The 230,686-nt window shown below is 70.4% G+C and carries 205 protein-coding genes, 2 tRNA genes, 3 pseudogenes and 1 riboswitch (1 of these 211 cut by a window edge); of the genes and pseudogenes, 117 read left to right on the forward strand and 93 right to left on the reverse strand.

What is annotated here, in order from left to right:
* Positions 1-455 precede the first annotated feature (455 nt).
* From ASG80_RS24880 to lepB, 5 genes and pseudogenes are all read left to right on the forward strand, one after another.
* Positions 456-3,254: pseudogene (locus ASG80_RS24880) on the forward strand (AAA family ATPase); the annotation flags it as partial.
* A gap of 87 nt (positions 3,255-3,341) precedes the next feature.
* A complete protein-coding gene (locus ASG80_RS09390; protein ID WP_056729925.1) occupies positions 3,342-3,557 on the forward strand; it encodes a hypothetical protein in 216 nt (71 codons plus the stop codon).
* 15 nt (positions 3,558-3,572) lie between these two features.
* On the forward strand, positions 3,573-4,172 hold the full coding sequence (locus ASG80_RS09395) for a helix-turn-helix transcriptional regulator (protein WP_156401755.1): 600 nt from the start codon (positions 3,573-3,575) through the stop codon (positions 4,170-4,172).
* Entirely contained in the window at positions 4,169-5,458 is a 1,290-nt protein-coding gene (locus tag ASG80_RS09400) for an MFS transporter (RefSeq protein ID WP_056729930.1), read from the forward strand. Before ASG80_RS09395 ends, ASG80_RS09400 begins: the two co-directional genes overlap by 4 nt.
* Positions 5,459-5,467: 9 nt before the next feature.
* Entirely contained in the window at positions 5,468-6,187 is a 720-nt protein-coding gene (lepB, locus tag ASG80_RS09405; protein WP_056729932.1) for a signal peptidase I, read from the forward strand.
* Between the two features lie 12 nt (positions 6,188-6,199).
* Here lepB and ASG80_RS09410 read toward each other — a convergent pair whose 3' ends face one another.
* Positions 6,200-6,574, reverse strand: a complete 375-nt coding sequence (locus tag ASG80_RS09410) for a TraR/DksA C4-type zinc finger protein (RefSeq protein ID WP_056729934.1) — start codon at positions 6,572-6,574, stop codon at positions 6,200-6,202.
* 78 nt (positions 6,575-6,652) lie between these two features.
* Between ASG80_RS09410 and ASG80_RS09415 the strand changes: the two genes are divergently transcribed.
* The 3 genes from ASG80_RS09415 (at position 6,653) to ASG80_RS09425 (ending at position 9,950) form a co-directional block, all read left to right on the forward strand.
* Positions 6,653-8,908 carry a DNA polymerase III subunit gamma and tau gene (locus ASG80_RS09415; protein WP_056729935.1) on the forward strand — a complete coding sequence of 752 codons (2,256 nt, stop codon included), beginning with the start codon at positions 6,653-6,655 and terminating at the stop codon, positions 8,906-8,908.
* A 3-nt stretch (positions 8,909-8,911) separates the two neighbouring features.
* Positions 8,912-9,508: a recombination mediator RecR gene (gene recR, locus ASG80_RS09420; RefSeq protein WP_056729937.1), complete on the forward strand. Its 597-nt coding sequence runs from the start codon at positions 8,912-8,914 to the stop codon at positions 9,506-9,508.
* Between the two features lie 82 nt (positions 9,509-9,590).
* Entirely contained in the window at positions 9,591-9,950 is a 360-nt protein-coding gene (locus ASG80_RS09425; protein WP_056729940.1) for a nuclear transport factor 2 family protein, read from the forward strand.
* Between the two features lie 37 nt (positions 9,951-9,987).
* Here the strand turns inward: ASG80_RS09425 and ASG80_RS09430 are convergent, their stop codons facing one another.
* Complete coding sequence (locus ASG80_RS09430; protein ID WP_056729942.1) at positions 9,988-10,482, reverse strand: hypothetical protein; 495 nt, start codon at positions 10,480-10,482, stop codon at positions 9,988-9,990.
* Positions 10,483-10,610: 128 nt separating this feature from the next.
* Between ASG80_RS09430 and ASG80_RS09435 the strand changes: the two genes are divergently transcribed.
* From ASG80_RS09435 to ASG80_RS24425, 4 genes are all read left to right on the forward strand, one after another.
* Positions 10,611-11,885, forward strand: a complete 1,275-nt coding sequence (locus ASG80_RS09435; RefSeq protein WP_056729943.1) for an aspartate kinase — start codon at positions 10,611-10,613, stop codon at positions 11,883-11,885.
* A gap of 204 nt (positions 11,886-12,089) precedes the next feature.
* Positions 12,090-13,148, forward strand: coding sequence for an aspartate-semialdehyde dehydrogenase (locus ASG80_RS09440; RefSeq protein WP_056729945.1), 1,059 nt, complete (start codon positions 12,090-12,092; stop codon positions 13,146-13,148).
* 116 nt (positions 13,149-13,264) lie between these two features.
* A complete protein-coding gene (locus ASG80_RS24420; protein WP_056729947.1) occupies positions 13,265-13,852 on the forward strand; it encodes a hypothetical protein in 588 nt (195 codons plus the stop codon).
* A gap of 85 nt (positions 13,853-13,937) precedes the next feature.
* Complete coding sequence (locus ASG80_RS24425; protein WP_056729949.1) at positions 13,938-14,621, forward strand: SGNH/GDSL hydrolase family protein; 684 nt, start codon at positions 13,938-13,940, stop codon at positions 14,619-14,621.
* A gap of 27 nt (positions 14,622-14,648) precedes the next feature.
* On the opposite strand, the gene ASG80_RS09455 is transcribed toward ASG80_RS24425, so the two are convergent.
* Genes ASG80_RS09455 through ASG80_RS09470 form a run of 4 tightly spaced genes read right to left on the reverse strand, consistent with a single transcriptional unit; the run spans position 14,649 to position 18,725 of the window.
* The gene (locus ASG80_RS09455; protein WP_056729951.1) at positions 14,649-15,032 is read right to left on the reverse strand and encodes a RidA family protein; all 384 of its coding nucleotides are present in this window, start codon (positions 15,030-15,032) and stop codon (positions 14,649-14,651) included.
* A 45-nt stretch (positions 15,033-15,077) separates the two neighbouring features.
* The gene (locus tag ASG80_RS09460) at positions 15,078-15,809 is read right to left on the reverse strand and encodes an IclR family transcriptional regulator (RefSeq protein WP_056729953.1); all 732 of its coding nucleotides are present in this window, start codon (positions 15,807-15,809) and stop codon (positions 15,078-15,080) included.
* Position 15,810: 1 nt separating this feature from the next.
* On the reverse strand, positions 15,811-17,421 hold the full coding sequence (locus tag ASG80_RS09465; RefSeq protein ID WP_056729955.1) for an amidohydrolase family protein: 1,611 nt from the start codon (positions 17,419-17,421) through the stop codon (positions 15,811-15,813).
* Between the two features lie 11 nt (positions 17,422-17,432).
* Positions 17,433-18,725, reverse strand: a complete 1,293-nt coding sequence (locus ASG80_RS09470) for an alanine racemase (RefSeq protein WP_056729958.1) — start codon at positions 18,723-18,725, stop codon at positions 17,433-17,435.
* An 84-nt stretch (positions 18,726-18,809) separates the two neighbouring features.
* Between ASG80_RS09470 and ASG80_RS09475 the strand changes: the two genes are divergently transcribed.
* The 10 genes from ASG80_RS09475 to ASG80_RS09520 all read left to right on the forward strand — a co-directional run bounded on the left by ASG80_RS09475 (position 18,810) and on the right by ASG80_RS09520 (position 29,661).
* Positions 18,810-19,706: a sugar kinase gene (locus ASG80_RS09475; RefSeq protein ID WP_235508255.1), complete on the forward strand. Its 897-nt coding sequence runs from the start codon at positions 18,810-18,812 to the stop codon at positions 19,704-19,706.
* 3 nt (positions 19,707-19,709) lie between these two features.
* Entirely contained in the window at positions 19,710-20,321 is a 612-nt protein-coding gene (locus ASG80_RS09480; RefSeq protein WP_056729960.1) for a bifunctional 4-hydroxy-2-oxoglutarate aldolase/2-dehydro-3-deoxy-phosphogluconate aldolase, read from the forward strand.
* 233 nt (positions 20,322-20,554) lie between these two features.
* On the forward strand, positions 20,555-22,219 hold the full coding sequence (locus ASG80_RS09485; protein WP_056729962.1) for an ABC transporter substrate-binding protein: 1,665 nt from the start codon (positions 20,555-20,557) through the stop codon (positions 22,217-22,219).
* 49 nt (positions 22,220-22,268) lie between these two features.
* The gene (locus tag ASG80_RS09490) at positions 22,269-23,273 is read left to right on the forward strand and encodes an ABC transporter permease (RefSeq protein ID WP_056729964.1); all 1,005 of its coding nucleotides are present in this window, start codon (positions 22,269-22,271) and stop codon (positions 23,271-23,273) included.
* The gene (locus ASG80_RS24010; protein WP_156401756.1) at positions 23,266-24,360 is read left to right on the forward strand and encodes an ABC transporter permease; all 1,095 of its coding nucleotides are present in this window, start codon (positions 23,266-23,268) and stop codon (positions 24,358-24,360) included. Before ASG80_RS09490 ends, ASG80_RS24010 begins: the two co-directional genes overlap by 8 nt.
* A complete protein-coding gene (locus ASG80_RS24015) occupies positions 24,357-25,220 on the forward strand; it encodes an ABC transporter ATP-binding protein (protein WP_056729966.1) in 864 nt (287 codons plus the stop codon). Before ASG80_RS24010 ends, ASG80_RS24015 begins: the two co-directional genes overlap by 4 nt.
* The gene (locus ASG80_RS09505) at positions 25,217-26,059 is read left to right on the forward strand and encodes an ABC transporter ATP-binding protein (RefSeq protein ID WP_056729968.1); all 843 of its coding nucleotides are present in this window, start codon (positions 25,217-25,219) and stop codon (positions 26,057-26,059) included. The genes ASG80_RS24015 and ASG80_RS09505 overlap by 4 nt, the downstream gene beginning before the upstream one ends.
* A 70-nt stretch (positions 26,060-26,129) precedes the next feature.
* Positions 26,130-27,287, forward strand: coding sequence for an ROK family transcriptional regulator (locus ASG80_RS09510; protein WP_056729970.1), 1,158 nt, complete (start codon positions 26,130-26,132; stop codon positions 27,285-27,287).
* A gap of 110 nt (positions 27,288-27,397) precedes the next feature.
* The gene (locus tag ASG80_RS09515; RefSeq protein ID WP_056729972.1) at positions 27,398-28,657 is read left to right on the forward strand and encodes a 6-phospho-beta-glucosidase; all 1,260 of its coding nucleotides are present in this window, start codon (positions 27,398-27,400) and stop codon (positions 28,655-28,657) included.
* Complete coding sequence (locus ASG80_RS09520; RefSeq protein ID WP_056730869.1) at positions 28,654-29,661, forward strand: N-acetylglucosamine kinase; 1,008 nt, start codon at positions 28,654-28,656, stop codon at positions 29,659-29,661. The genes ASG80_RS09515 and ASG80_RS09520 overlap by 4 nt, the downstream gene beginning before the upstream one ends.
* Positions 29,662-29,686: 25 nt before the next feature.
* On the opposite strand, the gene ASG80_RS09525 is transcribed toward ASG80_RS09520, so the two are convergent.
* Positions 29,687-30,307 (reverse strand): MerR family transcriptional regulator, encoded by a 621-nt coding sequence (locus ASG80_RS09525; RefSeq protein WP_056729975.1) that lies wholly within the window; start codon positions 30,305-30,307, stop codon positions 29,687-29,689.
* Positions 30,308-30,393: 86 nt separating this feature from the next.
* Here ASG80_RS09525 and ASG80_RS09530 point away from each other — a divergent pair, with 86 nt between their 5' ends.
* From ASG80_RS09530 to ASG80_RS09595, 14 genes are all read left to right on the forward strand, one after another.
* Positions 30,394-30,813 (forward strand): hypothetical protein, encoded by a 420-nt coding sequence (locus tag ASG80_RS09530; RefSeq protein ID WP_056729977.1) that lies wholly within the window; start codon positions 30,394-30,396, stop codon positions 30,811-30,813.
* Positions 30,814-30,913: 100 nt separating this feature from the next.
* Positions 30,914-31,372 (forward strand): VOC family protein, encoded by a 459-nt coding sequence (locus ASG80_RS09535; protein WP_056729979.1) that lies wholly within the window; start codon positions 30,914-30,916, stop codon positions 31,370-31,372.
* 133 nt (positions 31,373-31,505) lie between these two features.
* Positions 31,506-32,984: a malate:quinone oxidoreductase gene (locus ASG80_RS09540; protein ID WP_082590058.1), complete on the forward strand. Its 1,479-nt coding sequence runs from the start codon at positions 31,506-31,508 to the stop codon at positions 32,982-32,984.
* 370 nt (positions 32,985-33,354) lie between these two features.
* Positions 33,355-35,133, forward strand: coding sequence for an ABC-F family ATP-binding cassette domain-containing protein (locus ASG80_RS09545; RefSeq protein ID WP_056729981.1), 1,779 nt, complete (start codon positions 33,355-33,357; stop codon positions 35,131-35,133).
* 85 nt (positions 35,134-35,218) lie between these two features.
* Entirely contained in the window at positions 35,219-37,333 is a 2,115-nt protein-coding gene (locus ASG80_RS24125; RefSeq protein WP_056729983.1) for an intein-containing Rv2578c family radical SAM protein, read from the forward strand.
* 107 nt (positions 37,334-37,440) lie between these two features.
* Positions 37,441-38,676, forward strand: coding sequence for a sensor histidine kinase (locus ASG80_RS09555; protein WP_156401757.1), 1,236 nt, complete (start codon positions 37,441-37,443; stop codon positions 38,674-38,676).
* A 5-nt stretch (positions 38,677-38,681) separates the two neighbouring features.
* The gene (locus ASG80_RS09560) at positions 38,682-39,812 is read left to right on the forward strand and encodes a hypothetical protein (protein ID WP_056729987.1); all 1,131 of its coding nucleotides are present in this window, start codon (positions 38,682-38,684) and stop codon (positions 39,810-39,812) included.
* On the forward strand, positions 39,799-40,506 hold the full coding sequence (locus tag ASG80_RS09565) for a response regulator transcription factor (RefSeq protein WP_056729989.1): 708 nt from the start codon (positions 39,799-39,801) through the stop codon (positions 40,504-40,506). Before ASG80_RS09560 ends, ASG80_RS09565 begins: the two co-directional genes overlap by 14 nt.
* Complete coding sequence (locus tag ASG80_RS09570; protein ID WP_056729991.1) at positions 40,507-41,121, forward strand: thymidine kinase; 615 nt, start codon at positions 40,507-40,509, stop codon at positions 41,119-41,121.
* 64 nt (positions 41,122-41,185) lie between these two features.
* On the forward strand, positions 41,186-42,268 hold the full coding sequence (locus ASG80_RS09575; RefSeq protein ID WP_056729994.1) for a heparan-alpha-glucosaminide N-acetyltransferase domain-containing protein: 1,083 nt from the start codon (positions 41,186-41,188) through the stop codon (positions 42,266-42,268).
* A gap of 160 nt (positions 42,269-42,428) precedes the next feature.
* Positions 42,429-43,904 carry a sugar transferase gene (locus ASG80_RS09580; RefSeq protein WP_056730873.1) on the forward strand — a complete coding sequence of 492 codons (1,476 nt, stop codon included), beginning with the start codon at positions 42,429-42,431 and terminating at the stop codon, positions 43,902-43,904.
* A 100-nt stretch (positions 43,905-44,004) separates the two neighbouring features.
* Positions 44,005-45,822, forward strand: a complete 1,818-nt coding sequence (locus ASG80_RS09585) for a DUF4012 domain-containing protein (RefSeq protein WP_056729996.1) — start codon at positions 44,005-44,007, stop codon at positions 45,820-45,822.
* Between the two features lie 136 nt (positions 45,823-45,958).
* Positions 45,959-47,260 (forward strand): UDP-glucose/GDP-mannose dehydrogenase family protein, encoded by a 1,302-nt coding sequence (locus ASG80_RS09590; protein WP_056729999.1) that lies wholly within the window; start codon positions 45,959-45,961, stop codon positions 47,258-47,260.
* Positions 47,261-47,262: 2 nt separating this feature from the next.
* A complete protein-coding gene (locus tag ASG80_RS09595; protein ID WP_056730002.1) occupies positions 47,263-49,095 on the forward strand; it encodes a glycoside hydrolase family 15 protein in 1,833 nt (610 codons plus the stop codon).
* A gap of 30 nt (positions 49,096-49,125) precedes the next feature.
* Here ASG80_RS09595 and ASG80_RS09600 read toward each other — a convergent pair whose 3' ends face one another.
* Positions 49,126-49,635, reverse strand: a complete 510-nt coding sequence (locus ASG80_RS09600; protein WP_056730004.1) for a VanZ family protein — start codon at positions 49,633-49,635, stop codon at positions 49,126-49,128.
* 310 nt (positions 49,636-49,945) lie between these two features.
* Here ASG80_RS09600 and ASG80_RS09605 point away from each other — a divergent pair, with 310 nt between their 5' ends.
* The gene (locus ASG80_RS09605; RefSeq protein WP_056730007.1) at positions 49,946-51,184 is read left to right on the forward strand and encodes a hypothetical protein; all 1,239 of its coding nucleotides are present in this window, start codon (positions 49,946-49,948) and stop codon (positions 51,182-51,184) included.
* Between the two features lie 83 nt (positions 51,185-51,267).
* Here ASG80_RS09605 and ASG80_RS09610 read toward each other — a convergent pair whose 3' ends face one another.
* Genes ASG80_RS09610 through ASG80_RS09630 form a run of 5 tightly spaced genes read right to left on the reverse strand, consistent with a single transcriptional unit; the run spans position 51,268 to position 56,359 of the window.
* On the reverse strand, positions 51,268-52,377 hold the full coding sequence (locus ASG80_RS09610) for a glycosyltransferase (RefSeq protein WP_056730009.1): 1,110 nt from the start codon (positions 52,375-52,377) through the stop codon (positions 51,268-51,270).
* The gene (locus ASG80_RS09615) at positions 52,374-52,907 is read right to left on the reverse strand and encodes a DapH/DapD/GlmU-related protein (protein ID WP_200952541.1); all 534 of its coding nucleotides are present in this window, start codon (positions 52,905-52,907) and stop codon (positions 52,374-52,376) included. Before ASG80_RS09615 ends, ASG80_RS09610 begins: the two co-directional genes overlap by 4 nt.
* A gap of 5 nt (positions 52,908-52,912) precedes the next feature.
* Entirely contained in the window at positions 52,913-54,226 is a 1,314-nt protein-coding gene (locus ASG80_RS09620; protein WP_056730013.1) for a wax ester/triacylglycerol synthase domain-containing protein, read from the reverse strand.
* A complete protein-coding gene (locus tag ASG80_RS09625) occupies positions 54,223-55,161 on the reverse strand; it encodes a glycosyltransferase family 2 protein (RefSeq protein WP_056730015.1) in 939 nt (312 codons plus the stop codon). Before ASG80_RS09625 ends, ASG80_RS09620 begins: the two co-directional genes overlap by 4 nt.
* Positions 55,145-56,359 carry a glycosyltransferase family 4 protein gene (locus ASG80_RS09630; protein WP_056730017.1) on the reverse strand — a complete coding sequence of 405 codons (1,215 nt, stop codon included), beginning with the start codon at positions 56,357-56,359 and terminating at the stop codon, positions 55,145-55,147. The genes ASG80_RS09625 and ASG80_RS09630 overlap by 17 nt, the downstream gene beginning before the upstream one ends.
* 272 nt (positions 56,360-56,631) lie before the next feature.
* Between ASG80_RS09630 and ASG80_RS09635 the strand changes: the two genes are divergently transcribed.
* The 7 genes from ASG80_RS09635 to ASG80_RS09665 are packed head-to-tail and all read left to right on the forward strand — an operon-like array spanning position 56,632 to position 64,294.
* Positions 56,632-57,495, forward strand: a complete 864-nt coding sequence (locus ASG80_RS09635) for a hypothetical protein (RefSeq protein ID WP_056730018.1) — start codon at positions 56,632-56,634, stop codon at positions 57,493-57,495.
* A gap of 8 nt (positions 57,496-57,503) precedes the next feature.
* Positions 57,504-59,096, forward strand: coding sequence for an O-antigen ligase (locus ASG80_RS09640; protein WP_056730020.1), 1,593 nt, complete (start codon positions 57,504-57,506; stop codon positions 59,094-59,096).
* A complete protein-coding gene (locus ASG80_RS09645; protein WP_156401758.1) occupies positions 59,093-59,953 on the forward strand; it encodes a glycosyltransferase in 861 nt (286 codons plus the stop codon). Before ASG80_RS09640 ends, ASG80_RS09645 begins: the two co-directional genes overlap by 4 nt.
* On the forward strand, positions 59,950-61,500 hold the full coding sequence (locus tag ASG80_RS09650; protein WP_156401760.1) for a lipopolysaccharide biosynthesis protein: 1,551 nt from the start codon (positions 59,950-59,952) through the stop codon (positions 61,498-61,500). Before ASG80_RS09645 ends, ASG80_RS09650 begins: the two co-directional genes overlap by 4 nt.
* Positions 61,497-62,381 carry a GDSL-type esterase/lipase family protein gene (locus ASG80_RS23920; RefSeq protein ID WP_056730026.1) on the forward strand — a complete coding sequence of 295 codons (885 nt, stop codon included), beginning with the start codon at positions 61,497-61,499 and terminating at the stop codon, positions 62,379-62,381. Before ASG80_RS09650 ends, ASG80_RS23920 begins: the two co-directional genes overlap by 4 nt.
* Positions 62,378-63,310 (forward strand): glycosyltransferase, encoded by a 933-nt coding sequence (locus tag ASG80_RS09660; RefSeq protein ID WP_056730028.1) that lies wholly within the window; start codon positions 62,378-62,380, stop codon positions 63,308-63,310. The genes ASG80_RS23920 and ASG80_RS09660 overlap by 4 nt, the downstream gene beginning before the upstream one ends.
* Before the next feature lie 30 nt (positions 63,311-63,340).
* Positions 63,341-64,294 (forward strand): glycosyltransferase family 2 protein, encoded by a 954-nt coding sequence (locus ASG80_RS09665; RefSeq protein WP_156401761.1) that lies wholly within the window; start codon positions 63,341-63,343, stop codon positions 64,292-64,294.
* A gap of 163 nt (positions 64,295-64,457) precedes the next feature.
* On the opposite strand, the pseudogene ASG80_RS22935 reads toward ASG80_RS09665, so the two are convergent.
* The 5 genes and pseudogenes from ASG80_RS22935 to ASG80_RS09695 form a co-directional block, all read right to left on the reverse strand.
* A pseudogene (locus tag ASG80_RS22935) lies at positions 64,458-65,408 on the reverse strand (glycosyltransferase); the annotation flags it as partial.
* A 16-nt stretch (positions 65,409-65,424) separates the two neighbouring features.
* Positions 65,425-66,912, reverse strand: a complete 1,488-nt coding sequence (locus ASG80_RS09680; protein ID WP_235508256.1) for a sugar transferase — start codon at positions 66,910-66,912, stop codon at positions 65,425-65,427.
* Between the two features lie 419 nt (positions 66,913-67,331).
* Positions 67,332-68,525, reverse strand: coding sequence for a glycosyltransferase (locus ASG80_RS09685; RefSeq protein ID WP_056730036.1), 1,194 nt, complete (start codon positions 68,523-68,525; stop codon positions 67,332-67,334).
* A complete protein-coding gene (locus ASG80_RS09690) occupies positions 68,522-69,082 on the reverse strand; it encodes a DapH/DapD/GlmU-related protein (protein ID WP_056730038.1) in 561 nt (186 codons plus the stop codon). The genes ASG80_RS09685 and ASG80_RS09690 overlap by 4 nt, the downstream gene beginning before the upstream one ends.
* 142 nt (positions 69,083-69,224) lie before the next feature.
* Entirely contained in the window at positions 69,225-70,466 is a 1,242-nt protein-coding gene (locus tag ASG80_RS09695; RefSeq protein WP_056730040.1) for a polysaccharide pyruvyl transferase family protein, read from the reverse strand.
* A gap of 238 nt (positions 70,467-70,704) precedes the next feature.
* On the opposite strand from ASG80_RS09695, the gene ASG80_RS09700 reads away from it, so the two are divergent.
* The 5 genes from ASG80_RS09700 to ASG80_RS22940 are packed head-to-tail and all read left to right on the forward strand — an operon-like array spanning position 70,705 to position 76,817.
* Positions 70,705-72,435: a fatty acyl-AMP ligase gene (locus tag ASG80_RS09700; RefSeq protein WP_056730042.1), complete on the forward strand. Its 1,731-nt coding sequence runs from the start codon at positions 70,705-70,707 to the stop codon at positions 72,433-72,435.
* Positions 72,432-74,123 (forward strand): acyl-CoA dehydrogenase family protein, encoded by a 1,692-nt coding sequence (locus ASG80_RS09705; protein WP_056730045.1) that lies wholly within the window; start codon positions 72,432-72,434, stop codon positions 74,121-74,123. The genes ASG80_RS09700 and ASG80_RS09705 overlap by 4 nt, the downstream gene beginning before the upstream one ends.
* The gene (locus ASG80_RS09710; protein ID WP_056730047.1) at positions 74,120-75,874 is read left to right on the forward strand and encodes an acyl-CoA dehydrogenase; all 1,755 of its coding nucleotides are present in this window, start codon (positions 74,120-74,122) and stop codon (positions 75,872-75,874) included. The genes ASG80_RS09705 and ASG80_RS09710 overlap by 4 nt, the downstream gene beginning before the upstream one ends.
* Positions 75,871-76,122, forward strand: a complete 252-nt coding sequence (locus tag ASG80_RS09715) for an acyl carrier protein (protein WP_056730049.1) — start codon at positions 75,871-75,873, stop codon at positions 76,120-76,122. The genes ASG80_RS09710 and ASG80_RS09715 overlap by 4 nt, the downstream gene beginning before the upstream one ends.
* Positions 76,119-76,817, forward strand: a complete 699-nt coding sequence (locus ASG80_RS22940; RefSeq protein WP_082590071.1) for a 4'-phosphopantetheinyl transferase superfamily protein — start codon at positions 76,119-76,121, stop codon at positions 76,815-76,817. Before ASG80_RS09715 ends, ASG80_RS22940 begins: the two co-directional genes overlap by 4 nt.
* On the opposite strand, the gene ASG80_RS09725 is transcribed toward ASG80_RS22940, so the two are convergent.
* The 3 genes from ASG80_RS09725 to ASG80_RS09735 all read right to left on the reverse strand — a co-directional run bounded on the left by ASG80_RS09725 (position 76,806) and on the right by ASG80_RS09735 (position 80,476).
* A tRNA-Pro gene (locus ASG80_RS09725) sits at positions 76,806-76,882 on the reverse strand. The genes ASG80_RS22940 and ASG80_RS09725 overlap by 12 nt on opposite strands.
* A 91-nt stretch (positions 76,883-76,973) precedes the next feature.
* Entirely contained in the window at positions 76,974-77,897 is a 924-nt protein-coding gene (locus ASG80_RS09730) for a metallophosphoesterase (protein WP_056730053.1), read from the reverse strand.
* On the reverse strand, positions 77,894-80,476 hold the full coding sequence (locus ASG80_RS09735; protein ID WP_235508257.1) for a transglycosylase domain-containing protein: 2,583 nt from the start codon (positions 80,474-80,476) through the stop codon (positions 77,894-77,896). The genes ASG80_RS09730 and ASG80_RS09735 overlap by 4 nt, the downstream gene beginning before the upstream one ends.
* Positions 80,477-80,622: 146 nt before the next feature.
* Between ASG80_RS09735 and ASG80_RS09740 the strand changes: the two genes are divergently transcribed.
* Both ASG80_RS09740 and ASG80_RS09745 read left to right on the forward strand, forming a co-directional pair.
* Complete coding sequence (locus tag ASG80_RS09740) at positions 80,623-80,850, forward strand: hypothetical protein (RefSeq protein WP_056730055.1); 228 nt, start codon at positions 80,623-80,625, stop codon at positions 80,848-80,850.
* A complete protein-coding gene (locus tag ASG80_RS09745) occupies positions 80,850-81,320 on the forward strand; it encodes a RidA family protein (protein WP_056730056.1) in 471 nt (156 codons plus the stop codon). Before ASG80_RS09740 ends, ASG80_RS09745 begins: the two co-directional genes overlap by 1 nt.
* Before the next feature lie 84 nt (positions 81,321-81,404).
* Here the strand turns inward: ASG80_RS09745 and acs are convergent, their stop codons facing one another.
* Complete coding sequence (gene acs, locus ASG80_RS09750) at positions 81,405-83,360, reverse strand: acetate--CoA ligase (protein WP_056730058.1); 1,956 nt, start codon at positions 83,358-83,360, stop codon at positions 81,405-81,407.
* Positions 83,361-83,822: 462 nt separating this feature from the next.
* Here acs and ASG80_RS09755 point away from each other — a divergent pair, with 462 nt between their 5' ends.
* The 5 genes from ASG80_RS09755 (at position 83,823) to ASG80_RS09775 (ending at position 87,053) form a co-directional block, all read left to right on the forward strand.
* A complete protein-coding gene (locus ASG80_RS09755) occupies positions 83,823-84,956 on the forward strand; it encodes a TadA family conjugal transfer-associated ATPase (RefSeq protein WP_082590073.1) in 1,134 nt (377 codons plus the stop codon).
* A 38-nt stretch (positions 84,957-84,994) separates the two neighbouring features.
* Entirely contained in the window at positions 84,995-85,975 is a 981-nt protein-coding gene (locus ASG80_RS09760) for a type II secretion system F family protein (protein WP_162256619.1), read from the forward strand.
* A 61-nt stretch (positions 85,976-86,036) separates the two neighbouring features.
* A complete protein-coding gene (locus ASG80_RS09765; RefSeq protein WP_056730062.1) occupies positions 86,037-86,318 on the forward strand; it encodes a DUF4244 domain-containing protein in 282 nt (93 codons plus the stop codon).
* 16 nt (positions 86,319-86,334) lie between these two features.
* Positions 86,335-86,643 carry a TadE family type IV pilus minor pilin gene (locus ASG80_RS09770; protein WP_235508258.1) on the forward strand — a complete coding sequence of 103 codons (309 nt, stop codon included), beginning with the start codon at positions 86,335-86,337 and terminating at the stop codon, positions 86,641-86,643.
* Positions 86,643-87,053, forward strand: coding sequence for an Rv3654c family TadE-like protein (locus ASG80_RS09775; RefSeq protein WP_082590181.1), 411 nt, complete (start codon positions 86,643-86,645; stop codon positions 87,051-87,053). The genes ASG80_RS09770 and ASG80_RS09775 overlap by 1 nt, the downstream gene beginning before the upstream one ends.
* Positions 87,054-87,095: 42 nt before the next feature.
* Here ASG80_RS09775 and ASG80_RS09780 read toward each other — a convergent pair whose 3' ends face one another.
* The 6 genes from ASG80_RS09780 to ASG80_RS09805 form a co-directional block, all read right to left on the reverse strand.
* A complete protein-coding gene (locus ASG80_RS09780) occupies positions 87,096-87,338 on the reverse strand; it encodes an acyl carrier protein (protein WP_056730065.1) in 243 nt (80 codons plus the stop codon).
* Entirely contained in the window at positions 87,335-88,819 is a 1,485-nt protein-coding gene (locus tag ASG80_RS09785; protein ID WP_056730068.1) for a dihydrolipoamide acetyltransferase family protein, read from the reverse strand. The genes ASG80_RS09780 and ASG80_RS09785 overlap by 4 nt, the downstream gene beginning before the upstream one ends.
* A complete protein-coding gene (locus tag ASG80_RS09790) occupies positions 88,812-89,792 on the reverse strand; it encodes an alpha-ketoacid dehydrogenase subunit beta (protein ID WP_056730070.1) in 981 nt (326 codons plus the stop codon). Before ASG80_RS09790 ends, ASG80_RS09785 begins: the two co-directional genes overlap by 8 nt.
* Positions 89,789-90,790, reverse strand: coding sequence for a pyruvate dehydrogenase (acetyl-transferring) E1 component subunit alpha (gene pdhA, locus ASG80_RS09795; protein ID WP_235508259.1), 1,002 nt, complete (start codon positions 90,788-90,790; stop codon positions 89,789-89,791). The genes ASG80_RS09790 and pdhA overlap by 4 nt, the downstream gene beginning before the upstream one ends.
* On the reverse strand, positions 90,787-92,589 hold the full coding sequence (gene acsA / locus ASG80_RS09800; RefSeq protein WP_056730072.1) for an acetate--CoA ligase: 1,803 nt from the start codon (positions 92,587-92,589) through the stop codon (positions 90,787-90,789). Before acsA ends, pdhA begins: the two co-directional genes overlap by 4 nt.
* A 174-nt stretch (positions 92,590-92,763) precedes the next feature.
* Positions 92,764-93,000, reverse strand: coding sequence for a hypothetical protein (locus ASG80_RS09805; protein ID WP_056730074.1), 237 nt, complete (start codon positions 92,998-93,000; stop codon positions 92,764-92,766).
* A gap of 201 nt (positions 93,001-93,201) precedes the next feature.
* Here ASG80_RS09805 and topA point away from each other — a divergent pair, with 201 nt between their 5' ends.
* From topA to ASG80_RS09830, 5 genes are all read left to right on the forward strand, one after another.
* A complete protein-coding gene (topA, locus tag ASG80_RS09810; protein ID WP_156401764.1) occupies positions 93,202-96,033 on the forward strand; it encodes a type I DNA topoisomerase in 2,832 nt (943 codons plus the stop codon).
* Entirely contained in the window at positions 96,030-96,650 is a 621-nt protein-coding gene (tmk, locus tag ASG80_RS09815; RefSeq protein ID WP_056730075.1) for a dTMP kinase, read from the forward strand. Before topA ends, tmk begins: the two co-directional genes overlap by 4 nt.
* A gap of 43 nt (positions 96,651-96,693) precedes the next feature.
* Entirely contained in the window at positions 96,694-97,860 is a 1,167-nt protein-coding gene (locus ASG80_RS09820; RefSeq protein ID WP_056730077.1) for a DNA polymerase III subunit delta', read from the forward strand.
* Positions 97,857-99,422, forward strand: coding sequence for an alpha/beta hydrolase (locus ASG80_RS09825; protein WP_056730079.1), 1,566 nt, complete (start codon positions 97,857-97,859; stop codon positions 99,420-99,422). Before ASG80_RS09820 ends, ASG80_RS09825 begins: the two co-directional genes overlap by 4 nt.
* An 80-nt stretch (positions 99,423-99,502) precedes the next feature.
* Positions 99,503-99,575, forward strand: a tRNA-Thr gene (locus ASG80_RS09830).
* 349 nt (positions 99,576-99,924) lie between these two features.
* On the opposite strand, the gene ASG80_RS09835 is transcribed toward ASG80_RS09830, so the two are convergent.
* Entirely contained in the window at positions 99,925-100,782 is an 858-nt protein-coding gene (locus tag ASG80_RS09835; RefSeq protein ID WP_056730081.1) for an SGNH/GDSL hydrolase family protein, read from the reverse strand.
* A gap of 130 nt (positions 100,783-100,912) precedes the next feature.
* Between ASG80_RS09835 and ASG80_RS09840 the strand changes: the two genes are divergently transcribed.
* From ASG80_RS09840 to ASG80_RS09855, 4 genes are all read left to right on the forward strand, one after another.
* A complete protein-coding gene (locus ASG80_RS09840) occupies positions 100,913-101,896 on the forward strand; it encodes a Gfo/Idh/MocA family protein (protein WP_056730083.1) in 984 nt (327 codons plus the stop codon).
* Between the two features lie 84 nt (positions 101,897-101,980).
* The gene (locus ASG80_RS09845; protein WP_235508260.1) at positions 101,981-103,492 is read left to right on the forward strand and encodes a D-alanyl-D-alanine carboxypeptidase/D-alanyl-D-alanine-endopeptidase; all 1,512 of its coding nucleotides are present in this window, start codon (positions 101,981-101,983) and stop codon (positions 103,490-103,492) included.
* 127 nt (positions 103,493-103,619) lie between these two features.
* Positions 103,620-104,222, forward strand: a complete 603-nt coding sequence (locus ASG80_RS09850) for an isochorismatase family protein (protein ID WP_056730085.1) — start codon at positions 103,620-103,622, stop codon at positions 104,220-104,222.
* The gene (locus tag ASG80_RS09855; protein WP_235508261.1) at positions 104,219-105,019 is read left to right on the forward strand and encodes an alpha/beta fold hydrolase; all 801 of its coding nucleotides are present in this window, start codon (positions 104,219-104,221) and stop codon (positions 105,017-105,019) included. Before ASG80_RS09850 ends, ASG80_RS09855 begins: the two co-directional genes overlap by 4 nt.
* A 36-nt stretch (positions 105,020-105,055) precedes the next feature.
* On the opposite strand, the gene ASG80_RS09860 is transcribed toward ASG80_RS09855, so the two are convergent.
* The 9 genes from ASG80_RS09860 to hpaH all read right to left on the reverse strand — a co-directional run bounded on the left by ASG80_RS09860 (position 105,056) and on the right by hpaH (position 114,359).
* Complete coding sequence (locus ASG80_RS09860) at positions 105,056-105,910, reverse strand: glycosyltransferase (RefSeq protein WP_056730087.1); 855 nt, start codon at positions 105,908-105,910, stop codon at positions 105,056-105,058.
* 20 nt (positions 105,911-105,930) lie between these two features.
* Positions 105,931-107,136 (reverse strand): FAD-binding oxidoreductase, encoded by a 1,206-nt coding sequence (locus ASG80_RS09865; RefSeq protein ID WP_056730089.1) that lies wholly within the window; start codon positions 107,134-107,136, stop codon positions 105,931-105,933.
* On the reverse strand, positions 107,133-107,600 hold the full coding sequence (locus ASG80_RS09870) for an FdtA/QdtA family cupin domain-containing protein (protein WP_056730091.1): 468 nt from the start codon (positions 107,598-107,600) through the stop codon (positions 107,133-107,135). The genes ASG80_RS09865 and ASG80_RS09870 overlap by 4 nt, the downstream gene beginning before the upstream one ends.
* A 159-nt stretch (positions 107,601-107,759) precedes the next feature.
* On the reverse strand, positions 107,760-108,881 hold the full coding sequence (gene hpaD, locus ASG80_RS09875; RefSeq protein WP_056730093.1) for a 3,4-dihydroxyphenylacetate 2,3-dioxygenase: 1,122 nt from the start codon (positions 108,879-108,881) through the stop codon (positions 107,760-107,762).
* 93 nt (positions 108,882-108,974) lie between these two features.
* Positions 108,975-110,486 (reverse strand): 5-carboxymethyl-2-hydroxymuconate semialdehyde dehydrogenase, encoded by a 1,512-nt coding sequence (gene hpaE, locus ASG80_RS09880; RefSeq protein ID WP_156401767.1) that lies wholly within the window; start codon positions 110,484-110,486, stop codon positions 108,975-108,977.
* Between the two features lie 11 nt (positions 110,487-110,497).
* Positions 110,498-111,199 carry a GntR family transcriptional regulator gene (locus ASG80_RS09885; RefSeq protein ID WP_056730097.1) on the reverse strand — a complete coding sequence of 234 codons (702 nt, stop codon included), beginning with the start codon at positions 111,197-111,199 and terminating at the stop codon, positions 110,498-110,500.
* Complete coding sequence (locus ASG80_RS09890; protein WP_200952542.1) at positions 111,196-112,680, reverse strand: fumarylacetoacetate hydrolase family protein; 1,485 nt, start codon at positions 112,678-112,680, stop codon at positions 111,196-111,198. Before ASG80_RS09890 ends, ASG80_RS09885 begins: the two co-directional genes overlap by 4 nt.
* 69 nt (positions 112,681-112,749) lie before the next feature.
* On the reverse strand, positions 112,750-113,589 hold the full coding sequence (locus ASG80_RS09895; RefSeq protein WP_056730102.1) for an HpcH/HpaI aldolase/citrate lyase family protein: 840 nt from the start codon (positions 113,587-113,589) through the stop codon (positions 112,750-112,752).
* The gene (gene hpaH, locus ASG80_RS09900; RefSeq protein WP_056730104.1) at positions 113,574-114,359 is read right to left on the reverse strand and encodes a 2-oxo-hept-4-ene-1,7-dioate hydratase; all 786 of its coding nucleotides are present in this window, start codon (positions 114,357-114,359) and stop codon (positions 113,574-113,576) included. The genes ASG80_RS09895 and hpaH overlap by 16 nt, the downstream gene beginning before the upstream one ends.
* 185 nt (positions 114,360-114,544) lie before the next feature.
* Here hpaH and ASG80_RS09905 point away from each other — a divergent pair, with 185 nt between their 5' ends.
* Entirely contained in the window at positions 114,545-115,927 is a 1,383-nt protein-coding gene (locus ASG80_RS09905; RefSeq protein WP_056730106.1) for an MFS transporter, read from the forward strand.
* 66 nt (positions 115,928-115,993) lie between these two features.
* Here the strand turns inward: ASG80_RS09905 and ASG80_RS09910 are convergent, their stop codons facing one another.
* On the reverse strand, positions 115,994-117,634 hold the full coding sequence (locus ASG80_RS09910) for a thiamine pyrophosphate-binding protein (protein ID WP_056730107.1): 1,641 nt from the start codon (positions 117,632-117,634) through the stop codon (positions 115,994-115,996).
* A gap of 165 nt (positions 117,635-117,799) precedes the next feature.
* A complete protein-coding gene (locus ASG80_RS09915) occupies positions 117,800-117,988 on the reverse strand; it encodes a hypothetical protein (RefSeq protein WP_156401770.1) in 189 nt (62 codons plus the stop codon).
* Positions 117,989-118,135: 147 nt separating this feature from the next.
* Here ASG80_RS09915 and ASG80_RS09920 point away from each other — a divergent pair, with 147 nt between their 5' ends.
* Positions 118,136-118,444 (forward strand): hypothetical protein, encoded by a 309-nt coding sequence (locus ASG80_RS09920; RefSeq protein WP_056730892.1) that lies wholly within the window; start codon positions 118,136-118,138, stop codon positions 118,442-118,444.
* A 7-nt stretch (positions 118,445-118,451) separates the two neighbouring features.
* Here the strand turns inward: ASG80_RS09920 and ASG80_RS09925 are convergent, their stop codons facing one another.
* A complete protein-coding gene (locus ASG80_RS09925; protein ID WP_082590081.1) occupies positions 118,452-119,207 on the reverse strand; it encodes an IclR family transcriptional regulator in 756 nt (251 codons plus the stop codon).
* Positions 119,208-119,415: 208 nt separating this feature from the next.
* Here ASG80_RS09925 and ASG80_RS09930 point away from each other — a divergent pair, with 208 nt between their 5' ends.
* From ASG80_RS09930 to ASG80_RS09940, 3 genes are read left to right on the forward strand one after another with little or no spacing between them, the layout of a single operon-like run.
* A complete protein-coding gene (locus ASG80_RS09930) occupies positions 119,416-120,912 on the forward strand; it encodes a glyceraldehyde-3-phosphate dehydrogenase (RefSeq protein ID WP_082590092.1) in 1,497 nt (498 codons plus the stop codon).
* Positions 120,913-120,962: 50 nt separating this feature from the next.
* Positions 120,963-122,138, forward strand: coding sequence for an acetyl-CoA C-acyltransferase (locus ASG80_RS09935; protein WP_056730110.1), 1,176 nt, complete (start codon positions 120,963-120,965; stop codon positions 122,136-122,138).
* A 22-nt stretch (positions 122,139-122,160) separates the two neighbouring features.
* Positions 122,161-122,949: an SDR family NAD(P)-dependent oxidoreductase gene (locus ASG80_RS09940; RefSeq protein WP_056730112.1), complete on the forward strand. Its 789-nt coding sequence runs from the start codon at positions 122,161-122,163 to the stop codon at positions 122,947-122,949.
* Between the two features lie 22 nt (positions 122,950-122,971).
* Here the strand turns inward: ASG80_RS09940 and ASG80_RS09945 are convergent, their stop codons facing one another.
* The 3 genes from ASG80_RS09945 to ASG80_RS09955 all read right to left on the reverse strand — a co-directional run bounded on the left by ASG80_RS09945 (position 122,972) and on the right by ASG80_RS09955 (position 125,824).
* Positions 122,972-123,943: a permease prefix domain 1-containing protein gene (locus tag ASG80_RS09945; protein ID WP_056730114.1), complete on the reverse strand. Its 972-nt coding sequence runs from the start codon at positions 123,941-123,943 to the stop codon at positions 122,972-122,974.
* Positions 123,940-124,281, reverse strand: a complete 342-nt coding sequence (locus ASG80_RS09950; protein ID WP_056730116.1) for a PadR family transcriptional regulator — start codon at positions 124,279-124,281, stop codon at positions 123,940-123,942. Before ASG80_RS09950 ends, ASG80_RS09945 begins: the two co-directional genes overlap by 4 nt.
* Before the next feature lie 100 nt (positions 124,282-124,381).
* A complete protein-coding gene (locus ASG80_RS09955) occupies positions 124,382-125,824 on the reverse strand; it encodes a helix-turn-helix domain-containing protein (protein ID WP_056730118.1) in 1,443 nt (480 codons plus the stop codon).
* A gap of 128 nt (positions 125,825-125,952) precedes the next feature.
* Between ASG80_RS09955 and ASG80_RS09960 the strand changes: the two genes are divergently transcribed.
* Together ASG80_RS09960 and ASG80_RS09965 are read left to right on the forward strand one after the other, a co-directional pair.
* On the forward strand, positions 125,953-127,818 hold the full coding sequence (locus ASG80_RS09960; RefSeq protein ID WP_056730120.1) for a phosphoenolpyruvate carboxykinase (GTP): 1,866 nt from the start codon (positions 125,953-125,955) through the stop codon (positions 127,816-127,818).
* Positions 127,819-127,929: 111 nt separating this feature from the next.
* Positions 127,930-128,304 carry a DUF1622 domain-containing protein gene (locus ASG80_RS09965; RefSeq protein WP_056730122.1) on the forward strand — a complete coding sequence of 125 codons (375 nt, stop codon included), beginning with the start codon at positions 127,930-127,932 and terminating at the stop codon, positions 128,302-128,304.
* A gap of 81 nt (positions 128,305-128,385) precedes the next feature.
* Here ASG80_RS09965 and gabT read toward each other — a convergent pair whose 3' ends face one another.
* The 3 genes from gabT to ASG80_RS09980 all read right to left on the reverse strand — a co-directional run bounded on the left by gabT (position 128,386) and on the right by ASG80_RS09980 (position 131,163).
* Complete coding sequence (gene gabT / locus ASG80_RS09970) at positions 128,386-129,714, reverse strand: 4-aminobutyrate--2-oxoglutarate transaminase (RefSeq protein WP_056730124.1); 1,329 nt, start codon at positions 129,712-129,714, stop codon at positions 128,386-128,388.
* A 9-nt stretch (positions 129,715-129,723) separates the two neighbouring features.
* Positions 129,724-130,263 carry a 2'-5' RNA ligase family protein gene (locus ASG80_RS09975; RefSeq protein WP_056730125.1) on the reverse strand — a complete coding sequence of 180 codons (540 nt, stop codon included), beginning with the start codon at positions 130,261-130,263 and terminating at the stop codon, positions 129,724-129,726.
* 72 nt (positions 130,264-130,335) lie between these two features.
* Entirely contained in the window at positions 130,336-131,163 is an 828-nt protein-coding gene (locus tag ASG80_RS09980) for a hypothetical protein (RefSeq protein WP_056730127.1), read from the reverse strand.
* 526 nt (positions 131,164-131,689) lie between these two features.
* Here ASG80_RS09980 and ASG80_RS09985 point away from each other — a divergent pair.
* Positions 131,690-132,775, forward strand: coding sequence for a ScyD/ScyE family protein (locus ASG80_RS09985; RefSeq protein ID WP_056730129.1), 1,086 nt, complete (start codon positions 131,690-131,692; stop codon positions 132,773-132,775).
* A 27-nt stretch (positions 132,776-132,802) separates the two neighbouring features.
* On the opposite strand, the gene ASG80_RS09990 is transcribed toward ASG80_RS09985, so the two are convergent.
* From ASG80_RS09990 to ASG80_RS10000, 4 genes and pseudogenes are all read right to left on the reverse strand, one after another.
* Positions 132,803-134,695 (reverse strand): ABC transporter ATP-binding protein, encoded by a 1,893-nt coding sequence (locus ASG80_RS09990; RefSeq protein WP_056730130.1) that lies wholly within the window; start codon positions 134,693-134,695, stop codon positions 132,803-132,805.
* Between the two features lie 81 nt (positions 134,696-134,776).
* A pseudogene (locus tag ASG80_RS24430) lies at positions 134,777-134,875 on the reverse strand (AsnC family protein); the annotation flags it as partial.
* Positions 134,871-135,824, reverse strand: a complete 954-nt coding sequence (locus ASG80_RS09995; RefSeq protein ID WP_235508263.1) for a carbohydrate kinase family protein — start codon at positions 135,822-135,824, stop codon at positions 134,871-134,873. The pseudogene ASG80_RS24430 and the gene ASG80_RS09995, both read right to left, overlap by 5 nt.
* Entirely contained in the window at positions 135,808-136,728 is a 921-nt protein-coding gene (locus tag ASG80_RS10000; protein WP_056730900.1) for a pseudouridine-5'-phosphate glycosidase, read from the reverse strand. Before ASG80_RS10000 ends, ASG80_RS09995 begins: the two co-directional genes overlap by 17 nt.
* A gap of 77 nt (positions 136,729-136,805) precedes the next feature.
* Between ASG80_RS10000 and ASG80_RS10005 the strand changes: the two genes are divergently transcribed.
* Genes ASG80_RS10005 through ASG80_RS10015 form a run of 3 tightly spaced genes read left to right on the forward strand, consistent with a single transcriptional unit; the run spans position 136,806 to position 139,395 of the window.
* Positions 136,806-137,732 (forward strand): ABC transporter ATP-binding protein, encoded by a 927-nt coding sequence (locus ASG80_RS10005; protein ID WP_056730132.1) that lies wholly within the window; start codon positions 136,806-136,808, stop codon positions 137,730-137,732.
* Positions 137,729-138,565 carry an ABC transporter permease gene (locus ASG80_RS10010; RefSeq protein WP_156401771.1) on the forward strand — a complete coding sequence of 279 codons (837 nt, stop codon included), beginning with the start codon at positions 137,729-137,731 and terminating at the stop codon, positions 138,563-138,565. Before ASG80_RS10005 ends, ASG80_RS10010 begins: the two co-directional genes overlap by 4 nt.
* Positions 138,562-139,395, forward strand: coding sequence for an ABC transporter permease (locus ASG80_RS10015; protein ID WP_056730134.1), 834 nt, complete (start codon positions 138,562-138,564; stop codon positions 139,393-139,395). The genes ASG80_RS10010 and ASG80_RS10015 overlap by 4 nt, the downstream gene beginning before the upstream one ends.
* A gap of 15 nt (positions 139,396-139,410) precedes the next feature.
* On the opposite strand, the gene ASG80_RS10020 is transcribed toward ASG80_RS10015, so the two are convergent.
* Positions 139,411-139,725: an antibiotic biosynthesis monooxygenase gene (locus tag ASG80_RS10020; RefSeq protein WP_056730136.1), complete on the reverse strand. Its 315-nt coding sequence runs from the start codon at positions 139,723-139,725 to the stop codon at positions 139,411-139,413.
* Positions 139,726-139,858: 133 nt separating this feature from the next.
* Between ASG80_RS10020 and ASG80_RS10025 the strand changes: the two genes are divergently transcribed.
* Positions 139,859-140,212: a hypothetical protein gene (locus ASG80_RS10025; protein ID WP_056730139.1), complete on the forward strand. Its 354-nt coding sequence runs from the start codon at positions 139,859-139,861 to the stop codon at positions 140,210-140,212.
* Positions 140,213-140,241: 29 nt separating this feature from the next.
* On the opposite strand, the gene ASG80_RS10030 is transcribed toward ASG80_RS10025, so the two are convergent.
* The 15 genes from ASG80_RS10030 to sdhC form a co-directional block, all read right to left on the reverse strand.
* Positions 140,242-140,661, reverse strand: a complete 420-nt coding sequence (locus ASG80_RS10030) for a hypothetical protein (RefSeq protein WP_235508264.1) — start codon at positions 140,659-140,661, stop codon at positions 140,242-140,244.
* A 264-nt stretch (positions 140,662-140,925) separates the two neighbouring features.
* Positions 140,926-141,282 carry a hypothetical protein gene (locus tag ASG80_RS10035; RefSeq protein ID WP_056730141.1) on the reverse strand — a complete coding sequence of 119 codons (357 nt, stop codon included), beginning with the start codon at positions 141,280-141,282 and terminating at the stop codon, positions 140,926-140,928.
* Between the two features lie 88 nt (positions 141,283-141,370).
* Positions 141,371-141,841, reverse strand: a complete 471-nt coding sequence (gene ribH / locus ASG80_RS10040; RefSeq protein ID WP_056730143.1) for a 6,7-dimethyl-8-ribityllumazine synthase — start codon at positions 141,839-141,841, stop codon at positions 141,371-141,373.
* The gene (locus tag ASG80_RS10045) at positions 141,838-143,142 is read right to left on the reverse strand and encodes a bifunctional 3,4-dihydroxy-2-butanone-4-phosphate synthase/GTP cyclohydrolase II (RefSeq protein ID WP_056730146.1); all 1,305 of its coding nucleotides are present in this window, start codon (positions 143,140-143,142) and stop codon (positions 141,838-141,840) included. The genes ribH and ASG80_RS10045 overlap by 4 nt, the downstream gene beginning before the upstream one ends.
* A complete protein-coding gene (locus ASG80_RS10050) occupies positions 143,139-143,804 on the reverse strand; it encodes a riboflavin synthase (protein ID WP_056730148.1) in 666 nt (221 codons plus the stop codon). The genes ASG80_RS10045 and ASG80_RS10050 overlap by 4 nt, the downstream gene beginning before the upstream one ends.
* Before the next feature lies 1 nt (position 143,805).
* Positions 143,806-144,846, reverse strand: a complete 1,041-nt coding sequence (gene ribD / locus ASG80_RS10055) for a bifunctional diaminohydroxyphosphoribosylaminopyrimidine deaminase/5-amino-6-(5-phosphoribosylamino)uracil reductase RibD (RefSeq protein ID WP_056730150.1) — start codon at positions 144,844-144,846, stop codon at positions 143,806-143,808.
* 88 nt (positions 144,847-144,934) lie between these two features.
* A riboswitch (FMN riboswitch) is annotated at positions 144,935-145,080 on the reverse strand.
* A 112-nt stretch (positions 145,081-145,192) separates the two neighbouring features.
* Positions 145,193-145,945 carry an HAD family hydrolase gene (locus ASG80_RS10060; RefSeq protein WP_056730152.1) on the reverse strand — a complete coding sequence of 251 codons (753 nt, stop codon included), beginning with the start codon at positions 145,943-145,945 and terminating at the stop codon, positions 145,193-145,195.
* Complete coding sequence (locus ASG80_RS10065) at positions 145,945-146,520, reverse strand: GNAT family N-acetyltransferase (protein ID WP_056730154.1); 576 nt, start codon at positions 146,518-146,520, stop codon at positions 145,945-145,947. The genes ASG80_RS10060 and ASG80_RS10065 overlap by 1 nt, the downstream gene beginning before the upstream one ends.
* Position 146,521: 1 nt before the next feature.
* Complete coding sequence (gene trpS / locus ASG80_RS10070) at positions 146,522-147,532, reverse strand: tryptophan--tRNA ligase (protein ID WP_056730156.1); 1,011 nt, start codon at positions 147,530-147,532, stop codon at positions 146,522-146,524.
* A 28-nt stretch (positions 147,533-147,560) separates the two neighbouring features.
* A complete protein-coding gene (locus ASG80_RS10075; protein ID WP_056730158.1) occupies positions 147,561-148,400 on the reverse strand; it encodes an exodeoxyribonuclease III in 840 nt (279 codons plus the stop codon).
* A gap of 10 nt (positions 148,401-148,410) precedes the next feature.
* On the reverse strand, positions 148,411-149,718 hold the full coding sequence (locus ASG80_RS10080; protein ID WP_235508265.1) for a YihY/virulence factor BrkB family protein: 1,308 nt from the start codon (positions 149,716-149,718) through the stop codon (positions 148,411-148,413).
* A 66-nt stretch (positions 149,719-149,784) separates the two neighbouring features.
* Positions 149,785-150,543, reverse strand: a complete 759-nt coding sequence (locus ASG80_RS10085) for a succinate dehydrogenase iron-sulfur subunit (protein ID WP_056730160.1) — start codon at positions 150,541-150,543, stop codon at positions 149,785-149,787.
* Between the two features lies 1 nt (position 150,544).
* Positions 150,545-152,353, reverse strand: coding sequence for a succinate dehydrogenase flavoprotein subunit (gene sdhA, locus ASG80_RS10090; protein ID WP_056730162.1), 1,809 nt, complete (start codon positions 152,351-152,353; stop codon positions 150,545-150,547).
* A 7-nt stretch (positions 152,354-152,360) separates the two neighbouring features.
* Positions 152,361-152,807 carry a succinate dehydrogenase hydrophobic membrane anchor subunit gene (locus ASG80_RS10095; RefSeq protein ID WP_056730164.1) on the reverse strand — a complete coding sequence of 149 codons (447 nt, stop codon included), beginning with the start codon at positions 152,805-152,807 and terminating at the stop codon, positions 152,361-152,363.
* A gap of 13 nt (positions 152,808-152,820) precedes the next feature.
* The gene (gene sdhC, locus ASG80_RS10100) at positions 152,821-153,243 is read right to left on the reverse strand and encodes a succinate dehydrogenase, cytochrome b556 subunit (protein ID WP_082590096.1); all 423 of its coding nucleotides are present in this window, start codon (positions 153,241-153,243) and stop codon (positions 152,821-152,823) included.
* Between the two features lie 248 nt (positions 153,244-153,491).
* Here sdhC and ASG80_RS10105 point away from each other — a divergent pair, with 248 nt between their 5' ends.
* From ASG80_RS10105 to ASG80_RS10155, 11 genes are all read left to right on the forward strand, one after another.
* Positions 153,492-154,616 carry a mannose-1-phosphate guanylyltransferase gene (locus ASG80_RS10105; RefSeq protein ID WP_056730166.1) on the forward strand — a complete coding sequence of 375 codons (1,125 nt, stop codon included), beginning with the start codon at positions 153,492-153,494 and terminating at the stop codon, positions 154,614-154,616.
* Between the two features lie 26 nt (positions 154,617-154,642).
* Positions 154,643-155,704: a BMP family protein gene (locus ASG80_RS10110; protein WP_056730169.1), complete on the forward strand. Its 1,062-nt coding sequence runs from the start codon at positions 154,643-154,645 to the stop codon at positions 155,702-155,704.
* Between the two features lie 185 nt (positions 155,705-155,889).
* Entirely contained in the window at positions 155,890-156,984 is a 1,095-nt protein-coding gene (locus ASG80_RS10115) for a BMP family protein (protein ID WP_056730171.1), read from the forward strand.
* Between the two features lie 164 nt (positions 156,985-157,148).
* The gene (locus ASG80_RS10120; protein ID WP_056730174.1) at positions 157,149-158,666 is read left to right on the forward strand and encodes an ABC transporter ATP-binding protein; all 1,518 of its coding nucleotides are present in this window, start codon (positions 157,149-157,151) and stop codon (positions 158,664-158,666) included.
* Positions 158,663-160,012, forward strand: a complete 1,350-nt coding sequence (locus ASG80_RS10125; protein WP_082590098.1) for an ABC transporter permease — start codon at positions 158,663-158,665, stop codon at positions 160,010-160,012. Before ASG80_RS10120 ends, ASG80_RS10125 begins: the two co-directional genes overlap by 4 nt.
* On the forward strand, positions 160,009-161,298 hold the full coding sequence (locus tag ASG80_RS10130) for an ABC transporter permease (protein WP_082590100.1): 1,290 nt from the start codon (positions 160,009-160,011) through the stop codon (positions 161,296-161,298). The genes ASG80_RS10125 and ASG80_RS10130 overlap by 4 nt, the downstream gene beginning before the upstream one ends.
* A gap of 67 nt (positions 161,299-161,365) precedes the next feature.
* Positions 161,366-161,785, forward strand: a complete 420-nt coding sequence (locus tag ASG80_RS10135) for a cytidine deaminase (protein ID WP_056730177.1) — start codon at positions 161,366-161,368, stop codon at positions 161,783-161,785.
* Positions 161,782-163,110, forward strand: coding sequence for a thymidine phosphorylase (locus ASG80_RS10140; protein WP_056730179.1), 1,329 nt, complete (start codon positions 161,782-161,784; stop codon positions 163,108-163,110). Before ASG80_RS10135 ends, ASG80_RS10140 begins: the two co-directional genes overlap by 4 nt.
* 91 nt (positions 163,111-163,201) lie before the next feature.
* A complete protein-coding gene (locus ASG80_RS10145) occupies positions 163,202-164,323 on the forward strand; it encodes an adenosine deaminase (RefSeq protein ID WP_056730181.1) in 1,122 nt (373 codons plus the stop codon).
* Positions 164,324-164,371: 48 nt separating this feature from the next.
* Positions 164,372-164,890, forward strand: coding sequence for a PTS sugar transporter subunit IIA (locus tag ASG80_RS10150; protein WP_082590102.1), 519 nt, complete (start codon positions 164,372-164,374; stop codon positions 164,888-164,890).
* Entirely contained in the window at positions 164,887-165,171 is a 285-nt protein-coding gene (locus ASG80_RS10155) for a PTS sugar transporter subunit IIB (RefSeq protein WP_056730183.1), read from the forward strand. Before ASG80_RS10150 ends, ASG80_RS10155 begins: the two co-directional genes overlap by 4 nt.
* Before the next feature lie 288 nt (positions 165,172-165,459).
* On the opposite strand, the gene ASG80_RS10160 is transcribed toward ASG80_RS10155, so the two are convergent.
* The 3 genes from ASG80_RS10160 to ASG80_RS10170 all read right to left on the reverse strand — a co-directional run bounded on the left by ASG80_RS10160 (position 165,460) and on the right by ASG80_RS10170 (position 169,274).
* Positions 165,460-166,581 carry an IS110 family transposase gene (locus tag ASG80_RS10160; protein ID WP_056730186.1) on the reverse strand — a complete coding sequence of 374 codons (1,122 nt, stop codon included), beginning with the start codon at positions 166,579-166,581 and terminating at the stop codon, positions 165,460-165,462.
* Between the two features lie 148 nt (positions 166,582-166,729).
* Complete coding sequence (locus ASG80_RS10165) at positions 166,730-168,436, reverse strand: phospho-sugar mutase (RefSeq protein ID WP_056730188.1); 1,707 nt, start codon at positions 168,434-168,436, stop codon at positions 166,730-166,732.
* 10 nt (positions 168,437-168,446) lie between these two features.
* Positions 168,447-169,274, reverse strand: a complete 828-nt coding sequence (locus tag ASG80_RS10170) for a purine-nucleoside phosphorylase (protein WP_056730190.1) — start codon at positions 169,272-169,274, stop codon at positions 168,447-168,449.
* 83 nt (positions 169,275-169,357) lie between these two features.
* On the opposite strand from ASG80_RS10170, the gene ASG80_RS10175 reads away from it, so the two are divergent.
* Entirely contained in the window at positions 169,358-170,788 is a 1,431-nt protein-coding gene (locus tag ASG80_RS10175) for an NAD(P)H-quinone dehydrogenase (RefSeq protein WP_056730192.1), read from the forward strand.
* Positions 170,789-170,883: 95 nt separating this feature from the next.
* Here the strand turns inward: ASG80_RS10175 and ASG80_RS10180 are convergent, their stop codons facing one another.
* The 3 genes from ASG80_RS10180 to ASG80_RS10190 form a co-directional block, all read right to left on the reverse strand.
* On the reverse strand, positions 170,884-171,681 hold the full coding sequence (locus ASG80_RS10180) for a bifunctional 2-polyprenyl-6-hydroxyphenol methylase/3-demethylubiquinol 3-O-methyltransferase UbiG (RefSeq protein WP_056730194.1): 798 nt from the start codon (positions 171,679-171,681) through the stop codon (positions 170,884-170,886).
* 100 nt (positions 171,682-171,781) lie between these two features.
* Positions 171,782-173,557: a biotin carboxylase N-terminal domain-containing protein gene (locus ASG80_RS10185; RefSeq protein WP_056730196.1), complete on the reverse strand. Its 1,776-nt coding sequence runs from the start codon at positions 173,555-173,557 to the stop codon at positions 171,782-171,784.
* A 128-nt stretch (positions 173,558-173,685) separates the two neighbouring features.
* A complete protein-coding gene (locus ASG80_RS10190) occupies positions 173,686-174,324 on the reverse strand; it encodes a nucleoside triphosphate pyrophosphatase (RefSeq protein ID WP_056730198.1) in 639 nt (212 codons plus the stop codon).
* 47 nt (positions 174,325-174,371) lie between these two features.
* Between ASG80_RS10190 and ASG80_RS10195 the strand changes: the two genes are divergently transcribed.
* Genes ASG80_RS10195 through ASG80_RS10210 form a run of 4 tightly spaced genes read left to right on the forward strand, consistent with a single transcriptional unit; the run spans position 174,372 to position 178,646 of the window.
* A complete protein-coding gene (locus ASG80_RS10195) occupies positions 174,372-175,712 on the forward strand; it encodes a class I SAM-dependent RNA methyltransferase (protein ID WP_056730200.1) in 1,341 nt (446 codons plus the stop codon).
* Positions 175,713-175,733: 21 nt separating this feature from the next.
* Positions 175,734-176,417, forward strand: coding sequence for a response regulator transcription factor (locus tag ASG80_RS10200; RefSeq protein WP_235508266.1), 684 nt, complete (start codon positions 175,734-175,736; stop codon positions 176,415-176,417).
* Positions 176,404-177,642: a sensor histidine kinase gene (locus ASG80_RS10205; protein WP_056730203.1), complete on the forward strand. Its 1,239-nt coding sequence runs from the start codon at positions 176,404-176,406 to the stop codon at positions 177,640-177,642. The genes ASG80_RS10200 and ASG80_RS10205 overlap by 14 nt, the downstream gene beginning before the upstream one ends.
* Positions 177,639-178,646, forward strand: coding sequence for a hypothetical protein (locus tag ASG80_RS10210; protein WP_056730206.1), 1,008 nt, complete (start codon positions 177,639-177,641; stop codon positions 178,644-178,646). The genes ASG80_RS10205 and ASG80_RS10210 overlap by 4 nt, the downstream gene beginning before the upstream one ends.
* 354 nt (positions 178,647-179,000) lie before the next feature.
* Here ASG80_RS10210 and ASG80_RS10215 read toward each other — a convergent pair whose 3' ends face one another.
* Together ASG80_RS10215 and ASG80_RS10220 are read right to left on the reverse strand one after the other, a co-directional pair.
* Positions 179,001-179,258 (reverse strand): acyl-CoA carboxylase epsilon subunit, encoded by a 258-nt coding sequence (locus tag ASG80_RS10215; RefSeq protein ID WP_056730208.1) that lies wholly within the window; start codon positions 179,256-179,258, stop codon positions 179,001-179,003.
* Between the two features lie 8 nt (positions 179,259-179,266).
* Positions 179,267-180,865, reverse strand: a complete 1,599-nt coding sequence (locus tag ASG80_RS10220) for an acyl-CoA carboxylase subunit beta (protein WP_056730912.1) — start codon at positions 180,863-180,865, stop codon at positions 179,267-179,269.
* A gap of 110 nt (positions 180,866-180,975) precedes the next feature.
* Between ASG80_RS10220 and ASG80_RS10225 the strand changes: the two genes are divergently transcribed.
* The 4 genes from ASG80_RS10225 (at position 180,976) to ASG80_RS10240 (ending at position 184,676) form a co-directional block, all read left to right on the forward strand.
* The gene (locus ASG80_RS10225) at positions 180,976-181,821 is read left to right on the forward strand and encodes a biotin--[acetyl-CoA-carboxylase] ligase (protein ID WP_056730210.1); all 846 of its coding nucleotides are present in this window, start codon (positions 180,976-180,978) and stop codon (positions 181,819-181,821) included.
* A 7-nt stretch (positions 181,822-181,828) separates the two neighbouring features.
* Positions 181,829-182,389 carry a PH domain-containing protein gene (locus ASG80_RS10230; RefSeq protein ID WP_056730213.1) on the forward strand — a complete coding sequence of 187 codons (561 nt, stop codon included), beginning with the start codon at positions 181,829-181,831 and terminating at the stop codon, positions 182,387-182,389.
* Between the two features lie 97 nt (positions 182,390-182,486).
* Complete coding sequence (locus ASG80_RS10235; RefSeq protein WP_056730214.1) at positions 182,487-183,329, forward strand: DarT ssDNA thymidine ADP-ribosyltransferase family protein; 843 nt, start codon at positions 182,487-182,489, stop codon at positions 183,327-183,329.
* 198 nt (positions 183,330-183,527) lie between these two features.
* Positions 183,528-184,676, forward strand: coding sequence for a 5-(carboxyamino)imidazole ribonucleotide synthase (locus tag ASG80_RS10240; RefSeq protein WP_255355593.1), 1,149 nt, complete (start codon positions 183,528-183,530; stop codon positions 184,674-184,676).
* Between the two features lie 21 nt (positions 184,677-184,697).
* Here the strand turns inward: ASG80_RS10240 and ASG80_RS10245 are convergent, their stop codons facing one another.
* Entirely contained in the window at positions 184,698-185,837 is a 1,140-nt protein-coding gene (locus ASG80_RS10245) for a glycosyltransferase (RefSeq protein WP_056730216.1), read from the reverse strand.
* Positions 185,838-186,010: 173 nt separating this feature from the next.
* Here ASG80_RS10245 and purE point away from each other — a divergent pair, with 173 nt between their 5' ends.
* Entirely contained in the window at positions 186,011-186,478 is a 468-nt protein-coding gene (gene purE / locus ASG80_RS10250) for a 5-(carboxyamino)imidazole ribonucleotide mutase (RefSeq protein WP_056730916.1), read from the forward strand.
* Positions 186,475-187,848, forward strand: coding sequence for an LCP family protein (locus tag ASG80_RS10255; RefSeq protein ID WP_056730218.1), 1,374 nt, complete (start codon positions 186,475-186,477; stop codon positions 187,846-187,848). Before purE ends, ASG80_RS10255 begins: the two co-directional genes overlap by 4 nt.
* Positions 187,849-187,885: 37 nt before the next feature.
* Here ASG80_RS10255 and ASG80_RS10260 read toward each other — a convergent pair whose 3' ends face one another.
* Genes ASG80_RS10260 through rfbB form a run of 3 tightly spaced genes read right to left on the reverse strand, consistent with a single transcriptional unit; the run spans position 187,886 to position 190,906 of the window.
* The gene (locus ASG80_RS10260; protein ID WP_056730220.1) at positions 187,886-189,037 is read right to left on the reverse strand and encodes a glycosyltransferase family 1 protein; all 1,152 of its coding nucleotides are present in this window, start codon (positions 189,035-189,037) and stop codon (positions 187,886-187,888) included.
* Positions 189,038-189,056: 19 nt separating this feature from the next.
* Entirely contained in the window at positions 189,057-189,905 is an 849-nt protein-coding gene (rfbD, locus tag ASG80_RS10265) for a dTDP-4-dehydrorhamnose reductase (RefSeq protein ID WP_056730223.1), read from the reverse strand.
* Positions 189,906-189,910: 5 nt separating this feature from the next.
* Positions 189,911-190,906, reverse strand: coding sequence for a dTDP-glucose 4,6-dehydratase (gene rfbB / locus ASG80_RS10270; protein WP_056730224.1), 996 nt, complete (start codon positions 190,904-190,906; stop codon positions 189,911-189,913).
* A gap of 73 nt (positions 190,907-190,979) precedes the next feature.
* Between rfbB and ASG80_RS10275 the strand changes: the two genes are divergently transcribed.
* Positions 190,980-191,585: a dTDP-4-dehydrorhamnose 3,5-epimerase family protein gene (locus tag ASG80_RS10275; RefSeq protein WP_056730226.1), complete on the forward strand. Its 606-nt coding sequence runs from the start codon at positions 190,980-190,982 to the stop codon at positions 191,583-191,585.
* A gap of 1 nt (position 191,586) precedes the next feature.
* Complete coding sequence (rfbA, locus tag ASG80_RS10280; RefSeq protein ID WP_056730228.1) at positions 191,587-192,453, forward strand: glucose-1-phosphate thymidylyltransferase RfbA; 867 nt, start codon at positions 191,587-191,589, stop codon at positions 192,451-192,453.
* A 46-nt stretch (positions 192,454-192,499) separates the two neighbouring features.
* On the opposite strand, the gene ASG80_RS10285 is transcribed toward rfbA, so the two are convergent.
* The 3 genes from ASG80_RS10285 to ASG80_RS10295 all read right to left on the reverse strand — a co-directional run bounded on the left by ASG80_RS10285 (position 192,500) and on the right by ASG80_RS10295 (position 195,969).
* Entirely contained in the window at positions 192,500-193,375 is an 876-nt protein-coding gene (locus ASG80_RS10285; protein ID WP_056730230.1) for an FkbM family methyltransferase, read from the reverse strand.
* A gap of 130 nt (positions 193,376-193,505) precedes the next feature.
* Positions 193,506-195,236 (reverse strand): hypothetical protein, encoded by a 1,731-nt coding sequence (locus tag ASG80_RS10290; protein ID WP_056730233.1) that lies wholly within the window; start codon positions 195,234-195,236, stop codon positions 193,506-193,508.
* Positions 195,229-195,969, reverse strand: a complete 741-nt coding sequence (locus tag ASG80_RS10295) for a polyprenol monophosphomannose synthase (protein WP_056730235.1) — start codon at positions 195,967-195,969, stop codon at positions 195,229-195,231. The genes ASG80_RS10290 and ASG80_RS10295 overlap by 8 nt, the downstream gene beginning before the upstream one ends.
* A 23-nt stretch (positions 195,970-195,992) precedes the next feature.
* Between ASG80_RS10295 and ASG80_RS10300 the strand changes: the two genes are divergently transcribed.
* Both ASG80_RS10300 and ASG80_RS10305 read left to right on the forward strand, forming a co-directional pair.
* Complete coding sequence (locus tag ASG80_RS10300) at positions 195,993-196,565, forward strand: GtrA family protein (protein ID WP_056730237.1); 573 nt, start codon at positions 195,993-195,995, stop codon at positions 196,563-196,565.
* Positions 196,566-196,677: 112 nt separating this feature from the next.
* Entirely contained in the window at positions 196,678-198,456 is a 1,779-nt protein-coding gene (locus tag ASG80_RS10305; RefSeq protein ID WP_156401772.1) for a hypothetical protein, read from the forward strand.
* Between the two features lie 18 nt (positions 198,457-198,474).
* Here the strand turns inward: ASG80_RS10305 and ASG80_RS10310 are convergent, their stop codons facing one another.
* From ASG80_RS10310 to ASG80_RS10325, 4 genes are all read right to left on the reverse strand, one after another.
* On the reverse strand, positions 198,475-199,587 hold the full coding sequence (locus ASG80_RS10310; RefSeq protein WP_235508268.1) for a glycosyltransferase family 1 protein: 1,113 nt from the start codon (positions 199,585-199,587) through the stop codon (positions 198,475-198,477).
* 13 nt (positions 199,588-199,600) lie between these two features.
* The gene (locus ASG80_RS10315) at positions 199,601-200,572 is read right to left on the reverse strand and encodes a GDP-mannose 4,6-dehydratase (RefSeq protein ID WP_056730243.1); all 972 of its coding nucleotides are present in this window, start codon (positions 200,570-200,572) and stop codon (positions 199,601-199,603) included.
* Between the two features lie 5 nt (positions 200,573-200,577).
* The gene (locus ASG80_RS10320; protein WP_056730245.1) at positions 200,578-201,564 is read right to left on the reverse strand and encodes a GDP-mannose 4,6-dehydratase; all 987 of its coding nucleotides are present in this window, start codon (positions 201,562-201,564) and stop codon (positions 200,578-200,580) included.
* A gap of 129 nt (positions 201,565-201,693) precedes the next feature.
* Entirely contained in the window at positions 201,694-203,829 is a 2,136-nt protein-coding gene (locus tag ASG80_RS10325; RefSeq protein WP_156401774.1) for a hypothetical protein, read from the reverse strand.
* Between the two features lie 189 nt (positions 203,830-204,018).
* On the opposite strand from ASG80_RS10325, the gene ASG80_RS10330 reads away from it, so the two are divergent.
* The 8 genes from ASG80_RS10330 to ASG80_RS10365 all read left to right on the forward strand — a co-directional run bounded on the left by ASG80_RS10330 (position 204,019) and on the right by ASG80_RS10365 (position 211,996).
* Positions 204,019-204,909, forward strand: a complete 891-nt coding sequence (locus ASG80_RS10330; protein WP_200952543.1) for a glycosyltransferase family 2 protein — start codon at positions 204,019-204,021, stop codon at positions 204,907-204,909.
* 23 nt (positions 204,910-204,932) lie between these two features.
* Positions 204,933-205,256: a hypothetical protein gene (locus ASG80_RS23555; RefSeq protein WP_156401776.1), complete on the forward strand. Its 324-nt coding sequence runs from the start codon at positions 204,933-204,935 to the stop codon at positions 205,254-205,256.
* 95 nt (positions 205,257-205,351) lie between these two features.
* A complete protein-coding gene (locus tag ASG80_RS10340) occupies positions 205,352-206,797 on the forward strand; it encodes a glycosyltransferase (protein WP_056730252.1) in 1,446 nt (481 codons plus the stop codon).
* Positions 206,787-208,301 carry a glycosyltransferase family 1 protein gene (locus ASG80_RS10345; RefSeq protein WP_056730254.1) on the forward strand — a complete coding sequence of 505 codons (1,515 nt, stop codon included), beginning with the start codon at positions 206,787-206,789 and terminating at the stop codon, positions 208,299-208,301. The genes ASG80_RS10340 and ASG80_RS10345 overlap by 11 nt, the downstream gene beginning before the upstream one ends.
* On the forward strand, positions 208,298-209,248 hold the full coding sequence (locus ASG80_RS10350; RefSeq protein ID WP_056730256.1) for an ABC transporter permease: 951 nt from the start codon (positions 208,298-208,300) through the stop codon (positions 209,246-209,248). Before ASG80_RS10345 ends, ASG80_RS10350 begins: the two co-directional genes overlap by 4 nt.
* Positions 209,249-209,259: 11 nt before the next feature.
* Complete coding sequence (locus ASG80_RS10355; RefSeq protein ID WP_082590106.1) at positions 209,260-210,012, forward strand: ABC transporter ATP-binding protein; 753 nt, start codon at positions 209,260-209,262, stop codon at positions 210,010-210,012.
* A 162-nt stretch (positions 210,013-210,174) separates the two neighbouring features.
* A complete protein-coding gene (locus ASG80_RS10360; protein ID WP_056730258.1) occupies positions 210,175-210,975 on the forward strand; it encodes an HAD-IIB family hydrolase in 801 nt (266 codons plus the stop codon).
* Between the two features lie 79 nt (positions 210,976-211,054).
* Entirely contained in the window at positions 211,055-211,996 is a 942-nt protein-coding gene (locus ASG80_RS10365; RefSeq protein ID WP_056730260.1) for a glycosyltransferase family 2 protein, read from the forward strand.
* Here ASG80_RS10365 and ASG80_RS10370 read toward each other — a convergent pair.
* The 3 genes from ASG80_RS10370 to ASG80_RS10380 form a co-directional block, all read right to left on the reverse strand.
* Positions 211,984-214,056 carry a glycosyltransferase gene (locus ASG80_RS10370; protein ID WP_082590108.1) on the reverse strand — a complete coding sequence of 691 codons (2,073 nt, stop codon included), beginning with the start codon at positions 214,054-214,056 and terminating at the stop codon, positions 211,984-211,986. The genes ASG80_RS10365 and ASG80_RS10370 overlap by 13 nt on opposite strands.
* The gene (locus ASG80_RS10375; RefSeq protein ID WP_235508269.1) at positions 214,053-214,967 is read right to left on the reverse strand and encodes a glycosyltransferase family 1 protein; all 915 of its coding nucleotides are present in this window, start codon (positions 214,965-214,967) and stop codon (positions 214,053-214,055) included. Before ASG80_RS10375 ends, ASG80_RS10370 begins: the two co-directional genes overlap by 4 nt.
* 520 nt (positions 214,968-215,487) lie before the next feature.
* The gene (locus ASG80_RS10380) at positions 215,488-217,200 is read right to left on the reverse strand and encodes a glycosyltransferase (protein WP_082590113.1); all 1,713 of its coding nucleotides are present in this window, start codon (positions 217,198-217,200) and stop codon (positions 215,488-215,490) included.
* A 217-nt stretch (positions 217,201-217,417) separates the two neighbouring features.
* Between ASG80_RS10380 and ASG80_RS10385 the strand changes: the two genes are divergently transcribed.
* A complete protein-coding gene (locus ASG80_RS10385; protein WP_056730271.1) occupies positions 217,418-219,466 on the forward strand; it encodes a glycosyltransferase family 39 protein in 2,049 nt (682 codons plus the stop codon).
* Positions 219,467-219,575: 109 nt separating this feature from the next.
* Here the strand turns inward: ASG80_RS10385 and ASG80_RS10390 are convergent, their stop codons facing one another.
* From ASG80_RS10390 to ASG80_RS10400, 3 genes are all read right to left on the reverse strand, one after another.
* Positions 219,576-220,919, reverse strand: a complete 1,344-nt coding sequence (locus tag ASG80_RS10390; protein WP_082590115.1) for an O-antigen ligase — start codon at positions 220,917-220,919, stop codon at positions 219,576-219,578.
* 52 nt (positions 220,920-220,971) lie between these two features.
* The gene (locus ASG80_RS10395; RefSeq protein ID WP_082590117.1) at positions 220,972-222,330 is read right to left on the reverse strand and encodes an O-antigen ligase; all 1,359 of its coding nucleotides are present in this window, start codon (positions 222,328-222,330) and stop codon (positions 220,972-220,974) included.
* Between the two features lie 79 nt (positions 222,331-222,409).
* Positions 222,410-223,588, reverse strand: a complete 1,179-nt coding sequence (locus ASG80_RS10400) for an acyl-CoA dehydrogenase family protein (protein ID WP_056730273.1) — start codon at positions 223,586-223,588, stop codon at positions 222,410-222,412.
* Between the two features lie 104 nt (positions 223,589-223,692).
* On the opposite strand from ASG80_RS10400, the gene manA reads away from it, so the two are divergent.
* Positions 223,693-224,946 carry a mannose-6-phosphate isomerase, class I gene (manA, locus tag ASG80_RS10405; RefSeq protein WP_056730275.1) on the forward strand — a complete coding sequence of 418 codons (1,254 nt, stop codon included), beginning with the start codon at positions 223,693-223,695 and terminating at the stop codon, positions 224,944-224,946.
* Positions 224,947-225,006: 60 nt separating this feature from the next.
* Here manA and ASG80_RS10410 read toward each other — a convergent pair whose 3' ends face one another.
* Complete coding sequence (locus tag ASG80_RS10410; protein ID WP_056730277.1) at positions 225,007-225,987, reverse strand: GlxA family transcriptional regulator; 981 nt, start codon at positions 225,985-225,987, stop codon at positions 225,007-225,009.
* 85 nt (positions 225,988-226,072) lie between these two features.
* Here ASG80_RS10410 and ASG80_RS23560 point away from each other — a divergent pair, with 85 nt between their 5' ends.
* The 4 genes from ASG80_RS23560 to ASG80_RS10425 all read left to right on the forward strand — a co-directional run.
* A complete protein-coding gene (locus tag ASG80_RS23560) occupies positions 226,073-226,222 on the forward strand; it encodes a hypothetical protein (protein WP_156401778.1) in 150 nt (49 codons plus the stop codon).
* A 146-nt stretch (positions 226,223-226,368) separates the two neighbouring features.
* On the forward strand, positions 226,369-227,334 hold the full coding sequence (galE, locus tag ASG80_RS10415) for a UDP-glucose 4-epimerase GalE (RefSeq protein ID WP_056730279.1): 966 nt from the start codon (positions 226,369-226,371) through the stop codon (positions 227,332-227,334).
* 188 nt (positions 227,335-227,522) lie between these two features.
* Positions 227,523-227,840: a WhiB family transcriptional regulator gene (locus ASG80_RS10420; RefSeq protein WP_082590119.1), complete on the forward strand. Its 318-nt coding sequence runs from the start codon at positions 227,523-227,525 to the stop codon at positions 227,838-227,840.
* Positions 227,841-227,967: 127 nt separating this feature from the next.
* Positions 227,968-230,686, forward strand: the 5' portion of a protein-coding gene (locus ASG80_RS10425; RefSeq protein WP_056730281.1) for a glycosyltransferase. Its footprint extends 317 nt past the window's final position; the window shows 2,719 of its 3,036 coding nt (coding positions 1-2,719); it begins with the start codon at positions 227,968-227,970; the stop codon falls past the right edge of the window.

Genomic DNA, 230,686 nt, shown 5'->3' on the forward strand with positions numbered 1-230,686 from the left:
TGCCCGACGTCAGGATCGAGCTGCTGGGACGTTTCGACGTGTACGTCGACGGATCTCTCACGGGTGCGGGCACGCTGGGCCGCCGTCAGGCCTCTGCTCTCCTCAAGCTGCTGGCGCTCGACCCCGGCCACGCCATGCATCGCGAGCGCCTGCTCGACCTGCTGTGGCCCGATGACACCATCGAGGAGGCGCTGCCGAAGCTGCACAAGGCGGCGCACTTCGCGCGACGGGCGTGCGATCACGTCGACGCCGTGGTGTTCCGCGGCGACCTCGTGCAGCTGTTCCCAGGCGTCGACGTGGTCGTCGACGTCGAGCAGTTCGAGGGGCTCGCGCGACGGGCACTCGAGCTGCACGACACGGCCACCGCCCGCATGGCTCTCTCGATCTACCGGGGGGAGCTCCTGCCCCAGGACCGCTACGAGGAGTGGGTGGACGCCGCACGCAACCACCTCGCNACGGCCACCGCCCGCATGGCTCTCTCGATCTACCGGGGGGAGCTCCTGCCCCAGGACCGCTACGAGGAGTGGGTGGACGCCGCACGCAACCACCTCGCSGACCTGCACCTGCAGCTGCTGCGCCTCGCCGAGCGCTGGGAGGAGCTCGTCGTACTCGACCCCGGCGACGAGGACGCTCATCTGGAGGTCATGCGCCGACACCTGGCCGGCGGGGATCGACACGCGGCGCTGCGGCAGTTCGAGCGGCTCGACCGTGCGTTACGGAACGAGCTCGGCGTGGCGCCGAGCGACGAGGCGAAGCGGCTCAGGGCCCGTGCCCTCGCCGACGAGCCCGCCCCGCCCGTGCACCGCGACGACGCCGAGGCGCCCTTCCCAGGTCGCGAACAGCACGTCGCGCTCATCGACGAACTGCTCTCCGACGCCGAGGCGTCACGCGAGCGCATCGTGCTCGTGACGGGCGCGCCGGGGGTCGGCAAGTCCACGCTGCTCTCGACGTGGGAGCGGGCTGCCGAGCGGCAGGGCTTCCGCACCGCAGCAGGCAGCGCGGTCCCCGCCGAGGCCTCCTGGCCGTACGCGCCCGTCACGGAAGCGATCGCGGACCTCTGCCGGCGGCATCCGTCGCTCGTCGAACGACTCGACGCTCCGTACCGCGAGGAGATCGAACGCGTGATGGCCTCGCTCCCGTCGCCCTGGTCGGGCGCCGATGCGCACCAGCGACTGTTCGTGGCCACGGCCGCTCTCTTCCGGCTCGCCGCGACCGAAGGGGGACTGCTTCTCGTCCTCGACGACCTCCAGGACGCCGACGACGCGAGCCTGCGCCTCGTGCACCATCTCGTGCGGGCCTTGCACGGTGAACGGGCCGTGCTCGCGTTCGGCATGAAGGCGGCCCCGCTGCCCGTGGCCGTCGCCGACCTCGCCCACGCTCTGCGCACGCGGTTCGGGGCGGTGGGGATCGAACTCGGCCCGCTCGCCCGCCCGGCCGTCGCCGCCATCGTGCGCGCTCGGCTGCCCGAGGCCGACGACGAGACCATCACGCGCATCACGGAGCTCTCGGGTGGCCTGCCCTTCGCCGTGGGGGAGCTGACGCGCAGGGCTGCCGAGGATCCCGACTGGGAGCGCCACGCCGACGAGGATGCGGTCGCGAGCATTCTCCCCGCCACGCTTGCGGCGCTGCAGCGGCTCGCGGTACTCGGCACCGGCTTCGACACCGACGACGTCGTCGCAGCGTTCGGCGGCGAAGAGGCAGAGGCGTACGAGCGTCTCGATGACGCCCTCGCATCGGGCCTCATCGAGCGCACCGAGTCCGGCTACCGGTTCCGCCATGCCATCGTGCGCGACGCCGTGCTGGCGGCCCTGCCCGCGCATCGCATGCGGCTGGTGCACCGCGAGATCGGCGAGAGCCTGGCCGCCGCCGGGGCGTCTGCTGCTCGCGTGGGCCACCAGTTCCTCGCGTCGGGTGACCGTGCAAGAGCCGTGCCGTACCTCCTCGACGCGGCCGAGGGCGAGGCCGCGATCGGCGCCTACCGCGACGCCCTCGGTCTGGTCGAGCGCGTGCGGGGCGACGCACGCGGCGACGACCGGCAGCGGCTGCTGCGGGTGCGTGCGGACCTGCTGCACGCGATCGGCGATCCGCGCGCCGTCGACGCCTACCGGGAGGCCTTGGAGAACGCCTCGCCGGCCGATGCACGGATTCTGCGCGCGCGGCTGTCGCGCGCCGCCTTCTCGGCGGGTGATGCCGACACGGCCGCCGCCGCGCTCAGCGGTCTCGTGGCGACGGACCGGCCGGAGGACACCGAGATCCTGCTCGCCCAGGCCAACGTCGCCTTCGCCGCGGGTGACACGGATGGCGCCTGGGCGATCGCCGAGTCGGCGCAGGGCCGCGTGCTCGCCGGCGAACGCTCGTGGCGAGTGCTCGACCTCATCTCGCTGCAGGGCCAGATCGCGCACAATCGTGGCGAGTGGTTCGATCGCATCCGCTCCGAGCTGCGCACTGCGCAGCAGAGCCCAGAGGTGACGAACGCCGTGTTCGACGGCTACCTGTGCGCTGCCGAGTACCTCCTGTACGGCCCGACGCCGTACCGTGACGTCATCGAGCTCGCCTCGGGCATTCGGGAGACGGCCGAGCAGGCCGGTGCGCTGCGCGCCGTCGCGTTCGCTCGTGCCCTGGCCGGCGAGGCCGCCCTCCTTTCGGGCGAGCTCGACCTAGCCCGCGAGGAGCTGACGGAGTCCGCGGAGCTCCACCACGAGCTGGGCTCGAATGCGGGTGAAGCGCACTGCCTGCAGCGCCTCGCCGAGGTGGAGCTGCGCAGCGGCAATCGGGCAGCCGCCCGGCGACTGCTCGACCGGGCGCTGCCGCTCGCCCGCTGGTCGTTGATCGCCTCGCATCTCCTGCAGCGCGTGTATGGCGTAATGGTGCTCGCGGCGGAGGACGACGACGACGCGTCCGCGGTGATCGACCGGGCGGAGGCGACCTTCGGCGCCGACGACTACTGTCAGTTCTGCGGCATCATGTTCGCCGTTCCCGCCATGATCGCCCTGTCGCGCATGGGTGAACCCGAGCGCGCGCGCCACTACCGCGATGTCGCCGAGGCGTCGTCGCGTCTGTGGGACGGAACCGCGTGGCAGGGGGCGCTCGACGAGGCGAGGGCCCACCTTGCGCACGACGAGGGCGACGCGGAGGCGGGTCGCTTCGCAGAGCGCGCAGCTCGCGAATTCGAGCGCGCGGGCCAGCCGCTCGACGCCGCCCGGTGCCGGGCCCTTGCCGGCGAGTTCGTCTCGGGCGCGGCAGTTCTTCCCTGATCCTTCCCCGGCCGGGTCATCCCCGGGGAAGGGCGCAGGCGAAGCATGTGGTCACGAGGGCCGGACGGCCCGGACGGAAGGACCATCATGAACGACGCACTGGGCATGTACCTGGTCATCAAGGCCGAGCACGCTGCTCGGCTGGCCGAACTCGCGGAGCGCGAGCGCAGGCGCGGCTACCCGCGCGCGAGCTCGACCAGGGCACGCCGGCTTGCCGACGCCACCCGGTGGATCCCGTGGCTCCGACGGACCGGCGGGGACCTCCAGAGTTCCACAAGAAGTATTGCGCAAGAAGCCTTGTGAAACTAGCATGAGGGCGTGGCCACTCCAGAGCAGCCCCGACCTCGCGCCGAAGGCTCCATCGACCTGCACGACGCGGGTCCCATGCGGGCGCTCGCGCATCCGCTGCGGCTCAAGATCCTCGGCCTGCTGCGCGTCGAGGGACCGCAGTCGGTGGGCAGGCTCGCCGAGGCGACAGGCGCGGCATCCGGTTCGGTGAGCTACCACCTCGCCACCCTCGCGAAGCACGGCTTCGTGGTGCCGGCCCCCGAGCTCGAACGCGACGGCCGCGAGCGCTGGTGGCGCGCCGCGCACGAGATGACGAGCTGGCGCACCGAGGAGTTCCTCGACGATCCCGAGCGGCGCGAGGCATCCGAGGCCATGCGGCGCGCCGTGCTCGAGACGTACCACCGCGAGCTGCTCGAGGCGCTCGACGCCGAGCTCTCGCTCGAGCCCGAGTGGGTCGCGGCATCCGACTCGAGCGACGGCGCCGCCCACCTCACGCTCGAGGAGTTCCGCGAGCTCTCGGCCGACCTCGCCGCCGTGCGCGAGAAGTGGTGGGCGAGGGGCCGCGAGGGCGGCGAAGGCACGCGGCCCGTGCGCTGGATCACCCACACGTTCCCGAGGAGCGGGCGATGACCGCCGATGCGCCGACCCTGCAGGGCATCACCACGGATGCCCCGCGCCGGCGACTGCCGATCGTCGCGCTCTACGCGGCGCAGTTCTTCTCGCTCGGGGGCAACGCGATCGCCCTCGTCGCCATCCCGATCATCGCCCTCATGCAGACCGGCTCGCCGCTGGCGGCGGGCGTGGCCGGCGTGTTCGCGACCGTGCCCCTCGTGATCGGCGGCGCCCTCGGCGGCGTGCTCGTCGACCGGTTCGGCTACCGCGTCTCGAGCATCGTGGCGGATGTCGCGAGCGGCGTCACCGTGATCGCGATCCCGGTGCTCAGCGCGACCGTCGGCCTGCCGTTCGGCATGCTGCTCGCGCTCGTGTTCCTCGGCGGCCTGCTCGACCCGCCGGGCGACACCGCGAAGACGGCGCTCACACCCGATCTCGCCCGGCTCGCACGGATGCCGCTCGCCCGTGCCGCGGGTGCGCAGTCCGCCGTGCAGCGCACCGCATCGATGATCGGCGCCGGTACCGCCGGGGCGCTCGTCGCCCTGCTCGGCCCGGTGCCCGCGCTCGTCGTCGACGCGGCCGGATTCGCCGTCTCCGCGATGCTCGTGGCGTGCTTCGTGCCGGGCGGCTCCGCGGCGGGCGACGACGCGGATGCCGGGCAGGAGTCCGGCTCGGGCGGGTTCGGGGCCGGCATCCGCTTCATCGCGACGCATCCGCTGCTCCGCGCGATCGTGCTGCTCGTCACGCTCACGAATGCGATCGACGCGGCCGGCATGGCCGTGCTGAAGCCCGTGTACGCCACCGAGGTGCTCGACGATCCCGCGATGCTCGGATTCATGGTCGGATGCTTCGCGGCCGGCGCCCTCACGGGCTCCGCGCTCTTCGGCATCTTCGGTCACCGCTACTCGGGCCGGCTCATGTTCGCCACGTGCTTCGTGCTGGCCGGAGGGCCGCCGTACCTCGCGATGGCGCTCGGCGCCCAGTCGCCGGTGCTCCTGGCCGTGCTCGCGGCATCCGGCCTCGCGGCGGGCGCGCTCAACCCCATGATGGCCACCGCGATGTACGGCGAGGTGCCCGACGGCATGCGCGCTCGCGTCTTCGGCGCGACGACGGCGGGCGTCGCGGCATCCATGCCGCTCGGCGCGTTGCTCGGCGGTCTCGCGGTGGAGCAGGTCGGACTCGTGCCGACGCTCGCGACCTGCGCGCTGCTCTACCTGGTGCTCGGCGGAAGTCCGCTCTTCCTGCGCTCGTTCTCGGGGCTGAGCGCCGCGCGTGAGCACGGAAGGCCCGCCCCCGACCGATAGCGTTGGCGCGTGGGCGATGAGCAGCGTGCCGTGACGGCAGTCGGTGCATCCACGCGTCGGCGCGGACTCTCGCCGTGGTGGCACCTGCTGACCGCCCTGGTCGTCCTGGCGCTCGTGCAGGCCCTGCTCGTGAAGGTCTACCAGGTGCCGTCCGGGTCGATGGAGGAGACGCTCGCGGTCGGCGACCGCATCCTCGTGACCCGCGTCGCGTATGCGGGCGGCGGGCCGGCGCGCGGCGACATCGTCGTCTTCTCCGCCTCTGGAGCGTGGGACGAAGGCCGGCCCGCCGAACCGATCTCAGTCGCGACGGCGCTCAAGTGGATCGGCGGACTCTTCGGCATCGGACCCGGCGTCGACCGTGTGCTCGTGAAGCGCGTGATCGGCCTGCCCGGCGAGCAGGTCGAATGCTGCGATGCCGAGGGCCGGGTGCTCGTCGACGGCGGGCCCCTCACCGAGCCCTACGTCTTCGAGGACCTGCCGTTCGAGGCGGGCAGCCTCGACTGCGCGTCGACTCCAGTCTCGATGCGCTGCTTCGGGCCCGTGGACGTGCCCTCCGGCGCATATCTCGTGCTGGGCGACCACCGCTCGGCCTCCGCCGACTCGGTGGTCGGATGCCGTGGAGCCGGACCCCCGAGTGCGGACTGCCTTCGCGTGGTCGCACGCGGCGACGTCATCGGTCGAGCGGACTTCGTCGCCTGGCCGCCGGGGCGCATGGGCCCCGTGGAGTAGGCCGCGGGCGGCTCAGCCCCGGAGCCGCGCGCAGTCGATGCAGAGCATCGCGGTGGGCCGCGCGTCGAGGCGGGCGACGGTGATGCGCTTGCCGCAGCGGGCGCAGATGCCGTAGCTGCCGTCGACGATCCGCGCGAGGGCTCGGTCGATGTCGGCGAGCTCGGCGCGGACGTCGGCGAGCACCGCCGTGCGCTGCGACCACTCCTGCGTCATGGTCGGGCCCTCGGGGTCGTGTTCGTCGTCGGCCGTTGCATCCGATCTCGCAATGCGCACCTCGGCCATCGCGTCGTCGAACTCCGCGAGCCGTTCCTCGGCGTCGGCGCGCTCCGCTCGGAGCCGCGCCTCGAACCGTGCGAGCTGTGCCGGGGTCATCATCGTCGCCGTCATCTCGCCCCCTTCCGATCAACGAATGCTACGCCTGTGACATCCGGACGCCGTGTCACACGCGGCAACTACGATTGATGCGTGGTCACCGCCCTGTATCGCCGCTACCGGCCTGAGACGTTCGCCGAGATGATCGGCCAGTCCCAGGTGACCGAGCCGCTCATGACCGCGCTCCGCACAGATCGGGTGAACCACGCCTACCTGTTCAGCGGTCCGCGCGGCTGCGGCAAGACCACGTCGGCGCGCATCCTCGCGCGCTGCCTGAACTGCGTGGAGGGCCCGACGGATGTCCCCTGCGGCGTCTGCCCGAGCTGCGTCGAACTCTCGCGGGCCGGCAGCGGCTCCCTCGACGTCGTCGAGATCGACGCCGCGAGCCACAACGGCGTCGACGACGCGCGCGACCTGCGCGAGCGCGCGGTGTTCGCGCCGGCTCGCGATCGCTACAAGATCTTCATCCTCGACGAGGCGCACATGGTGACGCCCCAGGGGTTCAACGCGCTGCTCAAGCTCGTGGAGGAGCCGCCCGAGCACGTGAAGTTCATCTTCGCCACCACAGAGCCCGACAAGGTGCTCGGCACCATCCGCTCGCGCACCCACCACTATCCGTTCCGCCTCGTGCCGCCAGGGCCGATGCTCGAGTACGTGCAGCAGCTCTGCGCCGAAGAGGGCGTCGACGTCGCGGCGGGCGTGCTGCCGCTCGTCGTGCGCGCGGGCGGCGGGTCGCCCCGTGACACGCTCTCGCTCCTCGACCAGCTCATCGCGGGCTCCGAGGGCTCCACCATCGACTACGAGCGCGCCGTCGCACTGCTCGGCTACACGCACGGGGCGCTGCTCGACGAGGTCGTCGACGCGATCGGCGCGCAGGATGCCGCGGGCGCATTCGCCGCGGCCGACCGGGTCGTGCAGACCGGCCAGGATCCTCGCCGCTTCGTCGAAGACCTGCTCGAGCGGCTCCGCGACCTCATCGTGGTCGCCGCCTCCTCGCCCGAGACCGCGGCCGCAGTGCTCCGCGGCGTCCCCGACGACGAGCTCGCCCGCATGGCCGCGCAGGCCGCGGCGTTCGGCTCGGCCGAGCTGTCCCGCGTCGCCGACCTCGTGAACCAGACCCTCACCGAGATGACCGGCGCCACCTCGCCGCGCCTGCACCTCGAGCTCATGCTCGCGCGGGTGCTCGTGCCGTCGAGCGACGACAGCGAGCGGGGCGCCCTGGCGCGGGTCGAGCGGCTCGAGCGTCGCATCGGGGTGACGGATGCCGCGGCGGATGCCGCCGTCGAGGTGCCGTCCATGCGCGACGCGCCGGCGCCGCCCAGACCGGCGCGCGCGGCCGTTCCCGCTGCACCCGCGGCTCCGGTGCCCGCTCGTGCGGCTGCCGGGGCGAGCGCTGCGGCGACACCCGAACGTGCGCCGATGGACGAGCCGGCTCCCGCGGCGACGAAGTCTGTCGGCCCGGTCACCCTGCAGCAGATGCGCGACGCGTGGCCCGAGGTGCTCGCCTCGCTCCAGCGCACCAGGCGCAGCGCGTGGATGGTGGCGTTCACCGCGCAGGTGCGCGAGTTCCGCGACGGCGAGGTGCTCGTGCTGGCGTTCCCCAGCGAGCAGGACGTCGCCGGGTTCCGCGGTGGAGCGCCCGGACAGAGCGTCAACGAGTTGCTGCGCAGCGCGATCTCCGAGGGGCTCGGCGTCACCGTCAAGTTCATCGCGAAGGTCGAGGGGCCCGCTGCCCGGTCCGGCGCGGGCGCCGCGCCGTCCGCCGAGCCGCCTTCGCCCGCGCCCGCGCAGGTGCGCAGGTCGTCCAGCACCCCGGCCGCCGCCCCATCGCAGGAGGCGGGGGCTGCGTCCTCCGAATCGAGTCCCACCCCCGTCGCCGGCCGCGCGATCGGCCAGGCAGCCACGGCTCCGTCGTCGCCCGGCGCGCCCGTCGACTCGTGGGCCACGGTCGCGATCCCGAGCGACGACGCAGCGCCGGCGGTGTCGGCCGGGGCGGGGTCGCCCGGTCTCGATGCCGGCTCGGGTGCTGCGGCACAGCTCCCGTCGCGTGCCCCACGCGCGACCGCGCTCGCGGAGCCGCCGGCAGCGGCATCCGATGCAGTCGTCGATCTGCACGCTGACATCCCCGACGACGCCGATGCACCGCCCGAAGACATCGAGCCGTCGTTCGATCCCGGGCCGCCGCCCGAGATCGTCGCCGAGGCATCCGTGCCGCGTGGTGGATCGGGCACGCCTCCGGTCGACGGCATCCAGCGCTACGGCGAGTCCGTCGTGCGGGAGGTGCTCGGGGCGACGTTCCTCGAGGAGATCGAGGCGCCGGGCCGCCCCGGCTTCGGGGAGCGCGGGTAGCACGTGTACGAAGGCATCGTCCAGGAACTGATCGATGAGCTCGGGCGCCTGCCCGGCATCGGCCCGAAGTCCGCGCAGCGCATCGCGTTCCACATCGTGCAGACCGAGCATTTCGACGTGACCCGGCTCGCCGAGATCCTCCTCGAGGTGCGCGACAAGGTGCGGTTCTGCGAGATCTGCGGCAACGTGTCGGAGCAGGAGACCTGCTCGATCTGCCGCGACCCCCGGCGCGACCCGAGCCAGATCTGCGTCGTCGAGGAGGCGAAGGACGTCGTCGCGATCGAGCGCACCCGCGAGTTCCGCGGGCTCTACCACGTGCTCGGCGGGGCGATCAGCCCCATCGACGGCATCGGGCCCGATGAGCTGCGCATCCGCCAGCTCATGCAGCGGCTGGCCGACAACACCGTCAACGAGGTCATCATCGCGACCGACCCCAACCTCGAGGGCGAGGCGACGGCCACCTACCTGAGCCGTCTGCTCACCACGCTCGAGATCCGGGTCACCCGGCTCGCGTCGGGGCTTCCGGTCGGCGGCGACCTCGAGTACGCCGACGAGGTCACGCTCGGGCGCGCGTTCGAGGGCCGGCGCATCGTCAGCTGACCCGCGGCGCCACCGACGTTCTGCCGTCGACGGCGGCCGCAACCCCTTGACGCCCCTCGCCTCCACGGCTGGAATGGGAGGCATGGCGAGCAAAGGCGCTGAATGGATCGCGGGATACGTCGCGGCGTGGGAATCGAACGACTCCGAGCAGATCGGCGCGTTGTTCACCGATGACGCGGTGTACCGGACGGCTCCCGACGCGGAGCCGCGGCGCGGCCGCGAGGCCATCGTCGCCGGATGGCTGGAGGACCTCGACGAACCGGGCACGTGGGCGTTCGACTGGAGCATCCTCGACGAGCACGACGACTTCGTGGTGGTGCAGGGCCGCACCGAGTACCCCGCGGAGAAGGACTACCTCAACCTCTGGATCATCCGCCTCGCCGACGACGGCCGGGCGACCGAGTACACCGAGTGGTACATGCCGCGGCCGCACAAGGACTGACCGCGGCATCCGCGATCGAGGACGAAGCACGCTGAACCTAGCGGAGCACCTCGACGAGCACCACCCACGCGATGATGATGGCCGCGATCACGGCGAGCACCGAACCGAACGCGACGGCGACGAGCCCCGCCGACGCCGCGCCGGCGACGATCAGCACGGACCCCGTGAGGAAGGTCGCGAGCGGCAGCAGGCCGGCAATGCTCTGGAGCAGCCGGTAGCCGGCGCGATTCGACGTCTGCTTCATGATGACGTTGATCGCGTGCACCTGGAAGGCCCCCGCGATGAGCGTGGCCACCAGCACTTCGACGCCATAGGCGAAGGTGCCCTGATCGGGGATCAGTCCGAACGCCCCGGCGACGATCGCGAGCACGAGCGTGGCGATCGAGGTCGCTGTGCGCGCCGGCAGCGTCGCCGAGGTCATGATCGTGGAGATGTTCACCGACATCGCCACGATGATCAGGCCCGCGAGCGCCGCCGTGGCGCCCACCATGGCCACGTTGAAGTCCGTCCACCCCTCGAGCGCTTCCGCCATGAGGGCACTCTAGCGTCGGGCCGTCGGGCGCCGTCACATTGCCGGGCGTGCATACGCGCCGCCGTATGATGGTCCCTCCGGCGACCGGACGTGCATCCCCGGCGCCAGCCACCACCCCGGGAGACCACGTGAGCTTGATCGTGCAGAAGTTCGGCGGGTCCTCCGTCGCCGATGCGGAGAGCATCAAGCGGGTCGCGAAGCGCATCGTCGAGACCCGCAAGGCGGGCAACGACGTGGTGGTCGCGGTCTCCGCCATGGGCGACACCACCGACGAACTGCTCGACCTCGCCGCCGAGGTCACGCCGCTGCCCGCGCCGCGCGAGCTCGACATGCTCCTCTCCTCCGGCGAGCGCATCTCGATGGCGCTGCTCGCGATGGCGATCAAGAGCATGGGCCACGACGCGCGCTCGTTCACCGGCAGCCAGGCCGGCATGATCACGGATGCCACGCACGGCGCCGCACGCATCGTCGACGTCACCCCGGTGCGCCTCCGCGAGGCGCTCGACGAGGGCGCGATCGTCATCGTCGCCGGCTTCCAGGGCTTCAGCCGGGAGTCGCGCGACATCACCACGCTCGGACGCGGCGGCAGCGACACCACCGCCGTCGCCCTCGCCGCGGCACTCGACGCCGACGTCTGCGAGATCTACACCGACGTCGACGGCGTGTACACGTCCGACCCGCGCGTGGTGAAGAAAGCCCGCAAGCTCGATCGCATCACGAGCGAGGAGATGCTCGAGCTCGCAGCATCCGGGGCCAAGGTCCTCCACATCAGGGCGGTCGAGTTCGCCCGTCGGCACGGCGTGATCCTGCACGTGCGTTCGTCGTTCAACAATAGTGAGGGGACAATCGTCTATGACCCCTCGCGTCTTCCCGAAGGAGCAGCTGTGGAAGAGTCCGTCATCGCCGGTGTCGCGGTCGACCTGACCGAGGCGAAGATCACCGTCGTCGGCGTGCCCGACGTGCCCGGTGTGGCCGCCAAGATCTTCAAGATCGTCGCGAACACGAATGCCAACGTCGACATGATCGTGCAGAACGTGTCCGCCGCCTCGACCGGTCGCACCGACATCTCGTTCACGTTGCCGAAGTCCGACGGCGAGCGGGCCCTCACGGCGCTGTCCAACTCGCAGGAGACCGTCGGCTTCACGTCGCTGCAGTACGACGACCAGATCGGCAAGCTCTCGCTCGTCGGCGCTGCGATGCGGTCGGCCACCGGCGTCTCCGCGCGCCTCTTCGAGGCGCTCTACAACGCCGGCATCAACATCGAGATGATCTCCACGAGCGAGATCCGCATCTCGGTCGTGACCCGCGCAGACAGCGTGCACGCGGCCGCGCGCGCGGTGCACACGGCGTTCGAGCTCGACGGCGATGACGACGCGGTCGTGCACGCGGGAACCGGCCGCTGAGGCGACGCGCTCGGCGTCCGTCGCGCAGAGCCAGGGATGCCGCGGCATCCGATCCCCGAATCCCTGCCGGTTTGCATGGCTTTCCTGCCTTCGTAGAACACCAAACGGCCCCCTCGTCCTCCGAAGCGGCGGATGTCCTGCAAACTGGAACTGACGTTCGGGCCTCGGCGCGACGAGCCGGACCCGAGAAGTGAGGAACACGAAATGGCACGCAACGGAGTGAACATCGGCGTCGTCGGCGCCACCGGACAGGTCGGCGCGGTCGTCCGCCGCCTCCTCGAGGAGCGCGACTTCCCGGTCGCGTCGATCCGCTACTTCGCCTCGGCGCGTTCGGCCGGCTCCACGCTTCCGTGGAAGGGCGAGGACATCGTCATCGAGGATGCCTCGACCGCCGACCCGACCGGCCTCGACATCGCGATCTTCTCCGCCGGCGCGACGCTCTCGAAGGCTCAGGCGCCGCGGTTCGCCGCTGCCGGCGTCACGGTCATCGACAACTCCAGCGGCTGGCGCATGGACCCCGAGGTGCCGCTCGTGGTGAGCGAGGTCAACCCGCACGCGATCGACAAGGCCGCGAAGGGCATCATCGCCAACCCCAACTGCACCACGATGGCCGCGATGCCGGTGCTGAAGGTGCTGCACGACGAGGCCGGCCTCGAGCGCCTCATGGTCTCGACGTACCAGGCCGTCTCGGGCGCTGGCCTCGCGGGCGGCGAGGAGCTGCTCGAGCAGGCCCGCGCCGCCGTCGCCCAGGACACGATCGGGCTCGTGCACGACGGCCGCGCCGTCGAGTTCCCCGAGGCGCAGAAGTTCCCACGCACGATCGCGTTCGACGTGATCCCGCTCGCCGGTTCCATCGTCGACGACGGCGACCTCGAGACCGACGAGGAGAAGAAGCTCCGCAACGAGAGCCGCAAGATCCTCGAGCTGCCGGGCCTCCGGGTCGCCGGCACGTGCGTGCGGGTGCCGGTGTTCACGGGGCACTCGCTCTCGATCCACGCCGAGTTCGCCAACCCGATCACGCCCGAGAGGGCCACCGAGCTGTTGGCGGATGCCCCGGGCGTCGCCCTCTCCGACGTGCCCACGCCGCTGCAGGCCGCCGGCACCGACCCGAGTTACGTCGGACGCATCCGCCAGGACCAGTCGGCGCCCGACGGCAAGGGCCTCGTGCTCTTCGTGTCCAACGACAACCTGCGCAAGGGCGCGGCGCTGAACGCCGTGCAGATCGCGGAGCTCGTGGCCGCGAAACTGCCCCTGAAGGTCTAGGGGGTCCGTCGGCCGGCGGATGTCGCCCCCCTACGGGGGGATGACACGGGATGGCAGGGCCCATAGCATGGCGGCGTCCGCCGTTGTGGTGGCACGCCGACCCGAGGAGCCCGAACATGATCAATCGCCGTGCCATCGGTGCCGCGCTGCTTCTTGCCGGCGGCATCGCACTCTTCAGCGCCGCACCTGCGTACGCGATCCCTCCGACTCCGACACCGATACCGACTCCGTCGGCGCCGCCCGAGGAGGGGGTCTGCGACGAGCTCGACTCGGGCAAGATCGATGTCAGCGACAAGGTGACGTCGTTGGAGATCTCCGCCCCCGACGGATATGTCATCACCGAGTACTGCGTGAAGGCCGGTTCGGTCATACATGGCGATGGGCCGCAGTACGTCACGGTCGATCCGCCTACGCAGACCGTCGTCATCCAGCACGAGAGCGGTAAGGACATCAGCCACTACTCGTTCTCGTTCGAACTCGCGCCGACTACGCCGCCGACCACGCCGCCGGCGTCGACTCCGCCGGCGACGACCCCGCCGGCGACGACCCCGGCGGGGACGACGACGCCCACGGGTGGCGGCACCGGCCTCGCCGAGACCGGCTTCGACGGAGCCTGGCTGCTCTTCGCGGGCCTCGGTGCGATCGCCATCGGCTCGCTCGTCGTCGGCGAGCGCCTGGCGGTCAGGCGACGCCGAGGCGTGTGACGCCTTCGACCGACCCGGCCCGCATCGCGCGGGTCCGGGTCGGTCGCCTCCGTTGGACTGCCGCAAGGTCCTCGTGAGGCTGCCAGTGACAGTTCAGGGCATCGGCACGGCATCCGTCGCCCTGCTCGTGGCGGCGGCATCCGTTGCGGTACTGGCGGCGTGCTCGCCGGGCGCGTACGAGTCCGGTCCCGTGCCGGCAAGCGATGGAGCGCCGATCGTCGCCTTCTACGGTGACTCGTACACGCGCGGCACGGGGGCGAGCTCGCCCGAGCGGCGGTGGTCGACGATCATCGCCGAGGACCGGGGCTGGTACGAGTTCAATCCCAGCGTCGACGGGCTCGGATTCGTGAACAACCGCGGATTCGGCGCCGACCTGATCGACCAGATCGTCGAGCACGACCCGCCGCCTGACATCGTGATCGTCACGATGGGGCTGAACGACAACTTCTCGATGCCCGCCGGCGCAGGCGACATCCAGGCTGCCATCGACGCCGACCTGGAGCGGTTGCGCGAGGAACTGCCCGCCGCGCGGCTCGTGGTGGTGGAGCCGTTCTGGTACACCGACGAGCGACCCGACTCCGTCGACCGGATCATCGGCTGGGTCGAGGATGCCGCTCGGCGGGTGGGTGCCGACCACATCGACGGGGCGTCGCATTGGCTCGAGGGGCATCCGGAGTGGATGGCCGCCGACGGCATCCACCCGAACGACGAGGGGTACGCCGAGATCGCCCGCCGAATGGACGCCGAGCTCGAGCGGATCGGGCTCTGAGCCCGAGTCCGTCGAGAGGCGCGGCCGCTACGCCTGCGGGATCGCCGCCACCACGTCGATCTCGACGAGGATGTTCGCGAGACGCGAGCCGACCGTGGTGCGCACCGGGTACGGCTCGGTGAAGAACTCGGCGTAGGCCTCGTTGTACGCGGCGAAGTCGGCGAGGTCCTCGAGGTGCGCGGTGACCTTCACCACGTCGTCGAACGTGAGCCCGTACTCCGCGAGCACCGCGCCGATGTTGCGCAGCACCTGGCGCGTCTGCTCGGCCACGCCGCCCTCGACGACCTGCCCGGTGGCCGGGTCCTGCGGGCCGAAGCCCGCCGTGTACAGGAAGCCGTTGGCGACGACGCCGTGGCTGTAGGGTCCGGCGGGCTTGGGCGCGTTCGAGAGCGTCACGGCGGTCTTGGTCATGGTTCCTCCTGGGGATCGGTGGTGATCGGTGGTGGTCGGGTCGGCTCAGCCGAGCTCGCGTGAGATGGCCTCGGCGGTCTCGCGCAGCGCAGGCAGGAACGTCTTCAGCCGTTCGAGGTCGGCGACCATGCGGATCGCGGTGACCGAGATCGCGCCGACGACGCCCATGGGGCTCTGGATCGGCACGGCGATGCAGTTGACGTACGGCTCGAACTCGCGGTCGTCCGTCGCCCAGCCGCGGGCCGCGACGACGGCGAGCTCGCGGTCGAGCCGCTCACGCGTCGTGATGGTGTGGTCGGTGTGCCGCTCCCAGGTGACCCCGTCGAGCACGGCGTCGCGCCCCGCGGCGTCGAGGTTCGCGAGGATCGCCTTGCCCACGGCCGAGCAGTAGGGGATCACCGCCCTGCCGATGCGCGAGTACATGCGCACGCCCGACTCGTCCTCGGCCTTGTCGACGTAGACGATCGATCGATCCATGAGCGCCGCGAGGTGCACGGTGTTGCCGGTGCGGCGCTGCAGGCGTCGCACGTGCTCGGCGCCCGCCTCGCGCAGGTCGAGCGAGTCGAGGGCCTCCTTCGAGAGCGCGGCGAGGCGCGGGCCGAGGGTGTACCGGCCGCTGCCGCGCCGGCGCACCCAACCCACCTCCTCGAGCGATTGCAGCTCGCGGAACATCGTGGAGCGGTGCAGGCCGAACGCCTCGGCGAGCTCCGCGACCGTGCGCGGGTCGGCCGCGATCGCGTCGATGATGCGGGCGGCACGAGTGACGCTCTGCGACATGTCAGGCCTCCTCGGTGCGTGCGGGTCGAGTCGAGCGACGGATACCGCGTCCCGGCGTCGCCCCCGTGAGCGCGCCGCGCGCCAAGACGGGAACCCCGGCGACGAGCACGTCATCGATGCCCTCGGCGAGGGCGAGCGGCTCGTCGTACGTCGCGCGGTCGTGCACCCGGTCGGGGTCGACGAGCACGAGGTCGGCGGTCCAGCCGGGGCGGACTCGCCCGCGCCGGCCGAGCCCGAACCGGTCGGCCGCCCGCGTGGAGACGAGCGCCGCAGCATCCGGCCATGACAGCGCATGCTCCTCGAGCACGAGCGAGCGCAGGTACCGCGCGAACGAGCCGCGCGCGCGAGGATGCGGGTGGGCGCCGACGAAGATGCCGTCGGAGCCGCCGAGGGCGCGCGGGTGGGCGAGGATCGACGCGAGCTCGGCGGGTGAGCGCTCGTGCTGCACGGCCATGACGACGTTGACCTCGAGGTCGGATGCGACCAGCACGTCGAGCGCGAACCGCGCCGGGTCGGTGCCGGCCTGCGCGGCCGCGTCGCCGAGCGTGCGGCCGAGCGCCCACGCGTACCCGGGGGCGGCGACATGCGCGAGCGTGAGCATGCCGGGCCAGTCGGGACCGAGGCTCGGATGGTCGACGATGGTGGGGAACCACTCGTCGATGAGCCGCCGACGCTCGTCGGGGTCGGCGAGCGCCGCGAGCACCTCGGGCGTCGGGCGCACGGTCAGGGTCGGGGGAAGGATCGGCATGGCGAGGATCGAGCAGCCGCGCGTGTAGGGGTAGGCGTCGAAGGTGGCGTCGACGCCGGATGCCGCGAGCCGGCGCATGAGGTCGTGCACGATCGGCGGCTCGGCGTGGAAGTGCGAGATGTGCACGGCGACGCGGGAGTGCCGTGCGATCGCCGCGATCTCGGCGATGCCGGCGGCCGAGTTCGCCTCGTAGCCGCCGCGCATGTGCGAGACGTACACGCCGCCGGCCGCCGCGACGGGCTCGCTGAGGCGCGCCAGCTCGTCGGTCGGCGCGAAGATCCCCGGCACGTAGTCGAGCCCGGTCGACACGCCCAGCGCGCCCGCTGCGAGGCCGTCGGCCACGAGCTCGCGCATCGCGTCGAACTCGGCGGGCGACGCGGCATCCGTCGACCGGCCGCAGATCTCCTGGCGCACGGTGCCCGCCGGCACGAGGTAGCCCTGGTTGAGCGGGGTGGTGCCGTCGTAGGAGGCGAGCAGTTCGCCGACGCCGCCCCCGCCGTACGACGGGTGCGGCCCGTTGATCGCGGCGAAGTACTCGCTCGCGTACGCGCCGTCGCCGGGCGCATACGAGACGCCGTCCTGGCCTCCGATCACGGTCGTCACGCCCTGCCGGAGCAGCGCGAGCTGGACTTCGGGGTCGAACACGCGCGCGTCGGAGTGCGCATGCGCGTCGACGAACCCGGGGAGCAGCAGACGCCCGGCGCCCTCCACCACCGCGTCGACGTCGGCGGTGCGAACGCTCGCGCCGTGCGGCTCGATGCGCACGATGCGGTCGCCCTCGACGACGACGTCAACGGGCTCGGCCGGCGTGCTGACGTGTCCGTCGCCGTCGACGACGGTCACGTCTCGGATGAGGAGCGTCATGCGTGGAGGGCCTAGAAGAACGTGCGGACGAGGTCGACGACGCGGGTGCTGCCCGCACGCTCGACCACGGGGAGCCAGCGCCGCTTGTCGAAGGCGGTGCACGGGTGCGAGAGGCCGAGCGACACGACGTCGCCGATCGCGACCGGCAGCGGGGCATCCGATCGCAGGAACGCGTGCTGGTCGTTGAGGGCGGTGACGGATGCCCCGACGAGCGGTTGCTCGTCGCCGCCGAGCGCCGCGGCGACGCCGAACGGCACGGGCAGCCCCTCGTCGTAGGGGAAGTCGCGCTTGCCCCCGTCGAGCAGCGCCAACCCCGGCTCGGGATGCGAGACGACGCGCGCGTACCCGCGCATCGCAGGGGTGAGGGCGGGCGCGCCGGCGCCGGCGCGGGCCATGTCGAGCGGGGAGATGCCGTGGTAGAAGCCGTCGTCGTGCAGCAGCGAGGCGCCCGAGCGAAGGACCCAGCGCGTGCGGCGGCCGGCCGCGGCATCCGCCTCGATCGCGGGCCCGAACTCGTCGGCGACCAGGTCGAGATAGGCGCTGCCGCCGGCTGAGACGATGAGCCGGTCGTCGTCCGTCATGCGACGCACCGCGTCGCGCAGCTCGAGCAGGTCGGCGAGGTGGTCGCGCACGGCGACGAGCGCCGTGGCCGAGCGATCGTGCCCCAGGCTGCCCTCGTAGCACGCCACGCCGGCGAGGCGCAGCACGGGGGAATCCGTGACGCGGCGTGCGACCGCCTCGGCGGCGTCCAGGGTGCGGGCGCCGGTGCGTCCGCCGTGGGCGCCGAGTTCCACGAGCACCTCGATCGGGCGGGGGAGCGGCGTGTCTGCGATGCCGTCCTCCATCGCCTCGACGGTCTCGACCGAGTCGACCCATGCGGTGAACGCGACGTCGGGGTCGGCGAGCTCCCGCGCGACCCAGGCCAGCGCGCGCGGCGCGACGAGGGCGTTCGCGAGCATGATGCTGGAGACGCCGAACGAGCGGGCCGTGCGCACCTGGCCGGGGGTCGCGAGGGTGAGGCCGGTCGCGCCGGCCTCGAGCTGCAGGCGCCAGAGGGCCGGCGCCATGGTCGTCTTGCCGTGCGGCATGAGCTCCATGCCGCGCGCGGTCGCCCATGACTGGATCGTCGCGGCGTTTCGGCGGAGCGCATCGGCGTCGAGCACGGTGAGCGGTGTCCAGAACTCGTCGAGGCTCGGATCGGTCGCGAGGAACTGGCGCACCGTGAGTCCCGCCGCTCGCTCGGGCAGTCCGGTGTCGCTCGGTGCGAGCACCTCCGCGGCGAGGTCGTCGATTCGGCGTGGCATCCGTGCCCTTCTCAGCTCATCGGCGCTGTTGCAGATGCTGCAACACGTTTGCATGGGATCTGCACACGCGCCAGCATAGGGGGCGTGACCGCCCTCCCAGAAGTGCTCGCCGTCGGCGAGACGATGGCGCTCGTCGCCCCAGCGCTCGCAGAGCCGCTCGAGACGGCAGCCGACTTCCACCTCGACCCGGGCGGCGCGGAGGCGAACGTCGCCTCCCACCTCACGGCCCTCGGGCGTCGGGCCGCGTGGGCCGGCGCGGTGGGTGACGACGCGCTCGGCCGGCGGATCGTGCGCCAGCTCGCCGACCGTGGCGTCGACACGCGCTGGGTGACCGCCGATGCCGACGCCCCGACGGGCGTGTACTTCAAGGATCCGGGCCGCGGCGTGCGCTACTACCGGCAGGGTTCGGCGGCCTCGCGGCTCGGTCCGTCGTTCGTCGCAGGGCTTCCGCTCGGCGGAGTGCGGCTGCTGCACCTCAGCGGCATCACGCCCGCACTCTCGCCATCGTGTGATGCGCTCGTCGACGCGCTCCTCGACGCGGCCGCCGCCGCCGGCGTGCCCGTGAGCTTCGACGTGAACCACCGGCCGGCGCTCTGGACGTCGACGGATGCCGCGGCGCGGCGCCTGCGGGCGCTCGCAGGCCGCGTCGACCTGGTCTTCGTGGGCCTCGACGAGGCCGCGGGGCTGTGGGGGGCCGAAACCGCCGATGACGTGCGGGCGCTGCTGCCCGGGCCGCCGATCGTCGTCGTGAAGGACGGCGGGGTCGGGGCGACCGGATTCGACGCCGACCGCGCCGTGCACGAGCCTGCGCTCGCCGCCGAGGTGGTGGAGGCGGTCGGCGCCGGGGATGCGTTCGCTGCAGGCTACCTCGCCGAGTGGCTCGGCGGCGCTCCGCCAGCCGAGCGCCTTCGCGCCGGGCACGAGCGCGCCGTCCTCGTGCTCGGTGACACCGCCGACTTCCCGAGACTTCCGAGAGGCTGAGGCATGAACGTCGTCACGAACACCGAGTTCGACGAGCTCCTGGCCGGGCGCCCGCTCATGGCGATCTTCCGCGGCCTCGGGGTGGAGCGCAGCCTGGAGCTCGCCCGCCGGGCGTGGGAGCTCGGCATCGACGTGGTCGAGCTGCCCATACAGACCGACGCGGACGTCGAGGCGCTCGCCGCCGTGGCCGAGGCCGGGCGCGCCGAGGGGCGGGTCGTCGGCGCCGGCACCGTCGTCTCGATGCGGCACGTCGAGCTCGCGGCATCCGCCGGCGCGTGGTTCACCGTGAGCCCGGGATTCGACCCCGAGGTGGTGCGTGCGTCGGCGGCCGCCGGCCTGCCGCCCTTGCCGGGCGTCGCGACGGCCAGCGAGGTGCAGGCGGCGATGGCGCTCGGCCTGACCTGGTTGAAGGCGTTCCCGGCATCGCTCCTCGGGCCGGGGTGGTTCCGGGCCATGTCGGGACCGTTCCCGGGGGCGCGGTTCGTCGCCACCGGGGGCATGGATGCCGCGAACGCGGGGACCTTCCTCGCCGCCGGCGTCCGCACCGTCGCGGTCGGCTCGGCCCTCGAGGACCCGGACACGCTCTCCGTGCTCGCAGGGCTGGTCGGCCGGTAGTCCGCCGGGAGTCCATCGCACGCCACTCGATCGCAGGCTGCTCGGTAGCGCATCGGGGTGTTCGCCGTGCACCCGAATCACAGCCGAAACACCTGCGCAATAACTAAATAGATTGTTTCCGATTACTTCCTTTTCTGTTAGGGTCTCTTCCAGTAACGCCCCGAGCACCGAGCTCCTGCACCTGCGGCGTCACTGCCATCCACGCAACGAAGCACGAGAGGAACAACGGAACGATGATTCGAACCAAGCGCTCCATCGCGGTGGCCCTCGCCGCCGGGGCGGCTGCACTCGCCCTGGGCCTGTCGGGCTGCGCCCCATCGACCGGATCCGACGGCGGCGACGCCTCCGTCCTGCGGGTCTGGGCGGGCAGTGCGACGCCCATCAACCACAACTTCAACCCGTTCGCGGTCGACACCGCCGTGCACGCCACGTACGGCGCGATCTACGAGCCGCTCTTCTTCTTCAACCAGCTCTCCGCCGACGCTCCCACCGGGCTCATCGGCGAGAGCTATGAGTACAGCGAAGACGGCACCGTCCTCACCGTGAAGATCAAGCCCGACCAGAAGTGGAGCGACGGCGAAGACCTCACCGCAGAAGACGTCGCCTTCACGTTCACCTACGGCTCGAACGTGAGCGAGCAGCTGGTCTCGGCCGAGGCCACCGACGACACCACCGTCGTGCTCACGTACACCGAACCGCGGTTCACGAGCGCCTCGCTCATCCTGGGTTCCACCTGGATCGTGCCCAAGCACATCTGGGAGGGCATCGAGGACTTCATGGGCGAGACCAACCCCGAGCCGGTCGGCTCCGGCCCGTACGTGGTGAAGAGCTTCACCGAGGCGGCCTACACCGTCGAGGCGAACGAGCTCTTCCGCGACGGCGCGCCCGCCGTGAAGGAGGTGCAGTACCTCGGCCTCGACTCGAACCAGTCGTCGCAGGACCTGCTCACCACCGGCAAGATCGACTGGGTCGGCCAGTTCATCGCCAACCCCGAGGCCGTGACCGGCAAGGGGAACATCTCCACCCTGAACATGCAGCAGGATCCGACCACGATCATCACCTGCGCCAACGCCGATCTCGGCTGCACGGGACAGCAGACCGATACCGCCGTGCGCCAGGCGATCAACGTCGCGATCGACCGCTCCGCAATTCGCGAGAAGGCCTTCGCGGGCCTCGCAGGCGAGTCGTCGCCGTCGTTCATGCTCCTGCCGCGGGACGAGCAGTGGCTCTCCGATCCCGAGCTCACGGCGAGCCCGCAGGACGCCGACGCGGCAGCGGCCGGTGAGATCCTCGAGGCGGCCGGCTACACGAAGGGCTCCGACGGGTTCTACGGCAAGGACGGCGCGGCGATCGAGATCGACCTGTTCTCGCCCGACGGCTGGACCGACTACAACGACGCGGCCAAGCTCATCTCGGAACAGGCGGCCGAGGCCGGCATCCGCATCAACGCCCGCACCGTCTCGGATGCCGAGTACTGGACCCCGATCTCGTCGGGTGACTTCCAGATGGCCCTCTACGGCCTGACCCAGAGCCTGGTCGCCGACCCGTACTCCAACTACCACGAGTACTTCGCCGGCACCTCGACCGTGAAGGTCGGGGAGGACCCGCTGGAGGGCCAGAACTACTCCCGCTACAGCAACCCGGCGGTCGACGCCGCGGTCTCGGCGGCCGGTGCGACCCAGGACGAGGCGGTGAAGAAGGCGGCCTACGCGACGATCCAGTCGGAGATCGCACGCGACCTCCCGTACATCCCCGTGGTGCTGAACGCCTCGCAGTCGTTCTTCAACACGGAGAAGTTCACCGGCTGGCCGACCGAAGGCGACCTCTACGCCGCACCGCTGCCGTATCTCTCGGTCGCGTCGGCGGTGGTGCTCACGCACCTGAAGCCGGTCGAGTAGGCCAGAGCGATCCCATGGAACGAACCTTCTCGAGCGCGAGGTCGACAGGATGAGCTTCTACCTTCGGCGGGTCGCCTTCTACCTGGTGACCCTCTGGGCGGCGATCTCGCTCAACTTCCTCCTGCCGCGCCTCCTCCCGGGCGACCCCGCCAAGATCATGCTCGGCAAGCTCCGGCGTGCGAACGGCGGGCGGCCCATCTCGGAGGAGACGGTGCAGGCGATCACGTCGATCCTGGGCGCCGAGAAGGGGATGTCCCTCTGGGACCAGTACGTCGCGTACTGGGGCCGGCTGCTGCACGGAGACCTCGGCGTCTCCTCCACGCGGTATCCGGCCCCGGTCGCCGACCTCATCGCCAGTGCCCTCCCCTGGACGATCATCGTGGTGGGCGTCGCCACCGTGATCTCCTTCCTGCTCGGCGTGGCCGTAGGCGCATGGGTCGGATGGCGCCGCGGCACTCGGCTCGACCACCTCGTGCCGATCACGACCGTGTTCCAGTCCATCCCGTACTTCTGGCTCGCGCTCGTGCTCGTCGCAGTCTTCGCCGTGCAGCTCGGCCTGTTCCCGATCGTGGGCGGATACGACGTGTTCGCGTTCCCGGCCGGACCGGAGTGGAGCTGGGCCTTCGTCGGCAGCGCCGTGTACCACGCGATCCTACCGGCGGCCACGATCGTGATCTCATCAGTGGGCGGCTGGCTCCTCGGCATGCGCAACATGATGGTGTCGACGATGTCGGAGGACTACGTCGTCACCGCGGAGGCGAAGGGGCTGACGCCCAGGCGCATCCGCACCAGGTATGCGGGCCGGAACGCGGCGATCCCGAGCCTCGCCGGGTTCGGCATCGCGCTCGGCTTCGTGGTGGCCGGGTCGATCGTGATGGAGCAGGTGTTCAGCTATCCCGGCATCGGCAAGCTCATGATCCAGGCGGTGCAGGGACTCGACTACGCGCTCATGCAGGGCGTGTTCCTGGTGATCACGCTCACCGTGCTCGCCGCGAACTTCATCATGGACCTCGTCTACGGGTTCATCGACCCGAGGGTGCGACACAATGGATGACTCGCAATCGACGCTCGACGTGACCGAGGCCGAGCGCGAGCTCGATTCGCGCGACGATGTCCCGTTCCACGCGCCGGCGACGGCGGAGGCGGCGAGGGAAGCCGTCCGCGAGGAGACCGCCACGGCGGCGGTTGCCGCGGCATCCGTGCGGCGCGGGCGCTTCCGCCACCTCCTCCCGAGCCGCTCCGGCAAGCTGACCGCGGGTCTCGTCGTGGTGGGCATCATCGTGCTGTTCGGCGTCGTCGCGCCGTTCTTCGTGCAGTCGCCGAGCGACTCCGACAATCCGTCACTGCTGCCGCCGTCGCCGCAGCATTGGCTCGGCACCACGAAGCTCGGCTACGACGTGTTCTCGCAACTCGCCTGGGGCACCCGCGGGTCGCTGTTCATCGGCATCGTCGCCGGCGTCGTCGCGCTCGTGCTGGCCATCGTCTTCGGCGTGCTCGCGGGCTATTTCGGAGGCGTGATCGACGAGGTGCTCACGCTCTTCACCAACATCGTGCTCGTGATCCCCGGGCTGCCGGTGGTCATGGTGATCGCCGCGTACGTGCAGAACGCCGAGGGGCTCGGGCCGCTGGCGCGGAGCTCCCTCCTCGTCGCCCTGGTGCTCGGCATCACGAGCTGGGCCGGATCGGCGGTCGTGCTCCGAGCACAGGCCCGGTCGCTGCGCACGAGGGAGTACGTCGCGGCGGCCCGCGTCGCGGGAGAGAAGCCGATGCGGGTGATCTTCGTGGAGATCCTGCCGAACCTGGTGCCGCTGCTGGCGGCGCAGTTCCTGTTCGGCATCATCTTCGCGGTGCTCGGCGAGGCGGGCCTGTCGTACCTCGGGCTCGGACCGACCGGCTCGATCACGCTCGGCACGATGCTGAACGACGCGCAGACCGGCCAGGCGGTGGGCACCGGAGCATGGTGGTGGTTCGTGCCGCCTGGCGCGGTCATCGCCGCCCTCGGCGCCGGCCTCTCCCTCATCAACTTCGCGATCGACGAGGTCGTGAACCCGAAGCTCAGGCTGGCGCCTGAGAACGCGAAGCGCCAACGCAAGGCCGCCAAGGCCGGCAAGGGCGTCGCCGACAGTGGAGCATTCGCATGAGCCTCGCACCCGAACCCGTGCTGAGCGCACGTGACGTCTCGATCGAATACGAGGTCGACCCCCCGGTGAGGGCCGTTCGCGGCGCATCGCTCACCCTGCACCGCGGCGAGATCCTGGGGCTCGCGGGCGAGTCCGGCTGCGGCAAGACCACGCTCGCCTACGGCCTGAACCGCCTGCTGAAGGCCCCCGCCCTGATGACCGGCGGCGAGGTGGTGTTCCACGACGTGTCGGGTCGTGACGTCGACGTCGTTGGACTCGACGGCGAGGCGCTGCGCACGTACCGCTGGGACAAGGTGTCGATGGTCTTCCAGGGGTCGATGAACTCGCTGAACCCGGTGATGAGCGTGCGCAGGCAGTTGCACGACGTGTTCTCGACGCATCGACCCGGCATGCGCCGCGGCGAACGCGAGGCCCGCAGCAGTGAGCTGGTGCAGCTCGTCGGCGTCGACCCGTCGCGCCTGTCGAGCTTCCCGCACGAGCTCTCCGGCGGCATGCGCCAACGCGTGATGATCGCGATGGCGCTCGCGCTCGATCCGCAGGTGATGATCATGGACGAGCCGACGACGGCACTCGACGTCGTCGTGCAGCGCGGCATCATCCGCGAGATCATGCGGCTGCGCGAGCGCCTCGGGTTCGCCGTCATCTTCATCACGCACGACCTTCCGCTGCTCATCGAGATCAGCGACCGCATCGCGATCATGCTCGAAGGCGAGATCGTCGAGCAGGGCACTGCGCACGACATCTACCGCACCCCGCAGCATCCGTACACGCGTCGGCTGCTGTCGAGCTTCCCCAGCCTGCGCGGCGAACGAGGCGACTTCGTGCGCCGGGGAACGACGGCACAGGGAGGTGCGGCATGAGCGGCTCCGCCTCGTCCGATGCCTGCCTCGAAGCACGGCACCTAGTGAAGGACTTCCGGCTGCGAAGCGGCGTGAAGGCCAGGACACTGCACGCGGTGAAGGAGGTCTCATTCACCCTCGAGCCCGGCCGCACCGTCGCGCTCGTCGGCGAGAGCGGCTCGGGCAAGTCGACGATCGCACGCATGATGGCCAAGCTCGAGGCGCCGACGTCGGGCGACGTGCTGCTCGACGGCGTACCGAGTGCCACCCGAGGCGGCGCCCTCGCCCGGTATCGCCGCGACGTGCAGATGGTGTTCCAGGACCCGTTCGGCTCCCTGAACCCGTTCCACACGATCCTCCACCACCTCGAGCGACCGATCCGCATCCACCATCCGGGCCTGTCGTCGAGGGAGGTCGGCCATCGAGCGCATGAGCTCCTGGAGCGGGTGCAGCTCACGCCGTCGTCTCGATTCGCGGAGCGCCGGCCCCACGAACTCTCGGGCGGGCAGCGACAGCGCGTCGCGATCGCGCGGGCGCTCGCGCCCGGGGCGCGGTTCATCGTGGCCGACGAGCCGGTGTCGATGCTCGACGTGTCGATCCGGCTCGGCGTGTTGAACCTGCTCGCCGACCTGCAGCGACAGGAGCACCTGGGCGTGCTGTACATCACGCACGACCTGGCCACTGCGCGGCACTTCTCCGACGAGATCCTCGTGATGTACCGGGGCGAGATCGTGGAGCGCGGGCCGTCCGATCGTGTGATCCTCGATCCCCGGCACGAGTACACGAGGACACTGCTCGAGGCGGCGGCCGATCCCGACCGTCTCGGGCTCCTGCGCGACGAGGTGCGGAACGGCGGGTGAACCTACGATCAGTAAAGAATGTTTTCAGATAGAGTGACGAGAACGAGACCGCAACTGAGAGGGGGGCGAGATGAGCCAGGTCGATCCGGGCACGCCGGCGTGGCTGGCCGCCAGAAACGACCGCACCGCGTTCCGACTCCTGCTCGAGCACGGCCCGCTGACCCGGTCGAAGCTGGGCGAGCTGTCGGGGCTCTCCAAGCCCACCGCGACCCAGATGCTCACCCGGCTGGAGCGCGTCGGCCTCATCCAGCCGGTCGGCGAGGTCTCGGGCGGCCGCGGCCCGAACGCGGTGAGCTACGGCGTGCGCACCGACCGCATCACGGGGGTGGCCGTCTCGATCCTCGCCGGCACGATCCACGCGGTCGTCGTCGATGCGATCGACCGCGAGCACCCGATCGCCCAGGTCGCGACGGATGCCGCGGGGCGCACGCCCGAGGGCGATGTGAGATCCGCGGTGCGAGCGGCCTGCCGGGCCGCGGGCATCGACGAGTCGACCGTCAGTCGTGTCGTGATCGGCGTGCAAGCCGCCGTCTTCGTCGACGGCGACGAGCTCTCGTTCACGGACACCCTGCCCGGCTGGCCCGCGCTTGGCGCGCGGCATCGCATCGAGGAGGCGCTCGGCCTCACGGTGACCATCGACAACGACGTGAACCTCGCGGCCATGGCCGAGCGGGCCGCGGGTGTCGCGCAGGACGCATCCAGCTTCGCCCTCTTCTGGATCGGCGACGGCCTCGGCGTCGGGGTCGATCTCGGCGGGGTCGTCCTTCACGGCGCGTCGGGCGGCGCCGGCGAGATCGGGTACCTCGCGGTGCCGAAGGGCGCCGGGAAGCTCGCCCCCGAGGCGAACGACTTCACGGATCTCCTGGGCGGGCCGGCGGTCGCGCGGCTCCTGGGCGGCGCCCTCGGCGAGTCGCTCACCGACATGCTGCCCCGTCTCGCCGGCGACGGGACGGCCCTCGCCGCGCTCGCCGACCGGGTCGTCCTCGCGATCGACCCGTTGCTCGCGATCCTCGACCCCGCGATGATCGTGCTGGGCGGCCCGACCGGGCTCGCCGGGGGTGATCGGCTCGCCGATCTCGTCGCCGCGCGCGTCGACCCTGCGGCGCATCCGAAGCTCGCGGTGCGCACGAGCGGCACCGGCGCCCAGCCCGTGCTGCTCGGCGCACGGCAGCAGCTCGTCCATCAGATCCGCGACCAGCTCGAGGCGGACATCTCGCTCGCTCCCTGACCCACTCCGGCCGATCGACGGATGCCGCGCGAGGCATCCGCCCGTCGACCCTGCCGCCGAACCGCGCCCAGCGGGCGCGCCCCACCATCACGCACCTGAATCGAGGACCCATGAAGCTCGCCATCGTCGGCGGAGGCTCCACGTACACGCCAGAACTCATCGACGGCTTCGCCCGGCTCCGCGGGGTGCTTCCCCTCGAGGAGATCCACCTCGTCGACCCCGACGAGCATCGGCTCGCGCTCGTCGCCGGCATGTCGCAGCGGATGCTCGCGCACGCCGGGCATCCGGCCCGCGTGGTCGGCACGACCGACCTCGTCGCGGGCGTCGCGGATGCGGACGCGGTGCTCATCCAGCTGCGGGTCGGCGGTCAGGACGCACGGCATGCCGACGAGACCTGGCCGCACGAGGCCGGGTGCATCGGACAGGAGACGACCGGGCCCGGTGGGCTCGCGAAGGCGCTTCGAACCGTGCCGGTCGTGCTGCGCATCGCGGACGTCGTGCGCGCCCACGCGAAGCCCGGCGCCTGGATCGTGGACTTCACGAACCCGGTCGGCATCGTCACGCGGGCGCTCCTCGAGGCCGGCCACCGCGCTGTCGGGCTCTGCAACGTCGCGATCGGATTCCAGCGCCGGTTCGCGTCGATCCTCGGCGTGGGACACGACGAGATCGAGCTCGGCCACGTCGGCCTCAACCACCTCACGTGGGAGCGGAGCGTGCGCGTCGGCGGTCGCGACGTACTGCCCGGGCTCCTGCACGACCGGCTCGACGACCTCGCCGCCGACGTGCACCTCGCGCCGGCGCTCGTCGCAGGACTCGGCCTCGTGCCTTCGTACTACCTGCGGTTCTACTACGCCCACGACGAGGTCCTGCGCGAGCAACTGCGGGAGCCGACGCGCGCCGAGGCCGTGCGGGCGATCGAGCGGGAGCTCCTCGCGCTCTACGCCGACGAGGCGGAGCACGAGAAGCCCGCCGCGCTCGAAGCGCGGGGCGGGGCGTTCTACTCGGAGGCGGCGATCGAGCTGCTCGCGGCGATGCGGGCGCCCGCCGGGCGCTCGCGCGTGGTCAACCTGCGCAACGACGGCGTGCTGCCGTTCCTGCCCGACGACCACGTCATCGAGGTCCCGGCCGTGTTCCGCGACGGGGGATTCGTCGCGGAATCGGTCGGGCCGCTGCCCGAGGACATCCGCGGGCTCATCGCCGCGGTGTCCGGGTACGAGCGCCTCGCGCTCGACGCGGCGGTCGTCGGCGGTCGCGATCGCGTGCTCCGCGCGATGCGCGCCCACCCGCTCGTGCTGCAGCACGACCGGGCCGAGCAGCTGACCGACCTGCTGCTGGCGAAGAACGCGCCCTTCCTGGAGTGGGCGCGATGAGCGGCCTCGTCGTCGCGGTCGACGGCGGCCGCTCGAAGACCGACGCGGTCGCGCTGACCCTCGAGGGGGACCTCGTGGCCCATCGGCGCGGGCCCGGTTCGAGTCCGCACTTCGAGGGGCTCGCCGAATCGGTCGCGATCGTCGACGGTCTCGTCCGCGCTGTCGCAGGGGATGCCGCGATCGCCCAGGTCGATCTCTACGTCTCGGGGCTGGACCTTCCGATCGAGGTGGAGCGCTACCTCGCGGCGATCGCCGCCCAGGCCTGGAGCAGCTCCTCGACCTTCGTCGGCAACGACCTCTACGCCCTGCTCCGCGCGGGCACCGACGAGCCCGACGCAGTGGCGGTCGTGTGCGGCACGGGCGTGAACGCGATCGGCGTGCGGGCGGATGGAGCGGACGCGCGGTTCCCCGCGCTCGGTCCGATCTCGGGGGACTGGGGCGGGGGCAGCGGGCTCGGCGAGGAGGCCCTGTGGCATGCGGCCCGCGACGTCGACGGTCGGGGGCCCCGGACTGCCCTCACAACGGCGATCGCCGAACGGCTCGCCGTCCCGTCGGTGACCGCGCTCATCGAGGACCTCCACTTCGGCAGGCGCGACGCGGGCGAGCTCGCCGCGCTCGCACCCGTCGTGTTCGAGGCGGCGCGCGCGGGCGACATCGTCGCGGGAAGCCTCGTCGACCGGCAGGCGGAGGAGATCGTCGCGTTCGCTCGGGCCTGCATCACGAGGCTCGGACTCCAGGGGCATCCGGTGCCCGTCGTGCTCGGCGGCGGAATCGTCCGCTCGGGCGACGAGCGACTGCTCGGCGCCATCGCCACAGGACTCGCGGCGGAGGCTCCCGCGGCGCGCATCGAGATCTTCGACAGCGCGCCGATCGTGGGGGCCGCCCTGCTCGCGCTCGGTCGTGCGGGAGCCGACGCGGAGGTCCTCCGCAGGGCGCGCGAGGCCGTCATGGCGACCGTGAACGACGACGCCACGGCTCCCGTCGTCACGGCCGCGGCGGGCTGATCGCCCCCGGCCGCCGCGGTCGGGCTCAGCCGCCGAGCGCGCGACGCGCCGCGACGTCCTGGTGCGCGAGCCGCCGCAGCGCGAGGATCACCGGCTCGTAGAGGGCGGTGCCGAGCACCGTGTACTCGACGGCGGAATGCGGCTCCTGAGGCATCCGCTCGAGGTCGTACTCCGCGAGCTCGTGCAGCTGGTGACCGTACGCGCGCAGCCGGGCGTCGCTGATCGGCATGCCCGCGTCCTCGGTGGCCGCGAGCGCGGCCTCGAGCTGTGCGACGGCGGCGTAGTGCGGGTCGTAGACCTGGCCCAGCGCCTCGAGTGCCGCCCGGGCTCGGGGGTAGGGGTCGGGGTCGTCGACGGATGCCTCGTCGACGGGCGGCGGCAGGGCGCTCACCGCGCGACCGAGCGTGGCATAGAGGTCGTCGCCGGGGTCGTCGACGAGTCCGAGGATCGTGCGGGCCTGCTGCACGCTGAGCCCGACCGGGCCGGTGAGCGCGCGGATGAGGCGGATCCGCCGCACGTGCGAATCGTCGTAGGTCGCCTGTGTCGCCGACGTGGCGACACCCGGGTGAAGCAGGCCCTCGCGCAGGTAGTACTTGACCGTCGCGACCGGCAGGTCGGCCGCGGCGGCGAGCGCCGAGATGCGCATGCCGCCTCCTTGCATTGGATAGCTCAACTCTCTATTATTGGAGAGTATCACTATCCAATCATGCTCCCGAGACGAAGGATCGCGCCATGCCGTCCCCGAACGACCTCATCCTCATCGGCATCCTGCTGCTCGCGCTCGTCACCGTCGAGAGCGGCGGGTACTTCCTCACCCGTGTCGTGCGCGGCCACGCGCCGGCGAACCGGTTGCAGATGAGCTTCTACCGTGCGGGCCACGCGCACGCCGCGGTGCTGCTCGTGCTGTCGATCGCGATCCTCGCCGTGATCTCGTACGCCGCGCTCGACGGCTTCTGGATGCAGCTCGCCCGCACCGGCGTGCCGATCGCGGCGATCCTCATGCCCGCCGGGTTCTTCCTCTCGGTGACCGGCAAGGACCCCGAGCGACCGAACCGCCTGATCGTGCTGCTCTGGCTCGGCGTCGTCTCGCTCACCGCCGCGCTCATCACCGCGGGCATCGGCCTCATCGCCGGGGGAGTGGCGGCGCTCTGACGTGATCGACGCCCGGCACGGCGAGCGGATGCTGCGACACGACGCCGTGGCATCCGCTCGGGCCATCGACCGTGTCGGCGGCGGGCGGTAGCGTCGGCGCATGGCCATCCCGCAGCGCTTCTCCCTCGTGACCCTCGGCGTCGCAGACGTCGACGCCGCCACCGCCTTCTACCGCCGGCTCGGCTGGCGGCAGTCCACGCACTCAGGCGACGGCATCACGTTCCTCGCCACGCCCGGCCCGATCATCGCGCTCTGGACGAGCCCCGAGCTCGCCGTCGACGGCGGCCTCGCCAGCGAAGCGGATGCCCCGTCGGCGCCGCCCTTCCGCGGCATCTCGCTCTCCATCAACTTCGACTCGCGCGACGAGGTCGACGCGGCGCTGTCCGACTGGGCGGCGGCCGGCGGCGAGGTCTCGAAGCCGGCCGAGGAGACCGACTGGGGCGGCTACAGCGGCTACGGCCGCGACCCCGACGGCAACCTGTGGGAGTTCGCCCACAACCCGTTCTGGCCGCTCGACGAGCGCGGCATGCCGCAGCTCGACGGCGGCGAGGTCGACTGAGCGGCGTTGTCGCACACCGCGGTCCCGGCGCGGGTGCGCGGCCACCGGCGCGGGTGCGCGGCCACGGGCGCGGCCACGGGCACGGGATGGTACCCGGTCAGGGGCGGCTTACAACGCACCTAGACTGGAATCCGTGAATTCAGAGGAAACCGTCGACGTCGTGCTCATCGGCGGGGGCATCATGAGCGCAACGCTCGGCTCCCTCATCTCCCAGTTGGAGCCCGACTGGAGCATCCGCGTCTACGAGCGACTCGGCGAGGTCGCCCAGGAATCCTCGAACGCGTGGAACAACGCGGGCACCGGTCACGCCGCCCTCTGCGAGCTCAACTACATGCCCGAGAACCCCGACGGCACCGTGAGCGCGGCCAAGGCCGTCTCGATCAACGAGCAGTTCCAGGTGAGCCGTCAGTACTGGGCCTACCTCGTCTCGATCGGTGCGCTGCCCGAGCCCCACAACTTCATCAACTCGACGCCGCACATGACGTTCGTGAGGGGCAAGGCGAACATCGAGTACCTCAAGAAGCGCGTCGAGGCACTGAAGCGCGAACCCCTGTTCCCCGACATGGAGTACACCGAGGACCTCGAGCGCATCGCCGAGTGGACCCCGCTCATGGTGAAGAAGCGCAACCCCAAGCAGCGGGTCGCAGCGACGCGGGTCGACTCGGGCACCGACGTCGACTTCGGTGCGCTCACGAAGTACCTCTTCCGCGACATGGAACGTCGTGGCGCGTCGGTCCAGACGAACCACCAGGTCACCTGGCTGAAGCGCCAGAAGGACGGGACGTGGAAGCTCCGCGTGCGCCACCTCGTCGGGCAGACCCCCAAGGTCGTGCGCGCCCGGTTCGTGTTCGTCGGCGCCGGCGGTGGGGCGCTCGCGCTGCTGCAGCATTCCGGCATCCCCGAGATCAAGGGCTTCGGCGGCTTCCCGATCTCGGGCCAGTTCCTCCGCACGACGAACCCGAAGGTCGTCGCGCAGCACCAGGCGAAGGTCTACGGCAAGGCCGCCGTCGGTGCGCCGCCGATGTCGGTGCCGCACCTCGACACCCGCGTCGTCGAAGGCGAGGCCGCACTCCTCTTCGGTCCCTTCGCCGGATTCACGCCGAAGTTCCTGAAGTCGAGCACCTGGTTCGACCTGCCGTTCTCGATCCGCCTGCACAACCTCGGCCCGATGCTGCAAGTCGGGCTCAAGAACTTCGACCTCGTGAAGTACCTCGTCTCCGAGCTCCTCGCCTCGCGCGCGAAGAAGATGGCTGCGCTCCGCGAGTTCATGCCCACGGCGAAGGACCGCGACTGGGAGCTCATCACCGCCGGCCAGCGGGTGCAGGTCATGAAGAAGGACCCCGAGAAGGGCGGCGTGCTGCAGTTCGGCACCGAGATCATCACCGGTGCCGACGGCACGATCGCGGGACTCCTCGGCGCTTCGCCGGGCGCATCGACGGCCGCGCCGATCATGCTCGACGTGCTCGCCCGCTGCTTCCCCGACCGGTTCGTCGGCTGGGAGCCGAAGCTCCGCCAGATGATCCCGAGCTACGGCCGGGAGCTGTCGATCGATCCCGTCGCCGCCGAGGCTTCACTCACCGAGACCGCGAAGGTGCTCGAACTCACCGCGTGACCTGCGCGTCGAGGAGCCCGCGCAGCGGGCGTCTCTCCGTGGGGTGAGGAGCCCGCGCAGCGGGCGTCTCGAAACCCGGTGCTTGGCCTCCGCGCGGGGTTCTGCTATCGTCGTCCCCGCTATGAAGTGAGCACATCCCATCGTCCCGCGCCTGAGGCGCCGTTGACACGGGTGTGCACCTTCCACTGAACGCGACAGTGTCGCGCGCACCCTTCGCGACGGCGGATGCCCGGCGGGACCCACCACTCCGCTCCCGGGTCGTCGTCCACGCCATCGTGCCGCGTGCGCGCCGCTCGGTGCATCGTTCGTGCCCGCCCGCGCCGGCGGCGTCGGGCGAGGCCCGGGAGCCAATCGCGAACGGACGTATCGCATGGCTGTACACCTCACTCATTCCCTCTACCTGCGCGCCGACGGGCTCTCGGTCGCGTACGCGCATCGGCGCGTCTTCACCGACCTCGGCTTCACCGTCGCGCCGGGCCAGCGGCTCGGCCTGATCGGCGAGAACGGCGTCGGCAAGTCCACCCTGCTCCGACTGCTTGCCGGCGCCGACGGTCGGGCGGATGCCGCATCCCCCGCCGTCGGCGACGCGACCGTGTCGGGGCGGCTCTCCCGCCCCGCGCGCACCGGGCTCCTCGCGCAGGAGCTGCCCTTCCGCCCCGACGATCGCGTCGGCGACGTGCTCGAGGCCGCCCTCGCCGAGGTGCGCGCCATCGAGCGCGAGCTCGACGCGGCTGCGATGGAGCTCGCCGTCGACGCATCCGACGAGCGCGCCGCGGCGGCATCCGCCGCCCGGTACTCGTCGGCGCTCGACGCGGCCGAGCGTGCCGACATCTGGTCGGCCGACTCGCGTCGCGACGAGGTACTCGAGGGGCTCGGCGTCGCCGGGCTCGGGCTCGACCGCCGGATCGACGAGGTCTCGGGCGGACAGCGCACCCGGTTCGCGCTGGCGGCCCTGCTGCTCAGCGCCCCCGACGCGCTGCTGCTCGACGAGCCGACGAACCACCTCGACGACGACGCCACGTCCTTCCTCGAGGACCGGCTGCGCGCCTGGCGCGGACCGGTGCTGTTCGCCAGCCACGATCGCGAGTTCCTCGACCGCGTGGCGACCGGGCTGCTCGACCTCGACCCGGGCCGGCAGGGGGCGCTGGCGCTCGCCGGGTCACGTGCGGACGCGGGGACGTCGCGCGTCGACGTGCTCGCGGCATCCGGCGGCACCGTCTTCGGCGGCGGCTTCAGCGAGTTCCTCGCCGTCAAGGCCGAGGAGCGCGATCGCTGGCGACGTCAGTACGAGAACGAGCAGGACGAGCTGCGCCGCCTGCGCGCCTCGGTGGCCCAGACCGCGCGCAACGTGTCGCACGGGCGTGCGGCGACCGACAACGACAAGTTCCTCAAGCACTTCAAGCGCGGCAATGTCGAGCAGGCGGTGTCGCGACGCGTACGCAACGCCGAGCACCGCCTCGAGACGCTCGAGCGCGAGCAGGTGCGCAAGCCGCCGACCCCGCTCGCGTTCGCGGGCATCCCGTCGGGCTCGCACGCACTCGAGGAGGCGTCGGGCCTGCTGCTGCAGCTGTCGGACGTGTCGGTCGATCGCCGACTCGAGCTCGGTGCGCTTGAGGTGGCGCCGTTCACGCGCCTCCTGGTCACCGGGGCGAACGGCGCCGGCAAGTCGACGCTGCTCGGCGTGCTCGCCGGCACGCAGGGCGTCGACCGCGGCGTGGTGCAACGACGCAAGGGGCTCCGCGTGCAGCTCCTCGAGCAGGACGTGCGCTTCGCCGATCCGGATGCCTCGCCGCGCCGACTCTACGAGCGCGTGCTCGGCGAGCGGCGCGCCGAGCAGGTGCCCCTGGCGGGCCTGGGACTCATCGCCGCGGGCGACCAGTCCCGGCCGGTCGGATCGCTCTCCGTCGGGCAGCAGCGCCGGCTGGCGCTGGCGCTCGTGATCGCACGGCCGCCGCACGTGTTCCTGCTCGACGAGCCGACGAACCACCTGTCCCTGGCGCTCGCGACCGACCTCGAGGAGGCGCTCGGCACCTACCCCGGCGCCGTCGTCATCGCGAGCCACGACCGGTGGCTGCGGCGCCGCTGGGCGGGGGAGCGGCTCAAGCTCGAAGCGGGTCGCGCCGTGCGCGAGACCGTGCGCCAGCGCTGAAATGGGGCGAGCGGATGCCGCGGCCGGCCACGGCTCGCCGCGGCATCCGCTTGCCTGAGATTCGAACATGTGTTCGAATGGGTGCATGCGGTGGAGCGGGCAGGAACTCGGGGTCGAGCAGGCCGACACGCTGCCCGGGCTCGCCAAGCTGAACAACCTCGTGCGCTCGGTGCAGACGCCCGAGTTCGCCGGGGTGACGTTCCACGAGGTGCTCGCGAAGTCGGCGTTGAACCACGTGCCGGGGCAATCGGCCATGCCCTTCGCCTGGACGATCAACCCCTATCGGGGCTGTTCGCATGCTTGTGTGTATTGCATACACCCCGACACTGAGATCACCCTCGCCGACGGTCGGTCCGCACCGCTCTGGTCTGTGGACGTTGGTGCCAAGGTCATCGGCACACGCATGGTCGGCAGCATGCGACGCTACGTGGAGTCCGAGGTGATCGCGAAATGGTCGACGCGCAAGCGTGCGTACAGTGTGACCCTGGCCGACGGCACATCGATCATCGCAAGCGGCGACCATCGCTTCCTCACACCACATGGTTGGAAGCACGTGACGGGGGCGATGTCCGGCCCTGGTCAGCGACCGTACCTCACGACACGGAACACGCTGATGGGTTTCGGTCGCGGCACGCGGCCCGAGGCGACGCCGCCGTCGGTCCTCGACCGCCACTACATGCGCGGATACCTCACCGGCATGATCCGTGGCGATGGGATGATGCTGCGGCGTGAGTACCCGAGGTCCCGAGGCGGCGGAACCTACATGGCGAACTACTTCAGGCTCGCCTTGGCCGACGGGGAGGCGCTCGCGCGTTCGCGAATGTATCTGGAGCAGTTCGAGGTACCGACGAGGATGTTCCGCTTCGCCGAGGCGACGGCGACGCGTCGTGAGATGACTGCGATCCGAACAGCCCGCCGATCCCACTACGACGCGATCACTGAACTCATCGAGTGGCCGGTCGATGCGGGCGCGACGTGGCAAGCCGGTTTCCTCGCCGGGATCTTCGACGCTGAGGGCTCCTGTTCGAGCGGCATCCTTCGTATCGCCAACGCTGACAAGACCATCCTGGGGAAGACCCTGCGGGCACTCGATCACTTCCGTCTCGACGGCATTCTCGAGCCCCCGAGATCGAACGGTGTCGCAACCGTGCGTGTACGAGGAGGGCTCTCTGCTCGGCAGGCATTCTTCAACATCACCCAGCCGGCCATCACGCGAAAGCTCTCTCTCATCGGTTCCGCCGTGAAGACGCACGCAGACCTCCATGTGACGTCAATCGAGGATCTCGGCGAGGTGATCGAGATGATGGACATCACGACGACGACGGGCGATTTCATCGCCAACGGCGTCGTGAGCCACAACTGCTTCGCCCGCCCGACGCACACTTACCTCGACCTCGACGCCGGCGACGACTTCGATCGGCAGATCATCGTCAAGGTGAACGTCGCCGAGGTGCTGCGCACCGAGCTCGCCAAGCCGTCGTGGCGGCACGAGCCTGTCGCGCTCGGCACGAACACCGACCCCTACCAGCGCGCAGAGGGCCGGTACTCGCTGATGCCCGGCATCATCGACGCGCTCACGACCAGCGGCACGCCGTTCAGCATCCTCACGAAGGGCACGCTCCTGCGGCGCGACCTGCCGCAGTTGGCGGATGCCGCGACGCGCGTGCCGGTCGACCTCGCCATGTCGATCGCGGTCTACGACCACGACCTGCAGCAGTCCGTGGAGCCGGGCACGCCCAGCACGAAGGCGCGACTCGCAACCGTGACCGCCGTGCGCGAGGCGGGGCTCGAGTGCTCGGTCTTCCTGATGCCGATCCTCCCGTACCTCACCGACACGCGCGCCCACCTCGATGAGGCGCTCGGGCAGGCCAAGGCGGCCGGAGCGTCGAGCGTGCTGTACACCGCGCTGCACCTGAAGCCCGGCGTCAAGGAATGGTTCATGCAGTGGCTCGAGCGCGAGCATCCCGAGCTGGTGCCGAAATACCGCTCCATGTACTACGGCAACAACGCCTACGCGCCGAAGGCCTACCGTCGCTGGCTCGACGAGCGGATGCGGCCGCTGATCAGGAAGCACGGCCTCGAGCGCGGGCGTGAGGATCCCCTGACCGGCGGCGTGCGGTCGGCCGCGCTCGCCGCGCGCACGTCGGCGCCGGCGTTCGACGCGCTCGGCGCGCCACCCGACCCGTCGGCCCTCTTCTGAGCGACGCGGCGCTCATGCGACTGCACGAGTCACGGCGGAACTGTCATAATCCGCAGAGGCCGCCGCGCGAACCCGATCGCCGCCGGCCTCGCGAGCGGAGGATCACGATGACCCTGGGGTTGCCGGGACATCTCGCCCGTGATTCGCTCAGCAGGGCGCTCGCCCATGCCGGACATTGCGCGGCCTGGGTGTGCCTCGGAATCGCGGTCATCATCGGCGTGATCGGTGCGACGAGCAGCGGAGACCCCGCAGGCTGGACCGGGGCCGTGCTCTCCGCGGTGATGGCGGTGCTGCTCCTGCTGGTCGCGCGTTACCCCACGGTCACGCTCACGCTGATCTACCTCGTCGCCGGAACCGGCACCGTGCTCGCGGTCACCGTGCTCGTGATGGACCCGGCCTACCGGTTCGAGACCACGAACAACGTCATCCTCGCGCTGCCGCGCGTCGCGCTCATCCTCGTGGGCGGTGCCGGCGCCGGGTCGGTGCTCGCCATCACGTGGGCCGCACTCGGCTATGGACTGGGCGAGGCCGCATCGTTCCTCGGCGCCGCGCTCGCGGGCGGCGTGTGGTCGCCGAACATCGCCGCGGCCATGGCGTTCGGGATCCTCGTCGTGGTCCGCACCTTCGACGGCGTCAGCCGTCGGTCCGACTCCCGCCGGGAGACCGGCCTGCACCGGGCGAGCCAACAGACCCGTGAGCTCGCCATCCGGCACGATTACGAGCTCCGCGCCACCGCGCGACTGCACGACACGGCTCTCAGCCACCTCGTCGCGATCGCCGCCGCCGGCTCCGGACCCGTCGATGAGCGCCTCCGCGACGGCATCCGAGCGGACCTCGGCCTCATCGTAGGTCGCGACTGGGCGGCCGACCACGGTCAGGGACCCGACACGGACGGCGCGATCGGCCGGGCGGCGGGCGCGGCGCCGACGACGATCTCGCCGGTATCCGACGATGATGCACCGACGCTCGAGCAGGCCTTCTCCACCGCTGCCAACGCCGGCCTCGACGTGCGGATGACCGGCGACCTCGCCGTGCTCGGGCTGCTCGGCCCGGCACGCGCAGCCGCGCTCGACGCGGCCGTCGCGCAATGCCTCATCAACGTCGCCCGACACGCCGGGGTCGGCGAGGTGGAACTCGCCATCGGGTTCGGCAGCGGCGACGTGACGGTCGCCGTGATGGACAGTGGCGTGGGCTTCGACGAGCGGGAGGTGCCCGAGGACCGCATCGGCCTGCGCACCTCGATCCGCGGGCGCATCGAGCAGGAGGGCGGCATTGTCCGGCTCTGGTCGACGAAGGGCGTCGGCACCACCGTCGTGCTCACCGTGCCGGAGGGCGGCGAATGAGCCGCATGCGCCTCACACAGCAGGAGGCCGACCCCATCGGCGGGATCACGGCCGCGCCGATCGTCGCGATCGCGGCGATCTTCGCATTCGCGGTCTCCATCGGACTGACGGTCGCACACTGGCACGAGGTCGGCTCGCCGCTCGCGGCGGTGCTCGGAATCGTCCTCGTGGGGGGAGCCGGACTCGTCGCCGCGACCTCCGCCGCGCCGTCGCACGCGCCATTCACCGTCGACCGGCTGTGGCTCGTGGTCGCGCTCGCCGTGGGCGCCGCGATCGCCGAGTACGTGTCGACGATCGGCGCCAACCGCTACCTCTACGACGACTTCGGTTCCATCGTCATCGGCATGCTCATCCTCGCGGTCGCCCCGTATTGCACGTGGGTGTCCCTGTTGCTCGCCGGGGTCCTGGCCGCGGGGGTGCTCTCGATCCTCGTGGTGGGCTCGGCGGCTACGACCATGACCCCCGCCCCGATCGGCACGCTCATCGCCGTGAACTCCGCCGCGGTGCTCGCGCTGTCGGCGGCTGCCGCCGGGTACTCCTACGCGATCGTCGACGAGACGCTCGCGTGGCAGCGCGAGGCCAACCGGGCGGCCCTGCAACGCGACGCAGAGCTCCGCGCCGGCATCGCCCGCTCGGTGCAGCAGAGCCAGGTGTCGGTGCTCGGCCGGGAGGTGCTGCCCTTCCTCGCCGGGGTCATGACCGCCGATCGGATCTCGGTGGCCGACGCCGATCGGGCCCGCGAGCTCGCCGAGGCGTTGCGGCGGGCGCTGAAGGCGGGCATCGAGTCCACCTGGCTGGACGACCTGGCCGCGACGGTGCGGATGTCGCGCGGCATCCCCGTCGTGATCCATGATCCGACGGGTGGTGCGGCCGACCTCGCCGACGACCAGCGGTCGGCCCTCACCGCCCTGGTCTCGTGGCTCGGCGAGGCGAGCCGCTCCGCCGCGATCAGGGTCGACGTCGCCTCGGAGCCGCCCCGCCGCCGCATCGGCATCGTGACCGAGCACGGGGCCTCGCCGCCATCCCGTCGGGAGCTCGATCGCTTCGCCGCGGTGGCGCGCGCGGTCTCGATGGGCGCGGAAGTGGATGTGACGAGTGAGAATGTCAGTGTGGAGTTGACTCATGTCGCCGACTGAGGCGAGCACGCCGACCGTGCCGAACGAGCCCGCCGCAGGCTCGCAGGTGCGTCTCGCCCTGCTCGACGACCACGGGCTCATCGTCGACAGCCTCGCGACGTGGTTCGCCGACAATGCCCCCGACTTCTCGGTCGAGGTGCGAGCCACGACGTGGATGGACCTCATCCGGAACCCGCAGTTCCCCGTCGACCTCGTGCTGATGGATCTCCAGCTCGGCGACGGCGTCTCGATCGAGTCGCGCATTCGCGCCTGCCGGGCGGCGGGTGCGAAGGTGCTCGTCGTGAGCGCGCTCGACGACGAGGCGTCACGGGAGCGGTGCATCGCCGCGGGCGCCGCAGGATTCGTCTCGAAGACGCTCCCCGCCGAGGAACTCGTCGACCTCGCGCGCCGGGTGGCGCGCGGCGAACGGCTGCGACGAACCGCCCTGCCCGCGAGCCGGGCCGCGGATGCCGCGACGCCTCGATCCGCCGCCGACGCCGGCTCGGCGCACCTGAGTGCCGCCGAGGAACGTGCGCTGCGGCTGTACGCCCAGGGCCACAGCACGCACGAGGTCGCGCACCGCATGGACGTCGGGTACGAGACGGCGAAGACCTACCTGCGGCGCGTGCGCGAGAAGTACGCGCGCGCAGGCCGACCGGCCAGCCGCAAGGCCGAGCTGATCCGCCGGGCGGCGGAGGACGGGCTCCTCGAGTAGATGGCGAAGCTCTACTTCCGCTATGGGGCGATGAACTCCGGCAAGTCCACGGCGCTGCTCCAGGCGGCCTTCAACTACGAGGAACGCGGACACCAGGTGCTGCTCGCGAAGCCCGCCGTCGACACGAAGGGCGACCGCAGCATCGTGTCACGGCTCGGCGTGGTGCGCGAGGTCGACTTCACCGTCGGGCCCGACGCCGACGTCCTCGACCGCTTCCAGCACCATCGCACGCGCGTGATCGAGGAGCATGGCCGTGACGTGAGCTGCCTGCTCATCGACGAGGCGCAGTTCCTCACCTCCGACCAGGTCGACGACCTCCTGCGCATCGCCCTCATGGACGACGTCCCCGTGCTCGCCTACGGCATCCGCACCGACTTCCAGACCGTGGCGTTCCCCGGCAGCCGGCGCCTGCTCGAGATCGCGCACAGCCTCGAGGAGCTGAAGACGATCTGCCGTTGCGGGCGCAAGGCGATCTTCAACGCCCGGCGCATCGACGGCAGGTTCGTCTTCGACGGCGACCAGGTCGCGATCGACGGAGAAGACGTGACGTACGAGTCGCTGTGCGGCGTCTGCTATCTCGAGGAGAGCGGCGGAGTGCTGAACGGCCGCCACTGAACGGATGCCGCGAGCCTCGCCGCCGCCCGCTGACACGCGCCGTCCGAGGTGCGAGCATGGCTGCATGACCGTCGACGCGCCGCAACTGCCTCGCCGCGTCAACGGCGTCGACGCCGCCCGCGGACTGGCGCTCATCGGCATGTTCGTGGCGCACGTCTCGCCCGCGGCGGAGACCCTCGTGGCCGCAGAGCTCATCGCGATCGCCGACGAGCGGCCGCGACTGCTCTTCGCGCTCACCGCGGGCATCGGGCTCGGCTTCATCTCGGGCGGCACCCGGCCGATCACGGAGGGGCGGGGCGAGCTGCGACGGCAGATCGCGATCCGCGCCGTGATCCTGATCGCGCTCGGCATGCTCATCTGGGCCACGCTGAATCCGCTCGTCTTCATCATCCTCGACGTGTACGGCGTCGCCTTCCTCCTGATGCTTCCGCTCCTGTTCCTGCCGCCGGGGGTCGCCATCGGGCTCGGCGTCGGGATGCTCGCGGTCACTCCGGCGCTCGCCGAGCTCGGCGCTCGCACCGAGTTCGTCGCGGTCGTGCGGGAGACCCCGCTGAAGTTCGTCTCCGACTGGGTCGTCGGCGGGGCGTATCCGGTGATCGTCTGGGTGCCCGTGATGCTCATCGGACTCGCGCTCGCACGCACGGACCTTGGGTCTCCGAGGGTGGTCGGCGTCATCGCGCTCGTCGGCACCGCCGCGGCATCCGTGTTCCTCCCGATCGCGTCGCAGCTGCCCGCGCCCGAGACCGTGAGCACGGCTGCATGGGCGGTTCCGCTGCGGGCGTCGATCGAGGCGCTCGGCAACGTCGGCGTCTGCGCCCTCCTGGTGGCGATGATGCTCGCGCTCACCGCGCTCGCGCGTCGGTCGGTGCGCAGGGTCGCCACGACGATCCTGTCGCCGGTCATCGCGATGGGGGCGATGCCGCTCAGCATCTACACGATCCACCTCGTGGTGATCTCGCTCGCGATCCGCGAGGAGGACGGCGTCGTCACCGACGACTCCTGGGCGTTGGTCATCGGGCTGGTCGCGGGTTCGATGGTCTTCGCCTGGCTGTGGCGACGGTATCTCGGCCGCGGGCCGCTGGAGCGTGCACTGCGATGGGCGAGCGGCCGCGATCGAGCGGATGCCGCGCCGGCGACCTCCGGATGACCCGGTCGTGCGCCAATTCTCCCCATTTCGGGGGGGACTTCTCGTTCGGTCCTCTCACGTGGGGACCCAATCGGAGTAGCGTGACCCATGGCCCATCGCCCGACCGATGGGGTACTCGGCCCGCCATCCCGAGAAGCGGGCCGCTCGCGGAGGTGTGTTCATGACCTTGACACGTCAATCGTCGACCGACACGCCGGCGGCGGTCGTGGCGACGTGGCAACGCGCGTACGCCCAGCGCCTGCTGATCACCGACCTGATCGTCATCGCGGTCTCGGTGTACGGCTCGCAGTTCATCCGCTTCGGCACGAGCGGGTCGGTGCTGCGCATCCCCGGCGACCGGGGCGACGTGTTCGAGCTCAGCTATGCGCTGGTGTCCGCGATCCTCGTCGCGGGCTGGATCTGCGCACTCGCGCTCTTCGCGACCCGCGACCGTACGATCATCGGCGCGGGCACGACCGAGTACAAGCGCATCGCCGATGCCACGATCCGCGTGTTCGCCCTGCTCGCGATCGCGGCCTTCCTGCTGCAGTCCGAGGTCGGTCGTGGGTACCTCCTCGTGGCACTCCCGCTCGGGCTCACGCTGCTGCTCGTCTCGCGCTGGATGTGGCGCAAGTGGCTCATGCGGCGGCGCGCGTCGGGCGGATACTCGCACCGTGCGATCCTCATGGGCGAGCGCCAGAAGTCGGTGCACGTAGCCCAGCAGATGGTGCGCGACGGTTCGTCGGGCATCGTCATCGTCGGAGCCATCACCGAACGCGGCATCGGCGACCAGGAGCTCGCACCCGGGATCCCGGTCCTCGGCGACTACGCGAGCCTCGCCCGGGTGCTCGACGGCGCGCGCGCCGACACGGTGGTCTTCACCGGCGCGGACACGATCGACCCCCGGGGGATGCGAGAGCTCGGCTGGGAGCTCGAGGCCACGTCGACCAACCTCATCGTCGCCCCGGCGCTCACGGATGTCGCGGGCCCGCGCATCCACGCCCGCCCGGTCGCCGGGCTTCCGCTCATCCAGGTCGACTATCCCGAGTTCGAGGGCCGCAAGTACGCTGCGAAGCGCGCGTTCGACCTGGTCGTCGCGTTCCTCGCACTCGTGGTGCTGAGCCCGCTGCTCCTCGTGATCGCCGTGCTCGTGCGCCGTGACAGCCCAGGGCCGGCGCTGTACCACCAGGAGCGGGTGGGCCTCAACGGCGAGCGTTTCCGCATGCTGAAGTTCCGTTCGATGGTCGTCGACGCCGAGTCGCAGCTGCACACCCTGCTCGACCGCACCGACGGCAACGGCGTGCTCTTCAAGCTGAAGTCCGACCCGCGCGTCACCAAGGTCGGTGCGGTGCTCCGGCGCTACAGCCTCGATGAGCTCCCGCAGCTCTTCAACGTGCTGAACGGCGACATGTCGCTCGTCGGCCCCCGCCCTCCGCTCGCGGCGGAGGCCGAGCGGTACGACGAATGGACGCGACGACGCCTGCTCGTGCGACCCGGCATCACGGGTCTCTGGCAGACCCAGGGCCGCTCGGACCTCTCATGGGAGGACAGCGTGCGCCTCGACCTCTACTACGTGGAGAACTGGTCGCTGACGGGCGACATCATCATCCTGTACCGCACCATCCGCTCGGTCGCCCGGGCCGACGGCGCCTACTGATGGTCGCGCGATCCGCGGCGCCGCGGCGCCCCCACCCCTTTGATCACAGGACGATCGCGATCGAGTCGGCCCCAGCCGCCCCCGTCTATGCTTGGGCCTTGTGACGCAGCCCGACATCGCCGAACTACGCGAAGACACCGCACCGCAGACGGCCCCCCGCGAGAAGCGCCGCCGTCGGTGGATCGTGCACGTGGTCCTCTGGCCGCTCCTCGCGCTGCTGATCGTCGGCGGCGGATTCGCCGCGTGGTCGCTGTACTCCGACGCGACGTCGGTGCGCGACGACCTCGAAGACGCCCGGGCAGCGGTGCAGGAGTTCCAGTCGGCCGCCGCCGAGCGCCGGCTCGCGGACCTCCCGGCGATCGCGGAGCGGCTCGAGGCATCCGCGCAGGCCGCCGTCGAGCCGACCTCGCAGCCGCTCTGGCGGATGGGCGAGGTCATTCCGGTCGTGGGCGAGAACTTCCGTGCCGTGCGTGTCATCGCCGAGGGAGTGGACGACATTTCGACCGAGGTCGTGACGCCGGCCTCCTCGCTGCTCGGCACCTTCACCTTCGCGCGCGACCCCGCGACCGGCGGCTTCGACGTCGCACCGCTCCGCCAGGCCACGGAGATCGCCACGAACGCCGATCGCGTGATCACCGAGCTCCACGAGCAGGTGCGATCCATCGACACGGATGCCACGATCGGCCAGGTCGGCGGAGCGGTCGACCAGTTCGACGAGCTGCTTGCGAAGGCGGAGGAGACGATCCCGCCCATGAACGCGGCTCTTGCCGGCATCAGCTCGCTCCTCGGCATGGACGGTCAGAAGGACGTCGTGCTCGCGTTCCTGAACAATGCCGAGGCCATGCCACTCGGTGGCGGCCCAGCTTCGCAGACGCTCCTGAGCGTCGAGAACGGGACAGTGCAGATCACTCGCCAGGTATCGAGCGGCGACTTCCCGACCGCGATCCCCGTGAACGTCCCAGTCGACGACAGCGCGATCCAGCTCTACGACTCGCTGTTGGTCGACGCCTCGAATGCGGCGACGAGCCGCCCCGACTTCCCCACGGCGGGCAAGATCATCGCCGCTCACTGGGAGCGTGCGTTCGGCATCACACCCGACGTCGTCGTCTCCATCGACCCGATAGGGCTGTCTCGACTGCTCAAGGTCACGGGTCCTGTCTCGATGCCCGATGGCGAGCAGATCACCAGTGAGAACGCCGTCTCCAAGCTCCTCAACGAGGCGTACTTCCGGTTCCCGTATGGAGAAGGCTCCGACGAGTACTTCGCCACCGCAGCATCCGCCATCTTCGATCGCATCATGTCGGTCGACTACGATGTGTGGGCCATGGCCCAGGCGCTCACCGACACCGCGACAAAAGGCTCGCTCATGATGTGGAGCGCCGACCCGGCCACTCAGGCGATGTTCGACGGGACGCGTCTGCAGGGCACGCTTCCGAAGGGCAACGAGGAGGCCACCGTCGTCGGTGTCTACTTCCGCGACCGGTCGACATCGAAGATCGACTACTACCTCAACACTGCGGCGACGGTCACGACGAACACGTGCACGCCGAGCGCTCCGACCTACACCGTCGAGGTACGCCTCGATCTCGACATCCCGCCGGATCTCAAGCTCCCCGCCTACATCGTCAGCAGTGAGTACGACTTCTACCGCACCGAGGTCTTCCTGTACGGGCCCGCCGGGGCGAGCCTCACCTCGGCGGAGGTCCCCGAGGCGGGACTCCAGACGGTGCCCGGGGCTTCGGTCGTCGATCTCAGCCGCCCAGCCCAGAAGTTCGTCGTCGACCTCGTCAACGGGCAGTCCGCCGTCGTGCGCGCGACCTTCACGGGGGCACCCGGCACTGCAGGACCGACCGAGGTGCGCACGACACCCATGATCCGGAGCACTGAGGTCACCGTCTCGGAAGCCGAGTGCGGCTGACTCCGTGCGATGGCGTAGGACTCCTCGCTGTCGCGAGCGCCGTCACACTGGCGCGAGCGACCAACGCCGGGGATCGTCGTGATGCCGGTGCGACAGAATGGACTCGGCGCCGTCCGCGCCGCCGGAAGGAGACCGCATGCGCATCTCGGTGATCGGCTGCGGGTACCTCGGTGCCGTGCACGCCGCGGCCATGGCCGAGCTCGGCCACCAGGTCGTCGGCGTGGACGTCGACGAGCGCAAGATCGCTGCGCTCGCCGCCGGGCATCCGCCGTTCTTCGAGCCGGGGCTGCCCGAGATCCTGACGTCGGCCACCGCGACCGGTCGGCTGCGGTTCAGCACAGACATCGCGGATGCCGCGGGCTCCGAGGTGCACTTCCTCGCCGTCGGCACTCCACAGGCCGCCGGCACCAATGCGGCCGACCTGCGCTACGTCGACGCGGCCTTCGACGGCCTGCTGCCGCACCTGGCCGACGGAGCCCTCGTCGTGGGCAAGAGCACTGTGCCCGTGGGTACGGCCGCGCGGCTCGGCGCGCGCCTCGCCGACGCCGCGCCGCAGGCGAGCCTCGCCTGGAACCCCGAGTTCCTGCGGGAGGGATTCGCAGTCAAGGACACGCTGGAGCCCGACCGGCTCGTGTACGGCGTCGGCGACGAGCATGCGGCATCCGTGCTCGATCACGTGTACCGGGCCGCCATCGAGGCAGGCACCCCGCGGATCGTGACCGACTACGCCACGGCCGAGCTCGTGAAGGTGGCCGCGAACGCGTTCCTCGCCACCAAGATCAGCTTCATCAACGCCATGTCCGAGGTCGCCGACGCCACGGGCGCGGACGTGACGGCCCTCGCCGACGCCATCGGGCACGACGCCCGGATCGGTCGCCGGTTCCTGAACGCCGGCGTGGGGTTCGGCGGCGGCTGCCTGCCGAAGGACATCCGCGCCTTCACGGCACGTGCAGAGGAGCTCGGGCGGGGCGATTCGCTCGCCTTCCTCAAGGAGGTGGACGCGATCAACCTGCGGCAGCGCCAACGGGTCGTGGACCTCGCCGTCGAGGCGCTCGGCGGTTCGGTGTTCCGCAAGCGGATCGCGGTGCTCGGCGTCACCTTCAAGCCCGACTCCGACGATGTACGCGATTCGCCCGCGCTCGACGTCGCCGTGCAGCTCACGGGCCTCGGCGCCGACGTCGTGGCGACCGACCCGGAGGGCATCGAGAACGCCCGCGCGCGGCATCCGCAGCTCGACTACACGACCTCGACGCGCGAGGCGCTGTCGGGCGCCGACCTCGTGGTACTCGTCACCGAATGGCGCGAGTACCGGGCCCTCGACCCGGTGGAGACCGGCCGGCTCGTCGCCGGGCGTCGCATCATCGACGGACGCAACGTGCTCGACCTCGGCGCCTGGCGAGCGGCCGGATGGCAGGTCCGCGGACTCGGCCGGCCCTGACCATGCCACGGCCGATCGAGCGGTACGCCGTCATCGGCGACTGCCGCACGGCCGCGCTGGTCGGCGACGACGGCTCGATCGACTGGCTCTGCATGCCGCGCTTCGACTCGGCTTCCGTCTTCGGGGCCATGCTGGGCGACGCCGACCACGGTCGATGGAGCCTCAGGCCGGCGGATGCCGCGGCCACCGCGTCGCGGTCGTACGCCAAGGACACGTTCACCCTCGTGACGCGCTGGACGACGAGCGACGGCGAGGTCGAGGTGACCGACCTCATGCCGATGGGCGACGGCTCCGACCTCCGCAGCGACGTCATCCGCCGGGTCCGCGGCATCCGGGGCCGCGTGCGCATGGAGCAGGAGCTGCGCGTGCGCTTCGACTACGCCGCCGCGATGCCGTGGATGCGACAGGTCGGCACGCCGGATGCCCCAGCCCTGCTCGCCGTGGCCGGACCCGACGCGCTCGTGATTCGCGGCCCGCGCCTCACGGCGAGCCACATGGCCCATCACGGTGGGTTCGACGTCGGCGAGGGCGCGACGCTCGACCTGCAGCTCTCCTGGTTCCCCGGGTACCGCACGGTGCCCGAGCCGCTCGACGTCGACGCGTGCATCGCCCGCACCGCGGCGTGGTGGCGGTCGTGGGTGCGGGCGTGCGTCGAGCCCGGCGCCTACGACGGGGCCGTGCGCCGCTCGCTCCTCGTGCTGCGCCTGCTCACGCACGAGGACACGGGCGGCATCGTCGCGGCCGCGACCACCAGCCTGCCGGAGGACTTCGGCGGATCCCGCAACTGGGACTACCGCTACGTGTGGCTCCGCGACGCTGCGCTCACGCTCGAGGCACTCCTGCACCACGGGTACACGCACGAGGCGCAGGCGTGGCGGCAGTGGCTGCTCCGCGCGATCGCGGGCGACCCGGCGGACGTGCAGATCATGTACGGGCTCGCCGGCGAGCGACGCCTGCCCGAATGGGCGTCGGACACGCTGCCGGGCTACGACGGGAGCGGCCCGGTGCGGATCGGCAACGCGGCATCCGAGCAATACCAGGCCGACATCTTCGGCGAGGTCCTGATCGCGTTCGACGCGGCCCGGCACGCGGGGATCGACGACGACGACTTCTCCTGGTCGCTGCAGTGCTCCCTGCTCAGGGAGGTGGAACGGCACCTCGATCGGCCCGACTCGGGCATCTGGGAGATCCGCGGCGACGATCGGCGCTTCACGCACTCGCGGGCGATGCTCTGGGCGGCCTTCGACCGGGCGATCTGCGCGGTCGAGTTCGACGGTCGCGAGGGGCCCGTCGAGCGGTGGGGCGAGATCCGCGCCGAGCTCGCCGAACACATCGAGCGGGGCGGCTTCGACACCGCACTCGGCAGTTACGTGCAGTTCGAGGGCACCACCGAGGTGGACGCCGCGCTGCTGCAGCTCGCTCAGGTCGGGTACGTCGCCTACGACGACCCGCGGATGCTGGGCACTGTCGCTCGCATCGAGGAGACGCTCATCCGCAACGGGCTCGTGTGCCGCTACCGCACCGAGGCCGGGATCGACGGCGTACCCGGCGATGAGAACGCGTTCCTCGCCTGCTCCTTCTGGCTGGTCGAGCAGTATGCGCACTCGGGGCGGCTCGAGGACGCCACGGCGCTCATGGACCGGCTGCTCGACGGGCGCAGCGACCTCGGCCTCCTCGCCGAGCAGGTCGAGCCGCGCACCGGGCGCCACGCGGGCAACACACCCCAGGCGATCTCGCACCTCGCCCTCGTGCGCGCCGCCGACGCGATCGCGGACGCACGCGGCATCGCCGCGCCGGGGGCCGGCGCGAGCGTCGCGAGGAGTTCGCGCGGGTGACCCGAGAGGCCGCGACGGCACACTGGTCGCTCAGGATCGGGCGCGCTCGCCCGGCCGCGACTCCTCCGCAGCGCGAGCCAGGCGCCGACGCACGCTACGGGCGACGAGCACGGTCGCGATCGCGCCCACCGTCGCGCCTGCGGCGTTCGCGACGACGTCGCGGGGGTCCATCGTGCGGTCGGCGAGGAGGAATCGCTGCGCCAGTTCGGCGCCGGTGCTGATCGCCGCCCCGAGGAGGCCGGCGGTGACGATGCGGAGGGCAGCCGGCCAGCGATCGGTGGCGAGGGCCCAGAGCACCCCGAGCGGCAGGAAGAGCGCCGCGTTGCCGAGGAACTCGATCACCGGGTAGCTCGCCCACGACGGGATGCCGAACCGTCCGAGCAGGTGGAGGAGGGGCCCGAAGCGGAACAGCCCGCCTTGCCCGTCGACGTGCACAGGCCAGAACAGCACGATGGCGAGCGCCGCGGCGTAGAGCGCGGCGCCGGCGGCCAGCCACCGCCGCCCTTGGGGACTCGCCGTGACGGATGCCTCAGCGACCACGCCGCGGTCGCCCCCCGTGCATCCCCGAGCGCCCTGCGCGATCGGATGGAGTCATCCGGTCAGCGTAGCCCACGGGGATTTCGCTCACGTGTCCCACCGTGTCACAGCCGTCTTCGGACTTGCCAGGCCCGAAGACGGGGGACGGCCCGGTTGCAGATGTCGCGAGATCGTAATGCGGACTTAACGGCTTCGGGATAGCGTCGAACTGTCGCATCAGGGGGAAGCGAGCGATCGCGCACGCGCGCCCCCGCGTCTGGCCGCGAGTTGTCGGACGTGCACCGGAAACGATCATCACGACCGGAGGACGCACATGACCGACCGAATCTCACGACGAACACTGCTGTCCTCCGCCGCCTTCATCGTCCCGACCTTCCTCGCCCCGAAGGTGCCGTCCGACCCGGCGTATCCCCGGTTCGGGGGGTCGGCCTCCACGACGGGCGCGGCCAGGGCCGTCGTCGCCACCGTGCGCTCGTACGGGCCGAACGGCACCCACTGGCCCGCCAACACTCCGCAGCTGGGCTCGACCTTCGGCCGTGTCATCGACGTGGCGTGCGATTGGACGTCCATCGGCAAGGCGATCGCCGCCGTCACGGACGCCGAGATCGAGAAGGGCGTGCACGTCCGAATCGCACCCGGCACGCTGCCGGGGTACGGAGCGTCGTCGGGCTCGGCGGCCGCGCTCAAGGGCGTCGGTCGCGGCAGCGCCTCGAAGAACATCCTCGTGTCGCCGAAGCAGGGGTGGGGCTCCGTGACCGTCACGGAGTCGGCCCGGCTCATGGGGGTGAAAGGCGTGACCTTCGCTCGCATCAACGGCCGGTTCATCCTCCTCACCGACTGCTCCCGCACCTCGTGGGCGCACTCGAAGGTGTCGTACGGCTTCCGGATGACCGCGTCGAGCGGCGTCGTGAAGGAGTGCAACGCGTACGAGGTCGTGATGGCCGACGCGAAGATCGACATCAACGACCCGTTCGGCTTCGCTGCGGGCAGGGACTCGATGATCACCAAGTCCGTGTGGGAGGGATGCTATTGCGCACCCGTGTTCCGTCCGTCCGGGGCATCCGATCACATCGACACGCTCCAGATGTACGGCAACGGCGCGTACCGGGGCCTCACCGTCCGGGACTCGACGTTCTTCGGCGCCCTCAACAGCGCGCTGCAGCTCGGCGGCCCGAAGTCGCAGGACCCCGACCTGGGTACGCCGTTCATGACGCTCGACCATTCCATCCTCACCGCACAGGTCATCGCGATGCGCGTGCGGTACCCGGCTCCGCAGGGCGCGAACACGCCGACGATGGGCCAGGCCATCAACGGCAGTGGCGAGCCCGGGCAGCTGTTCGCCAAGGACTCCTACGTCTTCGGCTCGATGTACGACACCGAGTGGGGATCGGTGCAGAACAGCTTCACGTCGTACTACAAGGCGCCCGCCAACAACCCGGCGGCCTCGGGTGGCTGGCAGTACGACGCCTCGATGTCGTCGTGGGGGGCCGACCGGTTCGACCAGCTGACGCCGACTCCGACCGACGACTACCTCCGCCGCGTCTGGGCGTGACCGCCCAGGAGGACGAAGGCACGTCTGCGGTGCGTCCCGCCCGGAACGGCGATTCGGCGGACGGCATGGCGCGCTCCTCGCGATCAGCGGCGTGCGGGCGTTCGGTCGATGCTGGCGGGCGCGGCGTGGGCCTCTGCACCGACCTCGCGGTAGAAGTCGACGGTGCGCCGTGCGATCCCGGCCCAGTCGAGGTGTTCGAGCTGGGCGCGGTCCGGCCGGTCGGCTCGCGCCCACTCGACGACCCGGTCGAGCTCGGCGGGGTCGAACGCCCCCGGGAAGCAGCGCACCCAGTCGGCGCCGACGAGGTCCTGCAGTTCCCGCATCGCGCCGAGCGCGGGCACGACGACGGGACGATCGGCCGAGAGCGCGAGGATCGCCGATCCCGAGTTCTGGATCGCCCGGTACGGGAGCACCGCCACGTCGGCGGCGCGAAGCCACCCCGTGATCTCGTGGTCGGACTGGAAGGCCAGGTCGAGCACGATGCGCGGATCGTCGCCCGCCGCCGCCCGGATCTCGGCCGCCAGGGCCTCGGTCGCCGGCTTCCCTGCGACGGCGAGCACCACGTCGGCCCGGTCGGATGCCACGACGGTACGCACCAGGCCGGGGATGTTCTTGTACTCCCGGATCATGCCGACCGACACGAGGAGCGTCACCGCCGGGTCGATGCCACGGCTCAGGCGCGCGTCGGCACGCGTGGCGGAGAGGTCGTAGTCCGCGCGGTAGTGGCCATGGGGAGTGACCGTCGCGGGCACCCAGTTCAGTTCGGGGTACGCGGCGCGCGCCGCCTCGAGGCCGCCCTCGCTGAGGGAGAGCAACCCGTCGACCTCGTCGACGAGGAGCTGCCGGTGCATCGCACGGAGCGCGGGCGTGGCGCGCCGCTCGTGCGAGACGACGTTGTGGACGGTCCAGACGAGCTTCGTGCCGCCGCGGAGTCGCGCGACGGCGAGGCCTGCGCGGAACAGGTGCATCCGGGCGAGCACCCGCCACGAGCGCCCGGTGAGGAACGTCAGCTCGGGCCAGTGCAGGTGCACGATGTCGATGCGCCGCGTGAAGAGGCGCACGTAGGACAGGTCGCGCACGCGGCATCCCTCGGCCGCGATCGTCGTGTACAGGCGTGCGTTGTAGGGGTTCGCGTGGGCGGTGCGGAACGCCGGCTCGGCCTCGACGACCAGGGGGCGCGACGCGGCGCTCATGTCGACGCCTTCGGTCGCTCGCCGATGACCTTCGCCGGCACCCCGCCGACGATGGCGTGCTCGGGAACGTCCTTCGTCACGACGGCACCGGCCGCGACGACCGCACCCGCGCCGATCGTGACCCCGGCGAGGATGACGACGTTGGCACCGAGCCAGGCGCCGTGACCGATGACGATGTCACGTTCCTCCTTGGGCTGGTCCATGATCGCCACGTCGCCCTGCACGATGCCGTAGTTCGAGGCCGTGAGCGTGACGTTCGGCGCGAACAGGCACTTCTCGCCGATGTCGATGCGGCCCGTGCTGTTCCCCGCCCAGATCACCGAGTGCTCGCCGATATGCGATCCGGCGCCGATCCGGATGCGCTCCGCGTTGCGGAACGAGACGTTCGGGGCCATCGACACGCCCTTCCCGAGGTCGAGCCGACGGACCTGGCGCACGTGCGAGTAACTCGAGAAGTGCGCGAGGCGGAACGCGTGCAGGTAGGTGCGCAGGTCGAGCACCGACCGCGCCGCACCGGACATGCGTGGCATCCCGCTCACACCGCCGTCGCCGGCTCGGACACGGTGAAGGACTCCGCGATCGACGCCATGATCGCATCGATGTCCGTCGAGGCCCGTGTGGTCACGGAGATCGTCAGTCTCGTCTGGTACGAACATGCAAGGCAGGCGATGTCGTCGAGGGGATCCCCGGCGGGCCACCCGGTCACCGTCTCGATGGGAGCGCCGCCGAAGTAGCGGCGTTGCCGGCCCCACGTCATGAACGTCGCGTAGCCGCTCCAGTCGCGGCTGCCGATGTCGCGGCGCGAGGTGTCGTCCACGGCGGCCTGCACCTGCGCCCGGACTGCAGGCACGAGTTCCTCGAGCGCCGCGGCGACCGGAACGCTCACCTTCACGACACTGATGTGGTTGCGCACATGCGCGTCGCCCCGCGTGCGCCGTGAGATCGGCACGAGCAGGGAGACGGTCTCGCGACTCCGATCGAGCTGCGCAGCGGCGTGCAGCGTCGCGGCGACCGTGAGGTCGTGGATGGTGCCGCCGAGACGGTACGCGAGCTTCATCGCGGGGGCGAGCTCCACCTCGAGGTACCGCGAATGACGGGGCACGAGGATGCGGTCTGCCTCGCCCGAGCGCTCGATGAGCGCATTCCTGGCCGGCCGGATGAGGCGACCGCCCCAGCGGCGCAGGCGGCGCACGAACGGCTTGCGCCGGTACTCGTGCCATGCACCCACGAGTCCGCCCTGCTGGCGCCACCAGGCGCGGCCGGCGATCGCGAGGATGCCGAACCCGGTGCGCGGGGGCTCGCCGACCGCCGCTCGGTGGTCGGCCGTCACCTCGGGAACGAGCGGCGAGGGATCGGTGCCAGCGACGACGTCGCCGATCCTCAGGCCGAAGAGCGCGTCGCCGATCACGTGGTGATAGCGCGCGACGACGGCGACCCGTCCTGAGTCGAGCTCGACCACGCGGAAGTCCCAGAGCGGCCGGGAGGGGTCCATCGGCCCGTTGAGGCGCCCGGTGAGGATCTCGACGCGCGCCGGGTCGTCCGCCTCGACGGCGGGGTGCAACGTGACGTGCCGGGCGATGTCCAGATCGGCCACCGGCACCCACGCGGGCGTCGTGACCCGCAGCGGCGTGGGAACGAGCCGCTGGCGCATGGCGGGCACGTGCCACGTGAGTGCCTCGAGTCGGGTCCTGATCCTGTCGAGGTCGACCGCGCCGTCGGATCCGCGCAACGGGCCGCCGTCGAGGATGAGCGCTGCCGCGCCGACCATCGCCTCGAACGCGATGGCGTTCGCCACGTACTTCTCGTCGAGCGTGCGGATGAGTTCGGCCTTGGCCTCGGGTCGGTTCATCGCTTGCTCCCGGTGTCTCGATCGACCTGGGCGTCGACCGTGGTCGGCGCGGGCGGATGCTCGTCGATGAACGTCGTTCCCCGCAGTCGCATGCGCGCGCCGGCGAGGAACCCGCGACGGATGCCGCGGAGCATCGCCCGGTCGGCGCCGCCCTTGCGGGCATCCCGCGCGTGGCGGATGGCGCGGCCCGAGCTGCGCTTCAGGAGCACCGCGAGCATCGCGAGCCCCACGCCCGGCCGAAGCCGCACGAGCTTGTTCGCGAGGGCGCCGAGCCCGAGCCCGTAGCCCGCGTGGAGCTCGATGTACGAGTCGCCCTCGCGGGTGTTCATGTGGTGGATGACGCATGCGGGGTCGTGCACGATCGCGTGGCCCGCATCGAGGATGCGGCAGAACATGTCGAGGTCCTCGGCGCCGGCGAGCTCGCGGCCGGCGCCGAGCACGGGATCGAACCCGCCGAGCTCGAGCACGAGCGAGCGGCGGAACGCCATCACCGCGCCGTGTCCCGCATCGAGGCCGTCGAGCGTGCGCGTGTAGCGTCGTGTCGGCGCCGGGGCGGCGTCGTGGTCGACGAGGGTATGGTCGAGCATGCGGCCGGTGACGGCGCCCACCGTCGGATCGGCGAACCGCTCCAGCACCGGGTCGATCCAGCCTTCGACGGCCACGCAGTCGTCGTCCGTGAACAGCACGAGCGGGCGGTCGCTCGTGCGAAGTCCGAGGTCGCGTGCGATGGACAGTCCGCGGATGTCACTGCGAACGTATGCGGCGCCCGCCTCGCTCGCCACGTCGCGCGTCGCCCATGAGTCCGACGCCGAGTCGACGACGAGCACCTCGACGTCGTCGGGCACCGCCCGGGAGATCGAGTCCAGGGCGGAGGCCAGCATCGTCGCCCGGTTGCGGGTGCACACGATGACCGCGAGTTCACGAGACGCCGGCACGCACCCCTCCCTTCGGTGCAACAGCCGGCACGCCGCCGTAGGCCGCGATGAGGCTCCGTGCTGCGGAGGCCCAGCTGAGTTCGGGAGCGTGGTCCATCGCCGCGGTGCGGAGGCGTGCGAGGGTCTCGGGCTCGCGGACGAGCCGGTCGAGCTGCGCCGTCAGCGTCGCGACATCGCCGGGTTCGTGGAGCAGTCCGTGCACGTCGTGCTCGAGCAGCGCGCCGGCCGCGGTCGACACGAGCGGGACGCACCCGGACACCTGGGCCTCGTAGGTCACGAGCGCGCTGCCCTCCTCGATGCTCGGCAGGAGCAGCACGTCCGCGCGCCCGAGTTCGTCGATCGGGGAGCCCGTGACGCCGCGCAGCTCCACGCTCGGGTGAGCCAGCCGATCGGCGAGCACCGCGCGGTAGTCGTCGTCGACGGCTCCGAAGACGAGCAGGCGCCCGTCACGGCTCGCGGCGGATGCGAGCCATGCGTCGAGCGCGAAGTGGAGTCCCTTCCTGGGCTCCACCCGGCCGAGGAAGACCGCGGTGACCCCCGCACTGGTGGAGCCGGAGCGGATGACGGACGCGTCGGGCGTGCACCCGTACCGGTGACGGCGAAGGCGCGCCTGGTCGAACCCGCGCTCGAGGAACGTGAGCGCCACCGCATCCGAGGGGACGAGCAGGGCAGTGGCGCCGGCCCACTCCCGCTCCTCAGTGGCGAGGCGCCGCTGATCGACGGTGTGCGAGGCACCCGCGCGCGGCGTCAGGCCGAGGCGGGCGGACTCGCGGGCCACCACGTCGTAGGCGTTCGCCGTGTGCGTGTTCGGCACCTCGCGGAACGACGGGATGCCCTGCTCGGCCGCGGCGGCGATGGTGCGCATCGCGGCGAGCGGCCACACATGCGCGACGTCCGGGCGGCGGCGCCCGACCGCCCGGGCGGCAACCCGGTCATGCCATCGCAGCGCCCGGTCCCGCCCGAGCGCACGGTGGGGGAGGCGGCGTCCCGCGAGGGTCATCGACGTGGCGACCGACGCGAGGCCCGGCACGGGCCGTGCGATGCTCGCGGCCACGAGGTGCACGTCGTGGCCGGCGCGGACCAGTTCGTTGACGTGATTCCATGCGGTCCAGCCGATCCCGGGCGCGCCGATCGCGTGGGGGAAGCTGTACAGGATCGAGATCTGCTCGCCGCCCCTCGCCGATGCCGTCGAAGACATGAGGCCCCCCGTGACCCAGGAAGTGTGTCCCTCCCACCTTCGACGGGGAGGTCCCGGCGCACAACGCGATGCGGTCCTTCGACTCGCAGAGTTAACAGGCCCGCAACAGAATCCGTGTGCGGAGTTCATACGTCGACACCACTATGAACGTGACGGAGTGTTCCTCCTTCTCGCGATGGCGATGGCGCACCGGGACCGAGCGATCGGACGGGAGCGCTCGCCATGCGTCCGGCCCGGGGAGGTCGGCGGAACCGGAAGCAGGGGGACACGCCATGGAGACTCCGAAGTACCTCCAGACATTGTGGAGCTACAAGTGGTTGCTGGCCTTCGGCGTCGTCGTGGCGGCGATCGCGGCGTTCTTCGCCGGATTCACCGTCACGAACGGGCAGGTCGAGTCGCGGGCGGTGAAGTCGTATACGGCCGGCACGACGGTGCTGGTCACGAGCCCGAGCGACACGCTCTACCAGGCGCAGATCCCCGGCCGGCCGATCGAGGAGGGCGTGACCCCGGCCGAGCCGCTCGACCTGTCGGCCTCGGCCCAGATCTACGCGTACATCGTGTCGGGTGCTCGGATCCGGGACCACGTGGAGTCGGAGGTGGGCCAGCTCGACGAGGACACCGAGACGATCACCGCGATCCGGCGCACCACGCAGCCGGCCGGCGATGAGCGATTCCCCGGGTCGCTGAAGCTCCCCGTGCTCGAGGTCGTCGGCACGGCGTCGACCGAGGACCGTGCGGAGGAGATCTCCGCCGCGGCCACGACCGCGTTCCTCGGCTACGTCGAAGCCGAGCAGACCGAGCAGCAGATCCCGGCCGAGAACCGGGTGCAGCTCGAGGTGCTCACCGAGGGCAAGGCCGTCGAGGGTGAGACGAGCAACCCGGCGATCCCCATCGTGATCACGTTCTTCGCGGTGTTCCTCGCGTTCGTGGCGCTCGCGTTCGTGCTCGCGGCGTTCCGGTCGAGGCGCGCCGGCAAGCCGGGTGCGCAACGCGGGGCGCGCGGTGCGGCCGCGAGGTCGGATGCCGGGCCCGCCGATGCGGCCGCCTCAGGGGCCGTGGCCGCCGACGCGGCATCCGACGCCGGCGGGCAGCCAGACGAGCACGTGCTCGTCGGCGCCGGCACCCGGACGGACTGAGCGGCGTCATGACCGCCACCGACGCGGCGGGCGACGTCCGGACAACGCCCGTCTCGGCGGACTCGGACGCGCCCCGCCCACCCGCGTCGCAGCGACGGCGGGTGATCGTTGCGAGCGCCGTGCTCGCCGCGGTCTCACTCGCGGCCGTGGTGCTCCTGCCGCCGCTCGCCGCCTCCGGCGCCATGCTCCTGCTCGCGCTCCTCGTGATCCTGCGGCGTTTCGTCTTCACGTGGACCGCGATGATCATCGGACTCGCCGCCGTCATCATGTTCGTGCCGGCGCGCCGGTACGCCATCCCCATCCCACTCCCGTTCCAGCTGGAGCCGTATCGCCTGGTGCTCGCGATCGTGATCGTGGCGCTGGTCGTCGCGCTGATCCTGAAGCCCGACGTGCGCTGGCGCCCCGTGGCCTTCGGATGGCCCATCGGCATCCTCCTCGTCACCGTGCTCGTGTCGTTCGTGGTGAACGGCATGGAGCTCGCGAACAGGGGGCTCACCGGCACCGCGCTCGGCGGCATCGCGCAGCTGCTGCTCATGCTGTCGGTGTTCTTCTGCTTCCGGCAGCTCATGCGCGGCGAACGCGACGTGATGCTCCTCCTCACGTTCATCACGTGGGCGGGCGTCGTCGTCTCGTTCTTCGCCGTGATCGAGCGCCTGTCACGCGTGAACGTGTTCCTGATGCTCGGCGACGTGCTGCCGCTCACGTTGCTGCGCGAGGGCGGCGACGTCAGCCGCGCGGGCGTCGCGCGCGCATTCGGCTCGGCGCAGCATCCGATCGCCCTCGCCGTCGCGCTCTGCCTGCTGATCCCGCTCGCGATCCACCTCGCCAGGTACGCGACGTGGCCGTCGAACCCGATCAACCGCAGGCTGGTCTACGCCGGCGCGACGGTCATGCTCTTCGGTGGCGTGCTGTCCGCGATCTCGCGCACGGCCGTGGTGGTGCTCGGGGTGATGTTCCTCGTCACCCTGATCTTCCACCCGAGGGTGGCCGGCGTGCTGTTCGCGTTGGCGTTCCCCGTGGTGCTGTTGGCTGCGGTCGTGCTGCCGAACGTCTTCGAGTCCATGGTGCTCTCCTTCCTCGATATCGACTCCCTCGTCGCGTCGCAGTACACCTCAGCGGGCATGGGCGGAGCCGGACGACTCGCCGACCTCGAACCGGCGTTCCGCGAGGTCGCCCAGCAGCCGTTCTTCGGGAGCGGCTTCGGCAGCCGCATCGTGATCGGCGACGAGGCGAATGCGTTCATCCTCGACAACCAGTTCCTCGGCACCCTCCTCGAGACCGGCGCGCTCGGCGTGCTCGGCCTCGCGGTGTTCCTGCTCGTTCCGCCGATCATGCTGCTCAGGTTCGCGTTCGCGCAGGCGGCCGAACGCCGGCACGCGGCGCTCGCGCTCACGCTCGCCGTGGCGATCTCGGGCTACATCGCAGCGATCTTCTTCTACGACGCGTTCGGGTTCTTCCAGACGTTCTTCATCCTCTGCATGATGCTCGCGGCGGGCGCGTGGCTGATCACCGAGGCGCCGAGGCGACCGGCGGCGCCCGCGGCATCCGTCACCCCGGCCGCGCGGGCGGCACCCGAGTCCCCAGCGGAGGTGGCTTCGTGAGTCCCCGGATGTCGGTGGTGATCCCGGCGCACGACGAGGCGTCGGTGATCGGGCGCCTGCTCCACGGGCTCGTCGCCGATCCCCGGTCGGCAGAGCTCGAGATCGTCGTCGTCGCGAACGGATGCACAGACGGGACCGTATCCGTCGCGCGTTCGTTCGAGCCGGCGGTCGGCGTCGTGGTGATAGCGGAGGCGTCGAAGATCGCGGCGCTCGAGGCGGGCGACGCCGAGGTCACGACCTTCCCGCGCGCCTACGTCGACGCCGACGTCTCGGTGGATGTGCCTGCGCTCCTCGCGCTCGCAGACGCGCTGACCCGGCGCGACGGGCCCCTCGTGGCCTCCCCGCGCCTTGAGGTGGACACCGCAGACGCCTCATGGCCCGTACGCCAGCACTACCGGATCTGGGAGCTCTCGGACTACCGGGTGGCCGGCCACATCGGCTCGGGCGTGTACGCGATGTCGGCAGAGGGGCGCGCGCGCTTCGGTTCGTGGCCGCGGGTGATCGCCGACGACCGCTTCGTGCAGCAGCTGTTCCCGCCGTCCGAGCGTGAGACGCTGGCCGGCCATGCCTTCACCGTGCGAAGCGCCCGGACCGTCTCGGCGCACGTGCGCCGGTCGACGCGGATCGCGCGCGGCAACCTCGAACTGCCAGCCGAGCTGCAGCTGGCGACCGAGGAGCCGGCTCGGGCCCGGGCGGCGAGCCTCGCTCGCAGGGTCGCGCGGCGCCCCGACCTCTGGGTCGCGTTCGCCGTCTATTGCGTGACCGCCACGGTGCCGAAGCTCCTCGCACGGCGTCAGATGGCCGATCGGAGGGAGCCGGAGTGGGCACGCGACGAGACCAGCCGGGCGATCGCATGAGCACCCCCGCGACGGACCGCCTCGCGCACACCTCGTCGCGCGGCGTGTTCGTCACGATGGGCGGGTTCGGGGGCAAGACCCTCATCCAGGTCGCCTCCACCGTCGTGCTCGCGCGCCTGCTCACGCCGGCCGACTTCGGCCTCGTCGCCATGGTCACGGCGATCGTCGGCGTGGCCGACCTCGTGCGCGACTTCGGGCTCACCGGCGCGATCATCCAGGTGAAGAACCTCAGCGAACGCATGTGGATGAGCGTCATGTGGCTGTCGGTGGCGCTCGGCGTCGGCCTCATGGCCGTCATCGCGGCATCCGCACCGCTCATCGCGCTGCTCTACGACGAGGAGCGCCTGATCCCGCTCACCATCGTCATCGCACCGATCCTCCTCGTCAACGGCCTGTCCATGCCCATGCAGGCGCGGGTGCAGCGCGACCTGCGGTTCGGAACGCTCGCGAACATCGACGTCGTCTCCATGCTGTGCGGTGTCGGACTCGGCATCGCCACGGCCGCGCTCGGCTGGGGCGTGTGGTCGCTCGTCGTGATGTCGGGCGCCGGACAGCTCTACCGCCTCGTCGCCCTCTGGGTCGCGTCACGACCGAGGTTCGGACGCCCGCACATCTCGCGCGACGTGCTCCCGCTCGTGAGCACCGGCGGCAGCATCTTCGGGGTGCAATTGCTGAACTACGCGGCGAAGAACTTCGACAACGTCATCATCGGCCAGCAGCTCGGTCCGGCCGCGCTCGGCCAGTATTCGCGCGCCTACGCGCTCTACCTGCTGCCGATGCAGCAGCTGAACGGCACGCTCGGGCGCGTGGCCCTGCCTGTGCTCAGCAAGCTGCAGGACGACGGCGAGCGGTACCGGCGCTACGTGCGCGGAGCGCTCATGATCATCGGCTACCTCACCATCCCGGTGTACGCGGTCGCCGCGGCCGTGTCCTCGCCGCTCATCGCGATCCTGCTGGGGCCGGGATGGGAGCAGGCCGCGACCCTGTTCAGCCTGCTCGCCATCGCCGGCATCGCCCAGTCGATCGGCAGCGTGCTCGGCTGGCTCTACATCACGCTCGGCCGCGCGCACCGGCAGCTCGTCTACTACCTGGTCACGCGCCCGATGGTGATCGCCGGATACGTGCTCGGCATCTGGTGGGCGGGCGTCGAAGGGCTCGCGCTCGTCTACGGGCTGCTCACGCTCGCCCTGCTCGTGCCGGGGTTCTACTTCGCGACCGTCGGCACGTTCGTGCGCGTGGGCGACATCCTCAGACCCATCCTGCGGCCGGTCCTGCTGGCGCCGCTGTGCTACGGCGCAGCCGCCGCGGTACAGCTCGCCACGAACGGCCTGCCCGCCGTCGTGCAGCTGACGCTCGGCATGGCCGCGGGGGTCGTCCCGATGCTGCTGTGCCTCCTGATCCCCGCGTACCGACGCGACCTCGCGCAGATCATCGGGTTCGTGAAGCAGGTGCGGAGGCCATCCCCGGCCAAGGCGCCGGCCCCGACTCCCGCGGCGCCGGCGGGCTCCGGGCCCGAGGCGACCCCCGACCGGAAGGTGGAACCGTGACCCGAGCCCCACGTCGTCGCAGCCGATCCAACGGCCTTCCCATCGCCGTCGTCGCGCTGCTCGTCGGCGCCATGGCCTCGGGTTGCTCTGCCGCCGATGCGGCGCCCGACCTCAGCGGACTCGACACCCCGGCGGCGGCGCCTGCCGTCGAGACGCTCGGCATCCTGGGCGACTCCGTCTCGCTGGGGGTGAACGCCTGCGGAACGCAGGGGCAGTGCGCGGCCGCATCGTGGTCGGGCGGCACGGATCCGGCCGTCGGGTCCGTCGCCGAGCGGCTGGCCGCGGCATCCGGGGTCGAACCCGCCGTCGTCAACGCGGCGAAGGACGGCGGCGACGTCGGAGACGCCCTCGCCATGGTGCCCGAGCTCGTGCGGGCGCAGCCGCAGCTCGTCACGGTGCTCCTGGGGGGCAACGACGCGTGCGCGCCGAGCCTCGACGAGATGACGCCGGCGGCGGACTTCGAGGCGCGCGTGGCGGAGCTGTTCGGCCGGTTGGACGCCGAGGTGCCGGATGCGACGATCCTCGCCCTGTCGGTGCCCGACATCCACCACCTGTGGGAGGTCGGGCGCGGAAACGCGCGGGCCGTGCAGGCGTGGAACGGCAGCCCGTCGTGCAAGAACCTGCTGGGCTCGGCCGACGACGACTCCGCCGAGGCCACGGCGCGCCGCGACGCCGTGGCCGCACGCGTCGCCGAGTACAACGCGGCGATCGAACGCGCCTGCTCGGGCGTGGAGCACTGCATCGACGACGACGGCGCCCTCTACGCCTACGACTTCTCGGCCGAGGAGATCTCATCGATCGACTTCTTCCATCCGTCGATCGCGGGGCAACGGGCGATCGCCGGGATCGCCTGGGACGCACTCGAAGGGGGTTCGACATGACGACGATGCTGGTGGCCATCTCCGGAGGGCACCTCGCGCAACTCCACATGCTCGCACCGCGCATCGCGCGCGGCGAGGACGTCGTGTGGATGACCGACGACACCGCGCAGAGCAGGTCGCTCCTCGCAGGCGAGCGGGTCCACCACGTGCCCACGCGGCCCCCGCGTGACCTCCTCGGCGTGCTCCGGGACACGCGGGTCGCCCGCCGCATCTTCGCGGAGCACGACATCGACCACGTCGTGAGCTCGGGCGCGCAGGTCGCGTTGTCCGCGCTCATCCCCGCGCTCATGAGACGCGTGCCATTCAGCTACGTGGAGAGCGCCACCCGGGTCACCGAACTCTCCCTGACCGGCAAGGTCATCGACCGGATCCCGTCGGTGCGCCGCTGGGTGCAGTATCCGAGCGGCGTGCGCCAGCGCTGGGGCTACGCACTCTCGGTGTTCGACGGGTTCCGGGTGGAACCGGCCGGCGACGGCCCCATCACACGCGCAGTGGTCACCGTCGGCGGCAACGGCGAGTACGGATTCCGCCGGCTCATCGAGGCGGCCGGTCGCGCGCTGCCGGCCGAGGCGCACGTGCTCTGGCAGGTCGGCTCCACGGATGTCTCGGGCATCGACATCGAGGCGGTCGCCTCGGTGCCCTCCTCGGCCCTCTCCGCCGAGCTGGAGGCCGCGGACGTCGTCATCGGCCACGCCGGCACGGGCACTGCGCTCGCTGCGCTGGGCGCCGGCAAGGTGCCGCTGCTTGCGCCCCGCTCGGTGGATCACGGCGAGCACGTCGACTCCCACCAGGACGACCTCGCGGCGTTCCTCGCCGCGCGGGGCCTCGCCGTGGTGCGCCCTGCCGACGGGATCACGCGCGCCGACCTCCACGAGGCGTCGCGGTGGCGGGTCACGCGACGCGACGACCTCGAGCCCGTGTCGATCTGAGCCGTGCGAGCTGAGCCGAAGGCGGATGCCGTGCCCCACCTGAGCGTCGTCGTCGTCAACTACAACACGAGGGATGCCACGTCGGCGTGCCTGCGCTCCGTGCTCCAGACGTCGCCGAGCCTCGACCTCGAGCTCATCGTCGTCGACAACGGCTCGACCGACGGCAGCCCCGAGGCGTTCCGCGAGCGCTTCCCAGCGGTGACGACCGTCGAGGCGGGGGAGAACCTCGGCTTCGCCCGCGGCGTGAACCTCGGCGCCCGCGCGGCAACCGGCACGTGGCTCCTCCTCTTGAACCCCGACACGCTCGTGCTCCCGGGCTCCCTGCGGGCGTTGCTCGAGTTCGCGGACCGGCATCCCGAGTACGGGGTGTTCGGCGGGCGCACGCTGCGGCCCGACGGCACGGTCGATCCGAGCTCCTGCTGGGGTGCTCCGAGCCTCTGGTCGCTCGCGATGTTCGCGACCATGCTGTCGACGGCGTTCAAGCGCTCGACCGTGTTCGACCCCGAGTCGCTCGGCGCGTGGGACCGAGACAGCGTGCGCGAGGTGCCCATCATCACCGGATGCCTCCTGCTCATCCGCCGAGCCGCCTATGAGCACCTCGGCGGCATGGACGAGGACTACTTCCTCTACGGGGAGGATGCGGAGTTCAGCCTCCGCGCCGGCCGCGCCGGCCTCCGCCGGGTGGTCGTGCCCGATGCGGTCATCGTGCACGAGGTTGGTGGGTCGAGCGACGCGGGAGGCGAGAAGGGCTGCATGGTCATGGCCGGCAAGGTGACGCACCTGCGCAAGACCTGGTCCCCGATCCGCGCTGGTCTCGGTGTACGCCTGCTCCTCGCCGGTGTCGGCGTCCGCGCCGCGCTCGAGGCCGCCACCCGTCGATCGCGTGCTCCGTGGAGCACGGTGTGGCGGCGGCGCGCGGATTGGCGCGACGGCTACCCGCGGGCCGAGGCGACGCTGTTCGGGCGCACGCTCGCCGACGCCTGACCCGCGCCCCCGCCCAGCACCCACTCGCGTACCTCGTCGACGAAGCGATCGCGGTCGAACTCGAGTGCGCGTCGCCGGGCCGCGTCGCCGTCGATCCGTTCGGCCGCTCCACCGCTGCCCCGAACCCCGACTCGTCATCGGGGTCGTAGTGGACTCCGGTGAGGCCGTCCAGCACCGATTCGGATGCCCCTCCGACGCGATTGACGATGACGGGGCATCCGGCCGCCATCGCCTCGACCGGGATGATGCCGAAGTCCTCGACGGGTGGGAACACGAACGCGAGTGCGTGCTGGAACAGCGCCCGCATGAATTCGTCGGACACGCGCCCGAGCACGTGCACCGGCACCTCGGCGTCTGCGGCGAGTGACTCGAGTCGTTCACGCTCGGGGCCGCTGCCGGCGGCGACGACGGGGATGCCGAGCGCCGCACCCATTCGGATCACCGCGTCGTGCCGCTTGTACGGCACCAGCCGCGACGCCGCCATGAGGTAGCCGCGATCCGGCAGCGCGTCGAGCGTGGCGCGCTCGGCATCGGTGATGCGCTCCCGCCAGTCGGCCACCGCCGCGATGGACGCCGCGTCGACCGGGGGGTGGATCACGCGTGCGTCGCGGTCCCAGGCGCGGCGGATCCGCTCTCGCACGAAGGCGCTGTTCGCGGCGAGCGACCCCGACGCGCTCGCCGCGCGACGATCGACCCCGCGCAGGTACGCGCGCGCGAGCCCGGCGAGGGGGTTCCCCGTACGGGCGTCGAGATCGGGTTCCCAGAGGTACCGGGCCGGCGTGTGGATGTACGAGAACTTGGGAACCCCGCGCGCCGTGCCGAAGCCGGCATGGTGTGCGAAGACGTAGCTGCTCGTCACGACCCAGTCCGGGTCCGCGTCGCCCCACCCGCGACGCCACGTGCGCGACATGAGCGGCAGCGCGAGCGCCTTCCGGCCTCTGAGTGGCGTCCGGGCGAGCCAGGACTCGTCGACGAGTTCCGATGGGAACCGCGCGGGGTCGTCGTTCCAGAGGCAGGCGACACGGGAGCCGGGAAGCGAGATCCGCAGGGCGTCGAGCACCTGCTCGGCGCCGCCAGACTCCTCGATCCACTCCTGCGCGATCAGGCCGGCCATGTGTCGTGCCCCGATCTCAGTAGGCCCCGCGGCTGCCGAGCACCGCGCGGACCGTCTTCAACAGGATGACGAGATCGCCCGTGATCGACCAGTTCTCGACGTAGTACAGGTCGAACTTCACGCTCTCCTCCCATGAGAGGTTCGACCGGCCGCTCACCTGCCAGAGTCCCGTGATGCCGGGCTTCGTCAGCAGCCGGCGGTTGACGTCCTCCTCGTACCGCTCGACCTCGCTCGCCAGCGGCGGACGGGGGCCGACGAGGCTCATGTCCCCGATGAGCACGTTCCACAGCTGAGGGAGCTCGTCGAGCGAGTACCGACGCAGGGTGCGGCCGAACGGGGTCACACGTGGGTCGTCCTTCAGCTTGAACAGCACGCCGTTGCCCTCGTCGCGGTCCTGGAGCTCCCGCAGCCGCGCCTCGGCGTCGGTCACCATCGACCGGAACTTCAGCATCGTGAAGCGCGAGCCGTGCACGCCGACGCGCACCTGCCGGAAGAGCACCGGCCCTGGGCTGGAGAGGCGCACGCCCACCGCGATGCCGCCGATCAGCGGGCCGAGGAGCACGATCGCGACGCCCGCCGTCACGATGTCGAAGACGCGCTTCACGGCGTGGTTGAAGCCCGAGTACTGAGGGAGGTCCACGTGCACCATCGGCAGGCCGTTGATGGGCCGCAGGTGGATCCGGGGGCCCGCGACGTCGGTGAGCCGGGACACGAGGATCAGCTCGGTATTCATGTTCTCCAGCTCCCAGCCGAGCCGGCGGATGGTGGCACTGCCCCCTGGCAGGTCGCCCGCGACGATGACGGCGCGGGTGCGCGTGCGCTTGGACGTCGCGGCGAGCTCGGTGAACTCCACCGTCGGAAGGTCCATCGAACGCGACTGCGGGGCGCGGGCGGAGCCCGCGAAGGTCGTGCCGATCGCGCGGTAGCCGACGCGATACTGGCGGCGCAGCTCCTCCACGACCCTCGCGACGTCGTCGGGTCGGCCGACGATGATGGAGCCGGTCGTGCAGCGGCCGACGCGCCGCATCGAGTGCAGCACGTACCGCCAGACCACGCGCCCGGCGAGCAGGAGGGCCAGGCCGAGCGGCAGGGCCACCGCGAGGAAGCCGCGTGCGATATCGACCTGCAGCAGGAAGGCCACGACGGCGAGGATTCCGAACGTGATGAGGGTCGCGTTCACCACGCGCTGGTACTCGACCGTGCCCGTGCCGATGTTGCGGATCATCCGCGATCTGGCCGCCGACAGCGAGACCAGCCACACGACCGCGATCGCGGCGCAGAGCGAGAGGTACGCGACGTCGCTCTGCGGGGTCGCGGCCGCGAGGCCGCTGGTTCGGAACCGCACGAACTGCGCGACGAGCAGGGACCCGACGACCGCGGCGGCATCCGTGACGGTGAGGGCGACGATCAGTCGCTTGCGCCACCCGAGGCGTCGGGGCTGAGCCGCGACGCGCTGCCCGACGGCCGCGGCGCGTTCCCGCAGCAGGTCGGCAGGGCTGCTCACGCGCGGCGCGGTCTCTGCTTGGCTGGACAACGGTCGGACCCCCTCGAACATCGGCTCGGCACGGAGTGAGGTGGCCCGCGTGGTCGCGACCGCGTTCACCCGGCCGGGTGGACCTGGGTGCTGTCAGGCGGTCGTCGCCTGGGGTGTTCGCGGAGCCCGCCCTGCCGATGATGCGGGCCCGGCCGGGGCCGGTTCGCATCGCCCCCGGGTGGTGCGACGTCGAGCGCGCTCTGCGGCGATGCTAACCGCACGCCGACGGCGCGTGGAAGGCTGCGGGGCGCCAGTTCACGGGCTCTTCAGGCGATTGATACACCACCGACACAATGGGGGTGCAGACTACCTCCGTTCGGGGGACACGGTCGGCTCCCAGGCCGCGCGGGAGCGCCCGATGAGCGCGACCGCCTGTTCCATCGCCGGCGTCAGGCGTGTGCGAGGGCGAAGATCGCCTGGTGGCGGGTGGCCCAGGAGTTCGCGTCGATGAATGCGGCGCGGTCCGCCTCGCCGGCGCGGCCCATCGCCAGGGCATCGGGCACGACGTCCGCGAAGTCGGTCACGGCGTCGACGAGCAGCACGCGATCGTCGATGTCGCGCACGGGCGGCAGGTCCACCGAGATCACCGGCATGCCCGCCGCGAGGTACTCGTAGATCTTCAGCGGGCTCATCGCCTCGGTGAGCGGCGTACGCCGGTGCGCGACCAGGCACAGATCGGCGTTGCGCAGCACCGCGACGAGTTCCGCCCGCGCGACGCTGGGATGGATGTGCACGTTCGGGAACGGCCGGAGTGCCGCCACGTACGCCGGATCGGGCAGCGGCCCGACCAGGACGACCTGGAGGTCGGGCCGGCGGGTCGCGAGGTCGACGATGCCCGGAACGTCGAGCCGCGAGTCCAGCGTGCCCACGTAGACTGCGCGCGGCGCCGGGATCGCGGCGAGCCACGCGGGCGCAGGCGGTCGAGCGCCGAGCCACTCCGCGGGCTCCACCCCGTTCGGCACCACCGCGGCCGGGCCGGTCGGGTCGATCCGCTCGAGGATCTCCGCAGAAACGGCGGCCACCGCGCGACCCGACCGCGAGACTCGCCGGTACGCCTCACGGTATGCGGGCCAGTATGCCTCGCGCGCGGGCGAGCTCGACCAGTCATCGCGCGCGAAGAAGGTGACCTCCTTCGCCCAGTCGAACCGACCGAAGCCGGCCACGAGCGGGTTGGTCGTCAGCGCGAACGGAGCGACGAGTCCCATCCGGCGCGCGGCGCGGGCGAGAGAGCGGTCATAGGCCGCGTACTCGGCGATGATGCCGGAGAGCTCGGTGGGGTCGTCGCGACGCAGGCGCACGGGGCGATGCAGCGACATCCGCGGGCTCGACGGGAAGCGCACGTCCCGGTCGAGGAACGGCGTGGCGACGACGCGGGGAAGCCAGCGGAACGGGTCGGCGACGAGGAGGCGGCGCACCTCGGGGCTTCGCATGAGGCTGGCGAGGATGCGGTCGGGCGGCCGCATCATGCCGCGTCGCACGGCGTCGGAGTAGGTCTCGTAGCTGAACGTGAAGACGAAGTCGGCGGCTCGCCTCGTCCCGGCGCCCGACGGCGGGGCGAGTCGCGGGTCCGTGCGATCGATCATGCGGCGAGCTGGCGGATCAAGCGCGCCGGTGCGCCCGCGACCACGGCGCGGGGTGGCACGTCGTCGCGCACGACGGAGTTGGCGCCGACGACGGCTCCTGCCCCGACGGTGACACCGGGCATGATGACGGCGTTCTGCCCGAGCCAGGCGCCGCGGCAGATGCGCACGGGCGCGATGCGGCCCAGCGGCTGGTCGCGGATGAAGACGTCGGGCTGGTCGAAGCCGTGCGTGTGGTCGGAGATGTAGACGCCGCGCGCGATCGCCACGCCGTCCTCGATCACCACGCTGCTGACCGCGGAGATCGACGTGTCGTTCATCCGCACGCGATGGCCGATGCGAATGACGGGGCCCGGCTCGTCGAGCCGCGGGACGATGAGCCACGACCCCGGGCCGATGAGCACATCGGAGCCGATCGCGATCCGGTCCGCGTTGCCGACGCGGAACGGGAGCAGGATGCGGCTGCGGGCGCCGAAGCTCGCGAACCCCGTCGAGGCGATCCGTGAGAAGACCGCGTCGCGCGCTCGTTGCATGAGCAACAGCACATCGAGACCGTTCACGTCCGCCCTCCCCCCGCAGCCGGTCGACCGGCGACGCCCCGGAGCCGGTCATCCATCGCCGAGGGGTCGGTCATCGGCCGAGTCGCCAGCTCGACCAGCGTAACCGGCGGGCGCCTCGCGCCATGATCTGGAGACGGATTGTTTACCGGGAGGTAACAGTCCGGCGGGCCGCCGCGAGCCCGTCGAGGTTGCGCCTCGCGAGCTCCGAGACCGCCGCGAGGCGGCCGGAGATCGCGGCGGAGAGCTCGTCGGCGCGGTCAGCCGTGTCGCCGGCGACGCGTGCGAGCGAGTCGGCGATCTCGTCGGTCGAGACGCACAGGCCGGGCGTGCCGACGAGGTCCATCAGCCCCTCCACCTTGCCCTGGGTCGCCACCGTCACGGCGGGGACCCCGCGCATGAGGCTCATCACCGCGAGGTGCATCCGGCCGGTCACGGTGATCCTCGCACGCTCGGCGAGGCCGCGGATCGCCGCGGGGGAGAGGAGGCGGTCGACCAGCACGACGTCGGCGTCGTCGGCGAAGTTGTCGGCGACCGCCCCGCAGAGGGGCAGGTCGTCGGCCCCCGGCCGTGAGACGTGGGGGACGAGCAGCACGCCGAGACCGCGGCTGCGCAGCACCTCGACCACGCGGACGTACGGTTCGAGGTCCCCGTCCGACGGTACGAGGCCGGAGAGGTTCACGAGGGCGAGGGGCGACGCGACACGGTCCGCCCACTCGGATGCCGCGGCGTCGTCGACGCTGCGGGCGAGGAAGACGATGTCGGCACCGTCGACGATCGGGTCGATGCCGTCGGCCCTCGCACGCGCCGCCGAGCGCGGATCCCTGACCACGGTCGTCACGCCGTGGCGCGCCGCGTCGCGCACCGCAGCGAGCGCCTGCGGATGCGGCGACGCGTTCCAGCTGAATCCGAGGATGCGGGCGTCGATGCCGAGCTCGGCCACCCGACGCGCGAGGTTGGCCCGGTTCGTCGACGCACGGTGACCGTAGCCGCCGTCCATGACGTCGGCGCCGACGACCGAGAACGACGTCGCCGTGCGAAGCACCCGCCGGAACGCGCCGAGGTCGCGCAGGTGGCCGACCAGGTCGCCGTAGACGAGCGAGAGCAGCGGCAGCATCCGGATCCTGGCGTCGTCGGGTAGGACGTAGTCGCCTGGCCGTCGGCAGATCACCGTCACGTTTCCTGACACGTTCTCGATGAACGCCTCGACGAGCGCCTGGTCGCCGATGTTCCCACCGCCGGCGGGAGCGAGCACGACATGATGGGGGACCCCGTCGGCGGGCCGGCTCCGGCGCCTCAGCAGCATCCGGTCCGCCGCTGCGAGCAACGCCGGCGAACGCAGCGGCCTGGACATCCGCTGCCTGAGTTCTCCCACCCGCATCGCCATTCGGCGCCTCCTCGTGACGGAGGCTCGCACGCGCTCCGGCAGGCGGCCATGATACCGAGCGCATGCATCCGGCTGCACACGTCGCCAGAACGGGGGCCACGCCGCGCTGAGATGTAACAGGGACGTAACCGCCCGAGTCGTCGGTGTTCAGAATCCGGGCGTAATCTCGGCGATCCCGGGGCGGTGAGCACGACGCGACCTCAAGAGCCGCATGGCCGACGGAGGAGAGGAAGCCGGCATGAACCCAAAAGGCACGTTCCTGGACGTGATGCGCAACGCGGCCGCCACCGCAGGCGATGCGCGGGGCTTCAGGTTCTACGCGAGCCCATCGGATTCGGTGTTCGCATCGTACGAGGCACTCGACCGTCAGGCGCGAGCGGATGCTGCGGCGCTGGTCGCGTCGGGACATGCCGCGGGTGACGTGGCCGTGCTCGCCTTCGACCCCGGCCTCGGGTTCATCCGTGCGCTCTACGCCGTCTTCTACGCCGGACTCGTCGCTGCACCCGTGCCCGTCGCCGCGATACGCCAGCCGGATGCCGCCCTGCGACGGCTCGCGTCCATCGTGGCCGATTCGGGGAGCCGCATCGTGCTCACCGAGGGCGGCGCACTCCTGCCGCTCTGCGTCGCCCCCGATGATTCGGTGGGCGAGGCCCGTGTCGTGTCGATCGACTCCCTCGTCGGCCGCATCGAGGAGTGGGTGCCGCCCGCATCCGACGCCGGCTCCCTTGCGCTGCTCCAGTACACCTCCGGCTCCACCGGCACGCCGAAGGGCGTCATGGTGAGCCACGGCAACCTCGTCGCCAACGAGGCCGCCATCACCTCGGCTCTGGGCCTCTCCGCGGCATCCCGCCTGGTCGGATGGCTTCCGCACTATCACGACATGGGGCTCGTGGGGCAGCTGCTCCAACCGATCTTCTTCGCCGGCGACTGCGTGTTCACCTCACCGAACCAGTTCCTCCGGCGCCCACTGCTGTGGCTGAAGCTCATCACGCAGCATCGCGCCACCCACACGGTCGGGCCCGACTTCGCATATGCGCTCTGCACCCGACTGGTGACCGACGAACAGCTGGCAGGCCTCGACCTCTCATCGCTCGAGGGTGCCATCACCGGTGCCGAACCGGTTCGGGTCGAGACGCTGCGCGCCTTCGCCGAACGGTTCGCTCGCGCCGGATTCCAGGCCGACGCCTTCATCCCGGCCTACGGCATGGCGGAGACCACGCTCCTCGTGACGGCGAAGGCTGCGGGTCGGGTGGTGGCGACCATTCAGGCAGACGCCGCCGGCATCGAGCAGGGGGTGCTGCGGGCGCCCGTCGACGGGGGGCGCGCCGTCGACCTCGTCTCGTGCGGACCGGCGGCCGATGGGCACCGCATCGAGATCGTCGACCCCGTGTCCGGCGAACGCCTCGTCGACGGCGAGATCGGCGAGATCCTCGTGAGCGGCCCGAGCGTCGCCCAGGGCTACTGGCGGCGGCCCGACGCGACCGCGGCCGTCTTCGGCGTGACGATCCCCGGTGACGGCGACGACCACCGGTACCTCCGAACCGGCGACCTCGGCACGAGCGTCGCCGGCGAACTGCTGATCACGGGTCGCCTCAAGGACCTCATCATCATCCGCGGCCGCAACATCTATCCGCAGGACCTCGAGCAGACCGCTTCGACCCTCCTGCACGCCGGATGCCTCAGCGCCGCGTTCGAGGGATCGGCGTCGCAGCCCGCCGTCGGCCTCGTGGCCGAGATCGACGCAGCAAGGCTGGCCGCCGGGGAGATCGATGCCCTGGCCGAGCGCGTACGGCGCGCGGTCACCGAGGAGTACCTCCTGCCCGAGCTGGGCGTGGCGCTCATCCGCAAGGGGAGCCTTCCGCGTACGACGAGCGGGAAGGTGCAGCGCAACCTCACCCGGTCGCTTCTCGCGGAGGAACGACTGCCCACCCTGCTGATGCTCGGGTTCGACCGCGGAGCGGTCACGTGACGCGTTCGGTCCTCGCCGGCCGCGGGGCGGTCGCGGACCTGAACCGCTACCTCGGCGATCCGCGCGATCCTTCCGCCGTGATCTCGATCGAGCGGTCGCTCGAGCTCGACGAAGCATCGGCGTACCCCGGTGACGCGGTCGACGCGCTGGATGCGTGGAAACTGCACCGGTACTACGCCCCAGCCGAACACGGCGGGGAGCTCCGCGACGTCTTCGTGCCGATGATGATGATCCGGTCCACCGCCGCGCGTGATCTCACGGTCGCCGTCGCCCACGGCATCAGCTTCCTCGGCGCCGTCGGTGCGTGGATCGCTGGGGGTCCGATCGCCGCGACCATGGCGGAGCTCGTGCTCGACGCCGCGCCCCTCTCATGGGGTCTCACCGAGCGCGGAAGGGGTTCCGATCTCTCCGCCACGGCGACGACCGCCGCGATCGGCTCGAGCATCGTCGTCGATGGAGTCAAGTGGCCGGTCAACAATGCGTCCCGGGGGCGCGCGATGACCGTCCTCGCACGCACGTCTGATGCACCAGGACCCCGGGCACTGTCGCTCGTCCTCGTCGACAAGGGCCGCGTCGACGCCCGCACCCTCGCCACGCAGCCCAAGGTGGCCACGTACGGGAATCGCGGCGCGGACATCAGCGGCCTCGCGATGCGACGAACGACCGTCGAGCGCGACAGGCTCGTCGGTGAGCCCGGCCTCGGTCTCGAGATCGTGCTGAAGAGCCTCCAGTTCACGCGGCCGCTCTCGACGGCGCTCTCGCTCGGAGCGGCGGACCACGCCGTCGATGTCGCAGTGGAGTTCGCCGCGTCGCGACGGCTGTTCGGGCGGGAGCTCGGGTCGCTGCCCGCTGCCCGGGCGACAGTCGGAACTGCCGTGGCCGACGCCCTGCTCGCGGAGTGCGTGGTGTTCGCGGGCGCGCGCGAGGCACATCACGCGCCGCAGGAGCTGGCGCTCGTCAGTTCGCTCGTGAAGTTCCTGGTGCCCGACACCGTGGACCTCCTGTTCCGCGACCTCACGTCCTTCCTCGGGGCCAGGTCGCAACTGGTCGGCTTCGCTGGTGCGGGCGAGTTCCAGAAGGCGGCGCGCGACAACAGGGCTGTCGGGATCTTCGACGGCAACTCCGTCGTGAACCTCAACATGATCGTCAACGAGTTCACGGCGATCACCCGACCAGAGGACGCGGCCGACATCGGCGGCATCCTCCGCGACTTCCGGGTGGATGCGGAACCGGAGACCTGGGTGGATCCGCTCCGCCTCAGACTGGTGACCCGTCGAGGGTCGCGGCTGCTCCGCGCGCTCCCCGTGTTCGCCGACCTCCTCGGCTCGCGAGGGTCGGCCGCGCCGGCGCACGACATCACCGCCGAGCTCGATCGGCTGCTCGACGCAGCCGGCACCGCACCTCGGCAGGCCGCGCCGAGTGCGGCGTCGTTCGACGTCGCGATGCGCCTGGCGCTCTGCTTCGGGGCGGCCTGCGCGATCGCCGTCGAGCTGGCGGGGCGCGGGAGTGGAAGCGAGGCATCGGAGGCCAGGCTCCTCGCGATCCTGGAGCGGATCGCGGTGCGGCTCGGACTCGTGCGTTCCGAGTCGGCCGCCTCGTCGGCGGTCGCGCTGGCAGGTCAGGCGTTCGAGACGGCTGGATCTCGCGGCAGGCTCTCCATGCTCGAAGGTTGGGGGAACCCCCTATGACCACTGCGGGACCGTCATCGCGTCCCACGGGCACGGCGTCGGGCGCGCCCGACGACCTCGACGCGCTCTTCGGCGATCCACGGGTGCCCGGCCCGTTCGACTACGCCACGATCGCCCGCGACGACGACGCACGCCGTGTGAGCTCGGCCGCGGAGTCGCTCCTCGACGAGTGGGACGCGACCGCGGACTTCGTGCCCGCCTCGCTCGGCGGGCGGTGGGTCTCGACCGAGGACCTCGTGCGGCGGTGGAGGCCGATCTTCCGTCGGGATCCGTCGCTGGGCGTCGGATACGGGATCACCACGCTCATGGCCGCGCTCAACGTGTGGGTCGCCGGGGACGAGGAACAGCGCGCAGACGTCGCCGATCGCCTCTTGCGCGGCGAGCGCATCGCCGTCGGCTTCCACGAGCTCGAGCACGGCAACGACCTGCTGCAGAACGAGTGCGCCGCCACGGAACGCGGGGGCCGCTGGTTCGTGCAGGGCGTGAAGCAGGTCATCAACAACGTCGACCGCGCGGAATCCATCCTGATCATGGCGCGGACGTCGGACGAGCCAGGCGTCGGCAGCCACACATTGCTGATGTGGAACAAGGATGACGCGAGCCGCCGGTTCGCCGACACGTCGCGACGCGTGCTCACCGCCGGAATGCGTGGCTGCGAGATCGGCGTCGCGGTGTTCGATGGGCTGCCGGTCCCCGTGGCCGGCACCATCGGTGCGCCTGGAACCGCCGCACGCACCGCGTTGACCGCCTTCCAGGTGAGTCGCGCCGTCGTGCCCGCCCTCGCGATCGCGACGGTCGACGCGGCACTCGATCTCGCGGTCCGCTTCGGCACGGAGCGTTCGCTCTACGGCGGCGTGGTGCTCGACCTGCCACACGCTCGGGCGCTCCTCGCGGGCGCCATCGCGGACTTCCTCATCGCCGACGCCCTCAGCGCGGTGGTGGTGCGTGCGCTCCACCTCGCACCGGCCGAATGCCTGATCCTCACCGCTGCGGCGAAGTACCTGGTGCCGCAACTGCTCATGTCGGCGATGCAGGACCTCTCGGTGCTCTTCGGCTCGACGTTCTACGCACGAGTGGCCCCGTACGAGATCTTCGAGAAGTTCTTCCGCGATCTCGCGGTCGTGCCGATCGGGCATGCCGGGACCACGGCGTGCCTGCTCACGATCCTCCCGAACCTGCAGGCGTGGCTCCGGCGCTCTCGCCGGACCGAGGCGACCGAGCCGGCGCTCTTCCGGCTCGGCGCCCCGCTCGAGGAGCTGGACTTCGGCCGACTCTCACTCGGCGCGGGCTCGCGCGACCCGCTCGGCGCGGCGTTGCGGGACCCGATTGTGCGCGATCGCTTCGTTCCGGGCACCGCAGCCGCGCACTCGCTTGACCGGCTCGGCGACGCCCTCGACGACTTGCGCAACGAGATCGCGGCGTTCCCCGCCTCCGAACTCGGCACGGATGCCGCACCGGCAGCCTTCTCACTCGCCCATCGATTGACGCTGCTCCTCGCCGCCGGCGCGTGGGCGGGCGTGTGCGCGGACGAAGCCGACGCGACGTCGGTCACGAACGACCCGCTCGTCCGCGAGGCATGCCTCAGACGGATCGAGGATCGACTCCGCGGCCGGGTCGCGCCGCTCGACCCGATGTTCGTCGATCGGCTGATGACCTTCGCCCAGGATCACGTCGCCCGCGATATCCCGCTCGCCCCGTCCGCTCGCAAGGAGCGCCGGCACCCCCATGTCGAGGAAGGAAGTGCAGCATGAACACGGAGACCGACGCCATCGAGTCCTGGCTCGTGGATCGCGTCGTGGCCTACGGAAGGGTCGACACCGGAACCTTCACCCCCGAGACGCCCCTCGCGGAACTCGGGCTCGACTCGGTCTACGCCTTGACGCTCTGCGGCGACATCGAAGACGAGTACGACCTCGATGTCGATCCGACGATCGTCTGGGATCACCCGACGATCCGCGAGCTCGCGGGCGGCATCTCGGAACGGCTCGCCGCCGCGTGATCGCCGTCGACGACCGTGAGGCGTCGATGCACGAGGGCGTGACCGCGTCTGGTGCGCACTGGCTCATGGGCGCCTGGATCGAGCGCGAGCGCGAGGGCGCGGGCGCTCCAAGCGCGCTCGCGCTGCTCCGCCGACGTCGCATGGGCCGGACGTGGGCGCGGATGCTCGTGACAGCCGGCCTCGGCGTGGATTGGCCGGGCTTCTCGGCCGATCAGCCGGGCCGGAAGCCCCGCCTGCTCGGCGATGGCCGGATCGACGTCAGCATCGCGCACAGTGGCGCGATGCTGCTCGTGGCGGTCGTTGCCGATGGGCTCGTGGGCGCCGACATCGAAGCGGAGCCGTTCGACGTGTTCGATCGCCCCGCCCTGATCCGGCGGATGTGCTCCGACCGCGAGCTGGCCTCCGTCGAGCGGCTGCCGCGAGCCGCCCGCCGCCGTGCGCTCGCGCGTGCCTGGACGATCAAGGAGGCGACGCTGAAGGCTCGCGGCACCGGGCTCGCGGATGACCCGCGTACCGTCCCGACCGCTCTGGACCGCCTCATCGATGACGCCGACGTGGGCCCGGAGCGCGCGATCGTGCACCTGACGGGCTCGGCTGGATGCGCCGTCTCGCTCCCCGGTCGCGGTGACACATCGCCCGCGCGAAGGGGCCGGACGTCGCATGCGACATCCGGCCCCTTCGATTGGTCGGGGTGACAGGATTTGAACCTGCGACCTCTTCGTCCCGAACGAAGCGCGCTACCAAGCTGCGCCACACCCCGGTGGCCCTGACGGGCCTCAACAAGAATAGCCGAAAAAACACGGGCACCCGACCACGCGCGTCCGAGCATCCGGGGCAGGGCCGCGCCCCGGCTACTCGACGGGGACGAGCGTGAGCAGCGTCGCCTCGGGCGGGCACGCGAACCGCACGGGCGCGAAGATCGACGTGCCGAGGCCGGCCGAGACGTTGAGGAACGCGGTGCGCAGGCCGTGCTGCCACACGCTCAGCCCCTTCACCTGCTGCCGCGGGATGTCGCAGTTCGTGACGAGCGCGCCGAAACCCGGCACGCACACCTGTCCGCCGTGCGTGTGCCCGGCGAGGATGAGCTGAGCACCGTGGTTGACGAACGAGTTGAGCACGCGCTGGTACGGCGCGTGCGCCACGCCCACCGTCACGGTCGAGCGGCGTTCGCCGGCGGATGCCGCGTCGGGCCAGGTCTCGTCGCCGAGCGGGTCGTCGGCGCGCAGCTCGTCGATCGCCGCGGTGATGAGGTCGAGGCGATCGTAGCCCTTGTGCGGATCGTCGACGCCGAAGAACTCGAAGTGGGTGCCGCGCAGGTCGAGGCCGGCAGCGGTGTTGTCGAGGTCGTGCCAGCCGAGTTCGGCGAAGTAGGCGTGCAGGGCGTCGATATCGAGCCGCTTGGAGCGGGGGATCGGCCCCGACGGGCCACTGAAATACATGAACGGGTTCTTCAGGACCGGACCGAAGTAGTCGTTCGACCCGTTGACGAAGACGCCGGCGATGCCGTCGAAGGCGTCGAAGGCGCGACGGAGGCCGTCGAGACCTCGCTCGTGACCGAGGTTGTCGCCCGTGTTCACGATGAGGTCGGGCTGGAGTTCGGCGAGGGAGCGCACCCAGTCCTGCTTGTCACGCTGCCAGGGTGCCATGTGCAGGTCGGAGAGGTGGAGGACCCTGATGGGTTCGGCACCGGCCGGGAGGACCGGGACATCCGCGCGCCTGAGTGTCCAGCGGGTGCGTTCGACGAGCGACCCCCAAGCGAGCGTGGCCTTGCTCACCCGCCACCCGGCGTGGTGCCGCCCAACGCGCTGCTGAACGTCACGGAGACGGTCGTGCCGCGCTTGACCGCGGTGTTCGGCGCGGGATCCTGGCTCTCGACGACGGCGGTCGGGTCGATGTTCCCCGACGACTTGATCTTGAGGCCAGCCTGGTCGAGCGCGCTCCTCGCCTGCTGCTCTGTCATGCCCGTCAGGTCGGGCACGGTCGTGCCGTTGCCGTCGCTCGTGAAGACGCGGATCGTGCTGCCGCGCCCCGCCTGGCCCGACGGGTCGGTGCCGGTGACCGTGCCCGCGGGGAGGTTCGAGTCCTGCTGGCCGCCGTCCTCGAAGACGAAGCCCGCCGCCTCGATCGCCTGCTTCGCGGCGTCGAGGGAGAGGCCGGCCACCTGGGGCACGTCGACCATCACCTGCTTGAAGGCGCTCGCATCCGGCTCGGGGAACACATCGCCGCCCCACTTGTTGTCGGCGATCGTCATGATGGCGGGCCAGATGCGGTGACGCGCAGTGGCCGCGTATCCACTGGGGAAGTCGAGTTCGCGGAGGTTCGCTTCGCCGGTGACGTTGCCGACCCACACCGCGGTGGCCGCCTTGGTGCTCGCACCGGTCATCCAGGTGTCCTTCGCGCCGTCGGTCGTGCCGGTCTTGCCGATGTGCGGGATGCCGGTGCCGGGGTCGGAGGCCGAGGCCGTGCCATCGAACGTCGTCTGCATCGCGTAGGCCATGGCGTGGGCAACCTCGGGAGTGACCGACTGCGTGCAATTCGACGCGGGCGGCGGGATCTCCGCGCCATTCGCATCCACGATCTTGTCGATCGCGATCGGCGAGCACGTGAGGCCGTTGTTCGCGATGCCGGCGAACGCAGCGGCCATGGCGAGCGGTGAGACCTCTTCCGTGCCGAGCACCGCGCTGGGGCCGAACACCTCGTCGGGATTGACCTCGCCGGTCTCGAGGTCGTACTTCTGGCCGAGGTCGAGCCCGTCGGCCCTGCGTACCCCGAACGCCTGCGCGGTATCGCGGATCTTGCAGAGGTCGAGTTGCTGCGCCATCGCCATGAAGGCGGTGTTCACCGAGTACTTCGTCGCGTCGACGGCGTTGTTCGCGCTGGTCGAGTCGTCGTTCCTCGGGTTGTAGCTGCCGCTCCACCCGCCGTAGCAGGCCGCAGGGAACGACGTGAAGGTGCGTCGCGACCCGTTGAACGTCTCACGCAGCGAATGTCCCTCGTTCAGCCATTCCGCAAGGGTGAACACCTTGAACGTCGATCCGGGCTGCAGGCCGCTCGAGCCGCCGTAGTCGTAGTCGGTGCTGTAGTTCACCGACGTGTACTCGGCGCTCGACGCGGTGACCTCGGGATCGTTCGAGTACTTCTTGTTCTGCGCCATCGCGAGGATCCGACCGGTGCCGGGTTGCACGGTCACCGCGACCGATCCGACATCGAAGCGAGCGTCCACGAACGGCACGTTCTCGGCGATCGCCGTCTCCGACCGGTTCTGCAGCTCGAGGTCGAGCGTCGTGTAGATCTGCAGCCCGCCCTGCTGGAGCATCTGCGAACCCTCGTTGACGTCGGTCGTCGCCGGGTCGTCGAACTGGTTCTTGATCACCCACGTCACGTAGTCGCAGAAGTAGGCACTGCCGTCGGCGGACTGGCACCCGGTGCTCGGCTCCTTGATGACCGGGGCCACGGGCGTCGCGACGGCGGCGTCGTGCTCCTCCTGCGTGATCTTCTTCAGCTTCAGCATCTCGCCGAGGATGTAGTCGCGGCGCTCCTTGTTGTCGGCATAGGGCACCGGCTGGCCGTCGACGACCGTGGCCGCACCGTTCGTCTCGCTCTCGGGGTAGTCGAGACGGAACTTCTCGGGGTGGTTCACGATCGCGATGAGGCTCGCGGCCTCGGCGAGGGTGAGGTCGGCGGCGTGCTTGCCGCCGAAGTAATACTGCGCGGCCGACTCGATGCCGTACACGCGTCCGCCGAACGCGGCGATGTTCAGGTAACCCTTGAGGATGTCGTCCTTCGAGAACTTCTTCTCGAGGGCGATCGCGTAGCGCATCTCCTTAAGCTTGCGCTCAGGGGAGGTCTCGGTCGCGGACTCGTAGGCGGCCTCCTTCTCCTCCTCGGTCTTCGCCTCGCGCACGCCGTTGTTGATGAGCACGTTCTTCACGTACTGCTGCGTGATCGACGAGCCGCCCTGCACGTCCTGGTTCAGGACATAGGTGCTCACCGCACCGCGGAGGGTGCCCTGGATGTCGACGCCGCCGTGTTCGTAGAACCGGGGGTCCTCACCGGCGACTGCGGCATCCTTCACGTACTGGCTGATCGCGTCCCACGCGACCTCTTCGCGGTTCTCGTCGAAGAACGACGCGAGGAGCGCCTGCGACCCGTCGGGCTGCGTCGCGTAGATGTCCGTCTTCTCGGACAGGTCGTCGATCTCGAGGTACCCGGGGAGGTTCTCGAACATGGAGATGCCGTTGTTCGCGGCCATGCCGGTCACTGCGAGCGCAGGCGTCACGGCTGCCGTCACGAGTATGCCGGCGAGAGCGCTCAGGCCGATGAAACCGAGGATCCCGGCGCCGACGTCGCTCATCGTACGATTTTGGGCAGACATATAGTGGAGCTTAACGGAGAAGGCTGGCAAAAACCGCTACGCGGGTCGCATGCCGCGATCACGCAGACACGCCGAGGTCCGTCGGATCGATCCCCATCCGCCCACACCAGAGACGAGGAACACGCATGCCTGCCTGGGAGTACATCACCACCCCGCTGCTCATCCACAACACCGCGGCCATCCTGAACAACTGGGGCTCAGAGGGCTGGGAGCTCGTGCAGATCGTGCAGGGACCCGAGGGCGGGCTCGTCGCGTACTTGAAGCGCCAGGTCGGCGGGGAGTCGTCGACAGCGGCATCGGCCGGCGCCGCCGCTGCCGCGGAGGCCGCCAAGCAGTTCGAGGGAGAGGCCTGATGGCCGCCATCGAGGCCCGCCTCGCCGAGCTCGGCATCGAGCTGCCCGAGGTGGCCCCGCCCGTCGCCGCCTATGTCCCGGCCGTGGTGACGGGCTCGTACGTGTACACCTCCGGTCAGCTGCCGTTCGTGTCGGGCGCGCTGCCCGCCACCGGCAAGGTGGGCGACGGACACGGGCTCGTCCCCGCCGACGACGCGAAGACGTATGCCCGCACGTGCATCCTCAACGCGCTTGCCGCCGTGCGTGCCGAGCTCGGCACGCTCGACCGGGTGACGCGCATCGTGAAGCTCGTGGGCTTCGTGGCATCGGACCCGTCGTTCACCGGGCAGCCCGGCGTCGTCAACGGCGCCTCCGAGCTCCTCGGCGAGGTCTTCGGCGAGGCCGGGCGCCACGCGCGCTCGGCCGTCGGCGTGGCGGCGTTGCCGCTCGACGCGCCGGTCGAGATCGAACTCGTCGTGGAGTTCGCGTAGCCGAAGCTGGCAGACGAATGACGGATGCCGCGGCGGGATCGCTCCCGGCCGCGGCATCCGTCGTTCCTGCTTCGTGAGCCCTCGCTACCTGACCTGCTCGGTGATCGCGGTCATGACCGACGTGTCGGCGAGCGTCGTGGTGTCGCCGACCTGGCGCCCCTCGGCGAGGTCGCGCAGCAGTCGCCGCATGATCTTGCCCGAGCGCGTCTTCGGCAGCTCGTTGACGATGAACACCTGCCGTGGGCGCGCGATCGCGCCGATCTGCATGGCCACGTGCTTTCGGAGCACCTCCGCGGCCTCCGCCGGGTCGGTCACCAGCTCGACCTGGCTGGACTTCAGGATCACGAACGCCACGACCGCCTGGCCAGTCGTCTCGTCGGATGCCCCGACCACGGCCGCCTCGGCCGTCCACGGGTGGGCGACGAGCGACGACTCGATCTCGGCGGTCGAGAGGCGGTGCCCCGAGACGTTCATGACGTCGTCGACGCGGCCGAGCAGCCAGATGTCGCCGTCCTCGTCGCGGCGGGCGCCGTCGCCGGCGAAGTACTTGTCGCCGAACTTCTCCCAGTAGGTCTCCTTGAAGCGCTCGGGGTCGCCCCAGATGCCCCGGAGCATCGAGGGCCATGGCTCGGTGACCACGAGGAGTCCGCCGCCCTCGCCCTCGACGGGCGTTCCGTCGTCGGTGAGGATGTCGATCGAGACGCCGGGGATGGGCACCTGGGCGCTGCCGGGCTTCAGGTCGGTGATGCCGGGCAGGGCTGAGATCATGATCGCGCCGGTCTCGGTCTGCCACCAGGTGTCGACGACGGGGATGGAGCCGCCGCCGATGACGTGCCGGTACCAGATCCACGCCTCTGGGTTGATCGGCTCGCCGACCGAGCCGAGCAGGCGAAGGGAGCGCAGGTTGAAGGCATGCGGGATCTGGCGTCCGAGCTTCATGAACGACCGGATGGCGGTGGGCGCCGTATAGAGGATCGAGACCTTGTACTTCTCGACGATCTCCCACCAGCGGCCGGGATGCGGGGTGTCGGGCGTGCCCTCGTAGAGCACCTGGGTGGCGCCGTTGGCGAGCGATCCGTACACGACGTACGAGTGGCCGGTGATCCAGCCGATATCCGCGGTGCACCAGAAGACGTCGGTCTCGGGGTGCAGGTCGAACACGTTCTTGTGCGTGAACGCCGCCTGCGTGAGGTAGCCGCCCGACGTGTGCAGGATGCCCTTCGGCTTCCCGGTGGTGCCCGAGGTGTACAGGATGAAGAGCGGATGCTCCGCCTCGAACGCCTTCGCCTCGTGCTCGTTCGAGGCCTGGGCGACGGTGTCGTGCCACCAGAGGTCGCGGTCGTCGGCCATCTCGATCTCGTTCTCGCCGCGGCGCACGACGAGAACGTTCCGCACGGTGCCGCCCTCGGCCCTCGCGAGCGCATCGTCGACGACGGACTTCAGCGGGAACACCCTGCCCTTGCGGTAGCCGCCGTCGGCGGTGATGACGAGGGAGGCCTCCGCGTCGTCGATGCGGGACGCGAGGCTGTCGGCGCTGAAGCCGCCGAAGACGACCGAGTGGATGGCGCCGATGCGCGCGCAGGCGAGCATCGAGACGACCGCCTCCGGGATCATCGGGAGGTAGATGGCGACGCGGTCGTGCTCGCCGATGCCGAGCTCGGTGAGCACGTTCGCGGCGCGCTTCACCTCGTCGGTGAGCTCGGCGTAGGTGACGTCGCGGCTGTCGCCCGGCTCGCCCTCCCAGTGGAGCGCGACCCGGTCGCCGAGGCCTGCCGCCACGTGACGATCGAGGCAGTTCACGGCGACGTTGAGCTCGCCGTCGTCGAACCACTTCGCGAACGGCGGGTTCGACCAGTCGAGGGTGCGGGTGAACGGCTTCTCCCACTGGAGGAGCTCGCGGGACTGGCGGGCCCAGAATCCGAGCCGGTCGGTGCGGGCCTCCTCGTAGAGGCGCTCGTCGGCGACGGCCTGGGCGGCGAACTCGGGACTCGGGCGGAATCGCCTGATCTCCTCGAGCGCGTGATCGATCTGAACGGTCATGGTTCTCCGGTCGCTCCTTCGCGATTTCCTGCATCGGTTGGGTCGCCTGCCCCACCCAGCACACTACCTCCCGGTCGCGCGCACCTCGTAACGGGTCGGTCACGCTGAGTCGCATGCTCTTCCGAGCGGCCGTGAGAGCGGTTACTGTGCCTTTGCGCAGAGAAATCTGTGTGTCCGCACAAATGAGGACAAAAAATGCTTGCGCATCCTTCTGCAGGCCATACACTGGGTACCGCCCGAACACTCGTTTCGAGGCCTGCAGCGCTCGTGATTCCCCCCAATCCTTGCGCTGCCGAGGCGGCACCTGTTCCCCCCAATGGGTGCCGCCCCCTTACGTTAAGGGCGCTGATTCGATAGGGCGTCCTGGGCGAGTCCTCCTCCACAACGGTGTGGGGGAGGCTCTTTGCCCATCATGCGCCGAGCGGATGTCCCGCGGCTCCCTGTGCTGCCTACGGTCGTCGCATGACCATCCCATTCGTCGCGACCCCGTCGTGGCAGCGGCCGTCGCGCGCCGCGGCGCCCTCGCGCCCGACCGCGATCGTCGCGGCATCCACCGCTCAGGAGGTGCTGCCGTACCCCGGCGAGGCGATCCCGAACGAGGCGCCGTCGCCAGTGCCGAGTGGGCCCGCAGCGCCCGCGACCGCCGCACCGCCCGCGACCGCCGCACCGCCCACAGCGGACCTCTCGCTGCTCGGCCCGCTCGCGCCGTTCGCGGCATCCGGTCCGGTGACCGACCTCTTCGTCAACGGCGCACGGGGTCTCTGGATCGACCGGGGCGCCGGGCCCGAGCACGAACCCGCTTGGTCGGCCGACGAGGCTGAGGTCCGGGCGCTCGCGGTGGGACTCATCGCCCGCGGCGGGCGCCACATCGACGAGGCCACTCCCGCGGTCGATGTCCGCCTCGGCCGCGGCATCCGCGTGCATGCGGTCCTCGCGCCCATCTCGACCGACGGCACGCTGATCTCGGTGCGCGTGCCGCGTGCGGCGGGGTTCCCCCTCGCCGCGCTGGCCCGCGCGGGCATGCTCGACGCCGCACAGGAGGCGACGCTGCGTGAGGCGGTCGCATCCCGCAGGAACCTGCTCGTGACGGGCGCCGGAGGCGCCGGCAAGACGACCCTCCTCGCCGCCCTCCTCGCAGAGGCGTCCGAGCGCGAGCGCATCGTCCTCATCGAGGACGTGGCCGAGCTCACCGTCGCCCACCCGCACGTCGTCTCGCTCGAGGCGAGGCAGGCGAACCTCGAGGGCACCGGACGACTCGGCCTCGATGCGCTCCTCAGGGAGGCGCTGCGCATGCGACCCGACCGTCTCGTCGTCGGCGAGTGCCGCGGCGCGGAGTTGCGCGAGCTGCTCGCCGCCCTCAACACCGGCCACGACGGCGGTGCGGGCACGCTGCACGCGAACTCGCTCGCCGACGTGCCCGCCCGACTCGAGGCGCTCGGGGCCACGGCCGGCTTGGGCACCGATGCGGTGGCCAGGCAGACCGTGAGCGCGTTCGACCTCGTGCTCCACGTCGAGCGTGTCGACGGGCGCCGGCGTCTCGCCGAGATCGGGCGGTTCGAGGTGCGCGACGGTCGGCTGTGCGTGGTGGGGCTGTGAGCCGGCGATCGCGCGATCCGGGGCACCGGCGGCCCTGGTTGCAGATTCGCGAACGGCTCGTGCGGCGACGCCCCGATCCCGCCGCGGAGGTCGACGCGATCGCCGCACTCGCGGAACGGCTCGCCGTCCTGCTCACCGCCGGCGTGCCTGCTTCGGCGGTGTGGACGCACGCGGGTGCGGTCTCCACGTCGAGCGCGGCCCACGCGGTCCCGACCGATGACGACCTCGTCCGTGACGCGGCCGCATCGGCCGCCGCCGTGGGGCGACCGGTCTCGTCCGCCATCACCGCGGCCCGGCGAGCCGCCCCCAGCTCGTCCGGCCATTGGGCCGTCGTGGCTGCGGCGTGGGAGGTCGCCTCCGCTTCGGGCGCCCCGCTCGCAACGAGTCTCCGCGAGCTCGGTTCCGCGCTCCGCGATGAGGCGCAGCTTCGACGCGAGGTGCGGAGCGCGCTCGCGGGGCCGATCGCAAGCGCCCGGCTGGTCCTCGCACTGCCGTTCATCGCCGTGCTGTTCGGTGCGGTGCTCGGCTTCGACACCTTCTCCGTGCTCATCGGCAACCCCATCGGCCTCGCGTGCGTGGTGGCGGGCGCCGGCCTCCTCTGGGCGGGCCGACAGTGGAGCAGGTCGCTGACCGAACGAGCGACGCGATCGGATGCCGATGAGGGGCTCGAACTCGAGCTCCTCGCGATCGCCATGTCCGGTGGCGCCTCCGTCGAACGTGCGCGCCGACTGGTCTGCACTGCGCTCGAGCAGAACGGGGCGGGAGCGTCCGACGGTCGCGCCTCCGGCGAGGTGATCGAGATGGCCGCCCGTGCGGGTGCCCCGGTCGCCGAGCTCCTCCGCGCGGAGGCCGCCCGGTTGCGGCGGCTCGCCCGAGCCGAGGGCGCCGCCCGAGCTGCGGCGCTCGGGGTGCGGCTCATGCTGCCGCTCGGCGCCTGCGTGCTCCCGGCGTTCGTGCTGCTCGGCGTCGTGCCGCTGCTCGTCTCCGTCGTCTCGGCCACCCTCGGCGGTGCCGTATGACGCCACCCGACTCGTGCCGCCCACCCGCCGGTCCGCCGGCGCAACAGGAAGGAACACCACCATGCAGCTCCATGCCATCGACGTGCCGCCGCGCGTCGACCCAGCCCACAGGCCCGACGCGGACGACGACGGTCCTCGACCGTCGGCTCGCCAGGCGGCGGCGCGGCGACTCCGGCGCGTGTGGCGACGCGTCGCCGGAGAGCGCGGCGCCGCCACCGCCGAGTACGCCGTCGCCACGATGGCGGCGGTCGGTTTCGCGGGCCTCCTCGTCATCATCCTGCGCGGCGACGAGGTGCGCGGAATCCTCACCGACCTCGTGCGGAATGCGCTCACGGTGGGATGACCGGGATCGGGGCAGCGTGACGGCCGAGTTCGCCGTCGCGCTGCCCGCGATCGCGCTCGTGCTCGCCGCGTGCCTCGCGTCCGTCCAGCTCGTCGCAGAGCACGTGCGCCTCACGGATGCCGCCGCCGACGCCGCCCGCGCGCTGGGCCGCGGCGAGTCCACCGCCGAAGCCGACGCGATCGCCGATCGTGTCTCGGGCGGTGCCTCGCTCGCCGTCGTCGAGGACGGGCTGTTCGTGTGCGCCACGCTGCGGGCGCCCGGGCAGGGACTCCTGGCGGCGATCGAGCTGCAGGCCGAATCGTGCGCGGTCGCGGGCGGGCACTGATGGCCCGCACGCCGACCTCCCGCCGAGCACCAGCGGCCGCCCGGGTCCGGCGGCCCGGGCGCGTGCTCGGCGACGGGGATCGGGGTGCGGCATCCGTGCTCGCCGTCGGCATCGTGGGTGCGGTCGTTGCGCTCACCGCGATGGTCGTTCCGATCGCCACGACGTTCGTCGCTTCCCAGCGCGCAGCGAACGCCGCGGATGCTGCGGCACTCGCCGCCGCCGACGCGATCTCGGGCCTCGTGCCAGGTGTCGCCTGCGAGCTCGCCCGTCAGGTCGCAGGGCGAAACGGCGCGGCCCTGACGTCATGTCAGACGGATGGCGCGGTGGTCACGGTCGGCGTGGTGGTGTCGTCGCTGGGGATGGACCTCGGCGCCAGGGCTCGAGCCGGACCACCCGGCTACGCGGGGTGAACCCAGCGCCGGGGCCGCGCAGGCACCGCGAGCGGGAGCGGCTCAGCCGTAGGCGGCGACATAGTCGACGAGGCTCTGCACCGTCGTCAGCCCGGCGTAGTCGTCCTCGGGGGTGTTCACCCCGGTCGACTCTGCGACCACCTCGAGCAGGCGCAGGAAGTCGAGGGAGTCGAGTTCGAGGTCCTGGCGCAGGCGGGCCGCACCGTCGAGCCCCTCGGTCTCGACATCGGGCGCCACTTCGCCGATCGCCGCCAGTACGGCCGCGCGGGCATCCTGCTCGTTCATAGGTCCTCCGGCTTCTGCAGCAACTCGTCGACGCGCGCGAGAAATCGCCCACCGCGCAGCCCGTCGCTGGCGCGGTGATCCGCGGACAGCGTGGCGGTGACCACGGGGCGCACCCCGAGCATCCCGTCCTGGGCCCACGGCCGCTCGACGACGCGGCCGAAGCCGACCAGGGCGACCTGTGGCGGGTAGATCACGCCGAAGACCGCCTCGGCACCCAGCTCGCCGAGGTTCGTCACCGTGATCGTCGGATCGGCCATCTCCGCGCGCTGCAGGCGTCCGCCTCGTGCGCGCGCGACGAGGTCGCGCAGCCGCGCCATCAACTCGTCGGAGGTCAGGGTGTCCGCGTCGTGGATCGCGGGCGCGACGAGGCCGCCCCCTCGGAGCGCGACGGCGACACCGAGGTGCACGGCCGTGCTCTGCTGGAACACCCCGTCGACGAAGAACCCGTTGAGGCCCGGCACGTCCTTCGCGGCCCGCGCCGACGCTGCGAGGAGCAGCGCAGCGGGAACGAGTCGCGATGAGATCGGCCGATCGGCGTTCGCCTGCTGCATCCAGGCGACGGCGGAGCTCAGGTCGATCGTCGTGCTGAGGTAGTAGTGCGGGATCTCCCGCTTCGAGCGGGCCATGAGCGAGCCGATGGCCCTCCGCAGGCCTGCGACGCGCTCCGCCGCCTCTGACGTCGCGGTGCCGCCGGGACGGGATTCGACCGGCGCGCGCGTGGCGGGCGCAGCGGCGACGGCTTCGGCCTGCACGGACTCGACCCCGACCGACGCCGCGCCCACCTCGGGCGCCGGCCCGCGTGCGGCCGCCTCCCGCCGGAGGTCGGCCTCGGTGACGGCGCCTCCCGGGCCGGTGCCGCTGACGCTCGCGAGATCCACGCCGAGCTCAGCGGCGAGCCGCCGAGCCCGCGGAGACGAACGGACCCGGCCCTCGGGCCCGTGGCCGGGTACGGCAGACGGCGCTGCGCGTTGGGCGGCCGCCGCCTCGACGTCGGCTCGCGTGATCGCCCCGTGCTTCCCGGTTCCGTGGAGCCGATCGACGTCGACGCCGAATTGGTGCGCGAGATGCCGGATCGGAGGGGTGAGGGGCGCCGACGGCTCTGGTGCCTCCGCCGGCTTCGGCGCGGGCACCGGGGCGACCCGCTCGGCCGCAGGCGTCGGCGGTGCGGTCGGCGCGGGTGCCGGAGGGGGCGTCGGGCGAGACGGGGCGCCTGCAGCAGGGGGCCCGGCGGCCACGACGTCGGCGGGCGTGCCCGTGATGCGCGCGATCGGGGTGCCAACGGGCACGGTCACGCCGAGGTCGACGAGGTACTCGGCGACGACGCCCTCCTCGAACGATTCGACCTCCATGACGGTCTTCTCGGTGTCGACCGCGGCGAGGATGTCGCCGCGGTGCACGTAGTCGCCGGGCTTCACGAGCCACTCGATCACCTTGCCCCGCTCCATGTCGGCGCCGAGCGAGGGCATCCGGAATTCACCCACGTGCGCCCACCGCCTCCCGGGCCGCGGCGACGATCCGCTCGACCGAGGGCAGGGCGGCCCGTTCGAGGTGCTTGGCGTACGGTACGGGGACCTCTTCGCTGCAGACGCGTGCGACGGGGGCATCCAGGTCGAAGAACGCGTTCTCGGTGATCCGCGCGCTCAGCTCGGCGGAGATGCCGCCGCTGCGCCATCCCTCGTCGATGACGACGGCACGATGGGTCTTCTCGACCGTCGCGACGATGGCGTCGTCGTCGAGCGGGCGAAGCGTGCGAAGGTCGAGCACCTCCGCGTCGATGTCGTCGTTCGCGAGGGCTTCCGCAGCCTCGAGCACCGTCGGCAGCGTCCCGCCGTAGGTGATGAGCGACACATCCGCCCCGGCGCGGCGCACGGCGGCGGTGTCGGTGTCGACGGCGCCGGCATCGTCGGCGAGCTCGCCGGCGACGTTGTAGAGCGAGCCGTGCTCGAAGATGAGCACGGGGTCGGGGTCCTCCAGCGCCGTCCACAGCATGCCACGCGCATCCTCGAGGGTCGCGGGGGCGAGCACGCGCAGGCCCGGGATGTGCGCGATCCAGCCCTCGAGGCTGTGCGAGTGCTGCGCGGCGAGCTGGCGTCCGCCGCCCGTCGTCATGCGGATCACGATGGGCACGTTGAACTGGCCGCCCGACATGTGCAGGAGGGTCGCGGCGTTGTTCACGATCTGGTCGAGGGCGAGCAGGCTGAAGTTGACCGTCATGATCTCGACGATCGGCCGCATGCCGCCGAGCGCGGCGCCGATGCCCGCGCCCACGAACCCGGCCTCGGACAGCGGCGTGTCCCGGATGCGCCTCGGCCCGAACTCTTCGAGCAGTCCGAGGCTCACGGCGAATCCGCCACCGTACCGCCCCACGTCCTCGCCCATGAGGAACACCCGTTCGTCGCGCTGCATCGCGTCGCGGATCGCGGCCCGGATCGCTTCGCGGTACGTCGTCTTCATCGCGGTGACCGCTCGCTGTACACGAACCGCGTGAGTTCCTCGACCGGCTCGAGCGTGCCTGCCTCCGCGAAGGCGACAGCGTCCCGGACCTCGGCGGCGACCTCCTGCTCGAGCGCCTCCCACTGGTCGCTCGAGAGGGCTCCGGATGCCTCGAGGGCGCTGCGCAACAGCACGATGGGGTCGCGCTTCATCCACCGCTCGACCTCGGCCTTCTCCCGGTATCGCTCCGGGTCGAACATCGAGTGGGCCCGGAAGCGGTACGTGCGCAGCTCGAGGAAGTGCGGGCCCCCACCGCCGCGCACGGCGTCGACGGCGCGGCGCGCGGCCTCCTCGACGGCGAGCACGTCCATGCCGTCCACCGCCCACGCCGAGACCTCGTAGACGGCCGCCTTGAGTGCGATGTCGGTCTGGGACTCCGACCGCTCGAGGGCGGTGCCCATGGCGTAGAGGTTGTTCTCGCAGCAGAACAGCACGGGCAGGTCCCAGAGCGCGGCCAGGTTGAGGCTCTCATGGAACTCGCCCTCCGCGACGGCGCCCTCCCCGAAGAAGCACACGGTCACCCGGTGGCGGCCGGCCATCTTGTCGGCGAGCGCCAGCCCGACCGCGAGCGGCAGGCCGCCCGCGACGATGGCGTTGCCGCCGTAGAAGCGCGTGCCGGCGTCGAAGAGGTGCATCGACCCGCCGCGACCACGGCAGCATCCCTCGGCGTGCCCGTACATCTCGGCCATGATGGCGGTCGCCGGGACGCCGCGGAGCAATGCGTGCCCGTGCTCGCGATAGGTGGCGACCACCGCATCATCGGCCGCGAGCACCGACATGACCCCGGCGGCGACCGCCTCCTCGCCGATGTAGACGTGCAGGAACCCGCGGATCTTCGACGCGCTGTACAGCTCGACGCATTCCTCCTCGAGGCGCCGCACCCGCAGCATCTGGCGGAGGAGTCCCCGCACGTGCTCGGGATCTGCCGCAATCGCCTGTGCCGTCTCGTCCTCGGTCACCGTCCCACCTCCAGCGTGGACGTGTCGCCCTCGGGCAGCCCGAGCTCGCGGGCCTTGAGCAGGCGGCGGAGGATCTTCCCGCTGCGGGTCTTCGGCAGGGCGGTCGTGAAGTCGAGCAGGCGCGGGGCGACGGCGGCGCCGAGCCGCTTCCGGGCGAAGCCGATGATCTCGAGGCGCAGGGCGTCGGATGCCTCGTAGCCGGGCTTCAGCTCCACGAATGCCTTCACGACCTCACCGGCGACGGGGTCGGGGACGCCGATCACGCCGGCCTCGGCGACGGCGTCGTGCTCCATGAGGGAGCTCTCCACCTCGAAGGGGCCGATGAGGTGGCCAGACGACTTGATGACGTCGTCACCGCGGCCGACGAACCAGTAGTAGCCGTCGTCGTCGCGCCTTGCGAGATCGCCGGTGAGGTACCAGCCCCCGACGAAGCACTTCCGGTACCGCTCCTCCTCGTTGAGGTAGCCGCGGAACATCGAGGGCCAGCCGGGCCTGAGGGCGAGCTCGCCCATGGCATCGGGATCGGTGACGAGCACGATCTCGCCGTCGCGCAGCAGAGGCGCCCCCGTCTCGTCGCGTGCGACGATCGCCGCCTCGATGCCCGGCAACGGGCGTCCCATCGAGCCGGGCCGGATGTCCATCGCCGGGTAGTTCGAGATCATGATCCCGCCGGTCTCGGTCTGCCACCAGTTGTCGTGCACGGGAAGGCCGAACGCCTCCTGCCCCCAGACGACGACCTCGGGGTTGAGCGGCTCGCCGACGCTCGCCACGAACCGCAGGGCCGAAAGGTCGTGGCCGCCGGCCCGCTCCGCACCGGCCTTCATGAGCATGCGCAGCGCCGTGGGAGCCGTGTACCAGACGGTGACCCGCTGTTCGGCGAGGATCCGGTACCAGCGGTCCGCATCCATCTCCTCCTCGTCGACGATGGTCGTCACGCCGTGCACGAGCGGAGCGATTATGCCGTACGAGGTGCCGGTCACCCAGCCCGGGTCGGCCGTGCACCAGTAGACGTCGTCGGGGTGCAGGTCGAGCGCGAACCGTCCGGTCGCGTAGTGGGCGGTGACGGCGTCGTGCACGTGGATCGCGCCCTTGGGCTTCCCGGTGGTACCGCTCGTGAAGTGCAGCAGCGCCATGTCCTCGGGGCCTGTCGCGGCGATCTCGCCGTACGGCGGTGCGTCATCGAGGAGCGCTGCGAGGTCGAGCGTGCCGGGCTCGGGCTCGTCGTCGGCGTCGATGAGCAGCACGTGCCGCAGGTCCGGCAGCTCGGCCCTGATCGGCGCGACCTTCCTGCGATAGAGCGCCCGCGTCGTGATGAGCACGCGTCCGCCGCCGAGCTGCAACCGCTGCCGCACGGGTTCGGGACCGAAGGCGGAGAACAGCGGGCAGAAGACGGCCGCGTGCTTCAGGGTCCCGAGGACGGCGACGTACAGGGCGGGCATGCGTCCGACGAGTGAGAACACGCGCTCCCCGCGCTGCACCCCCAACCCGCGCAGCACGCTGGCGAACCGGCCCGTCTCCTCGGCGAGTTCCGCGTAGCTGAGCGAGCGGGTCGTGCCGTCGGCACGCACGAACCGGAGCGCCTCCCGGTCGGCCAGCGCGCCCGCCCCGTGGCGGTCCACGGCCTCGTGGGCGATGTTCACGCCGCCGCCCGGCAGGCCCGAGAGCCCGCCGCGAGCCTCGTCCCAGGTGAACGCGGCGCACGCCTCGTCGTAGTCGGCGAGGTTCGGCCTCACGGGAAGGGCCGCGATGTCCTTGGAGATCGTGGGCCACCGGGTCGATGACGGCGTCGTGGCCTTCATGATGACCCAGAGCCTAGGCCGGACGAGGCTGCATGCCGTGGGCCGTTCGTCCCGTGGCTCCCTCGATCGGGTGGCGCCGACGCATGCCGGGTCGACGACCGGCGCCTGTTGGTGCAGCCGGCCGGGACCGCTCGGGCGGGACGAACGGTGACGAACCGCCGCGGCCCGACGCGATCAGTCGAAGACGGTCTCGACGAAGCGGTATTCGACGGCCGTGGGGCGGTCGTCGTCGTCCGCGCTGAACTCGAGGCCGGCGCCCCGCGTGTAGATGTAGTGCTTGCCCTTGTCGGCGCTGAGCTCGAGCCGCGGCCGAGGATCACCGCTCTCGAGGAAGGCGGTCGCGACCGTCTTCCCCTCGAGCGGACCGTCGATCAGTTTCGCCGTGTACGAGCTCGCGGAAGAGGTATCCATGCCGCCAATTCTCCTCCGCGCCCCGCGAACTGCAAGGGACTTCCGGCCCCGCCCGACCCCCATTTCGCGTGGCCGAGTGGGTGCACTCACGGTGAGTGTGTGTATGGTGTGCCTGTCGGCGGTCCGATCCGCCGATCGGCACACCGCTCGGGGGCGCGGCTCGGATATGCGTTCTCCCAATCACGGAACAAGAGGAGTCTGGTGTCAGGCGCGAAGAAGTTGGTCATCGTGGAGTCGCCGACCAAGATGAAGTCGATCGCCCAGTACCTGGGCGACGGCTACCAGGTGCTGTCCTCGGTCGGACACATCCGTGACCTCATCGAGCCGAAGAACCTCCCCGCCGAGCTGAAGAAGGGCTCGCTCGGCAAGTTCTCCGTGGACGTCGAGCACGGCTTCGAGCCGTACTACGTGGTCTCCGACGCGAAGAAGAAAACGGTCGCCGAACTGAAGCGCGCCCTCAAGGACGCCGACGAACTCCTGCTCGCCACCGATGAGGACCGCGAGGGCGAGGCCATCGCGTGGCACCTGCTGCAGGAGCTCAAGCCCAAGGTGCCCGTGCGACGGATGGTCTTCCACGAGATCACGAAGGACGCCATCGAGAAGGCGAAGGACAACACCCGCGAGCTCGACACCGCGCTCGTCGACGCGCAGGAGACACGGCGCATCCTCGACCGCCTCTACGGCTACGAGGTCTCGCCGGTGCTCTGGCGCAAGGTCGGGCCCGGCCTGTCGGCCGGACGCGTGCAGTCCGCCGCGACCCGACTCGTGGTCGACCGCGAGCGCGAGCGGCTCGCCTTCGTCGCTGCCGGCTACTGGGACCTCGTCGGCCGGTTCTCCGGTGACCCCGCCGCGGGCGCCGACGCGCAGTCGTTCGAGGCGCGCCTCGTGCGTCTCGGCGGCGAGCGCGTGGCGACGGGCCGCGACTTCGACGACGCCGGGCGACTGAAGGGCAAGGCGGTCGTGCTCGACGAGCGCGTTGCCGAGGCGCTCGTGCACGCGCTGCGCGCCGACGGCGTCGCTCGCACCGTGTCGAAGGTGGAGTCGAAGCCGTACTCCCGCCGTCCGGCGGCCCCGTTCACCACGTCGACCCTCCAGCAGGAGTCCGCCCGCAAGCTCCGGCTCTCCGCTCGTGACACGATGCGCGTGGCGCAGTCGCTCTACGAGAACGGCTACATCACCTATATGCGCACCGACTCCGTCTCGCTCTCGCAGCAGGCGATCACGGCGGCCAGGACGCAGGCGACGAAGCTGTACGGCGCCGACTCGATCCCCGACAAGCCCCGCCTCTACACCGGCAAGTCGAAGAACGCGCAGGAGGCGCACGAGGCCATCCGCCCCTCCGGCGAGATCTTCCGTACGCCGTCGGAGCTCCAGAGCGTGCTGAGGGGCAGCGAGTTCAGGGTGTACGACCTCATCTGGAAGCGCACGGTCGCCTCGCAGATGGCCGACGCGAAGGGCCAAACCGCCACGGTCACGATCGCGGTCGGTCCGACGGCACCGGATGCCGCGGCGCCCGCCGAGGCATCCGTGAACCTCTCCGGCACGATCGCCGAGTTCACCGCGAGCGGCACGGTCATCACCTTCCGCGGCTTCCTCGCCGCCTACGAGGAGGGCCACGACGAGGAGCGGAACGCCGACGACGCCCCCGGCGAGGCCAAGCTGCCGCCGCTGAAGGAGGGCCAGACCGTCGGCCTCGTCGACCTCGAGGCGAAGGGCCACGAGACCAGTCCGCCGCCGCGCTACACCGAGGCGAGCCTCGTGAAGCGCCTGGAGGAGCTCGGCATCGGCCGTCCCTCGACGTTCGCGTCGATCATCTCCACCATCCTCGACCGCGGCTACGTCACGCAGCGCGGCCAGGCGCTCGTGCCCAGCTGGGTGGCGTTCTCGGTGGTGCGGCTCCTCGAGGAGCACTTCGGCGACCTCGTCGAGTACGACTTCACCGCAGAGATGGAGGACGACCTCGACCACATCGCCGCGGGTGAGGCCGACCGGGTCGACTGGCTCTCGAGCTTCTACTTCGGCTCAGACAGGCACCGCGGGCTCCGGCAGGTCGTCGACAATCTCGGTGAGATCGATGCCCGCGAGATCAACTCGGTGCGGATCGCGTCCGACATCACGCTGCGCATCGGCAAGTACGGCCCCTACCTCGAGACGATCGACCCGGATGCCGCTCCCGACGCGCCGCCGCGCCGGGTCAACCTTCCCGCCGACCTCGCACCCGACGAGCTCACCGAGGCCAAGGCGCGGGAGCTCATCGAGGCGCCGGTGCAGACCGACCGCGTGCTCGGCGAGAACCCCGACAACGGCAAGCTGGTGGTCGTGAAGGACGGGCGGTTCGGTCCCTATGTGACCGAGGTGGAGCCCGAGCCCGAGGAGGCTGCGGCATCCCTTCGACAGGCTCAGGACGGCGCCGTCGATTCCGTCACCGGCGAGGTCGTCGAGGCGCCCAAGCCGAAGCGCGGCGCGAAGAAGGCCGCCGCCCCGAAGCCGCGCACCGCGTCCCTCTTCAAGAGCATGCAGATCGAGGAGATCGACCTTCACACCGCGCTGCAGCTGCTCGACCTGCCGAGAGTCGTCGGCCTCGACCCTGAGTCCGGCGAGGAGATCAGCGCGCAGAACGGCCGGTACGGGCCGTACCTCAAGAAGGGCGCCGACACGCGCACCCTGCCGAGCGAGGATGCGATCTTCGAGATCGACCTTCCGGGCGCGCTCGAGCTCTTCGCACAGCCCAAGTACGGTGCGCGTCGCGCGTCGAGCGCGCTCAAGGAATTCGACAGCGACCCGGTGAGCGGCAAGCCGATCAAGGTGAAGGACGGCCGCTTCGGGCCGTACGTCACCGACGGCACCACGAACGCGACGATCCCGCGCGCCGAGTCCGTCGAGGACATCACGTTCGAGCGGGCTGTCGAGCTGCTGCAGCTCAAGCGCGACAAGGGCCCGGCCGCACCGCGCGCGACGCGCACGACCACTCGGTCCACGACGGCGAAGAAGGCCCCAGCGAAGAAGGCGCCGGCCAAGAAGAGCAACGCGTGAGCCGCGGCGTCTTCATCACCTTGGAGGGTGGCGACGGCTCGGGCAAGACCACGCAGGCGGAGCTCCTGCGCGAGTGGCTCGCGACCGGGGGGCGCACCGTCGTGCGCACACGCGAGCCCGGCGGCACCGAGGTGGGCGTCGAGGTGCGCGAGATCGTGCTGCACCATCGCGGCGACATCGCGCCGCGGGCCGAGGCGCTGCTCTACGCAGCCGACCGCGCGCACCACGTCGCCACGGTGGTGCGGCCGGCCCTCGCCCGCGGCGAGGTCGTGATCCAGGACCGTTACATCGACTCATCCGTCGCGTACCAGGGCGCAGGGCGGGTGCTCGACTCCGAAGCCGTGCGCGGCATCTCCGAGTGGGCCACCGAGGGCCTCCTGCCCGACCTGACCGTCCTGCTCGACCTCGATGCGGATGCCGCACGCGGCCGCCTCGACGAAGCGCGCACGCGATACGACCGGCTCGAGGCCGAGGCATCCGAGTTCCACGACCGGGTGCGAGCCGCCTACCTGACCCTCGCGGACGCGGAGCCCGACCGCTTCCTCGTCGTGGACGCGGCACGACCGGTCGACGAGATCGCCGCCCTCATCCGCGCCCGCGTCGCCTCGCTGCTCTGAGCGCGACGGGCACACGGTCGGCGGCGGAAGGTAGCGTGGACACGTGAGCGTGTGGAGCGAGCTGACGGGGCAGGAGCCGGCGATCGCCGTGTTCCGCGCCGCCGCCGAGGCCGCAGGCGGGGCGTCGTCGCAGCAGATGACGCACTCGTGGCTCATCACCGGTCCGCCCGGGTCCGGCCGGTCCAACCTCGCCTACGCGTTCGCGACCGCGCTCATCGCCGGCCACGCCGACGGCGACGATCCCACCCGCATCCAGGTGGAGGCGCGCAGTCACCCCGACCTCCACGTGCTCGCCACCGAGGGCGTCATCATCAAGCGCGACGACGTGCGCGAGATCGTGAGGCGCTCGCACTACGCGCCCTCGGTCGGGCGCCACCGCGTCATCATCGTCGAGGACGCCGACCGCATGACCGAGCAGACCTCGAACTTCCTCCTGAAGGAGCTCGAGGAGCCGCCCGACCGCACGGTGTGGATCCTCTGCGCGCCGAGCGAGGCCGACCTCATCCCCACGATCCGCTCCCGCGTGCGCACCGTGCGCCTGCAGATGCCCACGGTCGCCGAGGTCGCGGCGCTCCTCGTGCGACGCGACGGCGTCGATGCCGAGCTCGCCGAACGTTCGGCGCGCGAGGCGCAGTGCCACATCGGCATGGCGCACCGGCTCGCCACGAGCGAGGAGGCCAGGCAGCGTCGCGCCGAGACCCTGCGGCTCGCCCTTGAGGTGCGCTCGGCCGCGACGGCCGTCGCCACCGCGGCGAGGTTCCTCGAGATCGCAGGCGACGATGCGAAGGCCATCACCGAGCTCCGCGACGCCGAAGAGCGTGCGCACGCGCTGCACTCGCTCGGCCTGGCGCCCGGCCAGGCGGTGCCACCGGCGCTGCGACCGCAGCTGAAGGCGCTCGAAGACGACCAGAAGCGCCGGGCGACGCGCAGCCTCCGCGACGGCATCGACCGCATCCTCGTCGACCTCGCCTCCCTGTACCGCGACATCCTGCTCATCCAGCTCGCCGCGAACGTCGAGCTCGTGAACCGCGAGCTCCTCGAGCCGATGCGCCGGGCTGCGGCATCCGCGACGCCCGCGCGCACGCTCGCGACGCTCGACGCGATCCAGGAGGCCCGCGAGCGCATCGAGGGCAACGTGCAACCGGCGCTCGCGCTCGAGGCGATGCTCGTCAGCGCCGTCCGCACCACGACCGAACGGGGAGCCGCATGACCGGCATTCGCAGCACGAGCAACAGGGCCGGCCGGATGCCGCGCGCACGCCGGCTGGGCATCGCCGGGGTGGCGCTCGCCGCCCTGCTCGCGCTCACGGGCTGTGTGCCGTCGATCCTGAGCCCGGCGAAGCCGGTCTCGACGCCCACCGGCGAGGACGTCGCCGAAGACCTCCGTCCCTTCTACTCGCAGGTGCTCGAATGGGAGGAGTGCGGCGAGGAGCTCGGCTGCGCCACCGCGACGGCCCCGCTCGACTGGGAGCATCCCGACGAGGGCGAGATCGAGCTCGCGCTCGTGCGCCACGTCGCGACAGGCGACCGCATCGGCTCGCTCCTCGTCAACCCGGGCGGTCCCGGCGGCTCGGGCTACGAGTTCATCGCCGATTCGCTCGATTACGCCGTCGGCCCTCCGCTGCAGGAGCGCTACGACGTGGTCGGGTTCGACCCCCGCGGTGTCGGCCGCTCATCGGCGGTGGCCTGCTACGACGACGCCCAGATGGACGACTACCTCTACGGCATCGTGCCGGCCGAGCGTGGCAGCGACGAGTGGATCGACCTCGTCGGGTCGGCTGCCGCCGACTTCGGTGAGGCGTGCGCCGAGAAGACCGGCGACCTGCTCGGGCAGGTCGACACCGTGAGCGCCGCGCGCGACCTCGACCTGCTCCGCGCCATCCTCGGCGATGAGCAGCTCAACTACCTCGGCTACTCGTACGGCACCTTCCTCGGTGCGACGTACGCGGAGCTGTACCCCGACAAGGTCGGCCGGCTCGTGCTCGACGGGGCGATCGACCCGTCGTCGAGCGACGCCGAGGTGACCCAGGCCCAGGCCGTCGGCTTCGAACAGGCGCTCCGTGCCTACCTCGAGGACTGCCTCACGGGCACCGACTGCCCGTTCGACGGCTCCGTCGACGCGTCCATGGACGAGGTCGGCCGGCTGCTCGCCTCGGTCGACGCCAGCCCGTTGCGCGGCACCGACGGCCGCATGGTGGGTGCCGACACCCTGCTCACGGCGATCATCTACCCGCTGTACAGCCCCGAGTCCTGGCCGTACCTCAGCCAGATGTTCGAATCGGTCACGTTCGGCGAGGCCGACCTGGCGCTCTCCTTCGCCGACGGCTACAACGGCCGCAACGAGGACGGCACGTATCGCGACAACTCCACCGAGTCGTTCCGCGCGATCAACTGCCTCGACTACGCCTACCAGGCCGATGTCGGCGTCATGCGCGAGAAGGCGGCCGCCATCGCGCAGGCCGCGCCCACGATCGGGCCGTACTTCGGCTATGGCGATCTCAGCTGCGTCGACTGGCCCTACCAGAGCGACCGCGAGCGCGCGGAGATCCACGCCGCCGGCGCCGCACCGATCCTCGTGGTCGGCACCACCGGCGACCCCGCGACCCCCTACGAGTGGGCCGTCGCACTCGCCGACCAGCTCGACAGCGGCGTGCTCGTGAGCTACGACGGCGAGGGGCACACCGCCTACAACAAGTCCAACTCGTGCGTGAATGATGCCGTCGAGGCATTCCTCATCGACGGAGCAGTGCCCGCGAGCGATCCCATGTGCTGACCCTGGTCATCGCCGCCTGCGAAACCCGCTAACATAGACTCTCGTGCCAGCCGGATCGCCGAGGCGAGACCGGATGCCACGCCGCCTTAGCTCAGTCGGCAGAGCGTCTCACTCGTAATGAGAAGGTCGTGGGTTCGATTCCCACAGGCGGCTCCGAAGAGAAGCCCGGAATTACGCAGATCGCGTGGGTTCCGGGCTTCTGCCGTTGAGTGGGGATGGAGAGATATCCCCTCCTGAACCCCTCCGCGCCGCTGCGCGAATGTGTCAGACCGCTCGGCGACGCCACCGCGTACAACGTGCAGGTCAGCGCCCACGAGTCCGTTCACAAACGCGGCGAGTGGGCGGCAAGGGACCAGCTCCGCACGGGCGAGGCGACGACCTTCATGGCTGTACGCACGATGGGCACGACCGACTCCACGATCACTGTTGAGTGGTCGGACGAACCGGGCGACGAGGAGCGCGAGTCATGGCGCTATCCATTGCCGCCGCGTCCGCCTCGGCGCTATCCCAGCGTCGCGAGAATCGATTCTGAGTAGCCGGTGTAGCCGTCGAACGTCGGGTGCAGGTACCCAGGGGTGCCAGGCGCGAGGCCGAACCACGGATCGCTCGGAACACCGGGCACAAGCTGCACGCCGTGGCCCGCGAACGCCACGATCACGTCGCTGTACAGCACGTCGACGTTGCTGCCGGCCGCGGTCGCCACCGCGGTGAAGATGGCGAGGTTGAGTGCATCCGTCGTGCTGTTGATCGCGCCGACGAGGGCAGTGAGCTCGGGGTAGAACGGCTGGAGTTCCGCAGGCACCGGATCGAGCAAATGGGGATATCCCGTGACGACGATGATCGCGCGAGGCGACCGCTCGGCAGCATCGCCGATCAGCCCGGCGAGGGGGGCGACCAGCCCAGGAATCGCCGCCGTGGTCGCCGTCAGAGCGCCGTTGCACACCGCGATGTAGGACGGGTCGGTCACGGCCGCCGAGCATGCCGCGTAGACGGCGTCGATGCCGACATCGTTCGCGCCGACGGTGATGGTCACGAGATTCGTTCCATTGTTGATCTCGCCGAGCTGCAACCCGACATCGGCGATGCTCGCGCCGGTGCATGCGGCGTTGCGCAGCAGGTTGAGCTGCGGCTCTGCATCGAGCTGCGAGCCGTAGCCGCCGTCGGTGCGCGCGCACGCGTCGAGGATGGCGCCGCCGCCCTGCCCGGCAGCGATGGAGTCACCGAGCGTGACGAGCCGCGTCACGTTCAATGGTGAGGCCGATGCCGCCCCGGCGACGCCGAGCGGCACCGCGAGGAGTGCAGCCACGACCGCGGCGGCGATGCCGAATGCGCGGCCCTTCGTTCGGAATGAGACCGTCATGGGCACACGATAGACCGAACTTGAGGATCGCACAGCATCCCAGAACAGGGGTGCTCGCGCGCGCGGCGAGGCGCCCCCGCCAGGGCGGTGCGGCACATGGCGGAACGGTTCGTGGCAATAGGCTTGCGCCATGACCGATCGACTGCGCTGGGGCATCCTCGCGACGGGCGGCATCGCCCACGCGTTCACGAACGACCTGAAGCTGAACGGGTTCACGGTGCAGGCGGTGGGCTCGCGCTCGCAGGCGTCGGCCGATGCGTTCGCGTCCGAGTTCGACATCCCCGACGCCCATGGCAGCTACGAGGCACTCGTCGCCGACCCCGAGGTCGACGTGGTGTACGTCTCGACGCCGCATCCGCTGCACGCCGGCAACGCGCGCCTCGTGCTCGAGGCGGGCAAGCACGTGCTCGTCGAGAAGCCGTTCGCGGTGAACGCCCGCGAGGCGCAGGAGATCGCCGACCTCGCCGCAGAGCGGGGCCTGCTCGCGCTCGAGGCGATGTGGACCAGGTACCTGCCGCACATGGCCCGGGTCCGGGAGCTCATCGCCGAGGGCACGCTCGGCGACGTGCGCACCCTCATCGTCGACCACACCCAGAAACTCCCCGACGACCCGAAGCACCGCATCAACGCCCTGGAGTTGGGCGGCGGCGCGTTGCTCGACCTCGGCATCTACCCGGTGTCGTTCTCGTGGGACCTCTTCGGCGCCCCGCTCACGATCCAGTCCACGGCGACGTTCAAGGAGACGGGCGCCGACGCGCAGATCGCCAACCTCTTCGCGTACGACGGGGGCGGGATCGCGTCGATGCTGTCCGCGAGCGACGCCCTCGGGCCGAACACGGCCGCGGTGCTCGGTACCCTCGGCCGAATCGAGATCGACCCTGTGTGGTACACGCCGACCAGCTTCCGAGTCGTGGCGGCCGACGGCACCGTGGTGGAGGAGTTCCGCTCCGAGGTGACGGGTCGCGGCATGCACTTCCAGGCCGAGGCCGTCGAGCGGCTGGTGGCCGAGGGCAATCTCCGAGGCGACCTGCTCCCGATCGACGAGTCCGTCGCGATCATGGGTACGCTCGACACGATCCGCGAGCAGATCGGGCTGCGCTACCCGGGCGAATGACCCGCGGCGGGCGCTGGCGCGCGCCCAGCCGGCGTTCGGACGACGGTCAGGTTCCGCTCCGCGGGGCCGCGTACAATCCTCCGGGTGATCGACGAGACGGATGCCGCGGGCGACCCCACGACGCCCGGCGACCCAGCAGGCGACCCCACTGGCGACACGGCCACCGCCGCCGGCGGTTCGGGCTTCGGGGCATCCGTCGCCGCCTTCGCCCGCACGCACCGGCTGGCGCTCTCGATCACGGGCGGGGTGCTCGCACTCGCCCTGCTCGGCACGGGAGCCGTGTTCGCCGGCTCCGCCGTCGCGGGCGGCGGCGATGCCGAGACGGTCGCCGCCACGTCGACCCCGACGCCCACCGCCGAGCCCGCGCGCCCGGCGCCCGCGGCCGCGGTGGCGGCGAGCCGCATCCGAACGTGCTCGGTGGCCGACCGTGCGGCCGACGGGCGGCTCGCGAACCTCCAGGCGCAGGTCGTGAACGCGTCGACCGGCGAGGTCCTCTACGACCGCGGCGGCACGACGCCATCGCGCACCGCCAGCGTCATGAAGGTGCTCACCTCGGCGGCGGCCCTCTCGGTGCTCGGCCCCGACTATCGCGCCACGACGACCGTGGTGAAGGGATCCGAGCCCGGTTCGGCCGTGCTCGTGGGCGGCGGCGACGTCACCCTCTCGCGCACCCCCAGCGGCACGGAGACCGTGTATCCGGGCGCGGCGCACCTCGACGACCTCGCCGCGCAGGTGCGCGCGGCCTGGGATGCGGACCCCTCGAATCCACCGCTCACCAAGCTCGTGCTCGACGCGAGCCTGTTCGGCGGCGACGAGTGGGAGCCGAGCTGGGACCTCGTGGAGCGCGAGGACGGCTACATGTCGAACGTCACCGCGCTGCAGGTCGACGGCGACCGCGACGACCCCGGCGCGAACACCTCGTGGCGCAGCGGCGACCCGATCGGGCGAGCGGGCGACGCGTTCGCGTCCGAGCTCGGCGGTATCTCGGTCATCGAGCGCGGCACCGCCCCGGCGGACGCACAGCAGCTCGGGCAGGTCTCCTCGCCCACCGCGGCGCAGCTCGTCGACAAGGCCCTCGTGGTCTCCGACAACACGGTCGCCGAGATGCTCGCGCGCCTCGTCGCGATCAAGGCGGGCACCGGCAACACCTTCGGCGCGATCAATGCGGGGGTGCTGCAGGGGCTCGCGGCGTACGGCATCGACACGACGGGCATCACCGTCGTCGACGGCTCGGGGCTGAGCGACAACAACGCGGTCCCGCCGTCGTACCTCACCCGACTGTTCGTGAAGATCAACGCCCGCGAGGCCAACCTGGGCGTCATCATGGACGGGCTGCCCGTTTCGGGGCAGCGCGGCTCGCTGTCGTACAGCGATCGCTTCGCCGGTGACAACGCGGTGGCCGCCGGTGCCGTGTCTGCGAAGACCGGCTGGATCGAGACTGGATACACGCTCTCGGGAGTGGTGCGCGCGCAGGACGGCTCGACTCTCACCTTCGCGATCTATGCGCTCGGCGACGTGTCGGACGACGCCAAGCAGGCCATCGATACGCTCACGACGGGCTTCTTCCTCTGCGGGGACAACCTCTCCAACCAGTGACGGCCGCTGCGGCCCGACGACCGGCAGCCGCGACGCCCCGACCGGTGGACGTTCGGCTCCGGACTGGAAGAATGGGAGCGGACGCGACCGAACGACGTCGCGAGCCCGACGAGCGAAGGAGCGAGCCATGACCCGGGCCCTGTTCATCATCGACGTGCAGAACGACTTCACCGAGGGCGGCGCGCTCGCCGTCGAGGGGGGAGCGGCGGTCGCCGCTGGAGTGACCGAGCTCCTCGGGCGGCACGGCGGCGACTACACCGTCGTCGTCGCATCCCGCGACTGGCACACGCCCGATGACGACAACGGCGGGCATTTCGCGGTCGATGCCGAGCCCGACTTCGTCGAGACGTGGCCGGCCCACTGCGTCGCCGGCACGCCGGGCGCGGAGTACCACGCCGACCTCGACACCTCGGGCGTGCACGTGCATATCCGCAAGGGGCAGGGCGTGCCGGCCTACTCGATCTACGAGGGCACGGATGACGCGGGCGCGAAGATCAGCGAGGTGCTCGCGTCGCACGGCATCACGGACATCGACGTCGTCGGCCTCGCCACCGACTACTGCGTGCGGGCGAGCGTGCTCGACGCGCTCGAGCACGGCCAGCACGTGCGCGTGTTCACCGACCTCGTCGCCGGCGTCGCCGCCGAGACGTCGGAGGCTGCGCTCGCCGAGCTCGGCCACGCGGGCGCCGAGATCACCGAGTCGAGCGTGCTCGACGGGGCGACGCGTTGAGCAGCACGGGGCAGGGTCGCACGCCGACCCTGTTCGCCGAGAGCCATGACGGCGTGCTCATCGCCTATCGCGTACACAGTAGCGGTGAGGCGGATGCCGCGTCGCCGCCCGTGCTGCTCGTGCACGGGTTCGCGTCGAATGCCTCGGTGACGTGGGAGGGCACGGGCTGGGTGCAGGCGCTCAGCAGTGCTCATCGGTCCGTGATCACCGTCGACCTCCGCGGGCACGGCGAGAGCGACAAGCCCATCGACGCCGACGCGTACGCGCCCGAACGCCTCGGCGGCGACCTGCTCGCGGTGCTCGATTCGGCAGGGGTCGACCAAGTCGACGTCATCGGCTACTCGATGGGCAATCGCGTGGTGTCGGGGTTCGCGACGCTGGCGCCCGAGCGGGTGCGGCGGGTCGTGATCGGGGGGGCCGGGCCGATCGAGCTCTTCGCGTCGTGGGACCTCGAGGAGGCGCGCGGGGTGCTGCTCCGCGACGAGCCGTCGCACAACCCGGTCATCGAGCAGGTGCTGCGTCCGGCGATCGCGGCGGGCGCCGACCGCGAGGCGATGCTCGCGTGCATCGAGGGCGTGTCGGGTTCGCCGCTGTCGATCCCCGGCGACATCCCGACCCTGTTCGTCGCGGGCGAGGCCGATCCCGTGCCTGCCGGAGTGCGGGAGCTCGCGCTCGAGTGGGACAGCGACCTCGTCACGATCCCTGGCCGCGACCACGTGTCGACGCTCACCGCGCGCGCGTTCAAGGACGCGGCGATCGCGTTCCTCGCCGAGAAGTCGGCGGCGTCCGAGGAGTGACGCGTCAGGCCATGACCGCGCAGGCGCGCGCCGCGGTCACAAGCCGAGGCGGCGGAGCGTTCGTTTCACCCTGTTCGGCAGACGGCTGCCGAGGACACGACGCCAGAGGTAGCTCGTCAGAATGACTTTCCGTACCGGGTCGAGGGTGCTGCGCCTGATCTCGGCGATGCCGGACCGTCGCAGCGCCAGGAGTTGGGCGTCGTCGTGCGGCCACCGCTTGGAGAGACTCCCCGCCGTGTAGTACTTCGTGCAGAGCGCCTCGGGCACGCGAACGAACTCCCCGATCAGGGAGAGCGCGACCAGCCAGGTCCAGTCGGCGGAGTACTCGCCCTTCTCGTTCGGATGGATTCCGCCGACCTCGGCGAACGCAGAGGAGCGGAAGAGTCCCCGATTCGGCACCCACCAGTTCTCGGGGCGGCGGATCATGACGCGGCCGCGCTGGAGGCTGGACTCGAGTCCCTCCAGCGTGTCGAACACGTGAAGCCTCGCCGTGCCGTCGAGCTCGTGGACGTGCATGTCACTGAAGGCCAGGACGGCTCGCTCGTTCGTTCCCAGCGCCCCCACGAGTTCCTCGACATAGGTCGGTGCGACGACGTCGTCGTGGAACGCGAAGAACATCAGATCGCCCTCGGCACGTGCCATGAGGTCGTTCGAGTTGCGCAGCCACCCGAGATTGGTGTCGCGTTCCACGATCCGGGTGTTGGGATGATCGGCGGCGAATCGGCGCACCACCTCCAGCGTGTCGTCGGTCGACCGGTCGTCCCCGACGAGGATCTCGATGTGCGGCCACGTCTGGGCGGCGAGGCTGTCGAGGGTCCTCATGATGAAGCCGGCGCCGTTGTACGTGGGCACCAGCGCGGTGACGAGCGGGGGCTGCTCCCGTGCCTGCATGAACTTCCTTCCTGCGGCGTTCAGCCGGCGATCTCGGTGGCGAGCACCTGGGCGAGCCACGGGGCCGTGGAGTACTTGCCGGTGTCCACCGAGTAGTACGTTCCGCGGCGTTGCACGCCGTAGCGGTCGCGGCGGTGCAGCCCCGACCGTCGATCGTCGAGGGCGCCCGTGCCGCGCGCGAAGACGAAGCCCCCGTGGACGGTGAGGGCCTCTGCGTCATCGAACACCCGTCCGACCCCCGGCATCACGTGCTCGAGCGCGACGCGGACGCGGTCGACGAACGCATCGGCTTCCGGGCCCTCCGGGCGAGCCGGAGCTTCCAGCTCGAGCTCGGCACCTTCGGCCGCGAGCCCGACCGGGTACCACGAGAGGTAGAAGTCCCTGCCGTTGTAGTTCTTGACGTCCCCGAACGGTCCCACGGTGACGATGGCGCTCGGCAGGTCGCAGCTCGTGCGTGTCCGGGCGAACACGCACAGTCGGTAGCGGTGGGTCCATGGTGGCTCGGGTGTGAGGCCGGCGGAGACGTCGATCGGGAGCCGGCCGTTCCAGAGCGCGTTCACGACCACGTCGAAGTCCTCGTCGAGCCCGTTGTCGGTCGAGACCCGCCACCGCCCGTCGGCGGGACCGTGCGGTTCCACGGCGACGACGGTGCTGCCGAGCTGGAGCGTCACGCCCGTCTCCGCGGCGACGGCGCCCGCGAGCCGATCCGCGAACCACCCGGTGTCCACGGAGCGCTCCGGCACCCGGAACCCGGCAACGATCTCCTCGCCCGCCACGGCACTCAATTCAGCCGGCGTGAGCTCCGTCGTCCGTGCGTCGGACAGGTCCACGAGGTAGCGGCCTGCGTCGGGATGCTGCCGGATGAGTTCACTGACCCCGTCGAAGGTCGCACGCAGGGCATCGGGTGCGACCACGGAATTGCGGTGCACGAGGTAGACGTCGTCGTCGGTGGTCGTGTGACCGTCGAGGTCATCCCCGGTGAGTTCCCGGGCCCGCTCTTCGAACAGCAGGCCACCGGTCAGGAGGTGCCGTGCCGTCGCAAGCGCGGGATCCGCGCCGTAGAGGTACCCGAGATGGATCTTGCCCTCGTTCCAGCGGCTCGTCGCCGCCATGGGCGCCGCTTCGCGGTCGACGAGGGTCACGTCGAATCCGCGACGAGCCAAGCTGATCGCAGCGGAGCTGCCCATGATGCCGGCCCCGAGGACCGCGACTCGACGCCCGGTCATGACCGCACGACGGATGCGTCGGACTCGCCGTCGACGTACTCGCTGGGATCGTAGGGCCCGTCGGCGAAGACGATGAGCGTCGAATCGTCGTCGAGGTAGGTCTGCTGCGCCCAGACGCCGGCTTCGATCAGCACCGCTGGACGGTCCTCGTCGAGCGTGACGCTGGCGTGCTCGCCCCGATGACGGAAGTCCACGTCGATCGTGCCGGTGGCGCGGAACAGGACCTGCCGCACGCGTCGATGGCCGTGGCCACCGCGCACTGCGCCCCGTGGTGCACTCACCACGAAGGTTCGTGCGACGCTGAAGCCGACGTCGTCGAACGTCATGGGCGTGAGGGAGCCCCGGTGGTCGCGAATGCGGTCGAGCGCGAGGACGCGCACCGATCCGTCGAGGAGGGCCGCCGCCGGCTCGACCGCGACCTCCACTCCGGACGGGTCGCCGAGCGGTTCGGGAACAGATGCCATTCGCTTCTCCATGGATCTCGCCCCGCGCGCGATCCCTCGGGCACGGATTACGGCTGGAGGGCCGATCGGCCCGCCACAGGACGAAGTCAATCATCTCGGCCGTGGGGGAATCGACTCTTATCCCCGGAACTGGGGGCAGATCCGGACACCTCGGCGGGGTCAGAGGGTGTTGCCGAGCTTGAATCCCTTCTCCTCATCGCCCTTGCGCGTGTACGAGAAGCCGTCGGCGCCGATCGTGACCTCCATCTCGGAGTCGTCGGTGCGCGCCACCACGGGCTGCGGGTTGCCGTCGAGGTCGAGCACGAGCGAGGCATCCGTGTACCAGCTGGGCACCACCGGGTTGCCCCACCAGTCGCGGCGCTGGTTGTCGTGCACGTCCCAGGTGACGACGGGATTGTCGGGGTCGCCCGTGTAGTAGTCCTGCGTGTAGATCTCGACGCGGTGGCCGTCGGGGTCGCGCAGGTAGAGGTAGAACGCGTTCGAGACGCCGTGACGGCCCGGGCCGCGCTCGATCACGTCCGACATCCGCAGGGCGCCGAGCGTGTCGCAGATCGCGATGATGTTGTGCTTCTCGTGGGTCGCGAACGCGATGTGGTGCATGCGAGGGCCGTTGCCGCCGGTCATGGCCGTGTCGTGCACGGTGGGCTTCCGGCGCATCCACGCGGCGTAGGTCGTGCCCGCCTCGTCCTGGATGTCCTCGGTGACCCGGAAGCCGAGGTCCTCCATGTACCTCACCGCGCGCGGCACATCGGGCGTGACCTGGTTGAAGTGGTCGAGGCGCACGATCGTGCCGGGCCTGTGGAGGTCGTAGCGCCAGGCGAGCCGCTCCACGTGCTCGACCTCGTGGAAGAACTCGTAGGGGAATCCGAGCGGGTCCTCCACGCGCACCGAGTCGCCGATGCCCCGGGTGAACCCCTCGGCGCGACGCTCGACGCGGCATCCGAGTTCCTCGTAGAACGCGACGGCACGGTCGAGGTCCTCGGGTGTGCGCACGCGATAGCCAAACGCGGCTGCCGCCGCGATCGGTCCCTTCCGCAGGACGAGGTTGTGGTGGATGAACTCCTCCATCGTGCGGAGGTACACGGCCTCGTCGTCCTCCTCGGTGACGACGAGCCCGAGCACGTCGACGTAGAACGCGCGCGACACGGCGAGGTCGGTGACGACGAGCTCCATGTAGGCGCAGCGCACGACGTCGGGCGCGGGGGAGCTCGGTGTGGGGATCGGGTTCGCGGGCGCCGGGATCGGGTCGACGGCGGTCACGGTGGGTTCGGGGAGTTCCATGTCAGCTTCCTTGCTCTGGTGGTCTGCGGGTTGAGGAGCCGCCGGAGGGGCGCCTCGAAACCCGGTGTACGGGATGCGGGTCTCGAGACGGCGCTACGCGCCTCCTCGAGCGGCGGAGGTGCCGAAGCGGGGCGAGTGCGCCTCGTTCAGCGTGATGTGCACCGCCTGCTGGTCGGTGTAGAAGTCGATCGAGCGGTAGCCGCCCTCGTGGCCGAGGCCGGAGGCCTTGACGCCGCCGAACGGGGTTCGCAGGTCGCGCACGTTGTTGGAGTTCAGCCACACCATGCCGGCCTCGACGGCCTGCGAGAAGTTGTGCGCACGCTTCAGGTTGTTCGTCCAGATGTAGGCTGCGAGGCCGTACTTGGTGTCGTTGGCGAGCGCAAGGGCCTCCTCGTCGGAGTCGAACGGCGTGATCGCGACGACCGGACCGAAGATCTCCTCCTGGAAGATGCGCGCATCGGGTGCGACATCCGCGAACGCCGTCGGGGCGACGTAGTTGCCGGTGTCGAGGCCCTCGGGCCGACCGCCGCCGGCGACGAGGCGGCCTTCCGTCTTGCCGATCTCGACGTAGGACATGACCTTCTCGTAGTGCTCCGGGTGCACGAGCGCGCCGACTTCGGTCTTCGGGTCGTGCGGGTCGCCGACCACGATGTTCCGTGCCCTCTCGGCGTAGCGCTCGACGAAGTCGTCGTAGATCGGCCGCTCGACGAGGATGCGGCTGCCCGCGGTGCAGCGCTCGCCGTTCAACGAGAACACCCCGAACACGGTCGCGTCGAGCGCCGACTCGAGGTCGGCGTCGGCGAACACCACGGCGGGGCTCTTGCCGCCGAGCTCCATCGAGAGGCCCTTCAGGAACGGCGCGGCGTTGCCGAAGATGACCTGCCCCGTGCGGCTCTCGCCGGTGAAGGAGATGAGCGGGACATCCGGATGCTTCACGAGCGCGTCGCCCGCCTCCTCGCCGAGCCCGTTGACGAGGTTGAAGACGCCGCGGGGCACGCCGGCCTCGCGGAAGATGTCGGCCCAGAGCGATGCCGAGAGCGGGGTGAACTCGGCGGGCTTCAGCACGACCGTGTTCCCTGTGGCGAGCGCAGGGGCGAGCTTCCACGACTCGAGCATGAACGGCGTGTTCCACGGCGTGATGAGCCCCGCGACGCCGATGGGCTTGCGGTTCACGTAGTTCACCTGGCGCCCCGGCACCTTGTAGGTGTCGTCGCGCTGCGCGACGATCAGGTCGGCGAAGAACCGGAAGTTCTCGGCCGCACGCTGCGCCTGCCCGAGTGCCTGCGTGATCGGCAGGCCCGTGTCGAACGTCTCGAGCTCGGCGAGCCGGATGTCCCGCGCCTCGACGAGGTCGGCGATGCGGTGCAGCACACGGGCGCGGGCGCGGGGCAGCATGCGCGGCCACGGTCCGTCGGTGAACGCGCGACGCGCGGCGGCGACGGCGAGGTCGATGTCGGCCCGCTGCCCGGCGGCCGCCTGCACGTACGTCTCGTTCGAGACCGGGTCGAGCACGTCGAAGGTCTCGCCGCCGACGGAGTCGACGAACTCACCGTCGATGTAGTGGCGGATGCGGTCGGGCAGGCCGTCGGGGATGTGATGCGTCATCGTGGTCTCTCTCATCGTGCGGCGACGGGCGCCGGGGTCGGGTGCTTGTGGGCCGCCTGGTAGGCGAGCATCGCGTCGAGCGTCGCGGTGCGATGGCGCCGGGCCGCGAGCTCGATCTCGAGCGGCTCGGCGCCCTGTTCGATCAGCTCGACGATGTGCTCGTGCTCGGCGACGGACTCGCGCGCACGGCCCGGCACGAAGCTGAACGACGAGTCGCGCAGCATCCGCATGCGATTCCAGCCGCGGTGCACGAGGTCGAGGATGTGGGGGTTGGGGCACTCCTCGAAGAGCACCGAGTGGAACTCGAGGTTGAGCTCGGTGAAGCGGTGCGGGTCGAAGTCGTCGAGGGTGCGCCGCATCCGCTCGTTGATGTCCCGCGCGCGCTCGAGGTCCGCGGGCGTGAGGTACGGCGCGGAGAGGGCGGTGGCGGCGCCCTCGACCACGGCGAGGGTCTGCATGGTGTGCAGGTACTCGGTCTCCTTGATGAGGGCGACCTGCGCCCCCACGTTCCGTTCGAACGTCACGAGCCCCTCGGCCTCGAGCCGGCGGATCGCCTCGCGCACGGGCACGACCGACACGTCGAGCTCCTTGGCGATCTGCCCGAGCACGAGCCGGTAGCCGGGCACGTACCGGCCGTCGTCGATGCGCTCGCGGATGAAGCGGTAGGCCTGCTGCGATTTGCTCTCGACGGGACGGAGCGTCTCGGCGCTCATCGTCTCTCCTCCTCGCGCTCGGCCTCGTAGCGGGCGCGCCACTCGGCGTTCATGGGGAACAGCCCGTCGACGGATGCCCCGTCGGCGACCCGGCGGGCCACCCACTCGTCCTCCGCCTCCTGTGCGGCCGCTTCGCGGGCGACGTCCCACGCGAGCGCGGGCGGGATGACGATCACGCCGTCGCCGTCGCCGACGACGACGTCTCCGGGCTCGACCGCGGCGCCGCCGCACGAGATCGCGACGTCGACCTCCCACGGCACGTGGCGGCGGCCGAGCACGGAGGGGTGCGGCCCCTGCGAGAACGTCGGGATGTCCATGGCGGCGACGACGTCGAAGTCGCGCGTGCCGCCGTCGGTCACGATGCCGGCCGCGCCGCGCACCTGGGCCCGCAACGCGAGCACGTCGCCCACCGTGCCGGTGCCGCGCTCGCCACGGGCGTCGATCACGAGCACCTCGCCGGGCCCGACGGTGTCGAACGCGACCTTCTGCGCGTTGTATCCGCCGCCCTTGCGGGCGAACAGGTCGGGGCGGAACGGGATGAACCGCAGCGTGCGCGCGCGGCCCACGACGCGCGCGCCCGGGCGATTGGCGCGCACCCCCTCGATGAAGACGTCGGTGTAGCCGCGCTTGCGCAGCTGCACGCTGAGCGTGGCCGTGCCGACCGAGGCGAGCAGGTCGCGCAGCTCGTCGGTGAGCTCGAAGGCGGGGGGCGCGGCATCCGGCGCCTCGCCAGGATCGAGGCCGGCGGCCCGCGCGTCGCCCCACGCCTCGATGCGCTGGCGGTCGTCGACGTCGGGCCGCGAGCCGAAGTCGCCGAACGGCACCATGCCCTCGGTGACGGTCGTGGCGAGGCGGCCGGAGCTCGGCGCGCCCGCGGCATCCGGGGCGTCGACCTCGACCTCGACGACGTCGCCCGGCATGACCACCGACGAGCCGGCGGGCGTGCCCGTGAGGATGACGTCGCCGGTCTCGAGCGTCATGAGCTGCGAGAGGTCCGCGATGAGCCGACCGAACGGGAAGAGCAGCGTGCCGGTGGTGTCCTGCTGTACGAGCTCGCCGTTCACCCAGGTGCGTACGCGCAGGGCGGCCGGGTCGACGGATGCGGCGTCGATGAGGTTCGGCCCGAGCGGCGTGAACCCGTCGCCGCCCTTCGAGCGCACGTTGGAGCCCTTGTCTGCGGCGCGCAGGTCGTAGAGCCCGAAGTCGTTGGCGGCCGTGACCGATGCGACGTGACTCCAGCCCTGGTCGGGGGAGACCCGCCGCGCGGGCTCGCCGATGACGAGCGCGACCTCACCCTCGAAGGCGAGGAGCTCGGTGCCGGCCGGGCGCTCGAGCGTGGCGCCGGATGCCGCGAGCGACGACGAGGGCTTCAGGAAGTAGCTCGGCTGCACCGGGGTTCGGCCGCGCTGCGCCGCGCGCGAGGGGTAGTTGAGGTGCACCGCGATGATCTTGCCCGGGGTGGCGATGCCGGAGATGGTCATGGACGTCCTCGTCTGTTGGTATCTGAAATCATATACGATTTATCGAGTCTACGGAAGTGCGGGTCCGCGTCAGTATTCGGGCCGGACGGCAGGGGGCTCCGCGCTCGGAGACTCGCCCGCCGCTCCGGCATCGCCGATGAACCGATCGGCGAGCGCCTCGGAGGCGCGCGCCAGCAGCGTCACGTCGGCGCCGACGAGCACGAACGCGGCGCCCGCCGCGAGGTAGCGGTCCGCGGCATCCGGGGCGAACGCGTTGACACCGGCGGGCTTGCCCGCCGCCACGGCCGCGGCGATCGCGTGCAGCACCCCCTCGACGACTTCGGGGTGGTCCTGCCGCCCGAGGTGGCCGAGGGATGCGGCGAGGTCGGCGGGTCCCACGAGGATCCCGTCGACGCCTTCCACGGCGAGGATCTCGACGACCTGTCCGAGCGCCGCCTCCGACTCGATCTGCACGAACAGCGAGACGGTCGCGTCGGCGGCGGCCAGGTAGCCCGGCACCCGGTTCCACCGCGACGACCGCGCGAGGGCGCTGCCGACGCCGCGCACACCCGCGGGCGGGTAGCGCACCGCTCGCACGAGTTCCGCGGCCTGCTCGGGGGAGTCGACCATCGGGATGAGCAGGTTCTGCACCCCGAGGTCGAGGTATTGCTTGATGACGACGGTGTCGCCGAACGGCGGCCGCACGAGCGGCGTGACCGGGTAGGCCGCCACGGCCTGCAGCTGCGCGAGGATCGACTCGGGGCCGTTCGGCGAGTGCTCCGCGTCGATGAGCACGATGTCGAGCCCGCTGCCCGCGGCGATCTCGGCGTTCAGGGCGCTGCCCGAGCACACCCACATGCCCACGAGCGGTCGATCGGATGCCGCGAGCCGCTCTTCGAGCGTCGGAGGAAGCGTCATTCGAACCGGCATGTCACCGTTCCCAGCTCTCGGTAGTCCGCGTGCACCGTGTCGCCCCGCTCGACCCACATCGGACGCGTGAAGGATCCCGCGAGGATGAGCTCGCCCGCCTCGAGGGCCTGACCGTGCTGGGCGAGCTTGTTCGCGAGCCAGGCGACGCCCATCGCCGGATGTCCGAGCACGGCGGCGGCGACGCCCGACTCCTCGATCACCTGGTTGCGTGAGAGCAGCGCCGACACCCAGCGCAGGTCGACGGCGTCGGGCTTCACCGGCGTACCGCCCACGACCATCGCGCCCATGGCGGCGTTGTCCGAGATCGTGTCGACGATCGTGCGGCCCTCGAGCTCGATGTGCGAGTTCAGGATCTCGAGCGCCGGCACCACGTACGCGGTGGCATCGAGCACGTCGAAGATCGTGGTGCGCGGTCCCTCGAGCCGCTCGCGCAGCACGAACGCGAGCTCCACCTCGATGCGCACGTTCGAGAAGCGGTCGAATCCGACGGATGCCCCGGACTCGATCACCATGTCGTCGAAGATGACGCCGTAGTCGGGCTCGGTGATGCCGGTGGCGGCCTGCATGACCTTGGAGGTGAGGCCGATCTTGCGCCCCACGAGCCGGCGCCCGGCGGCGATGCCCCGATCGGCCCACTCGCGCTGCACCGCGTAGGCGTCCTCGATGGTCATGCCGGGATTCCGTGCCGTGAGCAGGGGCACCGTGGTGCGGGTGCGGTCGGCGTCGGCGAGCTCGTCGGCGATCGCCGCGATGCGGGAGGGGTCGAGCACGGGAGCTCCACTTCGTCGTCGGATGCTGGTGTGAATCGTATACGATTCCGGACGGTTCGGGGTGGACGGTCGTCCGAATCACCTCTTGCGGGGTATCCGAAATCATATATGATTCACGAACGCTCGTCTCGGACACGGTGACGGGCTTCCCCCGTCCGCGGACCCGACAGAGGAGTCGAACCGCCATGACCGCGACATCCGCCAGCATCATCGCCCCCACCGAGGCCAGGCGCCGCGAGCTCCGCCGCGTCGCCTTCGCCACCGTCATCGGTACCACCATCGAGTGGTACGACTTCTTCCTCTACGCGAGCGCTGCAGGGCTCGTGTTCGGTGCCCTCTTCTTCGCTCCGGCCGGCGCTGAGATCGCCACGCTGCTCGCCTTCGCGACCGTGGGCGTGAGCTTCCTCTTCCGCCCCCTCGGCGCGTTCCTGGCCGGGCACTTCGGCGACAAGATCGGCCGCAAGGCGATGCTCGTCGTCACGCTCATCCTCATGGGCACGGCCACGACGCTCATCGGCCTGCTGCCGACCTACGAGCAGGTCGGCATCGCGGCGCCGATCATGCTCCTGCTGCTGCGCATCCTGCAGGGCCTGTCGACCGGCGGCGAATGGGGCGGCGCCGTGCTCATGGCCGTCGAGCATGCGCCCGACGGCAAGCGCGGCCGCTACGGCGCGTTCCCGCAGATCGGCGTGCCGATCGGGCTCCTCCTCGCATCGGGCGTACTCGCCATCATGACCGGCGTCGTCTCGCCCGGCGACGCGTTCCTCGAGTGGGGCTGGCGCATCCCGTTCCTGCTCAGCTTCGTGCTCATCATCGTCGGCGTCATCGTGCGTCGCGCGGTCGACGAGAGCCCGGTCTTCAAGGAGATCGCCGCGAAGAAGGAGGAGGCCAGGACACCGATCCTCACGCTGTTCCGCAGGCACTGGCTGCTCGTGCTGCTCGCCGCGCTCACGTTCGCCGGCAACAACGCCGCCGGGTACATGACCACGGGCGGGTACCTGCAGAACTACGCCACGACGCCGATCGCCGACGGCGGGCTCGTGGGCATGGAGCGGACGCCCGTGCTCCTGGCGGTGGCCGGGGCATCCGTCGTGTGGCTCGCGTGCACGTTCGCGGCGGGCGCCGTGAGTGACCGGATCGGACGCCGCAACACCTACATCATCGGCTGGATCGCGTTCCTCGCCACCGTATTCCTGCTGTTCCCGCTCGTGAACACGGGGAACCCGTGGCTGCTCTTCCTCGGGGTATCTCTCTTCGCGATCGGCAACGGATTCACGTACGGACAGCAGGCTGCGTACTTCACCGAGCTGTTCCCGGCCTCGATCCGCTACTCGGGCGTCTCGATCACGTACGCGATCGGCGCCATCCTCGGCGGCGCGTTCGCGCCGATGATCGCGACGTGGCTGGTGCAGACCACCGGCACCGCAACCTCGGTGGCGTTGTACATCGCGGGCGTGATGCTGGTCGCGTTCGCGGCGACGCTGCTGCTGCGCGACCGCACCGGGATCCCGCTCGGCCCGGACCACGAGGCCGAGCAGGCGCGCGGGGCCATCTACGGACTGAAGTAGGGGCTGCGGCATCAGACGAGCGGATGCCGCGGTGTGTGCGCCGCGGCATCCGCTCGCCGGGGTGGATCAGCGGGTGTTCACCGCGATGATCTCCTGCTGGTACGGCGCGATCACCGACCCCGAGATGCGGCAGTCGAGCAGCAGGAACCGGCGCGCCTCGACGGGCTCCCCGGCCCAGGAGGCGAGTCGGTCGAGGTCGGCGAGCTCGCGCACGACGACCCCCTCGGCCCCCACCGCCGAGGCGAGGCCTGCGAAGTCGGCCTCGGGAATGCGCATGGGGGCGTCGGCGTAGCCCTGCAAGCCGTAGAGGTGCACCTCGGCGCCGTACGCGGCGTCGTTCCACACGACGGCGATGCCGCGTCCGCCGGCCGTGCGCACCGCGGTCTCGAGGTCGGCGAGCGCCATAAGTCCGCCCCCGTCGCCGGTCGTGAGCACGATCGTCGCGTCGGGCTTCGCCGCGGCGGCACCGGGCACGCTCGGGAAGCCGAGGCCGATCGACTGGAATGCCGTGCCGACCATGAGCATGCAGTCGGGTGACGCCACCGGCCAGTACGTGTTGGCCCAGCCGATGAAGTGCCCGCCGTCCGAGACGACCACGCGATCCTCGGGCAGGAGCTCGGCGAGCCGCGCCGCGACGCTGCGGGGGTCGAGGCGGCCGTCGGGCGCGGTGCCGTCGCCCACCTCACGCGCGCGCAGCGGGCCGAAGTCGACCGACTCGCGCCATCCGTTCGGCACCGCGCCGGCCTCGGCGAGGCGGTCCGCGAGGCCGGATGCCGCGAGCCGCGCGTCGCCCGCCACGAACCGGGTGACCGCCGTGTGCGTCGCCCCCGCGCCGACGTCCACCTGCACCACCTGGGTGCCGGGCGCGAACAGGTCGCCGAACCGCATCGTGAACTGGTTGAGCGACGCGCCGAACACCACGGCGACGTCGGCCTCGTGCACGAGCCGCATCGCGGCCTCCTGCCCGAAGCCGCCGGCGACGCCGAGGTCGTGTGCCGCATCGGGGAAGATCCCGCGGCCGAGCGCGGTCGACGCGGTGACGGCGCCCGTGGCGTCCGCGAGCCGACCGAGCGCGTCACCCGCGCCGGAGAGCCATGCACCCCGGCCGGCGAGGAGGAACGGGCGGCGCGCCTCGGTCAGGAGCCGTGCGACGGCGTCGAGGTCGGCTTCACCGGGTGCGAGGGGTGCAGGCAGGGTGATCGGTGCGGGCGGGGCGAGCTCGCCTGCCTCGGCAGTGGCGAGGTCGTACGGGATCGCGAGCACGACGGCCGTGCGGTGCGTCAGGGCATGCTCGACCGCGTGGGAGGTCGTGGCCGCGGCATCCGCCCGGCCGACGACGAAGGTGGCGGCGCCGACGGCCGCGGCGAGTGCCACCTGGTCGACGTCCCACGGACGAGCCCCCACGGTGGGCGCGTCGCCCACCACGAGGACCAGCGGGGTTCGCGCTTGCACGGCCTCGGCGAGCGGGGTGAGCGTGTTGGTGAAGCCCGCGCCGTAGGTGACCGTCGCCACGGCGAGCCGGCCGCACGAGCGGAAGAACGCGTCGGCGGCCACCACCGCACCCGCCTCGTGCCGCACGGCCGTGTACGCCGCGTCGGTGTCGTGGAGGGTGTCGAGGAATGCGGCGTTGCCGTTGCCCATGACGCCGAAGACGTGCTCGACGTGGGCGGAGAGGGCGTGCGCGACGTGCGCGGAGACCGAGGGCATGGCGGTGTCCTTCGAGACGGTGACGGATGTGAATTCCGTATGTGTCTCGCGCGACCCGTGGTGACCGGTCGGCTTCGTGCCCTTTTTTCGAGCACCGGCACGGCATCGCGCCTGGACGGAACGAGTATACGTCCCGCCCAGGCGCGCGTCGGTCGGGCCGGGCGGTCAGACCCCGCGGCTGCCCGTCATCATCCTCACCAGCCACACGATGACCGCGAGGATGAGGAGCACGATGCCGACCCACAGGAGGAAGTTCAGCGACTGGACGAACCCACCCGTGAACAGCAGGATGATGGCGATGATGGCGACGACGATCAGGAGGATGTTCATGATGATCCCTTCGATCTCTTCCATATCGGGCGATCCTGCCGCCGCACCGGCTCGTGCGACGATGATCGGCCTCACGGTCACTCGATCACAGGATCGCCGTTCGTGTCGAGGGCTTCCCCTGCAACCGCATGTTGTGCAATGCAGTCTCGAGGGCACGGCAGAATGGGTCGGGTGAAGACGATCCAGCTGCGCCGGTACACGCTCGTCGATGGGGAGTACGACGCGTTCGTCGAGTGGTGGCGGGGGGCGATGCCCGCCGTGCGCCCTGCCGCCGGGTTCACGATCGAGTTCGCCTACGGCATGCGCGACTCCAACGAGTTCGTGTGGGCCGTGAGCGCGCCCGGCGACCGCGACGAGTTCCTCCGGCTGGAGCAGGCCTACCTGGCCTCCGACGCGCGTGCCGCCGTGTTCGAGGGCGTGCCGCAGCGGATCGCCGTCTACGACATCCGGTTCGTCGACGAAGCGCCGCTGCCGGTCTGAGCAGGGCTCAGGAGCCGAGCGACGCCCGGATGGTGCGCGACGCCGCGCTGAGCCGCGCCGCGATCTCGGCGTCGCTCCGGTCGCTCGAGACGTAGACGACCGCGAGCGCCGCCGCCTCGTGACCGTGCAGCGGGAGCGGTACCGACACCGATCGCAGGCCGGTGATGACCTCGTCGTGGCTGGTGGCGTAGCCGTTCGCGCGCGCGCGATCGAGCTCGGCGCGGTGCACCCCGTCCACCCCGTCGACGTCGACCGGCCACGTGCGCTCCGGCATCGCGAGCAGGATCGCCTTGCCCGGGGCGCCGACGCCCACCGGATGCCTCGTGCCCGGCCGTTGCGCGACCGACGCGATCGCGTGGCGCGGCTCGACGGAGACGAGCGTCACCACCTCACCGCGGTCGTGCACCGCGAGGAAGCAGGTCATGCCGAGCTCGTTCGCCGCCGCCGTGAGCTCGGGCAGGGCCTCGGCCTGGAGGTCGTGCGCGACGCCTGCGGCGAGTGCCGCGAGCCGGGCGCCGAGCGCCACCCTGCCCCTTGCGTCACGGACCACGAGCCGGTGATCCTCGAGCGTGCGCAGCAGCCGGTAGGCTACCGAGCGGTGCAGCCCGAGCTGCGCGGCGAGCTCGTCGATCGTGAGCGGCGTGCGCGCGTCGGCGAGCACCTCGAGGGCACGGATGCCGCGGCTGAGCGTCTGCGAGTGCGGCGCCTGCGTGGTCGTCGCGGCGCTCGTTGTGGCATCCGCTCGTTCGTCGGCACTCGTCATCGGGCTCCTCGTGTGTCGCTCGCGTCCGGCCAGCGTTGCGGAACTCGGCGTGACCGGGTAACGAACTAATCAATAGTCGAACACTGCGCTCGATATTAGAACCCACGGATGGAAGCCGCAACGGCATCCGTAGAATCGAAGCACATCCCCCGGAACCAACGTGGTCGATGCTGCCCACCCGCGCGCGCTCGGCCGGAGAAGGAAGACCGTGAGCCACGAGTTCGACGCCCGACGTGCGGAATGGATCGCCCGAGAGGAGCTCGCCGAGCGGATGATCCCGCTCATCGGCGGCCTCTATCGGGACCACGGGGTGGTGACCTCCATCCACGGCCGTCGGCTCATCAACCGCTCGGCGATCGACCTCGTGAAGGCGCACCGCTTCGCACGCCAAGCGGGCGACGAGGAGCTGCCCCTCGCCGACACCATGCGCGTGCTCGAGGCGCTCGGCGAGCTCCGCCCCGGCCCTGCCTCGATCGATGTCGCGCGGCTCGTCGCTCGATACGGCGAGTCGGCCGCCGACAGTGAGCGGATGCCGCTCGTCGACTTCCTGCGCGCCGAGCTCGCGCCTGTGCTGGGCGCCGACGGCCGCGACAGCGCCACCCCGGGCACCGACGTGGTGCTCTACGGCTTCGGCCGCATAGGACGCCTGCTCGCGCGCATCCTCATCGCCCACTCGGGCGGCGGCCAGGGCCTCCGACTCCGAGCGATCGTGGTGCGCAAGGGCTCCGCCAACGACCTCGTGAAGCGCGCGAGCCTCCTGCGGCGCGACTCGGTGCACGGCCCGTTCGCCGGCACCATCGAGGTCGACGAGGAGGCGAACACGATCCTCGCGAACGGCACCCTCATCCAGGTGATCCACGCGAACGATCCTGCGTCGATCGATTACACGGCCTACGGCATCCACGACGCGATCGTCGTCGACAACACCGGCCGCTGGCGCGACGAGGAGGGGCTGTCGCAGCATCTGCGGTCGACCGGCGTCGCCCGCGTGCTGCTCACCGCCCCGGGCAAGGGCGCGATCAAGAACATCGTGCACGGCATCAACCACGGCGACATCGAGGCATCCGATCGGATCCTCTCGGCCGCGTCGTGCACGACGAACGCGATCACGCCCGTGCTGAAGGCCGTGCACGACGCGTACGGGGTGGAGCGCGGGCACGTCGAGACCGTGCACTCGTTCACGAACGACCAGAACCTCATCGACAACTTCCACGCGGGCGACCGCCGCGGCCGCTCCGCCGCGCTCAACATGGTCATCACCGAGACGGGCGCAGCGAAGGCCGTCGCGAAGGCGCTGCCCGAGTTCGCCGGCAAGCTCACGGGCAGCGCCATCCGGGTGCCGACGCCGGATGTCACGCTCGCGATCCTCAACCTGCGGCTGGAGCGCCCGGCGACGAAGGCCGAGCTCAACCGCTACCTGCGCCAGGTGTCGCTCACGTCGCCGCTGCGCCAGCAGGTGGACTACATCGAGTCGCCCGAGGTGGTCTCCACCGACTTCGTCGGCTCGAACCGCGCCGGCATCATCGACGGGCTCGCCACGATCGCCGATGGCACCGACGCCGTGCTCTACGTCTGGTACGACAACGAGCACGGCTACAGCTGCCAGGTCGTCCGCGTGATCGAGGTGATGGCGGGCACCCACCCGCTCGTGCTGCCCGAGCGGCAGTGGGTGGTGCTCGAGCGCGAGCTCGCGACGGTGGAGTGACGCCGCGGCACGGCGCGGGCGGCGCTCCGCAGCCGACGTAGGCTGAACGCATGAGCACCGAAGCCGTCATCGTCGACGTCATCCGCACGCCCGTCGGGCGGGGCAAGCCCGGGGGCATCCTCTCGGGCGTGCATCCCGTCGACCTGCTCGCGGGGGCGCTCGACGCGCTCGTCTCCCGCAACGACCTCGATCCCGCACTCGTGGAGGACGTGATCGGCGGATGCGTCAGCCAGATCGGCGAGCAGAGCTACAACATCGTCCGCAACGCCGTGCTCGCCGCGGGGTTCCCCGAGACCGTGCCCGGCACGACGATCGACCGGCAGTGCGGGTCGAGCCAGCAGGCGGCGACCTTCGCCGCGCAGGCGGTGCTCGCCGGCCAGGCCGACATCGTCATCGCGTGCGGCGTCGAGTCGATGAGCCGCGTGCCGCTCGGCTCGAGCGCCGCGGGCGCCGACCCGTACGGCCCCCGCATCCGAGCCCGATACCCCGACGGGCTCGTGAACCAGGGCGTCTCGGCCGAGCTCATCGCCGCGAAGTGGGGGTTCTCACGCGAGGAGCTCGACGCCTTCGCGGCCCGCTCGCACGCGCTCGCGGCGGCGGCGGGGGAGTCGGGTGCGTTCGCGACCGAGGTCGTGCCCGTGTCCGGCGTCGACGCCCTCGTCGACGAGACCGTGCGGCCGGGCACGTCGGTCGAGTCGCTTGCCGGCCTCAACCCGGCCTTCCGTACCGACGCGCTCGCCGAGCGCTTCCCCGAGCTCGACTGGCGCATCACGCCCGGCAACTCGTCGCCGCTGACCGACGGGGCCTCGGCGGCACTCATCATGAGCGCCGAGGCGGCCGAACGGCTCGGGCTCACCCCTCGAGCCCGGTTCCGCGCGTTCTCGGTGGTCGGCAGCGACCCGCTCTACATGCTCACGGGCGTCATCCCGTCGACCGAGAAGGTGCTGTCGCGGGCGGGCCTCACGCACGACGACATCGACGCCTACGAGGTGAACGAGGCGTTCGCGTCGGTGCCGCTCGCGTGGCTGCGCGACACGGGGGCGGATGCCGCGAAGCTCAACCCGCGGGGCGGCGCCATCGCCCTCGGGCACGCGCTCGGCTCGAGCGGCACTCGCCTGCTCACCACGCTCGTGAATCAGCTCGAGGCCACCGACGGACGCTATGGCCTGCAGACGATGTGCGAGGGCGGCGGCATGGCCAACGCCACCGTCATCGAACGCATCTGATCCGACCCACGAAAGGACGCACATGGAACTCGACGGCGCCTCAGCGATCGTCACCGGCGGGGCATCCGGCCTCGGCAGGGCCACCGCCCGTGCACTCGTCGACGGCGGGGCATCCGTCGTGCTCGTCGACCTGCCCGGCCCGCGCGGTGAGGAGGCCGCGGCCCAGCTCGGAGATCGCGCCCGGTTCGTGGCGGCGGATGTCGCGAACGAGGCCGAGGTGCAGGCGGCCGTCGACGCGGCATCCGCGCTGGCCCCGCTGCGCGTCGCCGTGAACTGCGCCGGCATCGTGACCGCGAACCGCACGGTCGGGCGCGACGGGCCCGCACCGCTCGACGCGTTCGAGCGGACGATCCGGGTGAACCTCATCGGCACGTTCAACGTGACACGCCTCGCCGCCGCCGCGATGGCCGCGACCGACCCCGTCGAGGGCTCGGTGCCCGGCGGGCCGGCCACGCCCGAGCGCGGCGTCATCGTGAGCACCGCATCGGTCGCCGCGTTCGACGGGCAGATCGGGCAGGCCGCCTACTCGGCGTCGAAGGCGGCCGTCGCCGGCATGACGCTGCCGATCGCACGCGACCTCTCGAAGCTCCTCATCCGCGTCGTCACGATCGCACCCGGCATCTTCGAGACGCCGATGATGGCCGGCATGCCCGACGACGTGCGGGCATCGCTCGCGGCGCAGGTGCCGCATCCGTCGCGACTCGGGCATCCGACCGAGTACGCAGCCCTCGTGCGCTCGATCATCGCGAACCCGATGCTGAACGGCGAGGTCATCCGCCTCGACGGCGCGATCCGGATGCAGCCGAAGTAGCCGCGTCCGGATCGCGCCGCGGTCAGGTCCGCCCGAGCGTGGGCATCGCGCCGCCCCTGCCGCGAACCGTCTTGATGACGCCGTCGATGACGTCCCAGACGGCGACGCCGATCACGACCGCGACGAAGACCGGCACGATTACGTCGCCTGCGTCGCCCCACGGCCAGCCCATGGCCTCGAGCGCCTCGGGGTTGATGAGCTGCCCGGTGGTGAACAGCCACAGCGCGGGCACGACGAACGCGACGTTCAGCACGAGGTTCGCGACGACGAGCCACCAGGTCCAGCCCCAGGCGTAGATCGCGATCGCGAACAGCATCTCGAGCACGATGAGCGCGAGGAAGTACGGGATCCAGAAGCTCCACAGCTCGGGATCGAGCAGCGGGATCGCCTCGAGCGCGCCGACCCAGGGGAGCCCGAACTGCTGCCAGACGAGCACGAGGGCGAAGATGCCGAGGAACACGAGCGATCCGATGAGCTCGCCGCGCCGACCCGGCCGGCTGAGCTCGGGCAACTGTGGGAGCATGTCGGGCGTCCAGGCGAGGTCGGCGCCCTTGCCCGGCGAGCGCTCGAGGACCGCGAACGCGAGGGTGGTCCAGAACCCGAGGTGCACGGCGAGGGAGAAGCCCACTCCGACGGCGCTGCCGATGACCTCGCCGACGTCGGCACCCGAGAGGATCTCCGCGAAGGCGACCGCTGCGACGGCGATCGGCAGCACCACCGAGTACAGGAGCTTCAGCAGGCGCCACCACATGAGGTAATAGCGCGGCCCGATGAGCTGCAGCGGCCGGTCGACGTAGCTCGCGGCGAGGGCCGCCGGGTCGCCGAGCTCGACGAGGGCCATGCGTTCGGCGTCGGCGGGCGCACGCCCCGTCTCGACGAGGGCGTCGGTCGCGTCGCCGATGCGCTCGCGCAACTCGCGCTCGAGGTCGGTGCGCTGGGACTCTGGCACGCTGCGGCTCGCAGCCCAGACGTAGCGGTCGGTGAGGGTGGTCATCGTTCGTCTCCCGTGGTCAGGCGCCGCAGCGCCTCATCGATCAGGTGCCAGTCGGCGGTGAGCACCTCGGCGAGTCGTTCGCCCTCGGTGCTCGTGCGGTAGAACTTGCGGGGCCGTGCCTCGTCGGTGTTCCACTCGCTCGTGAGGAGCGCCTGCTTCTCGAGCCGGCGGAGGAGCGGGTAGAGGGTGTTCGCGTCGACTGTGATTCCGAGACCGTTGAGGGACTCGAGCAGCGCATACCCGTAGTCGGGCGTGCGCAGGCGGATCAGGCACGCGAGCACGACGGTGCCGCGGCGCAGCTCCTGCAGGTGGCCGGCGGTGGTCTCATCGGTGCCCATGACCGACACGATACTGTGTCTCACACACTATCGCAGGAGACACAATGAAGTGACGGATGCTCCATGGTGCCGGCATCCGTTCCAAGGAGTGGGCCGGGGCCTACTGCTCGGCGTGCGCCTCGAGGAATTCGTACACCTCGGCGTCATCGACGCCGGGGAAGGTGCCCGACGGCAGCGGCGACAGCACGTGTGCGTGCAGGCGTGCGCTCGGCCATGCCTGCCCGGCCCAGCGCTCGGCGAGCCCGTTGGGCGCGCGACGGCAGCACGACTCGTCGGGACAGGTCGAGGCCGCCCGCAGGGTCGTCTCCCGCCCGCGGAACCACTTCGCCTGCGCGAACGGCACGCCCACCGTGATCGAGAACTCCGCGGCATCCGTGCGTCCGGTCTGCGTGGCGCACCAGAACGTGCCCGCAGGCGTGTCGGTGTACTGGTAGTTCTCGGTCGTGCGATTGGTCTGCTCGAAGGCGGCGCGGGCGCTCCACTTCTTGCAGACCCATTGGCCCTCGATCGAGCCCGTGACATCCGTCGGCAGGAGGAGGCCGTCGTTCTCGTAGCCCTTCAGCAGCGCGCCGTCGCCGGCGACCCTGAGGAAGTGCAGGGTCATGTCGAGGTGGCTCGTGGCGAGGTTCGTGAAGCGCAGTGCCGCCGCCTCGTGGGTCACCCCGAACGCGTCGCGGAAGTCCTCGATCGCGAGCCGCTTCTCCTTCTTGGCCTGCTGTAGGAACGCGACGGATGCCTCCTGCGGCATCAGGCAGGCGGCCGCGAAGTAGTTGATCTCGAGTCGCTGCCAGAGGAACTCGTCGTAGCTCGCCGGGGGGGTGTGGCCCATCAACCGGTGTGCCATCGCCTGCAATGCCATGGAGCGCAGGCCGTGGCCACCGGGGATCGACGCCGGCGGAAGGTAGACGCGCCCGTTCGCGAGGTCGGTGATCGAGCGCGTGGAGTCGGGAAGGTCGTTCACGTAGATGAGCTGGAATCCGAGGCGCTCGGCCATCACGCTGACCTCGCGGTGGGTGAGCGCACCCGTGCGATGGCCCGAGGCACGCACCTGCTCCTCGGCGAGCTGCTCGATGTCGGCGAGGTAGTTGTCCTGTTCGCGCATGCGCTCGCGGAGGTCGGTGTTCGCGCGACGGGCCTCTTCGGGGGTCGCGATGGCCTCGCTGGCACGCCGCTGCAGCTCCCGGTGCAGCCCGACGATCGCCTCGAGCGTCTCGTCGGTGACGCCGCGACCCGGACGGATCGCCGGGAGGCCCATGCTCGCGTAGAGGGGGCTCGACTGGGCGCGGCCGAGTTCGAGCTCGAGCGCCGCGCGTCGGCTCGGCGCCTCGCGGGCCAGGAGGTCGGCGAGCTCGACTCCCAGCGACGCCGCGAGCGCGTCGAGCGTGGAGAGCTTCGGCTCGCGCTTGCCGTTCTCGATGAGCGAGAGCTGGCTGCCCGCGAGGCCCACTGCATCGCCGAGCTGGTCGAGGGTCAGGCCGCGCTCGCCCCGGAAGTGGCGGATGCGCTGGCCGAGGGTCGCGAGGTCTGGGGTGCCGGCTTTCATCGCTTAAGAATAGCGAAAGATCGATGATTCTTAACACGCGAGATCGTCGTATGGATGCCGCAATCCGGCGCATCCTTGAAGTACCAACCACTCCGGCCGCCGGTCGGGAACCCACGAAAGGGACGACGATGACGATCTCCGAGTTCTCCACCGGAACGACAGGGTCCGACACCGCCGGGCACGCGCAGCGAGGCACCACCGACGCCGCCCTGCGCGCATGGGTCGACGAGATCGCGGCGCTCGCCAAGCCCGATGAGATCGTCTGGTGCGACGGATCCAAGCACGAGGCCGACCTGCTGACGAAGCAGCTGGTCGCCGAGGGCAAGCTCATCAAGCTCAACCCCGAATGGCGACCCAACAGCTACCTGGCGCGTACCGACCCGAGCGATGTGGCCCGGGTGGAGGACCGCACGTTCATCTGCTCGACCTACGAGGAGGACGCCGGCCCCACGAACAACTGGCGCGACCCCCGCGAGATGCGCGAGGAGCTCCTCGACGTGTTCGACGGCTCGATGAAGGGCCGCACGATGTACGTCGTGCCGTTCTCGATGGGCCCCCTCGGCGGCCCGATCTCGCAGCTCGGCGTCGAGATCACCGACTCGCCCTACGTCGTGCTGAACATGGGCATCATGACCCGCATGGGCGAGCAGGTCTACCGCCTGATCGAGGCCGGCGAGCCGTGGGTGCACACCGTGCACTCGGTCGGCTACCCCCTCGTCGACGGCGTCGGCCACCGCCGCTCCGAGGTCGAGTGGCCCTGCAACGACACGAAGTACATCGTGCAGTTCCCCGACTCCCGCGAGGTCTGGTCGTACGGCTCGGGCTACGGCGGCAACGCCCTGCTCGCGAAGAAGAGCTTCGCCTTGCGCATCGCGAGCGTCATGGCCCGCGACGAGGGATGGCTCGCCGAGCACATGCTGCTCATCAAGGTCACCTCGCCCGAAGGCAAGGCGTACCACGTGGCGGCGGCGTTCCCGTCGGCGTGCGGCAAGACGAACCTCGCAATGCTGCGCCCGACGATCCCCGGCTGGAAGGTCGAGACGATCGGCGACGACATCGCCTGGATGCGCCCCGGCGACGACGGACGCCTCTACGCGATCAACCCCGAGGCGGGTTTCTTCGGCGTCGCGCCCGGCACCGGCGAGTCGACCAACCCCACCGCGGTGCAGACGCTCTGGGGCAACACGATCTTCACGAACGTGGCGCTCCGTCCTGACGGCGACGTCTGGTGGGAAGGCCTTACCGACGATGCGCCGGCCGAGCTCACCGACTGGCAGGGCAGGCATTGGACGCCGGCATCCGGGCACCCGGCCGCGCACCCGAACTCGCGCTTCACGGTTGCGGCGGCCCAGTGCCCGCAGATCTCCGACGACTGGGACGCCCACGACGGCGTGCCGATCGACGCGATCCTGTTCGGCGGTCGCCGTGCCACGAACGTGCCGCTCGTCGCCGAGGCGCGAAGCTGGAAGCACGGCGTGTTCATGGGCGCGACGATCTCGTCGGAGAAGACCGCGGCCGCCGAGGGCACCGTCGGCGAGCTGCGACGCGACCCGTTCGCGATGCTCCCGTTCTGCGGCTACAACATGGCCGACTACTGGGGTCACTGGGTGAAGATGGGCCGCGTGCTCGGCACGAACGCGCCGAAGGTCTTCCAGGTCAACTGGTTCCGCAAGGGCCACGACGGCTCGTTCCTGTGGCCCGGGTTCGGCGAGAACTCGCGCGTGCTCGAGTGGATCGTCGGCCGCATCGAGGGCACAGCCGACACGGTCGAGACGCCGATCGGCCTGCTCCCGGCATCCGGCTCACTCGACCTCGACGGGCTCGAGATCACCGATGACGCGCTCGAGCAGCTCTTCCACGTCGACCGTGACACCTGGCTCGCGGAGTGCGACCTCACCGAGGAGTACTTCGCACAGTTCGGCGACCGTGTGCCCGCCGCCCTCAAGGCGGAGCTCGCGAGCCTGCGCTACCACCTGGCGCACCAGGACGCGTAACGCGCGATTCGAGGGCCGGGGCGCGCACGGGAAGGCGCGCCCCGGCCCTCGTGCGTGTCGTGCCCGTGGATGAGCACCGCCGGGCTAGCGTGTGCCGCAGAGGGGAGCGCGATGGAGTTCGGGCAGGTCATCTCCGCGGTCGGCGAGGTCGTCGACATCGTCGGCGTGATCGCCATCGTGGTGGGCGTCGTGTATGCCATCGTCGACGCGGGCTTGCGGGGCATCCGTCGCATCCGTCCCGTGTACACGCGCTTCCGGCGCGTGCTCGGCCGGGCCATCCTGCTCGGGCTGGAGCTGCTCGTGGCGGCGGACATCATCAAGACGGTCGCCGTGACGCCGACGCTCGACTCGGTCGTGGTGCTCGCGATCATCGTCCTCATCCGCACGTTCCTCAGCTGGGCACTCGAGCTGGAGGTGTCGGGGCGCTGGCCATGGCACAAGCGCGACGAGCCCACCGACGAACCAGCGCCGGCGGAAGCGATCTGACCCGGCGCGGCACCCCCGCGGGCGGCAACCGCCTGGCCGTCCGTTGTCGTGCACGTGTGGGACCGACGCGGGAGGTAGTGCTCACACGCTCTGGCGGGCGAGTTCCTCCTCGATCACGGATGCCGCGTCGTCGACGAGCTCCTCGCTGATCACGACGCTCGGCAGGAACCGCAGCACGCTGTCCCACGAGCCGGCGTCGAGCACGATGACGCCGTTCGCCGCGGCGTGCGCGATCACGGCCTTCAATGCGCCCGGGTTCGGCGTGCGGGTTCCTGGTATCACGAGCTCCGCACCCCACATCGCACCGCGGCCGCGCACCTCACCGACCACGGGGAAGCGCGCCGCCCAGTCGCCGATGCGCGCGGCGAACGCGCGCTCGACGCGCTGCGCCTCGGCGATGAGCCCGTCGCGCTCGATGACCTCGAAGGTCGCGAGGGCCGCCGCCGTCGACACCGGGTTGCCGCCGAACGTGCCGCCGATGCCGCCCGGCTGCACCGCGTCCATGACCTCGGCGCGTCCGGTGACGGCCGCGAGCGGGAACCCGCCGGCGATGCCCTTCGCGGTCGTCACGAGGTCGGGCACGACGCCGAAGTGCTCGATGGAATACCAGGCGCCCGTACGCGCGATGCCGGCCTGGATCTCGTCGGCGACGAACAGGATGCCGTGGTCGGCGCAGAACGCCGCGAGCGCCTCGAAGTAGCCCTCCGCGGGGATCACGACGCCGCCGTCGCCCTGGATCGGCTCGACGAACAGCGCCGCGAGCTCCGATGCCCCGATGTGCGTGACGATGTAGTCGATGGTGCGGGCCGCGGCATCCGGACCGCTCAACCCGTCCTTGAAGGGGTAGCTCGACGGCACGCTGTACAGCTCGCCGGGGAACGGCCCCATGCCGGCGCGCTCCGGCCACGGGCGGTAGGTCATGGCCATCGTGAGGTTGGTGCGACCGTGGAACGCGTGGTCGAGCGAGGCGATCGCGCGGCGACCCGTGTACTTGCGGGCGATCTTCACGGCGTTCTCGACCGCCTCGGCGCCCGAGTTCACGAGGATCGAGCGCTTCTCGAAGTCGCCGGGCGTGATCTCGGCGAGCTTCTCGGCGACGCGGACGTAGTTCTCGTAGGGAGTCACGGTGAAGAGCGTGTGCGTGAGCTTCGAGGCCTGTGCGGATGCCGCGGCCGCGACGTCTGGGTGGGCGTGCCCGATCGTCGTCACGCCGATGCCGCAGCCGAGGTCGATGAGCCGGTTGCCGTCGACGTCGACGAGGATCGCTCCCGAGCCGTGGTCCATGAAGATGTCGGCGAGCGTGCCGGCCCCGCGCGACACCGCACGGCGGCGGCGCTCGAGCAGCTCGCGCGAGCGGGGGCCGGGCAGTTCGGTGACGAGGTGGCGCTGCTGGGGAACGGAGAACGACATGCCCCGAGCCTACGTCGGCGTCGGTTTCCGTCCCGTTTCGCCGGTGCCCGGCGTCGCAGGTGGCCGAGCGGATGCCGCGTCGAGCCGCCACGCGGCGACCACTCGACGGTGGTGGGCACCCTCTGACGGGCGCATGTCGATGAGCGCGACGGTGTCGAGCCGCACCCGCTCGCCGGGGCGGAGCCGGCCGTGGTGCTTGCGCGTCACGTGCGGACGGAAGTCGAGGCGCGAGCGCACGTCCACGCCGGCGGCGCCGAGCGCGTCGATGGTGCGCGCTCGCAGCGCGGCGAGCTCCCCGCCGTCGCGGACGAGCGTCACCGGCACGTCGCGTCGCCGCCCGAACATGTCCTCCTCGCCGGCTGCGGCGTGGATCACCCGTGCTCCGTGCGCGATGCCGTCGACGCCGCCGAGGAGTCGCGCCACGTCGTCGCCCCCGAGCCCGGTCTGGAAAGGCTCGACCAGGGTGACGTGCAGGGGCCAGTCGGCGACGGTGAACTCGTCGCCCGCGGCGAGCGGCACGAGGGGCAGCACGACGACGAAGCGCGCCATCCGGCGAGTCTAGCCGGGGCGCGCATCTTCGTCTCGGGCCTGGTCGGGCCGACGGGTCGTTCGGACGCCGGATCAGACGACGCGGTGCGGCTCGTCGAGCCGCCCGAGCAGTCGCAGCATCGCGGCCGGTGCGTAGCGGAACTCCACGGTGCCGCTCGCGCCGGGCTCGGTCGATCCGATCCACGTGCTCGAACCCTCGTGCACGCGCACCCAGCCGTCGTCGAAGAGCAGGTCGGTGCCGATCACGAACGCCATCGCTGGAGTGTCGCCCTGACGCACCGCGATCGATCCCTCGAAGACCTGCGACGCGGACGCGTCCTGGTCCTCGCGGGCCTGGACGCCCACGAGCGGACGGGCGATCGGGGTCGCGAAGCCCGGGGTGTGGAACGGGCTCGCCTTCGCGGCATCCGCGACGATGCCGAAGTTCACGCTCGTCGAGACGAGGCTGAGCGCGGCCTGGCCATCGAGCACGAGCCGGCTCGAGACGCGGAAGCGGTAGTAGAGCCGTCCGGACTCGCGCGGGGGCGGCAGCACCGCGACGCTCGCCCAGTTGCGCGACCAGCTGAGGGGGGCGCCCTCGCGGTTCGGCGGGTCATACAGGCTCGCCGTGATGCGGACGGCGCCGTCGGCCTGCGTGGGCGCAGCCTGCAGGGCGCTGCGCCCGCGGTCGCCCTCGGGCATCTCGTCGCGCACGGCGGTGAACGCCGGCAGCCGCTGCGGCTCCCAGTGCCGCAGCCAGCCCTGGATGCCGGACTGGATGCGGTCGAACGAGTCGCCGAGACCGTTGCGCGCCGACCCGGCGGCGCCGTCCGTGGCGTTCGGCAGGTCGTCGATGAGCTCGACGGGGAGCTCGTCGAGGCGGGAGAGGTCGCGGGCGCCGGACACGGTCGCGATGGTCATGATGGTCCTCCGTGGGGGAATGGGCTCGGGGCATCCTGAACCGGATGCACTGTCCGACGCTACGGACCGCGCCGCGACCGGCCATCCGAGCGAGCACTGAGGTTCGCTCGGGTTGTCCCTGAATTGCCCGGCGCCCGTCCCGGCTCGTCGCCGAGTCGGCGCGGCACGAGGCGGCACCGAACCGGGCCGTCTCTCCTCTGCGGTCTGAGTCCGCGCCAGCTCCGGCACTGATGCAGTTTCGGCATCAGTGCCGGAGTCGCCATGGATGAGGTCGATTCGGGACGATCTCTCGGCGGGTCAGGTGTGCCTACCCGTTCGCTCGCGACATCCGCGTCAGTACTGAGATCGACACAGACGCGACCCGGGATCCCCGATTGCCGACGTCCGAGACGCATGTGTGCCTCGTTCGGGGGTTTTGGCCGCATTCGCATGTCGGTAGAGTCCAGGCATCCGTCGAAGCTGTGGCCGGAGACAGCGGCCCAGACGGGAGAGCCTCCCGCGGCGGCGTGTCTCAAGGGAGAAACACATGCGACGAGTCAGCGCGCTTGCGACGATCGCGACGCTCACGGGGGTGGCGCTCACGGCGCTCGCGACCCCGGCGACGGCCGCGCCGAACGGGCCGAAACCGCCGTCTCCCGGCGATACGGTGACGCTGGCCGAGCACCTCGTAGGCCCGCTCACGTTCGACGTGACGCCGAACGGCACGCTCTACATCGGCCAGGACTTCGCCGGCCTGCTCACGAAGGTCTCCGGCGGGGCTTCCGAGACGCTCGCGACCGGCCCCGGCATTGCCGCGGTCTCGACCCTCGGCGACGTCGTGACGTGGGGTGAGCGCGAGGGTGACATGACGCAGGTGCTCGCCTCCCGGCTCATGCAGCGCGCCGCAGACGGAACGGTGACGTCGATCGACGTGCTCGCTTGGGAACAGGCGAACAATCCGGACGCGAGCGCCGAATACGGCTTCCGCGACCTCGCGCCGGACTGTCTCGCGCAGATCCCGCCGTTCCTGCTGCCCTTCGTCGGCCCGCACGGTGGCGCGATCGACACCCATGTGTACGGCTCGCTCATGCTGAAGGACGTGACCTACGTCGCGGATGCCGGCGCGAACGCCGTCCTCGTGGTCGACGCGGCTGGGAACATCTCGACGGTCGCCGTGCTGCCGCCGTCGAGTTTCGTCGCCACGGACGAACTCGCCGCGTCGTTCGGTCTGCCCGAGTGCGTCGTCGGTCACGACTTCATCACCGAGCCGGTGCCGACCGACGTCGAGTTGGGCGCAGACGGCTGGCTGTACGTCACCTCGCTCCCGGGAGGCCCCGAGGATGTGAGCCTGGGTGCGCGAGGCGCCGTGTACCGCGTGAACCCGGCGACGGGTGAGGTGCAGCTGTACGCGTCCGGGTTCGCCGGTGCGACCGGCCTCGCGGTCGCCCCGAACGGCACGGTGTTCGTTGCTGAGTTGTTCGGCGACCAGGTGTCGGTCATCACGAAGCGCGGCGAGGTCAGCTCCTTCGCGGACCTCCCCTTCCCTGCCGGCATCGAGTGGCAGAGCGGCCGGCTCTACGTCTCGACCGACGTGTTCGGCGACGGAAAGGTCGTCTCGATCGGGCTGCGGTAGCGTTCGGCCCCGAACCGCCCGCGCGCCTCAGACGAGCAGCTGATGCGCTGCGAGTTCGCGGTAGAGCGGCACGGATTCCACGAGCTCAGCGTGCGTGCCTTCGCCGATGACCCGGCCCTCCTCGAGCACGATGATGCGGTCGGAGTCGATGACGGTGGAGAGCCGGTGCGCGATGACGATGAGCGTGCGGCCCGCCGAGACGGCGTCGATGGCCTCGCGCATCATGCGCTCGTTGACGCCGTCGAGCGAGGACGTCGACTCGTCGAGCAGCAGGATCGGGGGTGCGGCGAGCAGCGCCCTGGCGATCGCGAGCCGCTGGCGCTCGCCGCCGGAGAGCATGATCCCGTCCTCGCCGACGGCCGCATCGAGCCCCGCGGGATCGCGGTCGAGCACGCTGCCGAGGTTGACCGCGCGCAGCACCTGTTCGCATTCCGCATCGGTCGCATCGGGGCTGCCGAGCTTGAGATTGTCACGCAGCGAGCCGGCGAGCACCGGCGCGTCCTGCTCGACGTAGCCGATCTGGGCCCGGAGCGCGCCGCGGTCGATCGAGCGCACGTCGAGGCCGCCCATCCGCACCGCGCCGACGCTCGGGTCGTAGAACCGCTCGATGAGCGAGAGGATCGTGGACTTGCCGGCGCCCGACGGGCCGACGAGCGCGATGCGCCGGCCGCGCGGCACCTGGAACGAGACGCCGCGCAGCACGGGCTGGCGCGCGGTGACGTCGGGCTCGGGCAGGTGCTCGTCGGGGGAGTCGTTGCCCGGATCGGCCGGGTCCTGCGGTGTGGCCGCGTACGCGAAGTGCACGTCGTCGAACGCGATCGCCGCGGCATCCGGGAGCATGCCCTCGTTCGCCTCGCCGACCATGAGTGCGCGGGGTGCGAGGTCGCGGTCGTACGCGTCCTCGTCGGGCAGGTCGAGGATCTCCTGGATGCGGCCGAGGGCCCCGAGGGCCATGTTCACCGAGGTGACGGCGCCGAACGCCTGCCCGAGCGGCAGGATCATCATGAACAGGAACAGGATGAACGCCACGAGGTCCGCGACGGTGATGGCGCCCGACGCGACGCGGTACCCGCCGACGCCGAGCACGACCAGGAACGAGACCTGCATCGCGATGCCGGCGATCGGCACGATGAGCGCCGAGATCTTCGCCACCTCCACGCCCATCTGCCACGCGCCCTCGGCTTCGGTGTCGACGGCACGGTTCTCACGGTCCGTCGCTCCGGCCGCGCGGATCGTGCGCACGGCGCTGATGGCGCGCTCGACGGATGCCGCGACGTCGCCGACCTTCTCCTGCGCCTGGTGCGACGCCTCGCGCACGCGGCCCGACAGCAGGGTCACGGTGGTGATGGCCACGGCGATGACGAGTACCGTGAGGCCGAGCAGCACGGGGTCGATGACGAGCATGGCGATCAGCGCGCCGACGAACGTGACGGTGCCGCCGATCGCCTCGACGAGTCCCTGGGTGAGCACGGCGCGCAGCATCGTGGTGTCGCTGCCGACGCGCGACACGAGGTCGCCCGTGCGCCTCGTGTCGAACTCCGCGATCGGCAGGCGCAGGAGCTTCGCGACGAGGCGCTTTCGGCTGGAGAGCACCACGCCCTCGCCCGTGCGCTGCAGCAGGTAGTGCTGGTAGCCCGAGATGATGCCGCTCACGATCACGAGCGCGATGAGGCCCCACACGATCCAGCCGAGCGGCTGGCCGGCCTCGACGAGGTCGATCACCTGGGCCACGAGCAGCGGCTGGGCAAGGCTCGTGAGCGCCCCGATGACCGAGAGCACGGCGACCCAGATGAGCACCGGCCGGTGTTCGAAGATGAACGGCAGCAGTTGCCGGAAGGTCGCCCTGGGGCCGGGCGCCGAAGTTCCACGGCGGGCGAAGGGGCTGCGTCGGGTGTTCGTGGGGGTCTGCGTGTCGCTCATGTGCTCTTCCTGATCCGCGTGGGAAGCGGATGCCGCATCCGCTCGATGCCTGCGCCGTCGCCGCCTTGCAGCATACGTGGCCTACCTGCGTCCGTACTTCTTGTGCACCGCCTGCTTCGACACCTCGAGGGCGATGGCGATGAGCTGCCAGCTGGCCCCGGTGGCGCGGGCTCTGTCAATTCAGGTTGACGGATGTGCCGGGGCTCGTGGCGGACGGGGTCGCGTGCGCGCCGGGGTTCACGAGCACGGAAGCCGCGCGCGCATGTCCGGCGAGGCACGCCGCTGCGGCATCCGCACCCTGAAGCGTCGCCGCGAGGAACCCGGCCGCGAACGCGTCGCCCGCGCCCGTGAGATCGCGGATGCCGTCGACCGGCGCGACGTCGACGCGCGCGGCGAGCGCTCCCGCCTCGATCACATCGGTCGGCAGCGGCCCGTGTTTCACGATCACGAGGCGTGCGACGGATGCCGCGCCGTCGCCACCCGAGAGCCCGAGCAACGCGGCCTCGTCCTCGTTCGCGAAGAGCACGTCGGGCGCGATCTCGCGGATCAGCCCGAGCGCCTCGTCGACGCCGAGCGCGGTGAGCAGGCCCGCCGACGAGGCATCCACCGACACGCGCGCGCCGGCGCCGCGCGAGACGGCAGCGAGCCGCACCAGCTCGCCGCGCATGGGCTCGCGCTCGAGGCCGTAGGCCGGCAGGTGCAGCCAGGCGACGTCATCGAGCCACGCGGGATCGACGTCGGCGAGCTCCGCAGAGGCTCCGCGGTCGGGGAACATCGTGCGCTCGCCGTCGGTGTCGACCAGGAGCACGACCGTGCCCGTGCGCCCGATGCGCTGCACGCGCACGTCGACCCCGGCCGCGGCGAGCTCCGTGGCGAGCGCCTCGCCCGCGGCATCCGCGCCGATCCTGCCGATGAAGCGCGTGGGCACGAGCGGCGCCGCGAGGGCGGCGACATTCGCGCCGCTCCCGCCTCGGGCGCGGAAGACCCGTGCCGCGGTGTCCGTGGCCGCGCGCACCGGCTCCGACGCCCAGACGACGACGTCCTCGACGAGATCGCCGACGATCGCGAGCACGCGCGCCGTGCTGCCGTGGCCGCTCACGTCGGCCGGCACCTCAGCCCGCGAGGGCACGTGCGATCTCCGCGCCGAGCGCGACGTTGCCGCGATACACCTCGAGGTTCACCTCGAGGCTGCGCCCGCCCGTCGCGCGCTGCAGGTGATCGAGGAGGAACGGCGTGGTGTCGTGCCCGGTGATCCCTGCCTCGGATGCCGCGGCGATCGCGTCGGCGAGCACCCGGTCGTGGAGGCCGGGGTCGAGTTGCTTCGCCTCGTCCACCGGGTTCGCCACGAGCACGGCTGCCGACAGCCCGAGCTCGTCGCGGGCGCGCGCGAGTGCCGCGGCATCCGCAGGGCTCTCGAGGCGGTAGTCGAGCGCGAAGCCCGAGTCGGCGACGTAGAAGCCGGGATACCGGTTCGTGCGGTAGCCGACGACCGGGATGTTGAGCGTCTCGAGGCGTTCGAGCGTCGCCCTGATGTCGAGGATGGACTTCACGCCCGCGCTCACGAGCGTGATCGGAGTCTCGGCGAGCGTGGTGAGGTCCGCCGATTCGTCGAACGTCTCGCTCGCCCCACGATGCACGCCGCCCAGGCCGCCCGTCGACATCACCCGGATGCCGGCGCGGTGCGCGAGCCAGGCCGTCGCCGCGACCGTCGTGCCGCCGTCGAGCCGCTTGGCCCGGGCGATCGGCAGGTCGCGCACGCTCACCTTCACGACCTCGGCGACGGTGCAGAGCCGCTCGATCTCGGCGGGCGAGAGGCCGACGACCGGAACGCCGTCGATCACGCCGATCGTCGCCGGGACGACGCCGGCGTCGCGCACGAGCTCCTCCGACGCGAGGCCGACCTCGAGGTTGCGGGGAGTCGGCAGGCCGTGGCTGAGGATCGTCGACTCGAGCGCGAGCACGGGGCGGGAGTCGGCGATCGCGGCGGCGACCTCTTCGCCGAGCCGGATGGCGGAGGGAGACGGTGACTGCATCCCGCCATGGTAGGTCGAGGCCGACGCGAGTGGCGCTCTCTCGCCGATGTCGGCGGCCCGCACTAACGTGGGGAACCGTGTCGGAACCAGTCATCGTCGCCCGAGAACTCGTGAAGCGCTACGGGGACTTCGCCGCGGTCGACGGCATCTCCTTCGAGGTCGCGCCGGGAGAGTCGTTCGGCCTGCTCGGGCCGAACGGCGCCGGCAAGTCGACGACGATGCGCATGGTCGGGGCGGTGTCCACGCGCACCGCCGGCGACCTGTCCGTGCTCGGCCTCGACCCCGACGCGTTCGGGCCCGAGATCCGGTCGCAGCTCGGCGTCGTGCCTCAGTCCGACAACCTCGACACCGAGCTCCGGGTGCGGGAGAACCTCCTCGTCTACGGCCGGTACTTCGGCCTGCCCGGCCGACTCGTCGCGAAGCGCGCCGACGAGCTGCTGGCGTTCGCGCAGCTCGAGGAGAAGGGCAAGGCGAAGGTCGACTCGCTCTCGGGCGGCATGAAGCGCCGCCTCACCATCGCCCGGGCGCTCATCAACGATCCGCGCGTGCTGCTGCTCGACGAGCCGACCACCGGCCTCGACCCGCAGGCGCGCCACATCCTGTGGGACCGCCTGTTCCGGCTCAAGGAGCAGGGCACGACCCTCCTGCTCACGACCCACTACATGGACGAGGCCGAGCAGCTCTGCGACCGGCTCGTCGTCGTCGACAAGGGCACGATCATGGCCGAGGGCACCCCGGCGGAGCTCATCAGGCGCTACTCCTCGCGCGAGGTGCTCGAGGTGCGCTTCGGCAGCGACCGCAACAGCGAGGTCGCCGAGCGACTCGTGGGCATCGGCGACCGGATGGAGGTGCTGCCCGACCGCATCCTCGTCTACAGCGACGACGGCGAGGCGGAGCTCGTGCGCATCACGGATGCCGGGCTCCACCCGATCACGAGCCTGGTGCGTCGCTCGAGCCTCGAGGACGTCTTCCTCCGCCTCACCGGACGGAGCCTCATCGAATGAGCCACGGCCTGAGCACCGAGCCTCGCAGCGACACCGCGCGCGCGATCGCCGGGGGGCGCAAGCCGCGCCGGTGGGGGGCGTGGTACGTCGCGCTGCACCGGTTCCGGGTGATGAAGAGCTACACCGGCACCGTCGTGGTCGCCGGCATCGGTAACCCGCTCATCTACCTGTACGCCCTCGGCGTCGGGCTCGCCACCATCGTCGACGTCGACCTCGGCGGCGTCAGCTACCTCGTGTTCGTCGCGCCTGCGCTGCTCGCAAGCGCGGCCATCACGGTGGCGAGCGAGGAGTTCACGTACCCGATCATGCTCGGCTACAAGTGGAACCCCACCTTCACCGGCATGAGCGCCTCGCCCCTCCGGCCCACGCAGATCGTCGACGGCGTCATGATCTCCGTCGCGGTGCGCATGACGGTGAACCTGCTCCTGTTCTTCGCGCTCATCCTCGTGTTCGGGGCGGCGCCGTCGCCGATCGCCTTCCTCATGATTCCCGCAGGCCTGCTCGGCGGGCTCGCGTTCGGCGCCGTGCTCATGGGTTACACGTCGACGCTCGAGGAGGACACCGGACAGCTCGCCATGGTCATGCGCTTCGTGGTGCTGCCGATGACGCTCTTCTCGGGCACGTTCTTCCCGTTGTCGACCTTCCCCATCGCACTGCAGTGGATCGGCTGGATCTCCCCGCTCTGGCACAGCACCGAGCTGGCACGAGTCTTCTCCTACGGCTACGCGGAGCCGATCTGGCTCACCGTGGTGCACGTCGCATACCTCGTGGCGCTCGTGGCGATCGGATGGGCCTGGGCCCGGCGCATCGCCGTGAGGAGGCTCGGCCGATGATCGGCGTCACGCAGCGAGATCTCGTGCAGCCCGGCCCCCGCCCGCGTCCGGTTCGATCGCTCTACGCCGGCAACGCCCGCGCGGTCATGCTGCGCGGCTGGCGGGCGACGCGAAGCACGAACTGGCTCGTCGTCGTGAGCGGGTTCTTCGAGCCGATCTTCTACCTCCTCGCCATGGGCATCGGCCTGGGCGCACTCGTCGGGACGGTGACGACGGCGAGCGGCCAGGAGGTGCCCTACGCGGCGTTCATCGCCCCGGCGCTGCTCGCGGTCGCCGCCATGAACGGTGCGATCTACGACTCGACGTGGAACGTGTTCTTCAAGATGCAGTTCGCGAAGCTCTACGAGGGCATGCTCTCGACGTCACTCGGCCCGCTCGACGTCGCCCTCGGCGAGATCCTCCTCGCGCTCCTTCGCGGCGCGCTGTACGCGGTCGGGTTCCAGCTCGTGATGCAGGTGCTCGGGCTCAACCTCTCGTGGTGGGCGCTGCTCGCGATCCCGGCGGTGCTGCTCATCGCGTTCGGCTTCGCGAGCGTCGGCATGGCGATCACGAGCTACATGAAGACCTTCCAGCAGATGGACTGGATCAACTTCGTGATGCTCCCGATGTTCCTGTTCTCGGCGACGTTCTATCCGATCACGGTGTACCCCGAGTGGCTGCAGCGCTTCATCGAGGCGCTGCCGCTCTGGCACGGCGTCGAGCTGGTGCGCGGGCTCACCACCGGTGACGTGAGCTGGGGCATGCTCTGGCATGTTCTCTACTACCTGGTCATGATCGCGATCGGACTGGTCTTCACGACGCGGCGGCTTCGGGCGCTCTTCCTCGACTAGATCGTCCTCCGAGGCTCAGTCGACGAGGTCGTCGGGCGGCAGTATCCAGGCGTCCTCGAGCAGGATCCGCTCCGGTGGCGACGCGTGCCACCGGTCGTCGGGGTCGTCTGCCTCGGCGACCGCGAAGAGGGCCGGAAGCGCCGCCTCCCAGTGGGCCCGCGTCTCCCACATCGCGATCCCGACGATCCGGCCGCCGCCGTCCTCCCGCCATGGCCCGATATGCACCAAGCCGGGCGTGCCCAGGGCGGCGAGCCTCACCCGGTTCATGGAGTCGAGCACATCCTGCTCGAAGCCCGGATTCGGAACGTGGATCGACATGTGGATGAACATGCGCCCACGCTAGCCCGGCGCGCCCGCGAGGTCACGGGTGGGCGTGGACGGAGTGTTTCCGCGTGTGACGGACCGCAGCGACATCCGGATGCGCCGAGCGTATCGTGGCGGAATCGAACACCGAGGAGCCCTCATGTCGCACCACGAGCCGCGCGCCACCACCGAGCCCCGCACGGGCGCGGCGATGGGCATGCGCGGCTGCGTGTCGGCGTCGGAGTGCCGCAGTGACCGTCCGGGTCACGGGCTGCACGCCATGCAGGATCGCCTCGCAACGACGACCGCCAGCAAGTGGATCGACGCCATCGTGGCGGAGATCGACGGAGACGGCTTCGCGACGATCGTCGGCTTCCACGCCGGCGACGTGCGGCGGGTGTGGCACCACGACGGGTTCGCCGGCACACTCCGCGCGGGGGAGCCGGTCGCCCTCCACGCCCTCTACGGCGTACTCGCCAGCGGCGACGAGCGGTTCAGCGTCGCCTACGCCTGAGATCGGGTCTCCCGCAGGGGTCGCGACGCTCACGCCATCGGCATCGCCTCGCTCATCGAGCCCATCATCTTCTCCATCGCCATGACCGCCTGATCGCAGGCCATCGCGCACATCCGGCAGTGCTCGCTCATGTCGGCGTGCATCATGCACTCCGCCGAGCAGGCACGGCACATCATGACCGTCGTCTGCATCATCGACATCATGACCTGCATGTCCCAGCCGTTCATGCGCAGCATCATGCGCATCATGGTGTCGCACACGTCGGCGCAATTGGAGCACAGGCCGGCGCACTTCGCCATGCCCTCGCCCGCGTCCGCGTCGGCGCACATGATGCACGCCTGCATGCACGCGGAGAGGGCCTCCATACACTCCTGCATCATCGCCGGATCCATGCCCTTCATCGGCATGTCCGACGATGACATGGCGCCCTTCATCATGTCCATCGTCATGTTCATCCTGCGGCTCGCCGTCCCGGGCGGCCGAGCGCCGACGGTGCCGGCAGACGTCTCGGCGGCCCTGTTCGGTGCCATGCTACGCCGGGCTCCGTCCGGCGAGAAAGAGAATGAGCGAACCGTTCACCAGCGCGAAACAGGGCGGATGCCGCGGGCCGGCTGGCCCGCGGCACCCGCCCCGTCGATCGTGTCGGCCCTACAAGGATGCAGCCTCGACTTCGTACGCGATGAGCGGCATGGATCGTGCGCCGAACGGCGCCATCAGCGCCAGGCGACCGCGATCACGATGTTCGCGAACGTGAGCCCGCCGACCGTCCAGAGGGCCCAGCTCGGAGCGGGAGTCTTCTTGCGGTAGACGAAAACGAGCACCGTGATGACGATCGCGATGAGGAGCTTCACCCCGAGCTTCACGTTGTTCAGGTCGGCCAGGTCGCCGATCTGGATGGTCGCCACGAGGAGGATGCCGGTCACGATCTGCGTGAGCGCGCCGCGCCACATGATGGGGAGCACGGTGCCCTCACCTGCCGCGATCGCCTTCTGTTGCACCAGGAATCCGCCGAAGAGCATGGCGAGGCCGACGAAGTGCAGGATGAGGAGGATGATGCGCAGGACGTCCATGCCACGAGCATAGGAGCCGCGCGTTCCCCGGCACCAGCCGAACGGGACCCTGTCGGGCGAAATCAATCGAAGGTCGGATGCCGGGCGCTCAGCGCCAGACCGAGCTCAGCGCCCGAGCAGTCGCCACGGCCGCCTCGGCCGCCTCGCGCCCCTTGTCCTCCTTGGAGCCGGGGAGCCCGGCCCGGTCCAGCCCCTGCTGTTCGTCATCGAGCGTGAGCACCCCGAACCCGACCGGCTTGCCCGTGTCGAGCGCGACTCGCGTGAGCCCATCGGTCGCCGCCGACGACACGTACTCGAAGTGGGGCGTGCCGCCGCGGATGATCACGCCGAGCGCGACCACCGCGTCGGCGCCCGCTTCGAGGGCCGCCTTCGCCACGACGGGGAGCTCGAAGCTGCCGGGCACGCGCAGGAGGTCGAAGGAGGCTCCGGATGCCTCGAGCGCACGGGTCGCGCCCGCGATCAGGCCGTCCGTGATCTCGTCGTGCCAGCTGCCGGCGACGATCACGACCCGGAGGCCGGTACCGTCGACGTCGAGCTCGGGGGAGCCTGCTCCGCTCATGATGCGTGTCCTTTCAGGAGGGCCTCAGCCGCGGCATCCGTCAGCTGGTGGTCGTCGATCGCGTGCCCCATTCGGCGGCGCTTCGTGTCGAGGTACTCCGTGTTGCCCGCGCCGACGCCGACGACGAGGGGCACGCGCTCCGCGACGCGGATGCCGTGCGCCTCGAGCTGGCGCACCTTCTCGGGATTGTTGGTGAGCAGGCGCACGGTCTCGACGCCGAGATCGGCGAGGATCGCCGTGGCTGCGCCGTAGTCGCGCGCGTCGATCGGCAGCCCGAGCGCCACGTTGGCGTCGAGGGTGTCGAGGCCGTCCTCCTGCAGCCGGTAGGCGCGGAGCTTGTTGATGAGGCCGATGCCACGGCCCTCGTGGCCGCGCAGGTACACCACGACGCCGCCGACGTCCTGGATCTCGTCGAGCGCGGCGTCGAGCTGCGGGCCGCACTCGCATTTCAGCGACCCGAACGCCTCGCCCGTGAGGCACTCGGAGTGCACCCGCACGATCGCGCCCGCTGGGTCGTTCGCGGGATCGCCCGCGATGAACGCGACGTGGTCGGCCCCGGTGTTGCGGTCGCGGTAGGCGCGCACCCTGAACATGCCGTGCTCCGTCGGCAGTGCGGTCTCGACCTCGAACGCGACCCGCGAGGACTCCGGAACGGCGGCCGGCGCGACGACCGCGCCGAGGGCGTGGCCGGGGTGCCATTCGTCCATCCACTCGATGAGCGCCGCGACCGTCGTGACAGGAAGCCCGTCGCGCGCCCCGAGCTCGATGAGCCCCGGCAGGCGCATCATCTCGCCGTCGTCGGCCACGATCTCGCCGATCACGCCGACGGGGGAGAGCCCGGCGAGCAGCATCAGGTCGACCGCCGCCTCGGTGTGGCCGGCGCGCTCGCGCACGCCGCCGTCGACGGCGCGCAGGGGCAGGATGTGGCCGGGCCGGATGAGCCGCTCGGGCGTCGAGGCGGCGTCGGCGAGCACCCGCAGCGTGTGGGCGCGGTCCGCCGCGCTGATGCCGGTCGACGTGCGATCGGCGGCGTCGACCGAGATCGTGTAGGCCGTCCCTCGCACGTCCTCGTTGCGTTCGGTCATGAGCGGGAGCTCGAGGCGGTCGGCGACCGCGTTCGGCATCGGCGCGCAGAGGAAGCCGCTCGTGTGGCGCACCATCCACGCGATCCACTCCTGGGTCGCGAACTCGGCGGCCATGATCGCATCGCCCTCGTTCTCGCGTGCCTCGTCGTCTGCGACGATCACGGGCTTGCCGGCGCGCAGCGCCTCGAGCACCTCGGGGATCGTGGCGAGGCTCATGCGAGCCTCCCCGCTCCGGTGGCGACCGGTTCGGCGAGCGACGAGGGCAGCGAGCGGTGCGCGTCGAGGCGCAGCATCCGCTCGACGTGCCGGGCGAGGATGTCGGTCTCGAGGTTCACGAGGTCGCCGACCTCGAGCCGGCCTAGGGTCGTGGCGGTGAGCGTCTCCGGGATGAGCGACACCTCGAACCACGAGCCAGCGGGCTCGTCGCCGAGCGCGCTCACGGTGAGCGAGACGCCGTCGACCGCGATCGACCCCTTGTCCACCACGAGCGGGGCGTGCGCCTCGTCGAGCGAGAAGCGGATGACGCGCCACGCGTCGCCCGGGCGGATTTCGAGCACGCGCGCGGTTCCGTCGATGTGGCCCTGCACGATGTGGCCGCCGAGCCGGTCTCCGACGAGGGCCGCGCGTTCGAGGTTGACCTCGAGGCCCTCGTGGGCGGCGTCGAACGTCGACATTTCGAGGGTCTGCGCCATGACGTCGGCGGTGAACGACTCGGCGTCGAACTCGACGACGGTGAGGCACACGCCCGAGACGGCGATGGAGTCGCCGTGCTTCACGCCCTGCAAGGCGAGCGGCCCGCGCACGGTGAGGCGCGCGGCATCCGCGCTCCGCTCGACGCGCGTGACGGTGCCGAGCTCCTCGATGATTCCGGTGAACATGTCAGTTCCCTTCGGTCGGTCTGGGGTGGGCGACGACGAGCAGGTCGTCGCCGAGCCGCTCGACGGCGGCGAAGTCGAAGCGTCGGGCATCGGTGATGGTCGCGATGCCGAGGTCGTCGATCGCGACCCTGTGCCCGCCGAGCAGGACGGGCGCGAAGTACACCAGCAGCTCGTCGACGAGGCCCGCGGCGAGGAACGCGCTCGCGAGGGTCGGCCCGCCCTCGACGAAGAGCGAGCGGATGCCGCGGACCTGCAGCTCGTGCAGGTCGGCTGCCAGGTCGGCGCCCTCGACGAAGACGGGGGCGTGCGGATGCCGCGTGAGCGCCGCGTCGGCAGGAACGGGGCGCCGCCCGAACACGACGGGGATCGGCTGCGCGTCGAAGAACTCGCCGCCGGGGGCGCGGGCCGTGAGCGCGGGGTCGTCGGCGAAGACGGTGCCGGTGCCGACCGCGATGGCGTCGGCGGCGGCGCGGCGACGGTGCACGTCGGCGCGCGCGGCGGGGCCGGTGATCCACTGGCTCGAGCCGTCGGATGCCGCAGCGCGGCCGTCGAGGCTCGCCGCCCACTTCACGGTCACGCGCGGACGACGGTGCCGGGCGGCGAAGAGCCAGTCGTCGAGCATCGCCTCGACCTCCTCGGCGAGCACGCCGCCCGTGACGTCGACGCCGGCGGCGCGGAGGCGCTCGGCGCCGCCCGCGGAGTGGTCGCCCGGATCGGCGACGGAGTAGACGACGCGGCTGACGCCGGCATCGATGAGCGCGACCGCGCAGGGACCGGTTCGCCCGGTGTGGTTGCACGGCTCGAGCGTGACGACGACGACCGCGCCCTCTGCGGCACCCGGGGCGAGCTTCGCGAGCGCGTCGACCTCGGCGTGGGGGGTTCCGGCGCCGCGGTGCCATCCCTCGGCGAGCACGTCGCCGTGCGGCGAGAGGATGACGCAGCCGACGCGCGGGTTCACGCCGCGGGCGGGGCCGCGTGCGGCCAGCTCGAGGGCGCGGCGCATGGCGGCGGCATCCGCCATCGTGTGCTCACCCGTGGTCATCCCGCGTCCTGTCCTCAGGGCTCCGGGGGATGCATCGGCGATGCCGCGGTGTCCATCACCTCGGCATCGACTGCGCACAGCGCAGCCGACACGTGCCGCCTCCCATCCGGACTTTCACCGTCGGTACCGGAATTCCACCGGTTCAACCGCTCGCCCGAGACCTGTCGGCCTCGTGCTCGCAGCTCGCGGACTGTCACCGCCGGTTCGGAATTACACCGACCCCGGAGCACGTTTCTCGTGTCGATTCTAGGTCAACGCGTACGCGGGCGGGCTATTCCCGTCACGAGCGGGGGCAGAGGCTATGCCGCGACGCCGGTCCGCGAGCGAGCCCGGCCCGTTCTCGCGTTCAGCGCGCGAGGCGCGGCACCAGTTGACCGGCGAGTTCATCGAGGCCGCGGATCTCCAGCACGCCCGCCTCGACGGCTTCGGCCGCTTCGTCGACGGGCGGCCGGACGGCATGGCGATTGAGCCACACGCCGACCAGGCCTGCGCGGGCCGCCCCGATGGCGTCGGTGCGCAGGCGGTCGCCGACGTACGCCGCGGCTGAGACGGGGGCGGTGCGGCGGAAGCGCTCGAGCGCGTCGAGGAAGATCCCCGGCTCGGGCTTCGCGATGCCGACCTCGGCCGAGGCGACCACATGCTCCACCCGCCCGTCCAGGGCGAGCCGCACGATCTTGGCCATCTGGTACTCGAGTTCGCCGTTCGTGACGATGCCGAACCGCACACGCGGCAGGAAGACGGCGAGGGCGTCGAGTGCGGGCAGCACGTCGTCGTGCAGCATCCACGAGTCGCGGTAGTGCCGGAAGTACTCGGCGAACCACTCGCTCGCCGCGGGATCGTCGAGTTCGTCGCCGAACTCGCGCGCGAAGGCTGCCGCCCTGGCACGGCGCTGGTCCTCGAAGCTCAGCCGGCCACCGAGGTATGCCGTGTAGTGCTCCTCCTCGAGCTCGTGCCACCGGCGTGCCGCGGCTCGCTCGTCGCCGTCGTATGCGCGTTCGCGCATGTAACGCACGATGCCCTCCGCCACGGCCTCACGATGGGCCATGAGCGTGTCGTCGAGGTCGAACAGCACCACCGGACCCGTGACGGCGGCGCTCATCACGGCCCCCCGAGGATCGATGCCCAGCTGGCGTGGGCTTCCGGGTCGACCGGCGACGTGCGTACGGCGTGCCATGCGGGCAGCGTGCCCCCGTCGCGGGTCGGGACGGTCGGGTCGGTCGGCTCGATGCGGCGGAAGCCCACGGCTCGCGCGACCCGCGCGGAGGCGAGGTTGCCTTCCACGGCTCGCCACATCAGCGACCTCGCGCCCCGGATGCCGCCACCGAGCACCCACTCCGCCACGGCGAGGGCAGCCTCGCTCATGAAGCCCGACCCGCGGTGGGCCGCGCCCATCCAGTAGCCGAGCTCGTGCTGCGCCTCGCGCACGCTGATCATGCCGAGGAGCGCTCCGCCCTCCGAGGCGCGGATCGCCCAGGTCAGCTCGGCCCCACTCGCCCACGAGTCGGGCACGTACGTGCCAAGGAACGCCTCGGCGTCGGCGCGGGCGTACGGCCACGGTGTCGTGAGGTACCGCTCGAATAGGGGATCCTGGCAGTAGGCGGTGACGAGGTCGGCATCGGCGAGCGTCGGCTCGTCGAGGACGAGTCGCGGCGTGCGGAGGTCGACGGGTCGCACGTCAGCCCCGTCGGATGAGCCCGACGCGGTCGTAGGCCGTGCGCAGCATCCGCTCTGCCCGCTCGGAGGCCTTCTCGGCACCGATCGCGAGCAGGTGGTCGAGCTCGGCCGGGTCTTCGAGGAGCTCGAGCGTGCGGGCGCGGATGGGGCCGAGCCGGTCGACGACGGCCTCGGCGACGTCCTTCTTGAAATCGCCGTAGCCGTGACCTTCGTACTCCGTCTCGAGCTCCGCGATCGGTCGTCCGGTGATCGAGGCGAGGATGTCGAGCAGGTTGGAGATGCCGGGCTTCTCCGAGGGGTCGTACCGGACCTCGCGGCCGGTGTCGGTGACCGCACTCCGGATCTTCTTCGCCGTGACCGCGGGGTCGTCCATGAGCTTCACCAGACCCGACTCGGAGCTCGCGGACTTGGACATCTTCGCCGTCGGCTCCTGCAGGTCGTAGATGCGTGCCGAGGCCTTCGGGATGAGCGCCTCCGGCGCCACGAAGGTCTCTCCGAACCGCGAGTTGAAGCGGTTCGCGAGATCGCGGGTGAGTTCGAGGTGCTGCCGCTGGTCGTCCCCGACGGGGACGAGCTCGGTGCCGTAGAGCAGGATGTCTGCGGCCATGAGCACGGGGTAGGTGAAGAGGCCGACCGTGGTGGCCTCGGCACCCTGCTTCGCCGACTTGTCCTTGAACTGGGTCATGCGGCTCGCCTCGCCGAAGCCCGTGAGGGTGCTGAGCACCCAGGCCAGCTCGGCGTGGGCCGGCACGTGCGATTGCACGAAGAGCGTCGACCGCACGGGATCGACACCTGCTGCGAGGTACTGCGCAGCCGTGCGGCGCACATTGGCGAGAAGGGCGGCCGGGTCCTGCTGCACGGTGATCGCGTGCAGGTCGACCACGCAGTAGATCGGGTCGTACTCGTCTTGCAGCGCCACCCAGTTCACCAGCGCGCCGAGGTAGTTGCCGAGGTGGAGCGAGTCGCTCGACGGCTGCATGCCGGAGAAGACGACGGGACGGGTGGTGTTCATGCGGTGGGAGTCCTTGTCAGCGGGGGAGTCAGATCGCGTAGTCGACGACGACGGGGGCGTGGTCGGACCATCGGGCGTCGTAGGTGGCGGCGCGGTCGATCGTGTAGGCGACTGCGGTGTCGGCGAGCGCGGCAGTGGCGAGCTGGTAGTCGATGCGCCAGCCGGTGTCGTTGTCGAACGCCTTGCCGCGCCACGACCACCACGAGTACGGGCCCTCGACCTCGCCCGCGAAGCGCCGGCCGATGTCGACCCAGCCGAGTCCTCCGCCGCGGTTGTAGTCGTCGTCGCCCTCGGCCCCCACCAGGCGGTCGAAGTAGGCCCGTTCGTCGGGCAGGAAGCCGGCCCTCTTCACGTTGCCCTTCCAGTTACGGATGTCGAGCGTGCGGTGCCCGACGTTGAGGTCGCCGACGACGAGCGCAAGCTCGGAATGCGCGGCGAGGAGCGGCATCCGCGCCTCCATCGCGTCGAGGAAGCGGTACTTCTCGACCTGCCTCTGGGTGTCGGCCTCGCCCGAGTGCACGTAGGCGCTCACGACGGTGACCACACGGCCGCCGACTTCGTAGTCGGCCTCGAGCCACCGCCCTGCGCTGTCGAAGTCGGGCGCGCCGAGCTCGACGCGGTGGATGCTCGCGCGATCGCGGCTCGCGATCGCGACGCCGGCGCGGCCCTTCGCGGTCGCCGGGTCGTGCAGGATGTCCCACTCCTCGCCGAGGAGCGCCTGCAGGTCTTCGGTGGAGGCGCGCACCTCCTGCATGGTGAGGACGTCGACGCCACGCCCGGCGAGCCACTCGCCCATGCCCCTGCGGAAGGCCGCCCGGATTCCGTTGACGTTGACGCTGGCGACACGGAGGGGTTTCGCGGAGGGCATGCCTCCGATCCTACGGGAGCCCTCCGACGTCCTCTCGCGCCGCTGCCGGCGCGATCGCCGCCTCCGCGCGGGCCAGCTCGTCCTCGGCACGTGCGAGCCTGCGGCGTGCGGGGAGCCGCTCCAGCCAGTTCGCGTCGGCGAGCGCCTGCTGCGCGTCACGGACGCGCACGTGCGCCGCGGTGATGAGCGCGCGTTGCTCGCGAGCCAGCTCCTCGGCGGCGAGCTGCTCCGGCGTGACCCGGCGCAGGGTCTCGTTGTGGTCGAAGGCCTCCACCGCGATCCAGCTCGCCGCGACGAGGATGACGATGCTCGTCAGCCGGAACCACAGCAGGAGCCCGATGAACACGGTGAACGTCGCGAGCAGCGGATTCGTGCTCACCCGAGAGACGAGGAACCCGCTCACCAGCTGCAGGACCGTGAGGGCCGCCGAACCGAGCAACGATCCGATCCACATGCGGCGCCACGGCATGGTCGCGCCCGACAGGAACCGGAACAGCACGGCGAGGGCGAGGGTGTCGATCGCGAAGATGACTCCGAAGCCGCCCGCCTGCACGAGGAAGCTCGACCAGCCGGACTCGGTGCCCAGCCCGATGAGCGCGGTGAGCCAGCCGATGAACGAGGTCGTCGCGACGGAGAGCACCGCGGCGATGACCAGGGCCGTGCCGAAGACGAGTGCGGCGAGGAAGTCGCGCGCCTTCAACAGGACGTAGGCGTGCGCGTCCTTCGGCAGTCCGAAGATGCTGCGGACCGCCAGTCGCGAGTAGGTGACCCATCCGATGGCAGTCCAGATGAGGCCCGCGAGTGCCACGGCGCCGGTGAGGCCGAACAGGCTCGTGCTCGACGACGCGATCTCGATGAGGTCCTCCGTCGCGATGATGCCGTCGTCGCCGATGAGGCCGGGCGCGTACGTGTTCAGCAGGGTCACGAAGGCGTTCAGTGTCTGCGTGTTGGACGTGAGCCAGATCCCCGCCACCGCGAACACGACGTAGACGGCCGCGAAGATGGCGAACAGCGCCTGGTAGCTCATGCCCGATGACAGCAGGAAACCGTTGCGGATGAGGAAATAGCGCCAGACCCGCACCGGGAACAGCGCCATCGTCCTGTGGGTGAGCGTCGTGACCTTGCCGATCGGCTCCTCGAACCGGTCGCGGATCGGCTGGCTGAACGCGTCGAAGCGATCGTGCCCGGTGGGCTCGACGCCCTCCGGATGTCCCGAGTCGCCCCCGTTCGCGCCGACGGCGCCGCCGGCCAGCGACGCGGCAGTTTCGGCCCCACGACCGGCGCCGTGGCGGTCGTCCGCTGGCGTGCGTTCGCTCACGTTCTCAGCGTAGCGAGCGCGCCGGCTGCATCCGCGTCACCGCACTCCGGCCGCCGACGACGTGTGTCAGGGCTTGCCGCGCATGATCGCCTGCTTGACCTCGGCGATCGCCTTCGTCACCTCGATGCCGCGCGGGCACGCGTCGGTGCAGTTGAAGGTCGTGCGGCAGCGCCAGACGCCCTCCTTGTCGTTCAGGATGTCGAGGCGCACGGATGCCGCGTCGTCACGCGAGTCGAAGATGAACCGGTGCGCGTTCACGATCGCAGCGGGGCCGAAGTACTGGCCGTCGGTCCAGAACACGGGGCACGACGAGGTGCACGCGGCGCAGAGGATGCACTTCGTCGTGTCGTCGAAGATCTCGCGCTTGGCGATCGACTGGATGCGCTCCTTGCCCGGCTCGGGCTGCGAGTTCGCGATGAGGAAGGGCTGCACCTCGCGGTAGCTCGCGAAGAACGGCTCCATGTCGACGACGAGGTCCTTCTCGAGCGGCAGGCCCTTGATCGCCTCGACGTAGATGGGCTTCGAGATGTCGAGGTCCTTGATGAGGGTCTTGCAGGCCAGCCGGTTTCGGCCGTTGATGCGCATGGCGTCGGAGCCGCAGATGCCGTGCGCGCACGACCTGCGGAACGTGAGCGAACCGTCCTGCTCCCACTTGATCTTGTGCAGCGCGTCGAGCACGCGGTCGGTCGCGTACATCTCGACGTCGAAGTCCTGCCAGCGCGGCTCGGTGTCGACGTCGGGGTCGAAGCGGCGGATCAGGAAGGTGACGGTGAACGACTGGATCGCGGCATCCGTCGGCTGCGCCTCGAGCGTGGCGGGGGTCACGTCAGTACTTCCTCTCCATCGGCTGGTAGCGGGTGACGGTCACGGGTTTCCAATCGAGCCGGATGTGGTCGGCGGCATCCGAGGAGTGCGCGTCGCCCGAGAGGTACGCCATCGTGTGCAGCATGTAGTGCTCGTCGTCGCGGTTCGGGAAGTCGTCGCGCATGTGGCCGCCGCGGCTCTCCTCGCGATTGCGGGCCGAGAACACGACGACCTCGGCGAGGTCGAGGAGGAAGCCGAGCTCGACGGCCTCGAGCAGGTCGGTGTTGAACCGCTTCCCCTTGTCTTGGACTGCGACGTTGCGGTAGCGCTCGCGGAGCGAGGCGATGACGTTCGTGACGTGGGCGAGCGACTCGTCGGTGCGGAACACCTGGGCGTTCCGGTCCATCTCGTCTTGGAGCTCCTTGCGGATCGCGCCGATGCGCTCGGTGCCGTTCGACACGCGCAGCTGCTCGAGCATGTCGCGCACCGCGGCTGCCGGGTCGTCGGGCAGCGGCGTGAAGTCGACGCCCTTCACGTACTCGACCGCGTTGCGGCCGGCACGCTTGCCGAACACGTTGATGTCGAGGAGGGAGTTCGTGCCGAGGCGGTTCGAGCCGTGCACCGAGACGCATGCGCACTCGCCGGCGGCGTAGAGGCCGGGCACCACGGTGGTGTTGTCGCGCAGCACTTCCGCGGCCACGTTCGTGGGGATGCCGCCCATCGCGTAGTGCGCGGTGGGCATGACGGGCACGGGCTCGTACACGGGGTCGACGCCGAGGTAGGTGCGTGCGAACTCGGTGATGTCGGGCAGCTTGGTCTCGAGCACCTCCGCGCCGAGATGGGTGCAGTCGAGGAGGACGTAGTCCTTGTGCGGGCCGGCGCCTCGGCCCTCTGCGACCTCCTGGACCATGCAGCGCGAGACGATGTCGCGGGGTGCGAGGTCCTTGATGGTGGGCGCGTAGCGCTCCATGAACCGCTCGCCCGAGGAATTGCGCAGGATCGCACCCTCGCCGCGGGCGCCCTCGGTGAGGAGGATGCCGAGGCCTGCGAGACCGGTGGGGTGGAACTGGAAGAACTCCATGTCCTCGAGCGGCAGGCCCTTGCGCCAGATGATGCCGACGCCGTCTCCCGTGAGGGTGTGCGCGTTCGACGTGGTCTTGTAGATCTTGCCGAAGCCGCCGGTCGCGAAGATGATCGCCTTCGCCTGGAAGATGTGCAGCTCGCCAGAGGCGAGGTCGTACGCGACGATGCCCGACGGCTGCTCGACGCCGTCGACGTCGGTCATCACGAGGTCGAGGGCGTAGTACTCGTTGTAGAACTCGATGCCCAGCTTCACGCAGTTCTGGAACAGCGTCTGCAGGATCATGTGGCCGGTGCGGTCGGCCGCGTAGCACGCGCGGCGGACGGGTGCCTTGCCGTGGTCGCGCGTGTGGCCGCCGAAGCGGCGCTGGTCGATCTTGCCCTCGGGCGTGCGGTTGAAGGGCAGGCCCATGTTCTCGAGGTCGATGACCGCGTCGATGGCCTCCTTCGCGAGGATCTCCGCGGCGTCCTGGTCCACCAGGTAGTCGCCGCCCTTGATGGTGTCGAAGGTGTGCCACTCCCAGCTGTCCTCCTCGACGTTCGCGAGCGCCGCGGCCATGCCGCCCTGCGCCGCGCCCGTGTGCGAGCGGGTGGGGTAGAGCTTCGAGATGACCGCCGTCTTCGCGCCCGGCCCGGCCTCGATCGCCGCCCGCATCCCAGCGCCGCCGGCGCCGACGATGACGATGTCGTACTGGTGGTAGTGGACGCCGTCGACGACCTTCGTCTCGACGTGGGCGCTCTCGGAATTCACAGGTCTCCTAGACGGCGGGGCAGAACGAGGGGAGCAGGTCGGCGGGGGCGCCGGCGGGGCACGGGTCGAAGGTGAAGACCACGAGCGTGCCGAGCACGATCAGCACGGCCGCGGAGGCGAACAGCGCGCCCTTCAGCACCTTCTGCAGCGTGCCGGGGCTCGTGTAGTCGTTCACGATCGTGCGCATGCCGTTGGCGCCGTGGATGAGGGCGAGCCAGAGCATCAGCACGTCCCACCACTGCCAGAACGGGTCGGCCCACTTGCCGCCCACGAACCCGAAGTCGATGGCCTTCACGCCCTCGCCCTCCAGGAGGTTGACGTACAGGTGGCCGAAGATCAGGACGAGCAGCACGACCCCGGAGGCGCGCATGTAGATCCAGCCCCACTTCTCCCAGTTCACGCCGCGCTTGCGAGCGGGGCGCGCCGGGCTGCGAGGCACTTCGATGGCGGTCATGTCGAGGGCCTCCTCAGTGGCTGAAGACGTTCATCAGGTGACGGGGCACGAAGGCGAGCATGGTGACGACCCAGAGAGCGACCACCACGTAGAAGAGCACCTGTTGGTGGCGTGTCGCCCACGACCAGAAGTCGACGAGGATGATGCGCAGCCCGTTGAAGGCGTGGAAGACGATCGCGCCGACCAGGGCGGCCTCTCCGAGGCCCATGATGGGCGTCTGGTAGGTGCCGATCACCGCGTTGTAGGCCTCGGGGCTCACTCGGACCAACGACGTGTCGAGCACGTGCACGAGGAGGAAGAAGAAGATGGCGACACCGGTGATCCGGTGCAGCACCCATGACCACATGCCCTCGCGGCCGCGATACAGCGTGCCGCCCGGCTTCTGCTTCGCCGGCTTCCCGGGTGCGGCCAGGGTTCCTGCCGAGGTCTCTGGCATGAACAACCCTCCCTGGCTGTGTGAGTCCCCTTTGACATGGGGGAAGGACGGGCACACGGCCCGAGGCGAGTCTAGTCCCGCGTCCGGGGCGCCGCCGCTCAGGGCCTCCCAACTCTCTCGACGTCGAGAGAGTTGGGCAGCGGATGCCGCGGCGCGGGCGCCGGGCGTCGGCTCGGGCGGTCCCGGCCGGGCGCCGGCGCCCCGGGCCCACGGCGATCGCGCGGGACGGCCCGGGTATCCTCGGACGCATGTCTGATGCATCCCTTCCCATCAACGGCTTCTACAGCGTCATCCCGGCCGGAGGCGTCGGCTCCCGCCTGTGGCCGCTGTCACGGGCGGATGCCCCGAAATTCCTGCACGACCTCACCGGCTCGGGCCAGACGCTGCTGAAGGACACATGGGACCGGCTGGTCCCGCTCTCGGGCGAGCAGCGCGTCATGGTCGTGACGGGTCGGGCGCACCGTGCGGCGGTGGAGGCCCAGCTGCCGGAGCTCACCGACGAGAACATCGTGCTCGAGAGCGAACCCCGCGACTCGACGGCGGCGATCGGGCTCGCCGCGGCGATCCTCGAGCGCCGCGAGCCCGGCGTGGTGATCGGCTCGTTCGCCGCCGACCACGTCATCTCGGGCAGCGCCCTCTTCCGCAGGGCGGTGGCCGACGCCGTCGCCGCGGCGCGTGCGGGGTACATCGTCACCATCGGCATCACGCCGACCGAGCCCGCCGTCGGCTTCGGATACATCGAATGCGGGGGCCAGCTCGAGGTGTCCGGCGCCGAGCGCGTCGAGGCCGTCTCGAACTTCGTGGAGAAGCCCGACCTCGAGACCGCGAAGCTCTACGTCGAAGGCGGCGACCACCTGTGGAACGCGGGCATGTTCATCGCGAAGGCGTCCACGCTCCTCGACGAGCTCGCCCGCACGAAGCCCGAGCTGCACGCCGGGCTCACCGAGCTCGCCGACGCATGGGACGACCCCGCGACGCGAGGGCCCGCGGTGGATCGCATCTGGCCGACGCTCGAGAAGATCGCCATCGACTACTCGGTCGCCGAGCCCGCCGCGGCGGGCGGGCGGCTCGCCGTGATCCGCGGGCACTTCCAGTGGGACGACGTGGGTGACTTCGCGTCGCTCGCCAAGCTCAACACGGCGGGGCGCTCGGGCGAGCTCGCGATCCTCGGCGACAACGCCCGGGTGCTCGCGGATGCGTCGAGCGGCATCGTGGTGAGCCGCACGAATCGGGTCATCAGCCTGATCGGCGTGCACGATATCGTCGTCGTGGACACGCCCGACGCGCTCCTGGTCACCACGAGCGAGCATGCGCAACGGGTCAAGGCCGTCGTCGACGCCCTCCGGCTCGGCGGGTCGAGCGACGTGCTCTAGCGGCACGCGAGAGAACGGGGCAGCGGATGTCTGTGCGTCGGTGGTTCGGCTTCTGTGCGGCGCTCGTCGCGGCATCCGTGACCCTCGCGGGCTGCGCGCAAGCGCCCGAGTCCGGTGGCACGGATGCCGCGGCCGAGGCGTGCGTGCGCATGGTGACGAACTCCGGCGGCCTCGAGGACCGCTCGTTCAACCAGTCGAGCTGGGAGGGGCTGCAGGAGGCGGAGGCGGAGTACGGCATCGAGGCCGAAGCGCTCGTCTCCACGGGCGAGACCGACCTGGCGCCGAACGTCGAGCAGGCCGTGGCTTCCGGTTGCGGCCTCATCGTGACGGTCGGGTTCGAACTCGCCGACGCGACGCTCGAGCACGCGGCCGCGAACCCCGAGATCGCCTTCGCGATCGTCGATGAGACGGTCGACGCCGAGAACGTGAAGCCGGTCGTGTTCGACACCGCTCAGGCGTCCTACCTCGCCGGCTACCTGGCCGCCGGCGTCTCGAGGACCGGGGTCGTGGCGACGTTCGGCGGCGGCAACCAGCCGCCCGTCACGCTCTTCATGGACGGGTTCGTCGACGGCGTCGCGAAGTACAACGAGGTGCACGGCACGGCAGTGCGGGCCCTCGGCTGGGACAAGGCCGAGCAGGACGGCGCCTTCACCGGCGACTTCGAGGACATCAACAAGGGCAAGGCGCTCACCGAGGGCTTCATCGACCAGGGTGCGGACGTCATCCTCCCCGTCGCCGGGCAGGTGGGCGAGGGCGCGGCATCGGCGGCGGTCGAGCGGGGCGGCGTCTCGGTGATCTGGGTCGACAGCGACGGATATGAGACCCTCTCGGCCGAGTTCCGTCCCGTCATCCTCACGAGTGTGCTGAAGCGGACGCAGGACGCGATGGTGCAGATCGTGGGCGACGTGCTCGACGACGCGTTCACGAGCGAGCCGTACGTCGGCACGCTGGAGAACGGGGGTGTCGAGATCGCCCCGTACCACGACCTCGCGCCGCTCGTGACTCCCGAGCTCGACGCGGAGATCGACGGCCTCCGGCAGGCGATCATCTCGGGCGACGTCGAGGTGGAGTCGCCGAGCGCGCCGTGACGACGACGTCCCTCCGGCATCCGTCCCCCGACCGGGGGCGGCTTCGGCTGCTCATATGAGCAGAATGTCGCGTCTTCATAACCATTGCATGTCACCGGCGGCTGGGGCCTGAGCGCCGAGGCAACATTCGGTAACGTGACTTCACGAGTCCCGCGACGGTCGGGGCGCAGTCTTTGGAGGACACAGTGAAGGTCACGACCAGGAAGGCCGCGCTCGGCGGCCTCGCCATGTTCGGCGCAGCCGTGCTGCTCGCCGGTTGCGCACAGGCACCCGAGGATTCGGGCGCCACCGACGGGGGAGAGGCCAGCGACTTCGTCCCCTGCATGGTCTCCGACGCCGGCGGGTTCGACGACAAGTCCTTCAACCAGCTGGGCTTCGAGGGCATCACCAAGGCCGCCGACGAACTCGGCGTCGAGGCCATCACGGTCGAGTCGCAGTCCGAGACCGACTACGCCCCGAACCTCACGAGCCTGGTCGACCAGGGCTGCAACCTGATCGTCACCGTCGGCTTCGCGCTCTCCGCTGCGACGGTCGAGTCCGCCCTGGCGAACCCCGACATCGAGTACGTCATCATCGACGACGCCGCCGACAACGACTTCGACGGCACGACCGACGCCGAGAACATCAAGCCGATCCTCTTCGACACCGCCCAGGCGGCGTTCCTCGGCGGCTACGCGGCGGCCGACTACACGACGACGAACACGGTCGGCACCTTCGGCGGGATGAACTTCCCGACCGTGTCGATCTTCATGGACGGCTTCAAGCAGGGCGTCGACTACTACAACGAGCAGAAGGACAAGGGCGTCACCCTCCTCGGCTGGGATGGCACCGACGGCCTCTTCACCGGTGGCTTCGAGGCCAACGACACCGCTCGCCAGACCGCGCAGAGCCTCATCGACCAGAACGTCGACGTGATGCTGCCCGTCGGTGGCCCGATCTACCAGTCGGCCGCCGCCGCCATCCGCGAGGCCGGCCGTGACATCGCCATGCTCGGTGTCGACGCCGACTTCACCGAGACCGACCCGTCGGTCGCCGACCTCATCCTCACCTCGATCCTCAAGGGCATCGACGTCGGCACCTACGAGGCCGTCCTCGCAGCGGGCAACGGCGAGTTCGACGCGACGCCGTTCATCGGCACCCTCGAGAACGAGGGCGTCGGCATCGCGCCGTTCCACGACTTCGAGTCGACGGTCTCGCCGGAGCTGCAGGGCGAGCTCGACGACCTCAAGGCCGCGATCATCGCGGGCGACATCGAGGTCCAGTCCTACCTCGCAGGGTAAGGACCACGCACTGATCGGGGAGGTCGGCGGAAGCCGGCCTCCCCGATCGGCGTCCCTGTGCTCGGAGGCGCGGTCGGCGCAACATCTGCGCACGAGGCATCCGACCCCTTCGACTTTCGTACAGCATCACCAGCGGATGCAGCCATTTCACTAGGATCGGGGACATGAAGCTCGAACTTCGCGGCATCACGAAGCGATTCGGCAGCTTGGTCGCCAACGACCACATCGACCTCACCGTGGAGGCCGGAGAGATCCACTGCCTCCTCGGCGAGAACGGTGCAGGCAAGTCGACGCTCATGAACGTGCTCTACGGCCTCTACCAGGCGGATGGCGGCGAGGTGCTCCTCGACGGAGAGGTGCAGCACTTCGCGGGCCCCGGTGACGCGATGGCCGCCGGGATCGGCATGGTGCACCAGCACTTCATGCTCATCCCGGTGTTCACCGTCGCCGAGAACGTCATGCTCGGCCACGAGGAGACGAGATTCGGCGGGCGGCTCGACCTGCCAGCGGCCCGCGCGAAGGTGCGCGAGATCTCCCAGCGATTCGGGTTCCATGTGGACCCCGACGCGCTCATCGAGGACCTGCCCGTCGGCATCCAGCAGCGCGTCGAGATCATCAAGGCCCTCTCGCGCGATGCGCGCGTGCTCGTCTTCGACGAGCCGACCGCCGTGCTCACCCCGCAGGAGACCGACGAGCTCATGGGCATCATGCGCCAGCTCAAGGAGTCCGGCACGTCGATCGTGTTCATCACCCACAAGCTCCGCGAGGTGCGCGAGGTCGCCGACCGCATCACGGTCATCCGGCTCGGCAAGGTCGTCGGCGAAGCCGCCCCGACCGCGACGAACGCCGAGCTGGCCTCGCTCATGGTCGGACGTGCCGTCGAGCTCACCGTGCACAAGGAGGAGGCGAAGCTCGGCGACCCGGCACTCGTCGTCGAGGGCCTCACGGTGATCGACCCGATCGGCCAGCTCGTGGTGAACGACGTGAGCTTCACCGTGCGGCGCGGTGAGATCCTCGCGGTGGCCGGCGTCCAGGGGAACGGCCAGACCGAGCTCACGGAGGCCCTCCTCGGACTGCAGCCCCGGGTGCAGGGCTCGATCAACCTCGACGGCATCGAGCTCTCGGGTGCGGGCGTCCGCAAGATCCTCGAGTCCGGTGTCGGATTCGTGCCCGAGGACCGCAACGAAGACGGCCTGGTGGGCGAGTTCACGATCGCCGAGAACCTCATGCTCGACCGCAGCGAGAGCCCGCCGTTCGTGCGGGTCGGCAACCTGCAGCGGGGCGTGCTCGCCGAGTTCGCGCGCGAGAAGATCGACGAGTTCGACATCCGGGCGCAGGGAATCGACGAGCTCGTGCAGCAGCTCTCGGGCGGCAACCAGCAGAAGGTCGTGCTCGCACGGGAGCTCAGCCGTGAGCTGCGCCTCCTCGTCGCGGCGCAGCCCACCCGCGGCGTCGACGTCGGCTCGATCGAGTTCATCCACAAGCGCATCGTCGCCGCCCGGGACGCCGGCGTCCCGGTGGTCGTCGTCTCGACGGAGCTCGACGAGGTCGAGGCGCTCGCCGATCGCATCATGGTGATGTATCGCGGACGCATCGTCGGCATCGTGCCGGGCGACACGCCGCGTGATGTGCTCGGTCTCATGATGGCCGGAGAACACCCCGCAGAAGGAGCCGCAGCATGAGCGACCCCACTGAGTCGCGGGGCGACGCGCCCGGCGCGAACGAGCTCGACGCCGACGTCGCGCTCGAGGAACCCGGCGCCGCCGCACCCGAGAAGGGCACCGCCGCCACCGCGTACGGTCCCGGCGAGGTGCCGCCCCCATCGAGATGGACCACGATGCTCAACCAGATCGCAACGGGCAATGCGATCATCTCTGTGCTGGCGGTGGTCCTCGCGCTGATCGTCGGCGCGATCATGATCGCGTTCACCGATGAGCGGGTGCAGGAGGCGAGCGGCTACTTCTTCGCCCGCCCAGGCGACACCCTTTCCGCCATCTGGGAGTCGGTGTCGGGTGCGTACTCCGCGCTCTTCCAGGGCGCGATCTACAACTTCCGGCGAGACACGTTCACGGCCGGCATCCGGCCGATCACCGAGACGCTCACCTTCGCGACGCCGCTGATCGCCGGTGGTCTCGGCGTCGCCCTGGCATTCCGCGTCGGCATGTTCAACATCGGCGGCCGCGGTCAGATGCTCATCGCGGCATCCGTCGCCGGATGGATCGCCTTCGGCTTCGACCTGCCATGGGGCATCCACATGCTCGTCGCCCTCATCGGCGGGCTCATCGGCGGCGCGCTCTGGGCAGGCATCGCGGGAGTCCTGAAGGCCCGCACCGGCGCGCACGAGGTGATCGTGACGATCATGCTGAACTACGTCGCGTTCTACCTCGTGTCATGGATGCTCCGCACGCCCGGCCTGCTGCAGGCGCCCGGCTCGTCGAACCCGAAGACCCCCGCGATGAAGGAGACCGCGATCTTCCCCCAGCTCCTGGGTCCGCAGTACAACCTGCACTTCGGGTTCATCCTCGCGGTCATCGCGACGATCGTCGTGTGGTGGATCCTCAGCCGCTCGAGCCTCGGCTTCAAGTTCCGCGCCGTCGGCATCAATCCGAATGCCGCCCGGGTCGCCGGCATCAACGTGAAGGGGATGTACGTCTACGCGATGCTCATCTCCGGCGCGCTGCTCGGCCTCGCCGGCGTGAGCCAGGTGCTCGGCACCGTCACGACCGGGTTCACGGCGGGCATCGACGCGGGCATCGGCTTCGACGCGATCACCGTGGCCCTCCTCGGTCGCTCGACGCCGTGGGGCACCTTCGCCGCGGGCATCCTCTTCGGCGCGTTCAAGGCCGGCGGCTTCTCGATGCAGGCGGCCGAGGGCGTGCCGATCGAGATCGTGCTCGTCGTGCAGGCCCTCATCGTGCTCTTCATCGCGGCGCCCCCGCTCGTGCGAACGATCTTCCGCCTGCCCGATCCGAAAGCCAAGCCGAAACGATCTCGCGAGACCGTCACGAAGGAGGCGCAGGCGAAGTGACCAGGACCGTAGAGCACCACCACGTCGCGCCCCCGCCCGAGTCGATCCCCACCACCGTGGTGACCAGCTGGAAGGCGCCGATCGCCTTCGGCATCTTCACGCTCGCCGCTCTCGCCCTCGCGGTGTTCGCGCCGCGGCCGGGTGAGACGACGTACCGGCTCTCATTGCCCAATGACGTCATCCAGCTGCCCGAGGTCACGGTGTCCGTGATGCCGACCCTGTGGACGGTCGTCGTGCTGCTCGCTGCGTCGACGGCATACTCGGCCTGGCTCGTCTCGTCGAAGCGCCGCGTGCCGCTCTGGCTCATCGTCGTCTTCGCGATCCTCTTCATGTTCGGCTTCCTCACGTGGGCCGGATCCGGGGCCTCACTGCCGATGATCGGCCTCCTGTTCGGCTCCCTGAGCCTGGCCGTGCCGCTGATCTACGGTTCCCTCGCGGGCGTGATCGGCGAGCGGGCCGGCGTCGTGAACATCGCGATCGAGGGTCAGCTGCTCGCCGGCGCGTTCACCGCCGCGGTCGTCGCGTCGGTGACCGGCCAGCCGCTCCTCGGGCTCGTCGCGGCGATGGTCGCCGGCATGCTCGTGGGAATGGTGCTCGCCGCGTTCTCGATCAAGTACTTCGCCGACCAGGTCATCGTCGGTGTCGTGCTGAACGTGCTCGTCATCGGCCTCACGAGCTTCTTCTTCTCTCAGGTGCTCGCGCCGAACGCCGCCACGCTCAACACGCCACCCCGATTCGATCGCCTTCCGATCCCGGTGCTCAGCGAGATCCCGATCATCGGCCCCGTGCTGTTCCGCCAGACGCTCGTCGTGTACCTCATGTACATCGCGGTCGCCCTCGTGTACTTCGGCCTCTTCCACACGAGATGGGGCCTGCGTGTCCGCGCGGTCGGCGAGCATCCGCAGGCTGCGGACACGGTCGGCATCAAGGTCAACCGCACGCGGTTCTGGAACGTCGCCCTCGCCGGTTCGATCGCCGGCCTGGGCGGCACGTTCTTCACGATCGGGTCGGGCATCGCGTTCAACCAGGAGATGACCGCCGGTGCGGGCTTCATCGCGCTCGCTGCCGTGATCTTCGGCCAATGGGACCCCATCAAGGCGACGCTCGCGGCGCTCCTGTTCGGCTTCGCGTCGAACCTGCAGAACACGCTCGCGGTCATCGGGTCCCCCGTGCCGAGCGAGTTCATGCTCATGCTGCCCTACGTCGTGACGATCTTCGCCGTCGCCGGCTTCGTCGGGAGGTCCCGGCCACCGGCGGCATCCGGCAAGCCGTACATCAAGTCCTGAACGGATGCCGCCGCCGCGGCGGCATCCGTCACCCTCATCGAAGACCCATCCTGAACGGGGGAGCACCATGACCGCAACGGATGCGATCGACTGGGCCTCGCTGCGCGAGCGCGCGCGTGAGGCAATGGCCAAGGCGTACGCCCCGTACTCCGAGTTCCCGGTCGGCGCCGCCGCGATCGTCGAGGACGGCCGGGTGGTGAGCGGCTGCAACGTGGAGAACGCGTCGTACGGCGTCACTCTCTGCGCGGAGTGCTCGCTCGTGTCGGCACTCGTGATGTCGGGCGGCGGCAAGCTCGTCGCCTTCACGTGCGTCGACGGGCACGGCGCGACCCTCATGCCCTGCGGACGCTGTCGTCAGCTGCTCTACGAGCACTCGGCCGACGGGATGCTCCTGGAGACCGTGTCGGGCGTGAAGACCATCGACGAGGTGCTGCCCGACGCGTTCGGCCCCCGCCAGCTCGCGGAATTCAAGGGCGTCCGGGCATGAGCGCCGTCGAGGCGTTCGATGCCGTCGACCTGATCCGCGCGAAGCGCGACGGCCACGAGCTCGACACCGCCGAGATCGACTGGCTCATCGACGCGTACACGCGCGGGTACGTCGCCGACGAGCAGATGTCGGCGATGACCATGGCGATCTTCCTGAACGGCATGTCGCGCCGCGAGATCCGCGACATGACGATGGCGATGATCGCCTCGGGCGAGCGGATGGACTTCTCGGGGCTCGGCAAGCCGACGAGCGACAAGCACTCGACAGGCGGTGTCGGCGACAAGATCACGCTGCCGCTCATGCCCCTCGTCGCGACGTTCGGCGTTGCGGTGCCGCAGCTCTCCGGCCGCGGACTCGGGCACACCGGGGGCACGCTCGACAAGCTCGAGTCGATCCCCGGATGGCGTGCCGAGCTCACCAACGAGGAGATGTTCGCACAGCTCCGCGACGTCGGCGGCGTCATCTGCGCCGCCGGCTCGGGCCTCGCGCCCGCCGACAAGAAGCTGTATGCGCTCCGTGACATCACCGGCACCGTCGAGGCGATCCCGCTCATCGCGTCGTCGATCATGTCGAAGAAGATCGCGGAGGGCACAGGGGCGCTCGTGCTGGACGTGAAGTTCGGCTCCGGCGCGTTCCTCCAGGACATCGAGCGCTCGCGCGAGCTCGCGCGCACGATGGTCGAGCTCGGCGAGGACGCCGGGGTCGCGACGTCGGCGCTCATCACCAACATGAACGTGCCGCTCGGGCTCACGATCGGCAATGCGAACGAGGTGCGCGAGTCGGTCGAAGTGCTCGCAGGCGGCGGCCCGGCCGACGTGCGGGAGCTCACTGTCGCGCTCGCCCGCGAGATGCTGTCGCTCGCCGGCGTGCACGACGCCGATGTGGAGGCCGCGCTCGACGACGGGCGTGCCATGGACAGATGGCGGCGCGCGATCCGAGCGCAGGGCGGCGATCCCGACGCGGCGCTGCCGGTCGCACGTGAGCAGCATGTCGTCACCGCCGACCGCGACGGCGTACTCGTGGGGCAGGAGGCCCTGCCGTTCGGCATCGCCGCGTGGCGGCTCGGCGCAGGCCGGGCGCGCAAGGAGGACCCGGTGCACCACGCCGCCGGCATCGACCTCCAGGTCAAGCCGGGCGACGCCGTGCGCGCCGGCCAGCCGCTGTTCACCCTGTACGCCGATGAGCCGGCGCGATTCGCCCGTGCGCTGGAGGCCGTCGAGGGCGCCTACCGCATCGGCGATCCCGGTGACGCGATCGAGGATGGCGGCCCCCTCATCGCCGACCGGATCGGTCGGCGGCATCCGCTCGACCGACGCCCCGCATAGCGCAAACGCGGTCGCGGCGGGGTCGCGACCGGCTCGGGCGAGCTTCGAGAATGCCGAGACTTCGCAGCAGGCGCGCCGCTATCGTTGACTCGTGAACACGATTCCGACGGAGTACCGCCTCGAGGGCGACGGCACCAGCATCCAGACCCTGCCGAAGGTCTCGCTGCACGACCACCTCGATGGCGGCCTTCGTCCGCAGACCCTCATCGAGCTCGCCGACGAGATCGGCGTCGAGGTGCCCGCGCCCGACGCAGAGGCGCTTGCAACGTGGTTCACCGAGCGGTCCAATTCCGGGTCGCTCGTCGAGTACCTGAAGACGTTCGACCTCACGACCGCGGTCATGCAGACGCGCTCCGGTCTCCAGCGGATCGCCCGTGAGTTCGTGCAGGACCTCGCCGCCGACGGGGTGATCTACGGCGAGATCCGCTGGGCTCCCGAGCAGCACCTCACGCGTGGACTCACGCTCGACGAGGCGGTCGAGGCGGTGCAGGCCGGCATCGAGGAGGGCATCGACGACGTGCGCCACCAGGGCCGCGCCATCCGTGCAGGGCAACTCGTCACCGCCATGCGGCACGCCGATCGCGGGCTCGAGATCGCCGAGCTCGCCGTGCGGCACCGTGACCGCGGGGTGGTCGGCTTCGACATCGCGGGCGCCGAGGCAGGATTCCCTGCGAGCCGGCACCGCACCGCGTTCGACTTCCTCGCCTCGCAGTTCTTCCCGGTCACCGTGCATGCGGGCGAAGCCGACGGGGTCGACTCGATCCGCAGCGCACTCCTCGACGGACGCGCCCTCCGTCTCGGCCACGGCGTGCGCGTCGCCGAGGACCTCACGATCGAGCGCCAGGACGACGAGAACACGTACGTGTCGCTCGGCTCCCTCGCCCAGTGGGTGCGCGACCGCGAGATCGCGCTCGAGACGAGTCCCTCGTCGAACCTGCAGACGGGTGCCATCGCCGCGTGGGGCGACGAGCTCGTCGACCATCCGTTCGACCTGCTCTACCAGCTCGGCTTCCGCGTCACGGTCAACCCCGACAACCGACTGCAGAGCGGCACGTCGCTGACTCGGGAGCTCGCGTTGCTGAGCGACGCGTTCGGCTACGACCTCGACGACTTCGAGACGTTCCAGCTGAACGCCGCTGCCTCCGCATTCCTCCCACTCGACGACCGCGAGGAGCTCGCCGAGCTCATCCAGGACGGCTTCGACGAAGCCTGACGGCGCGGCGAAGCCTGCCGAGACCTGACGCGCCCCGAACGGACCCCCATGACGACGCTCCCGCCACTCCCCGATACCGCCGTGGTCCTCGGCGCACGCGCCGACGACTGGCGCGCCGCCGTGCGCGAGGCCGGCCGCGCGCTCACCCGGTCCGGCGCAACGCGATCGGAGTACGCCGACCGCATGATCGCCGTGATCGAGGAGTTCGGCGCGTACGTGGTGATCGCGCCGGGACTTGCCCTCGCGCATGCGCGCCCGGGTTCCGACGTGCGTCGTGAGGGGCTCGCGGTGGTGACGCTCGCCGACGCGGTGCCGTTCGGACATCCGCACAACGACCCGGTGCGTGTCGTCATCGGCCTCGCCGTCTCGAACGCGGAGGAGCACGTCGCCTCGGTGGCGAAGCTCGCGAACGCGTTCAACGACAGCGGGAGCGTCGGTCGGATCGCGCGAGCGACGTCGGCCGACGAGGTCCGCGCCCTGCTCGGCGCGCAAGCGGCGCTGCCCGGGCCGGCGCGGCCCGTGGCCTCCGGGCCCGACACCGCCCCGCCCGACGGCGCCGGCGCATGAGGATCGTGGCCGTGTGCGGCGCGGGAATCGGCACGTCGGCGATCCTCAAGGTCAACGCCGAGCGTGCCCTCGACCGGCTCGGGCTCACCGCCGACGTGAGCGCGAGCGACCTCTCGAGCATCGCGGATGCCGCGGCCGACGCCCAGGTCATCCTCACGTCCACCGAGCTCGCCGCCGCGGTGCGCCAAGCGATCGGCCGCAGCTTCGCCGAGATCATCGAGGTCGTGAACTACTTCGACGTCGAGGAGATCGGCGAGAAGCTCGAGGCCTCGCTCGGCTGATATGTAGCCGTTTTTGTCAAGTGGGCAGGTTGAAGCGCCGCCGGGCCGGCTGCTCGGCGGCGCTTGCCTCGTTCGTCTTGGGGTGCGGGTGTGCGGCGTGTCTTTCGACGCGTGGTCAGTCTGATATGCGCGGGTTGGGTACCGCATGACCCTTGTTTCGGCGGGGGCGTTCAGGCTGGTCTGAGGTCGAGCGTGGCCACTGTTGGTTGGCTGCTCACAGCCGAATCGCTGGTGCGCTCCTCACGCTGCGTGCTTCCCATCACCGTGTGCACAAACGGGTCTTGAAAGCTAGTCCATGATTGCCAGGGACCAGCACCAGCCGGCGAGCTCGCGGGCGATCGCGGTGTTCGCGACGGTGTGCTTCTTGTTCTTGGCTGCCAGCACCATCCACCGGCGGTGCAGGCGCCGGTTGCCGGCATCGCCGCGGGCTACGGCGGCAGCGGGTGCTTTCGCCCACCGGTCGGTCATGACCTTGCCGGGCGCGTACCCGGCCTTGTGGTGCCAGGCGGCTTCGATCAGCAACCTTCGGGCGTGGCTGTTCCCGGTCTTGGTGATCGGGCCCAGGCTGCGGGAACCGCCGGATGAATGCTCGGACGGGACCAACCCCAGATAGGCGGCGATCGTGGCACCCGTGAACCGGTGCCAGTCGCCGATCTCGACAGCGAGAGCGAACCCGGTCAGCGTGGAGATCCCACGTAGACAACACAGTCGGTTCGTGGTGTCGGTGAACTCCGAGTCCGCTGCCATCGCGACGATATCCGCGTCGAGCCGGTCGCGGCGGGCGAGGATCATCGTGACCGCATCGAACGCGGCGTCGAACGCGGCCACGGTGCCCGCCCCGGCACCGTCGAGGCCGTCTTTGCGGACGCGTCGCAGCCAGGCGTCGTGCGGTCGGTTCCAGGTCACGGAACCGTCGTAGACGATGCCGCGGCGCAGCAGCAGCTTCGAGAGCCGGTGCCGGGCCGCCAACAGATCGGTGCGGGCATCGTCACGTGCTCGGACCAAGTCGCGGGCGGCTTCCTCCGAATCGGTCGGGATCCGCACCGCGGTCAGCTCGTCCATCCGCAGCAGCCGGGCCAGCAGCAGCGCGTCCCTGGCGTCGGTCTTGACCCGATCCCCGGCCGGGCGGATGATCTTCGATGGTGCCGCGACCGTCACCGGTACTCCCGCCCGTCCCAGCCCACGCGCCAGACCGAACCCCGTCGGGCCCGCCTCATACGCGGCAGCGACCGGGCCCATCCGCTCGCCGACCGCTTCCACCCACGCCAGCGTCGCCGCGTTCCCACCCGGCAAACGCGCCTGCACCACCTCACCCGTCACTGTGTCGATCGCCGCAGCACGCACCGATCGCGCGTGCACGTCCAAACCGATCGTCGTACGCTCGTTAAACACCCAGGGCCTCCAATGCATGTCGGCACCCCCGCACCCAACGCGGGGATGATCCACGAATCTGCATCGCGAGGCCCTGGGCCCACAAGACCCGAACCCCGCCACCCTCATAGGGTCTGAGCTCACCCGTGGCGGCATCCGCACCGTCAGCCGGCGCGGATCCGGTCGCTCAGGCCGTGAGCTCGCGCATGCCCGACTCGAGCGCGGCGACGGCTGCGGTCGCCGCGGCCCGGCGCTCCGCAACCGTGCCCACCGCACCGACCGCGTCGATGTAGACCTTGAGCTTCGGCTCCGTGCCACTCGGCCGCACCATCACGCGGCCACCGCCCTCGAGCACGATGCGCAGCACGTCCGACGGTGGCAGCGCTCCGAACCCGTCGGCGAGGTCCTCGACCCGCTCGACCCGGATGCCGCCGACGGAGGCCGGCGGCTCGGCGCGCAGACGCGCCATGATCTCGCCGATCCGGGACAGGTCGGTGACGCGGAGGGAGATCTGGGTCGACGCGAAGCATCCGAATCGTTCCACGAACTCGTCGAGGTGGTCGGCGACCGTCCTGCCAGCGGCCTTCAGCTCGGCGGCGAGCGACAGGAACGCGACAGCGGCGGAGATGCCGTCCTTGTCTCGCACGGTCTCGGGGTTCACGAGGTAGCCGAGCGCCTCCTCGAAGCCGAAGACGAGCCCCGTGGCGCGGGAGATCCACTTGAAGCCCGTGAGCGTGGCCTCGAAGTCGAGGTCGTACGCGTGCGCCACCGCCTCGAGCCCGGGGGATGAGACGATCGAGCACGCGAGCGTGCCGGCGGGTGCGGAGTCGCCGGATGCGCGGGCGACGCGACGCGCCGACTGCCAGCCAAGGAGGAGGCCCGCTTCGTTGCCCGTGAGGCGGCGGTAGCCGCCGTCGGCCGCGGCATCCGGGATCGCGATCGCGAGGCGGTCGGCGTCGGGATCGTTCGCGATCACGAGTTCCGCGTCGACCTCCCGGGCCTTCTCGAAGCTCAGGTCCATCGCGCCGGGCTCTTCGGGGTTGGGGAACGCGACAGTGGGGAATGCGGGGTCGGGCGAGATCTGAGCCGAGACGAGTGCGGGCGCGGCGAATCCCGCCGCGGCGAGCACGCGCGCGGTCGTCTCCCAGCCGACGCCGTGCATCGCGGTGTAGGCGACGCGGGGCTGGGCGGCGGGTGTTGCGGCCACGAGCGCGGTCTGCCGCACGTACTCGTCGACGACGGCCTCGGGCGCGGTCTCGAACCCGCCACGCGGCAGCTCGGGCACCGTGGTCGACGCGGCGACGCGGAGGATCGCGGCCGCGATCTCGGCATCGGCCGGAGCCACGATCTGCGACCCGTGGTCGTCGCCGCCGAGGTACACCTTGTAGCCGTTGTCGTTCGGCGGATTGTGCGAGGCGGTCACCATGACGCCGGCCGAGGTGTCGAGGTGGCGCACGGCGAACGCCAGTACCGGTGTCGGCAGCAACCGCGGCAGCAGCACGGCGCGTACGCCGGCGCCCGCCATGATCTCCGCGGAGTCACGGGCGAAGACGGCCGAGTTCCTACGGCCGTCGTACCCGATCACGACCGACGGCGTCTCGCCCGGTCGAGCCCGCTCCAGCAGGTACGCGGCGAGCCCCGCCGCGGCCTGCGCCACGAGTACGCGGTTCATGCGGTTCGGACCGGCGGCGATCTCGCCGCGAAGGCCCGCCGTGCCGAACGCGAGGCGCGTGTCGAAGCGGTCCGCGAGCTCGGCGGATGCCGCGGCATCCCCGGCTCGGGCCCCGTCCACGAGCGCGGCGAGCTCGGCGCGGGTCTCGGGGTCGGGGTCCTGCGCGATCCAGGCATCGGCGAGGGCGAGCCGCTCGGCAGCGGCGACGTTCGTCTGCGACATCCGGAGCCTCCTAGAGCTCGGCCACGATCTTCGCGAGCAGGCCCGAGATCACGGCCTCGGCGGCGCGGCCGGCCTCGATGACCTCCTCGTGGCTGAGCGGCGTCCGCTGGATGCCGGCGGCGAGGTTGGTGATGAGCGACATGCCGAGGATCTCCATGCCCGCCTCCCGGGCCGCGATCGCCTCGAGCGCCGTCGACATGCCGACGATGTGGCCGCCGATGGCCTTCGCCATCTGCACCTCAGCGGGCGTCTCGTAGTGCGGCCCCCGGAACTGGCAGTAGACGCCCTCGTCCAGCGACGGATCGATCGAGCGCGCGAGGTCGCGGAGCCGGCGGGAGTACAGGTCGGTCAGGTCGACGAACGTCGCGCCCTCGAGCGGCGAGGCGGCGGTCAGGTTGATGTGGTCGCTGATGAGCACGGGGGTGCCGGGCGTCCAGTGCTCCTTGATGCCCCCGGCCCCGTTCGTGAGGATCATCGTCGACGCGCCGGCGGCTGCGGCCGTGCGCACCGAGTGCACGACCCGTCGCACGCCGTGGCCCTCGTAGAAGTGGGTGCGCGCGCCGATCACGAGGGCACGCTTGCCGCTCGGCAGTGCGACCGAGCGGAGCGTGCCCTCATGGCCCTCGAGCGCGGGCTTCGAGAATCCGGGCACCTCGGCGGCCGCGATCGTGTGCGTGGTCTCGCCGATGAGATCGGCGGCGCGCCCCCAGCCGCTGCCGAGCGTGAGGGCGATGTCGTGGCGCTCCACGCCGGTGAGCTCCGCGATCCTGGCGGCCGCGTCGGCGGCGATGGCGAAGGGATCTGCGTTCGGGTCGTCGAGCGGGTTGGAAGCGTGCATCCCACCACTCTAATGACGCCGCGGATGCCTCGGCGGGCGGCGCTCGATTGGTGGCCGTTCCTGCGCTACGACAGAATGTGAGCATGGCCTACGAGTTCGAGCGCACGCAACGGATCGCCGTCCTCGGAGGAGGTCCTGGTGGCTACGAAGCCGCGCTCGCGGGGGCCAGGCTCGGCGCGGAGGTCACGCTCGTCGAGCGCGCGGGCGTCGGCGGATCGGCCGTGCTCACCGACGTCGTGCCCTCGAAGTCGCTGATCGCGACCGCCGAGGCGTCGAACGCGGTGAAGGAGGCCGCCGACCTCGGCGTGCAGTTCTACGCGAAGGGCTCGGCCGACAAGGCGGTCAAGCCGAGCGTGGCGATCAACCTCGCGGCGGTCAACAAGCGGCTCCTCGGCCTCGCCGCGCAGCAGTCCGAGGACATGCGCTCGAACCTCATCGACGCAGGCGTGAACCTCGTGCAGGGCGAGGGTCGGCTCGACGGCTCGAACGCCATCATCGTCGCGACCGCGAAAGGCGGCACCGACTTCGACCGCATCGAGGCCGACACGCTCGTGATCTCGGTCGGCGCCACGCCGCGGGTGCTGCCCACCGCCGTGCCCGACGGCGAGCGCATCCTCACGTGGACCCAGCTGTACGACCTGCCCGAGATCCCCGAGCACCTCGTCGTCGTCGGGTCCGGCGTCACCGGCGCGGAGTTCGCGTCGGCCTACCGAGCGCTCGGCGCGAAGGTCACGCTCATCTCGAGCCGCGACCAGGTGCTTCCGGGTGAAGACGCCGATGCGGCATCCGTGATCGAGAAGGTGTTCACGCGCAACGGCATGAAGGTGCTGAACAAGTCGCGTGCGGCATCCGTGGTGCGCGACGGCGACTCGGTGGTCGCGACGCTCACGGACGGCCGCGAGGTGCGCGGCAGCCACTGCCTGATGGCCGTCGGCTCCGTGCCGAACACGGCCGGGATCGGGCTCGAGGAGGCGGGCGTGCAGCTCACGGAGAGCGGCCACATCCGCGTGAACCGCGTTGCCCGCACGTCGATGCCGAACATCTACGCGGCGGGCGACTGCACCACCTTCCTGCCGCTCGCGTCGGTGGCGTCGATGCAGGGGCGCACGGCGGTGTTCCACGCCATGGGCGACATCGTCGACCCGCCCGAGGAACGCAACATCACCTCGAACATCTTCACCCAGCCAGAGATCGCGACGGTCGGCTGGACGCAGAAGGACATCGAGGAGGGCGTCGTGCCGGGCGTCATCTACAAGTTGCCGCTCGCGTCGAACCCGCGGGCGAAGATGATGGGGATCCGCGACGGGTTCGTGAAGCTCTTCGCGTCGAGCGGTTCGGGCGCAATCATCGGCGGTGTCATCGTGGCGCCGAAGGCGTCGGAGCTCATCCTGCCGCTCGCGCTCGCCGTGGAGCACCGGCTCACCGTCGACCAGTTCGCCGAGGCGTTCCCGATCTACCCCTCGCTCACCGGCTCGCTGACGGATGCCGCGCGGGCGATGCACGTCGTGCGCTGACGGGGTCGCCGCGATCGCCATTCGTGTGTTTCGGCAGTAGCGAGGTGATTGCTCGGGCGGCCGCGATCCAATGTTCGGTCGTTCGCGTTCTTGCGTCAGAGGTGCCGCGGCGGGACGCGGAGTGTCGAGCCGAGAGGTCGGGCCGGCTGCTTGTAGGCAACCCAGATGTAGGTCGGGACCAGCGGCAGGGCAGCAGCGAGCACCGGTTCGGGGACTCGACGGACCCAGTCGGGCACGACGTCTTCGCCGGCGAACGACTTCGCGTCCGCGAGGACGGGCAGGGTGTAGTCCCAGACGTCGAAGCCAGCGAACAACTTCCGTAGACCGGGTCTGGTCCGGAAGGTCTCGTAATACTCGGTGCCCTTGCCGGTTGCACGCATGTAGCGATCCGCAGCGCTCTGCGGCAGCCACGAGAGGAATGGCAGGCGATAATGCGGCTCCATGATCCCGAGGCGGTTGCCGAGCCCGAGGTAGAGCACGCCGCCGGGCTTCAGGACGCGGCGTACCTCGGCGACGAGCGACTCGGGATCCACCACGTGCTCGTAGACGTGGTTCAGCACGATCACATCCATGCGCTCAGTATCGATGGGCATGTCCTGACCATCGGCGAGACGGAACTCGACGTGATCGCCGAACCGCTCTCGGGCCTTCGCAAGGCCGGGCTCATCGATGTCGACGCCGACGGTGTCGGCCCCGGCCAGTGCCAGTTCGTCGGCGATGAACCCAGCGGAGCACCCGACGTCGAGTGCCTTCAGACCCGACAGGTCATCCCGCCCGAGGGCGTGCCGGATCACCGCCAGAATCTTTGCAGCCTTCCGGCGCCGCGACTGTTCGTCGAGCGTCGCGGCTTGGATCTCTGAGTATGCCGGTTGCTCTTCGCGCTCGCCCGCCATTCAGCGACACTAATTCGTCTGCGGACGCGCGGCAAGTCGACGCGAGCGCCTGAGGTCGAATGTGGCCGAGACGACCGACACGTCCACGCGGGATTTCACATCAGGCGTCGTTGATCGCGAGGAGCAGGTGGCCGCTCGACACGGTCGAACCCGCCTCGGCGTTGACGAGGCCGATGACGCCGTCCTTGTGGGCGACGATGGGCTGTTCCATCTTCATCGCCTCGAGCACGAGCACGAGGTCGCCCTTCACAACCTTGTCGCCTTCGGCGACCGCGACCTTCACGACCGTCGCCTGCATCGGTGCCTTCACGGCGTCGCCGGTGGCGGTGGCGACCGCGTGCGAGGCGGCGCGGCGACGCGGGGCGGGACCTGCCGTGGCCGTCCCGGTGCCGGATGCCGCACCCACGAGCCGCTTCGGCAGGCTCACCTCGATGCGGCGACCCGCGACCTCGACGACGACATCGGTGCGCGCGGCCGGACCCGTGCTCTCGCCGAGCTCGCCCGACCAGGGCTCGATCGCGTTGTCGTACTCGGTCTCGATCCACCGCGTGAACACCGAGAAGGGCTCGTCGCCGTCGGGCGCGAACGCGGAGTTGCGCACGATGTCGCGGTGGAACGGCAGCACGGTGGGCAACCCGGCGACCTCGAACTCGTCGAGGGCGCGGCGTGCACGCTCGAGGGCATCCTTGCGCGAGGAGCCGGTGACGATGAGCTTCGCGAGCAGCGAGTCGAACGCACCGGAGATCTCGTCGCCGGTGGTCACGCCGGAGTCCACCCGCACGCCGGGGCCGCCCGGGAAGCGCATCACGTGGACAGGGCCGGGCGACGGGAGGAAGTTGCGGCCCGGGTCCTCGCCGTTGATGCGGAACTCGATGGAGTGCCCGGTCGCCACGGGGTCGGGGTAGTCGAGCGCGCCGCCCTCGGCGAGCCGGAACTGCTCGCGCACGAGGTCGATGCCCGTGACCTCCTCGGAGACGGGGTGCTCGACCTGCAGGCGGGTGTTCACCTCGAGGAACGACACCGTGCCGTCCTGGCCGACGAGGAACTCGCAGGTGCCGGCGCCGACGTAGCCGACCTCCTTGAGGATGGCCTTCGACGCCTCGTAGAGGGCCTGGTTCTGCTCCTTTGTGAGGAACGGCGCGGGCGCCTCCTCGACGAGCTTCTGGTGGCGGCGCTGCAGCGAGCAGTCGCGGGTCGACACGACGACGACGTTGCCGTGATGGTCGGCGAGGCACTGGGTCTCGACGTGGCGCGGCTTGTCGAGGTACTTCTCGACGAAGCACTCGCCGCGGCCGAACGCGGCGACCGCCTCGCGGGTGGCCGAGTCGAAGAGCTCGGGCACCTCCTCGCGGGTGCGGGCCACCTTGAGGCCGCGGCCGCCGCCGCCGAAGGCGGCCTTGATGGCCACGGGGAGGCCGTGCTCGTCGACGAACTCGAGCACCTCCGCGGCATCCGCCACGGGGTTGAGCGTGCCGGGAGCGAGTGGGGCGCCCACCTTCTCGGCAACATGGCGTGCGGAGACCTTGTCGCCGAGGCGCTCGATGGCCTCGGGGGAGGGGCCGATCCAGGTGAGGCCGGCGTCGATGACGGCGCGGGCGAAGTCGGCGTTCTCGGCGAGGAAGCCGTAGCCGGGGTGCACGGCGTCGGCGCCCGAGCGGCGCGCGACCGAGAGGAGCTTGTCGATCACCAGGTAGGTCTCGGCGCTCGTGGTGCCGTCGAGCGCGTATGCCTCGTCGGCGAGCTTCGCGTGCCGCGCGTCGCGATCCTGGTCGGCGTAGACGGCCACGGAGCCGATGCCGGCGTCGCGGGCGGCGCGGATGACGCGGACGGCGATCTCTCCACGGTTGGCGATGAGGACCTTGGTGATTCGCGGCATAATGCTCAAGCCTATTGGGCCGCCCACCCTCGCCTTTGGGTCGCTTCCACAAAAAAGGTCGATGACCCTTGCGGGCGTCGACAATTGTCGAGGCAAGCGGATGCCGCCCTGCCCGCTCGTGCGTCGTCTCAGCGTCGATTCCAGAGCGACGGCCAGTCGACCCCGAGCTCGCGCACGAGGTCGCGGAGGGTCGAGAGGGACAGGCCCACCACCGTCGACGGGTCGCCCTCGACGCGCCGGATGAACGGGCCGCCGAGGCTGTCGATCGTGAACGCCCCTGCGACGAGCAGCGGCTCGCCCGTGGCGACGTAGGCGTCGATCTCGCGCTCGTCGAGGGCCGCGAAGCGCACGGTCGCGACATCCGCCCGCCCGACCGCGCCGTGGACGCGGCCACCGCGATGGTCGATGACCCAGTGCCCCGACCAGAGGTCGCCGTGGCCGCCGTTCTGCGCGAGCCAGCGCTGCTTCGCCACCTCGGGTCGATGCGGCTTGCCATGGATCGTCCCGCCCGTGAGGAAGGCGGAGTCACCCCCCAGGATGAGCCCGTCGATCGGCTCGCCCCCATGGCGACGGCCGACGATCGCCTCGGCCTTCGCCCGCGCGAGCAGCTGCACCATGTCGCGCGCCTCGAGGGGGCCGGATGCCGCTTCCGCCGCCGTGACCACGGCCTCCTCGTCGACGTCGGGTGCGATCGAGATCGGCTCGACGCCGGCGGATCGCAGGGTCTGGAGCCGGGCAGGCGACGTGGAGGCGAGGTACAGGCGCATGCCTCCATCCTGCCGCTGCGCACCCGTCGCTGTGGAATGCTCGAACCATGGCCGAATCCCGTCGACCCCGCCGCCCGAGTGCACGGCACGGGCCGCGGCGCCCGGCGCCCCAAGCGCCCGCGGCGCCCGACGTCGACGGACCCGTCGTCGAGCTCGACGTCGAGCGTGTCGCGCACGGCGGCGTCTTCGTCGCGCATCACGAGGGTCGTGTCGTCTTCGTCTCCGACGCGATCCCGGGCGAACGCGTCGCGGCCCGCGTCACCGACCGTCGTCACGACCGCTTCTGGCGAGCCGAGACGCTCGAAGTGCTGAGTGCGTCGCCCGACCGGCAGGAGCACGTGTGGGCCGAGGCATCCGTCAGCCGTTCGCCCGCGCACCGCGCCGGCGGAGCCGAGTTCGGTCACATCAGGATGGGTCGGCAACGTGCGCTGAAGGGCGAGGTCCTGCGTGATGCGTTCGAGCGCATGGGCGGCGTCGACGTCGACGTCGAAGTGCGCGGGGTCGACCCCGAGCTGGCCCCCGGGGTCACTCCCGCCGGCACCGGATGGCGCACCCGCGTGCGGCTCCAGGTCGACGACGACGGCGTGGTGGGGCCGTACGCCGCGCGCAGCCACACGGTCGTCCCCGTGGCATCCGTGCCGTTGGCGGTGCCCGCGCTCGCCGACCTCGCCCCGCTCACGAGCAGGTTCCCCGGAGCGCGCGCGGTCGATCTCATCGCCCCGAGCGTCGGCGACCCGGCGGTGGTGGTGATCGATCGCGAGTCGATGTCGCAAGGCCCGCGCGCGACCATCGACGAACGTGTCGGCGACCGGACATTCCGCCTCGACCGTGACGGGTTCTGGCAGGTGCATCGCGGCGCCGCAGCCACCCTCACCCGCGCCGTGCAGGAGTTCGTGTACGACGAGCTGTTCGACCCCCGGGCGGCCAACCTCGACCTGTACGGCGGCGTCGGCCTCCTGGCCGCGGCCGTCGGCGGCCGCTTCGGCGAGACGGTGCGCATCACGACGGTCGAGGCCGACGTGCGGGCGACGGAGCACGCCGGGGCGAACCTCGCCGACTGGGTCGGCGCACTGGCCGTGACGGCACGTGTCGACCGGTTCCTCGACGACCTCGCGGCCACGGCCACGGCCGGTGAGCTGGCACGCCTGCGCGATGCCACGGTCGTGCTCGACCCGCCGCGGTCGGGAGCCGGAAGGGCGGTGGTGGACCGGCTCGCCGAGCTCCGGCCGCGCCAGCTCGTGTACGTCGCATGCGACCCCGTCGCGCTCGCGCGCGACGTCGGCCTCCTGCGTGAGCGGGGGTACGCGCTCGCCGCGATCGGCGCGTTCGACCTCTTCCCGAACACGCACCATGTCGAGGCCGTGGCGAGACTGACCGCTATCGTGTGACTGTCGGGAAAGGGGGCGCACGTGTCGGATGCACGGACGCAGGTCGCTGCCACCGTCGCGATCGTCGACGACCATGAGGCCGTGCGGCTGGGCCTCCGCGCCGCATGCCGCGACGCAGGCTACGAGGTGATGGCGGAGACGTCGAACGTGCCCCAGTTGCTGGATGCACTCGGCGGGCGGTCGTGCGACGTGGTCGTGCTCGACCTCTCGCTCGGCGACGGCTCATCGGTCACCGAGAACGTGCGCGCGGTGCTCGAGACCGGCAGCGCGGTGCTCGTGCACAGCATCGCCGACCGGGTGGCGGCGGTCCGCGAGGCGCTGGCCGCCGGGGCCGCCGGTGTCATTCCGAAGGCCTCCCCGATGTCGGCCGTGATCGGCGCGATCGCGACCGTGGCCAAGGGCGAGGTGCTCAACAACGTCGAGTGGGCGAGCGCGATCGAGGCCGACCGCGACTTCGCGAAGGCGCAGCTCGGCCGACGCGAACGCGACGTGCTGCACCTCTATGCGTCGGGGCTGCCGCTGAAGCTCGTCGCCCTGCAGCTCGGCATCGCGCACTCCACCGCGCGCGAGTACCTCGACCGGATCCGGGCGAAGTACGTCGAGGTCGGACGTCCCGCGCCCACCAAGGTCGACCTCCTGCGGCGCGCGGTCGAGGACGGCATCCTGCCGGGCCTCGACGGCGAGGGCGGGGATGCCCGCCGCTGAGTGGCGGGTCGCGCGACTCGCGACGCGCCGTCGGGCCGCGGTCACGCGTGCCCAGGTCGAGACGGTCTCGGGCCGCGCGCTCGGGCTCTTCGGACTCGTGTTCGGCGCGCAGACGCTGCCCCTCGCGCTCGCACAGTCCTCAGCGCTCATCGAGGGGGCGGGTGCCGCGCTCATGGCCGTGCTCTACGGCGCGATGGTGACGACCGCGGTCGCCACCATCGCGAAGGTCGCCGTGCGCGGGGCGGCCCTCGCGTTCGCCGTGATCTACGCGCTGGCGCTCGTGGCCTGGCCGTTCCTCGTGGTCGACCCCGCCGCGCTCGAGGGGCAGGCCCCATGGCTCTACTACCTCTGCACGGTGGCGACGACCGCGGCGGTGGTCGCCCTCGCCGCTCCGCTCGCCACCGCCTACACGATCGTCGTGCCGGCAGTGTACGGCGTCATCCGGCTCCTCCCGGCCGGCGGCGGGGCCGTGCCGCTCCTCGCCGTGCTGGACGCCATGTACGCCGTCATCCTCGGCGTCGTCGTGCTCATCATCGTGACCATGCTCCGGCAGGCGGCGGAGGCGGTCGACGGCGCCCAGGAGGCGGCGCTGCAGCGCTACGACCTCGCCGCCCGCCAGCACGCCACCGAGAACGAGCGCGTGAAGGTGGACGCGCTCGTGCACGACAGCGTGCTGACGACGCTGCTCTCGGCGGCGGCCGCCAAGTCGCCCGAGGAACAGGCGCTGGCCGCGCGCATGGCGCGCGACGCGGTGAAGCGGCTCGACGAGGCCGGAGCGGCCGGGCCCCGCGCGCTCGAACGGGTGGGCTTGCCCGTGCTCGTGCGCAGGCTGCGGGCCGCGCTCACGACCTTCTCCGCGCCGTTCACCGTGCGCGTCGTGAACGCGGGCGGAGTCGAGCTGCCCGTCGAGGCGGTCGAGGCGCTCTACTCGGCCTCGGTGCAGGCGATGGTCAACAGCATGCAGCACGCGGACGAGCCCGGTCGCGGCACGCGCCGGGAGCTCCGCATCCGCGGGGTCCGCGCCGGCGGCTGCGTCATCGAGGTCGCCGACAACGGCGTCGGCTTCGAACGCGAACACGTGCCGGGCGAGCGACTCGGCCTCCGGGTGTCCATCGAGGAGCGGATGGAGAACGCCGGAGGCAGCGCCGAGATCTCATCGCGACCCGGGCAAGGCACGTCCGTCACGGTGGCCTGGCCGGTCGGAGCCGACGGAGGCGACGCATGATCGCCGTCCCTCGCTGGCTCCTGCTCGTGCTGGGGGCGCTGTTCTCGCTGTACCACGTGATCCTCGGCATCTACTCGCTCGACGTGCCCCGCTCGCCGTGGCCGACGGTGGTCGCCCTCGTGCTCTACTCCGTGGCGACGGTCGCGAGCCTGTGGCCCGTCAAGCACATGCGCATGCCCGACTGGCTGGCCGCGTTCGACCTCGCCGTCAGCATCGTGCTGCCGCTGCTCGTCACGAGCCAGCTGGACCCGGACGCCCAGAACGGGTACGCGACCTGGTACGTCGCGGCGGTGGGCACCCTCATGACCATCGCAGCGGCCAGGCGCCAGCTCGCCGCCGCATGGCTCGGCGTGATCGCGCTCGCCGTGCAGAGCGTCATCTGGGCGGACCCGCTCTCGCTCGGCGCCCTCGGCGTCATCGGCAGCATCGTGTGGGTCGCGATCGCGCACATGCTGACCAGCGCGCTCACCACCGCCGCCCGCGAGACCCGGCGCTACGCACAGGCCGAGCGCGAGGCGGCCGCTTGGCAGGCCGCGCAGGATGCGCACCTCTTCGAGGGGCGCATGCGGCTCGCCCAGACCAACCGCATCGCGGCACCGATGCTCCGGCGCATCGCCGACCGCGGCGGCGACCTCACCGAGGCGCAGCGGCGGGAGTGCCGCATGCTCGAGGCCGCGATCCGCGACGAGATCCGGGGCCGGATGCTGCTCACCGACGCGGTGCGCACCGAGGTGCAGCGCGCCCGCGAGCGCGGCACGATCGTCACGCTCCTCGACGAGGGCGGCATCGACGACCTCGACGAGCCGTCACGCGACCGCGTTCTCTCGCGCCTCGCCGAGGCCGTCGCGCGGTCGAGCGCCGACCGCATCATCGCACGGACGGCCGCAGAGGGTTCGCCGGTGGCCGTCACGGTCGTGGGACTCCGGGAGCCCGAGGGAACGGTCTCCGCCGAGGACACGGATGACCTCGAGGTCGAGTTCTGGCTGGAGATCCCACGGACCTGACGCCCGGCGAACACGCCGGAGGCGGAGGCACCCGGCGGGAACGGACATGAAGGTGGGGGGCCGATCCCCGATCGACCCCCCATCAAGCCCGAGCCACGGCGACAACCCGAATATCGCCCTGACTCGCCCCCAACGGTCACCGGTTACCCGACCAGTGACGGTGGCGACTCCCAACAGGAGCCTGCGATATCCATATTGACGCACCCCGTGCCGATCGAAAAGTCATCATTTCGGAGGACACATGGGCGTCCGGGGGACACGGGCGAACGTCCGTGCCCCCGTCAGCGCCGCAACTTCGCGGATCCCACCGGCAGGCATGGACGAGCTGCGCAGGGAACGGGGGACGCTCAGGTCTCAGCGAGCGGATCGCACCCAGTTTCCGGGTCCGACGGGGAACGGAGTGCGCAGCGCGCCGGCGCTCTGCACCCACGGGGCGCGGGCGGGCTCGGCGACGGGAGCCGCGGCCGTGCCCTCCTCGAGTGCTGCGAGCAGCACCGCGGTGACCGCCGCGGCCTCCTCGTCGCTGACGTCGCGCGTGACGAAGCGGATGGCGTCGGCGCGGGCGTCGGCCTCATCGGCGGTGGGCGCTCCTGCGGTGATGTCGTCGATCATGGCGCCCCCTAGAGCGGGATGTTCCCGTGCTTCTTCGGCGGCAGACTCGCTCGCTTCGTGCGAAGGGCCCGCAGTGCCTTCACGACCGCGACGCGGGTGGCCGCGGGTTCGATGACGCCGTCGAGCTCGCCGCGTTCGGCGGCGAGGAACGGGGAGGCCACGTTGTAGGTGTACTCGTTCGCGAGCTTCGTGCGCACCGCTGCGACGTCCTCGCCCGCCTCCTCGGCGCGCTTGATCTCGCCGCGGTACAGGATGTTCACCGCGCCCTGCCCGCCCATCACGGCGATCTCGGCCGTTGGCCAGGCGAGGTTGATGTCGGCGCCGAGCTGCTTGGAGCCCATCACGATGTACGCCCCGCCGTAGGCCTTGCGGGTGATCACGGTGACGAGCGGCACGGTCGCCTCGGCGTAGGCGTACAGGAGCTTCGCCCCGCGGCGGATGACGCCCGTCCACTCCTGGTCCGTGCCCGGCAGGTAGCCGGGCACGTCGACGAGGGTGAGGATCGGGATCGAGAACGCATCACAGAAGCGCACGAACCGCGACGCCTTCTCGCCCGCCGCGATGTTCAGCGTGCCCGCCATCTGGCTCGGCTGGTTCGCGATGATGCCGACCGAGCGGCCCTCGATGCGGGCGAAGCCCACCACGATGTTCGGGGCGAACAGCGGCTGCACCTCGAGGAAGTCGCCGTGGTCGACGATCCCCTCGATGACCGAGTGCATGTCGTACGGCTGGTTCGGCGAGTCGGGGATGATCGTGTTGAGCCGGCGGTCCTCGTCGGTGATCTCGAGCTCGACCTCGGCGTCGTACACCGGGGCATCCGTCATGTTGTTGTCGGGCAGGAACGAGACGAGCGTGCGAGCGTAGTCGAGTGCGTCGGACTCGTCGCTCGCGAGGTAGTGCGCGACGCCCGAGATGGTGTTGTGGGTGAGCGCGCCGCCGAGCTCCTCCATGCCGACGTCCTCGCCGGTGACCGTCTTGATCACGTCGGGGCCGGTCACGAACATCTGGCTGGTCTTGTCGACCATGATCACGAAGTCGGTGAGGGCGGGGGAGTAGACCGCACCGCCGGCCGCTGGACCGCAGACGATCGAGATCTGCGGGATGACGCCGGATGCCGCGGTGTTCCGCCGGAAGATCTCGCCGTACTTGCCGAGCGCCACGACGCCTTCCTGGATGCGCGCCCCGCCCGAGTCGAGGATGCCGATCATGGGCGCGCCGATCTTCAGGGCGAGCTCCATGACCTTGATGATCTTCTCGCCGGCGACCTCGCCGAGCGATCCGCCGAAGATCGTGAAGTCCTGCGAGTACACGGCGACCTGGCGGCCGTGGATGGTGCCCGTGCCGGTGACGACCGCATCGCCGTAGGGGCGCTTCGCGTCCATGCCGAACGCGTGGGTGCGGTGCCGCACGAACTCGTCGAGCTCGACGAACGAGCCGGGGTCCAGGAGCTCCGCGATGCGCTCGCGCGCGGTCATCTTGCCCTTGGCGTGCTGCTTCTCGATGGCCGCCTCGCCCGACGCGGTCACGGCTTCGTGATAGCGGTGCTTGAGGTCGGCGAGCTTGCCGGCGGTCGTGGAGAGGTCTGGGCCGTCAGTCGCTTCGGTCACGCCGTTCACTCTACCGGCGAGTATCGGGCCGACTTCGTTGATGGTTTCCTACAAATCCGTCCTTGGACGTCGTGCATTCCCGTGACGCGCGGAACTGGGAGACTGTCGGCATGGATCTTCCGCTCAGCCGCGCGGCGGTGCCGCGCCTCGAATTCCTCGCGACGGCCGGGTCGACGAACGACGAGTTGCGCGACGCCGCGAACGGGCCGGATGCCGCGGGCTGGCCGCACGGCTCGGTCATCGTCACGGACGACCAGACCCGTGGACGCGGTCGGATGGGGCGCACGTGGATGGCGCCGACGGGCAAGACGCTCGCGATCTCCGTGCTCCTGCGCCCCGGACTGCCCGGCGGCGCGCCGTTCCCGGCCGACGGCTACGGCTGGATCCCGCTCATCGCCGGTGCGGCCATGACGGAGGCGGTGCGCCGGGCGGTCGACGCAGCGGCATCCGTCGCCCCCGACGAGCCGGAGGATGACGGCACCGGCGGTGTGGAGGTCGAGCTCAAGTGGCCGAACGACGTGCTCGTCTCGGGCTACAAGGTCTGCGGCATCCTGTCGGAGCTCCTTCCCGACACCGGCGCAGTGGTCGTCGGCGCCGGGCTCAACCTCACCCTCGACGAGCACGACCTGCCCGCCATCTCCTCGACGTCGCTCCTGCTCGTCACCGGCGTGCAGCCCGACGCCGACGCGGTGCTCGCCGACTACCTGCACACCTTCCTCCACCTGTTCCGCGCCTTCGCCGAGCACGGCGCGGATGCCGCCGCGAGCGGCATCGCCGACCGCGTCACGGCACTCTGCAGCACCGTTGGCGCCGAAGTGCGCGTCGAACTGCCCGGAGGACGCGAGATCCTCGGCGTGGCCGAGCGTCTCGACCGCGACGGCCGCCTCGTCGTGCGCGACCGGAATGGAGAGGCGCAGTCTGTCGCCGCGGGCGACGTCACGCACCTGAGGTATTAATGGGCATATGAGCCCAGCTGCGAGCCAGGCTGCCGCCCAGCCAGCAGCATCCGTGGAGCGGGTCGTCGCCCGCGTGCGGCGCCACGCGCGGATGCTCATCCTGCCCGCCGTGCTCCTCATCGCCACGGCGGGCGTGGCCACGTACGCCCTCGCGGCACTGCCGGAACCGTGGCAGCGCATCGCCGTGGGCGGGGTCGCGGTGCTCGTGATCGTCTTCGGCTGCGTCCTGCCCCTCCTCGCCTGGCTCACGCGGCGCGTCACCGTCACCACGCGCCGCATCATCCTCCGCAGCGGCGTGTTCGCGCGCGTTCGACAGGAGCTCCTGCACAGCCGCGGCTACGACGTGACGATCCGGCGCACGTGGGTGCAGAGCGCGTTCGGCTCCGGCGACGTGCGCGTGAACACCGGCCACGACCATCCGGTCGTCATCCGCGATGTGCCCGGCCCATTCCAGCTGCAGTCGGCGCTCGAGGAGCTCATGGAGCACTCGCACTCCATCATCGCCGAGCGGCGGCGGGCCGAGCAGTCGATGGCCGACGGCGACACCGTGGTGTGGGGTGGGCGCTGAACCGCATCGGCGGTGCGGCATCCGCCCGGAGGACGTAACGTAGAGAGGGTGGTCTCGCGCGCCCCCCGAGCGCGAGCCGCGCGATGAAGGGTTCCACTTGGCCGACGAATGCATCCACGGTTTCGACGACGGCCTCTGCGCCATCTGCTTCCCGCCCAAGGAGCCCGAGCCGAAGCCTGCCATCGCCGCCGCCTCGCGCACGAAGGGCCCGAGCGGAAGCCGGCAGCCGCGTCCCGCCGCCCGAGTCGCGGGCAGCGCCCGGGCCGGAGCCTCCCTCGTCGACACCCCCGTCGACCCCAAGACGGTGCGCATCTACCACGTGACCCACGTCGAGAACCTCGCGTCGATCCTCGGCGAGGGCGCACTCCTCGCCGACGGCGCGGGGGCCGCCCCCGTCGTCGACGTGTCGGCGCCCGATGCGCGTGCCTTCCGTCGCTCGACGACCGTCGACGGCGCCGACGCGGTCGTCGCGGACTACGTGCCGTTCCTGCTCTCCACCGACGCCCACGTCTGGAACTCGGTACGCACCGGCACCCCCGACCCGCGACTCGCACCCGAGGCCATCGAACGGGCGCCCGCCGACCACGTGATCCTCGTGAGCTCGGTGGCGAGCGCGGTCGGCGCGCGCACCGACACCGACGGCACGGTCGTGGTCACTGACGCGGATGCCGCGGCCGGCGGTGTCGCTGCGGCCTCCGCCTGGCCCGAGGTGCTCCGGATGCTGCAGCGGCTGCACCGCGAGGACGAGGGCGCCCGCCTGCGCTCCGCGGAGTTCCTCGTGCACGAGAACCTGCCGCTGGAGCGCGTGCTCCTCATCGCCGTCGGCAACGACCGTGTGCGCGACCGAGTACGGGTGGCCCTCGACGCCGTGGGCCTCAGGACCCGCGTGGCGGTCTACCCGCCCTGGTTCCAGCCGACGGCTGCGGAGGAGGCGGAGTAGCAGATCCGCCCGGGCGCGACGCCCGCGGTGGTCTCAGGGGCGGCATCACCGAGGTACGCGAGCAAGCCGTGCCAGAGGCAGCGAGGGCGCTGCCGACTCGGGTGGACACCTCCACCTCCTATGGCGTCGGGGTCGGCCTAGACTGAACGGGGCGCCCGGACCGGCGCCCTTGCGGCCGACGGCGAATGGAGTGCACGGGTGCGGGTCGGAGTGATCGGCGGCGGGCAGCTCGCCCGGATGATGATTCCGGCGGCGATCGAGCTCGGCGTCGAATTGAGGGTGCTCGCCGAGGCCGAGGGCATGTCGGCCGCGCTCGCGGCCGACCGTGTCGGCGACTACACCGACGTCGGGACCGTGCTGGCCTTCGCCCGAGAGGTCGACGTGCTGACGTTCGACCACGAGCACGTGCCGCAGGACGTGCTGCACGCCCTCGTCGACGCGGGCGTGCGCGTGCACCCGGGACCCGACGCGCTGAAGGTCGCGCAGGACAAGCTCCTCATGCGCCGTCGCCTCTCCGAGCTCGGCCTTCCCGTGCCCGACTGGGCGGGCGTGCAGTCGGTTGGCGAACTCGACGACTTCATCGCCGACCACGGCGGTGCGGCGGTCGTGAAGACCCCCCGCGGCGGCTACGACGGCAAGGGCGTGCGCATGGTGCGCTCCGCCGCGGAGGTTGCCGAGTGGTTCGCGACCATCGCAGAGGACGGTCGCGGCGGAGCGCTCCTCGTGGAGGAGCTCGTCGAGTTCCGGCGGGAGCTCGCCCAGGTCGTGGCGCGCCGCCCGTCGGGCGAGGTGGCGGCGTGGCCCGTCGTCGAGACCGTGCAGGTGGGCGGCGTGTGCAGCGAGGTCATCGCGCCGGCGCCGCGGTCGGCCGGGCGGCTTTCGGATGCCTCGGCCGACGTCGCGATCACGATCGCCGAGGGACTCGGCGTCACCGGCGTCCTCGCCGTCGAGTTGTTCGAGACCACCGACGACCGCATCCTCGTGAACGAGCTCGCGATGCGCCCGCACAACAGCGGCCATTGGTCCATGGACGGCTCGACGACCGGCCAGTTCGAGCAGCACCTGCGCGCCGTGCTGGACCTGCCGCTCGGCGGCACCGGATGCCACGAGGAGTGGGCGGTGATGGTGAACATCCTCGGCGGACCCGAGGAGGGCACCCTCGAAGAGCGCTATGCGGAGGCCCTCGAGGGACATCCGACCGTGAAACTGCACAACTACGGCAAGGCGCCGCGGCCCGGCCGCAAGGTCGGCCACGTCACGGCCATCGGCCCCGACCTCGACGACGTCGTGTACGAGGCACGCTCGGCCGCGGCCGTCTTACAGGACCGAGCCGGCCGAGGGCGATGAGGCGGCCGACATGGTGCGCTGTCAGAGGTCCGCGTGCAGTTGCCACACGCGCTCGGCCGAATCCCTCCAGCCGAACGCCCGAGCGCGGTCGTTGCCCGCGATGGAGAGTCGCTCGGCCAGCGCGTCGTCGGTCGCGACCGTGGAGATCGCGGCCGCGAGGCGGTTGACGTACGCTTCACCGGCGATCCCGACGGGAACCGCCACTCCTGCTCCCGCCGCGGTCTCCGTGTACTCGGCCACATCGGAGTGGACCACCGGAGTCCCGAGGACGAACGCCTCGATGAGCGTCGCCGGGTCCCCTTCCTCGTGAGCCGGGGCGATGAACGCCGCGGCTCCGGCGAGCACGACCGCCAGGTCGGCATCCGGGAGCGAGTCGAACGACTTCACGAATCCCCGCCGTACCCCGGACTCCTCGGCTACCGTGGCCAGATGCTGCTCGCCCCATTCCCGTGGACCGAGCACGATGAGGGGCAGCTCCGGCATTCCGGGCCGCCCGAGCGCGGCGAGCACCTCGCCCACGCCGCGATGCGGCTCGAGCGAGCCGGTCGTGACGAGATAGGAGCTGGGCAGGCCGAGTGACGTAAGCCGTTGCGAAGCGTCGTGTGGAATCATGAGGCCGGACCGGGCGGCTGGGCTGATGACCCGGATCCGGTCGCCGAAGTCGAACTGGGCGGCGAGTCTGGTCGCGAGCGCGTGTGTTGACACGACCACCGCGTCAGCGTACTTCCGGGCTCGCTTCAGCATTGCTCGCTGCCACGCCGACTCGGCGGCCGAGAGCGACTCGGGATGCGTGATCGCCAGGGTGTCGTGCACGGTGACGACGACCTGGTTTCCGGCCTCGCGATCGTGCTTGCGAAGCGGCGCGAACAGGCTCGGTGAGTGGATGATGCCGCCACCCGGAGAGGTCGTGAGTCCGACCTGCCAGGCCGCCGCTAGCTCCCGTCGGGCGAGTGAGGTGCGATACAGGTCGGCGAGTCCCGGAAGCGCCGCCCCGATGAACTCGTAGTCGGTTGGCGGTGACGATGACACGATGCCGGCGACCTCGCAGTTCTTCGGGGCCGTCTCGATCAGCGCTCGGGTCAGGTCGAGCGTGTAGCGCCCGACCGCGCCGGGAACCGGGGCCGTGAGTTGGTCGACGACAACGCGAAGTCGTGTGGTCATGTCCGAGTTGGCCTCCTGTTTCGCCCCCTCAATCTATCCTCCGTCGTCGAGCGTCCGGCGCGGTCTGTGGAATCGCGGCATCCGCCGTCCTGCGAGCCTTCGGTGAACTGCCAGTGCGGCCGTCTACTATCGATCGGGTGACCGAACAGCTCAACCCGCTCGTCGGCGTCGTCATGGGCTCCGACTCCGATTGGAACGTGATGCGCGAGGCATCAGCGCTACTCGACGAGTTCGGCGTCGCGCACGAGGTGGAGGTCGTCTCCGCGCACCGCACGCCCGAGAAGATGATCGCCTACGGCAAGGGGGCCGCCGCACGCGGCCTCAAGGTCATCATCGCGGGCGCCGGGGGAGCGGCCCACCTGCCCGGCATGCTCGCCTCGGTCACGACGCTCCCCGTGGTGGGCGTGCCCGTGCCCCTGTCGCGACTCGACGGGCTCGACTCCCTGCTGTCCATCGTGCAGATGCCCGCGGGCGTGCCCGTCGCGACCGTGTCGATCGGCGGCGGGAAGAATGCCGGCCTTCTCGCCGTGAAGATCCTCGCGACGTCGGATGCCGCACTGTCGACCGCGCTCGCCGACTACGCCACCGCCCTCGCCGACCTGGTCGAGGAGAAGAACGAACGGCTCAAGTCCATCCGATGAGCCTCGCCGCCAGCCCGATCAGATTCCCCGACCTCGCCTCGCGCACGGTCATGACCCGCCGTGCCTGGTGGCTCGTCGTGCTCAACGTGCTCATCCCGGGCTCGACGCAGGTGCTCGCGGGCGACCGCAAGCTGGGCCGGTTCGGGCTCGGCGCAACGCTGACGCTCTGGTTCCTCGCGATCGTCGCCGTCGTGGTGTGGTTCCTCTGGCCCGCGGTGCTCTACACCGTCTTCTCGACGACCATCACCCTCTGGATCGTGGCGGCGGTGCTCGCGTTCTACGCGGTGCTCTGGGCGATCCTCACGCTCGACACACTCCGGCTCGTGCGGCTCGTCAAGACCACCCCGTCAGCCCGTGCCTGGGTCGCCGCGCTCTCCGTGCTGCTCATGGTCGCGGTCTCCGGCACGGCGGCCTACGGGGCCTACCTCGCGACGACCGCGAGCGGGTTCCTCTCCTCGGTGTTCATCGCGGGGCCGAGCGAGCCGCCGATCGACGGCCGGTACAACATCCTGCTGCTGGGCGGCGACGCGGGCCCCGACCGCGACGGCCTTCGCCCCGACAGCATCAACGTCGTCAGCATCGACGCGTCGACGGGTCAGGCGGTCATGATCGGCCTGCCACGGAACCTGGCCGACGTCCCGTTCGACGACGGCTCGCCGCTCGCCGCCACCTATCCAGAGGGGTACGGCGCGATCGACGGGTGCGAGGTCGACGTCTGCATGCTGAACTCGATCTACACCGAGGTCGAGTTGATGAGCCCCGACATGTACCCCGAGGCTGTGTCGCAGGGAAGTGAGCCCGGCATCGAGGGCATGCGCGACGCGGCGGAGGGCGTCACCGGCCTGCAGATCCAGTACTACGCACTCATCGACATGCAGGGCTTCTCCGACCTGATCGACGCCCTCGGAGGCGTCACCATGACCGTGGAGGAGCGAGTCCCGATGGGCGCCGGCCACGACGAAGCTGGGAACGATGTCGAGATCACGGAGTGGATCGAGCCAGGGACCCAGGTTCTCGACGGGTACCACGCCCTGTGGTACGCGCGATCCCGGTACGGGACCAGCGACTACGACCGAATGCAGCGGCAGGCGCAGCTCCAGGAGGCGATCCTCCAGCAGTTCAACCCGGCGAACGTGCTGTCGAAGTTCCAGGCCGTCGCAACCGCCGGTGCGCAAGTCGTGAAGACCGACATCCCGCAGAGCATGCTGGGCTACTTCGTGGATCTCGCCTCGAAGACGAAGGAGCTTCCGGTCGGCCAAGTCGCCCTCGTCCCACCGGAGGTGGATCCCGAGGAGCCCGACTACGACTACGTCAGGCAGCTCGTGTCGTCCGCCATCACACCCCCCACGGAGGAGCCCGACGCGGGCTAGCCTCCCGGGCCCGCCGGAAGCAAGCGCGCCACCGACGTCAGGAGGCGCCGAGCTCGCGGTGGAGGGCCCAGACGCGAGATGCGGACTTGCTCCAGTCGAAGGCCGTCGCCCGGTCGCGCCCGAGACTCGCCAGTCGCGCTGCGAGGGCCGGATCGTCGACGACCTGCCCTACAGCCTGAGCGAGCCGCGTGGCATAGCCGTCAGGACCGGCGAGCGTCACACGCAGCCCTGCACCGCCAGCGACCTCGTCGAGCGCCGGCGCGTCGGAATGGACCACGGGCGTGCCGTGGACGAAGGCCTCCACCACGGGAAGCCCGAACCCCTCGGCGAGGCTCGGCATCACGAACGCCGTCGCGCGATCGTAGAGCACGGCGAGGTCCTCTTCCGAGACGTGGCCGAGCGCGCGCACCCGTCCCGTCGGCACGCCCTCGGCGGCCGCCATCGCGGCGACGTCGATGCCGCCCCACCCGCTCGGGCCGGCGATCAGCAGCGGCACGTCGGGGGCCTCGGGCCGTGCGAACGCCTCGATGAGGTGCCGGAGGCCCTTGCGCGGCTCGAGCGTGCCGACGGCGAGGACGAAACGCTCGGGGAGCCGGAGGGCGGCGGCACGTGCGTCGTGGTCAACGGGCAGAACCAGGTCGTTGCTCGCCGCTCCCGGGACAACGCGGATGCGATCGCCGAAGTCGAGGATCTCTGCTAGCCCGGCTGCGACGGCGTGGCTCGGCACCACGACGGCGTCGGCGAATCGCTGCGCGCGCTCCGCCATGGCGCGGTGCCAGCCGACGCCGCGCGGAGTCAACGTCTCGGGGTGAGACCAGGGCACCACGTCGTGGATCGTCGCGACGACGACACGTCGCCGGCCGCTCGCCGTCCTGCGCTCGCGCAGCGGTGCGAGCAGGCTGGTCCCGTGAACGCTGCCGTGGCCGCCGGGCTCAGGGGGAAGTCCGAGTTCCCAAGCCCTGGCGAGAAGGCGCCGCTCGAGGGGAAGCCTCCGGATTCGCGCGAGACCCGGCACGCGTGCCTCGATCTCGCGCACTCGGTCACCCGAGATCGCTGAGACGATTCCCTCGACCTCGCCCTCCGGCGGCGCCGTCGTGACGAGGTGTCGGGCGAGCTCACGGGTGTAGCGACCGATGCCGCCGGGCACCCGAGCGATGAGCTGGTCGAGGATTAGCTCCAGGGTAGTCATGGCAGCCGCGGATCTCCGGTCATGCGGTCAACGCGCCAGAGGTCACGGCATCCGCCAGCGCAACGTCCCACGGCCGCATCGGAGCAAGCCCGACTTTCGACCATCCGTCGTGGCCGAGGACAGAGAACGAAGGCCGCGGAGCAGGGCGAACGAACGAACCGCTGTCGGTGCGGGTGACGCGGTCAGGGTCCAGGCCCGCGTCCCTGAGGATCTCCCGCGCGAAGCCATACCAGCTCGTCGAACCGGAGTTGGTTCCGTGGTAGACGCCGGCCGGGACATCCTTGTCGATCATCTCGACGATGCGATGAGCCAGGTCATGAGACCAGGTGGGCTGCCCGATCTGGTCGTCAATGACTGCCCACTTCTCGCGCTCGCCGGCGAGCCGCAGCATCGTGCGAGCGAAGTTCGACCCGTGCGCTCCGTAGAGCCAGGCGGTGCGCACGATGCTCGTGCCCGACGGGTGGGCAGCGCGGGAGAGCCGCTCGCCTGCTGCCTTGGTGCGTCCGTAGGCGGAGCGGGGCGCGCAGCGGGCATCCTCTGCGTAGGGCTCGCGCGCCTCGCCGTCGAAGACGTAGTCCGTCGAGATCTGGATGAGGCGCGCGCCGTGCTCGTTCGCCGCGGTCGCCAGGTTCTCGGGGCCGTTCGCATTCACCGCGTACGCGGCGTCCTCGTGGGTCTCCGCGTCATCGACGCTCGTGTAGGCCGCCGCGTTGACGACGACATCGTGCCCGGCGAGGGCGTCGCGCACGGAATCGAGATGTGTGATGTCGAGGTCGACGCGGCTCAGTGCCGTGACGTCGCGATCGCGGAGAGCGAGCAGCAAGTCGCGCCCCAGCATTCCAGAGGCGCCGGTGATCAGTACGCGCATCCCGGTCACTGCCCCTGCGCCGCGTACCGAGCCTCGGTGAGGTCCTTCTGCGGCGCCCACCATGCCTCGTTGTCTCGGTACCAAGCGATTGTGTCGGCGAGGCCGGCCTCGAAGTCGGAGAACGTCGGCTTCCAGCCGAGCTCGGTGCGCAGCCGGGTGGAGTCGATCGCGTAGCGGAGGTCGTGGCCGAGCCGGTCGACGACATGGTCGTACGCGTCGGACGGCTGGCCCAGCTGCGTGAGGATCAGTTCGACGACGTCCCTGTTGTTGCGCTCGCCATCCGCGCCGATGAGGTACGTCTCGCCGATCGCGCCCTTGTCGAGGATCGTGAGGACCGCCGAGGAGTGGTCGTTCGCGTGGATCCAGTCGCGCACGTTCTCACCGGTTCCGTACAGCTTCGGGCGCTCGCCGCGGAGCACGTTCGTGATCTGCCGCGGGATGAACTTCTCGACGTGCTGGTAAGGGCCGTAATTGTTCGAGCAGTTCGAGATGGTGGCCTTGACGCCGAACGAGCGCACCCACGCGCGGACGAGGAGATCGCTGCTGGCCTTCGTGGACGAGTACGGGCTCGACGGGTTGTAGGCGGTCGTTTCGGTGAACTTCGCCGGGTCGTCGAGTTCGAGGTCGCCGTAGACCTCGTCGGTGGAGATGTGGTGGAAGCGCATATCGTGCTTGCGTGCCGCCTCGAGCAGCGTGTAGGTGCCGATGATGTTCGTGTCGAGGAACGGCCGCGGATTCTCGAGCGAGTTGTCGTTGTGGCTCTCGGCCGCGTAGTGCACCGCGGCGTCGTGCGCGCCGAAGAGTTCGTCGACGAGTGCCGCATCCTGGATGTCGCCCTTGACGAAGCGGAAGCGGTGGGCGGGCAGCCCCTCGAGAGAGGCGAGGTTGCCCGCGTACGTCAGCTTGTCGAGCACGGTCACCTCGTGCGGGGTGTGATCGATCACGTAGTGGACGAAGTTGGAGCCGATGAAGCCGGCGCCGCCGGTGACGAGGATCTTCATGCTGGTGGTTCCGCTCCGTTTCGATCAGGACCCCCGCGATTCTACGACAACCGCCCTAGGTAGACTGCTGCGTGTGCAGGTCCGCGAGCTCTCCATCCCACATGCCTATGAGATGACGCCGCGACAGCACGTCGACGATCGAGGCCTGTTCCTCGAATGGTATCGATTCGACCGCCTGCAGGAGACGGTCGGCCATGCGCTCGAACTCAGGCAGGGGAATCTCTCCGTCTCCCGGCGCGGCGTCCTCCGGGGCATCCACTTCGCCTCAGTTCCGCTCGGCCAGGCCAAGTACGTGACGGCGGTGAGCGGCAGCGTGCTCGACTTCGTCGTCGACATCCGCGTCGGTTCGCCCACATTCGGGCAGTGGGAAGGCGTCGTGCTCGACGACGTCGAGCGGAAGAGCGTGTATCTCGCCGAGGGGCTCGGCCACGCCTTCCTCGCATTGAGCGATCACGCCGTGGTGACCTATCTGGTCTCGGACACGTACAACCGGGATCGCGAGCACGGCATCGATCCGTTCGATCCGGAGATCGGTCTGGAACTGCCCGACCTCCCAGATGTGATCACGTCGCCGAAGGATGCCGAGGCGCCGACGCTGGCGGAGGCGTCCAAGACGGGCCTCCTGCCCAGCTGGGAGGACTGCCTCGCGCACTACCGACGCCTCGACGAGGTGGATTGACGTGCGAGGCATCATCCTCGCCGGAGGGTCGGGCACTCGACTGTGGCCGATCACGAAGGGCATCTCGAAGCAGTTGATGCCGATCTACGACAAGCCGATGGTGTACTACCCCCTGTCGACGCTCATGATGGCGGGCATCCGCGAGGTCCTCGTGATCACGACACCGGAGTACAACATCCAATTCCGTGCGCTGCTCGGCGACGGAAGTGCCCTCGGGATGTCCATCGAGTACGCGGTTCAGCAGTCGCCCGACGGACTGGCCCAGGCCTTCGTCATCGGCGAGGAGTTCATCGGCGATCAGAGCGTGGCATTGGTTCTCGGGGACAACATCTTCCACGGGGTCGGGCTCGGCAGCTCCCTCCGTCAGGGCTCGGACTTCGACGGCGCGATGATCTTCGCCTACCACGTCTCCAATCCCCGGGCCTACGGCGTGGTGGAGTTCGACTCCGAGTTCCATGCACTGTCGATCGAGGAGAAGCCGGCGGAACCGAAGAGCAACTACGCGGTGCCGGGCCTCTATTTCTACGACAACCAGGTCGTGGAAATCGCCAAGTCGATCACCCCCAGCGCGCGGGGAGAGCTCGAGATCTCCACCGTCAACCAGACCTACCTCGATCGCGGCGCCCTCAAGGTGCAGATCCTCGATCGCGGAACGGCGTGGCTCGATACCGGCACCTTCGAGTCGATGATGCAGGCGAGCGAATACGTGAAGGTGATCGAGGACCGGCAGGGGCACAAGATCGGCTGCATAGAGGAGGTCGCCTGGCGGGCCGGCTGGATCGACGACGACCAACTCGGCCGGCTCGCGGAGCCGCTGCGCAAGAGCGGCTACGGCCGGTACCTTGCGGGACTGCTGGAATCGTCCTGATTCCGGGGCGCCCGGTCCGGCCTGCGCTCGTGGCGTGCTCGTGGCGTCAGGAGCCGCGGCGAGCCCCGCGGCGCAGCGCACGGAGCGGGGTCGTGAGGCGCCAGGAGAACGTGGACGTGACCCGTGCCAACTCCGCTTCCGCCCGGTCGGCGCGGGTCGACTCGTCGGCGACGGCCTGGTGGAGCCGTTCGAACTCGACGGCGTCGGCGCGCTCGTGCGCGGTCACGAAGTCGTCGAACACGCAGGCCGGATAATCCAGCTTCTCCCGGAGGTCCTCATGCTCGGCGGCAACGTAGTACCGGGAGAGCCCGTCGAACAGGCAGAAGCGGTATCCCGCCTCCAAGAGCAGCGGCTCCCACTCGGCGTGCGTACGGATGGTCGTGGTCGGCGCCGTCGCCTCGACGACGATGACCCATGGCCGGAACCTGGCGAGATCGATGGACCGCAGCACGGATGCCTCCGACCCCTCGGTGTCCACCAGCAGGAAGTGGATGGGCTCGTCGGCGAAGCCCGCCGCCTGGATGATCTCGTCGACGCTCTGCGACCGCACGGGGATAGGGGTCGTCGACCACCCGACGCTCTCGTGATGCGCCCGCACGTCGTCGGCGATGGTGGACAACCCGGTTCCCCGAATGCGGTGCAGGACCGCGGTCGATCGTCCCGCGTCGCTCGCAACCGCCTCCACGATGACGTCGCGCGGGCGGGCGCTCCGGTATCGTCGCGCGAAGTCGGGGTCGGGTTCCACCGCGATGCCGCTCCACCCCCGGTCGTAGAAGGCGCGCGACACCGAGTAGAGCGTCGGGTCGTTGGCGCCGACGTCGATGTATCGTCCGTTCGGCACCCCGCCGAGGGCGCGCCAGAGTACGACATCCTCCCCGTTCTGTGCGTATGAGGTGAACTTGTCCGCCGGGATCACCGTCATGCGAGGGCTTCGCTCGCATCGGGGGCAGTGGGGGTGAGGTGGATGGGGAGATCGCCGTCCAGGACACCCAAGGCTTCCACGGCGAAGTAGCGGGTCATGGGTCGATCCTATCGAAGCGCCCCTCGTCTCCTCAGTCGAACCCGTGCAGGCGCTCGGCCGCCTCCAGCCCGCTCTCGACGCGTTCGTTGAGCAACTGCTTGCCCTCGGTCCCCTCGTAATCGTAGATGAAGTATCCGGAGCATTCCGTGATACCGGCGGGCTCGCCCAGCGGCTCGACGGATTCCTCGGTCACGAAGCCCCACGGGTCGATGATCACGAAGTTGAAGTCCTGGTCCTCGTAGCTCGCGAGGTTGATCATCCACGGATGCACCGTGAGATCCGGGTTGACCTGAAGGATCGGATAGTCGTGCGTGCCGTAGAGGTCCCAGTTCCGGGTCAGCCAGAAGGTTCCCACGCCGGCTTTCGCGTCGGCGGGCAGCTCAGCCGCGCACGCCGCCCCGCCTCGGTTCTCGGAGAGCGCCATCGTGGCGGCCTTCGGTGCCGCGATCGCTCCGCCGATGAGAATGAGCACCGCGACGCTCGAGGCGAACACCAAGCCGTACGTCCTGACGCTGTGGCGCACCCGTGCATCACGGATGGAGAGCAGCGCGGTGCGGAAGAACTTCACCGCCTCGTATGACGCAGGGAGCAGCGGGAAGACGAGCACCGGCACGAGGTACCGGGTCGTGAGCGTCCCCGTCACCACCATTCCGATCAGGAGTGAGGCGACGGAGACCCACGAGAACACGGCGAGGATGAACTCCGCCGAGGCCACGTGCCACCGGCCGGGGATGGTATCCCGCCGGAGCAGCACCCGGATGATCGGGAGCGATGCGATGAGGAGCACGATCGACGCCAGCACGAGTTTCAGGAACCCCTGGGGGGTAGCAACGAGGGCCTCCGCCACATTCCGCATGAAGAGGAACGACTCGCCCGCCAGCGATAGGTCGACATAGGAGCCGACGCCCAGTGAGGTGTACCGCTCGAGGAACTGCCGGAGCACGTACCCGATCGCCACTGTCACCGCGATCGTGCCCGCAAGCGTCCAGAACCAGGCGCGCGACAGTCGTTTCATCGCGAAGGCGATGAGCAGGGTCGCCGCGAGCGGTGCGAGCACCTGCATCCAGAACAAGGGGTTCGACGCGCCGGTGAGTGCGCCGAGCGTCACGAACAGGATCACGAAGACCAGCGTCCGCGTGCGGCGGACGGGCGGGTCCGTGAACGCACGCGTCGTCCAGAGGATCAGCGCGATTGACGTGAGCCCGGAGATGATGACTCCGGGATAGTAGGAGACGAGGAGGAAGAGGCTCGCGATGGCCGTCCCGTTGATGTCCGACACGGGCTCCAACAGGACGTACACGACATACATCGCCGTCGCCCCCAGTGCGACCGAGATCTCCAGGATGCGATGCCTCGAGTGGCGGAACAGCAGACGGGAGCACCAGCGCAGCAGCACGTAGAGCAGCAGCAGGTTGAGGATCGCGATCCCGGCCAGCGCGGTCCTCGGGTTGCTTGTGAAGGCGCTCACGACCCAGTAGGTCGGCGTCTCGGGGAACAGGAACAGCTGTGACGAGAAGACCCACTCGAACGGCTGCCCCGCGAGGATCGATTCCCTCAGCAGCGGTAGGACGAGGGAATCGCCGCTGTAGAGGAGGTTGATCTCCCAGGCCGTGTTGATCCACTGGCCCAGGATGATGAGTCCCGATGCGAGCACGATGAGGACGGCGAGAGCCTCAACCCCCGCCCGCTTCCACCAAGGGGCCCGGACGGCCGAGGGATGACCTGAGTCGGTGGTGATCGAGGCGGTCGACGGCTCAGACATTTCCGCGGGACATCCGGATGCGAGGGACGAGGAAGAAGTTGCGGAGCAGGGTGTTCCCGGGGATCTTGGACTCGCCGTTCGTGCGGTCGAAGAAGACGATCGGCAGTTCGACGACCCCCTTGGCCGCCAGGAGGGCACGGTACTTCAGCACGAGCAGGAAGCCGTAGCCGGTGGCGGTGATGGTCTCGGGCGTGATCCGCCGCAGCAGTTCGCTGGAGTACAGGTTGAACCCGCCCGTGTAGTCGCTGATCTTGCGGCTCAGCACGGTGCGGGCGTAGAAATTGCCGCCGCGGCTCAGGATCTTGCGGTTCAGGGCCCAGTCGGGCGTGCCGCCGCCGGGGATGTATCGCGAGGCCACGACGAAGTCCGCGTGCTCCAACGCCTGATGGATGAACCCGGAAATATACTTGGGGTCGTGCGACATGTCGGCATCCATCTGGAGGACGTAGTCGAAGTCCTCTCTCAGGATGAGATCGAATCCATGGATGTAGGCTGCACCGAGCCCCTCCTTCGTCGGCTTGACGATCGTGCGCACTGTGAAGTTGTCGAGAGCGTACGACGGGGCGATGTGCTCGACGAAGGAGGAAGTCCCATCAGGCGACGAATCATCCAGGATGAACAACGTGATCGACGTGTCGGGGTGCTGTGCGCTCACGTGCGAGATGGACTCGATGAGCGCTTCCACGTTCTTGACCTCGTTGTAGGTCGGGACGGCGATGGCGAGCTTGAGCATGGTCGTGAAGGTTACCTCGGTACGTGAAGAAACTGCTCTCGAATGAGAAGATACGTTTCCTGATTGCGGGCTGCGCGAATACGGCACTGGATTTCATCCTACTGAACGTGCTGGTCTTCGCGTTCGCGGTGCCGATCCTCGCCGCCAACGCGATCTCGGTGACCATCGGCATCTGCGTGTCGTACCTCCTGAACCACTTCTACGTGTTCCGCTACGAGGAACCGATCTCGTTGAGGCGGTTCGCGATGTTCTTCGTGATCACAGGCTTCAGCTCGCTCGTGCTCCAGAACCTGGTGATCCTCGGCTTCGAGGCGCTGTTCGGGACGGAGTTCGGCCGGTCGCTCCTGTTCCTCCCCGGCGAGGACGGCAAGCAGTTCCTCGCGATCAACATCGCCAAGGCCACGGCGGTGCTCCTCGGCCTGATCTGGAACTTCGCGTTCTACAAGTTCGTCGTCTTCCGTGAAGAGCGTCGGCGGGCCGACGAGCCCGCGACCGAGCGGGCGGATGCCGCAGACGCGCGCACGCGGGCGGGGGTCGCGTCCGAGGCGTCGGCCGTCCCCGATTCACCGGCCGTGCCGGAGCCGCCGGCGGCGTGAGCGCGCTCTCGCGCTCGCAGGACTGCCTATAGTGGTGGGCATGCCCATCCGCCCGAGCGACTCCGTCGCGCCTGCCGTCGGCCGGCCGGCCGGGCTTGCGTCCGGTACTCACGTGCCAGCCGTCGTCAGACAGCTCGGACTCGCCGCCCTGACTGGCGGAATCGCGCTCGTCGTCGCGTGGTTCGCGCTCGACCTCAGCCTCGAGGCGATGTCCATGCGGTGGGCGTCGGGTGCGACCGGCGACCAGATGCTGCACTACATCGTCTCCGCCAGCGCGATCGACCACTCGCTGTTCACCCCGAACCTCCGGCTGGGCTTCCCCGAGAACCAGAACCTCTTCTTCGCGCCGATGTACGACCCCGCGTCGGCCGTCGCGCTCTCTGCCGGATCGCTCGTCATCTCCGACCCCGTGCTCCTGCTCAACGTCTACCAGCTCGGCGGGTTCTTCGTGACGGGCGTCGCCGGCTACCTGATGTTCCGCGCGCTCCGCGTACGCGAGCTGACGTCGGTCGTGTTCGGCGCCGTGTTCGCACTGGCGCCGTTCCACTTCGAGCGCGTCGAGCTCGGGCACGCGTTCGTGGCGAACTACTGGGGTGTTGCCGTCCTCGTCGTCCTCGTGCTCGTGGCGGGCGGTGACGGTGCCGACCCCATCGCGAAGTGGGCCGACGCCTCACAGTCGCCGAAGGGTCCGGTCGTTCGGCGCCTGGTCGCGATCCTCATCATGACGTTCGCCCTGTCGCTGACCAATTCGTACTACTACGTGTTCGCGGCCATCATCATCGCCGGCGTGATCGTCGTGCGCGGGGTCGTCCTGCTGGTCGCCCGCCGGGGCGTGCGGTCCCTCCTCTGGCCGGTCGTGACGCTCGGGTCGTTGGTCGTGTTCGTCGGCGTCCAGTTGGCGATCCTCTCCCTGAACTTCGGCGATCGGTACCAGAAGTACTTCTCCGAGCGCCTTCCGCTCGAATCCGAGCAGCACGCCGGCAAGATCACGACCCTGCTGCTGCCATGGCCCGGGTCGGGGATCCCCGGGGTCTCCAGCCGCGTGGAGGCGTACGCCCAGTACACCTCGGTGTCGCCGTACGCGGAGCCGACCGGCATGTCGGTCCTCGCGATCCTCGGCATCGCGCTCCTCGTGATCTGGGCGCTGGGTCGCTTCGTCCTTCCGTCCACGACTGCTGGGCGGCCGGCGGCCACCGTCCTGACCGACACCCGGCTGTCGGTGCTCGCGCTCGCCTTCTGGATCGGCCTCCTCTTCTACGTCGTCGGAGGACTCGGCTACCTCTTCGCCGTCCTCGTCACGCCGGAGATCCGTTCGTGGGTCCGGCTCAGCATCGTCCTCGCGACGATCGGCCTCGCGTTCCTGGCCGTCCTCATCGACGCCACCGCGAGGCGGCTGTGGTCGCTCCTCGCCGTGCTGGGCGTGGTGGTCGTCATCGCCGCGGTCGACCAGGTCGCCGGGGTGCCCCGCGCGGTCGACCTCCAGCCGACCTCGGACGCTGACCTGCGCGCCCTCGTCGCGCAGGCGGATTCCGAGCTCGAGCGCGACTGCGGAGTCGCCCAGCTGCCCGTCAAGGGATTCCCGGAATCGGGGCCGATCCTCGGACTCGGCGACTACGAGCTCGGCCTCCCATATGTGGTGGGCGCTGATTCGACGCTTCGCTGGAGCTACGGCGGAGTCTCGGGAACGCACTCAGGGGACTTCTGGAAGGATGCGGACGACCCGTCGTCGTTCGCCCGCGCCGTGTCGGAGTCCGGTGCGTGCGCGATCTACGTCGACCGCGCCGCCTTCGAGAGCGATGGTGAGTGGGAAGCGTACGTGGACGCCGTGTACGGGGACGACTGGACCTTCATCGGGAACCCGGACGGACGCCAGGTGATCGTCGCGCCGTGATGAGCAGCCGCGGCCGGCTCAGCGTGCGCGGGCTGCGCTCGCGTAGGCTTCCGCGTGGAGGCGCGCGGCGTCCGCCCACGTGAAGTGGGCGGCGCGCTCGACGCCCAGCCGTCGCAGCTCCTCCCGGCGGGCTTGGGACGAGACAAGGTCGCGTAGCGCCGCCGCGATGGACTCGGGGTCCGTGCCCGTGTAGGCGACCGCGTCGCCGCCGACCTCGGGCAGCGCGAGCGCACGCGTGGTGAGCACGCAGGCGCCGGCCGCCATCGCCTCGAGCACGGGAAGGCCGAAGCCCTCCCCGAGGCTCGGGTAGGCGACGACCGTCGCACCGGCCAGGAAGGCGCGGAGCTGCTCAGCGGGCAGGTAACCCAGCCTTCGGACGTCGAGACCGCGAGCGCGGGCGTGATCGACCTGCGGATCGATGGGGTCCCCCCATCCCGGGCCTCCGGCCAGAAGCAGCGCCGGCGCGTCGGGGTCGTCGGCGAATGCGCGCTCGAAGCCCGTGACGAGCGCTTGCACGTTCTTGCGCGGCTCGATCGTCCCGAGGAACGCGATCCAGGACGCCGCGACCGCGTGGTCGTCGCGGAAGGCCCTGACCTCGGCCTCGGTCGGCGGGTGGAACATCTCGGGGTCGTGCCCGTGCGGCGCGACGGACACCGACCGACGATCGGCGCGAGTGATCCGCACGTACTCCTCGCCGGTCGCCCGTGACGGCACGACGACCGCGAGGCGGAGCGCGCCGGCCAGCCGGATCCAGCTTCCGAAGAACGCGCGCTTCACGCGGGTGTGCACCTCGGGGTGCGTGAAGAACGTGAGGTCGTGCACGCTCACCACGCGCGGGTGCCGTGAGATCAGCGGGAACGTGTAGTGGACGGAGTGGATCACCCGAGCGCCGGTCCGTCGTGCCGCCGACGTCACGCCGAACTGCTCCCAGAGGAGCCGGAGCGGCCGTCGCGTGGTCCAGCGTGGCGCCGTGATCGTCGCCGCGCCCGTCGCGAGGAAGGCAGCCTCGTCGCGCTCCTGGCAGAGCACCGTGACCGGCACTCCGATGGCGACCAGGGCGGGGAGGAGGTCCTCGACGTACCGCCCGACGCCACCGCGGTCTTCCGGGATCGCAGTGGCGTCCAGGAGCACGCGAGGGTGGCGATCAGGCACGTTGCCGGTGCGCCGCGAGGTCGTGGTCCACCATCGACGTGACGATCTCGTCGAAGCCGACCGTCGGCGACCAGCCCAGGTCCGTGGCCGCCTTGGAGGCGTCCCCGCGGAGCTCGTGGGGATCCGCGGGCCGGGCGAACTGCGGGTCGATGACGGTGCGATCGCGCCAGTCCACGATGCCGACGTGCGTGAATGCCGCCTCGACGAATTCGGCGATCGAGTGCGTCTCGCCGGTCGCGATCACGTAGTCGTCGGGGTTATTCGTTTGGAGGGACAACCGCAACGCGTTCACGTAGTCGGGAGCCCACCCCCAGTCCCGACGCGTCTCGAGCGTGCCGAGCGACAGGGTGTCCTGGTCGCCCCGCGCGATCGCCACGGCCGCCTGCGTGATCTTGCGGGTCACGAAGTTCGGCGGACGGCGAGGCGATTCGTGGTTGTACAGGATGCAGTTCGTCGCGAACACGTCCTGCGCGCGGAACACCTGCACGAGGTGGTGCGCGAACGCCTTCGCCGCACCGTACGGGGACGCCGGCGCGATCGGCGTGAGCTCATTCTGCGGCGATACCTCGGCATCGCCGAAGATCTCGCCGCTTCCGGCGTGCACCAGCTTCACTCGACGTCCGGTGCGCTCCTGGAGGTCCCTCACCGACGCGAGCAGCTGTGCGACGCTCAGCGCGTTGATCCGGGCGGTCTGGACCGGCGCCTGCCACGACTGGAACACCGAGCTGATCGAGGCGAGGCTGTAGATCTCGTCGGGCTCGACTTCTCGGACCAGCCGATCGAGCTCCTCGAGGTCGGCGAGGTCGAGCTCATGCAGCTGGACCTCCGCGAACTGCGGGCCGGCGTCGACCGGGCCCGACGCGGGTCGCACGACGCCGTGGACTTCGTACCCCGCAGCAACGAGCGCTTCGCCGAGGTACGACCCGTCCTGTCCGGCGGCGCCGGTGATGAGGGCGACTGGCATGTCGTCTAGAGCCCGGCGAGCTTCTTCTGCTCGGCGAGGTCGGACTGCACCATCATCGAGACGAGGCCCGGGAAGTGGACCTTGGGCTCCCAGCCGAGCTTCGTGCGAGCCTTGGTCGAGTCGCCGATGAGGAGGTCCACCTCGGCGGGACGCATGTAGCGCGGGTCCTGCTTGACATAGGGGGCCCAGTCGTCGATTCCGACCTCGGCGAACGCCAGCTCGAGGAGCTCGCGGATCGAGTGCGTCTCGTTGGTCGAGATGACGTAGTCGTCGGCCTCGTCCTGCTGCAGCATCCGCCACATCGCCTCGACGTAGTCGCCGGCGAATCCCCAGTCGCGTCGTGCGTCGAGGTTGCCGAGCGTGACCGAGTCGTCGATGCCGAGGGAGATGCGCGCGACGGCCTGCGACACCTTGCGCGTCACGAACTCGGGCCCGCGACGCGGCGACTCGTGGTTGAACAGGATGCCCGACGACGCGTGCATGCCATAGGACTCGCGGTAGTTGATGGTCATGTAGTGGCCGAAGACCTTGGCCACGCCGTAGGGGGATCGCGGCCAGAGGAGGGTGTTCTCGCTCTGCGGCACGGCCTGCACCTTCCCGAACATCTCGGAGCTCGAAGCCTGGTAGAAGCGCACCTTCGACGGGTCGTCGTGCGTGTAGAGGCGGACCGCCTCGAGGGCGTTCAGGACGCCGCGGCCGGTCACGTCGGACGTGAGCGCGGCGTTCTCCCACGAGTAGGCGACGAACGAGATGGCGCCGAGGTTGTAGACCTCGTCGGGCCGGGAGATCTCGAGCGCGCGAATGAGGCTCGAGAGGTCGGTGAGGTCACCGGTGAGGATCTTCACGTCGGGCACGATCGCCTCGACGAGTGCCCGCTTCGGGTTGTTCTGGCCGCGCATCAGGCCGTAGACCTCGTAGCCCTTCGAGAGCAGAAGCTCCGACAGGTAGAGGCCGTCCTGGCCGGTGACTCCGGTGATGAGTGCTCTCGCCATGTTCTCGTACGTTTCCTTCTGGTCGTCGAATGCCAGCGACCAGTGTAGCGGCTCGCCTCTGGATCCTCGTGCCGGACCTCGAGCCCCTCCGGGCGAGCGGCAGCAGGGCGGATCTGCGCCGGTCCCGGGTCAGTAGAGGTTGGCGCCGTCCACCAGGAGCGTCGTGCCCGTCGAGTCGAGGTAGATCTCGAACCGTAGCGTCGTGTGGTCGCCGCGCTGAACCGGGACGGGGATCTGGACCTTCCGCCAGGTCCCGTCCGCCGTGAAGGACGTGGTCGACGGCACGTTGACGGGTCCGAGCGCCCACACGGCCAGTCGCCCGTTCACCGTCCCCTTGGCCGCCCGCACCCAGACCTCCGCGCGGTAGGTGCTCCCGGCCATCGGCCGGATGGCGATGTCCTGGTAGATCGAGGTGCCGGGCGTCGCGGTGTTCGTGGCGCCGAACCACCGTCCGACCGCCGGCGCGATGCCCGAGGACTGCTGCGTGTAGACCGCGGCGTTCATCGTGGGCCCCCGGTTCCATGCGAAGGCGCCGCCCTCGAACGAGCCGGCCCGCACCAGGTTCCGACCCAGCACGGCGTCGTCGAGCCACAGCGTGCTGCCCACCCTGTCCATGTAGATCTCCACCTTGAGCACCCGCGCTCCAGAGGAGCCGAGGTCGATCGTGGTGGTGACCGGCTTCCACGCCGCACCCACCGAGAAGTTGCTGGCAACGGCGAATGTCGAGTTGCCGCCGAGCGCCCACACGGCGACCCGGCCGGTCATCGGGGCCGCGGCATTCTCGGACCTGAGGGCGATCGTGAACGTGTAGACGTCGTTCGTCCGGAACTCGATCGGGAACTCCTGTGCGAACGACCGACCCGCGACCGGAGTGTTCGCCGCCGCGAACCACTCGCCGGCGTAGGCGTTGGGGTCGCGCCACACCTGCTGGTTGATCGCCCCGTACCCCGGACCCCAACCTGCGAACGAGCCCTCGAAGGAGGGGTTGGCCAGGAGGTTGCGCCGATGCGGGGCTGTCCCGAAGGAGACGGACGCGTTGTCGACCCAGAGCGTCCGCTGCACCTGCTGGAGGTACACGTCGATGCGGACCGTGTGGTGGGACGTGGCGTACACGGGCAGCTCGGTCCTCACCTCCTGCCACTGGCCCGTCGCGACGAAGTCCGTCTTCGCGCCCTCGGTCGTCCCCCCGAGTCCCCAGACCGCGAGGGTCCCGCGATACGGTTGCCCGTCGGCGGATCGGACCCAGACCGTCGCCGTGGCCGACTCGCCGACCGAGACGGCGCGCCGGATGTCCTGGGTCAGCGCACGTCCGGCGACCGGCGTGTTCGTCGCGAAGAACCACTCGCCGTCCTGCGCGATCGACGCGTTCCGATACACCTGCGTGTTGATGAAGCCGTTGCTCGCGGACCATCCCGCCACGGACCCGCCCTCGAACGACGCGGAGCGCACCCAGTTGGACGGGTTCCCGAACCAGTCGTTGAAGTAGCGCCAGAAGTTGCGGTTGCCGTACGCGGAGCATCCGTCGCCCGTGCCGTACAGGTTGGCGAGCGCTGCCGCGTTCGGGCGGTACGGGGTGTAGATGTAGAGGTTCGCCGTCGCCTGGTTCTCGATCCAGACCTGCGACGAGCCGCACGCGGCATTCGGATGCCACTGGATCGTGTTCCACCGTCCGGGACGGTAGTTCCACGAGCTGCTCGTCTTCGTGTACCGCTGGAACTGGTGGGCGGCGTTGTACACCTGGTTGAAGAACCCGTAGTACTCCGTGTCGCAGGCGGCGGTGTCGGGGCATCCGTAGCCGGTTGCCGACCGGTACATGGTCGATGTCGGCGACGTCGACGTGACGAGCCCCTGCTCCTTCTGCAGCAGCACGATGAGGACCTGCGGATTGATGCTGCACGCGGCGGACACCTTCGCGATGATCTCCGCGGCGGAGTCGTTGCCGCCACCTGGGTAGGCGCCGCAGTATGCATCGGCGGCATGGTTCGACGTCGGCGCCCGGTAGTCCTTGAGGCACGGCCACCCGTTCGCGCCGACGCACGAGATCACTCGTGCATTGAGGAAGGACTGGATGTCCGCCGCGTTCATGACGCCGCCTGCGAAGAACACCTCGTCGCTGATGATGTTGCCGGCATCGAACTCGGACCCCGAGAGCGCCTCGGCGGAGGGGCCGGGTCCCGCTCCCGGGATCAGCGCGCCGGTCAGCAGGGCGGCCGCGAGCAATGCCAGTCCGCGGACGGTTGCCCGAGTGCGTCGACGACGTGCCACGAATGCGCCCTCCCCACTGGTCGACCGGGTCGGATCGGCTGCCCGGTCCGACCCGGTCGGCTGCGACCCGTCCGTCTCCTGCATGCTATGGCGGGTCCCATCGGATGCCACGGCGCCGCACCGGCGGCGATCGATACGTCATAGGATGGCCCCCATGGTCAAACGAGGGTCGGGAGCGTCGATCACGTCGTGCTGAGCGATGAACCCAACGAAACCCCCAGGCTCGCAGTGGTCACCGTCAGCTACGGTTCCGAGGGCGTCCTGCCCGTATTCCTCGACTCCATCGTCCGCGCCACGGACGCGTCGGTCGACGTCGGCGTCGTGGACAACAAGCCGTCCGAGGGGTCCACGGTGGCGGCGATGTGCGCCCAGCGGGGCATCCGCTATCTCCCGCTTCCGGCGAACCCGGGATACGGGGGCGCGGTCAATGCCGGGGTGCGGGCCCTCGGGCCGGACATCGAGTGGATCCTCATCAGCAACCCCGACGTGGTCCTCGAGCCGCAGGCGATCGACCGGTTGCGCGCCGTGGGCGAAGCCGACAAGCGCATTGCCGCGGTCGGTCCTGCGATCATCAACGCGGACGGCACGGTGTACCCGTCCGCGCGCGCCGTCCCGTCCGTCGGCCACGGCATCGGGCACGCCCTCTTCGCCAACATCTGGCCCGGCAACCCGTGGACGCGGACCTACCACCGCTCGGGAACCGGTTCGAGCGCCGGCCCCACCGGCTGGCTCTCCGGTGCCTGCCTCCTCGTGCGCAGACGCGCGTTCGACGAGATCGGCGGCTTCGACGAGTCCTTCTTCATGTACTTCGAAGACGTGGACCTCGGGTTCCGCCTCGGACGTTCGGGGTTCCTGAACGTCTATGCCCCGGAGGCGCGCGTGCATCACGCGGGGGCCCATTCCACCGCGGTCGACCCCGTCCCCATGCTGGACGCGCACCACCGGAGCGCCCGCCGGTTCCTCGCGAAGCGATACCCGGGCCTGCGGTACCTCCCGCTCCGCGTCGCCATCGGCGCCGGCCTCCGATTCCGAGCCGTGGTGGCCGCGGCCGGGAGTCGATCGGCACGGCAGGGAGCGTGAAGTCGGCCGCTTATACTGAGGCAATGCCCGAAACGAACCCACCTTCTCGAGCCCTGGCAGGAGACGTGGACACCGAGCACCGCATCCGGGAGCTCGAAGCGGAGATCGCACGACTCCAGGCGGAGATCGACCGTCGTTCCGACGACGAGCTCCGCACCTGGATCAAGGCGGTCCGCGACGAGGGACGCATGGTCCGCGAGATGCGGAAGACCCTGTCATGGCGAGTTACCCGACCCCTTCGACTCGCACGGTTCCTGCAGATCAAGGTGGCCGAGATCGGGGTCGCGAAGACCTCGCAGCTCGCGGTCGCGGATCTGCGTCGTCGATACCTCGGGCGGCGTCGCTGAACGTCGACGCCGCGACGGAGGAGGAGACCACCGCCTCCGCGATCGGCACCATCGAGAACGCCCTGGAACAGCGCCTCCTCGCGCTCGCGCCGCACATGGCACCCGACGTCGACGCCGAGCGGTGGCTCGTGCAGCATGGAACCGCCGCGCTCCTCGACGCGGTGACCCGATCCGTCCGCGCCAGCGGCGACGAACGGTTCGTGTGGATGCTCATCGTCGCCCTCACCGCCACATTCCCGAACGCCGCGCGGGTGCATATGGTGCGCCGCGCGCTCACGCTCGCGGAGCCTGCGATGGCCACCGCGACGCTCCTGGAGTGCTGCTTCGACGACGCCGCCCGCTTCGAGACGCTCGATCTCGAGATCGAAGTCGTCGCCCGCGGCGTCGTCGTGGACGTCGACTTCTGCGCCAACCACGTGCACAACACCGGCATCCAGCGCGTCGTGCGGCAGACGATTTCGCGCTGGGTGCAGTCCAAGGACCTGCAACTGGTGGCGTGGACCGCCGGCGGTGGCGCCATGCGGACCATGTCCGCCCTCGAGCGCGACCGGGTCATCGCCTGGAACAGCTACGTGGAGCCCGAGCGCGACCGACGTCCGGTCGATCCGCCCAGGTACCGGATCATCGTGCCGATCGACAGTGCGGTCATCCTCCCGGAGGTGCCGCAGACGGCACTGGTGGACCCGCTGGCCTGCCTCGCGGAACTGTCGGGGAACCGCGTGGGCCTCGTCGGCTACGACGCGATCCCGGTCGTGAGCGCCGATATGCTGCCCTCTCTCGAGACCGAGCGGTACGTGCGCTACCTCACGGTCGCGAAGTACGCGAAGCGCATCGCCGGCATCAGCGGTGCCGCCACCGCGGAGTTCCGAGGCTTCGGCGAGACGTTGGCCACGCAGGGGCTCGCGATGCCGGAGACGGTGTCCATCACGCTGCCGGTCGACTCGCCAGACCACGACGTCGTGCACGCGGAGACGTCGAGCGAAGCCGTCATCCTCTGCGTCGGCAGCCAGGAGCCCCGCAAGAACCAGCTCTCCGTGCTGCATGCGGCCGAGGTGCTGTGGCGTGAGGGGCTCCCCTTCTCGCTCACCTTCATCGGCGGGGGAAGCCTGCTCTACACCCGGGACTTCGACCGCCGCGTCCGTCGGCTCCGGCGGGCCGGCCGTTCGATCACCGTGCTGCGCGGCGTGAACGACGCGGTGCTCCTCGATGCGTACAGCCACGCTCGGTTCTCGGTCTTCCCGTCGCTCCACGAGGGGTACGGGCTCCCAGTGGCTGAGTCGCTCAGTTACGACACGCCCGTCATCACGAGCGCCTACGGCAGTACCGCCGAGATCGGCGCCGGTGGAGGGTGCGTGCTGGTCGACCCGCGCGACGACGACCAGATCATCGATGCGATGCGCACGCTCCTGACCGACGACGCCCGCCTCGAGCAGCTGCGCGCCGAGATCGCCGACCGCACGGACGAGGACTGGGACGACTACGCGCGCAATCTCTGGAACGGCCTCGTCCTGCCGCTGACGGAGGTGCGGGATGCCGCGTGACATCATGGGGCAGCGCCTCCGAGCGCTGCTGCGAACCCTCGACCCCGCCCAGCCGACCACCGGCCCCACGTCGACGCTCATCCGACGGGTCGCGGTCAGCCTCGGCGAGCCGAGGGACGACCGCGCCTGGCTGACCCTTGCGGTGCTGACGGCACGCCTGCCGCAGCGGCAGTCCGTCATCGACCTGCGGCGCGAGATGGTGCTCGACGGGGCGGACGCCGCCCTGCGGAACGTGGTCGCCTCCGCGCGGCGTCGCATCGCGGTCCGCGGGTGGGCAGCGCCCACCGTCCGTGTTGCCCAGGGGGTCGTGATGGCGGATGTCCACCACACGGCGCGCACGGGTCTGGCGACGGGCATCCAGCGCGTGGTGCGGATGACCCTGCAGCAGTGGACACGCGACCACGACGTGCTCCTCGTCGGTTGGACGTCGGGCCTGGACGCCCTCAGGGTGCTGACCGACCGCGAGCGACGCAACGCGATCCACGGCGGCGACAAGGACGCCTCCTCCGCCGCCAGGTCGGGCGCCGAGGTCGTCGTGCCCTGGAAGTCAACCTACCTGCTGCCCGAGCTGGCGACCGAGGAGGACCGGACGTCGCGGATCCTCGCGCTCGCCGAGTTCTCGGACAACGCGACCGCCGCCATCGGGTTCGACTGCGTCCCCCTGACGTCCGCGGAGACCGTCGGCATCGGCATGGGCGGCGCCTTCGGCAAGACCCTCGCGGCGGTCGCGCGATTCGATCGCGTGGCGACCATCTCGGAGGCCGCCGCCAACGAGTACCGGGGGTGGGCGAACATGCTCACCGGTGCGAACCTCCGGGGCCCTCGCGTCGAGGCGGTCCTGCTGCCGTCCGACGTGGGGCACGTCGACGAGACGGGGATGGAACGCGCTCGCGAGGTCCTCCTGACCGACAACCTGCCCCTGCTCTTCTGCGTCGGCAGCCACGAACCGCGCAAGAACCACCTCGCGGTCGTCTCGGCGGCCGAGACGCTGTGGCGTCAGGGCCGGGAGTTCTCACTTGCCTTCGTGGGCGGCAACTCGTGGGGAAGCGAGGCGTTCGAGGCGGAGGTGACGCAGCTCGTGCAGCGCGGCCGCCCGATCAAGACGGTCTCCGCCATCTCCGACGACATCCTCTGGGGCGGCTATCGGCTGGCACGGGCGACGGTGTTCCCGTCGTTCAACGAGGGCTTCGGACTGCCCGTGGCGGAGTCGCTCGCGGTCGGGACGCCGGTGGTGACGTCGGGGTTCGGGAGCATGAAGGAGATCGCCGCTGGCGGCGGTGCGATCCTGGTCGATCCTCGGCATGACGAGGACGTCGCGCGGGGCCTCGACGCGGTGCTCTTCGACGAGGAGACCCAGCGGCGCCTCCGCGTCGAAGCCGCCGCGCGTCCGAAGCGGGGATGGCAGGAGTACGCCGCGGAGCTGTGGCGGTCGATGGTCGTCGGCGACGCAGTCGCTTCCGGCGTAAACTCGACCAGCCCCTCACCCCAATATGGAGAGCGATGAGCAACGAAGCACAGCGCCGGGCGGACCGGCTTCGAGAGCTGCCGTTCGAGCGCGCCACCGCGTCGTTCAACGGCAGCTTCGGGAGCTTCGTCCGCTCCATCCGCGAGATCGCCGGCCAGCGCGAGCTCCTCGGGCTCCTCGTCCGACGCGAGCTGAAGGCCCGGTACAAGGACAGCAGTCTCGGCTTCCTCTGGAGCCTCATCCGCCCGCTGACGATGCTGGTCATCTACTACGTGGCGATCGGGCAGTTCCTGGGCGCAGCGCGCGGCGTGCCCGACTTCGCGATCTTCGTCTTCGCCGGCCTCACCATCTGGGGCCTCTACAGCGAGATCGTCACGGGTGGGACGACGTCGATCATCGGCAACGCCGGGCTCATCAAGAAGGTCAGCCTGCCCCGGGAGATCTTCCCGCTCGCCGCGACGGGCTCCGCCCTCTTCAACTTCATCGTGCAGTTCATCGTGCTGATCGTCGCGACGATCGTGCTCGGCCAGGCGCCCCTGAGCTGGAACCTGCTCTACGTGCCCGCCTCGATCGCGATCGTGCTCATCTGGGGCGTAGCCCTCGGGCTGCTCCTCTCGGCCGTCAACGTCTACCTGCGCGACGTGCAGTATCTCGTCGAGGTGGCGATGCTCATCCTGTTCTGGGCGTCGCCCATCGTCTACGCGTGGTCGTTCGTGGTCGACGCCGCCGCCCGGTCGGGGATCACGTGGCTGACGGACCTGTACCTCGCGAATCCGGTGACGATCGCGGTCCTCGGCTTCCAGAAGGGGATGTGGGTGGCCGGCTCCTCCGAGAGCGTCATCGACGGCCAGACGATCCCGCCGCAGCCGTGGCCCGCCGACCTCGACCTTCGGATCGCCGTCATGCTGGGCATCGGGATCGTCTTCGCCATCATCTGCCAGCGCGTCTTCCAGAAGTTGCAGGGCAACTTCGCCCAGGAGATCTAGTGAATACAGCCATGCGCCCGGACATCCAGAATCCCCCGGTCGTGATCCGGACCTCGGATGTCTCGAAGCGGTTCATCCTGCGCAAGGACAAGGCGCTGAAGGAGCGCATCGTGAACTTCGGACGCTCGCAGAAGCACCGAAGCGACTTCTGGGCGCTCCGCGACGTCGCATTCGAGATCACCGCAGGGACCAGCGTCGGCCTCGTCGGCGCGAACGGATCGGGCAAGAGCACGATGCTGAAGATCATCGGCGGCATCATCCAGACCGACACCGGGTTCGTCGAACGCCGCGGGCGCGTGGCGGCCCTGCTCGAGCTGGGCGCGGGGTTCCACCCCGACCTGACGGGTCGGGAGAACGTCTACCTGAACGGCTCGATCCTCGGCTTGAGCCAGAAGCAGACGGCGGAGTACTTCGACTCGATCGTCGAGTTCTCGGAGATCGGCGAGTTCATCGACACCCAGGTGAAGTTCTACTCGTCGGGCATGTACGTGCGACTCGCGTTCGCGATCGCAGTGCACGTGGATCCCGACATCCTGCTCGTGGACGAGGTGCTCGCCGTGGGGGACGAGCCGTTCCAGGCGAAGTGCATGAACAAGATCCGGGAGTTCCAGCGGGACGGCCGGACGATCGTGTTCGTGTCGCACAGCGCCCCGCAGATCGAGGACCTGTGCGACCGGGTGGTCGTGCTCTCGCACGGCAGGATCGTGTACGACGGGGAGACCGAAGGCGGCATCGCCGCGCTCCGACGAACCTTCAAGGGGTGAGCAGGCCCGAGGTGTCCGGCGATTCAGGGGATTGCCCCCGCGTCACGTAGGATGCTTCTTCGGAGTGCCCTCGGCCGCGCGATCCTCATGGAGTCCGGGCCACGGGCTTCGTGCACCGCTGCCGAGCACCGCTCGGACTGAACAACTGAAAGCGATCAACTCTTGACCAGCCTCCCACGCCTCGTAGCCTTCGACCTGGATGACACCCTCGCGCCTTCGAAGTCGCCGTTGGATCCTCGCATGTCAGCCCTCCTGATTCGACTCCTTGATGCGACGGCGGTCTGCGTCATCTCGGGAGGCCAGTTCGCCCAGTTCCGCGGGCAGGTCATCGAGCGACTCGGAGATGCATCACCGAGGCAGCTCGAGCGCCTCCACCTCATGCCGACCTGCGGGACCCAGTACTACCGGTATTCCGAGGATTCGTGGACGCAGGTCTATGCGCAGAACCTCACAGACGCGGAGCGCGCTGAAGCGCTCGCCGTCGCGGAGCGGGAGGCGAAGGCACTCGGATACTGGGAGGCCGACACATGGGGCCCCATTCTCGAAGACCGGGCATCGCAGATCACCTTCTCTGCGCTCGGCCAGTCGGCACCCGTCGAAGCGAAGATGGCCTGGGATCCGAGCGGCGAGAAGAAGAATCGGCTGCGAGACGCGATCCAGGTACATCTGCCGGAGCTCGAGGTGCGATCGGGCGGCTCGACGTCCGTCGATATCACGAGACGGGGCATCGACAAGGCGTATGGCATGAAGGCGCTCGCAGACGTCACGGGCGTATCGCTCGACGAGATGCTCTTCATCGGTGATCGCCTCGACGAGAACGGCAACGACTATCCCGTGAAGACGCTCGGTGTGGAGTGCGTCGCTGTCGAGGGATGGGAACACACTGCCGACGTTCTCATCGAGCTGCTCGGAGGCGACGGAAGCGACGGAACCACGGGCGACCAGCGACTTCTCGTCGTGTGAGACACGGCAGCTCGATGTCGGCCCGGGTTCCCGCCAGCTCCTTGCATCCCATCACCTCCGTGCCGCCCCGGAGGACACCATGAAGCTGTTCGTCCAGGTCCCATGCCTCAACGAGGAGACCACCCTGCCGGCCGTGATCGGCACCATTCCGACGACGATTCCCGGGATCGATGAGATCGAGATCCTGATCATCGACGACGGGTCGACTGATCGGACCGTCGACGTCGCTCGCGAGCTCGGGGTCCGGCATTTCGTGCGGCATACGCGCAACATGGGTCTGGCGCGATCATTCGCCGATGGGATCGACTACGCGTTGATGCACGGCGCAGACATCGTGGTCAACACCGACGGCGACAATCAATACCCGCAGGATCGCATCGGCGACCTCGTCCAACCTATCCTCCGCGGCGAAGCGGACATCGTGGTCGCGGACCGCCAGACGCAGGCAGTTGCGCATTTCTCCAGATTCAAGAAGCTCATGCAGCGCTTCGGGAGCTGGATCGTCAACAAGGCCGCCGGCACCGACCTTCCGGATGCCGCGAGCGGATTCCGGGCGTACTCGAAGCGATCGCTCATCAAGCTGAACGTCATCACCCGATTCAGCTATTGCATGGAGACGATCATCCAGGCGGGCTACAAGCGATTGGCAATCACCAGCATCCCGGTCGAGACTAATCCGAAGACGCGCGAGTCACGCCTCTTCAAGAACATCTGGCAGCACATGGTGATGTCTGGCAGCGCCATCGTACGTGCATACCTCATGTACCGCCCGTACGTGATCTTCGCGGGGCTGGGCACGCTCTTCCTGGTGGGCGGATTGATTCCGTTCACGCGATACCTGATTCTGGTGACGACCGGCGTGACCGGGGATCACGTGCAATCGCTGCTGCTCGGTGTCCTGCTGCTGACCGGGGCGCTTCTGTCGTATGCGATCGGGGTCGTCGCGGACCTCACGCGGATCAATCGTGCGTTGACCGAGGACCAGCTCGAACTCGTGAAGTTGCAGCGTTACGAACGTTGACGAGGCCTGTCGCCACTGCGAGCATCGTCGGCGGCCGCGCGCAGGTTCTCGAGAAGCTGGGATGCCATCGCCTCAACCGAGTACTGCTCGCGAGCGGCCCGCTGGTAGGCGCTCGCTCGCCTCAGCCGATCCGGGTCGGCTGCGCACTTCTCGATCTGTTCGACCCACGCAGCCGCGTCACCGCTCGGTACCAAGATCCCCGTGACGCCATCCCGCACGGCGTCCGCGAGGCCCTCGCGGTTCGCGGCGAGGGTGAGGAGCCCCGCCTGACTTGACTCGGTGACGACCAGACCGAACCCTTCGACGTCCCCATCGACCGCGATATTCGGCTGGACGTAGAGGTCCACCCCATGCAGCAGCTCTCGCCGTTGCTCTTCGCTCAGCCGACCGAGCAGACGCACGCGGTCCGCCACTCCGGACGAGCGGATGGAGTCCTCGATCTGCGTTCGCTCCGGGCCATCCCCGCCGATGAGGTAGACGTAACGATCCGCCAGGACGGGGAGGACTTCCTCGACCAGCCATCGAACGCCCTTGCGTTTCACGAGCCGTCCCGTTGTGAGCAGCGCGATATCACCTGGCTCGATCCCGTAGCGTGCCTCGATGCGCCGGCGCGCCTCCTGCCGCGAATACGGCAGATCGTCCTCCGGCGTCAAGCCGAGGACGACGACGTGTACGCGTTCGGGCGCGATCCCGAGAGCGAGAACCTCAGCACGCGTGGCTGCGCTGATGGCGATGATGCGTGGCGCACGTCGCAAGGCCGGGTGCACGATCATGCGGTACAACGGGTGGGTGTAGGTGACGTCGAGCCCCATCACCATCGGGACAGCCGTGATATTGAAAGCACGAGGTATCCAGCCGAGTATCGACCATGTCAAGGCGTCACCGAAGAGGATGACCTTCTCGTCACGGTGCAGACAGCGAATCAACAGCCTGATCGACGCTACCGGAAACCACCAGACGAGGTGGAGGTTGCTCTTGCCGAGCGCGATGAGATGGGTGCGCCCGTCGGCTCGCTGAAGGGCACGATACGTATTGCTTGCGAGCGTTTCCATCCCGCCGACCGATGGAGGGTATTTCCGCGTGACGAACACGGGTGACGCCCCGGGTTCGGGTGCTGGACGTCGGAGTGGCCGGCCGCCGATCGTGTACACGAGTACCGCGACGTCACCGAGCGTCATCATGATTCGATCGACGACCACGACGGCGAGCACCGACGCGGCGGGCATGAAGGTCCCCAGTGTGAGCCCGAGGACGACTTCGCGGACGCCTGCTCCCGCGGGTGCGATGATCGCCAGGAATCCGCATACCCACGCGATCGCGTAGCTCGCAACGGAGATGAGGAACTCGAAGGCGGAGATGTCTTGTATCGCCAGGACGAGAAACGCGAGGCCGAAGCCGAGGAGACCCCAGCTGATCGTCGACCACACGATCGCCCACGCGAACGGACCGGTCCTCAGCGGAGGAATGGGCTCGTGACGGAGCAGCCGAAAGGCAATGGCGATGAGTCGATTCAGAACGGGGGGAGCCAGGACGATCACGCCGCACGTGAGCAGGAGCAAAGGTGCCCACCAATAGCGTTCGCGCACCGACGGCACGAGGAAGAGCGCTCCCGTCGAGTAGACGGCGCCAACTGTCACCCCGACGAGCAGCGCGATCGTCATCGAGGCCACGCTGATTCGTGGAGGCAGGCCCACGGCCTTGCCTCGCTGCGCGCTCACCACGATCGGCCAGATTCCTCCCGGAACGTACTTCGACAGCTGAGAGACGAAGAAGACGCGCGATGCGTCGCGGTACCCGAGGCGAACGCCGAGGGCACGGACCACCCCGCGCCACGACAACATGTTGACCGACAGTCCGGCGAAGATGCAGACGGCCGCAGCGAGCACGAACCACGGATTCATCTGCTGCATCGCAGCCAGGAACGCCGCCCAGTTACTGACGACGGTCCACGTGAGGAGCGTTATCGTCAGAACGCCGACGATGATCTGGAGCCAGGCGCGGACTCTCGCACCTCGCCCGCTCCGCGCTGTCGGGTGCTCCCCAGTTGAGTCGCTCGTCATGCTCCTCTTACCAAGTAGTCATACACCTCAGCGGCGTACTCGTCCCACGTCTTGGTGCGCGCGGTGCGCGCTGCACGACGCAACTCGGCGAGCAGGGCACCGTCGGTGAGCAGGGACCGCATTGCGGCTCTGATCTGATCGTCGTCTCGCGGATCGACGAGGAGGCAACCGCCGGAATCGTCGGCGATCTCCTTCATGCTGCCGTAGTTGGACGTGATCACGGGCGTGCCATGTGCGAGCGACTCCGCAATGGGAAGACCGAATCCCTCATTGAGGGACGGGAACATGGTGAACGCAGCCCGTTCATACGCCTTGGACAGCTCCGCGTCTCCGACCGCAGACAGCACGGTGATCGGTCGTTCGAGACGCTTCAAGTCCTCGACCGTCTGCTCGAACTCCCCACTCGCCCATGAACTTCCGCCGATGAAGCACAATTCGAACTCGAGGCCGGAATCCCACAGCCCTCGAGCCGCGTCCAACACGGCGAGGTGGTTCTTTCGAGGTTCGTGGCTTCCGACCACCAGCACTGAGGCGCGCTCGGTGGAATCCTCGAGGATCTCCGGCGCCGTCACTGATGCCGTTTGGCCGATCATTTCGGCGGCGAGCGGTATCGCGACGATCTCGGGGCCGATGCGGCCCGAGCCACTGAGCATCTGACGCCAGCCCTCGTACTCGATCGCCGCTGCGCGCGAGATCGCCGCAACTCGCTCCGCATGGGCGAGCGTATCCAGATACCTCGGAAAGTTGGCGATTATGCCCGCGTGCGAGGTCTCGCTCGACGTCACCGGGACGAGATCATAGCCGATCGCAGCGACGGCGATCCCGGAGTGTTCGGCGATGGAGCGGTGCAGCAGGACCCGCCACGGCTCCGCGGCCAACTCCGGGATGACGAACCGCCCACCGAGAGGCACGACGATCGTGTGCGGCTCGGTATCCGCGATCGACGCATCGACGTGTCGTCCACGCAGCTGGTCGAGCTCTACCGCCGTGAGCAGGCGAAGTGAACGGTGATCGTGTGTCCAAGCGACTGGCAGAACCTCCGCGTGGCTCGTCCATCTCCCCACCGTCTCACGAACGACTCGCTGGATTCCCGTCGTTCGGTTCGTCTGCGAGGTGTCGTGAACGTCGATCATCACCGCCCCGCGAATGAAGAGCACATCCCCCGTCGGGCCGAACATCGTCGCCGCTCGATCGTATTCGATACGGTCCAGGCTGACGGCGGCACCATTCAGACGCACCTCACGAACGAGTCCCACGACCTCGGCGGCCGTGGGGACCTGAGCGGTCAGTGCCGCCAACACCTCCCACGATCGGGCAGTGTCGACGTGGGAATCAAGAGCCCGAGCGACCTTGTCGATCGGCGTCGACGTGTCACTTGAGTCGAGCCCCCAATAGTCCAGGAGTTGTCGTAGGCCGTGCGCGTGCCATCCGTCATTCCGCAACTGAAGCCTCCGAGCTGATGGCGAGGCGCCAGAGGTCGCGTGCGAAGTCGTCCCACGTCGTGTCGATGCGTGTGGCGATCTCCTTCCGAAGCCCGACGATGAGCTCGTCATCCGTGATCATCGCGCGCATTGCATCACGAATGGCGTCGTCATCGCGGGGATTGACGAGCACGCAGCCTCCGGCCGCGGCGATCTCGGCAGTGCTTCCATACTCGGTCGTGAGGACCGGGGTACCGGCCGCGAGCGATTCGGCGACGGGAAGCCCGAACCCTTCGTGGAGCGAAAGGAACACGCTGCAGCGAGCGGAGGCGTAGGCCGCTGCGAGTGCCTCGTCGGAAACGCTGTTGCGAATGTCGATTCGCCGTCCGATGCGGCGAAGGGCGACCACCGCATCGTGGACGTCCGTGTAGTCGTCAGGGCCACGACCGCCCACGAGCATGAGCGAGAATTCGAGACCCTCACGCCAGAGCCGTTCGGCGGCATATACGATCGCGAAATGGTTCTTACGGGGCTCGTGACTGCCGACGGCGAGGACGAGCCGCTCCGACGAGGTCGGATCCCATTGCACCGCCGGTTCTGAGGACTGCGCTTCTTCGCTCGGGATCGCCTGCACCGGAAGGAGGAGGTGCTCGATCGACGGGCCGCGCAGCCCCTGTGCCGCAAGCGCCCGCTTAAAGCCTGCGAACTCCTGCTCCGCGGACGCGGAGATGGCGACGACCTTGTCGACGTGACGGAGCACATTCAAGTACGCGGCGTGATTGATCGAGTCGGCCGCCGAGACGAGCGACGCCGATGAGATCGGGATCGTGTCGTAACCCACAGCGACCGTCCGGTTGCCGGATCGATGCGCCAACGCCGAGATGACCGACGACTGGATCGAATTGGGTACCTCGAGGAGCACGACCGTCGTGTTCCAGGGGACGACGACCTCGGCATGCGGATCCGCCCACGTTTCGGACCGCTCGTCATACATCTGTGATCGCCAGGAGTGGACACGTGCGCCCTCATCGGCATCGAGGTCACGGAAGGCGCTGTCGCCGTGCATGGCCACGAAGGTGACTCCCTCGGCATTCCAACGCCGAGCCACCTCGCGAGTGACCCGTTGAACGCCGGAGTTGAAACCATGACGTGCGACGAAGTCCACCACAACGATCGGCTTCTCCGTTTCCACGCGCAGCGCGCGGAGTTGCGAGTGCCACTCGATCGCCGTTCTACCGCAGAGGTCGAGCACCCCGTCCATGAAGCCGGGCTGACCCTGCCGGCGCAACAGCCGAGTGAATGATGCGAGACGCGGCGGGTCGGGCATCGCACCCGCGGCTCCGATGAACAGCAACCACGCGAGCCGGTCGTCGTCGCCATCGCTTGCGGCGGCGCACAAGTCGTTGAAAAGCTGCTCAGTGGTTGCTGCGACCCCAGCCGCCCGGCCGAGGATGTGAGGCGCGACCACTCGGAGTCGTGAGTCGAGGCTGGCTGCAGCCGACCCAGGCGGGTGAATCGTGCCGTGGCTTCCATTGCCGAGCAGGCGTGCCCGGCGCGCGAAGCTGGCTGCATGGCGTATCGGGGCGGCAACGCGCCAACTCACTGATTCGCGGAGGTTCTCGAGATCCGAGATCGCACCTTCGCGCGTGGTGAAGAAGGACTCCCACCTCGTGATATCCAGCGTGTCGGGCGCGAGTCGCGGTTCCCGCCAGATGGATCTCATGTAGTGTCGTCTCTTTCAGTTTGTGGCGGGTGGGCGCGCGATACGCAGAACTACAGACTACCGTCGACCAACGCTCGGCCGTTCAGCCCCTGGCCGCCGCCGGTCGCCGACAGCCGAATCACGGCGCGGGTCGGCATCAGGCTATGATCGGCCGGTGCAATCGCCTCCTCCTGCCCCCGCGCTCGAGCCCTCCGCTGCCAGGCGTGAGGCTGCCGGCATGCACGGCGCTCAGCAGGCACGCGGCGACAGCAGCGCAACGCCGGCGCTGGCGCGAATGCTGACCGCCGCGCCGGACGCGATCGCACTCCCGCTGTTCTGGCTCTGCCTCACCGTGACGGTCACCATCATCTTCCGCAGCTTCACGCCATGGCTCGTGATTCCGTTGACCGTCGCGGGAAGCGCGTTGACATGGCGATGGCGGCCGACCGCATTCAGCTCGCGGTTCGGATGGCACTCGGCACTCGCCGCACTCATCATCGTCATCGCGTGGCTCGCGGTCAACCTCCCGTACGCCTCGCGATGGATCGACGTCACACGCGACCCCGGGTTCCTCACCCTCGAAGGAATCTGGCTGTCGGATCATGCCGACCCGGCGCTGCCGATCGGCACGGCCGCCGACGTCGCGGCGGCCGTCCCCGACGCACGGGTCTCATCCCTCGCGTACTTCCCCCAGGATGGCGCGCTTCACGCGCAGGGAGCCAAACTCGTCCCGGGTCTCGTGGCGATCGGTGGTTGGATCGGCGGCACCGAGGGTGTCCTGGTGGGGAATCTCCTCATCGGCGCAGTCGCCCTGGTGCTCTTCTACGGCTTCGCTCGACGCATGATCGGGCCGGTCTGGAGTCTGCCCGCCCTGATCGCGCTGGCGTCCTCGATGCCGATGGTGGCGTTCAGTCGAAGCATCTATACCGAGCCCTTGGTCGTCGGCGTCACGTTCGCGGGACTGACGTTCCTGTGGATCGCCATCAAGTCCCGCATGTGGTACCACTACCTTGCGGGTGGCGCGCTGGTCGGCGCAGGCGGATTGGCGCGCATCGACGGCGTCGCCATCGTCATCGGCGTCGTGCTGGGACTCGCCGTCATCATGTTCGTCGAGACCGACGACACGGCTCGGCGAAGGAACCGCCTGAACTACATCATCTGTGTCGGTGCCGCGTTCGTGGTGACCGCGGTCGGCGTGGTGGACCTGGTGCTGAACAGTCCGGGATACCTCCAAGACCTCAGCGGCGAGTTCGGCCTCCTCACGAGCGCCGCGGTCATCTCAGCCCTCTTGGGCCTCCTGCTCACGTTCGGGCGTCCCTGGCGCGGGGTTCGGAAGGCGCTGATCCGATGGCGGGTCCCGTTGAGCTGGGTGGCTTTCGCTGGGGTGCTGGTGATCGCCGCCGTGCTGCTGAGCCGGCCCCTGTGGTACGTGGGACATGGCAACGCTCCCATCGATCTCGTCGGCGGCCTGCAAGCGTTGAGCGGACTGCCGGTGGACCCGACCCGAAGTTACGACGAACTCTCCCTGACCTGGGTCGCCATGTACATGAGCTGGGCGACGGTCGTCGCCGCACTCGTGGGTGTGGCGGTGGCGCTGCGCCGGTCGATCCTCCGGCGCGATGCCCGACTGTTCCTCGTACTGGCGGTCGTGGCCGCCCCGTCGCTCCTCTACCTGCTCAGGGTGAGCATCACGCCTGATCAGATCTGGGCGATGCGGAGGTTCCTTCCAGTCACGATTCCGGGGCTCATCCTCATCGCCCTCTACCTCCTGCTGGTGGTGACGAACTGGCTGAGCGCGCGGAGCACCATCTGGAGGACGGGTGGGCGAATCGTCGCAGGAGGTCTGGCACTCTCAGTGGTGGTGTTCCCCTTCCTCACCTGGGGGCACATGTTCACGGCCATCGAGCATGGTGGCCGATTGGGTGAGGCGGAGAGCATATGCCGTGCGGTCGACGAGCGCCCGGTGGTCTACGTGCAGTCGAAGAACTACTTCTACCTGCCGACGCTGAAGACGATGTGCGGAGTCGACGTGGTCAACTTCGACGATGAGCCGACACGACGAGAACTCCGTGAGGTTCGCGCCGCGTGGGGCGCCCAGGACGTCGTCGTGGTCACGTTCGACGAGGAAGTGGTGCCCTGGGCCGACACTCCGGCTCCGTATCGCACGACGAGCATCGAGACATGGCCGACGATGTTGAATCAGCGTCCGTACGAGCCCGCGACGTCGGTGTCCCGTGTCTGGCTCGGCACGATCGACGAGGCCGGCTCCGTGCAGCCGATCCGCTAGCGCCCTCGGCCGGAGCAAAGCTTCCAGAAGCTGTACGGCTCCTTGCGCCGGATGTTCCTCCGCCAGGGCTCGGGGGAGTCCGCGCTCTTCGTGAGAGGTCGCGGCACGCTTAACGAGCGCTCCCGCCACCGCCCGGGAGGTCCTCGATCCGCTCGACCGTGGGTGCCGGCGGCCGCCCGGCCGCCAGGGCGTCGCGCCAGCTCATATCCCGCGCGGCCTTCACCGCGCAGACCACGAGCAGCATCCAGCCGCCCTCGCCAAGTGCGAAGCTCTCGGCGAAGCTCGTCACCGCGATGACGACGAGCATGAGTGCGGGCCAGACGTACACGACGCTTCGCCGCGTCGAGGCGAGGAGCCACGACCGCACCAGCGCCACGCCGACCAGCCCGATGAACAGGAGCACACCGATCACGCCGACCTGGAAGTACACGTCGACGTATGCACTGAGCGCCGATGCGTGCGGCCTGCCGGTGGCGAGCTCGATCCACGTGTACGGGGCGTCGTCGGGCCACGACCCGACCCACCCCCAACCCTGCAACGGATTGAAGTTGAGGTACCGGGAGAGCTCACGCCACACGTCGAGGCGCACGTCGAACTCGGCTCGCGCGTCGAGGAGTCCGATGATCCGGATGCGGACGATCCACGCGGTCACGAGCACGGCGACGGCGGCCAAGAGCAGCGCCACCTGCCAGCGCCAACGGGTGGCGGGCGCCGCACGACGAAGCCCGTAGAGCGCCGCGAGCGCGACGAGTGCCGCACCGAGCGCCGCCAAGGTCGTGGGCGAGCCCGAGAGCACGATGCACAGCGACGCCAGCACGATCGAGCCGATGGCCTTGCCGCGCAGCACGATGCGCGTACGCCACTCGACGATGAACGTGAGCAGGGCGATGAGCGCGACGAACCCGAGCACGTTGCGAGACCCGAACAGCCCCTGGATCGGGCCGAGCCGCACCAGGTCGCCCTGGATGCCGAGCACGGCGATCGGCATGTCCAGCAGGACGCCCGACAGCACCTCGAGGGCGAGCGAGGCGCCGAGCAGCAGCCGCATCACGTCGCCGAAGGCGCGCACGATCTGGATCGTGTCGCGCATCAGCGCCACGTACACGCCGATGACGGCGAACGCCACGAGGTAGAGCACGCGCAGCGCGGTCAGCCCGGGGTCACTGCTCCAGAGCACGGATGCCGCGCACCAGCCGACGAACACGAGGATCGTGATGGGCAGGATGCCGTACCACTCCACGGCACGCCATCTCGCGACGAGCGAGAGGCCGCACAGCGCGAGGAGCGCCACCAGAGCAGCGAGCAGGCCGGGCCAGCCGATCAGGCTGCGGATCGCATGGGTCGAGAACGCGAAGCCCACGGCGAGGAGCGTGAGCGCCTGCGCGAACCTCGCGGAGCCCGCGAACTCGCGCAGGGCGCGGCCGAGGTGCGCGCCGTCGTCGGGATCCGTCATGGTCGCCCGCCCCGGCGGGCGCGTCGGGTGTCGGCCGCGGCACGGCGGTCGGTCATCGGGTCACCCCGGGCGCCGGCGGCATCCGCGAGGCCGGTACGGGCGGCGGCTCGGCGGGGAGGGGCTCGGGCGCCCACTGCCGCTGCTTCGTCGACCAGGCGATCGCGATGAGCAGCAGCCATCCGCCCTCCACCAGGAGGCGGCTCTCGGCGAGGCTCTGGCCGATGAGCGCCACGAGAACGATGAGCGGCACGAGCGCGGCGGCGGAGTGGGGGAGCGGCCGGCCGGCCTCGTCCATCGGGCGATCGACGGCGAGGAACCACGAGCGCCAGAGCGACCCGATCACGATCGATGCGAAGGCGATGAGCCCGACGACGCCGAGCTGCATCCAGACGTCGAGCCACGCGTTGTGCGCCTGCAGGTACTCGACGCCGTTCCGTACCGCGAGCCCGTCGAACGGCTCCACCCATGGGATCCAGTAGCCGACCCATCCCCAGCCGAGCCATGGGCGCTCCAGGGCGAGCGCGATGACGGCGTTCCAGATGTCGAGCCGACCCGTGAGGTCCTCGCTCTTGCCGAACAGGTCGAGCAGCGAGTTCCAGAACACCAGGAGCAGGGTGACGGATGCCACGAGCGCGCCGGCGGCCGTCCAGTACACGCCGCGTCGCCGGTCGGGTCCGACCCTCCGCGCCCACATCGCGAACCCGAGCGCGACGAGCACGATCACGCCGACGAGGATCACCGTCGCCGAACGGGTGAGCAGCATGACGACGCCCGAGACGACGAGCCAGCCGATGCCCTGCGCCCGGCGCACGCTTCCGGCTGCGAGGAGCGCGCCGAACACGATGAGCCCGAACAGGGCGATCATGCCGAGCAGGTTGCGGCTCGCAACGATGCCCTCGATCGGCCCGCCCTGGAAGAGCAGGTCGCGCGACCAGTAGAACGCCATGGGCGCGTCGTCGCCGTAGTCGGTGAAGTTCGGCGGCAGGGGCTCCTGCACGAAGATCGCGACCCACAGCTCGAAGGCCAGCGAGAGGCCGAGCACCCACTTGATCGCACCGCCGAACGCGCGCACGAAGCGCGTCCAGCCGAGGCACAGGGCGAGCGCGACGGCCGTGAACGTCGTCGCGAGCGTGAACGCAACGCCGAGTGCCGACCCTGCGGGATAGGCCGACCAGGCGATGGAGAGCGTCGCGAGCAGGAGGAACGCCAGCGTCGACTTGGGCACCCGGCGCCACCGCCATGCGGGGCGCTCGGCGACGACGAGCGCGACCGCCCCGGCGACCACGACGAGGGCGACCGCCGCGAAGCCCCACCAGCCGAGCAGGTTGCGCCAGAACTGGCCGGCGAGCACCGTGAACAGCGCGAGCGTCGCGTACGCGCCGATGAGCGTGCGGCGTCGGCCGTTGGTCATGGCTCCAAGGCTAGACGAACGCGGCGGCGTGTACGTCGCGTTCGGCGGTGCGCCGGGCGGGGACCGGCGCACGACGTACTCAGACGAACGCCGCCTTGCCCGTGATGCTGCGGCCGACGATGAGCGTGTTCATCTCGCGGGTGCCCTCGTAGGAGTAGAACGCCTCGGCGTCGGCGAAGAACCGGGCGACGTCGTAGTCGAGCACGATGCCGTTGCCTCCGCATGCCTCGCGCGCCCAGGCGACGGTCTCGCGCGTGCGCGCCGTGGTGTAGGCCTTCGCGAGGGCCGAGTGCTCGTCGCGCTGCTCGCCGCGGTCGAGCATCTCGGACACGCGGACCACCATGCCGAGCGAGGCGGTGATGTTGCCGAGGCACTTCACGAGGAGGTCCTGGATGAGCTGGTGGGATCCGATGGTCTTGCCGAACTGCACCCGGTCGGCGGCGTACCTCACGGCCGCCTCATAGGCCCCGATCGCGGTGCCGACGGCGCCCCATGCGACCTCCGCGCGCGTGAGGCGCAGGACGCTCGCGGTGTCCTTGAACGAGTTCGCGTTCTGGAGGCGGAGCGACTCGGGCACGACCACGTTCTCGAGCATGATGTCGGCGTTCTGCACGGTGCGCAGGCTGATCTTGCGTTCGATCTTCGTGGCGGTGTAGCCGGGGGTCGAGGTCGGCACGATGAAGCCCTTGACCTGGCTGTCCTCGACGTCCTTCGCCCAGATGATGGTGATGTCCGAGAACGTGGCGTTGCCGATCCAGCGCTTGGCGCCGTTCAGCACCCATGTGTCGCCGTCGCGCTTCGCGGTCGTGCGCAGGCCCTGTGCCGAATCGGAGCCCGAGAGCGGTTCGGTGAGTCCGAACGCGCCGACGACCTCGCCGCTCGCGAGCCTGGGGATCCACTCCGCACGCTGCTCCGCCGAGCCGCACACGCTGATCGCGCCGGTCGCGAGGCCGTTCTGCACGCCGACGAACGTCGCCATCGACGGGTCAACGCGCGCGAGTTCGAGCTGCACGAAGCCGCGGAACACGGCCGAGTTCTCGAACGGCTTCGTCTCATCCCACGCGTAGGAGAGCGTGCCGAGCTCGGCGAGGGGCTTCACGACCTGCATCGGGAACTCCGCCCGATCCCAGTACTCGGCGGCGATCGGCTTGACCTCGGCCTCGAGCCACGCGCGGAGGTTCGCGAGTGCCTCCTTCTCGGGATCGGTGAGGAGGGACTCGTAGGCGTAGAAGTCGCTCGCGAGCGTCTCGAAGGTCATGACTGCTCCAATGCATCGTCGGATGCCACGAGCCTAGGCGGGCCCGGGCGGCGGTCGAAGGCGTTGGTAGTTTGGACCCAAACACGGCGAAGGGACCATCGAGGATGTTTGTGGCGATCGGCAACACCCCCCGCGACTACGCATGGGGCTCCATCAGTGCGATCGCGGAGTTCCGCGGCGTCGCGCCATCGGGCGCGCCCGAGGCGGAGCTCTGGCTGGGGGCGCACGCGGGGTCGCCGGCGACGGTGGCCGACGCGGCATCCGTGGGTCACGCCGACCTCGCCGAGTGGATCGCGGCGGAGCCCGAGCCCGCGCTCGGACCGGCACTCGCCGCGCACGGCGCCCGCCTGCCGTTCCTGCTGAAGCTGCTCGCCGCGGCCGAGCCGCTCTCGCTGCAGGCGCATCCGACCCCCGAGCAGGCGCGTGCCGGGTTCGCCCGCGAGGAGGCCGAGGGCATCCCGGTGACGGCGTACGACCGCAACTACCGCGACGCGTTCCACAAGCCCGAGCTCATCGTGGCCGTGAGCGACACGTTCGACGCCCTCTCGGGATTCCGGCCGCTCGACGAGCTGACGGGCGTGCTCGCGACGCTCAGGGCGGCGGATGCCGCGGACGCCGCTCCCGAGCCGGGTGCACTCGACCTGCTGGCCGCGCACCTCGACACTGCCGATCCGCTGCGCGACACAGTCGAGTGGTTGCTGCGCGACGGGCGGGGCGGCGACACGGGGGAGGCCGCCTGGGTCACGGAGCGGGTGACGACGCTTGCGGCATCCGAGGTCGCCCGGCGCTCTCCGTACGCGCTCTCGTTCGAGACCGTCGGCGCGCTGGCCGACGTCTATCCGGGCGACCCCGGCATCGTGATCTCCCTGCTGCTCAACCGGGTGCGGCTGCGACGCGGTGAGGCGCTCTACCTCGCGGCGGGCAACATCCACGCGTACCTCGCGGGCCTCGGCATCGAGCTCATGGCCGCGAGCGACAACGTGCTGCGCGGGGGGTTGACGCCCAAGCACATCGACGTGACCGAGCTGCTCGACGTGCTCGACTTCACCCCGATCGCGCCGCCCAGGCTCGAGCCCGAGGAGGTCGGACGCGGCGTCGTCGCGTTCCGGCCCGACGTTCCCGACTTCGTGCTCTACCGGGCCGAGCCTGGAGCAGCGGATGCCGCGCGCGTCGCGCTCGACGGGCCCGCCATCGTGCTCGCCGAGGCCGGTGCGATCCGGCTCGCCGGTTCGTCGGGCGAGGCCTCGGTCGCGCGCGGCGAGGCGGTGTACGTCACGCCCGAGGAGGGCGAGCTCGAGGTGGCGGGCGACGGGATCGCGTGGATCGCGACGACGGGCTCGCCCGCGGCATCCGCCTGACTCCATTCGCGAGTTGCCCGAATCCGTAGGGATTCGGGCAACTCGACAGCGGCTCCGGGATCAGCTCGCGACGGCGACCTCGCGTGCAGTGGCCTCGCGGAGGCCGAACACGCGCCGGTACTGCGTGGGCGTCGTCTGCAGCACCTTCAGGAAGTGGTGGCGCATCACCGCCGCGGCCCCGAAGCCCGTCTCGCGGGCGATCTCCTCGAGCGTGAACGACGTCGATTCGAGCAACTGCTGCGCCCTCAGCAGTCGCTGGCGGTTGAGCCACGCGTTGGGGGTCGTGCCCGTCTCGGCGCGGAACCGACGCGCGAACGTGCGGGGCGACATGAGCGCCTTGCGTGCGAGCAGGTCGACAGTGAGGTCCTCGTCGAGGTGCTCGAGCATCCACTCGGTGACCTTGGCGAACGAGTCGCTGTGGCACTCGGGCACGGGCGTCTGGATGAACTGCGACTGGCCGCCGTCGCGCTGCGGCGGTACGACCATGCGCCGCGCGACGATGTTCGCGGCGCTCGCGCCGAGCTCGGTGCGCACGATGTGCAGCGCGGCGTCGATGCCGGCCGCCGTGCCGGCGCCCGTGACGACCTTGTCGTCCTGCACGAACAGCACGTCGGGGTCGACGTCGGTCTCGGGGAACATCTCGGCGAGGCGGTCGGTGTACATCCAGTGGGTGGTCGACCGGCGGCCGTCGAGCACGCCCGCGTGACCGAGCGTGAACGCGCCGGAGCAGACCGAGAGCACCCAGGCGCCGCGCTCGACGGCGTGACGGATGACGTCGAGCACGCGCCCGTCGGGCGGCGTGTCGATGAGGGAGGCGGGCACCGCCACCAGGTCGGCCTCGTACGCGAAGTCGAGCCCCTCGTGCACGACGACGTCGAAGCCGAGCTTCGTCGGGATGGGGCCGGGGTCGGCGGCGACGACGTGGAAGTCGAAGGTGGGGCCGCCCTGCTCGCTGCGATCGATGCCGAAGACCTCGCAGATCACGCCGAATTCGAACGGCGCCATCTGCGGAACGGCGATGCAGGCGATGGTCTGGAGCACGGGATCCTCCGAATGGCAGAAATAGATCGTTCATGTGTCACTCTGCCACTATCGGCAGGATGTTGCAAGGAGTACAATTTCTGCCATGACCATCATAGTGTTCCTCGTCCTCGCGGGACTCGCCCTCTGGGGAGTGCTCGCCACCGTGCTGCGCCTCGACACCGACGGTTATGGTCGCCCCGAGATCCGGGACCGGAACCGGCACGTCGAGAAGCTGCCCACACGCGTCGTCTGATCCCGACCGGGCCCGACGTCGCCGCGATGTCGCGCGCCCGGACCCATCCGGCCGTCTCCTGCAGCTGACGCCCGCGGGTGCGGCGTCGTCCGCCCCATTACGATCGGGGTGAGCGTGCGGACCTCCCGTGTGCGGGAAGCGGGAACATGAGCTGGCTGGTCACCGGAGGTGCCGGGTACATCGGGTCGCACGTCGTGCGGGCGTTCGCCGAACAGGGCATCGACACCGTCGTCGTCGACGATCTCTCGTCGGGTCGGCACAGCTTCCTCCCACAAGGCGCGGCGTTCGCGCATGGGACGATCCTCGACGGCCCTGCGCTCGAGGCCACGATCCGTCGCTACAGCGTGCAGGGGGTCGTGCACCTGGCCGGCTTCAAGTACGCGGGCGTCTCGGTCTCGCGTCCGCTGCACACCTACCAGCAGAACGTGACCGGCACCGCGACGCTCCTCGCTGCGATGGAGGCCACCGGTGTCGATCGCATCGTGTTCTCGTCGAGCGCGGCCGTGTATGGCACGCCCGACGTCGACCTCGTGACCGAGGAGACGCCGCAGCATCCGGAATCGCCGTACGGGGAGTCCAAGCTCATCGGCGAGTGGCTGCTCGCCGACCAGGCGCGCGCCACGGGACTGCGGCACACGAGCCTGCGGTACTTCAACGTCGTCGGCTCGGGTACGACCGAGGTGTTCGATCCCAGCCCCCACAACCTGTTCCCGCTCGTCTTCGACGCGCTCCTCGAGGGCCGCACGCCGCGTATCAACGGCGACGACTACCCGACCCCCGACGGCACGTGCGTGCGCGACTACCTCCACGTGGCCGACCTCGCCGCCGCCCACGTCGTGGCCGCGCGCCGGCTCGACGCGGGCGAGCCGCTCGAACCCGTGTACAACCTCGGCTCCGGCGACGGCGTCTCGGTGGGCGAGATCATGCGCGCGGTGGCCGCCGTCACGGGCGTCGAGTTCACGCCCGAGATCGGTCCGCGACGTCCGGGCGACCCGGCGCGCATCGTCGCGTCCGGCGAGCTGGCTGCGCGAGACCTCGACTGGCGGATGCGGCACTCGCTCTCGCAGATGGTGGAGAGCGCGTGGGAGGCCCGCCGCGCGGCAACCGAGTGACTGTTCACGTCGGGAACGGGCGTCGAAAGATCACATCTCCGGAACACCGTCGGCGTGTCGCGGCCGGGTTGAAGCCTCGACGGCCGGTTGAGGGTTTACCATCTGCGACTTGACTCTCACGAATTACACCGGTGTAATTGGTCATGACACACCCTCTGGGTGGTCGGTACAACTGGGTGGGAGACGATATGGGAAATCCTGAATATCGTTCTGGAGTACCTGACGATTGGTTCGTCGATCCGGTAAGGCTGGGCGTTCCGGGAGTTCGGCAGGGGGCCGGCGACAATCCGCTGGCGTGGCAGAGCGACGCGCTGTGTGCGCAGACCGATCCGGAGGCGTTCTTCCCCGAGAAGGGCGGCTCCACGCGCGACGCGAAGAAGATCTGCGCGGGGTGCGAGGTGCGCGGGGAGTGCCTCGAGTACGCGCTCGCCAACGACGAGCGCTTCGGCATCTGGGGCGGACTCTCCGAGCGCGAGCGTCGCAAGCTGCGCAAGCGCGCGGTCTGAGCAACGTCCGGCGTGGCGGTGAACGTCGCGCCGGACGGTCCCGCCGTCGGCGGCGGGAAAGGGTCGTTTCATGGCGCGCCCGGCCGCGTTCCGGATGCCGCGCCGGGGGCCGCTTAGGCTGGCCCCGATGTTCCCCAGAGTCACCGCCGTCCTCGTCGTTCGTCACGGCGGCGACCACCTCAGGCGCACCCTCGACGCGATCCGTGCGCAGGAGCGTACGCCCGATGCGCTCGTGGTCGTGCTCGCGCAGGCCGACGCCGAAGCCCGCGAGCAGTCCGCCGAGGCGGGCGCCACCCACGTCGTGCAGCTCGAGGAGCCGCTCTCGTTCGGCGAGGCGGTGCGGTCGGGGGAGCGGGTGCTCGGAGCGCCGGCCTCCGATGCCGACGCGCTCTGGCTCCTCGCCGAGGATGCCGCACCCGAACCCGACGCGCTCCAGGCCATGCTGGCGCTGCTCGAGACGGCGAAGTCCGTCGCCGTCGCCGGCCCGAAGCTCATGGAGTGGGACGAGCCGGATCGCATCGCGGGCCTCGGCCGCACGATCACCCGCCTCGGACGGAGCCTTCCGATCGTCGGCGACGAGCTCGACCAGGGCCAGCACGACGGATTGAGCGACGTGCTCGGCCTGGATCCCGCCGCCATCCTCGTTCGGCACACCGTGTGGCAGGCGCTCGACGGGTTCGATCCCGCACTCCCGACCGCCGACGACGGACTCGACCTCGGCGTGCGCGCACGCCTCGCCGGGCACCGCGTGGCCGTCGTCCCCGAGGCGCGTGTGCGGTTCGCCGCCGCCGGCGTCGCCGGGCCGCCCGGGGGAGGCCGGAGCAGCACTCGGCGACGTCGCACGCGCGCAGCGCGAGCGGCCGCGCTGCACCGCAGGCTCGTGTACGCGCCGGCGGCCGCGGTCCCGCTGCACTGGCTGAGCTTCCTCCCGCTCGCGATCGTGCGCTCGGTGCGGTTCCTGCTCGTGAAGCAGCCCGGCAGCATCCCGGGCGAGTTCGCCGCGGCCGTCACCACGATGTTCTCGGGAATGCGAGTGCCGCGAGCCCGCCGTGTGCTCGCGGCGGCGCGCACGGTCGGCTGGTCGGCGATCGCACCGCTGCGTATGCAGCCCGACGAACTGCGCCGGCGCCGCCAGGCCGCGGCCGAGGCGAGGCGCACCCGCGCGCGGGGACGCTCGAACGAGCTGCAGTTCGTCGCCACCGGCGGAGGGTGGGTGCTCCTGGCGACAGCCGCGGCATCCGTCGGCCTGTTCTCCTGGCTGATCGGATCTGGCGGCGTCGGCGGCGGGGGACTCCTGCCGTTGTCGGGGTTCGCCGAACTGTGGCGCAACGCCGCCTACGGTTGGCGCGACGTCAACATCGGCTTCGTCGGTGCGGCCGACCCGTTCAACGGCGTGCTCGCGGTGCTCGGCTCGCTCACCTTCTGGTCGCCGTCGTTCGCCGTGGTGCTGCTCTGGCTCGTCGCCATGCCGGCCGCGGCCGTCGGCGTCTGGTTCGCGGCCTCCCGCCTCACCGAGCGCGGCTCGTTGCGGGCCGTCGCCGCGCTCGTCTACGCTGTGGCCCCGCCCTTCCTGTCGGCGCTCGCCGAGGGACGACCGGGTGCGGTGCTCGCCCACGTGCTGCTCGGGTGGCTGGCGTTCGCGGTGTTCGGTGCCGCGACCTCCTGGGCCGCCGCCGCGACCGCCTCGCTGCTCTTCGCCGCCGTCATCGCGTCGGCGCCGAGCCTCGCGCCGGCGCTGCTGGTCGGCTGGATCGTCGCGATGGCCGTGAGCGGCCGTGCCGCGGTGCGGTTGGCGGGGTTGCCCGTCCCGGCGGCGGTGCTCGCGCTGCCGCTGATCGTGGAGCAGGTCGGGCGCGGCACGCCGCTCGGGCTGCTCGGCGACCCCGGCGTGCCGGTCGGCGGAGCCGTCCCGACGCCCTGGCAGCTGGCGCTCGGATTCCCCGAGGGTGGCTGGGGCGGATGGAGCGCACTCGTCGAGGCTGCGATGTCGTCGGATCCGCGGATCGTCGCGACGCTCCTCGTCGCGCCGCTCGTGCTCGCCGCGCTCGCCGCGGTGTTCGCACCTCGCTGGAGTCGCGCCGTGCTGGCCCTCGGCACCGTGCTGCTCGGCTACGCGACGGCCGTCGCGGCGACCCACGTGTCGGTGGCGATCGTCGGTCCTGACGTGGTGGCGGTCTGGGCGGGGGCGGGCCTCAGCCTCGCGTGGCTCGGGCTCGTCCTCGCGTCGGTCGTCGCGCTCGATGCGCTCCGTCGCGGAGCCGCGGCCGCCGGTGCCGTCGTGGCGGTCGTGTCGCTCGTCGCGGTGCTCCCCGCCGCGATCGTGATCGCGACCGACGCGGTGCCTCTCGCGCCTGCCGGCGAACGGACCCTGCCCGCCTACGTCGTGGCACAGGCCGAGGGCGACCCGCGGGTCACGACGCTTCGCATGGAACCGGAGGCCGACGGCGGACTGCGGGCGACGCTCGAGCACGGCACCGGCCAGACGCTCGACGACCAGTCCACGCTCGCCCAGACCCAGACGGAGCTCCCGGACAGCCAGGTGGAACTCGCGACGATCGCAGGCAACCTCGCGTCCCGCAGCGGGTTCGACCCTGAGGCGGCCATGCGCGAGTTCGGTGTCTCGTTCGTGCTGCTCGCGCCGGCGGCCGACGACGGCCGGGCGGCGACGCAGACGGAGGCGCGGGCGCGAACGGCGCTCGACGGGAACGCCACCCTCGTCGCCGTCGGCGAGACCGACTTCGGTGAGCTGTGGCGGTTCGCCGCAGCCGAGCCGGATGCCGCTGCGGCGCAGATCCCCGACGGCGCGGGCGGCTGGGTGGCGGGCGTCATCACGACGATCCAGGTCA

It is taken from the genome of Agromyces sp. Soil535 (assembly GCF_001428255.1).
Classification (GTDB): Bacteria; Actinomycetota; Actinomycetes; order Actinomycetales; family Microbacteriaceae; genus Agromyces.

Coding starts and splice junctions, on each gene's coding strand:
- ASG80_RS09390 (WP_056729925.1), top strand. CDS start 3,342: ATGAACGACGCACTGGGCATGTACCTGGTCATCAAGGCCGAGCACGCT.
- ASG80_RS09400 (WP_056729930.1), top strand. CDS start 4,169: ATGACCGCCGATGCGCCGACCCTGCAGGGCATCACCACGGATGCCCCG.
- ASG80_RS09410 (WP_056729934.1), bottom strand. CDS start 6,574: ATGACGGCGACGATGATGACCCCGGCACAGCTCGCACGGTTCGAGGCG.
- ASG80_RS09425 (WP_056729940.1), top strand. CDS start 9,591: ATGGCGAGCAAAGGCGCTGAATGGATCGCGGGATACGTCGCGGCGTGG.
- ASG80_RS09430 (WP_056729942.1), bottom strand. CDS start 10,482: ATGGCGGAAGCGCTCGAGGGGTGGACGGACTTCAACGTGGCCATGGTG.
- ASG80_RS09440 (WP_056729945.1), top strand. CDS start 12,090: ATGGCACGCAACGGAGTGAACATCGGCGTCGTCGGCGCCACCGGACAG.
- ASG80_RS24420 (WP_056729947.1), top strand. CDS start 13,265: ATGATCAATCGCCGTGCCATCGGTGCCGCGCTGCTTCTTGCCGGCGGC.
- ASG80_RS09455 (WP_056729951.1), bottom strand. CDS start 15,032: ATGACCAAGACCGCCGTGACGCTCTCGAACGCGCCCAAGCCCGCCGGA.
- ASG80_RS09460 (WP_056729953.1), bottom strand. CDS start 15,809: ATGTCGCAGAGCGTCACTCGTGCCGCCCGCATCATCGACGCGATCGCG.
- ASG80_RS09465 (WP_056729955.1), bottom strand. CDS start 17,421: ATGACGCTCCTCATCCGAGACGTGACCGTCGTCGACGGCGACGGACAC.
- ASG80_RS09470 (WP_056729958.1), bottom strand. CDS start 18,725: ATGCCACGCCGAATCGACGACCTCGCCGCGGAGGTGCTCGCACCGAGC.
- ASG80_RS09480 (WP_056729960.1), top strand. CDS start 19,710: ATGAACGTCGTCACGAACACCGAGTTCGACGAGCTCCTGGCCGGGCGC.
- ASG80_RS09485 (WP_056729962.1), top strand. CDS start 20,555: ATGATTCGAACCAAGCGCTCCATCGCGGTGGCCCTCGCCGCCGGGGCG.
- ASG80_RS09490 (WP_056729964.1), top strand. CDS start 22,269: ATGAGCTTCTACCTTCGGCGGGTCGCCTTCTACCTGGTGACCCTCTGG.
- ASG80_RS24010 (WP_156401756.1), top strand. CDS start 23,266: ATGGATGACTCGCAATCGACGCTCGACGTGACCGAGGCCGAGCGCGAG.
- ASG80_RS24015 (WP_056729966.1), top strand. CDS start 24,357: ATGAGCCTCGCACCCGAACCCGTGCTGAGCGCACGTGACGTCTCGATC.
- ASG80_RS09505 (WP_056729968.1), top strand. CDS start 25,217: ATGAGCGGCTCCGCCTCGTCCGATGCCTGCCTCGAAGCACGGCACCTA.
- ASG80_RS09510 (WP_056729970.1), top strand. CDS start 26,130: ATGAGCCAGGTCGATCCGGGCACGCCGGCGTGGCTGGCCGCCAGAAAC.
- ASG80_RS09515 (WP_056729972.1), top strand. CDS start 27,398: ATGAAGCTCGCCATCGTCGGCGGAGGCTCCACGTACACGCCAGAACTC.
- ASG80_RS09520 (WP_056730869.1), top strand. CDS start 28,654: ATGAGCGGCCTCGTCGTCGCGGTCGACGGCGGCCGCTCGAAGACCGAC.
- ASG80_RS09525 (WP_056729975.1), bottom strand. CDS start 30,307: ATGCGCATCTCGGCGCTCGCCGCCGCGGCCGACCTGCCGGTCGCGACG.
- ASG80_RS09530 (WP_056729977.1), top strand. CDS start 30,394: ATGCCGTCCCCGAACGACCTCATCCTCATCGGCATCCTGCTGCTCGCG.
- ASG80_RS09535 (WP_056729979.1), top strand. CDS start 30,914: ATGGCCATCCCGCAGCGCTTCTCCCTCGTGACCCTCGGCGTCGCAGAC.
- ASG80_RS09545 (WP_056729981.1), top strand. CDS start 33,355: ATGGCTGTACACCTCACTCATTCCCTCTACCTGCGCGCCGACGGGCTC.
- ASG80_RS24125 (WP_056729983.1), top strand. CDS start 35,219: ATGCGGTGGAGCGGGCAGGAACTCGGGGTCGAGCAGGCCGACACGCTG.
- ASG80_RS09555 (WP_156401757.1), top strand. CDS start 37,441: ATGACCCTGGGGTTGCCGGGACATCTCGCCCGTGATTCGCTCAGCAGG.
- ASG80_RS09560 (WP_056729987.1), top strand. CDS start 38,682: ATGCGCCTCACACAGCAGGAGGCCGACCCCATCGGCGGGATCACGGCC.
- ASG80_RS09565 (WP_056729989.1), top strand. CDS start 39,799: ATGTCGCCGACTGAGGCGAGCACGCCGACCGTGCCGAACGAGCCCGCC.
- ASG80_RS09570 (WP_056729991.1), top strand. CDS start 40,507: ATGGCGAAGCTCTACTTCCGCTATGGGGCGATGAACTCCGGCAAGTCC.
- ASG80_RS09575 (WP_056729994.1), top strand. CDS start 41,186: ATGACCGTCGACGCGCCGCAACTGCCTCGCCGCGTCAACGGCGTCGAC.
- ASG80_RS09580 (WP_056730873.1), top strand. CDS start 42,429: ATGACCTTGACACGTCAATCGTCGACCGACACGCCGGCGGCGGTCGTG.
- ASG80_RS09590 (WP_056729999.1), top strand. CDS start 45,959: ATGCGCATCTCGGTGATCGGCTGCGGGTACCTCGGTGCCGTGCACGCC.
- ASG80_RS09595 (WP_056730002.1), top strand. CDS start 47,263: ATGCCACGGCCGATCGAGCGGTACGCCGTCATCGGCGACTGCCGCACG.
- ASG80_RS09605 (WP_056730007.1), top strand. CDS start 49,946: ATGACCGACCGAATCTCACGACGAACACTGCTGTCCTCCGCCGCCTTC.
- ASG80_RS09610 (WP_056730009.1), bottom strand. CDS start 52,377: ATGAGCGCCGCGTCGCGCCCCCTGGTCGTCGAGGCCGAGCCGGCGTTC.
- ASG80_RS09615 (WP_200952541.1), bottom strand. CDS start 52,907: ATGCCACGCATGTCCGGTGCGGCGCGGTCGGTGCTCGACCTGCGCACC.
- ASG80_RS09620 (WP_056730013.1), bottom strand. CDS start 54,226: ATGAACCGACCCGAGGCCAAGGCCGAACTCATCCGCACGCTCGACGAG.
- ASG80_RS09630 (WP_056730017.1), bottom strand. CDS start 56,359: ATGTCTTCGACGGCATCGGCGAGGGGCGGCGAGCAGATCTCGATCCTG.
- ASG80_RS09635 (WP_056730018.1), top strand. CDS start 56,632: ATGGAGACTCCGAAGTACCTCCAGACATTGTGGAGCTACAAGTGGTTG.
- ASG80_RS09640 (WP_056730020.1), top strand. CDS start 57,504: ATGACCGCCACCGACGCGGCGGGCGACGTCCGGACAACGCCCGTCTCG.
- ASG80_RS09650 (WP_156401760.1), top strand. CDS start 59,950: ATGAGCACCCCCGCGACGGACCGCCTCGCGCACACCTCGTCGCGCGGC.
- ASG80_RS09660 (WP_056730028.1), top strand. CDS start 62,378: ATGACGACGATGCTGGTGGCCATCTCCGGAGGGCACCTCGCGCAACTC.
- ASG80_RS09685 (WP_056730036.1), bottom strand. CDS start 68,525: ATGATCGATCGCACGGACCCGCGACTCGCCCCGCCGTCGGGCGCCGGG.
- ASG80_RS09695 (WP_056730040.1), bottom strand. CDS start 70,466: ATGGCGATGCGGGTGGGAGAACTCAGGCAGCGGATGTCCAGGCCGCTG.
- ASG80_RS09700 (WP_056730042.1), top strand. CDS start 70,705: ATGAACCCAAAAGGCACGTTCCTGGACGTGATGCGCAACGCGGCCGCC.
- ASG80_RS09710 (WP_056730047.1), top strand. CDS start 74,120: ATGACCACTGCGGGACCGTCATCGCGTCCCACGGGCACGGCGTCGGGC.
- ASG80_RS09715 (WP_056730049.1), top strand. CDS start 75,871: ATGAACACGGAGACCGACGCCATCGAGTCCTGGCTCGTGGATCGCGTC.
- ASG80_RS09735 (WP_235508257.1), bottom strand. CDS start 80,476: ATGAGCGACGTCGGCGCCGGGATCCTCGGTTTCATCGGCCTGAGCGCT.
- ASG80_RS09740 (WP_056730055.1), top strand. CDS start 80,623: ATGCCTGCCTGGGAGTACATCACCACCCCGCTGCTCATCCACAACACC.
- ASG80_RS09745 (WP_056730056.1), top strand. CDS start 80,850: ATGGCCGCCATCGAGGCCCGCCTCGCCGAGCTCGGCATCGAGCTGCCC.
- acs (WP_056730058.1), bottom strand. CDS start 83,360: ATGACCGTTCAGATCGATCACGCGCTCGAGGAGATCAGGCGATTCCGC.
- ASG80_RS09755 (WP_082590073.1), top strand. CDS start 83,823: ATGACCATCCCATTCGTCGCGACCCCGTCGTGGCAGCGGCCGTCGCGC.
- ASG80_RS09765 (WP_056730062.1), top strand. CDS start 86,037: ATGCAGCTCCATGCCATCGACGTGCCGCCGCGCGTCGACCCAGCCCAC.
- ASG80_RS09775 (WP_082590181.1), top strand. CDS start 86,643: ATGGCCCGCACGCCGACCTCCCGCCGAGCACCAGCGGCCGCCCGGGTC.
- ASG80_RS09780 (WP_056730065.1), bottom strand. CDS start 87,338: ATGAACGAGCAGGATGCCCGCGCGGCCGTACTGGCGGCGATCGGCGAA.
- ASG80_RS09790 (WP_056730070.1), bottom strand. CDS start 89,792: ATGAAGACGACGTACCGCGAAGCGATCCGGGCCGCGATCCGCGACGCG.
- acsA (WP_056730072.1), bottom strand. CDS start 92,589: ATGAAGGCCACGACGCCGTCATCGACCCGGTGGCCCACGATCTCCAAG.
- ASG80_RS09805 (WP_056730074.1), bottom strand. CDS start 93,000: ATGGATACCTCTTCCGCGAGCTCGTACACGGCGAAACTGATCGACGGT.
- ASG80_RS09825 (WP_056730079.1), top strand. CDS start 97,857: ATGACCGGCATTCGCAGCACGAGCAACAGGGCCGGCCGGATGCCGCGC.
- ASG80_RS09835 (WP_056730081.1), bottom strand. CDS start 100,782: ATGACGGTCTCATTCCGAACGAAGGGCCGCGCATTCGGCATCGCCGCC.
- ASG80_RS09840 (WP_056730083.1), top strand. CDS start 100,913: ATGACCGATCGACTGCGCTGGGGCATCCTCGCGACGGGCGGCATCGCC.
- ASG80_RS09850 (WP_056730085.1), top strand. CDS start 103,620: ATGACCCGGGCCCTGTTCATCATCGACGTGCAGAACGACTTCACCGAG.
- ASG80_RS09860 (WP_056730087.1), bottom strand. CDS start 105,910: ATGCAGGCACGGGAGCAGCCCCCGCTCGTCACCGCGCTGGTGCCCACG.
- ASG80_RS09865 (WP_056730089.1), bottom strand. CDS start 107,136: ATGACCGGGCGTCGAGTCGCGGTCCTCGGGGCCGGCATCATGGGCAGC.
- ASG80_RS09870 (WP_056730091.1), bottom strand. CDS start 107,600: ATGGCATCTGTTCCCGAACCGCTCGGCGACCCGTCCGGAGTGGAGGTC.
- hpaD (WP_056730093.1), bottom strand. CDS start 108,881: ATGGAACTCCCCGAACCCACCGTGACCGCCGTCGACCCGATCCCGGCG.
- hpaE (WP_156401767.1), bottom strand. CDS start 110,486: ATGACGCATCACATCCCCGACGGCCTGCCCGACCGCATCCGCCACTAC.
- ASG80_RS09885 (WP_056730097.1), bottom strand. CDS start 111,199: ATGAGCGCCGAGACGCTCCGTCCCGTCGAGAGCAAATCGCAGCAGGCC.
- ASG80_RS09890 (WP_200952542.1), bottom strand. CDS start 112,680: ATGACCATCTCCGGCATCGCCACCCCGGGCAAGATCATCGCGGTGCAC.
- ASG80_RS09895 (WP_056730102.1), bottom strand. CDS start 113,589: ATGCCGGTTCGAATGACGCTTCCTCCGACGCTCGAAGAGCGGCTCGCG.
- ASG80_RS09905 (WP_056730106.1), top strand. CDS start 114,545: ATGACCGCGACATCCGCCAGCATCATCGCCCCCACCGAGGCCAGGCGC.
- ASG80_RS09910 (WP_056730107.1), bottom strand. CDS start 117,634: ATGCCCTCGGTCTCCGCGCACGTCGCGCACGCCCTCTCCGCCCACGTC.
- ASG80_RS09915 (WP_156401770.1), bottom strand. CDS start 117,988: ATGGAAGAGATCGAAGGGATCATCATGAACATCCTCCTGATCGTCGTC.
- ASG80_RS09925 (WP_082590081.1), bottom strand. CDS start 119,207: ATGACGAGTGCCGACGAACGAGCGGATGCCACAACGAGCGCCGCGACG.
- ASG80_RS09935 (WP_056730110.1), top strand. CDS start 120,963: ATGAGCACCGAAGCCGTCATCGTCGACGTCATCCGCACGCCCGTCGGG.
- ASG80_RS09940 (WP_056730112.1), top strand. CDS start 122,161: ATGGAACTCGACGGCGCCTCAGCGATCGTCACCGGCGGGGCATCCGGC.
- ASG80_RS09945 (WP_056730114.1), bottom strand. CDS start 123,943: ATGACCACCCTCACCGACCGCTACGTCTGGGCTGCGAGCCGCAGCGTG.
- ASG80_RS09950 (WP_056730116.1), bottom strand. CDS start 124,281: ATGGGCACCGATGAGACCACCGCCGGCCACCTGCAGGAGCTGCGCCGC.
- ASG80_RS09955 (WP_056730118.1), bottom strand. CDS start 125,824: ATGAAAGCCGGCACCCCAGACCTCGCGACCCTCGGCCAGCGCATCCGC.
- ASG80_RS09960 (WP_056730120.1), top strand. CDS start 125,953: ATGACGATCTCCGAGTTCTCCACCGGAACGACAGGGTCCGACACCGCC.
- ASG80_RS09965 (WP_056730122.1), top strand. CDS start 127,930: ATGGAGTTCGGGCAGGTCATCTCCGCGGTCGGCGAGGTCGTCGACATC.
- gabT (WP_056730124.1), bottom strand. CDS start 129,714: ATGTCGTTCTCCGTTCCCCAGCAGCGCCACCTCGTCACCGAACTGCCC.
- ASG80_RS09975 (WP_056730125.1), bottom strand. CDS start 130,263: ATGGCGCGCTTCGTCGTCGTGCTGCCCCTCGTGCCGCTCGCCGCGGGC.
- ASG80_RS09980 (WP_056730127.1), bottom strand. CDS start 131,163: ATGACCATCGCGACCGTGTCCGGCGCCCGCGACCTCTCCCGCCTCGAC.
- ASG80_RS09985 (WP_056730129.1), top strand. CDS start 131,690: ATGCGACGAGTCAGCGCGCTTGCGACGATCGCGACGCTCACGGGGGTG.
- ASG80_RS09990 (WP_056730130.1), bottom strand. CDS start 134,695: ATGAGCGACACGCAGACCCCCACGAACACCCGACGCAGCCCCTTCGCC.
- ASG80_RS10000 (WP_056730900.1), bottom strand. CDS start 136,728: ATGCAGTCACCGTCTCCCTCCGCCATCCGGCTCGGCGAAGAGGTCGCC.
- ASG80_RS10010 (WP_156401771.1), top strand. CDS start 137,729: ATGAGCCACGGCCTGAGCACCGAGCCTCGCAGCGACACCGCGCGCGCG.
- ASG80_RS10015 (WP_056730134.1), top strand. CDS start 138,562: ATGATCGGCGTCACGCAGCGAGATCTCGTGCAGCCCGGCCCCCGCCCG.
- ASG80_RS10020 (WP_056730136.1), bottom strand. CDS start 139,725: ATGTTCATCCACATGTCGATCCACGTTCCGAATCCGGGCTTCGAGCAG.
- ASG80_RS10025 (WP_056730139.1), top strand. CDS start 139,859: ATGTCGCACCACGAGCCGCGCGCCACCACCGAGCCCCGCACGGGCGCG.
- ASG80_RS10030 (WP_235508264.1), bottom strand. CDS start 140,661: ATGACGATGGACATGATGAAGGGCGCCATGTCATCGTCGGACATGCCG.
- ASG80_RS10035 (WP_056730141.1), bottom strand. CDS start 141,282: ATGGACGTCCTGCGCATCATCCTCCTCATCCTGCACTTCGTCGGCCTC.
- ribH (WP_056730143.1), bottom strand. CDS start 141,841: ATGAGCGGAGCAGGCTCCCCCGAGCTCGACGTCGACGGTACCGGCCTC.
- ASG80_RS10045 (WP_056730146.1), bottom strand. CDS start 143,142: ATGAGCCTCGCCACGATCCCCGAGGTGCTCGAGGCGCTGCGCGCCGGC.
- ASG80_RS10050 (WP_056730148.1), bottom strand. CDS start 143,804: ATGTTCACCGGAATCATCGAGGAGCTCGGCACCGTCACGCGCGTCGAG.
- ribD (WP_056730150.1), bottom strand. CDS start 144,846: ATGACCACGGGTGAGCACACGATGGCGGATGCCGCCGCCATGCGCCGC.
- ASG80_RS10060 (WP_056730152.1), bottom strand. CDS start 145,945: ATGAGCGCCGCCGTCACGGGTCCGGTGGTGCTGTTCGACCTCGACGAC.
- trpS (WP_056730156.1), bottom strand. CDS start 147,532: ATGAACACCACCCGTCCCGTCGTCTTCTCCGGCATGCAGCCGTCGAGC.
- ASG80_RS10075 (WP_056730158.1), bottom strand. CDS start 148,400: ATGCCCTCCGCGAAACCCCTCCGTGTCGCCAGCGTCAACGTCAACGGA.
- ASG80_RS10095 (WP_056730164.1), bottom strand. CDS start 152,807: ATGACCGCCATCGAAGTGCCTCGCAGCCCGGCGCGCCCCGCTCGCAAG.
- sdhC (WP_082590096.1), bottom strand. CDS start 153,243: ATGCCAGAGACCTCGGCAGGAACCCTGGCCGCACCCGGGAAGCCGGCG.
- ASG80_RS10105 (WP_056730166.1), top strand. CDS start 153,492: ATGTCTGATGCATCCCTTCCCATCAACGGCTTCTACAGCGTCATCCCG.
- ASG80_RS10110 (WP_056730169.1), top strand. CDS start 154,643: ATGTCTGTGCGTCGGTGGTTCGGCTTCTGTGCGGCGCTCGTCGCGGCA.
- ASG80_RS10120 (WP_056730174.1), top strand. CDS start 157,149: ATGAAGCTCGAACTTCGCGGCATCACGAAGCGATTCGGCAGCTTGGTC.
- ASG80_RS10125 (WP_082590098.1), top strand. CDS start 158,663: ATGAGCGACCCCACTGAGTCGCGGGGCGACGCGCCCGGCGCGAACGAG.
- ASG80_RS10135 (WP_056730177.1), top strand. CDS start 161,366: ATGACCGCAACGGATGCGATCGACTGGGCCTCGCTGCGCGAGCGCGCG.
- ASG80_RS10140 (WP_056730179.1), top strand. CDS start 161,782: ATGAGCGCCGTCGAGGCGTTCGATGCCGTCGACCTGATCCGCGCGAAG.
- ASG80_RS10150 (WP_082590102.1), top strand. CDS start 164,372: ATGACGACGCTCCCGCCACTCCCCGATACCGCCGTGGTCCTCGGCGCA.
- ASG80_RS10155 (WP_056730183.1), top strand. CDS start 164,887: ATGAGGATCGTGGCCGTGTGCGGCGCGGGAATCGGCACGTCGGCGATC.
- ASG80_RS10160 (WP_056730186.1), bottom strand. CDS start 166,581: ATGCATTGGAGGCCCTGGGTGTTTAACGAGCGTACGACGATCGGTTTG.
- ASG80_RS10165 (WP_056730188.1), bottom strand. CDS start 168,436: ATGTCGCAGACGAACGTCGCCGCTGCCGAGCGGCTCGCCCTCGCCGAT.
- ASG80_RS10170 (WP_056730190.1), bottom strand. CDS start 169,274: ATGCACGCTTCCAACCCGCTCGACGACCCGAACGCAGATCCCTTCGCC.
- ASG80_RS10175 (WP_056730192.1), top strand. CDS start 169,358: ATGGCCTACGAGTTCGAGCGCACGCAACGGATCGCCGTCCTCGGAGGA.
- ASG80_RS10180 (WP_056730194.1), bottom strand. CDS start 171,681: ATGGCGGGCGAGCGCGAAGAGCAACCGGCATACTCAGAGATCCAAGCC.
- ASG80_RS10185 (WP_056730196.1), bottom strand. CDS start 173,557: ATGCCGCGAATCACCAAGGTCCTCATCGCCAACCGTGGAGAGATCGCC.
- ASG80_RS10190 (WP_056730198.1), bottom strand. CDS start 174,324: ATGCGCCTGTACCTCGCCTCCACGTCGCCTGCCCGGCTCCAGACCCTG.
- ASG80_RS10195 (WP_056730200.1), top strand. CDS start 174,372: ATGGCCGAATCCCGTCGACCCCGCCGCCCGAGTGCACGGCACGGGCCG.
- ASG80_RS10205 (WP_056730203.1), top strand. CDS start 176,404: ATGCCCGCCGCTGAGTGGCGGGTCGCGCGACTCGCGACGCGCCGTCGG.
- ASG80_RS10210 (WP_056730206.1), top strand. CDS start 177,639: ATGATCGCCGTCCCTCGCTGGCTCCTGCTCGTGCTGGGGGCGCTGTTC.
- ASG80_RS10215 (WP_056730208.1), bottom strand. CDS start 179,258: ATGATCGACGACATCACCGCAGGAGCGCCCACCGCCGATGAGGCCGAC.
- ASG80_RS10225 (WP_056730210.1), top strand. CDS start 180,976: ATGGATCTTCCGCTCAGCCGCGCGGCGGTGCCGCGCCTCGAATTCCTC.
- ASG80_RS10230 (WP_056730213.1), top strand. CDS start 181,829: ATGAGCCCAGCTGCGAGCCAGGCTGCCGCCCAGCCAGCAGCATCCGTG.
- ASG80_RS10245 (WP_056730216.1), bottom strand. CDS start 185,837: ATGACCACACGACTTCGCGTTGTCGTCGACCAACTCACGGCCCCGGTT.
- purE (WP_056730916.1), top strand. CDS start 186,011: ATGGGCTCCGACTCCGATTGGAACGTGATGCGCGAGGCATCAGCGCTA.
- ASG80_RS10255 (WP_056730218.1), top strand. CDS start 186,475: ATGAGCCTCGCCGCCAGCCCGATCAGATTCCCCGACCTCGCCTCGCGC.
- ASG80_RS10260 (WP_056730220.1), bottom strand. CDS start 189,037: ATGACTACCCTGGAGCTAATCCTCGACCAGCTCATCGCTCGGGTGCCC.
- rfbD (WP_056730223.1), bottom strand. CDS start 189,905: ATGCGCGTACTGATCACCGGCGCCTCTGGAATGCTGGGGCGCGACTTG.
- rfbB (WP_056730224.1), bottom strand. CDS start 190,906: ATGAAGATCCTCGTCACCGGCGGCGCCGGCTTCATCGGCTCCAACTTC.
- ASG80_RS10285 (WP_056730230.1), bottom strand. CDS start 193,375: ATGACGGTGATCCCGGCGGACAAGTTCACCTCATACGCACAGAACGGG.
- ASG80_RS10290 (WP_056730233.1), bottom strand. CDS start 195,236: ATGTCTGAGCCGTCGACCGCCTCGATCACCACCGACTCAGGTCATCCC.
- ASG80_RS10295 (WP_056730235.1), bottom strand. CDS start 195,969: ATGCTCAAGCTCGCCATCGCCGTCCCGACCTACAACGAGGTCAAGAAC.
- ASG80_RS10315 (WP_056730243.1), bottom strand. CDS start 200,572: ATGCCAGTCGCCCTCATCACCGGCGCCGCCGGACAGGACGGGTCGTAC.
- ASG80_RS10320 (WP_056730245.1), bottom strand. CDS start 201,564: ATGGCGAGAGCACTCATCACCGGAGTCACCGGCCAGGACGGCCTCTAC.
- ASG80_RS23555 (WP_156401776.1), top strand. CDS start 204,933: ATGCCCGAAACGAACCCACCTTCTCGAGCCCTGGCAGGAGACGTGGAC.
- ASG80_RS10340 (WP_056730252.1), top strand. CDS start 205,352: ATGGCACCCGACGTCGACGCCGAGCGGTGGCTCGTGCAGCATGGAACC.
- ASG80_RS10345 (WP_056730254.1), top strand. CDS start 206,787: ATGCCGCGTGACATCATGGGGCAGCGCCTCCGAGCGCTGCTGCGAACC.
- ASG80_RS10350 (WP_056730256.1), top strand. CDS start 208,298: ATGAGCAACGAAGCACAGCGCCGGGCGGACCGGCTTCGAGAGCTGCCG.
- ASG80_RS10355 (WP_082590106.1), top strand. CDS start 209,260: ATGCGCCCGGACATCCAGAATCCCCCGGTCGTGATCCGGACCTCGGAT.
- ASG80_RS10365 (WP_056730260.1), top strand. CDS start 211,055: ATGAAGCTGTTCGTCCAGGTCCCATGCCTCAACGAGGAGACCACCCTG.
- ASG80_RS10370 (WP_082590108.1), bottom strand. CDS start 214,056: ATGACGAGCGACTCAACTGGGGAGCACCCGACAGCGCGGAGCGGGCGA.
- ASG80_RS10380 (WP_082590113.1), bottom strand. CDS start 217,200: ATGAGATCCATCTGGCGGGAACCGCGACTCGCGCCCGACACGCTGGAT.
- ASG80_RS10385 (WP_056730271.1), top strand. CDS start 217,418: ATGCACGGCGCTCAGCAGGCACGCGGCGACAGCAGCGCAACGCCGGCG.
- ASG80_RS10390 (WP_082590115.1), bottom strand. CDS start 220,919: ATGACGGATCCCGACGACGGCGCGCACCTCGGCCGCGCCCTGCGCGAG.
- ASG80_RS10395 (WP_082590117.1), bottom strand. CDS start 222,330: ATGACCAACGGCCGACGCCGCACGCTCATCGGCGCGTACGCGACGCTC.
- ASG80_RS10400 (WP_056730273.1), bottom strand. CDS start 223,588: ATGACCTTCGAGACGCTCGCGAGCGACTTCTACGCCTACGAGTCCCTC.
- manA (WP_056730275.1), top strand. CDS start 223,693: ATGTTTGTGGCGATCGGCAACACCCCCCGCGACTACGCATGGGGCTCC.
- ASG80_RS23560 (WP_156401778.1), top strand. CDS start 226,073: ATGACCATCATAGTGTTCCTCGTCCTCGCGGGACTCGCCCTCTGGGGA.
- galE (WP_056730279.1), top strand. CDS start 226,369: ATGAGCTGGCTGGTCACCGGAGGTGCCGGGTACATCGGGTCGCACGTC.
- ASG80_RS10420 (WP_082590119.1), top strand. CDS start 227,523: ATGGGAAATCCTGAATATCGTTCTGGAGTACCTGACGATTGGTTCGTC.